Raw genomic sequence first — 230,686 nt, forward strand, 5'->3', positions numbered from 1 at the left:
CAGCGACTGGCTCGTCGAGAAAGGCTTGAACGCTGGCGATCGTGTGATCACCGAAGGTCTGCAGTATGTGAAACCGGGTGCGCAGGTGAAAGTCGCCGAAGCCACCAACGTCAAGGCAGCCAACCCGGCCACTGCCCCGGCGACTGATCCAGCCGCAGGCAGTAAAGGGGAGTAATTCATGTCGAAATTTTTTATCGACCGGCCCATTTTCGCGTGGGTAATCGCCCTCGTGATCATGCTGGTGGGGACGCTCTCGATCCTCAAGCTGCCGATCAACCAATACCCCGCCATCGCTCCGCCGGCCATCGCGATTCAGGTCACCTACCCGGGTGCGAACGCGCAAACCGTGCAGGACACCGTGGTTCAGGTGATCGAGCAACAGCTCAATGGTATCGACAACCTGCGATATGTCGCCTCGGAAAGTAACTCCGACGGCAGCATGACCATCACCGCGACGTTCAACCAGGGCACCAACCCGGACATCGCGCAGGTTCAGGTCCAGAACAAGCTCAACCTGGCGACCCCACTGCTGCCCCAAGAAGTGCAGCAGCAAGGTATCCGTGTCACCAAGGCGGTTAAAAACTTCCTGATGGTTGTGGGTCTGGTGTCGGAAGACGGCAGCATGGCCAAGGAAGACTTGTCCAACTACATCGTATCGAACATGCAGGACCCGATCTCCCGTACCTCCGGTGTGGGCGACTTCCAGGTGTTCGGTGCGCAGTATGCGATGCGTATCTGGCTCGATCCGGCCAAGCTGAATAACTTTCAGCTGACGCCCGTCGATGTGAAAACCGCAATCAGTGCCCAGAACGTACAGGTTTCCTCCGGCCAACTCGGTGGCCTGCCTGCGCTCAAGGGTCAGCAACTGAACGCGACCATCATCGGCAAGACCCGTCTGCAAACTGCCGAGCAGTTCGGCAATATCCTGCTCAAGGTCAATCAGGACGGTTCGCAAGTTCGTGTGAAGGACGTTGGTACAGTCGGTCTGGGCGGCGAGAACTACAGCATCGACGCGCAGTTCAACGGCAAACCGGCTTCCGGTCTTGCGATCAAGCTGGCAACCGGTGCGAACGCACTGGACACCGCCAAGGCGATCCGCGCGACCATTTCGCAACTGGAACCCTTCTTCCCGCCAGGCATGAAAGTCGTCTACCCGTACGACACCACGCCGGTGGTGACCGAGTCGATCTCCGGGGTTGTTCACACCCTCGGTGAAGCAATCGTGCTGGTCTTCCTGGTGATGTACCTGTTCCTGCAGAACTTCCGCGCAACTGTCATCACGACACTGACGGTTCCGGTGGTATTGCTGGGTACCTTCGGCATCCTCGCCGCAGCGGGTTTCACCATCAACACCCTGACCATGTTCGGCATGATTCTGGCCATCGGCTTGCTGGTGGACGATGCCATCGTGGTGGTGGAAAACGTCGAACGGGTGATGGCGGAAGACAAGCTGTCCCCGCGTGAGGCCACCATCAAGTCCATGGAGCAGATCCAGGGTGCACTGGTCGGTATTGCACTCGTTCTCTCGGCGGTACTGCTGCCGATGGCTTTCTTCGGCGGCTCCACCGGTGTGATTTACCGGCAGTTCTCGATCACCATTGTCTCGGCCATGGCCCTGTCGGTGCTGGTTGCGCTGATCTTCACCCCTGCCTTGTGCTCGACCATGCTCAAGCCCATTGACCATGAAAAACACGGGCAACCGAAACGTGGATTCTTTGGCTGGTTCAACCGCACGTTCGACCGCAGCGTACTGAGCTACGAGCGCGGCGTCGGGAACATGATCAAGCACAAGATCCCGGCTTATCTGGTTTACCTGCTGATCATCTGCGGCACCGTCTGGATGTTCACACGCATCCCGAGCGCGTTCCTGCCGGAAGAAGACCAGGGCGTTATCTTTGCCCAGGTTCAGACGCCGCCCGGCTCCACAGCCGAACGCACCCAAGTGGTGATCGACAACATGCGCAAATACCTGCTGGAGCAAGAGTCCAGTGCGGTTAACTCGGTGTTCACGGTCAACGGGTTCAACTTCGCGGGTCGCGGCCAGAGCTCGGGTCTTGCGTTCATCATGCTCAAACCGTGGGAAGACCGTGACGCGTCCAACAGCGTGTTCGAGCTTGCCAAGCGTGCTCAGCAGCATTTCTTTGGATTCCGCGATGCGATGACATTCGCCGTCGTACCGCCTGCCGTACTGGAACTGGGTAACGCCACCGGTTTCGACGTGTACCTCCAGGATCAGGGCGGTGTGGGCCACGCCAAGCTGATGGAAGCGCGTAACCAACTGCTCGGCATGGCAGCACAAAGCAAGATACTGGCGGGCGTGCGGCCCAACGGTCTGAACGATGAGCCGCAGTATCAGTTGGTCATCGATGACGAGCGTGCCCAGGCACTGGGTGTCAGCCTCTCGGACATCAACACCACACTCTCGGTGGCGTTCGGTGGTAACTACGTCAACGACTTCATCGACCGCGGCCGGGTTAAAAAGGTGTACGTGCAGGGTCAACCCAACGCGCGGATGAAGCCTGAAGACCTGAAGAAATGGTACGTGCGCAACACCGCAGGGGAGATGGTGCCGTTTGCCTCGTTCGCCACCGGCGAGTGGGTGTTCGGTTCGCCAAAACTGTCGCGCTATAACGGTGTTCCGGCCGAGGAAGTACTGGGTACTCCGGCGCCAGGCTACAGCACCGGTGAGGCGATGGCCGAGGTCGAGCAACTGGCCAAGAAACTGCCTGCAGGCATCGGCATCTCGTGGACAGGTCTGTCTTACGAGGAGCGTCTGTCCGGTTCTCAGGCCCCAGCGCTGTATGCGCTGTCGATTCTGGTGGTCTTCCTCTGCCTTGCGGCCCTGTATGAAAGCTGGTCGATTCCGATCGCGGTCATTCTGGTTATCCCGCTGGGCGTGATCGGTGCACTGATGGCAACCAGTCTGCGGGGCCTGTCCAACGACGTGTTCTTCCAGGTGGGCTTGCTGGTAACCGTGGGTCTGGCGGCGAAAAACGCCATTCTTATCGTCGAGTTCGCCAAGGAACTCCATGAGCAGGGCAAAGGTCTGGTTGAAGCGACCATCGAGGCATGCCGGATGCGTCTGCGGCCAATCGTCATGACGTCGATGGCGTTCATCCTCGGCGTAGTGCCCCTGGCGATTTCCTCGGGTGCAGGTGCAGGCAGCCAACATTCGATCGGTACTGGCGTGATCGGCGGTATGATCACCGCCGTGATCCTGGCGATCTTCTGGGTACCTCTGTTCTTCGTTTCGGTATCCTCGCTGTTCAAGAGCAAACAGAAACACACCCCACACGATGAGGCTGGCCAATGAGCAAGTCCCTGATCTCTCTGGCAGTTACCGCGTTCATTCTTAGCGGCTGCTCGTTGATCCCCGATTACAAGCAGCCTGCAGCACCAGTGGCCGCCCAGTACCCGCAAGGTCCGGCGTATTCGCCGGCCGATGCGCCCAACCAGGCCGCTGCCGAGCAAGGCTGGCGTCAGTTCTTCCATGACCCGGCCCTGCAACAGTTGATTCAGACGGCGCTGGTGAACAACCGCGACCTGCGTGTCGCGGCCCTGAACATCGACGCGTATCGGGCGCAGTACCGCATCCAGCGTGCGGACCTGTACCCGGCCGTGAGCGCGGATGCCACCGGCACGCGTCAACGCGTACCGGGGGATCTTTCGCAAACCGGCCAGGCAGGCATCACCAGTCAGTATTCGGTGGGTCTGGGTGTCAGTGCTTATGAACTGGACCTGTTCGGTCGCGTGCGCAGCCTGAGCGAGCAAGCCCTCGAAACTTACTTTGCCAGCGAAGAAGCTCGTCGCAGCACGCAGATCAGCCTGGTGGCCAACGTCGCCAACGCTTACCTGACCTGGCAGGCGGACAAGGAATTGCTCAAGCTGACTCAAGACACTCTGGGTGCGTTTGAAGAAAGCCTGCGCCTGACCTCCCGCAGCAACGAAGTCGGCGTGGCGTCGGCCCTGGATCTGGCGCAGTCGCGCACCTCGGTGGAAAGCGCCCGCGTCAAGCTGGCTCAATACCAGCGTCTGGTCGCTCAGGACGAGAACAACCTCGTCCTGCTGCTGGGCACCGGATTGCCAGCCAACTTGCCGGCCCCGCAACCGTTGAGCGCTGACATGCTCAACGAGATGCCGGCCGGTCTGCCTTCCGAGCTGCTGCAACGTCGTCCGGATATCCTCCAGGCCGAACACAGCCTGAAAGCCGCCAACGCCAACATCGGTGCCGCCCGCGCCGCGTTCTTCCCGAGCATCAGCCTGACGGCCAGTGCAGGTACGGCGAGTGGCGACCTGAGCGGTCTGTTCAAAGGCGGTTCGGGCACCTGGCTGTTCACGCCGAAGATCAATCTGCCGATCTTCAACGCGGGTAGCCTGCGAGCCAGTCTGGATTACTCCAAGATCCAGAAGGACATTGGCATCGCCAACTACGAGAAGGCGATTCAGACAGGGTTCCAGGAAGTCTCCGACGGTCTGGCCGCGCGCAAGACCTTCACCGATCAGCTCAAGGCGCAGAACGACTTCGTGGCTGCCAACCAGGACTACTACCGTCTGGCTGAGCGCCGTTACCGCATCGGGATCGACAGCAACCTGACCTTCCTCGACGCGCAGCGTCAGTTGTTCAGTGCGCAGCAGTCGTTGATCACGGATCGTCTGTCGCAGTTGTCCAGCGAGGTGAATCTGTACCGCGCGCTGGGCGGCGGTTGGTATGAGCAGACCCAGAACGGCCAGAAACAGCCGACTTCGGGTGATGTGCCGGCCATGCGGATGTTCTGATTTTTTGCTTCATGAGAAAACCCACCGTTTGGTGGGTTTTTTTATGGGCTTTTTTAGCGGTTGGATCGTGCGGATATTGGCCAGGGCAAGCGCGCTCCTGCAGTGCGGCGTGCGGACGATTGATGCACGGATCAAGATGCAATGAGCCTTCCAGGATCGTTCCAACGCTCTGCGTGGGAATGCCTGCCAGGACGCTCTGCGTCCACGTGACGCAGAGCGTCAGCCGCTGCGTTACCACACGGAGCGTGGGAACGATCAAAAAAGCATCGGATGACGTAACTCTTGTAGGAGCGTGGCTTGTCCCGCGATCTACCGCGCAGCGGTAGCGAATCCAGGAGACTGGATAATGCCTGACACTCCGCGTGCTTAAGACTTGCTGCCGGTCCCCGGCAGATCGCGGGACCAGCCACGCTCCTACAGTTAAGAATGCAGCGCAGAGGATTGATGCAACAATCAAGGAAGCGATGAGCGTTCGGTCGTACCTGATACACCGCATGCATCGGATTTGCTGCCGGTTCCCGGCAGATCGTCCGAGTGCGGCCCCACGGAGCGTCGTCGGAGTGCGGGTACCCGACGAAGTCGGGCCTAGCCGGGAGCAGACACTTGGTTACTTGGTGTCTTTTCAAGTAACTCGCCTAAGGCGGAACGCTTCTGCCGTTAGGCAGAACCACTGCCAGTGTCACCCAAGACAATGGATCTGCACACGACGCTAAATCCGATTCATCCCAACAAAAACTCCGTCACCCTCCACGTAAACGTCTCCCCCAACTCAACACTCGACAGATGCGCCGCGTAGTAATCAGACAACTGCGAACCATGGATATGATTCTGCAAATAATGCCCGTCAGCCACCGTCGTCACCGCATCATGACTGCCACAGATAATCAGCGTATCCACCGTAATAGACCCAAGCTGCTTACGAAAATCAGCATCACGCACCGCCGCACAACACGCCGCATAGCCCAGCGGAGAAGTGTTGGCCAGCACGTCCGTCACCGGCGTGACCTTATCCGCGTGATCGCGGGCAAACTCCGGCGTGAACCAACGCCCTACCGCACCGGCGCCCAATTCCTTCATCGCCTGAGCACCACCCTTCTCCACCATCTCGATCCGCGGCCCCCACATTTCAGGACCGCCGATCTTCGCGGCGGTGTTACACAGGACCAGCTTATCCAGACGATCATTGGCATGAATGCCCAGCCACTGACCGATCAGCCCGCCCATCGACAGCCCACAGAAATGCGCGCGTTTGACCTTCAGGGCATCAAGCAGCGCCAGCACGTCGCGCCCTAGCCGCTCAATCGTGTAAGGGCCGTGAGTGACAAGAGACCTGCCATGGCCACGGGTGTCATAACGCACCACCCGAAAGGACTTCTTGAATGCGTCGATCTGCGCGTCCCACATGTGCAGATCGGTGCCCAGCGAGTTGGACAGCACCAGCACCGGAGCGCCAGCGGGTCCCTCGACCTCGTAATACATTTCACCGTCTTCAAGTTGTACGAATGCCATAGCAGCTCCTTTTTATCGAGCACTTGCGAGAAAATCATTGAGGAGTATGGATGACGCGCGCCTGATCGCAGGCGCGCGCGGATGAATCAGTGGTCTTCGTGCAGGTATACCGGCTTCTTCGGCAGACGCAGGCTGAAGAGGAAGGCAATCGCCATCATGGCCGTCACGTACCAGTAGAAGATGTTTTCCGACCCCATGTTCTTGAAGCTCAGTGCCACGAACTCCGCCGAACCGCCGAAGATGGCGTTGGCAACGGCGTACGCCAGGCCCACGCCCAATGCACGGACATGCACCGGGAACATTTCGGCTTTGACCAGGCCGCTGATCGAGGTGTAGAAGCTGACGATCGCCAGCGCCAGGGTGATCAGGACGAACGCCAGGACCGGACTGGTGGTGGTTTTCAGGGTCATCAGCAACGGCACGGTGCAGATCGTGCCCAGCGCACCGAACCACAGCATCGACGCACGACGACCGATCTTGTCCGCCAATGCGCCGAACACCGGCTGCATGCACATGTACAGGAACAGCGCGCCGGTCATGATGTAGCTGGCGACCTTGGGGTCCATGTGAACGGTGTTCACCAGGTATTTCTGCATGTACGTGGTAAAGGTGTAGAAAATCAGCGAGCCGCCGGCGGTGTAACCCAGCACGGTAATGAACGCGGCTTTGTGGTCACGGAACAGCGCGGCGATGCTGCCCGCGTCCTTGTCCTGACGCACGTCGGCAGTGGTGGTCTCTTTCAGCGAGCGACGCAGCAACAGCGAGATGACGGCAGCCACGGCGCCGACCACGAATGGAATCCGCCAGCCGTAGGCTTTCAGCTCATCGGCATTGAGAAACTGTTGCAGGATGACCACGGTCAGGACTGCCAGCAATTGACCGCCAATCAGCGTCACGTACTGGAAGGACGCGAAGAAACCACGCTGCCCCCGCAGCGCGACCTCACTCATGTACGTCGCCGTGGTGCCGTATTCGCCCCCGACCGACAGGCCCTGAAACAGGCGCGCGACCAGCAGCAGAAATGGCGCCCAGGCACCGATTGAGGCGTAGGTCGGCAAGCAGGCGATCACCAGCGAACCGGCGCACATCATAAGGACCGAAATCATCATTGAGTTTTTGCGGCCATGCTTGTCGGCGACGCGGCCAAACAGCCAGCCACCGATAGGACGCATCAGGAAGCCCGCCGCGAATACGCCTGCGGTGTTGAGCAGTTGCACGGTCGGGTCGTCAGACGGGAAGAAGGCCGGTGCGAAATAGATGGCGCAGAAGGCGTAGACATAGAAGTCGAACCATTCCACGAGGTTGCCTGAAGAGGCGCCCACAATCGCAAAAATCCGTTTGCTCCTTTCTTCTCCGGTGTAGTGAGTCGTTGTCATTATTGTTTCCCCAGTTTTTATAAGTACCAGCCCGTTCGAGCCTTCAACGGCCAGTCTACGACATAGTCTGCAACACTTGGACTTAAGCAGTAACACTTCGACATCACAAGGACAACCACCCAAGCCATCGAGTTGCCTGTTCGTGGAGGCAGCCGATGGCTCGGGTAGTTGGACTCGTCAGGTGTCGCTTATCGTTCTATTACCAAGGCCAGACCCTGTCCCACGCCGACGCACATGGTGACCAATCCCTTGCTGCCGCCGGTTTTCTCCAATTGATGCAACGCTGTCAGCACCAGGCGCGCCCCGCTCATGCCCAACGGGTGGCCTAGGGAAATGGCACCACCGTTCGGGTTGACCTTGGGCGAGTCGTCGGCGATGCCGAGTTCACGCATGACCGCCAGGCCTTGGCTGGCGAAGGCTTCGTTGAGTTCAATGACGTCAAAATCTAAAACGGCCAGGCCCAGACGCTCGACCAGCTTGCGCACCGCCGGAACCGGACCGATGCCCATGACGCGGGGCAAGACGCCCGCACTGGCCATGCCCAAGACACGGGCGCGTGGGGTCAGGCCGTGTTTTTTGACCGCCTCGGCTGATGCCAGGATCAGCGCAACAGCGCCGTCGTTCAGACCGGCCGCGTTACCGGCAGTCACGGTCTTGCCGGCACCATTGACCGGCTTCAATTTGGCCAACCCTTCCAAACTGGTGTCCGCACGCGGATGTTCATCCTGATCGACGATGGTTTCGCCTTTCTTGTGAGCAATCCGCACCGGCACGATTTCTTCGGCAAAGAACCCCGAAGCCTGCGCGGCGGCGGTCCGTTGCTGACTGCGCAGCGCGAAAGCGTCCTGATCTTCTCGGGACACCTTGAAGTCCTCGGCGACGTTGTCGCCGGTCTGCGGCATGGTTTCGACGCCGTACTGGTCTTTCATCTGCGGGTTGACGAAGCGCCAGCCCAGAGTGGTGTCTTCCAGCTTCTGACCGCGACCGAAGGCCGTGTCAGCCTTACCCATCACGAACGGCGCACGGGACATCGACTCGACGCCACCGGCTATCGCCAGCTCCATTTCGCCACAGGCGATGGCGCGGAAGGCGGTGCCCACTGCGTCCAGGCCAGACGCGCAGAGGCGATTGAGGGTGACGCCGGGGACGGTTTCCGGCAATCCGGCCAGCAACGCCGCCATGCGCGCGACGTTACGGTTGTCCTCGCCCGCCTGATTCGCGCAACCGAGGAACACTTCGTCGACCTCGTTCCAGTTCACCGATGGATTGCGCTCCATCAAGGCTTTGATCGGCAGAGCGGCCAGATCGTCCGCTCGGACGGTCGCCAGCGCGCCGCCGAAGCGGCCGATCGGAGTGCGAATGGCATCGCAGATAAAGACGTCACGCATCATGCTTCTCCCGGCGCCTGGCCATGAGCGGCAGCCGTACGCGCTTCCAGGTCACGCAAGGCGCTCAGCTCGTATTCGCTTGGCTCTTCGGAAACCACTACGTTTTCCGCAAAACGCAATTCCCAACCGGTGGCCGCGATCACTTGCTCGCGGGTCACGCCCGGGTGCAGCGTCGTCACGACAAACTCGTTGGTGCCTGCTTCTGGCTCCATGATGCACAGGTCGGTGATGATGCCGACGGGACCTGCGCCGGGCAGGCCGAGGCGTTTGCGAGAATCGCCGCCTTCGCCATGGCCGACGGAGGTCATGAAGTCCAGCTTGTTAACGAACGCACGGGAAGATTGCTTGAGGATGATCAGCACTTCCTTCGCGGAACCGGCGATCTCCGGCGCACCACCGGCTCCCGGCAAGCGCACTTTCGGGTTGTGGTAATCACCGACCACCGTAGTGTTGATGTTGCCGAAACGGTCGACCTGAGCCGCACCGAGGAAACCCACATCGACGCGGCCGCCTTGCAGCCAGTAACGGAAGATTTCGCTGGTGGACACCACAGTGTCTGCGGTTTCGGCCAGCTCGCCGTCGCCGATGGACAGCGGGAGAACGTCAGGCTTGGCGCCAATCGGACCGGACTCGTAAATCAGCACAACGTCAGGTGACGAAGTCAGGCGCGCCAGGTTGGCAGCCTTGGAAGGCAGCCCGATACCGACGAAGCAGACAGAGCCGTTTTTCAAGCGACGGGCAGCGGCCACGGTCATCATTTCACTGGTGGTGTACGTCATTATTTTGCCTCCGAAGCGCGGGCCAGCTTGCTCTGGAACTCACTGAAGTCGCGGGTGCCGTGGATGTATTCGTCGATCCATGCCGTAAACGCCTCACGGTCACGACCGATCGCGTCCCACGCCTGATAGAAACGGTTGTCGCGCTCGTAATAGCCGTGAGCGTAAGAAGGGTGTGCCCCACCCGGTACGACGCAGACCGCGCTAAGGGCCCAGGTCGGCAGTACGCAGGCGTTCATTGGGGCTTTGAGGTCATCGACGATTTCCTCAACGGTAACAATGCAACGCTTGGCCGACAGCGCCGCTTCTTTCTGCACGCCGAGAATGCCCCACAGCAGCACGTTGCCTTTGCGGTCCGCTTTCTGCGCGTGGATCACGGTGACGTCAGGACGCACTGCGGGCACGGCGGCCAGCACTTCGCCGGTGAACGGACAGGTCACCGACTTGATCAGTGGGTTGACCTTCGGCAGGTCAGAGCCGGCGTAAGCGCGCAGGACCGCGAACGGCAAGCCCGAAGCACCCGCCACGTAAGCGTTGGCCAGGTCCGCGTGGCTGTGCTCTTCAATTTCCATTGGCTGCGGCCACTGTTTTTCAACGGCATCGCGCAGGCGGTGCAACGAGCCGACACCTGGGTTGCCACCCCACGAAAAGATCAGCTTTTTCGCACAGCCCGAACCGATCAACTGGTCGTAGATCAGGTCCGGCGTCATGCGAACCAGCGTCAGGTCTTTCTTCTTCTGACGAATGATTTCATGACCGGCGGCGGTAGGAATCAGATGGGTGAAGCCTTCCAGCGCAACGGTGTCGCCATCGTTGACGAATTGCTTCACGGCATCGTGCAGGGAAAGAATTTCAGCCATGGGGTGCTCCAGGTTCAAAAATCTCGATCGGTTAACGGCACGTCGAACAGTGCCGGGATGAGATTCAGGTTATGCCTGAGCGTGGAGCCGAACAATCCGATAATCGACTATCCGTTCGATAATCGAACGGAGAGTGAAAACGGCTTAATCAGGTGAATAACTGAGTGCTCAGATCACGGCTTGCATCGAGCATGATCGGCAGAAACTTCTGCTCCAGTTCGTTGCGCGTCACGCGTCCGGCGCTGGTACTGACATTGAGCGCGGCCAACACCTGGCCCGACGCGTCATACACAGGGACGGCGATCGACCGCAGACCCTGCTCCAGCTCCTGATCGACAATGCACCAGCCTTGCTGGCGAACCTGTTGCAGGCACTCAAGCAACGCTTCTGGCGTGCGCAACGTGCGACTGGTTTTGGGCTGCAGGTCAACATGATCCAGGTATTCCTGAAGCGAGACGTCGTCCAGAGCGGCCAGAAGAATCCTGCCCATGGACGTGCAATACGCCGGTAAACGACCGCCCACCGCCAAATCAACGGAAATCAGCCGCTGGGTGGTCGCCGAACGGGCTATATAAAGGATGTCGTCCCCCTCGAGCGTGGCCATGTTGCAGGCTTCGTGCAACTGATTGCTCATGCGGTCCAGGTAAGGCTGGGATGAAACCGCCAGCGGCGTCGACGACAGATACGCGTGGCCCAGGGTCAGCACTTTCGGCAGCAGGGAATACGTGCGGCCGTCGGTCGTGGCGTAGCCCAGCTTGATCAACGTATGAAGGCAGCGGCGCACGGCGGCGCGGGGGATTTCGGTGCGGTGGCTGATCTGCGCGATGGTCAGGTGACGCTTGCGCTCCTGGAATGCCTGAATGACGGCCAGCCCACGCGCCAGCGACGTCATAAAATCCGGATCACCTGTCAGGGCCTGAATACGCTTGGCCGGGGAGGCCACGATCGGCGGGGCCAGCGAGGCAAAGGAATTACGCAGTTGATCGTTCATCTTGATACCGTTCGTCGTGGCCACGCAGGCCTGCATTAGCGCCACTCTCGCCTCTTTTTTCGGAGACATCAAGGGTGATCGGGGCGATTATCGAACCACTGGCCGATAATCGCAATTGACCCGCCGCCCCGTTGCTTATACCTTTCACAGGCCACCATGTGGCTTCTTGGAAATACTGGTCAGGTACCCACTGAGAAGTCCCAGGCACGGCCTTGCTCACCGCAAGGCCGTTTTTGTCTCTGCCTCCATTCCCCGCAAAATCTTCAATGTATGAATCCCGATACATTCACACTGATCGGCTCAATCGAATCAGCATGGAATTACGTCGCCAGAATTCTGTCTCGCCATTCCACGATTTGAATAACAAAGTTCTGACATAAATTTTACCCGCACAAACTTCGGAACCTTCGTACACGAAAAGAGTATTTATCCTCGGATATGAATAGTGGATCGCTCTACAGTTGACTCTTTTGTTCTTCTTGGAGATAGTACGCCGTAATTGACGTTCTATAACGCTACGGCGCGAGGTAACGTCCACCGCCCAATCTGGCGTGGATCCAATCCCCGAGCCGCATGCACTACCCGAGTGCATTGCCCAGCGATAGGCAGGCCAGAAGCCTGGTCGATTAGCCAGCAACGCTGGCAACCCAAAAATGAATGTTGCTACGACAGCTTTGTCGTTCTGGTGCGCGTAGCCGCAGGTGGCAGAAGTGTTTAATACACTCGACCACGACTCATCGATAACGTTTATCTTCCGTCGATCAGTCAATGGCCTTAACACTTCCGGGCACTGCGTTATCACCAGAATCAAACTCGACACAATCAGGTAACAACGTGACCAAAGATGAACTGCGCGCAGAATTAGAGCGCCAGGAACAACGTTACAAGGAAGTCTACGGTGGCGAAATCACCACCTACGCCGCTCAGCCCGAACCGGAACGCAAGCCTTGGCGCAAAAGGGCCAGCTTGCTCGATCAGGCGTTCAAGCAAGAACTGCAGAAAATGGAAGACGAGCTCAAAGAAGAGCCTTGAATCCGTTCGAGTGTCGATGCTGACGCAACGCCCAGATACCCGATTCACCCTACCCGGTTTCAGCTAAGGTTGAAGCGCGCTACTGCGTTTTTGCTTCCTTACAGAAAGTCAACGGGGTGGAAGGACAGAAATTTCGTTGCAGGTTGCTACCAATTGGCGGCTTGCCTATCGATTAGTTTTTTTTCTGTCATAATCCCGCCCCCTTAATACCGGGTCAGAAAACCTTCCATGATCGATTTATTCAGCGGACTGGATGCCTGGGTGATTGTGAGCCTGCTGCTCGCCTTGGCTTTTGTCCTCACCTTCGAGTTCATCAACGGCTTTCATGACACCGCCAACGCGGTGGCGACAGTCATTTACACCAAGGCCATGCCGCCTCATCTGGCGGTATTTTTCTCGGGTGTGTTCAACTTTCTCGGGGTACTGCTCGGCGGTGTCGGCGTGGCGTATGCCATCGTCCACTTGCTGCCGGTCGAGTTGCTGATCAACGTCAATACCGGTCATGGTCTGGCGATGGTGTTCTCGTTGCTGGCGGCGGCGATCACCTGGAATCTGGGTACGTGGTACTTCGGTATTCCAGCCTCCAGTTCGCATACCTTGATCGGGTCGATTCTCGGCGTGGGCCTGGCCAACGCGCTGATCAACCACATTCCGCTGGGCGAAGGCGTGAACTGGCAGAAGGCGATCGATATTGGCGCCTCGCTTGTGTTCTCGCCGCTGATGGGTTTCATCGTCGCAGCGCTGGTGCTGATCGGCCTTAAAACCTGGCGTCCATTGTCGAAGATGCACAAGACGCCTGAACAACGCCGCAAGCTCGACGACAAGAAACACCCACCGTTCTGGAATCGTCTGGTGCTGGTGATCTCGGCCATGGCGGTCAGCTTCGTGCACGGCTCCAATGACGGCCAGAAAGGCATCGGCCTGATCATGCTGGTGCTGATCGGCATCGTGCCTGCGCAGTTCGTACTGGATTTGAGCACCACGACCTACCAGATCGAACGTACCCGCGACGCGACTTTGCACCTGAGTCAGTTTTACCAGCGCAACAACGCGACGCTCGGCGAGTTTCTGGCCCTGGGCAAATCGAAGAGCGGTGACCTGCCCGAGCGCTTCAGTTGCAACCCGGAACAAACCGAACCCACCATCGATGCCCTGCTCAGCAACCTCAAGGGTGTGACCGACTATCACAGTCTGGCGCCTGAGCATCGCATCGAGGTTCGTCGCTACCTGCTGTGTCTGGATGACACCGCGCGCAAAGTCAGCAAGCTGCCAGCGCTGGATGCCCGTGAGAAATCCGACCTGGACAAACTGCGCAAAGACCTGACCGCGACCACTGAATACGCCCCGTTCTGGGTGATCTTCGCCGTGGCACTGGCGCTGGGTATCGGCACCATGGTCGGCTGGAAACGTGTGGTGCTGACCATTGGCGAGAAGATCGGCAAGCAGGGCATGACTTACGCACAAGGCATGTCGGCACAGATCACCACCGCCAGCGCGATCGCGCTGGCCAACGTCTTCAGCCTGCCGGTATCAACGACCCATATCCTGTCTTCCGGCGTGGCCGGGACCATGGTGGCGAACAAGAGCGGCCTGCAAGGCGGCACCGTGCGCAACATCCTGCTGGCCTGGGTGCTGACCCTGCCTGCGACGGTCGCACTGTCCGCTGGATTGTTCTGGCTGGCGTCCAAAGCGCTGGCTTGATCGCAGCTGCTTTGACTGACGGTGCCCACTCATTGAGTGGGCACCGTTGTTTTGGGCGTATGAAAACCTGAAGCCAGCCGTCAACGTCGCCTCTTGCTCCCTCCCAGCAACGACCCCATCAAGCCTCGCACCAGCTCGCGACCAATCTGATTGGCAGCCTGACGCATCGCACTCTTGACCGCCTGCCCTGCCAACCCGCCCAGAAAACCGCCGGCCATGTCGGCAAAGCCGCCCTCTGCCTTCTCATCCGCAACGGGCGCTTGCCCCGGTTCGGGTGCCGCCCCTTTCCTCGCCAGCAGCATTTCATACGCCGACTCGCGATCAACCGCCTTGTCGTAACGCCCGGCCAGCGGTGATTGAGCAATCAACGCCGCGCGCTCGGCATCGCTCAGCGGCCCTATCCTCGATTGTGGCGGCGCAACCAGCACGCGCTTGACCATTTCCGGCGTGCCCTTCTCCTGCAGCGTTCCCACCAGCGCCTCACCGATGCCCAACTCGGTCAACACTGTCAGCGCGTCGAATTCGGGGTTGGGCCGAAACCCTTCCGCCACGGCTCTCAGGGATTTCTGCTCCTTGCTGGTGAAGGCCCTCAAGCCGTGCTGAATACGCAAGCCGAGTTGCGCAAGGATCGTGTCGGGCAGGTCGGAGGGGGACTGGGTGACGAAATACACGCCCACGCCCTTGGAGCGAATCAGCCGGACCACCTGTTCAAGCCGGTCCTGCAAGGCCTTCGGCGTATCGGCGAACAGCAGATGGGCCTCGTCGAAAAACAGCGCCAGCAACGGTTTGTCGGCGTCGCCGCGCTCAGGAAGCTGCTCGAATAACTCCGCCAGCAGCCACAATAGAAACGTCGCGTAGACCTTCGGCGCTTCATGCACCAGACGGCTGGCATCCAGCAGATGAATACGCCCTCGCCCATCGCTCGCGGGCTGCAGGATGTCTTCGAGTTGCAGTGCCGGTTCGCCGAACAGCGCTTCGGCACCCTGCTGCTCAAGCACCGCCAGACGACGCAGTAACGCTTGACTGGAACCTGTCGTCATCAGCGCGCTGTCTTCGCCCAACGCCTGCGGGTTATCACGCAAATAGTTGAGCAACGCCTTGAGGTCTTTGATATCCAGCAGCAACAGCCCCTCGCGGTCGGCGACCTTGAACGCTGCATACAGGGCGGACTGCTGACTGTCGGTCAGTTCCAGCAGGCTCCCAAGCAATAACGGTCCCATTTCAGACAACGTCGTACGAAGTGGATGACCGGACTGACCCTGTACGTCCCACAACGTCACTGGATACGCCTGCGGCGTGTGATTCAGCCAGGGCATCCCGGCAATACGCTCGGCCACCTTGCCTTGCGGATTCCCCGCTGCGCCCAACCCGCAAAGATCGCCCTTGATATCCGCAGCGAACACCGCGACACCGGCGTCGCTGAACACTTCTGCCAGACGCTGCAAGGTCACGGTTTTCCCGGTGCCTGTCGCTCCAGCCACCAGACCGTGACGATTGGCCAGACGCATCGCCTGGCCGACCGGCTGACCGTCGAGGCCCGCGCCGATCAGAATGTGTTGAGAATCCGCCATGTCATCCCCCTCAGGTCGGTTGTTTTCGCATAAGGCCAAAGCGATTCACCGAGCTTCGCCCGCATTGAACATCGCCAACCAGCGTCGGCTTCTTCACTCTAGTTCACGCCACGAGATGCCCACAGCGCCGGACCTTGCGGAACGGTTTTCCGAACGAACAACTATTCTTGAGAGTGGTCAACCAAGGACGCGAAACCGCTGGAAGGAGGCAACCGTGCACATCGCTGACATGACCATGTTTTACGCCCCTGCCAGCGGCGGCGTGCGCACTTATCTGGATGCCAAGCACCGACGGTTGGCGGGTTATCCCGACGTTCGACACAGCCTTTTAATTCCCGGCGCCGGCATCGGCTCCAAGGACGGCGTGTACAGCGTGCCGGCTCCGCCCGTTCCGTTTGGCAACGGTTATCGCTTTCCATTGCGGGCAGCGCCCTGGCGAAATGCCCTGCGCGATCTTCAGCCCGACCTTATCGAGGCCGGAGATCCGTATCTCACCGCATGGGCGGCGCTGGATGCCCGCCGTCAACTGGATGTCCCGGTCATCGGTTTCTACCACTCCGATCTCCCGCTGTTGGTCAGCAACCGCATCGGCACTTGGCTGGGCACTAACGTCGAGGCCTATGTCAGCAAACTCTACGGCAACTTCGACCGCGTCCTCGCGCCCAGTGCAGTCATGGCCGAAAAGCTCACCCGGCTCGGGGTCAGAAATGTGTATGTGCAGCCTTTGGGCGTTGACCTGGAGCGGTTCAATCCTGCCTGTCGTGATTCGCGACTCAAGTCGGCATTGGGCCTTCGCGACGAAACGCGCCTGCTGGTGTTTGCCGGACGGGGTTCGCGCGAGAAAAACATCCCCGTCCTGCTCGACTGCATGAGGCTGCTCGGCGAGGGTTATCACCTGTTGCTGGTGGGCTCGCACATGCCGACCCACGTGCCCGAGAACGTGAGCACGATGAATCATTTCCTGCCGTCCGAAGAGGTCGCCCGCCTGTTGGCCAGCGCCGATGCGTTGGTGCACGCTGGCGATCAAGAAACGTTCGGGCTGGTGATTCTGGAAGCCATGGCCAGCGGGACGCCCGTGATAGCGGTCGATGCGGGCGCTTTCCGCGAGATCATTCCCGAAACCTGCGGCCTGTTGTGCGAGCCCAATCATGCAGCCTCCATGGCCGCAACCGTACGGCAGCTCTTCACGCAAGACATGCCCGGTATGAGGCTCGCGGCACGCCGCCACGTCGAAGCACATTACGATTGGACCACCGTCGTAACCGGCCTACTGGGCCATTACGCCTCGGTACTGGGCGTCACCGTCAGCGACCACGCCACGGCCTATGCCCATGGTTGAGATCCTGAAGCCCCGAGAGCGCAGCGTCGTGTTGGTGCTGCATGACGTCGCTCCACAGACCTGGGCGGACTATCGCCCCTTTGTCGACGCTGTCGATGCGATGGGTCATATTCCGATGACCTGGCTGGTCGTGCCGGACTTTCACAGAGGGGACCCGGTCGACAAAGCGCCGGCTTTTCAGCACCTGATGCACTCGCGTCTGGCGCGGGGTGACGAACTGGCGCTTCACGGCTATTACCACTGCGACGACGGCCCCACACCTCGCACTCCTCGCGATTTTTTCATGCGGCGTATTTATACGTGGGAAGGCGAGTTCTACACCCTCGATTACCCTCAGGCGCTGCAACGGCTGGAAGCGGGCATTGAGGTGTTCAAGCGCAACGACTGGCCGCTACACGGATTCGTCTCGCCCGCATGGCTCATGAGCGAGGGCACGCGAACAGCCTTGCGCCAATTGCCACTGGACTACACCAGTGATGCGCAACACCTGTATCGTCTGCCGGACTTTTCCCCCATCGACGCACCGGGTATTGTCTGGAGCGCGCGCAGTTCCTGGCGACGCGGACTGTCGAAGATAATAAGTGATCATCGCGAGGCTCATTTGCATAACGCCATCACCATTCGCCTGGGGCTGCACCCCGTGGACATGCGCCATGAATTTTCTCGCCAGTACTGGCTGCACACGCTTGAGCGCCTGCTGGAAGATGGCCGCGCGCCCATGACCAAGTTTGCCTGGCTGCAACGTCAGAGCGTTGTCAGGTCCGCCGCGTGAAGCGACTTGTCTGGCTGGCGGTGGTCCTGGTACTTGCCCTTCTGATTCCTTTTTTCATGGGCGGCGCGGACATGTTTCACCGCCTGCGCAACTTTCCGCTCCCGTTGCTGATCGGCATGTTCGGCATGGTCTTGGTCGGCTGGTGCATGAACACTCTGCGTTTGCGCTTGTTATTAGGCGACAGCGCTGGCGGGCTGGGAATGCGCAAGAGTCTGGCAGTGGTCATGGCCACCGAATTCGCGTACTGCGCGACGCCAGGTGGCAGCGGTGCGCCGCTGACGCTGGTGGCGCTGCTGTCACGCAGCGGTATCGGTCCGGCGAAGAGCACGGCGGCGTTCGCCACGGACCAACTCAACGACCTGGTGTTCTTTCTGTTCGCGCTGATCGGCATCCTGATTTACGCCGTCTTTCACAAGCTCAGCGAGAACCTTGAATGGATGCTCATAGCCAGCGCACTGCTGATTGGCGCGGGCCTGTGTGTCTGCGCGGGTTTTGCACGGTATCACCGTCGCATCATTCTGCTGAACGGCAAGCTGCTCAAACGTCTGAAGCGCAAGAACACCACTCGCATTCGCTGGGCGCGCAAGCTGTTGCACTTTCGCGATGCGCTGGCTGAAACCTGGAAAATGCCCCACCGCATCCTGCTCAAGGTCTTCGCGCTGACCTGCGTTCACTGGAGCCTGCGCTACAGCGTGATGTACCTGGCTTTACGTGGGCTTGGCGTGGACATCGACTGGGCCTGGACATTTCTGGTGCAAATGTTGTCGCTGAGCGCGGGCCAGTTCAGCCTGTCGCCCGGCGGCGCCGGTGCTGCGGAACTGACCTCGGCGGCCCTGCTGGCGCCGATGGTGGGCAAATCGACCGCTGCCGCGGCGATTCTGATCTGGCGGATCGTGACGTACTACTTCTATCTGGTGGCGGGCGGTCCGGTGTTTCTGCTGATGGTGGGCCGCCCCTTGTTGATGAAGCTACTGCGGATCAAGGCTGCGTGAAGCTTCGTCATCCGGCTCTTCAGGCTTGATCTGGTCCCACAACTGAGCGGCCCCCTCGAATTCGGTGCCGTCCTCGGGCGACAGCGCATCGGGGTCATAACGGCTCAGGCAGCCCTCACCCAGAGTGGGCGGCGCTTTGGAGGTGGCTTTGTCGAGTGGGTCGGTCATGGCTGTGCTCCGCTGATCTACGGATGGACCGTGGGGGCGAATTCATTCGCGAAACGCCAATACATCCAGTGCGCTGTGTCGCCTGACACTTTGCATGGCGAATGAATTGGCCCCCACAGATCTGGCGTTTAAACCCTAACTCTATCGCTGGACTCTACCGTCCGGCTCAGTCGAACACCACGGTCTTGTTGTCATGCACCAGAACCCGGTCTTCCAGGTGCGCGCGCAGACCACGGGCCAACACCATCTTCTCGACATCACGACCGAAACGCACCATGTTCTCGATGCTGTCGCGATGGCTGACCCGCACCACGTCCTGCTCGATGATCGGGCCAGCGTCCAGTTCTTCGGTGACGTAATGGCACGTCGCACCGATCAGCTTCACGCCACGCAGCGATGCTTGATGGTACGGCTTGGCGCCCACGAACGATGGCAGGAAGCTGTGATGAATGTTGATGACCTGATGCGCATATTCGCGGCACAGATCAGGCGGCAGGATCTGCATGTAACGGGCGAGTACCACCACATCGGCTTCGTGCTGTTTCACCAGGCGTGAAACTTCAGCGAAGGCCGGCTCTTTGTCTTTTGGATCGACCGGCACGTGGTAGTAAGGAATGTCGTGCCACTCGACCATGCTGCGCAGGTCCTGGTGATTGGAAATCACACAGGCGATTTCGCAATCCAGTTCATCGCTGTGCCAGCGGTGCAACAAGTCCGCCAGACAGTGCGATTCACGGCTGGCCATCAGCACGACGCGTTTTTTCTGATCGGAGTCCGTGATACGCCAATCCATCGAGAACTCTTCAGCGATGGGGGTGAATGCCTCTCGGAAGCCCTCGAGGTCGAACGGCAGGGTGTCGGCACGGATTTCGTGACGCATGAAAAACCAGCCGCTGAGGTTGTCAGAGTGATGGCTCGCTTCGGTAATCCAGCCGTTGTACGACGCCAGAAAGTTACTGACTTTGGCAACGATGCCAACACGGTCCGGGCACGCGATGACCAGACGAAAAGTGCGCATGAGGGGGAAACTCCAGAACTTCGCAAAGGCGGCTATTCTAGCGACTACCCGACGACTCTGCAGTATTCCGATGACACTGATTTCATCGGGTGAAAAAGCACCGCCGATCAACGGTAACGGGGCACCGCTCCCGAGCCGTCCCTCCTCCAGACCTAACAACGCGCAGATAAGGCCGTCAATAGCAGCATTCTTTTGAAAGCCGGCCACATAACATTTGTTTCATGAACACGCATGTCACTCAGCTATTTCAAAATGCTACAGATAAAACTTTTCTTAAATGTTTACTTGCGCAAACACTGTGACTATTATTGCGTCATTACACCCTGCTCATCACAACACAGGTAGCCCTCATGTCCCTGATCAACGAATACCGCGCAACAGAAGAAGCCATCAAAGAACTGCAAGCGCGTCTGCAAAACCTGCAACAAGACGACAAACTGCAAAAGGAACTTGAGTTCGAAGGCAAACTGCGCACCCTGATGGGCGAATATCAGAAATCCCTGCGCGACATCATCGCGCTGCTGGATCCGGATTCCAAAATGAAGGCTCCTCGCGGCGCCGCGGTAAAACCTGCCGGCACCAAGCGCGCGCGCAAGGTCAAGCAATACAAGAATCCGCACAACGGTGAAATCATCGAAACCAAAGGCGGCAACCACAAAACCCTGAAAGAGTGGAAAGCCAAGTGGGGCGGCGACGAGGTTGAAAGCTGGGCAACTCTGCTGGGCTAATTACCCGCGTAGTGCAATAGCTGTTGTGCAGTGATGTGCGACTCAAAAAAACGCCAGCAAATGCTGGCGTTTTTTATTGGCCGCGAAAAGGCTGCCCGTGATTTATAAGCCCACTCGTTGCTGAAGTTGCAGCGAATAATCCTGCCACTGGCTCAGCACCTTGAGTTGCTCGGGCGTCGCGGTGAGCGACTGCGCGATCAAGGCCTTGGTAAAGCCTTTCAACGTGTTGGGCGCCCCGGCCTGCGGGTCGCTGAGGCGCAACCGGCAAAAGCTTAACCAGCGTTGTTGCTCTTCAGTGTTCAGGGTTTCGGCAAAGTTTCGGGCACGGTAACGGAACAATAACTCCGGGAGACGAGGATCATCGAAAGGCCAGGACTCGCTGCCCAGTTGCTGCGGCTCCGCAATACGGACCTGCTCACAAAGACGACGATCTCGGTCGTTGATAAAACCGTCATATAACTGCTGCTCGGGGTCTTCACTCGCCGCGAATTCATCACTGGCGTAAACCGTTTTCAACTTTTCCTGCCAGATCGCCTGCCCTTCGTTCAGACGCAAGACACGCTCTTTAAAGACGCTCATGTCCAACTGCAACCGCTGGCGATCTTCCTCACGCAAGACGCTCAAGGGCGCGACGACCGGGCATTTATTTATATGCAGTAGTTTGAGCGGCACCGGCAACTGCCCCTGCGCCAGATCTTCGCGACGGGTATATAAGCGCTGGCGCAAGGTCTCGCCGTCTTCGTCCAGCAACGGACGGTGGTCATGAAAAAGGTCGCAGACAATCAGAGCATTGCGATTGGTCGGATGCCAGGCCAAGGGTAATACGACGCTCACGTAACTTCGCGCTGCAGAAAACCGACCGGATATATGCACCAGCGGCTGCAACAACCGAATCTGCTCCTGCACCTTGTGCTTGCTGCGCAACTGGAAAAGATAGTCGTACAGCTTGGGTTGTTTGTCGCGAATCAAACGTGCGAGTGCAATAGTTGCACGCACATCGGAGAGCGCGTCGTGCGCCTGACCATGGTCAATGCCGTTGGCTGCCGTCAGACGTTCAAGTTTCAGCGTGACGCGCCCCTCCTCTTCCGGCCAGACAATACCTTCGGGGCGAAGCGCATACGCGGTACGCACGACATCGATCAGGTCCCAGCGACTGTTACCGCCCTGCCACTCCCGCCCGTACGGGTCGAAGAAGTTGCGATAGAGGCTGTAACGCGTCATCTCGTCATCGAAACGCAGCGTGTTGTAACCGGCCCCGCACGTACCGGGTTTTGAAAGTTCGGCATGCACGCGGGTCATGAAATCCGCTTCACACAATCCCTTTTCCGCCAGTCGGGCCGGGGTGATGCCCGTGACCAGGCAGGCTGCCGGGTGCGGCAGGATATCGTCGCTCGGCTGGCAATAGAGATTGACGGGGTCGGCGATTTCGTTGAGCTGCTCATCGGTGCGTATCCCCGCCATCTGAAGGGGACGGTCGTTACGCGGATTGATCCCGGTGGTTTCGTAGTCGTACCAGAAGATGCTGGAGGTCACGGGGCTGATCCTGAACAAAAGACCGGGCCAGTCTAACAGATGGACCTGACGCACTATCGATGCGGCAGATGTAACGAGGTTATGCGCAGGTTGCTTACCTCTCCCTGCGTGGCTAGCATCAGACTTTATTTCAAGGCGTATCCCTCCCCACAATGTCCACCTCGCACGCTTGGCCAAGGATCGCTGCGCAGCCTGCCCCGCTGGACACCCGTATCCGCATGGAAACCCCGGAAGGCATCGACCTGATGCTGCGTCCTGCCGGACTGTTGTCGCGCTCGCTGGCCTTCAGCATCGATCTGTTGATTCGCGGTGCGCTGCTGACCGGACTGTTCTTTCTGCTGGGAGCACTCGGCGAGTTCGGCACCGGCGTGTTCGTGCTGGTGCTGTTCCTGATCAACTGGTGGTACATGGTGCTGTTCGAGGTCCTGCATCAGGGACGCACACCCGGCAAGCAGATCATGGGATTGCGCGTGGTCCACGATGACGGCACGCCGGTCGGCTGGTCAGCCTCGCTGCTGCGTAATCTGCTGCGCTTCGTAGACATGCTGCCGTTCGGTTACAGCGTCGGCGCGTTTGCCTGCTTGCAACATCCTCTGTTCAAACGCCTTGGCGATCTGGCGGCGGGAACGCTGGTGATTTACCGCGACGCACCGACACCCCGTCCGACGCTGCCCGATGCGCCACCCGTGATGCCGCCGTTGGTGCTGACCTTGCCGGAGCAACGCGCCGTAATGGCCTTCGCCGAGCGGCAGGCGGGGCTTGCGCCGGCGCGGGCCGAGGAGCTTGCGTCGATACTCGTCGAACCGTTACAGATGCCCTCCCATGCGCCACCGCAACAGGCGGTGAGTCAGTTGAACGGTATCGCGCGCACACTGGCGGGGTCGGCATGAAGCGAAGCTCGACATGAAGCAAAGCCAGTTCGAACAACACCATCAAGACGCCTGGCAGCAGTTCAGCCAGCGGCTTGACGCGCTGGAACGCAGCCGGCGCCGTCACGAGGCAGGCGACGGTTTTACGCAGGCGTACCGGCAAATCTGCCAGCACCTGGCGCTGGCTCAAGAGCGCGGGTACAGCAGCCATCTGGTCGAGCCGCTGCAACAACTCGCCATGCGTGGCCACCAACAGCTGTATCGCCACCGCAGCCAGTTCGCTGCCCAGTTGCTGGCGTTCGTACTGGCAGATTTCCCGCGCCTGGTGCGTGCCGAATGGCGGCTGGTCACGCTGGCCCTTGTCCTGTTCTTCGGCAGCCTGATCGTCATGGGACTGCTGGTGTACGGGTATCCGGACCTGATCTACAGCGTGGTCAGTCCTGCTCAGGTCAGCGAAATGGAGTCGATGTACGACCCCGCGGCACGTCGTATCGGCCAGGCCGCAGAACGCGCCTCGAGCACCGACTGGCTGATGTTCGGTTACTACATCATGCACAACATCGGCATTGCCTTTCAGACCTTCGCCAGCGGGTTGCTGTTTGGCTTGGGCAGCCTGTTTTTCCTGTTCTTCAATGGGCTGATGATCGGCGCCGTCGCAGGTCACCTCACCGATGTCGGCTTCGGCCAGACGTTCTGGCCGTTCGTGGTGGGGCATGGCGCGTTCGAATTGACCGCCATTGCTCTGGCTGGTGCCGCTGGCCTGAAACTGGGCTGGGCACTGCTCGCACCCGGTCCGATGCGGCGTGGGGAAGCCCTGCGCATCGCCGCCAAAACCAGCGTCCGGCTGATCGGCGGCGTGATGCTGTTTCTGCTGATTGCCGCGTTTATCGAAGCCTACTGGTCGTCGATGACCTGGCCGCAACCCACCACCAAATACCTGGTGGGCGCCGCACTCTGGGCGTTGGTCGCGTCCTATCTGCTGTTTGCCGGGCGCACCTCTCATGCGCCTGACTGAAGCCTGCGTGGCAATTCGCCCGCGCAATCCATGGGAAGCCATCGACCTCGGCGTACTGCTCGCGCGCCAGCATCGGCGTCTGTTGATGACGAGTTGGGCGATCATCACGTTGCCGATTTTCGCGCTGATCAGCGGGTTGCTTTGGGACTATCCCAGCGTGGCGGTGCTGCTGTTCTGGTGGCTCAAGCCCGCGTATGAACGGCTGCCGTTGCTGATCCTCTCCCAGGCGCTGTTCGGCACAACGCCATCCTTGAAAGCCGCACTCAAGGCCTGGCCGCGTGCACTCAAACCGCAATTGCTCGCCAGCCTGACGTGGCGCCGGTTCAGCCTGAGCCGCAGCTTCTATCTGCCCGTACAACAGCTTGAAGGCCTGAACGGATTGCCACGGGCACAACGCATCGCGCTGTTGGGACAGAAGGACCGACGCGTCGCGCGCTGTCTGACGTCCATGGGCAGCACGCTGGAGATGTGCCTCTGGGTCGGCGCCATGTTGCTGTTCTACGCGCTCATTCCCCAGCAGGTCGAACTGGACTGGTCGTGGCGCAGCCTGCTGGACATCGAAGGGCAATGGAACTGGCTGGAACATTTGACCAATGCGTTCTATGCGCTGGTGCTGGTGTTCTGGGGCCCGACGTATGTCTCGTGCGGTTTCGCCCTGTACCTCAATCGCCGTACGACGCTGGAAGCCTGGGACATCGAGCTGGCGTTCCGCCAATTGCGTCAGCGCGTGATGGGCAGTGCCTACGCGCTCTTGATCGGCCTCTCGCTTGCGTTCAGCCTGTCGCCGTCGAGCGCGATGGCAGCCGAGATCACAGACGAATCGAATTACAGCTGCCCATTGCCGCCTCTGGACTCCCCCTTGACGGACGAGCAGGTGGCAGGCCCCGCCGCAGCGCGTCTGCTCAACCAGCCGCTGACCAGCCAGGCCTCGCGACAAGCCATCAAGGCCGTGCTGGACAGCCCGCCCTTCAAGAACCCCAAAACCGTATCGGGCTGGCGAATCGCCGACCAGAAGCACAGCGCAAAGACCGGCGACTCCCCTCAATGGCTGGCGAAGCTGGTCGTGGGTTTGCTGAACGCAGGCAAAACCCTGTCGAGCGTTTTCGAAGCGCTGCTGTGGACCGTCATCGCCGTGGTGGCCGGCTGGGTCGTGTGGCGTTATCGCGCCTGGTTCGGCACCTTTGTGAGCAGGGCGCAGCGCAAGAAACCCGCTGCGCGCACAACACCCCAACAATTGTTTGGCTTGCAGGTGGCTGCCGAGAGCCTGCCGGACGACGTCGCCAGTGCCGCAGAAAAACTCTGGTCACACGCACCGCGCGAAGCCCTCAGCCTGCTCTACCGCGCCCTGCTCAACCGCCTGCTGACCGACTATCAACTGCCTCTGAAAAATGCCGACACCGAAGGTCAGGTGCTGGCGCGCGTCGACGCCCTGAACCAGCCACCGCTCCACGCCTACAGCCATGAACTGACGCGCCACTGGCAAAACCTGGCCTACGGTCACCGGCTTCCCGAAGCGGATGTGCAACAAGCCCTGTGTGACGAGTGGCGGCGGCTGTTCACCAAGGGAGCCGCTGCATGAACCGGCGCACAGGGATGCTGATCGGCGCCATCGTGCTGGTGTGCATCGCGATTGCCAGCGCACCGCTGCTTAAACGCATCGAGCACTATGAGGAAGTGGTTGACCAGGGCGCGTCACCTGAGGCGCGGGCCAACCCGTACCTCGCCGCGGAAACGTTTTTGCGTCAGCGAGGCGTGTCGGTCAACGTCACCCAAGCCCTCAACAACCTCCCTGATACGCGCCAGCAAACGCAGACCCTGATGCTGCTGGACACACGCGAGAAGATGACCCCGGCCGATGTCACCCGGGTGCTGAGCTGGACCCGTGCAGGTGGGCGACTGCTGTTCGTCGCCGAGCAGCTGTGGGATGAAAAGAAAGGCCGCAGCGGTGACCTGTTGCTCGATCAGTTGCAGGTCCATCAGTTCCTCACCCGTGATTTGCGCGAACAGGACAGACGGCGCGAACGCGAGCAGCTCAAGCCCGTCATCCCGTTGAGCACACCGGACATCGAGGCGCCAAAAACGCCCTGGCCGGAACTGACCCGACTCTACGTACAAAACGAAAACGACCCGGCCTACATGAGTTTCGACCCGGCCTTTCACCTGGACGATCCACAGGACCACGCACAGTCCTGGGCAAACAGCGCCGACGCCACCCACATGCTGCAGATGGTGTACGGCAACGGCCTGATCACGATCCTCACTGACGCGGATTTGTGGAAAACCCGCGCCATCGGCAAATACGACAATGCCTGGTTGCTGTGGTACCTGAGCCAGGACAGCGACGTGACCTTCCTGCTGCGCACCGATCACGACGATTTGTTCGGGCTGCTCTGGAAGTATTTCCCACAGGCGTTGCTGGCGTTGGCGCTGTGCCTCGGTGCAGGTCTCTGGCACGCCGGTATGCGCCACGGACCGTTGCAGCCCGAACCCTCGCGAGCCCGTCGACAGCTGAGCGAGCACCTGCGCGCCAGCGCCGACTTTCTGCTGCGCCGCCGAGGTCAGCACGCGTTGCTACGATCCCTGCAGCAGGACATTCTGCGCCGCGCCCGACAGCGTCATCCCGGCTTCGAAACGTTACCGGTCACCGAACAGTGGCAATTGCTGGCCCGCATGACGCGCCAGCCGACCCGGCACATTGGTCAGGCCCTGCGCCCGCGCCTTGAAGAGCGCCTGTCCAGCACCGAATTCACCCGCCAGGTTGCCTACCTGCAAACCCTCAGGAATGCCTTATGATGCGGAGCGTTGCGGTCGTTAGATCACAGTGATATCAAAATCTTAGGTCTGTCCGTGGGGAGTGAAGAGGCGTAGCCGTAGCCATCAAACAGCCCAAGCAGACAGGGTGACATAGTGATTGGCCAACGACGGGATGAACGATGTAGCTTGTGTGGGGCAGCGAGGATTTCGTAATCGCAGGGCAACCTTATCAAGGGTTTCCTGTTCTGCTGTGGGACTCGATGGACAGCTGTACCCAGGCCAATCAATTCTTCCGTCGTTACCTCCTCCGTGGGGAGATCGGCTCGAAGAGATCCTGGCCGAATACCAGACGAGCGCTGTACGACTTCTATAGCTTCCTACAAGCCCATCACCTTGACTGGCGGGACGTAGATCGTGGTGAGGCGATGAGGCTTGTTGCTGCCTATCGGGACTAGTGTCTGGTGACGTGTGGATTGGCACGCAACACCCCCCGCCAGCGGCTGACGTACATCTGCAAGCTCCACGAGTTCGCCTTGGGAAAAGGTTGGGTTAAGCGCCTGCCGTTCGGTCATGTGGAGCGGACTGGTAAGCGCGAAACATGCTTCCTCAGACACGTTGATGCGAGTTGTGGCAGAGCCTTGGTGAACGATGTGATGCCGCGCCGTCCCCCCCCCTGCCTGGATATCTGAGCATGTCCGAGACGAAGTCGCTTTTGACCGCGGTAGATAATCCACACCACCGCACCATGATTCAGTTGGCCCTGCGCGCAAAGGCTTGCGTCGTAACGAACTAGCTACCTTTCCAGTCGCGTATGTTTTCGTCCCGGACGAGGCTGGAGGAAGCTGTGAGCAGCCCCGTGCCAAGGGAAACGCCCATATCCCTTGTCCAGCGAAGGTATCCAGGAACTGTGAGATATGATCGGTGGGCCGGCAGTCGACCAAGTCCATGCCCAGCGAAAGATCTCCATCTGCCAGAGTGCGCCCCATCGGCAGACTAGGGACGTGTCCAAGAAGCGGGCAATGGTGGCTAGTATCACAAAGCCATTAAACGCTTGACGCAGATGATTTTTTTTAAGATGTTATCCGACTAATTATCATGGACGAAAAAATGTCGGCACCCTCTCTCTCCCAAGTACGGGCATTCCCTTCCGTTTCCAGGTCATGTGCGCCCCGAAGCCGGTGGTCGTCACGACAATCGCGCTCCGTGACGAGAAGCGAACTTGGTAACGATAGCTCCATGCAGCATACAATAAAAATGATCAAAACTACCTGTCGCCCAGGGGCTTTAGATGTCTATCGATAATCCACGTGCCACATATGTTGCCGAACTTCCTCGCGCCCTTGAAAGCCACTCAGGATATATTGATCAGGTGCTGCTGAGCCAGATTCTTGGTGTCGTGCCTAGAAGTGGAAAAATCATTAGGTCTGTGATTAACACCCTAAGCTCAACGCCTCTGAGTTCCAAAGCTAATGCAATGGAGCGTATGGCCTTACTAATTGCGGACAAACGCTTTCTGACGAAGTGGGAAAAATTTCCAAAAGGTTCATTTCCAACATTTACATATTGCCTTAAAAGCTTCTTGAAGTTGAAAGACCCCAATTTGGCGCTAGACTCGGAGAAGCTTAAAGACTTCTTCGAAACTCGTAATGGAAAAAAGAAATACCCAATTCTAGAGAATATGGATCTTCTCGTTAAAGTAGTACGAGAATCATCAGCAGACCGGCGAGTGGCAGCAATGTTCCTCTGGGCGCTCAGAGACGGTTGTATAAGTGGTTATGCAGAAGATCCAAGTGAAGAGTGCCTGTACGACTTCTGGCCACGACTTAACGAATCCTTGGAGAGAAGCGGTGAGATAGAGCTACTTGAGCTTATTCAAACGCCTATCTGGCATGTAAACACTAAACCGGCCGCCAATCTGATTACCAAAACGTCAGTTGAATTGAATTCGCCTGCGAAAAAAGTGCTAGAAGTAAGGCTCCCTCAAATAACTCCTTTTTTTGCAGAATTTAGCAGCCTGCTGAAGAAGATCGAGATTGAGATTGGCCGATACGAGGTCTCCAATAAATTATTAGTTAGCAAGGTGACGTCGCTTCAGAAAGAAAAAGACCCTATAACGAGTCTGGAAGGAATTTCGGATATTGTGAATGATGCGCGTAGCGCTTTTAATCATGCAATAACCCAGGCAGAAAATCTCGAAAGATATTTGAATTCGGCAATATCGGAGCGGTTAGCCGTATTGGGCGCGAAACCTCTATACAATATCCAAGCTGAAGCGAGCCTTCTAGAATTCAATCGATGGAGCAAAGAAATCGTCGACTGGGGACAGAAGGTCGATATATTACTTCCCCGCCTGGACAGCATACTACTAAACAAACAAACTAACGAATCGCATCAACGGCTATATGAACCCCGAAAAATATCAAACTTCAACGAACTTGATAGCTTTTGCGTTGAGCTTGAAAAATTACAGAACATTGTTCTCAAAGGGGAGGAAGCTCTCCTCCTGGTTAACAGGCGAGTTCGTGAAAACCTGTCTAATCTAAGCTGGAGCGCGTTCGGTGACAAATCAATCACCAATAGATCTTGGGTTGCAGTAGCCCGGCTTCTTATTCAGCGCGAAGAGCTCAGCGTAAAACTTGCACTGATGGTTCATAACAGCTTCAACGATCTTCATCTTGACTTTTCCGAACTCATCAAGAAAAAGGTCGCAAGTAACGACAAAGATGAAATTATAAAACTGCTAGATATACTGTCCTGGCTGTCACTAGGCCAAATAGAACAAATTTCCGAGAAGCAACCTGACCTGAAAGTAATATTAGCAGTAGTCGAGCTAGACGCTTACTTCAAATCTTTAGCTCTGGGAGTTGATGGCTTTGTATGTTGGAGCTCTAGTCCTTTAAGGGACGTTATCTCTAGCCAAAGCAACAACCTATGCGAGATGTTCTTTCGACAAACATACGAAGCTTCCATCGGCTTTGGCTTCCATGCTTCGACTACCGATCAGATTCTTTTGCTCGCAGCTACAGCGCGAGTGCAAAGTGCACATATTCAAAATCGAACCGCATCAAATGAAGCATTAGTAGCTAATTTAGCAGACACTTTATCATTCAGACGAAAGGGAGGAAAAACCACATATGCTCACATATGGCGAGAAGCATATGACGATACATTTAGTCATCTAGCCAAGTCATTAGAAAAGGGTGGTGTCGTCACTTTTCTTGAGGATTATAATTCATGGATGTCCGAATTCGACATCGAAGAATACCTCGACAAATGGAAATCAGAGATTCCGGAACACCTAAAGAAAAACTCTGAATATAACAAATTCATTCGAAACCAAATTAGCTTAAAAACGCACGAAATCGACGCTTGGATTAAACTTTACAAGGCAAGTAGCGACGAGCCTCCTGAATTCGCTGACAGTGGAGCTACTAAAAAGCTTAAAAGAACACTAGGCGAATTGCTTAAATGCCAGGATTCTGAGTCGAGAACAATCCAAGCCTGGCTCGAAGCCGCGACCAGGCCACGAAGTGAACAAAACAATAATTATGTTATGTACCAACGAAGTCAGGAGTCATGCAATACACAAGAATTAAATCTAACTGAGAGCAATCCTTTTCTGCCCCGTGTACTTACCCATAGTATGGACGGGAAGTCCAGTTACGACGATCTGTTCACCGACGCCCTGATGTATGATTTCGGGTTCAACAAGCCTATACAACTTGCTGAACTTTATGAGTCCAAAGATTTGCTAGAGGCGTATGCTTCGCTAGCAAATAAACTCAACGAAGAGTTGCCTCCAGCATTGGATCGAAAGATTGAAAAAAAAGTAGAAGATCTAGAAAGTCGGCAAGGCGTGAGATTGCTGGCCTTATCGAGATTGTATGACGGAATGGGCGAGACGGAAAGTACTGGCATAATAGCCAAGCTACAAGGGTACCTTGATAATCATGAGTGGAATAATTTTGACAAGGAGTATTCCGAAGCCGAACAGTACATTCTCGAGCTTGAACATGAGAAAGAGCAAGCTAGTCGCCGCAATATCATTATAAAAAAGATTACATCGCTGGGCGGAGTTTTAGAGCGCGATGATCTAGATGAGCAGGCGCTTACTAATATTCTCCACGCATTGGAGGTAGAGTATCTTCCCCGCCGGGCTCACATCGAAGTATTAAACAAAATTCAGTCTATATCCATCGCAGATAAAGGATTAGCTTCTGCAGTAGAATCATGTATACATACTTTAGAACAAGCGAACCCACTGCCCTCCGCTGACGCTTCGGAATCTGCCGCATTTTATCTTAATCAAGCTATTACTCCTCTCGCAAAGGAAATCGCTAGAAGCCATACGTTATTGCCATCATACGCAAGGCAATTGAATTTGCTTGCCCTTTCCCTAGTGTATAATATTGAAAGGGCGAAGGATCTATTTTCGGATAATTCACTACTCTTATCATTATTAGTGGAGACCGATGAGATTTGGCAACAGATTTCCGAAAGAGGTAAGGAAGGTGTAGATCTAATACTATCCGAGTTCACCAAGCGCGGCCTGTCGATTACTGTCCAAGCACCGGCTCCCTCTGTCGATATTGCGGTACGCACAGAGGTCGCTAATGCTCCAAGTGTTACACCAGATAAAGACATTCGGTCGATACTGATTGACATGTCAAGGAAAGCTAAAATTGGCACGGAGCTTATTGCCCCTAGCTCGGACATGCCATCCCTCATCAATTCACGAAATTGGAGTAGGACCGCAAACCTGGCGCTGCATACTTTAGCGCAATCCAACTACACCTCTAGGGAAGCTGTTGAGACATGGGCAATAGCAACATTACTTAACGATAGTACCGCTTTTGGGATCCCTCAATACGCCTCCGTCATGAGTCTTTTTCGGAAAGATAGTGAGCTGCCAATAGTAAAAAGCATACTAACCGATAGAAGCCCCAAGTCTTCTTTAACAACCCTCTCGCTAGGATTTATTCAGCTTTTCGCGTGCGCCCTAGCTCCAGGCACTGCCATCGCACCAGTTTATGACAGCCTTCAAAAAATCGTTCTTCTCATAGACGTGGCGCGGAAGTTTGAAAGAGAGTTTTCAGAGGTCTTTAGTGTCGGGAGCGGCTTTGAATCATTGGCCACAAGAGCGCTGTGGGAATCATTCACCGGCGACTCTAAGCAAGCGGAAGCACGGTCAACATTTATGTATCTGGCTTGGATGCTTCACGCACCAAGAACGTTAGCAAATTGCCTGATCTCTCAGCCAATAGATATTGAACAGCGTAAAGCGGAAGCGCTTGCAAACGCAGCAGATGTTGCGTTGAAAAATGGAATCCCCGATCTTATTCAGGGTTTTCTAGACTTGAAGCAAAGCATACCTTCAAAACCATTCCAACTCTTCGTTGAAATGATTCAGAAACAGTCGGTTGGTCAATCTGACTTACCGGCTATCTTGTCTGTAACTTCCGGTCTGCAACGAAGAAGTGACGGGCAGTTGTTCGCAGTTATTCGCCTATCGCCGAGAAAATCGGACAGCCCTGATCGACTAGTAATCACTCTTCCACCGACGGCTCCGATCCGCTTCCCTGGAGCCTTGACAGCGCTAACTCTCGATGGGCCATTCCTGTCTGAAATATCTATCGTTCAAGAGTTTCTATTACTTGACGAGCGCGCTGAAATATTTTCAGTTGAGCTTCAGTGCGTTGCGACATCGCTAAAAGGAATCAAGTCGAAATTTGACCAGCGTTTGGACTTTACAATTGATGGCAGTGAAGAGTTCAATCCACTGACTTCTGATGAAATAGAGGAAGCATTTGACCATTTCCCTGCCCAACAAATGCGTGGTCCTCGGTATGTTCCTCGTGTCGCTGATGAGCGCAAGATAGAGAAAGCTCTATTTAGTAGCAGGACAGTACGCAGCCTATGGATATCAAGTCCGCGGCGCTCCGGCAAGACGACGATGTTGTTCAGGATTCTAGATGAGTTTTCCCATAAGGCTAATCGCGACAGCCTAGTTGTATACCTGACTCTAGACGAGTCCATTTCTGACATCACGATGTTTAACAAGTGGGTTTGGAAGCGCATTCGCACTTTGAACCCAAACAAAGAGCTTAGGGAACTGTATCCCGACTTTGAGTTAATTGGGCGGGATTTGCCCTACGACTCAGATGCGGGGACATTTCTATGTCATATCTCAGACCGGCTACTGAATGGACACTCAGAAGCCTCTCGAATAATTTTCCTTATCGATGAGATAGACCGATTCGCCTCGATGTACTTCGATAGCGACGACAAAAAGAAGGTTGCAACGGATATTCTGTGGCAGATCAGACTCGCTATCTCTGACAGGCGCGATGTAGGAATTGTTTTTGCCGGATCTTCCGCATCAAAACAGGTGTTTATATCCAATGCTGAATCGCCTTTTTATAACAGCATCGACCACATGGAGTTAACGCCGTTTTCATGTAAGACAGATCTACTAGAGGCTCACTCTAGACAGATCGTTGAGCCTGCGAGGATAAAATCGCGTCATGTGATGCCCAAGGAGGCTTTAGAGCACCTCATTTGGATATGCGCTGGCATCCCCTATTACATGAAGCTAGTTGCGGGCGCCACTTTTGCAGTTGCCAAGCAGTCGCACATTTTAAAAAGCGACATCAACGACGGTCTGCGTGCACTTCTAGCCCGTGAAACGGGCATACCTAAGTTAGACGATATGGGAGGTGAGCCTGGCTCTGATGATTTAAGAACGACAATTACTCTTCAACGTAATTTTGATGGAATTGTCGCGCAAGCGGTACTATATGCGTTCGCAGAGATCCATAGCCCCGTTAGTGGTCACAGAACGTATCGAGGCAAGTTGGCGTCTAAAGAAAGCAAACTTGTCTATAAGTACTTCCTCACCAAACCCACCATTGAAAGAGGAATTGACATCTGCATCGGGTTAGGTCTAATTCGGCTAATAGAGAATGACAGCGCTCCCGAAATGGATTTTGTCATTCCTATCTTGGGAGAAACCCTTAGAAAGTCTTCTGGACGATTTTGGGCGACCATCGACCATGAACTTTCCAACTATGGAATAGAGGAAGCGCAGAATGAACATTAATTCGCACAAGCTTCTTGCTGAAGAGATAATACGATCATGGCTGAAACCGACGAGTAACTATGTAGTCATCGCTCCCCCTATGAGCGGCAGCAACCTCTTCTTTGCGGAACTAACGTCGCCTTCCAACATTCACCGCATTATCAGAAAAGACGCTGAGTTACTTGCTATCGCCAGACTTGACAACCGTGACTTTCATAACGATTTGCTGTTCGCTAAGCGTGTGGCCGTTAAATGGGGAGTTCTTGGATCAGTGAGTGAGAGTTCCTCCGACGACCCCCTTGAAGTTATGAATTTTGCGGTCGCTCGACTTGTAGATGCGGGAAAGATCCCTGTAATAATTATTCAACGATTTCATGAAGCCTTAAAAAAGCTTGGAGAAGAGATTGGCATACATCTGCGCAATTTGGAACATGAGTACAATCTTAAGACTGTTGTTGAATTGCCGGTGTCGCTCGACGTACTACGGCAGAGGTGGGACGCCATCGAAAAGGAGAAAGCTCCATTTTTGCAATCCGACTGGGGCCAAGGACATAGCCATAAGCTACTTAAGGGCTACTCTCTAGCTGAGTTGAGAGATAAGTCTGCAACCTATAAATTAAATCAAGGTATTGCGGATGTGCTCTTCAGCGCGACAGCTGGGATGGTGGAGCTCGTAGATCGGCTTTTACCGGATCTCGAGGGGAAAAATACCAACGGTGCCACAATGTATATTCGAAGTCGCTCGTTTGAACTTTGCGAGCGGCTGGTGAGGTGGTTAGATCCTCAAAACCTATCGCACGTTTATAAGAAATCCGTGGTAAATTTGCTCGACCCTCAGCTGTGCGTTGGAAGCGCGATAAACCTTAGACATCATGACTGGGCTGATATAATTCTAGATAAAACGTTCAAATTGAATTGCAGAATGCTGGCTTGGGCTTCTGTGTTTGTCCTAGCGAGACATTCGGACCCAAGCTTTACAAAAGGTCTGCGTGCGTTGATAGAGGCAAAAAAGTATAACCAAGCTGTACCTATACTCGACATTTTAATAGAAACGGACGAGCATAGTTCCCATAAATGGGCGGCAGTCAAGCTTGTAAATGAGTTCTCCTCACTAACTCAAAAACTTTTTCTCGAGGGCGCCCACTGGCATCAGGCGAACCGCATACTTTTTCTACTAGATGCTAGCCGTCAGCAGGTTGAGTCTGAAGGTTTGACGCTTCAAAACATATTAGCATGGAGACCCTTAGTATCGATGCTAGATGCCTTTTCCCGCGAAGTCCAAAACAACAAAGATGTGAGAATAGAAAATTACCTTTGTCAACATTACACTCGAGAAGAAATTTTACCGTTTTTTCATTTACTAAAGCTACGCCTACAGTCGACGTCTATGCTGGATCCATATCTTGCTCTCCAATCCATCGTTACCCAACCAGAAGCAATTTTGCAAATATACGCATATTACGTTTTGGGTATCCAATTTTGGAATTTTGAAGGCTTGATCCCCGAAGAAAAGGAAGAAGTTAAGCAGTTTTCGCGAAAGTCTATTACAATTAATTGCACGTCTAACCCTTTGGGTTTTGTAGAGCTGCTTTATTTAGCTGCCTTTAGGACCAAAGATATTGATACTTCAACTCAATTCATCCGCAATTATGAGGACATCGACAAGTTCGAGCAATTTTACGAAGTTCGAAAGGGACAAGTCCATAGCACAGCCTTTGCTCAAGAAGCGAAAACTCGGGAATATCTTGATTTTTGTTATGCTTTGATAGAGCGTGCGTTCCAATGTATTTACCCTGGCTCTTCAAGCTCCTGGCTTCAAGAGCCTGGATTGATGGTGGGAAAAATGATCGATCATATTGTACCGAACGCCTGATGCGTTAATGTTTTTTGAGTCCAGATCTCATCCGTCGTTGCATTAGCGTAGCTGAGGTCTGGACCGCTAAATCTCTATCTGTGGCACACTTTAGTTTTCAGCTGAGATGTTCTATGACTTATTTAACCCAGCGAGCTACTAAAGCGCGGGGCTCATTAACTTAGAATTCTAGGTAATGGGGTTAATTATAGCTGTAGCTGTCATGCATCGCGATTTTCACGAACATCTACAAATCTTTATGGGTTACATTATCTACGCGTTCGATATGAGGCATCAGCCTCCACTCAGACCCTTTCTCATCGGGAATCAGAGGTTGTTGATCCCGAGGATCGCCCACTCGTCAGAAAGCGGACGTCCTAAAAAAGCAGTTAAATTAGGTAACCTGTTGATTTATGAAAAAAAATATAGATTTAACAGTTAGCTGGGCTCCGGAAATTGTGAGCGATCACCCGACCGAACCGTCGAGCAGCGTAGCAAACCCGGCAGAATCCCCCGAACAGCCCGGCATCGACCAAAAAGACGCCGCTCCGCATGCTGCGCCGGCCAGCAACCCTGCGCAGCAACGCCAGCGGGCCATCCACCTGGCTCAAGCCGTTCGCCATGAGTTGCAGAAGGCGGTAATCGGCCAGGACGCGGTCATCGACGATGTGCTGACTGCGTTGATCGGTGGCGGCCATGTCTTGCTGGAGGGCGTTCCCGGCCTTGGAAAAACCTTGTTGGTGCGCGCCCTCGCCCGCTGCTTCGGCGGCGAGTTTGCACGCATTCAGTTCACGCCCGACTTGATGCCCAGCGACGTCACCGGGCATGCGGTCTACGACATGCAGACCGAGCAATTCAAACTGCGCAAAGGCCCCTTGTTCACTAACCTGTTGCTGGCTGACGAGATCAACCGCGCCCCGGCCAAGACCCAGGCGGCGCTGCTCGAAGCGATGCAGGAGCGTCAGGTCACCCTCGAAGGCCGCGCCCTGCCCGTGCCGCAGCCGTTCATGGTGCTGGCGACCCAGAATCCGATCGAACAGGAAGGCACTTACCCGCTGCCCGAAGCCGAGCTGGACCGCTTCATGCTCAAGCTGCGGATGGATTATCCACAGGCCGAGCAGGAACTGGACATGGTGCGTCAGGTGACGCGATCGACGCGCTCGGACATGCTGGACGTCCAGCCGCTGCGCACGTTGATGCAGGCCAAGGATGTGCAAGCGCTGCAACGCATCGCCAGCGACTTGCCGGTGGACGAACAGGTGCTCGACTATGCGGTGCGTCTGGCTCGCGCCACGCGTACGTGGCCAGGTCTGACGCTCGGTGCAGGCCCTCGCGCCTCGATTGCACTGGTCCGTGGCGGACGTGCCCGGGCGCTGTTGCGCGGTGGCGAGTTTGTGATTCCTGACGACATCAAGGGCTGCGCGCTGGCGGTCCTGCGCCACCGTGTAAGGTTATCGCCCGAGCTCGACATCGAGGGCATGTCGGTGGATCAAGTGCTCAAGCAGTTGCTCGATCAGGTTCCGGCGCCGCGCCAATGAAGCAACTGCTCAAGCCGTCGACCCGGTTGCTCTGGTGGCTCGCCGTGCTGGCAGGCTTCGCCGTGATGCTGGGCATTCTTCAGTCGTTGGGCCGCGGCCCGACGGTGAAACTCGACGGGCTGTTCTGGGCGCTGCTCTGCGTGATCGGCGCACTGGCCGCACTGGATGCATTCTGGGTCGGGCGTTTGCCGTCGCCACGCCTGCAACGCCAACTGCCCGGCAGCCTGGCGCTCGGCCGCTGGAGCGACGTGCGCATCGACATCGAGCATCAGTCACTGCGCTCCCTGCCGATGACCGTGTTTGATCATGGGCCTGAGGGTCCGGGCAATCGTTTCGAGGTCGACAACCTGCCGCAGGAAATGATGCTGCGTCCCCAACGCAAGTCGCAGTTGACCTACCGGCTGCGCCCGACAAGCCGGGGCCATTTCACCTTCGAACGGATCGAAATCCAGCTCCGCAGCCCGCTGCGCTTGTGGACCTCGCGACGCTACCTGCCCGTCATGGACTCGGCGCGGGTCTACCCGGACTTCGCACGGTTGCACAACGGACAATTACTGGCGGTGGATAACTGGCTGAGCCAGATCGGCATTCGTCAGCGCCAGCGCCGGGGGCTGGGTCTTGAATTCAACCAGCTGCGTGAGTTTCGCGAAGGCGACAGCCTGCGGCAGATCGACTGGAAAGCCACGGCACGTCAACGCATGCCGATTGCCCGGGAATATCAGGATGAGCGCGATCAACAGATTGTTTTCCTGCTCGACTGCGGACGCCGGATGCGCAGCCAGGATGGCGAGCTGACGCATTTCGATCACGCCCTCAATGCCTGCCTGCTGCTGGGTTATGTCGCGCTGCGTCAGGGCGATGCCGTGGGTGTGTCGACGTTTGCCGCCGAGCAGAATCGCCACTTGTCGCCCGTTAAAGGCGCGGCGCAGTTGAATGTGCTGCTCAACCACGTGTATGACCTGGACAGCACTCAGCATCCCGCCGACTACAGTGCGGCCATCCGGCAGCTGTTGATCAGGCAAAAACGCCGCGCGCTGGTGGTGCTGGTCACCAACCTGCGCGATGAAGATGATGAAGATTTACTCGGCGCCGTCAAACAACTGAGCCGCCATCATCGGGTGTTGGTCGCCAGCCTTCGCGAAGACGTACTGGATGAGCGGCGTCAGGCTCCGGTGCAGACCTGGCAGGAAGCGCTCGATTACTGCGGGACGGTGGACTTTCTGAACGCGCGGGCGGGTCTGCATGAGCGTTTGAACGCTCATGGCATACCGGTGCTGGATGTGCGCCCCGGCGAACTGGGGCCGCAGTTGGTGAGTCGCTATCTGGGCTGGAAGAAAGCCGGCACCTTGTGAAAGGTGCCGCGATCAGGCCGACGCTTCCAGCGGGTAAAAACTGAAGTAACGCTGCAAGGCCTGAATCAGGTGGAAATACTCGGGAGGCGCCGCCTGCAGTCTGAAACCAGAGTCGTAAACGCGCGGCGTTTCATCTTCCTGGCACCACAGACAACTGGCGTTGATGTCGATGTTGTAAAGGCCGCCCTTCCCGTCCGGCACCTTTAAACGCAGCTGAAAATCTGCGCCGACGAGAATCGGCAGATCGCTGATCAGCATCAGGCCCTGTTCCGAGACGTTACCCAGGCACCCCAACGGTTTGTCGTTGTACCGGTTAAACACCTGCAGGTAATACGGTAACTGGTGACGCTCGATTCGTCTTTCGTTGAGCATTGTTGGACACGCCCTGGAATGACCATTGAGCATGGTCGCGCTAGTGCATTGAGATTCGGTCGCACGTGAAACTGCCAAGACGACGTACGCAATCGAATCCACCTGTTCATTACAACAGGGAGGTCATCTGACTCACCAGCCATAACCGAAGTCACTCATCCGATTATTCGAATTCGCGATAACGCCCGCGTTTCTATAACCAGAGTGCCCTTCGCTCACTCCTGTGATGAAAGCTTAGGTCCCTATGTTTTTCCAGACTAGCTCAAGCTGACGCAACATCCACCCGAAAAAGGGACCGCCCATCCATTCGGGTGTAACTACAGTGAAGCAGGTCGCGGGACGGCAGGCGGTGCCAGATTGTCGTGTCCCAATTGATGCAGCGTGTCCAGACGGGCCTGCGCCCGGTAGGCGTACTCACTGGACGGATAATTGGAAATGATGAACTGATAGGTCTGCACTGCATCGACGTAGAGTTTCTGGCGTTCCAGGCACTGGCCGCGCAACATGGACACTTCGGGTTGAACATATCGACGCGACCGGCTTTCGCGGTCCACTTTCGACAGGTTATACATCACCGCATCGCAGTCGCCCTTGGCGTACGCGCGGTTGGCATTGTCCAGATGGCTGTTCATTGCCCAGCGGGTGCAACCGCTCAGCGCCGCCAGCGCCACTAATATCATCACGATTCGCATGAGAGTCTCCTGTGCTCTGCATTGTATCGGCGCATCGCGGCATTTCTTCAAGGTCGATTTATCGGCCGCCGGTCTGCCGATTGCCCAGTCGTAACGCGGCAAGGTAGTGCAAAGGAACAATGACTACAGGCCAATACAGTAGTAGCCTCTCGCTGCGCTTCATTTAAGGAGTTTGTGCATGTCCGTTCGTCGCACCAAAATCGTAGCCACACTTGGCCCTGCCAGTAATTCGCCCGAAGTCATCGAGAAGCTGATTCTTGCCGGGCTGGACGTTGCCCGCCTGAACTTCTCCCACGGCACGCCCGACGAGCACAAGGCTCGCGCGAAGCTGATCCGCGACATCGCCGCCAAGAACGGCCGCTTCGTCGCGTTGCTGGGTGACCTGCAAGGCCCGAAAATTCGTATCGCCAAATTCGCCAACAAGAAGATCGAGCTGAAAGTCGGTGACAAGTTCACCTTCTCCACCAGCCATCCTCTGACGGAAGGTACCCAGGAAATCGTCGGCATCGACTATCCCGATCTGGTCAAGGATTGCGGCGTAGGCGACGAACTGCTGCTCGACGACGGACGCGTGGTCATGCGCGTGGACACGCAAACCGCTGACGCCCTGCACTGCACCGTGACCATCGGCGGCCCGCTGTCCGACCACAAAGGCATCAACCGTCGCGGTGGTGGCCTGACGGCACCGGCGCTGACTGAAAAAGACAAGCAAGACATCAAGCTCGCGGCAGAAATGGACCTGGATTACCTGGCCGTTTCCTTCCCGCGCGACGCCGCCGACATGGAATACGCTCGCAAACTGCGTGACGAATCCGGCGGCACCGCCTGGCTGGTGGCGAAGATCGAACGCGCCGAAGCCGTGGCCGACGACGAAACCCTCGACGCGCTGATCCGTGCCAGTGACGCGGTCATGGTTGCCCGTGGCGACCTGGGCGTGGAAATCGGCGACGCAGAACTGGTCGGCATCCAGAAGAAAATCATCCTGCACGCACGTCGCCATAACAAAGCGGTGATCGTGGCCACGCAGATGATGGAATCAATGATTTCAAGCCCGATGCCAACCCGTGCCGAAGTGTCCGACGTGGCCAACGCCGTGCTCGACTACACCGACGCCGTGATGCTGTCCGCTGAAAGTGCTGCCGGTTCCTACCCTGTCGAAGCCGTTGAAGCCATGGCGCGTATCTGCGTCGGCGCCGAGCGTCACCCGACCGGCAAGACCTCCAGCCACCGCATCGGTCATTCGTTCACCCGTTGCGACGAGAGCATCGCGCTGGCCGCCATGTACACCGCCAACCACTTCCCTGGGGTGAAAGCGATCATCGCACTGACCGAAAGCGGCTACACCCCGCTGATCATGTCGCGCATCCGCTCCTCGGTGCCGATCTACGCGTTCTCCCCGCACCGCAACACCCAGGCGCGCGCGGCGATGTTCCGTGGCGTCTACACCATCCCGTTCGACCCGGCTTCGCTGCCTGCGGGTCAGGTCAGCCAGGCCGCCGTGGACGAGCTGCTCAAGCGCGGTCTGGTCGAGCAAGGCGACTGGGTCATCCTGACCAAGGGTGACAGCTACCACACCATCGGTGGCACCAACGGCATGAAGATCCTGCATGTCGGCGACCCGCTCGTTTAAGACGCTGCAGCGATAGCAAAAGCCCCGGCCCTCGTGAGAGACCGGGGCTTTTTTGTGCGCGACTGCGGAGGCGATCTGACGGTATCGGCGATTTATCCGACCGAACCTGTAGGCGCGCACTTGCCTACGATCTGGCGCGCAGCGGTAGTAAACCCTGCCAATGCGATCCCGGTTGCGTTCATCAGGCCTTTTCCATGAAGACATCCGCCAACAGTTGGCTGCGAGGCAGTCCTGCAATGTACAGGCGCTTGGAAAAAGCCTCGACACTCACTGGCGATCCGCACACCAGTGCAACGGTTTGCCGGGAGCTGACGCGCAAACCGGAAAGCGCCGCCTGAACATCCGCTGCGTCGATCAACTCCACCTGCAGATGCGGATGCTCGACCGCCAGCGCCCGCAACTCAGCCGCAAGGTAATGTTCATGCGCCACATGCATCACCCGAATCGGCCCTTGGTGTTGTTGACGCAATGCCTCGCGCAGCACGCCCCACAGCGGCCCCAGGCCAGTGCCACTCGCCAGCAGCCACAGCGGTCGCTCCTGCCAGTCAGGATCGTAATGCAGGGCACCGCCGCGCAACTCGCCCAATCGAATGGCGTCACCGACCTTGAGCGTGCGCGCGACGTCGACGAAAGCCCCGGGGTGGCGACAATCGATATGAAATTCGAGAAACGGATCCTCGCCCGGCAGACTCGCCAGCGAGTAAGGGCGCGCGATGCCGGTATCGGTCCAGAGCACCAGATGCTGACCCGCGCGATAGCGCAACGGGCGCTCAGGCTCCAGACGCAGACGCAGCACCGACGAACCGACCCCGTCACAACGCATGACCCTGGCAGGCAAGCCATCGCGCAACGGGTCGAAGATTTCGACACGCAGGTCATCGACCACTCGGCACTGACACGACAAGCGCCAGCCCTGCTCACGCTTGCTGGCGTCGAGTGCTTCAGGAAGGGCGTCCAGCGGCTCACCGTCAACGCAACGCACCAGGCAGGCGTGACAACTGCCCGCACGGCAACTGAAAGGGACTGCCAGGCCAGCGCTGTTCAAGGCATCAAGCAGGTTGGAACCGGGGACGACGGACCACTGCCGGTCGCCTGCGCGCAACTCAGGCATCGGCGTAATCCCAAGCACCATGGCAGCAGTTCCGGCCGTGGTGTTTGGCCCGATACAACGCGTGGTCGGCACGCTGCAAGGCGCGATCCATGTCGTCGTCGCGCTCGATCAGGGTCATGCCGACCGAGAGACTCAGCTCCAGGCCCGGCAGATCGGGAATGACCACGCCTGCAAACGCCTCACGCACGCGTTCGCAGCATTCGACCAGTTGCGCACGGGTGCAACGCGGAATCAGCAACACAAACTCCTCTCCACCATAGCGCGCCAGAATGTCATCCGAACGCAGGCAGTCGCTGGCGGTGGCCGCGAACACCTGCAACACCCGATCGCCCGCCGCATGCCCCAGCAGATCGTTGACCCGCTTGAAATGGTCCAGGTCGATCAGGGCAAGACCGCCGGTGTAGTTGCCATCCATGGTTTCAAGCTCACGGGTGGCCAGACGCAAGAAATGCCGGCGATTGTACAGATTGGTCAACTCATCGGTCGACGCCAGTTCTTCGAGCTGAAACATCATACCGCGCAAGGTTTCCTGATGCGCCTGCAAGGTGATCCGACGCTGATGCATGCGCTGCCGCGAGCGCTGCACGAACCCCGCGTACATGCACAACCAGCCCAGCACGATGAACAACGAGCAGGTCTGAAGCGCGGCCAGGCCTGGGTCATTGAGCTGGCCGCTAAAGGCATCCCACAGGTTGATGCCGGTAAACCCCAACAAGGCAAGCACGGCGCAACGCGTGAACACCTTGGGCGGGAGATGGAACAGGCCGAACAGCAACACCAGCACATACAGCACCAGGAAGGTGCCGCGTGCGGAATCCAGATGGGCCAGCAGGAACGTTTCCCAGCCGAGTCCCATCAGCACCTGAAATTCGGTCAGGCTGGGGTCTTTGAACCGGTTGTTGAGTCCGCCGAAAAACACCAGGCTCAGCGCGCCCTGAGACAGCAGCACGGCCACGCTGGTCAGCCACACACCGAAGAACGTCGCATGGTAATAACCGGCGCAGAACGCCACCCACATGAGCGCAATCAGCAACACGTAGGTGCCGGCAGCCAAAGCAAAACGCTTGAGTCGCAAGCGCTGGATAGATCCATCTATAGGAGGCTGGGTCGTCATCGTGTGAGGGTTCGTCCTGTCCGGCCACAAGGGCCTGGATCCCACCGCTGGCCGAAGGGGCAGCGGTCGCTTCATTCATCCGGGAAGGTTGCAATGTAGAGGAAACCGGGCGTTTCGCCAACGCGTCCGTCGAGGCAAAGGGCTTGCCATTCAATCGCAGGGATCTGGCGCGCTGAAGGTCAATCGGCTGCAAAGTCCGGTTGCAAGGCCTGATGAAACCTTTTGATGAACCCTGCCTGGACACCCTAACTATGTATATCAACCCAAACGGTTGGAATCGGTAACCTGCGTCAGTCTTCAACCACCATGGACGGTTAGAAAAATGCAGTTAAGAAACGACACTCAATGGCTGAGCAAATTCAAGATCGAGGTCACTTCCAACTCGAACAGGCTCTACCGCAACGGGAACCAGCAAGTAAAAGTCACGGTGAGCCTGACCCCCGCCAAAGGGCAGGAAATTACCGATGGACAACTCGACAGCATCTGGCTCTTCCTGATCTCGGACGATGGTCAATACCGCGATCTGCGCACCCACTTTGGCGAACGGGCTTATCAGGCGTACTGGCCGTCAGAAATCCCCGGCCCCGTAGAACCGCAAGAGCTGTTCCGCGTTTCGACGGTTAAAGACCCTAGATTCGAGTATTACGCCGCATCCGGCTCCGCTCCCCTGAACCTGATCGAATCCAGTTCGCGCGCCCGCACCTTCTACATCTCCTCACTGGCTCCGGCGGGCGAGCGGTACAAGATTTACGCCGCGATCACCAAAGAAGAAGGTGTTGAGTACGCCACCAGCACCTCGATCTTCAACGCCCACGCCGAAATAGAGACCGTAGCCTCTCCCCACAAGAAGCGGTCGGACTTCACGCTTGAGCGCGTTCACGAGTACGAAGGGAAATCGGGCGACACGGACGTAGACATCGACCTGTATTACCTGGAATTCGCCAATCGACATTTCAAGATTGTCGATGCCATTCCCTACGGTCCCAACGCCGATGACTCCTATTACAGCGACGCCCTGGATGTCTCTCCCTGGTACCGCGTTTTTGACGGCGTCTGGCCCGCACGTATCTACGAGGAGCATTTCCACTATGCCCTCAAGCCCGGCGAACCTGGACATTTCACATCCCATGACGCCTCCGTTGCGGTGAACACCCGGGAAGGCGCCATGAATTTCATCCGCCTGGAATTAATTGGCTATGGGAGTGACTTCACAAAATACACCAGGACCTTTTTTGGACCGAGCCGTTGGGGCGTGCTTGACCAGTACGGCAACGAATACGGTATCCAGATGACCCAGGAAAACGGGGGTAACGAGCTGAACTTCAAGATGCGCCATTAACGGCTCGAGGCTGTTCCGCCGCACCCTGTCGACCGACGATGGGGTGCGCTCACTTGCCACTTGGCGCACTGACAAAGAGAACTCACATGTCCGGTATTCATACCCAAGCCACCCACTTCATGGACTGCATCAAGACCGGAGTCGATGCCCGAACCGGGCAATTCACCCTGGCGTTTCAACTGCCCCTGCTTCCCGCCAACAACCTGGCCGGGCCATCGATCACCCCCACCCTTACCTTCAGCGTTCTGGGTTCCACACGTGACAAAGGGTTCGGGCTGGGCTGGTCGCTGGACCTGAGCGAACTCAATCTGCATCAGGACGCACCGTCATTGCGGCTGTCGTCGGGTGAGCACTTCGCCGTCGATCTCGACAACACCCCGTTCACGCCGGGCAGCGAGTTGACGCTGTTCGATGCCAAGCTCAAATCCAGGCGGGTGGTCTGCGAGAGCGATTCGGTGTTTCGGGTGGATCAAAAAAATGGCCAGACTGAAATCCTGACCCGACAGCCGGACAGTTCCCGCTACCTGGTCACCGAACTGCGCAGCCAGGAAGGTAATCGCGTGTTCGTCGAGTGGTCGCCCTACGGCAACGACGACTTCATCCTCGAACGGATCAGCGACGAGACGCGCACCTTGCTGCACGTGCAGAGGGCGGATGACGATGAGGTCGCTTCCACTGTTCCCGGGCGCGCAGACGAGACCGTACGCCTGCGGTTGGTCAACGATGCATTGAGCGAACTTTACCTGCCCGGCATCGACACGCCGTTCAGCATCCTTTATGAGCACCATGCGCTTGATCCGGACAATCATCTTCTGCTGCCGAGCACACTCACCAGCCCGTTGGGAGCGACCGATTCCGTGATCTGGGCCACGGGCGAAGAAGGCCACCAACTCCCCGAAGGAGCGCCCTTCCGGGTATTGCCACGGGTGTTGCAGTGGACCCACTCGGCGGGAGAAACGACTGGCGAGCTGACCCGCACGTATGAATGGTCCGGCGTGCACAACTTCCTGGGTTTTGGCAGCGATCAGGCATTCGACTGGCAGCAAGGACGCGACAACCTGTATCAGGTCGAGCAGGATTACGATTACCAGGTCACCGAAAACCAGACCGGTCCGGACGGCAGAACGCTTGCGACCATCACCCGCACCTGGAACCGCTTTCACTTGCTCACGAGCGAAGCCACCCGCCGAGGCAATTGCGAGTTGCGCACCACAACCACGTTCGGCATCGCGCCCGACACCGACTGGGAGGACCAGCCCGCGTGGTGCCAGCTTCCGCATAAACAGACCGTGACCTACATCGACCGCTCGAACGCCGGCCGGCAACGCCGGGAAGAAACCGAGTATCGCTACGACGCAGCCGGCAACGTCGTGTTCACTCGTTCGCCCAGCGGCATAGAGGAACACAGCGAGTACTACCCTGCCGACGGTGTCGCGGACACGGAAAACGACGAGGGCTGCCCGCCCAATCCTCTGGGCATGGTCCGGCACCTGAAGACAAAGACCGTGATACCCGCACGCCTGAATGACGGCACCTACGGCGGCGCCTCTGTCATCTCGACCACGTACCGCTATGCGGCGCTGGCATCGAAACTCACGGGCGGACCTGCGTTTGTCGTGGTGAGCCGCGAGACCGCGTGGGATGAGACCCAGGGTCGTCTGCTTGAAACCACTACGCAGACCTATATCACTGACAGCGGCCCGCACTATGCCCGGCTTGCAAACAAAGTCACCACGCTCAATGGCAAAGCCACCACCACCGATTATCGCTACGAGCTGTCCGAGGAAGAGTTGATCACCCATGTCACCCTCACCGGGTTCGAGCGAACCGACCGGGTGCGCGCCACTCAAAGCAGCGCGCGGGACTTGGGCACAGGCCGTTTGACCCGCGAGCGCAACCACGCCGGCGTCGTCTCCCGCTACGCCTACGACGCCCTGGGCCGTGTCACGCTGGCGGTCACGGCCGATGACAGCCGCTATGAAGCCCGACGTACTTCGACCTATTGCGTGAACGACCGGGCTGCGCTCGAACACAGGGCCGGGAGCGAAAACCCGGTGATGATCGAGCATCGACATTCGACCGGCCAGCGGCGTCGACAATGGCTCGATGGCGAGGGACGCACCGTCCGGGTGGAGCTCGAAGACATCGATCACGCCCCTGCTGTGTTTCGCGAGATCGCCAGTACCGTCTTCGACGCCGAAGGCCGATCGGTCAGCGAAACCCAACAGGACTGGCTGCGCGATCCTCAGGACCCTGCCGCAGTGACGGCACTCAGGCTCACGACGACGACGTTTTACGACGACTGGGGCCACGTCCACCGGAGCATCACGCCCGATGGCGTGGAAACGTACAGCGAGCACGACCCGATCAGCCTCACCGTCAAGCGATGGCAGCAAAGCGGCACGCTCAAGAGCCCGCACACGCTGACCCACTTTAACGCGGCGGGCAGTCCTGTCAGCGAACACCTGTACGACACCGAAGGCACATTGATCCGGACCAGAGAGTGGCGGCGCGACGGACTGGACCGCGTCACCGCGTCCACAATCAAAGTGCCCGACCAGGCTGACCGCGTGACCTCCGTCCAGCTCGATGTCTATGGGCGAACCGTCGAGCAGCGGCTGGCTGACAATACAGTGGTGAGCTGGACCTACGCCTTGCACAGCGACGACAACCACCCTGAAACCGTCGCCGTCACGCCACCGCTTGCGGCCCAAACGTCATAAGCAGCGGCATCGGAGCACTCACGCCCATCGCCGGGAACGCTGCCGCGCACGCCACGCTTCCCGGTGAACTGCACATTTCGAAGGATCGAAAACATGAACACTCCTTTCATCATTGGCCGTCAGACGTTCGACGGCCTGGGTCGCCAGCTGTCGGTTGACGCGGGCGGGCACACCTCCCGGTTTCATTACCGCGACGGCCAGCTCCCGCCCTCTTCGACGACCCTGGCCGACGGCAACGAAATCAGATTCACCTACGAGAAGCACCTCAACCATCAGTTGCTCAGCGTCGCAGCCGACGGCGAAGCCACGACCGAGATAACCCGTCACCCCGCCTTCGGTCATCCCGGCGCCGTGAGAGGTGAACGGGGACATCAAGCCTTCGCTTTCAGCGCCACCGGCCAACCTGCCGAAGACCACTGGACCGTTGACGGGCAGACCTACACGACCCGCTGGCTCTATTCCTTCGGCGGCCTGTTGCAGGGTTTTGACGATGCTCAGGGCATCGCCCACCGGCGTCAGTTCGATTCGGCAGGTCGGTTGCAGCAAACCCGCGTCGGCGAACTGGAAACCACCTACACCTATGACGCCCTGTCACGGCCGCTGACCGTCAACGTCAGCGACCCGGAAAACCGGCGCACCCTCACCACTTCGATCACGTATGACGCGCTCGGGCGTGAGCACATGCGCACGTTCACCGTCACGCAAAGCGAAGAAGGACACCCTCCTGCCATCAGGACGATCACCGAGACGACAGGCTATTCCGCTCTGGATCAGATCACGTCCCGACGCTGGACCGACGGCGATGAGCAAAGCGAGCAGCGCTTTGAATACGATGCGCGCGACCGGCTGGTGCGGTGCACGGCTGACAACCAGGCGGTGGCGGAGGATCCGTTTGGGAACCTCATCGTCGACCAGGCGTTCACCTTCAACGGGTTTAACGGCCATGAAACGGTGGTGAGCCTGTTCGCCGACGGAAGTCGGGACGAAGCCCGTTTCAGCTATGCAGACGACGATCCGGTTCGGCTGGTGAAAATCACCCACACCCACGCCTCCTGGCCATCGGAAATCACGCTGAGCTACGACGCCTGCGGCCGGGTCATCAGCGACAGCCTGGGCCGTCAATTCAGCTGGAATACCCAGGGCCGACTCACGGAAGTCCGCACACCGGCGGGGACTTGCAAGTATCGCTATGACCCCAGCGGACAGCTCACCGACCGCGAAGTGAACGGTGTGCTGACGCGTGATTTCTTCAGCGCGGATCAACTGACTCACCAGCAGACCGGCAACGACAGCGTTCAGTTGATCGGCGACCTGAACGCCCTGTTCGCCCTGAACAAGGTGACCGACGGCGTTCGCCAGACCCTGCTGCTCGGCACCGATGCACAAGGCAGCGTACATCTGGAAGCCGACAGCGCAGTGCGTGCCCGCCACTACTCCGCCCATGGTGCGAACGGTCTCGCCAGCGATCACGCAGCGTTCGGCTACGCCGGCGAGCAGCGCGAACCCTTGTCGGGCCTTTACATCCCGGGAGGGAATCGACCTTACGATCCGGTGCTGATGTGCTTTCTGGCCCCTGACACCGACAGCCCGTTCGGCCAGGGCGGGATCAATCCCTACGCGTGGTGTGCCGGAGATCCGGTCAATCGCATCGATCCGGATGGCCACAGTTGGGTGAACTACGCCCTCGCCGGCGCGGGCCTTGCGCTGGCGGCGGTGGCGTTGATTCCCGGTCTGCAAGCGGCCTTGCCCGCAGCGGGTGTGTTGATCAGTTCCGGGACAGGCCTGCTGACCACCGGCCAGATCGCGACGCTTGCCGCCGTGGCGCTGGATATCGTCTCGCTGGCCACCGGGGCCGCGAGCACGGTACTTGAGGCGACCGGGCATGACCGTACCGCGTCAGGCATTCTGGGCGGCATTTCTCTGATGACCGGCCTGTCTGGCGCCGGGATAGGCCTGAAACTGGCCGGCCTGAAACACGCCGGAGCCCGACAGCGGGCGATGGACATCAAGCAAGGCTGGACGCCGCCCAAGCCTGGTCGTCTGGGCAACGGTGAATTGCTGGCCCAGCACACCTCCAGAGGTGTGGACGTGGGTTTCATTGACACCTATCACGGCACCAATCGGGTCGCCCTTCTCACCCACGGTGATCCCAAGCGCGCATTGCTCATGGGTCCGGACGGCCACGTAGCCCGTGCCGCCGACATCGCACGGGACGTCATCGCGCCCCGGCTCGAAGCGCTCGGGGTCGGCGCCGATGAGACCTTCGTATTGCTCTCGTGCTGGAGCGGAAAAAACGGTGCGGCGCTGGAGATCGCCAAGGAACTGGGCCGTCCGGTTCAGGGGTTTACCCATAAAGTTTTTGTGAAAGGCTTCGCCAATCTGCAGAGTCCAGCCAACGCGGCGAATATCCCCAAGGAGGCCGTTCCGTATTTTGAGCGCCTGCGTGCGACGGGTAATCCGCTCAAAGCCTGGAAGACTACCCTGCGAGATGCACAGGCCACGATCTTTCACCCTGACGGCAGCATGACTGCGGTATGAAGAGGCTCGCGAACCTTAGCCGTTCGGCGCCACACCCCCTCAAGACTAAGGTTTAGCCTGCGGCAGGGTGTCGCGCCGGTGACCAAGCGGTATACTGCGGCGCCTTTTCCTGCCGCTGCGCCTGAGCGTTAGCCGAGCCAAAGGCCGTTTGCACGATTGCCCAGAGCATCCCGTGCAAACCGCCCTACATAATGTTCCCGCCTGATAGAGGAGAACGCCCCATGACCGTGATCAAGCAGGATGACCTGATTCAGAGCGTTGCCGACGCCCTGCAGTTCATCTCCTATTACCACCCCGTCGATTTCATTCAGGCCATGCATGAGGCCTACCTGCGCGAAGAATCGCCTGCCGCGCGCGACTCCATGGCCCAGATCCTGATCAACTCGCGCATGTGTGCCACTGGCCACCGTCCGATCTGCCAGGACACCGGCATCGTGACCGTATTCGTACGCGTGGGCATGGACGTGCGCTGGGATGGCGCCACCATGAGCCTGGACGACATGATCAACGAGGGCGTGCGTCGCGCCTACAACCTGCCGGAAAACGTCCTGCGTGCCTCGATCCTCGCCGACCCGGCGGGCGCTCGTAAAAACACCAAGGACAACACCCCGGCGGTCATCCACTACTCCATCGTTCCGGGTAACACCGTGGAAGTGGACGTGGCGGCCAAAGGCGGCGGTTCGGAAAACAAATCGAAGATGGCGATGCTCAACCCGTCCGACTCGATCGTTGACTGGGTACTGAAAACCGTTCCGACCATGGGCGCGGGCTGGTGCCCACCGGGCATGCTGGGTATCGGCATCGGCGGCACCGCCGAGAAAGCCGCCGTCATGGCCAAGGAAGTCCTGATGGAATCCATCGACATCCACGAGCTCAAGGCCCGCGGCCCGTCGAACCGTCTGGAAGAAATGCGTCTGGAGCTGTTCGAGAAGGTCAACCAGCTGGGCATCGGCGCTCAGGGCCTGGGCGGTCTGACCACCGTGCTCGACGTCAAGATCATGGATTACCCGACCCACGCCGCTTCGCTGCCGGTCTGCATGATCCCTAACTGCGCCGCCACCCGTCACGCGCACTTCGTGCTCGACGGTTCCGGCCCCGCCTCGCTGGAAGCGCCACCGCTGGACGCTTACCCGGAAATCGTCTGGGAAGCCGGCCCATCGGCTCGCCGCGTCAACCTCGACACCCTGACGCCGGAAGACGTGCAGAGCTGGAAGCCGGGCGAAACCGTCCTGCTCAACGGCAAAATGCTGACCGGCCGCGATGCGGCGCACAAGCGCATGGTCGAAATGCTGAACAAGGGCGAAACCCTGCCGGTCGATCTGAAAGGTCGCTTCATCTATTACGTCGGTCCGGTCGATCCGGTCGGTGATGAAGTCGTCGGCCCTGCTGGCCCGACCACCGCCACGCGGATGGACAAGTTCACCCGTCAGATCCTCGAACAAACCGGCCTGCTGGGCATGATCGGCAAATCCGAGCGCGGCCCGACCGCCATTGACGCGATCAAGGACAACAAAGCCGTTTACCTGATGGCCGTCGGCGGTGCGGCTTACCTCGTCGCCCAGGCGATCAAGAAATCGCAGGTCCTGGCATTCCCTGAACTGGGTATGGAAGCGATCTACGAGTTCGAAGTCAAAGACATGCCGGTCACTGTCGCAGTGGACAGCAACGGCGAGTCGGTACACATCACCGGTCCTGCGATCTGGCAGAAGAAGATCAGTGAAAGTCTGGCGGTGGAAGTGCAGTAAGCGCTTCGACGGTCATGAAAAGCCCGGCCCTCGTGCCGGGCTTTTTATTGCCACGTGTCCTCTAGGAACCGGCCCTTGCCTAAAACCCGAGCCGGTTCTTTTTGCGCTTCCCGGCCTGCGAACCATCGTCCAGCAAAGGCAGGCCTGCCGCCGCTCGTCCGGCGTTCACTTCCTCAGCGGTATCGTTCTCGTCCTCGCTGATGGTGTACCAGGTCTGATAGGTGGTGCGGCGCAACCAGCCCTTGGCTGTCCAGGTCTCGGTCGGGCGACCCAGCGGGTCGTAGAATTGCTTGTCGTGGTACCAGTGTTCACGCACCGAACGGTCGTCGACATATTCATGGGTGTCCGTGAAATAGGGGCGATACACGCGGACAGCCAAGCCCTTGTTGTTGTACTCGACGCGCTCGCTGACGCGCCATCGATCGTCGGCGTCAACCTCCACCAATGCACCATTGGTGTATTGCAGCTGCCCATTGACCACGTGGTAGGCCTTGCCGCTCTCCACTCTTTGCCGGGTTTGCAGGGCTCGTCCAAAACCATCGAGGGAGGTCAGCGTCATTCGCTGCTGCCGTTCGGGATCATCAGGATAACGGTCCCACTGCAGGGTGATCCCGTGCACGGGCACCTTGTCCCGCATCCAGCTAAAAACATCGTAATAGTAAGCCGTGGCGTAATCGGTCTTGTGCTCCGCCGTTATCGCCTCAGAGGGCTTGAGGGATAACAATGTCGCGCCCTCCAGAGGATCAAAGCCGACTGCGTTGCCGAGTTCTGTGCCATAAAAGCTGGTCATTCTGAGAACGCCGAAAGCGTCATACATCGCCTCCTGAGTGTTCTCATTAGGGTCAATAACCTTAGAGGGCAGCAGGTTGTAATAACTGAACTCCGCCGAGGTGATACAACCGTCCGGCGCCGTCACTGCCGTTATCAACAGGCTGTAGGGGTCGTAGGTGACGGTGCTCGGCCCATGGCTGGCGGTCGGTCTGAACGCGTCGACACGGTAGAAATGCTCAGGCCCCGCATACGTATTGAAACCGCGCCTGACCGACCACAACACAACCGACGGATCCTCTGGCAGAGCACTGGCCATACGTGAATAACCGACCTCTACCAACTTGCTGGCCAGCGCCTCTTCACCTTCCGGTCCCTGAAAGATGGGCACTTTGCTGTAGGCGGTCAACGCATGGGCATCCAGCTCAGCGATCTCCACCGCATCCGCCAGCGCCTGGAACGTTGCCTGACCATCGGGGCACTCGACGTAGCGTTGCTTCGACAGCGCCACCAGAGTTCGCGGCAATGACGCAAACCAGCCATCAGGGTCTTTAAAAGCCTCGTAGCCAAGATCTTCGGCGTTCACCTGCGAGGCCTCGGTCATCATCGCGTTGGCCCGCGTCAAATACGGCAGCCCCAATCGCCAGCTTTGTGCTTCATCCAGGTGAATCGCCTCTGTTCTGCTTTCGCTCAGGTAATAGCGCTGCTGAGCCTCGTCATGGGACGCCCGCCACCACGTCTGTTGATGCTCATCGGTAAAGGGAGAGTCATCACCCGGCAGCTTGCGCCGCGCGTAGTTCACGGTAACCCCGTGGGTCAACACACCGTACTGATCCCACGCGAGATTGACTGCACGCTGGCACATCGGATCATCGGCCTGCCCCTCATACTGGTGACTGATGGACTCCAGCGCCAATGGCAGCATGCGAGCGTAGCGCTGAAAAGGGCCGACCGCTTCAAGCTGGCGTACCAGATAACGCGAAGACTGCACGGTGTAAGGCAATGTCGACGGCGCAACGCCCTCATAACCAAACACCTCAACCCGCAGCACGGAACCTGCGAGCGCTCGGGCCATTTCTCGCAAATCGGCGGCCACAGGCGGCTCAATGACCTGATCCTGGCCGTCGGCGTAGGAGGTCAACACATCGGGGCCCAGCACGACGGCCACTTCGTCACTCTCGTTGAAACCATAAGGGGCTTTGTGCGGATAACGTCCCGTGTGATACCAGGTTTTACTCAGGATCGGCGCCGTAAAACCTGCGCTCGCGTCGCCCGATCCCACCTCACTGTCGCGTTGCAGGATCAACCCGAAGCCACGAAACACTCTGTGAAGGCCATCGTAGTAGCCCTGACGGTACGAGAACGACTGAGTCAGCTGATTACCCGTCACCTCATCGAGCTGGGTTTGTCGGCTGACCAGGTGCAACGCAAAGGGTACGCCGGACTCGACAGGCAGACCTGCTGCCACCCGCTCCTGCTTTTCATCCAGCCATTCCTGCGCCGAACTGCGGTACGTCACGCTGCCTGACGCGCCCATGCTGTTATTCGTCTCTTGCAGAAGATACGGCTTGATCGGCGGACAGTCGAAACGCCAGTGCGCAGGCGTCATGTGGGGAATGGTCAACACCAGACTAGAGCACCCAAGCCCTTGCAGGTCGGCCATGCTGACCTGGCTGAAGCGATCGTAGCGAACACCGGCTGGCCACGGGATCTGGACGGGTTCTGCGAAGGCATTGCCCGATGTGTTCATGAACAACGTGAAGCCGTCAGGCTGCAGATACACCATATCGACGGCACCAGACCCGTCCATGTCAGCCAGCCGAATACGCCCGGCGTCGAAGTCTTCGTAAGCGAAACCGAGCGTCGCGAACTCCTGTCCCTTTCCAAAATGCCCCCGGCCCATGTTCGGCCAGAACCGGACCTCGTTATGCCGAATACGCACCAGATGTTGCTGCCCAGAGCCGAGAATGTCGCAAAACGCCACCAGCTCCGCAGGGCTGTTACTCAGCAGCGGCAGGAAGTCGTTCTCTTCATCGTGATTGACATCGGCGGGCGGTGCGAACCCTTTGGCGCGTCGGCTGGCATACAAACGCACACTGCGCGGACCGATCAGGGCAAGGTCTGAAAGCCCGTCACCGACCAGATCGGCCAACTGCCCTTGAGGATGAAAGAACTCGGCCGGAAACGCAGAAAACGGCGCAAACCCCGACCATGTCCGGTCCGGCGCGAGGGTGAAGAATCCCGCCATTCCCGGTTGCGCGACGACCCAGTCGAGGCGCCCGTTACCGGTCATGTCGGCGAGGGACTGATGCACACCCGTTCGCGAATCGATCGTCGGGATGCTGGGCACGACGTGCCAGGGACCATAGGCCACGGCGTCTGGGTCTTGTGAATCGACATCGCGTACCGGCTCGCGATACAGCCAGCCTTTATCTTCTCGATACAGCACGCCCGCCAGGCCTTCACCGTACAGATCCACCAGTTGGTAACGCTGTTCGTCATTCAGCCCGGGCATCTTGTCGAATGCCGTGAAGCCGCCCAATTGAGGATCGAAATCCTCATAGCTGAAGGTCACCCGAGGTCGGCGATCGATAGGCCGCGAGCCGTAGATGGACCAGCTCAGGTGCTCCACGGACGTCAGTACCTTGTAGCACTGCCGGAAGTCGTCATAGTTGAGCTTCAACGCGCTGATCAGCACCGGGTCGGGGCCCAGCTCGTCAGGAAAGTGATGGAACATGATGACGTAGTGGACGAAACGCAGATTGCCCAGCTCAAAACCGTAAGCGAATGATGAGTGATAATCGGCGCGTCCTTCCCATGGGGTGTCCTCGCCATACTGGAGGCTGTCTCGCGCGTCGCTGCGCTCGCCGTAGTCGAACAACAGATCGAAATGCCATTGCAGGTCGCCGATCTGCCCGGGCTGCCACAGATACAGATGCGGGTGCGCCGAGGCATTGCCATAGCGCACGCGCCACAGGTAACACTGCGCCATGAAGTTACGTTTCGGGCCGGGGTCGGTCTGTGGATTCAAGCCCTCAAGGTCTTCGGCCTTGTACTCATACAGAATGTGTTCACCCTGCGCATTCATGGTTTCTTCAAGCAACCACTCAGCCACCCGGTTTGAATCTGCCGTGTCGGTGCTGCGCGAACCCGGGTTGCGCCCATACAGCGCCAGCGTGCCGTCGGCGCCATGCACCAGCCAGAAGCCCGGCGGATCGTCGACACTGCGCCAATGTTCGATACGCTGGAACGCCCCCTCGATGCTGGCGAAGTAACGAATCACCTGATAAGCCGCATCCAGCGCCAGATCGTTGTAGTGGCTGATCGTCGTTTCCTTGACCGCGCCGTTGCCGTCGCGCTCCGGCAACCACATTTCTCCGTCCGGCCCAAGAATCACGTCATCGTCGTTGTACAGCGGCACCCCTTTTGTGGCTCGCCTCGCCACACAGCCCAGGTTCAGGTTCCAGCCAGGCCCGAACAGCCCGTTGCCCACGGAACTGGCATAGTTGAGCGTCAACGGCGGCGCATACCCGCGACCGGCAGTGATGGGCAACGGGATCTCCAACGACGCCGCCCCCGTCGCACCGACAGCGCCCCAGCCTTTACCAATGCTTTGGATCGCGCCACCACCTTTGGGCAGCGACGGGGCGGCGATACCGACGGTTTGCTCTTGATCAGCCATGGCATTTGCTCCCTGCAAATTTACTCCCCTACCTCAAACAACCATTTTTTAATGCAACAACATCGCCAGATCGATTTAACTCTTGAGAGGTAATTTAAGCCTAGGAGGCAAGGGCCCCGTCATTAGAACAAATAGCGATGAATATCACTTCAGATCCATATAAACCCTAAACTCAGTACCTCCAAAGCTTACATAAAAAAAGAAATAATGATTATCGCTATTAAATCTAAGCGAAGAACCAGCGCTAACCTGTTGAAATCCATGAAGTCTTAACCAGCCAACACCAGACAAACCGTATTCAAGCTCGACAAAACCAACGGCGAATACAATTCTGAAATCATGACCCACGGAGGGACCTGATCATGGATGAATATTCTCGCTCGTTACTGTCCAATCTTGTGAAAAAAACCTCAACGGCAAGTGAGCACATTGATAGCACCCGTTTTCTGAACGCGCTAGAACAAATAAATTGCCGTTCGGTTTTCGACATACTGCGCCTCTCAAAGCGGTCCTTTGTTCGTGAAATGCGTAAACTAACAGGCGTGAATGCGAACCTTGCTTACGAGAACGCTCAGTGTTACGCCACGCAAATTGCGCGCCTTTATCGTAACGAACTTGTTTCTTCTGAGCGTCACGCACACTCACCGAACGGAAGTGGCATACGTTCACTTGTTGAGATCGGCCCCAGTTTTCAAAACCTGTTTCAGGAGAACTGGAGTACATTTTGCAATGTGGGTGCCGTGGAGGCCATGGACTCTCCTGCGGCTTATCTAATATCGCTTTACAGATTTGCAACAGAAAAGCTCGAAAGCAGCACCGCCGATGCAAAACGTGTGGTGATTGACACCAGACGTCCGGATTTAAAGAATTTGACCATCGACCAAGTGAGTACCTTTAAAGCGGTACCGATGCTGGAAATTGTAAACAAAGTTCTAGAGGAAGGAATCAGGCGATATACAGACAGCGATGGCAATACTAACGCAGGCAAAACCATTTACGAGCTCATCGCGCAAAAAAAACACCCATTCCTGTTTCCTTATAACTTCTACCACCATCAGGTATACCTTGCCCTGTCAAAAAGAACATTAAGTCTTGGAGAACTCCGCCACACGGTAAGCCGACAACTGCCAATCTTTGGCGACCCCGGAAGCGTGGCATTCGGGAACGTTAACTTGCCCTCTTCAGAGGCTGCACTGTCTTCATCTAATGCGCAACTCATGCTGACAGACTTAAGCCCTGAACAGATCCAGATCCTGACTCTCCTCGATTGGCCTGCACCTGAAACCGATACCGCTGTCCTTGAAGATCGGTTCCGGGAGTACTACTCAAGCGAATACAACGAGAACAACCCTCTTAACTCTGTGAATGAATTCATGCGTAAAACCGGTGTCACAGCGGTGGAGCTTGAATCACTGCTCGCCACCAGATCGCAAACGCCTGTTCCCTCAACACACGCGACTGCTATTGCGGGTACACGCCACGCCGCGCAGTACGGAGCTGCCTATGTCAACGTCGCTAACGGTGGAGACGAACTGGCATTAACGGGTACAGGGGACAGCGCCAGTATCGACAAAACCACATATAAAACATTTGACAGACTGCAGCGCTTCATCAGACTCCAGCGGTGGTTGAAGATTCCTTGGGCAGATTTAGACACGTTACTTATTTCAACGCCCAGAATAGAAGCTGTCACCGGACAGAGCAAATTTTCGACCAATACATTGCGCACGATCGGCGTATTCAAACATTTGGCAAAACGTTACAAGATTTCGCCCGGGGAGTTTGCCGGCATCATTGACCGCGTTGCGATCTTCTCTGTGGGCGGTAAACTTTCACTGTTTGATGAGACATTCAATAAGGCTAACATCTTCGACCGTACACTCACCCTGGACAATCGTACGTTGACACTGCCCTTGGACACGCAAACAGCCTCTACGCTGGCCAATGGACTGAAGTTAGACGCAAACACAGGTTTTTTCTTAAGCTTGGTCGAGGAGTCTCTGGAAACGCCGCCAAGAATGAGTCAGGCGTTTATAACAAAATTGTACCGTCAGAGCCGTATTGCCCGATTGTTTAATCTGTCTTTGGAGGACCTTTACCTGCTGGTTAACATGCTGGGAGGGGTGACCTACACCGACATCCTAAAAAACGGGACAATACGTAACACAACGCCCAGAACCACACCCGATCTATTTGATCTGTTGATGCAATGCGATTGGGCGGTAACGTGGTTTAAAGATGTTCAATGGAGCGTGAAAGCGTTAGACGACCTTATTAATCACAGCACTGCTCCCTTGGTGGACATCGTGACTAGCGCATGGGTCGACAACCTTAAAATCGAAGCTACATCGCTCTCTGACAGCGTATCAGAAGGTTTGACGCACATGGACATCCCAGCACTAACAGTGGGCGCTGGTATTGATAACCGTTGGTATGAACTGGTGTTTTCAACGCTATTAAACGATGCAGGCTTTATCTTTGCGACCGAAGACGTGCTGGTGACCGTTCGCCAAAAACTGCAGGGATTGACGGATGCAAAAATTGACGGCGTGCCGTGGGAAGTATACCCAGGGTTATCCAACACGTTGAATCTGATTTCTTCGACGGTGACTTTTTATCTCCGCCTTCAAAACGAAAAGGTCGGCGGCGTATTGTCAGACATTGGCTTATCCCCGCAGACGGCAAATGATTTACTGCTGTATATACAGTCTTCCCCTGAGGCGCTACTGGCAGCGGCCACCGGTGAAGTCGAAAGTTTCAAAAACATGCTAAAACACTTATATAAACTTTGCGAATTAAAAAAAGCCACCGGCATCAGCCAACTGGCTTTTCTTAAACTGGCTCAGCATCCACAATGGCTTGATCCTAACCTGGCAGCACCTTTACCGGTCTCGTTGGCAAGTATCTACTTATTTACCAGTTATACCCAATGGGTGCAATACGTCAATCAGCCAGAAAAAAAGATGATTGAGTATCTTGAATTCGCAAACATTGATTCGCCCAGCGATGCTCATCCTGCACAGTGCGCAGAACGACTGTCTTCCCTGCTGGACCTCTCTTCAGCGGACATCCTCCAGGCATCCAATTTACTCAGCGGAAGCGTAGCAAGCTGTGTATCAGAGATACACTGGCTGATAAGACTCAAACAAATGACTGTTGCAACCGGACTTTCTGTGACGACACTTTTGTTGGCAACCAGTCTGACACCGGACAGCTCAGAGGCTGACTGGGAGAAAGTCGGTAGCGCCTCCATTGGCTCTACGCTCTAAGCACATCGTTACGTTCAGTCTATTGAGTTCAGGAGAAAAATATGACGCTTTCAATCGAGAGTCAGCTAATCGAATCCTACCGAGATGCATTGGTGGGGTACTACCTTAGCGAAGTCATTCCTAATCACCGCCCTATCATAGAATCAGGCCTTCATTCTCGAATCAAAACTGCGAATGATCTGTATGAGTATCTATTGCTGGACAATCAGGTTGCCCATGAGGTCCAGTCGAGTCCTGTTGCATCGGCGATTGCGAGCCTGCAGCAATATATAAATGCCACCCTCATGGGAATGGAGCCAGGATACGAACAGCTGCGACCCGATGAGGCGCAGTTCACAGAATGGCGTGACCGCAGCAGCCAATATCCTATTTGGGCAGCTAACCAGCAGTTGGCACTGTATCCTGAAATTTACATTTCGCCCGATTTAAGGTTAGCGAAGTCGGTGTATTTCACACGACTCGAAAATGATATAAACCAAAACAAGATCACGCTGGACAGTGTTCAGAGCGCAGTGTGCGCATACTTGTCCAATTTTGAAGAGGTTGCCAACCTCACCGTATTGAATGGCTATATCGACAGCGATAAATTCTCCGAGGGAAAATACTATTTCATTGGCAAGTCACCCGCAGAAAAACAGTATTACTGGCGGGTCGTTGACATGAACGAACGTGCTTATGTTTCCGGCACTGAAGGTCCAAAGTTTGACTACCCGACGCCAGGTGCCTGGTCGGACTGGCAAAAAGCAGACATCGGCGTTTCGACATCGACGCTTGAGCGCACCATTCGCCCCGTTTTCTTTAATAATCGACTCTTTATCACCTGGGTTGACCTGATCTACACCACCGAAGAAATTACAGTGAATTATTCCCTGCCTGCCGGGGAGCCTCCCTATCCCGTACCGCCTACAGCCCCCGAAAGCTCAACGATTATTCGCGGCCTCAATGTCAAACTCATGTTCAACATATCCTATAAAAAGTACGACAACTCCTGGAGTGTGCCACAAACTTACATGGACATTATCACGCCTAACCGTATCGAATTAGATGGCGGAAAAACAGCGAGGGTGGACAAAGACCTGAACACCGTTGCCAGTTACGACATTTCAAACTCTCCGGAGTCCTTATTTATCGCAATGTATCTGGGTGCGAGTAGGGGAGCAGACGAGCCGACTGGGGAACTAACCACCTATGCGCTGCTGCACACTCGACTTATTGACAAAAACTTCAATATTCAGACGTGTTTCCCCTCCGCCGGAAGCGCGCCCAACATTTACTCCCCCACCGATTCAGAACCCAGCGAACTTCGAGTCAGGAAATTGATGTGGACATTCGGGTTGAACAACCCAGACCGTTTCCAATTTCTTTCTGACATGCATATACAACTTAAGCATTTGGAAACGCTAACCCCACCTGAGTGGAATTACGGAAACTTACAAAAAGAAATATCACCGCCGCTCGCTCAGATTGACGCAGCAGGGTCAGCAGTAAACTTCACCACCTACATCGAAAACAAGATACCCAGTGACTCTTATGATATCGAGGTTTTGGTGGAGAGATTGAACATTATTAACCTGACCCCTATGGAAGAACTCATGTCAATCAAATCCCCTTACCCAACCCATAACTGGGAAAAGTTAGGCGTAGGATCAACCATAAAAGCCTATGATAAAGATTGGACTTTTTCCATGAGCTTATATTATTCCGGGCAACTATGGAGTATCGAGATAAAGACGCCAGACCTAAAGCCTTTAGTGATTCCACAGAACAGCACCGATATTTCCGGCAACATGATTAGTCGCGAATCACTCTTAACACTTAAGAGCGCTGCTATCACTGAACGAAGTGAGTCGGATTGGTTTACTAACCCAATCGACGTCGGGCTATATAGAGCTTCTAAACAAGGCGACGAGGTGTATAGCCAAGCCATACTTCTCCCACTCAACATGGCCAACCCAGTTGGCTTCCTTAACCCACTTAAAGAGTCTTCCGAGGAAGAACAAATAGTAGGTCCTAGCCCGCTGAATGCAGCTTTACGCTTCAACAAAGAAACTCTGGAGATTTCCACTCCTTTCGTGACGCTAAATCCGGACAACCGCAGAGTTTTCTACATCGCCCATGGCGTGATCTGCACAGACGCGGCAGGCATGGAGGAACACCTTGCGCTGAAGCTTGAAAAGCTTGAATTAGAATACGCAACCGGCGAATCTAGCTCCCCACTCAAGGCCCCTAAAATAGGACGGCGAACAGATCCGGAACTTGGAACCGCAGAGTTCATCGATTTCTCCGGCTCTACCATTGCAAGTAGCGACAGTGGCAACTCGGATCGCAGTCCTATCCGGATGAATACGTTGTTTGCCAGAGAGTTGATCAACAAAGCGAATATAGCGCTTGAGGCGTTGTTGTCCTGGGGTACGCAACACCTGCCTGAACCCGCACTTAGCGCCGAGGCCGCCGCCAGCTATATGGATTTCAACGGTGCAAATGGCTTGTATTTCTGGGAGCTGTTCCTGCACGTCCCCTTCCTGATTGCCCATCGTCTCAATCTGGAAAGACAGCTGAGTGAGTCATCGTTCTGGCTTGGCTTTGTATTCGATCCGGCACGGAAAGCCAACAGCGAGACAGGCGCTCCAGCTTACTGGAATGTAAGGCCCCTCGTTGAATCATCAGATCCAGATTATTTTATGCGCAGCCCTATTGATCCCGATGGCATCGCTGCAAGTCATCCGGTTCGGTACCAGAAAGCTGTCTACTTTCACTACATCAAAAACCTGATTGATCGCGGGGACGCATCATATCGGCAATTGACTCCTGACAGCCTTAACGAGGCCAAGTTGTGGTATGTCCGCGTTCTGGACCTTCTCGGTCCTCGGCCTGACGGCCAGATCATCAGCCGATGGGTACCTGCAAAGCTGAGCGACGTAGCAGCTTCAAAGAGTAGCGGCCTCCGTGCGTTCGAGCTTCGTCTTCAAGACGAGGGAACCGCGCCTGCGCTGCCAACGAAAGGGTCTCTGCCTTCCTTGCGCTTGAGCACGTTCGGTCGCGACCCAACGCTGAACGAACTCGATAACGACTACTTTTTGCCTCCATTCAATGCCGAGCTGATCAAACACTGGAATACGCTTGACTCCAGGCTTTATAACCTACGGCATAACTTCACCATCGACGGTAAACCTCTCTCCTTGTCGTTGTTCGCAACGCCGCTTGATCCGCGAGCGATGTTGACCGCTTATGCCAGCGGCGCGAACGATGGGGCGGCTGGCAGCTTGTTGGCACAGGAGGTTCCACATTTTCGGTACACGGTACTGTCGGCCCGAGCGAATGCGGCAGTGGAAACCCTCATCCAGTTTGCGTCTACGTTGTTATCGATGATTGATCGCAAGGATCAGGCCGACTACCAAGAGCTTCAGCAGGCTCAGGTATGGGAGTTCAGCCAGTTCGCTATTGATCTACAAGAGGAAACGCAACGCGTAGAGAAGGAGGCTAAAAAGGCGCTGCAAGCCAGTTTGGCCATCGCTCAGGATCGCGTGACTTTTTATACCGATCTTGCGGATGAGAATGTCATTCCCAAAGAAGTATCAGCTGCTGCAATGCATATGGCAGGACGACTAGCAGACGGTGTCGCTGGAATGTCAGCCAGTGCCGCTGCGGCACTGAAGGTCATACCCAATCATGTGGGATTTCACGCGGGAGCAACCGGAGGCATGGCCTGTGGGGTAGCTGCCGGTGCTGAAGCCGGGGGACATCGGTTGGAGGGAATCCCGGAAGTTGTGGCAATCATGTCCCAGATGGTTGCTGCGGAATCCCATGGCATCGGCGATGCCCTGGATCGGTCCGCAACCTATGACCGTCGCTTGCAGGAATGGGAGCATGCACGTGACCAAGCCAGCCTGGAGTGCGATCTGCTCAACACGCAACTGGCCGTTCACGAAGCCCAGATCAAGGTGACCGTCATTCAGCTGGAACAGGCCAAACTGGCCAAAACTCAAGCTGAGAAGATGTCTACCTTCCTGAAGAATCAGCGCTTCACAAACGCCCAGCTTTATCAATGGCTCAGCGGCCAGTTTTCGATGCTGTACTACCAGGCGTATGACGCAACGCTCTCATTGTGTATGAGTGCGCAAGCCTGCTGGCAGTACGAGATCGGCGATTACGCAACGAGCTTCATTCAACCCAATGCATGGAAGGATGATTACAAAGGCTTGACGGCCGGGGAAACACTGAAATTGAACCTGCTACGCATGGACGCAGCTTATCTGACCCGATACGAACGCAGGCTTGAGATTGTCAAAACGGTATCGGTCCGCCAGTTGCCGGTGTCCACCACTGAAGAGCCAACCCTCAATCAAGACTGGGAGACGGTGAGGGCCCGCTTGCTAGACGAGGGCATTGCAGCGTTTGAGATTACGCAGGCCATGCTCGATGCCGACTACCCGGGGCACACATTCAGGCGCATCAAACGTATCAGTGTTTCTCTGCCTGTAGTTCTTGGACCTTATCAGGACATTCGTGCAACGCTTACCCAGACCTACAACGCAGTTCAGATCGGCGGGGTGTTGAAAGAGAACATGCGTGCCAGTCAGCAAATAGCAATTTGCACCGGCGTCGATGATGACGGCCTGTTCGTTTTCAACTTCGACGACGAACGTTATTTACCGTTTGAGGGCACAGGGGTCATTTCACGCTGGACGCTGTCGTTTCGAAACCCGCAATCACAGAAGGAAATGATCGAGTCAATTACCGACATCATCGTGCATTTTCGCTACACGGCCAAAATCGGTGGGGCGTAGCATGTAGCCCGTGCGAGGTCGGAAGCGTTCAACCACTCAGAGGCGACGCTTCCGCCAACGCACCACCGCCCCGCACCAGACTCAAGGGCGGCGCAAAGGCTCGGTGCTGGCTTAAATAACGCATACAACTGACCCGCAGGAACGAGGCGAAATTGATCACTTCGCCCCGGTAATCCATGACCTCTTCGTACAGTTTGCTGATCAGTTGGTTGGTGGTGATGCCGTCGTGACCCGCGATTTCGGCGAGGATGTCCCAGAACTGGTTTTCCAGGCGCAGGGTCGTGACGACGCCGCAAATGCGCAGTGAGCGTGAGCGGGATTCGTACAGAATGGGGTCGGCCTTTACGTAAAGTTCGCACATGCGACGTCCCTCCGTTTCAAAGAATGATCTGCGTGCCGAGGACCTTGAGGAACGCCGCCAACCAGGCCGGATGCGCGGGCCATGCAGGACCGGTGACCAGTTTGCCATCGGTGTGCGCTTCGTCCATGCCGATCTCGACGTACTCGCCGCCTGCCAACCGAACCTCGGGCGCACAGGCGGGGTAGGCGCTCACCGATTTGCCCTTGAGCACGCCGGTTTCAGCCAACAGTTGCGGACCGTGGCAGACAGCGGCAATCGGCTTGTCATCGCGACCGAATTCGCGCACCAGTTCCAGCACCCTCTCGTTGAGGCGCAGGTACTCAGGTGAGCGGCCACCGGGCACCAACAAGGCGTCGTAGTCGGCGGACTTCACGCTGTCGAAATCGAAATTCAGGCCGAAATTATGGCCGCGCTTTTCGCTGTAGGTCTGATCACCTTCGAAATCATGAATGGCCGTGCGAATCACATCGCCCTTCTTTTTGCCCGGGCAGACAGCATGCACGGTGTGCCCGACCATCTGCAGCGCCTGGAAGGGCACCATCACTTCGTAGTCTTCGACGTAATCGCCGACCAGCATGAGAATTTTCTTGGCAGCCATTTTCGGTCCTCATCGATGAGTGGTGCGTTGTGATACCGATCAGTATCGGACCTGAATCGGCAACATGGGTAACAGCCTAGTACTACGGCGCACGGCTGATTCGCTTACCGGACATATGGGTAGCCGCCAGACCGTTGATCAGTCAACGTCGCAACAGCAGTGGGCGCCCCTACGCTTAAAGCATTGCCCAGACAAGGACGTCAGCCATGAGCCTGCACACCCACACTCCCCGCTTGCTGGTGATCGACCCTCGGGCATTGTTGATCCGCGAGGTTGCTTATTGCCGCTCCGATCAGGATATCCCCGCAGAAGAACGCGTGGCCCGACGTACCTGGGACGTGGCGGGGCGAGCCGTGGCTGATTGGGATCCGCGGTTGTGGGCGGCAGGATCTCGCGCAAACAACACAGTTATTCCCTCGCTCTCGGGACATACTCTGCTGGCGGACAGCGTGGATGCGGGTTGGACGTTAAGCCTTACGGGCGCTGACAAGCAGATTCAGGAGAACCGGGACGGGCGAGGACACTTCAGTCTGACCGAGTGTGACGCGCTGCTGCGACCGGTTTCAATCACTGAGAAGGCTCCAGATGCAGAGGCTACTGTGGTTGAGCGACTGACGTACGGCGGTGCCGCTGCGCCGTCCGGTCAGCGTGGCCGACTGATTCGCCATGACGATCCGGCGGGGACCTCGCAAGCCCTGGCTTTTGGCGTGACAGGCGGGGTACTGATCGCAAACCGGCGCTTTCTGCAAGACACGCAAATTTCGCCAGACTGGCCGCTTGAATCCGCATCACGCGATCAGTTGCTGGAAGCTGGAGAGGGTCATACCACCACAACCCTCTTCGATGCCATGGCAATGCCCATCAGCCAGATCGACGCAGCGGGAAACCGGCAGGTTCATCGCTACAACGTCGACGGCTCGCTCAAGGAAACCGCTATCGAGTTGGTGGGGAGCTCCACCGCTCAAACACTGGTCAGCGATATTCAGTACAACCCGTTTGGCCAAGTCATCAGCGAGCGTCTGGGTAACGGCGTGCGCACAGAAAATACCTACGAGCTGCAGACTGGGCGACTCATCGGCATCAGCGCCCGCACAGCCGAGGGCATCGTCTTACAAAACCTGACGTATGAACATGATCCGGTGAGCAATATCGTCCGGCTTGAAGACCTGTCAGCCGCCCCTTCCGCCGCCAGAAATACAAAGGCCGACCCGGCCAATCTGTACCGCTACGACAGCCTGTACCAGTTGGTGGAAGCTACGGGTCGTGAGGTCAAAACCGGTTTCAGTCACGGGCCTGCTTTACCCGACGAGCAGCCGCTGCTGCCCGATCCCACTCAACTGACAAACTATACCCAGACCTACTCCTATGACGCGGGCGCCAATCTGCGCCAGATGCGGCATGTCGGCGATCACTCGTTTACCCGCACGATGCTCGTGGCATCCGACAGCAACCGTAGCCTGCCCGAGGGCGAAGTCGATAACCCTCTCGAACGCGGGTTCGATGCCAATGGCAATCTTCAGGAGCTCGTACGGGGACAGCCCCTGCTGTGGGACGCGCGCAATCAGCTTCGTCAGGTCACGGCCGTGCAGCGCGCAGACGGCGCTCACGACGACGAGGTGTACGTTTACGATGGCTACGGACAACGCTGCCGCAAGCTTCGTCGGGCACAAACGAACGCTCGAACACTCAACGCTGAAGTGCGTTACCTGCCGGGTCTTGAGATTCGCAACGAGCCTGATGGCGAGCGGTTGAATGTCGCCTCGGTTCAGGCCGGACGCAGCCGCGTCAGAATCCTGCATTGGGAGGCCGGCAAACCCAATGGCATCGACAACGATCAAGTGCGTTACACCCTTCAGGACCACTTGGGATCCAGCGCACTGGAACTGGATCATCAGGGCGAGCTGATCAGCCAGGAAGGGTATTACCCGTTCGGTGGCACGGCCTGGTGGGCAGCGCGCAGTGCGGTGCAAGCGAAGTACAAGACCGTGCGTTACTCAGGCAAGGAGCGTGACGCCTCGGGGCTTTATGACTACGGGTTCAGGTATTACGCCCCCTGGTTGATGCGTTGGATCAACCCGGACCCGGACAGGAATGCCGATGGGCCGAACCTGTATCGCATGGTCAGAAACAATCCGTTGTCCCTGACCGATCACGACGGGCGGGCACCCACGCCTCTCGATCCGGTTGCCGATGACGGACACAATACACAGCCGAAGCTGACAGCTCCTCCCCAAAAAAGTCAGGAGACCTTTTCCTACGTCGTGGAAGATCTGGAGCGAACGTTGGCCACGACCGAAGAAGGGGCTGAAGAACGAAACAGACTGATCAACGAAAACTTCACGCACAAGATTGTTTTGAAGTCGATGATCAAGACCGATCCAAAACTCTCGACGCTGGAAAAGCCGAGCAAATACTGGAATAGATTCGAAAAGCATGAATGGACCTTCATGCACAATTTCAAATACTCGGATTCAGGAAAAATATTTGCCAACGATGTAGCCCGCCATCAGTACAAGGCGGTGGCCAAGGCCAATCACTTTTTCGGGCACCTGCCCTCAACCATACGACGATTCAAGGTCATCAACGAGACCACGCTCAGCAAAACCGAGGGGCTGGAGAACGAGTCAGCGGAAATGCTGGAGGTGTTTTTTTCTCAAACCCCTAACGGGAAGACCACACAGCGCATTCTTGATGACTTCGATTTGAAAGCGACGGCCGTCCGGCGAGAACCCAACGCAGGCAAAATCGACTTCGTTATCAGCGTCGAACCCAAGGGATCGTTTACCCGGGTCAGTGCTGCTGAGTCAGACACGACGGCAGCCAGCACATCCTCAAGGCCGACCACTGGTTTTTTCAGACGCCGTCTTCAGAAAACCAAGGCAGTCGCTTGAATCTAAACGGGGCTTACCCCCGCCGATCCAACGCATTGACCACCAGCCGATCCACCCATCCCCACAGGCGCTGTTTGACACGGCGCCACAGGGGACGGGATTTCCAGTCCGCCAGGCTCACTTCGCTGCTGACCCGAAAATCCCGCTCGAAGCTCTGGGTCACGGCCAGGGTCAGTCCGGGGTCGATGGCTTCAAGATTGGCCTCCAGATTGAAGCGCAGGTTCCAGTGGTCGAAGTTACAGGAACCTACGCTTACCCAGTCGTCCACCAGCACCATTTTCAAGTGCAGGAAACACGGCTGGTATTCGAAGATTTTCACTCCGGCTCGGAGCAGACGCGGGTAATACCGGTGGCCGGCGTAGCGCACGGACGGGTGGTCGGTGCGCGGGCCGGTGAGCAGCAGGCGCACATCGACACCCCGGGACGCCGCACGACGCAATGCGCGGCGGACTTTCCAGGTCGGCAGGAAATACGGCGTCGCCAGCCAGATGCGTGTCCTGCTGGTGTTCAGGGAGCGGATCAGCGACTGCAGGATGTCGCGGTGCTGGCGTGAGTCGGCATAGGCCACTCGCCCGAATCCACTGCCGCTGACCGGCGCTTTCGGCAAACGCGGCAACCCGAAGTTTTCCGCGGGTCGCCATGCGCGGCGTCTGGGGTTGGCGTGGAACTGACGGTCGAACAGCGCTTGCCAGTCGAGCACCAGCGGACCGCGAATCTCGACCATCACTTCGTGCCATTCGCTGGCGTCCTGATCCGGTCGCCAGAATTCGTCTGTCACGCCCGTTCCGCCCACCACCGCCAGCGCCTTGTCGATCAGCAACAGCTTGCGATGATCACGGTAGAAATTGCGTATGCCGCGACGCCAGTGCACGCGGTTGTAAAACCGCAGAATCACACCCGCCTCGGTCAAACGCGTACGCAGGCTCAAGGTAAAGGCCAGAGAACCGAAGTCGTCGAACAGGCAACGCACGATCACACCACGTTGCGCGGCATTGACCAGCGCTTGCACAACGGCCTCTGCACACGCGCCCGCCTCCACCAGATACAGTTCGAGTTCGACCTGCTGCTGCGCCCCGTCGATCGCGGCGATCATGCGCGGGAAAAACGCCGGGCCGTCGATCAGAAGGTTGAACTGGTTGTCGTCACGCCACGGAAAAATCGCGCCTCTCATGATCAACGCGCCGTGAAGATCAGTACAGCGCCGACCGGCACCGAAAACCCGATGGCCGAGAGATCAGCGACTTTGCGCAATCCTTCGAGCCCCGACAGCAATCCGAAATCCTCGGCGTGCAACACCAGGGGTTCCAGCGTCACCACTTGAAAACGTTTGTCGTCGAGTCGCGTTGCCAGCAGTTGGGCGCTGTAGCTCTGCGACTGGCCGTGCATTTGCACGTTCAACGGCAGCCGTAACTCCAGCTGCGCGCCGGGTGCCAGCGCATTGATCGGACGCATGTCCAGTTGAGCCGTGATGCGGGCTTCGGGGAATTGCTTGATGTCGAACAGCTGCCTGCGCAAGCGCTCATCGCGCAACGGAATGCCGGTGTTGACCGATTCCAGCTCGACTTCCAGCTCGGCCACGCCCTTGGGATCGACCTTGCCGTGCAGGTTGAGGAAGCGATGGACTTCGGAAATGTCGGCGTTTTTCGTGGAAATGAACGACAGTCGCGAGGACTCGTTATCCAGATACCAGTTCGCCTGAGCAGGCAGCGCCATCACGGCGAGCGAGGCCAGCAGCAGGCGGGTGAGAGTGGGCATGAGAACTCCAGAGGCGCGAATGAGGCAACCTTATCCGGCTGTCAGACCACTGGCAAATGGGTACGTTCGCCCTCACGGCACGGGAGGCAACAATCGACAGCCCTGACGCTGGCCTTGCCATTGAGCGCTGTTTTCACGGCCCATCCCGGTGGCGGTGACTCGCTTGTCGGCCAGGCTTTCCGTCAATGTGCTCGGCAGCCACTGCTTCACGTAGCCCTGACAGTAGTCGACCGGGTTGTTCATCACATAGCGGCAGGAACAATATTCCTTGGCGGTGTAAGCACTGATGATGCTCGGAAACGCCTGCAACGGGACACGCCAGACCCAGACCACGGCGAGTAGAAATACCACCATCAGGATCGCCACCGCGCTGAACGGGCGTCGCCGAATGAACCCCTTCCTGGCCGTCATTGGGCACGCTCCACGGCCACGGCTTTCAACGCCCACTTGAGCAACTGGTTGTGATCGTAGGTCCCGTCCCGGTCATCGGCGTAACGCACGATGACCAGCCCCGCGCTCGGGATCACATACAACGCCTGTCCCCAATGACCCAGGCCGGCGAAGGTATCGGGCGGCGCGTCAGGCCAGGGACCAGGTGTGTTATCCGCTGCCCGGTTAAGCCACCACTGCCCCCCTGGCGCTTCGGTGGTGGCCGTTTGGGAACTGAACGGGGTGAGGTTGAAATCGACCCAAGCCTGCGCCAGCAAGCGGTGATCCTGCCAACGGCCGCCACGCTGCATGAGCAAACCGATACGGGCCAGATCCCGCGCGGTCATGTAGGCGTAGGAGGAGCCGACAAAGGTGCCGGTGCTGTCCGTTTCCCAGACCGCGCTCTTGATGCCCAGCGGGTCGAACAAAGCCGTCCACGGGTAATCGGCGTAGGCCGTGGCGCCCACCATGCCTCGTAGCGCGGCGGCCAATACGGTGCTGTCGCCACTGGAATAGCGATACGCCGTGCCGGGCGCGCTTGCGACGTGGTGTTCGGCGGTAAAGCGCGCCATGTCGCTCCGGCCTCGGGTGTAGAGCATGGCGACGACCGAGGAGTTGAGTGGCGCGTATTCGTAATCCTCTTGCCAGTCCAGACCCGACGCCCAGTGCAGCAGGTCCTGAATCCTGATGTCCGGATGCGCGCTGAACGGTGGGTAGTAACGTGCGACCGGGTCAGCCAGCTTGAAGCGCCCTTCTGTAAAGGCCACGCCCAGTACCGTTGCAAGAATGCTTTTGCTGACCGACCAGGTGAGGTGCGGCGTCTCGGCACGGGTCACGCCGCCATAGCGTTCGTAGACCACTTCGCCGTTGCGAACGATCAACAGCGCATCGGTGCGTATGCCGTTGCGGGTCTGCTCATCGCGAGGCGGGAAGGCGTAGGTTTCCAGGTCCTTTAACGCTGCACTTGAAGCGAGAGGTCGAACCGACCACTGCGCGTCAGGCCAGGTGTCGGCAACTGCCGAACAGGCCATCGATAAAACTAAAAGCGTTAACAGCAAACGGCTCATGAACGGACCTCACGCACGGATACCGACAATCCTGGCAGTCAATGATGACAGCACGGGGAAACCCTCTCTGAGGCCGTTCAAACACCGCACACCATCAGCCGGACGAAAATCTTCTGTGGGAGCGAATTCATTCGCAATTGGCCAGCAGGGTCAAAGTAGCCCCGTCGCCTGAACAACTTTCGCGAATGAATTAGCTCCCCCAGTAATGGTATCGGCGTCTCCCACCTGCCGCCCCGCCTGTCACGCAACCATCACCAAAGCTTAATGGTGGTGACATCGGCCCTCCCTAGCCTGCATTCGTACAGCAATGCTTCGAATCATTCAGTCGACCGGCCTGGACCAAGGCTGGCCCACGGAGACGCCCTATGACTCAGATCGCCAGTATTCGAGACACCAGCGTAGACCGCCGCCTGCAGGCCGAGCGCCTGGTAGGACCTCACGCCCTGCAAGAAGCACAGGCTTTGCGTTTCAGCGTGTTCAGCGGCGAATTCAACGCCAAACTCAAAGGTGCCGAGCTGGGTCTGGACATCGACGATTACGACGTTCACTGCATGCACATCGGCGTGCGTGACCTCAACAGCGGTCGGCTGGTCGCCACCACTCGCCTGCTGGACCACAAGGCGGCCAACACACTGGGCCGTTTCTACAGCGAAGAAGAATTCAGCCTTCATGGCCTGGGCCATCTGCAGGGTCCAATCCTGGAGCTGGGCCGTACCTGCGTCGACCCGGCCTACCGCAACGGCGGGACCATTGCCGTGCTGTGGAGCGAGCTGGCCGAAGTCCTCAACGAAGGCGGTTACAGCTACCTGATGGGCTGCGCCAGCATTCCAATGCAGGACGGCGGCATCCAGGCTCACGCCATCATGCAGCGTCTGCGTGAACGCTACCTGAGCACCGAACATTTGCGCGCCGAGCCGAAGAACCCGCTGCCGACGCTCGATATTCCGAACAACGTGATCTGCGAAATGCCCCCGCTGCTCAAGGCCTACATGCGTCTGGGCGCCAAGATCTGCGGCGAGCCGTGCTGGGATGAAGATTTCCAGGTCGCCGACGTGTTCATCCTGCTCAAACGCGACGAGCTGTGCCCGCGCTACGCCCGTCACTTCAAGGCAGCGGTGTGATGAGCTCGCTGCGCAGTCATGCGCGAGTCATCCGCGTGCTGTGGGTCATCGGCCTGGGCCTGACCATTGCGGGCGCGTTCGCCCTGATGGAACGTCTGCGCGTCGGCAACACCATGGCCCGTCGTCAGCGCTGGACGAGCTGGTTCATGGCTTGCCTGACGGCCGCACTGCCGTTTCGCGTCACGGTCAGCGGCACATTGCCGGCTCAGCCCGCCTTGTGGGTCAGCAACCATGTGTCATGGACCGACATTCCCCTACTGGGCATGCTCGCCCCGCTGTCGTTTCTGTCCAAGGCTGAAGTGCGCACCTGGCCGGTGGCTGGCTGGTTGGCGCTGAAGGCCGGCACGCTGTTCATTCGTCGCGGTTCGGGTGACAGCAAGCTGATTCAGAAGCAAATGGGCCAGCACTTGCAAGGTCATCATTCGCTGGTGATCTTCCCTGAAGGCACCACCACGGACGGCACTCGCTTGCGGACGTTCCACGGCCGCCTGCTGTCCAGCGCCATTGAAACCGGAACCCCTGTGCAACCGGTTGCCATCCGGTATGTGCGCGACGGCAAGCCCGATCACATCGCGCCGTTCATTGGCGATGACGATCTGCTTTCCCACCTGCGCCGCTTGTTCGCCAACGAAGTAAGCGATGTGCACATCCAGTTGCTGGAGCCGATCGCGTCTCAGGGAAAAGAGCGCGCGGCATTGGCGTTCGAAGCACAGACTGCGGTGCAGACTGCACTGTTTGGCGAGGTGGCTCAGCCTGCCGAGGCTCGACCATCCACCGCCAGGGCGGCCTGAGCGAACGCCTGAAGTTGCGGGTAAAACTCGCTGAAATCCTCGCTTAACGGCTGATAAAGCGCCTGCAGTTCCTGCATGGCGCCGGCCAGTCCCTCGGGGCGTGACAGGCGTCGGGCAATCCCGGCCAACGCATCGCCCACCACCTCGAAATCACGGTACGACCCCAGCCAGTCATGGGCCGCCATGCGCGGCGCGATCATCGCCAGACGCTCCGGCAGTTCAGGCTCGTTCGCCAGCACGCGATAAACCTGGTCGGTGAACGTGTCCAGCGGCACGTCCGAATACTGCGACCAGTCCCGCGCCAGACAATGATCGAAGAACACGTCCAGCACGATGCCGACATAGCGACGGCGCTCGGCCGGAAATCGTCCCATCGCCCGTTTGGTCACGGGGTGGGCGTCGGTAAATGCATCGATGCGCCGATGCAGACGGATCGCCTGCTCGATGTCCTGGGGAAAGCGACCCGGCAGCAAGCCTTTGACGAAATCGCCATACAGGCTGCCCAGCAACTGAGAAGGCGTCTGACCGCCCAGATGGAGGTGTGCGAGGTAGTTCATGAAGACATGCACCTTTGCAATAAACGACACGGCCCCTGTGGGAGTGAGCCTGCTCACGAAGAGGACCGTACATCCGCCACATTCTATGGCGCATAACATTCACCGTTCGTGAGCAAGCTCACTCCCACAGGAGCATCGCGTGATCGGAATGGCTGCACGAAGCCTAAACCATTTAAGTCAGGGGCTCATATCGTTATAATCCGATATACCCATTCACTCTATGCTTAGAACTCTTTTATATTTGTATATCGCGATTTACCAATATAAAGTTCGCCCCATCGCGATATAACGCTACACGCAGATTGAGAACGACATGCCTATCGACCTCGACGAAATAATAAAAGCCCTGGCTCACCCGGTTCGCCGTCAGATTCTGGTCTGGCTCAAGGACCCTTATGCCTGTTTCCCCGATCAGGATCACTCGCTTGAAAACGGCGTGTGTGCCGGTCAGATCGACCAACGCGCGGGGCTGTCGCAATCGACCGTTTCCGCTCACCTGGCCACTCTGCAACGCGCTGGCCTGATCACCAGCAAGAAATACGGCCAGTGGCATTTCTTCAAACGTAACGAAGACGCCATTCAGGCGTTTTTGCAGGAGCTGACTCAGCAGCTTTGAGCTGACCGCTCTCAAACACCGATTTTTCAGGAGACGCACCGTGCCCCTTTCGCTACTTATTCTGGCCCTGAGCGCCTTCGCCATCGGGACGACCGAGTTCGTCATCATGGGCTTGCTGCCCGACGTCGCCGCTGACCTGGGCGTCAGCATCCCGGGCGCCGGCTGGCTGGTGACCGGCTACGCCCTGGGCGTTGCCATCGGCGCACCGTTCATGGCCATGGCCACCGCCAAACTCCCGCGCAAAGCGGCGCTGGTCACGCTGATGGGGATCTTCATCATCGGCAACCTGCTCTGCGCCGTCGCGGCCGATTACAACATTTTGATGTTCGCCCGCGTGATCACTGCGCTGTGCCACGGTGCGTTCTTCGGCATCGGCTCGGTCGTCGCAGCCGGCCTGGTTCCGGCCAACCGCCGAGCATCGGCCGTCGCGCTGATGTTCACCGGCCTGACCCTTGCCAACGTCCTCGGCGTGCCCCTGGGCACCGCGCTCGGACAACAGGCGGGCTGGCGCTCGACTTTCTTCGCGGTCACCGTGATCGGCGTCATTGCCTTCATCGGCCTGATCCGTTTCCTGCCGGCCAAGCGCGACGAAGAGAAACTCGACATGCGGGCTGAACTCGGTGCGCTCAAAGGTGCCGGGATCTGGCTGTCGCTGAGCATGACCGCACTGTTTGCCGCTTCGGTGTTCGCGCTGTTCACCTACGTCGCGCCGTTGTTGGGGGAGATCACCGGCGTATCGCCGCTGGGCGTGACCTGGACCTTGATGCTGATCGGGCTGGGCCTGACCGCCGGCAACATCATCGGCGGCAAGCTGGCGGATCGCCGCTTGGCCGCCACGCTGATCGGCGTATTCATTGCCATGGCCGTGACGTCCACTGTCCTGACCTGGACCAGCGTTGCGCTGATCCCGGCTGAAATCACCCTCTTCCTCTGGGCCACCGCCTGTTTCGCCGCTGTGCCTGCCTTGCAGATTAACGTAGTGACCTTCGGCAAGGACGCACCGAACCTGGTGTCGACCCTGAACATCGGTGCCTTCAACGTCGGCAACGCGTTGGGCGCATGGGTCGGCGGCAGCGTCATCGCCCACGGCTACGGCCTGACCAGCGTGCCCCTCGCCGCCGGTGGCCTGGCGATCCTGGCGCTGATTGTGACCCTGATCAATTTCCGTCAGCGCGGCGACGGCGAACTGGCCGCTGCGACGAACTGATTTCAACGCTTCAAAACTGCGGATTCACCCACTACCCAACGCATTGAGGATATCCCCGATGAGCACAATTTTTGACCCGATCAAGATGGGCGAGCTGGAGCTGGCCAACCGGATCGTCATGGCGCCGCTCACCCGTTGCCGCGCCGACGAAGGCCGCGTACCGAACGCGATGATGGCCGAGTACTACGTGCAGCGCGCCACAGCCGGCCTGATCATCAGCGAAGCAACGTCGGTCACGCCGATGGGCGTCGGCTACCCGGACACGCCCGGTATCTGGTCCAACGATCAGGTTCGCGGCTGGAGCAACATCACCAAGGCCGTTCACGCCGCGGGCAGCAAAATGGTGTTGCAACTGTGGCACGTCGGCCGTGTGTCGCACCCCATCTACCTGAACGGCGAGACGCCCGTCGCACCGAGCGCGATTCAACCAAAAGGCCACGTGAGCCTGGTGCGCCCGCTGTCTGACTACGTGACGCCTCGTGCGCTGGAACTGGCTGAAATCGACGACATCATCGACGCCTACCGCGTCGGTGCCGAGAACGCCAAGGCCGCCGGGTTCGATGGCGTGGAAATCCACGGCGCCAACGGTTACCTGCTCGATCAGTTCCTGCAAAGCAGCACCAACACGCGCACCGACCGCTACGGCGGCTCGCTGGAAAACCGCGCGCGCTTGCTGCTGGAAGTGACCGACGCCGCCATCGAAGTCTGGGGCGCAGGCCGTGTCGGCGTGCACCTGGCACCTCGCGCCGACTCCCACGACATGGGCGACGACAACCTGGCTGAGACCTTCACCTACGTCGCGCAGGAACTGGGCAAACGCGGCATCGCGTTCATCTGCGCCCGTGAGCGCGAGCTGGACGACAGCCTGAGCCCACGTTTGAAAGAGGCGTTTGGTGGGGCGTTCATCGCCAACGAGAAATTCACCAAACAGAGCGCCAATGAGTGGCTGGCGAGCGGCAAAGCGGATGCGGTGGCCTTCGGTGTGCCGTTCATTGCCAACCCCGATCTGCCTGCACGCCTGGCCAAGGATGCTCCGCTGAACGAGCCGCACCCTGAAACGTTTTATGGGAAAGGGGCTGTGGGGTATATCGATTATCCAACGCTGTAATCAGCGTATCTGGATTGAATGATCGTTCCTACGCTCCGCGTGGTAACGCAGCGACTGACGCTCCGCGTCCACTTGGACGCAGAGCGTCTTGGCCCTGCATTCCCACGCGAAGCGTGGGGACGATCACAGATAAACCGTATGCACGGGTCCTGCTGCCGGTTCCCGGCAGATCGCGGGACAAAGTGGAGCGCCACCCCGGCAGCTCCTGCGCTTTGCTCAGAGCGCCTACTGACCCCGCGCGTTAATCTGCTGCGACAACGTCTGAATCTGACTCTGCAAGGTATTGAGACTGCGCGTCATCTGCCCGCGAAACGCATCGAATTCCGCCGTGCTCGCGCCCGAAGAAGCCGCCTGCGCCGGACGATTGTCCTGCTCGCTCTTGAGCACAATCATGTCCTGCTCCAGACGCTCGATCGCCTGACTGTTATTACTCTTCTTCAAATTCGCCACATCGGCACTCAGGCTCTTGAGTTCAGAATCCAGACGATCCTGCTGCGACTGCGACGACTTGCTGTCAGGCATCGCCGCCTTCAACGCACCCAGCTCGGTCGCGACCGTCTTCAACTGATCCTGCAACTGCTGATTGGTCGCCTGCTGCTGCGTCGCTTGAGCGGCAATCTGCTCCAGGCGCTTGTCCAGGCCGCCCTGCAACCCCGCAACGCCTTGCTGCTGCTTGTTTTGGTCAGCGAGTTGATCCTGCAACTGCTTGATCTGCGCCTTCAGCGCTTCACCGCCACTGTTGGCAACGGATTCAGTGGCGACGACCTTGCCGGAAATGTCCTGCAGGCGCCCCGCCGCTTCCTCGCTGATGCGCGCAAAGCTTTCCTGGGTGGCGACAAGTTGCTGTTCCATTAATGAAACCTGCTGAAAACTCCACCAGCCCAAACCACAGAACGCGATGAACAGCGCCCCGATCAAGGCCCACAAAGCGCCCGTGCCCGGGGCTTTGACCTTGACCACCGGTGTGGTCCGCGAATACACCGTGGTGCGCTCACGGGCACCGGCGGTCGGGATGAAGTCATCGTCGTCATCTTTGGCGCTGAGGCTCGGCACATCATCGATGTCGTCATACGGATCTTTGCGCATGTGTTTCCCTTTGAAGACCGCTGAATCTGAATGGCGGCAGTATAACCGCGACACGTAGGACCCTATGAATCGCCGGCCGTTTTAAACGGCCTGGCCGTGCTGCGCCTTCCACCAGCCACAGAACTCATCCAGCGCGGTCCAGACGCTGACGTTGGGCTGGTAATCCAGATAATACTGGGCGCGGCTGATATCAAGCGTGAAATCTCGGTTCATGACCTGCATCCCCACTCTAGACAGCGTAGGTTCAGGTCGGCCGGGCCAGAGCAGGCAGGCCGCTTCGTTGATCGCCGCCGCGCTGTAGGCCAGCCCGTACGAGCGATAGCGCGTGACAGGCGGCAACTGCATCTGACGCAGGACGTAATTGACCACGTCCCAGAGGGGAATCGGCGTGCCATTGCTGATGTTGTAGGCCTTGCCCAGTGCCGCCCCCGTCGCCAGCAAACTGCTGAGGATCGCCTCGTTCAGGTTCTGAATGCTGGTGAAATCGACCTTATTCAAGCCATTGCCGATGATCGACAGGCGTTTCTTGCGCTGCATCTGCATCAGCCTCGGGAAGATGCTGGTGTCTCCCGCGCCGGTGACGAAGCGAGGACGCAACGCAATGACTTCAAGCCCGAACTCCGTGGCGCCAAACACCTTTTGCTCGGCCAGGTACTTGGTCGCGGCATAGTGATTGTGGAAGCGCTTGGGAATCTGTTCTTCACGAATATTCAGGTGCGACTGCCCATCGAAATAGATCGATGGCGAGGACAAGTGCACCAGCCGGCGGACATGTTGCTTGAGACAGGCTTCAACGACGTTTTCAGTGACCTGAACGTTGCCCTCATGGAAGTCCTGACGGCGTCCCCAGGTGCCGACAGCCCCCGCGCAATGGACGACCGCCTCGACGTCGTCGCACAGGGCGTGCACCAGCTCTGGATCACTCAAGTCGCCTTGAATGAATTCGGCGCCGCGCCGCACCAGATGCTCAACGCCCTCTGCTCGACGGCCGTTGACCCGGACGCTCAATCCCTGCTCCAGGGCAAAACGCGCAAAGCGTCCGCCGATGAAGCCGCTCGCGCCGGTGACCAGAATCTTCATTTACCGCTCCGTTCAAAATAAATATGCACAACATAGGCTCGCGAGGCCGGTTCCTGCACGGCGCAGGAATCTCTGGCGTCAGTGATCTCTGTGGGAGCGAATTCATTCGCAATGCGGTTTTGCGAACGACATATCTTCGCAGGCTGATCAGCCCTATCGCGAATGAATTCGCTCCCACAGGTCTTGCAACCAACCAAGAAACCTCAGCGTCTGCACTGACGCTCACGGCGCTGCCAGCGGCACCAACCATTGACCGGCTTTCTTCGCCAGATGATCAGTCAACTGCGTCAACAACTGCCCGCCATTGCGCCAATGATGCCAGTACAAGGGCACATCGATGCAGCGATCGCTCAACAATTCCACGAGTTTGCCGCTCGCCAGTTGCTCTCGCACCTGCAATTCAGGCACCAGGCCCCAGCCCATTCCGGATTCCGTCATGCGAATGAAACCTTCGGACGACGGGCACAGATGATGCTCGAAGCCGCCCTCGACACCCAGCGAGGCCAGGTAGCGATGCTGAAGAAAGTCATCCGGCCCGAAGACCATCGCCGGTGAACGTGCCAGCGCCTGAGCCGTGACGCCATTCGGAAAATGCCGCGCGATAAAGGCCGGGCTGGCCAACGCACGATAGCGCATGGCGCCCAGCAGCAAACTGCGCGCCCCCGCCACCGGGCGTTCGCTGCCACACAGGCAGGCCGCCACTTCACCGGCACGCATGCGCTTGAGGCCAACGTCCTGATCCTCCACCACCAGATCGGTCAGCAACCGGTGTTCGGCACAAAAATCCCCCACCGCCAGCGCCCACCAGGTGGCCAGGCTGTCGGCGTTCAAGGCAATGCGCAGACGTTCCGGAACGCCACCTTCGTCAAGCGCCGGGACCACGCTTTGCAGGTCTCGCTCCAGCAACCGAACCTGTTGAACGTGGTTCAGCAGGCGCCGACCAATGTCAGTGGGGCTGGGCGGCGTCGCCCTTACCAGCACTGGCTGACCGATCCGTGCCTCCAGTAACTTGATCCGCTGTGAGACGGCGGACTGCGACAGGCCCAGAACCTGGGCCGCCCGTTCGAAACCCGCCTGCTCAATGACCGCCGCCAGCGCCGAAAGCAACTTGTAGTCAAACATCACTTTTCCTAATGAGCGATGAGCATTATTGGTTTTTCTTATACCGCTCATTGCCCGACACTCGCCACACAAACCTGCTTGCGACGAGAACATCCGATGTCCGGTGAGACTTCCCTCAACGTGCTGCTGCGCAGCATGAGCCCACAACTGAACGACGGTGAATATGTGTTCGCCAGCGTGCCCGACGGAAGCGATCTCCAGAGCGCGCAGGTCATAGGCAGCTTCCGCGAGCAGGAGGGGCTGACCGTTATTGTTGAACGACAGCAGGCCGAATCACTGGGCCTCGCCTGCGGCTACGTCATGGCATGGATCACCTTGACCGTGCACTCGTCATTGGAGGCCGTGGGGCTGACCGCAGCGTTTGCCAGCGCGTTGGGAAAAGCAGGCATCAGCTGCAATGTGATCGCGGGCTTCTATCACGATCATTTGTTCGTGGGAAAAGATGACGCGCACAAAGCCATGACGGTACTGCGCGAACTGGCCACCAGCGCCCACTGATTCACTTCACGGAGCGATACCTCATGTGGCAGAGCTACCTCAACGGCCTGTTGGTTGCGTTCGGCCTGATCATGGCCATTGGCACCCAGAATGCCTACGTCCTGGCGCAAAGCCTGCGTCGCGAGCATCACCTGTCGGTCGCGCTGTTGTGCATTGTGTGCGATGCGATCCTGGTCGCCGCCGGCGTGTTCGGACTGGCGAATGTGCTGGCGCACAACCCGACATTGCTGGCCGTCGCGCGCTGGGGCGGCGTGGTGTTTCTGCTGTGGTACGGCAGCAAAGCCCTGCGCCGCGCCCTGTCACCGCAAAGCCTGCAACAGGGCGACGCCGACGGTCAGCGTTCGCGCCGCGCCGTGTTGCTGACGGCATTGGCAGTCACCCTCCTCAACCCGCACGTTTATCTCGACACGGTTCTGTTGATCGGCTCCCTCGGAGCGCAGCAGACAGAACCGGGCGCCTACGTGGCCGGTGCCGCCAGTGCGTCATTGCTGTGGTTCTCGACGCTGGCGATCGGCGCAGCCTGGCTCGCGCCGTGGCTCGCACGACCGGCGACATGGCGCCTGCTGGATCTGATGGTCGCCGCAATGATGTTCAGTGTCGCGATGCAGTTGATCCGAACCGCCTGATTATTTACAGGCGCGGCGACTCATCAAAAATATCCATCATTTCCCGCGCAACGCTCTGGAACCTCTATCCCACACAGTTGTTGCGTGGTTATGGGCCGGACCCGGTGCTATGATCCAAAACCCTGCGCCGCAAAGAGTAAAAGACTCTCCGGCGTATGTTCTGTCTGGCCGCCCGTGATCGGCCTTGCGCAAACCGCAACTGACCTGATTAGGAGAATTACCATGGCTTTCGAATTGCCTCCGCTGCCGTACGCTCATGATGCTCTGGCACCGCACATCTCCAAGGAAACTCTGGAATACCACCACGACAAGCACCACAACACCTACGTCGTGAACCTGAACAACCTGGTGCCAGGCACCGAGTTCGAAGGCAAGACCCTGGAAGAAATCGTCAAGTCTTCCTCGGGCGGTATCTTCAACAACGCAGCCCAGGTCTGGAACCACACTTTCTACTGGAACTGCCTGGCGCCAAACGCCGGCGGCCAACCGACCGGCGCACTGGCTGATGCCATCAACGCTGCGTTCGGTTCCTTCGACAAGTTCAAGGAAGAGTTCAGCAAGACCTCCATCGGCACCTTCGGCTCCGGCTGGGGCTGGCTGGTGAAGAAAGCTGACGGCTCCCTGGCGCTGGCCAGCACCATCGGCGCCGGCAACCCGCTGACCAGCGGCGACACCCCGCTGCTGACCTGCGACGTCTGGGAACACGCTTACTACATCGACTACCGCAACCTGCGTCCAAAATACGTCGAGGCGTTCTGGAACCTGGTGAACTGGAAGTTCGTTGCTGAGCAGTTCGAAGGCAAAGCCTTCACCGCCTGATTACCGCATCTAAGCGCGGTTTAGAGAAAAACCCGGCATTGCCGGGTTTTTTTTCGCCTTCTGTTCATCCTTTATGTATTGTCAGAAAGCGATAGCGGACTAATATCAGTTTCGTCCGAATCGATGAAAAGAGGCTCAAGTTCCGCGCCCTGTTTACCGACACAGTACCGATAGCCTTACTTGCCTGCATGTGGATCGTTATCTGAATGAAACAGGTCAGGTGTGTATCGAAACCTTGACCCCATGGCCTGCATTGCCAATGCTTGCATACAGTCACCCGCTATCAGCATGGATGAAGGAATGCCCATTTGAAGCTGGAACTCAAGAACAGCTTGTCGGTGAAGCTGCTGCGTGTGGTGTTGCTTTCAGCGCTCGTCGTGGGCGTTGTGCTCAGCTGCGCACAGATTGTCTACGACGCCTACAAGACCCGGCAGGCCGTCGCCACTGACGCCGAGCGGATTCTCGACATGTTCCGTGACCCGTCGACACAGGCTGTTTATAGCCTGGACCGGGAAATGGGCATGCAGGTCATCGAGGGCCTGTTTCAGGACAAGGCCGTACGCATGGCATCTATTGGCCATCCCAATGAGACCCTGCTTGCAGAAAAGACCCGTGACCTAAAACCCTCGCCGACGCGTTGGCTGACCGACCCGATTCTCGGCCAGGAACGCAGCTTCACCACGCAGTTGGTCGGCCGCAGCCCATACAGCGAATATTACGGCGATCTGCGCATCACCCTCGACACCGCGACCTATGGCGAGGGCTTTCTCGTCAATTCGATGATCATCTTCATTTCCGGCGTGCTGCGCGCTCTGGCGATGGGGTTGGTGTTGTATCTGGTCTATCACTGGCTGCTCACCAAACCGCTGTCGCGCATCATCGAACACCTGACGAGCATCAATCCCGACCGGCCCAGCGAACACCAGTTGCCACTGCTCAAAGGTCACGAGAAGAACGAGTTGGGGCTCTGGGTCAACACCGCCAACGAACTGCTGGCCTCCATTGAGCGCAACACTCACCTGCGTCACGAGGCGGAATCCAGCCTGCTGCGCATGGCCCAATATGACTTTCTGACCGGGCTGCCTAATCGCCAACAGCTGCAACAGCAACTGGACAAGATCCTGATCGATGCCGGACGCGTGCAACATCGGGTTGCCGTGCTGTGCGTCGGCCTCGATGACTTCAAGGGCATCAACGAACAATTCAGTTATCAGGCGGGCGACCAACTGCTGTTGGCGCTGGCCGACCGTCTGCGTGGACACAGCGGCCGTCTGGGCGCACTCGCGCGCTTGGGTGGCGACCAATTCGCGCTGGTGCAGGCGGACATCGAACAACCGTACGAAGCAGCGGAGCTGGCACAGAACATCCTCGATGATCTGGAAGCGCCGTTCGCCGTCGATCAGCAGGAAATCCGTCTGCGCGCGACCATCGGCATCACGCTGTTCCCCGAGGATGGCGATAGCACTGAAAAGCTGCTGCAAAAAGCCGAGCAGACCATGACCCTGGCGAAGACGCGCTCGCGCAATCGCTACCAGTTCTACATCGCCAGCGTCGACAGCGAGATGCGCCGTCGCCGTGAGCTTGAAAAAGACTTGCGCGAAGCCTTGGTGCGCAACCAGTTCCATCTGGTCTACCAGCCTCAGATCAGCTATCGCGACCATCGCGTCGTCGGCGTCGAGGCTCTGATTCGCTGGATTCACCCTGAGCACGGTTTCGTCCCGCCCGATCAATTCATTCCGTTGGCCGAACAGAACGGCACCATCATTGCCATCGGCGAGTGGGTCCTGGACCAGGCGTGCAAACAGTTGCGCGAGTGGCACGATCAGGGCTTCAGCGAGCTGCGCATGGCGGTGAACCTGTCCACCGTGCAACTGCACCACTCCGAGCTGCCTCGGGTGGTCAACAACCTGCTGCAGATCTACCGGCTGCCGCCGCGCAGTCTTGAGCTTGAGGTCACCGAAACCGGTCTGATGGAAGACATCAGCACCGCCGCCCAGCACCTGCTCAGCCTGCGTCGTTCGGGCGCGCTGATTGCCATCGACGACTTCGGGACCGGGTATTCGTCCCTGAGCTATCTGAAAAGCCTGCCGCTGGACAAGATCAAGATCGACAAGAGCTTCGTGCAGGACCTGATCGACGACGATGACGACGCCACCATCGTGCGCGCCATCATCCAGCTCGGCAAAAGCCTGGGCATGCAGGTCATCGCCGAGGGCGTGGAAACCACGGAGCAAGAGGCGTACATCATCTCCGAGGGCTGCCACGAAGGTCAGGGCTACTTCTACAGCAAGCCACTGCCGGCGCGGGAGCTGCTGTCCTATCTGAAGCAAGCGCAGCGGACGCATGTGGGGGTTTTATAGGCACCGCCACGCTTTTGTAGGAACGCACTTGCCCGCGAACGCGTCGGGCCATCAAGTACCAATGCACCTGACCAGAAACGGTCGCGATCCAGGGCGTTCCTGCTGAGCGTCACGCCCGGCAGGCCCTGAAACGCCTTGTAACAGCTTGAAATACCTCCTCCTCCCGCGTCGCGGCGTTTTGCCTTTACACAGAATGCAAATCTTTCGCATTATGTCGCAGCTTTTTCTGGCGCTCGCCACCGTTTACACACTCTTTCCGACGCAGGATTCCGTCATGATTCGTATGCCCCTGGCAACCGCAAGTCTGCTGGCCATCGCTATCTCTCTGGCCGGTTGTGACCAAGGCAAGGACAAGCCCGCTGCCGCCGCGCCCTCCCCGACGCCTGCCGCAGCCGCGCCGGCTCCTGCAGCAGCGCCAGCCGCCGCGCCGGCCCAGACCAGCGATGCTGCCACCAAGGCCGTGGTCGCGAATTACGCGAACATCGTCTTCGCCGTGTTCAGCGACGCCGAATCCACCGCCAAGACCTTGCGGACCGCTGTCGACACCTTCCTCGCCAACCCGAACGATCAGAACTTGAAAGCCGCGCGCGATGCCTGGGTTGCGGCCCGTGTGCCGTACATGCAGAGCGAAGTGTTCCGCTTCGGCAACACCATCATCGACGACTGGGAAGGTCAGGTGAACGCCTGGCCGCTGGACGAAGGCCTGATCGATTACGTGGCCAAGGATTACCAGCATGCACTGGGCAACCCAGGCGCGACCGCGAACATCATCGCCAACAAATCGGTACAGGTCGGTGAAGACAAGGTCGACGTCACCGAAATCACGCCTGAAAAGCTGGCCAGCCTGAACGAGCTGGGCGGGTCCGAAGCCAACGTCGCCACCGGTTACCACGCGATCGAATTCCTGCTCTGGGGCCAGGACCTGCACGGCAACGGCCCGGGCGCAGGCGAACGCCCTGCCAGCGACTACGTCGAAGGCAAAGGCGGCACCGGCGGTCACAATGATCGTCGTCGTGCGTACCTGAAAGCCGCCACCGACCTGCTGGTCAGCGACCTGGAAGAGATGGTCAATAACTGGAAACCGGGCGTTGCCGACAACTACCGCGCCACGCTGGAAGCAGAGCCGGCTGAAAGCGGCCTGCGCAAAATGCTGTTCGGCATGGGCAGCCTGTCCCTGGGCGAGCTGGCGGGCGAGCGCATGAAGGTGGCGCTGGAGGCCAACTCCAGCGAGGACGAACACGACTGCTTCAGCGACAACACCCACAACTCGCACTTCTACAACGGCCTGGGCATCCGCAACGTTTATCTGGGTGAATACACCCGCGTAGACGGCACCAAGGTCAGCGGTCCAAGCCTGTCCTCGCTGGTCGCCAAGGCCGACGCCGCGACCGACAGCACCGTGCGCGCCGACCTGGACGCCACCCAGGCAAAACTGCAAGCGATCGTCGATCATGCCAACAAGGGTGAACACTTCGACCAGTTGATCGCAGCGGGCAACACCGCGGGCAATCAGGTCGTTCGTGACGCCATCGCGGCACTGGTCAAGCAGACCGGCGCCATCGAACAAGCCGCCGGCAAGCTGGGCATCACCGACCTGAACCCGGACAACGCCGATCACGAATTCTGATTGGCGCCGTTGGTGCTCCGACGATCCTGATCTAAGCCTGCCAGGCACTCGCCAAAGCGCGCGTCGATGATCGTCAAAGAAGGCCGACCCGTCAGCGGGTCGGCCTTTTTTTGACCTCAAAAAAACCGTCAAACCCCCTGTAAATACAGGGCTTCTGAAGACCGATCCGTAAGTTATGTAGGGCGTTTCCTGTTCGCTCTGTGTCGGATTGAACGCGCTTTATTCGCCGTCGATCATGCGCACTTCCTTGACCCCACCCTATCCAGGAGGAGACAGAAAGTGCCCAAGAGAAACAATAAAAGGCGCCGCGTCAGCAAGCTCAAAGCCAATGACTATGGCATCCATTTGTTGGTCGGCATCAAGGGGCCTCGTGCCTGGAAAGTGACGATCTACCGTGATGGAAGAACCTTCAACAGACTGTTCTCATTCTCTCGCTACGGCGGACGCGAAGCCGCTCGCAAAGCGGCAGACGTCTGCCGCGACCAATTGCTGCTCGAACACCTGCCCAAGCTCAGCCGAGACATCCGTCAACGCATCATCTCAACCAACACCAGCGGTTATCCCGGCGTGCATTACCGCTGCTACACCGGCATTGCCTATTGGGTGGCGCGCACGACGCTGCGAAATGGCAGCAGCGTGACCAAGTCGTTCAGGGTCGAACACTACGGCTACGAGAGAGCTAAGGAACTCGCCATTCGTGAGCGCGAGCGGCAGCTCGACAGCATTGGCGATTACCGCTCGTTCAAGGTGATAGAAGGCGAGCGGCGACTCATGCAACTGCTGGTGGAGAACCCTGCACTGCAAATCTCCGGACTCTGATTGACCATTTGCCGCCAAATCTCCGGGGTGGCGGCAAATTGGTTACAACACGTTTCGAGAGAGGCTTACAAACGCAAATCCCTCTTATTCCTCAAGAACGGGGCTGGTAAGCTTGCTCGCCCCGATTTCCACCCCTTTGCAGGATGTGTATGACTGCGCGGTTCCGTCTCTGGCTCTTCCTGCTGATGGCTTCGGCCATTGGCGGGTGCGATGACGCCCCGCGTTTCACCGCTGCCGAGCCAGGCGAGGCGCAATCCGGCGGCGCGACCACCGTCCACAAAAAAGACCGCACGGCGTTTTCCCTTCCGTCCGCCAACCTGTCACCGACCCGGCGGCTGGACTTCAGCGTCGGCAACAGCTTTTTCCGCAACCCCTGGGTCATCGCGCCCTCGACCACCACCGCGCGAGACGGCCTGGGCCCCCTGTTCAACACCAACGCCTGCCAGAACTGCCATATCAAGGACGGCCGCGGACACCCGCCCGAGCCGGGCGCCGACAACGCTGTGTCAATGCTCGTGCGCCTGTCGATTCCCGATGAGCCTGCTTACGCAGAGCACATCAAGCGTCTGGGGCTGACGCCCGAGCCGGTCTATGGCACACAGCTGCAGGACATGGCGATTCCCGGCGTCACACCCGAAGGCAACGTGCGCGTGGAATACGACGCCATGACCGTGCATTTCCGTGACGGTACGCCCGCGCATCTGCGTCGCCCTACCCTGCAGATCACCCAGCTCGGTTACGGGGCAATGCACCCGCAGACCCGCGCCTCGGCCCGCATCGCGCCGCCCATGATCGGCCTGGGTCTGCTGGAGGCCATTCCAGAAGCAGCGATTCTGGCAAACGCGAATCCTGATGACAGCAAAGGCACCGGCATCACCGGCACGCCCAACTGGGTCTGGGACGACGCACAGCAGAAAACCGTTCTCGGTCGGTTTGGCTGGAAAGCCTCGCAGCCCAGTATCGAGCAGCAAAATGCCCATGCCCTCGCGGGCGACATGGGGCTGACCTCGAGCCTCAAGACCGTGGATGACTGCACACCGTCGCAGACGGCCTGCCTTGACGCGCCCAATGGCCAGGGCCCCGATGGCGAGCCGGAAGTCAGTGACAACATTCTGCGGCTGATCACGTTCTACACCCGCAACCTGGGCGTGCCCGCGCGCCGTGACGTGGCCGGTTCGCAAGTCCTGGCCGGCAAGAACCTGTTTTTCAAGGCCGGTTGCCAGCAGTGCCACACGCCGCAGTTCACGACCGCGGCCAACGCTGCAGAGCCGGAGCTCGCCAACCAGGTAATCCGCCCTTACACCGACCTGTTGCTGCACGACATGGGCGAAGGCCTCGCCGACAACCTCACCGAATTCCAGGCCAACGGGCAGCAATGGCGAACCCCGCCGTTGTGGGGCATCGGACTGACTCAGACCGTCAGTGGCCATACCCGGTTTCTGCACGATGGCCGCGCCCGCAACCTCATGGAAGCCGTACTGTGGCACGGCGGCGAAGCATTGCCCGCGCAGCGTCAGGTGCTGGCGTTCGATGCACAACAGCGGGCAGCGCTTCTGGCGTTCCTGAATTCCCTTTAAACGTATTATCCGAAAGATAAGGAGCCGGACATGTTCCGTCCCAAGCTGTTGCTCACCAGCCTCGCAGCGCTCGCGCTGGGTGCTTGCGCGCCCGCAGACCCGCAGGCCGTGACGTCTGCCGCCATCGCCAAGCAAGTGATACTGCCAACTTACAGCCGCTGGGTCGACGCTGACCGGCAACTGGCGGTCAGTGCGCTGGCGTTCTGTCAGGGCAAGAGCGACCTGGACACCGCGCGGGCCGACTTCCTCCATGCACAGAAAGCCTGGGCCGAACTGCAGCCGCTGCTGATCGGGCCGCTGGCCGAAGGCAACCGCTCATGGCAGATACAGTTCTGGCCGGACAAGAAGAACCTGGTGGGCCGTCAGGTCGAGCAACTGGTGACCGCTCAGCCTCAGATCAGCGCCGATGCACTGGCGAAATCCAGCGTCGTCGTTCAGGGATTGTCGGCGTATGAATACATCCTGTTCGATGCCGAAATCGACATGGCGAGCACTGATCAGAAAGCGCGCTACTGCCCGCTCCTGGTCGCGATCGGAGAACGCCAGAAAACCCTCGCGCAAGAGATTCTGGACGGCTGGAACAGCACCGACGGCATGCTCGCGCAACTGAGCAAGTTTCCGAACCCGCGCTACGCCGACTCCCACGAGGCCATCGCTGAACTGTTGCGCGTGCAGGTCACCGCGCTGGATAGCCTGAAGAAAAAACTCGGCACACCGCTGGGTCGCCAGACCAAGGGCCTGCCGCAACCTTTCCAGGCCGAATCGTGGCGCAGCAAGGCGTCGCTGAGCAGTCTGCAAGCCGGTCTCGCCAGCGCCGAAACAGTCTGGTCGGGCGTGGACAACAAGGGCCTGCGTGGCCTGTTGCCTGCGGAGCAAAAGCCGCTGGCTGACAAGATCGACGCTGCCTACGCTGACAGCCAGAAGCAACTGGCGGCGCTCAAACCGCCACTGGTCGAGCTGTTGGCCACCGAGCAAGGCCGTCAGCAGTTGAACGCGTTCTACGACAGCCTCAACAAGGTGCATCGCCTGCACGAAGGCGAACTCGCCAAAGCACTGGGCATTCAGCTTGGCTTCAATGCCAATGATGGTGACTGATATGTTGCGACGTCAGGCTCTGGCTCTCGGCAGCCTTGTTCTCAGCGCCTGTACCTTGGGTGGATGGACGCTGTTCAAAAAGAAAGGCGAAAGCCCGCTGCTGCTGTCTGCCCGAGATGACAGCGATGGCAAGCACTACGCCGTGGGGTATCGCGTGGACGGCACTCAGGTCTTCGCTACACCGGTGGCCCAGCGTTGCCACGACATCATCAATCATCCGCAACGGCCGATCGCGTTGTTCGTCGCCCGCAGGCCGGGCACCGAGAGTTACCTGATCGACCTGCGCGACGGTCGTCTGTTGCAGACCATCACCTCGAAGCCGAATCGGCATTTCTACGGCCATGCAGTCATTCACAAAGACGGCGAATGGCTGTACGCCACCGAAAACGACACCACCGATCCGGGACGTGGACTGCTCGGCGTCTACCGGTTCATCGGGGATCGCCTGGAGCACAGCGGTGAGATCCCCACCCACGGCATAGGGCCGCATCAGGTCTCCTGGATGCCTGACGGCGAGACGCTGGCGGTCGCCAACGGCGGTATTCGTACCGAGGCCGAAAGCCGGGTCGACATGAACCTGAATGCCATGGAACCGAGCCTGGTCCTGATGCAACGGGACGGCACACTGTTGAGCAAGGAAATCTTGTCCCAATCGATGAACAGCGTGCGCCACATGGCGATTGCCACTGACGGCACCCTCGTTACCGGTCAACAGTTCATGGGGCCGTCCCATGAGTCTGCCGAGCTGCTGGCGATCAAACGGCCGGGGCAGCCGTTTCAGGCCTTTCCGGTGGCCGAGCAACAGTTGCAAGCGATGGCGCACTACACCGCGAGCGTGGCCATCCACAGCGAGTTACGGCTGGTCGCCTTAACAGCACCGCGCGGCAATTGTTTCTTTATCTGGGACCTGGACAGCGGCGCCGTCCGCCTGGATGCCCCGCTGCCTGATTGCGCGGGTGTCGGCGCCGTCGCCGATGGCTTTGTCGTCACCTCAGGCCAGGGCCGATGCCGCTTTTACGATTGCCGCCAGAGCGCACTGGTCGCCCAGCCACTGGCGTTGCCGGCGGGATTGTGGGACAACCATTTGCATCTGGTGTGAGTTTTTCGGGTTGACTTGAGGGCATCAAAGTCGCCTGATTCATCTGTTTTCCAAGGAAGTGGAATATGTTGCGTCGCCGCATGTTGATCATGTTGGGTGTTGTCGTCATCGTGGTGCTGGCCCTGGGCGGGTACAAGGCATTTTCGATCTACAAGCAGATCCAGCAATTCACCGCCCCCAAGCCGCCGATCAATGTCGCGGTCGCAGTGGTGCAAGAACGCGCCTGGCAAAGTCGCCTGCCCGCCATTGGCACGCTCAAGGCTTTGCAGGGCGTGGACCTGGCGCTGGAAATCTCCGGCACGGTCAAGGCCTTGCAGTTCGAATCCGGCCAGAAGGTCAAGGTCGGCCAGCCGCTCGTGCAACTCGACAGCGATGTGGAGAAGGGTCTGCTCGGCACCGCCGAGGCTGATTTGGGTCTGGCGCAACTGGACTTCGCTCGCGGCAGCAAACTGGTGGGCGATGGTTCCATTTCCAGAGGCGATTTCGACAAACTCGCCGCCACGCAGAAAAAAGCGGCGGCCAGTGTCGCGCAACTGAATGCCTCGCTGGCCAAGAAACGCATTCTCGCGCCCTTCAGCGGCACCATCGGCATTCGTCAGGTGGATGTGGGCGATTACCTCGCCAGCGGTACGGTCATCGCCACCCTTCAAGACCTGACCAGCCTCTACGCCGACTTCTTCGTGCCGGAACAGGTGCTGCCAAAACTGGCCCTCGGTCAGCAGGTGCAGGTCAGCGTCACGGCTTATCCTGACGCTGTGTTCACTGCCAGCATCAGCGCCATTAACCCCAAGGTCGAAGATGCCACGCGTAACGTGCTCGTGCGCGCCACGCTGCCCAACCCCGACAGCAAGTTGCTGCCCGGCATGTTCGCCAATCTGCAGGTCATCCTCGGGCAGGATGCACAGCAACTGGTGGTGCCGGAAAGCACCATTACCTACACGCTGTACGGCAACTCGGTGTATGTCGTCGTGCCGAAGAACGGCACTGACGGTCAGCCGGAAAAAAACGACAAGGGTGAACCGCAACTGGCCGTCGAACGACGTTTCGTGACCACCGGCGAGCGCCGTGGAGGGCTGGTGATCATCAGCAAGGGATTGAAAGCAGGCGAGCAAGTGGTGACCGGCGGCCAGCTCAAGCTGGACAACGGCACTCATGTCGCCATCAGCGCCGATCAGGCTGCGCCCGCAGAGCAGAACAGCCAACCCAAGGTTGACTGATCACAGCTGACGGCTCGAAGGAGCTTTCAAAGGAACGTTCATGGCATTCACAGACCCGTTCATCCGCCGCCCTGTCCTCGCCAGCGTGATCAGCCTGCTGATTGTGCTGCTGGGCTTTCAGGCGTTCAGCAAACTGACCATCCGCCAATACCCGCAGATGGAAAACGCCCTGATCACGGTGACCACGGCGTACCCCGGCGCCAACGCCGAAACCATCCAGGGCTACATCACCCAACCGCTGCAGCAAAGTCTGGCCAGCGCCGAAGGCATCGACTACATGACCTCGGTCAGTCGGCAGAACTTCTCGGTGATCTCGATCTACGCGCGCATCGGCGCCAACACCGACCGCCTCTACACCGAGCTGCTGGCCAAGGCCAACGAAGTCAAAAACAAGCTGCCTCAGGACGCTGAAGACCCAGTGCTCAGCAAGGAAGCGGCCGATGCCTCGGCGCTCATGTACATCAGTTTCTACAGCTCGGAACTGAACAATCCGCAGATCACCGATTACCTGTCCCGCGTCATTCAGCCAAAGCTGGCCACGCTGCCCGGCATGGCCGAAGCCGAGATTCTCGGCAACCAGGTGTTCGCCATGCGTTTGTGGCTGGACCCGGTCAAGCTTGCAGGCTTTGGGCTGACAGCCACCGATGTGACGGACGCCGTGCGCAAGTACAACTTTTTGTCCGCCGCTGGCGAGGTCAAAGGTGAATACGTGGTGACCAGCGTCAACGCCACCACCGATCTGAAATCCCCGGAGACGTTCGCCGCCATTCCGCTGAAAACCGTCGGTGACAGTCGAGTCTTGCTCGGTGATGTGGCGCGCGTCGAAATGGGCGCTGAAAACTACGACACCGTCAGCTCGTTCGATGGCACGCCCTCGGTGTACATCGGCATCAAGGGCACGCCAAGCTCCAACCCTCTGGACGTGATCAAAGAAGTCCGGCGAATCATGCCGGAACTTGAAAGCCAATTGCCGCCCAGCCTGAAAGTGTCCATCGCCTACGACGCCACCCTGTTCATCCAGGCTTCCATCCATGAAGTGGTGAAAACGCTGATCGAGGCGGTGTTGATCGTCATCGTCGTGGTGTTCCTGTTTCTGGGTGCGCTGCGCTCGGTTCTGATACCGGTGATCACCATTCCGTTATCGATGATCGGCGTGCTGTTCTTCATGCAAGTGATGGGCTACTCGATCAACCTGCTGACGTTGCTGGCCATGGTCTTGGCAATCGGCCTTGTGGTGGACGACGCGATTGTCGTGGTGGAAAACATCCATCGGCATATCGAAGAGGGCAAAACGCCGCTGAACGCCGCGCTGGAGGGCGCACGGGAGATCGCGATGCCGGTGGTGTCGATGACCGTGACCCTGGCCGCCGTTTATGCGCCCATTGGTTTCCTCCAGGGCCTGACGGGCGCGCTGTTCAAGGAATTTGCGTTGACGCTGGCGGGCGCCGTGGTGATTTCCGGCATCGTCGCCCTGACCCTCTCGCCGATGATGTGCGCCGTTCTCCTGCGCCATGACGAGAACCCCAGCGGCCTGGCGCACAAGCTAGACCAGATTTTCGACGGCTTGAAAGTGCGCTATCAGCGTCTACTGCACGGCACATTGAACAGCCGTCCCGTGGTCATCGTCTTCGCCGTGCTGGTGCTGTGCCTGATTCCGGTGTTCCTGAAATTCAGCCAGTCGCAACTCGCGCCCGATGAAGACCAAGGCATCATTTTCATGATCGCCACGTCGCCACAGCCGACCAACCTTGATTACATGAACAAGTACACCGACCAGTTCATCTCCATTTTCAAGGCGTTCCCGGAGTACTACTCGTCCTTCCAGATCAATGGTTTCAACGGCGTACAAAGCGGTGTCGGCGGCTTCCTGCTTAAGCCATGGGACGAGCGCAAGCGCACTCAGATGGAGCTGTTACCCGAGGTACAGGCCAAGCTCGCAGACATCACTGGCCTGCAGATTTTCGGCTTCAACCTGCCGTCGTTGCCGGGAACCGGTGAGGGTCTGCCCTTTCAGTTCGTGATCAATACACCGAACGATTATCCAGCCCTGCTTGAGGTCGTCGACCGGATCAAGAAGCGCGCGACGGAGTCCGGCAAGTTCGCGTTCCTGGATGTGGACCTGGCGTTCGACAAGCCGGAAGTCGTGGTGGATATCGACCGCGCCAAGGCGGCGCAGATGGGCGTTTCGATGCAGGACCTGGGCGGGAGTCTGGCGACCTTGCTGGGCGAAGCGGAGATCAACCGGTTCACCATCGATGGGCGTAGTTACAAGGTCATCGCACAAGTGGAACGGGCTTACCGCGACAACCCCGAGTGGCTGTCGAACTATTACGTGAAAAACAGCGAGGGCACCATGCTTCCACTGTCGACGCTGATCACCGTCAGTGACCGTGCCAGACCGCGCCAGCTCAATCAGTTCCAGCAACTCAACTCCGCCATTATCTCGGGCTTTCCGCTGGTCAGCATGGGCGAAGCCATCGATACAGTGCGGCAAATCGCCGAGGAAGAAGCACCCGCCGGTTTTGCCTACGATTATGCAGGCGCTTCCCGTCAGTACGTGCAGGAAGGCAACGCCTTGTGGGTAACGTTCGGCCTTGCACTGGCCATTATCTTTCTGGTGTTGGCGGCTCAGTTCGAAAGCTTTCGCGATCCGCTGGTGATTCTGGTGACCGTGCCTTTGTCGATCTGCGGCGCCCTGGTCCCGCTGTTCCTCGGCGTATCCACGCTGAATATTTATACCCAAGTGGGCCTGGTGACGTTGATCGGTCTGATCAGCAAGCACGGGATCCTGATCGTCGAATTCGCGAACCAGCTGCGACGCGACAAGGGCCTCGGCGTTCGAGAGGCTGTGGAGGAAGCGGCCGCGATTCGCCTGCGCCCGGTCCTCATGACCACTGCCGCAATGGTGTTCGGCATGGTGCCGCTGATTCTGGCAACCGGCGCCGGGGCAGTCAGCCGCTTCGACATCGGTCTGGTGATCGCGACGGGGATGTCGGTGGGGACGTTGTTTACGTTGTTTGTGTTGCCGTGTGTTTATACGTTGCTGGCTTCGAAGGTTGGCTCGAAGACACCACTTTGATGCCGATCCCTGACAACAGCGCTTAACGCCAATGAAAAGGCCCCGATAAACGGGGCCTTCAGTCAGGTGGTTGCATCAGTGCTGTGGCCCCGATCCCTGTGCCAGACCGAACATCAACAACAACAGATCATGATCGGGTCGCGCCGGCAGCTCTACCTTTGCCACCCGTGGCAAAGGGCAATGCCCTTCGCCGTGGACTGCGCTCAGAATCTGTGGCCTGGGTTGCTCCCAGGCTGCCATGGCAATGGATGCAACACCCAACGCCCCGACCAAAAACAAACCTCGCGCCAGTTCTAACTTCATCGACCTAAACCTTTGATGGGGCTGCCAAACGCCGTCTCGTAAAAGTAGACGAGCTTCTTCCAGTCTGCTGGCTGGAACGACGAATGGCGACGCAGTTGTTTCATGTCGTGCTGAGCCGCGCCATAAGCGGTCAGACGCTGGCGGCACTTCTCTAGGTCCAGCAAGGCGACTTCAGGTTTGGCGTTTGCGCCCTCACCCACCACACGCACAAAAACGTGTTTGATGTAGATGCAGCTGTGCTGCCAGCGGCCCTTGTGCATACGGGCCAGGTTTTCAGCCAGTTCCTTGAGCATCTGCTCGTAAACCGCTTCACCGTACTGCTCGCGGCCGCCCGCTTTGAGCCAGTTTTCGAACTCGTCGTAGCCGTCCAGCGAGGCGGTAACCAGCAGCGCACGCCACTCGTTGTTCTCGTCACGCTCTGCGCCGCAGAAGACCATGCGGGGAACGTTAACGTTGAGTTGGCGCAAGCCTTCCAGCGCATCACGCTCGCGCAGAACCGTCGGACGACCGAACGGATGCAGCCAGCTGCGGTAGATGTGTCCTGTCTGGCGCTTCACATACAGCAGACGACCGTTCTCCGACACGACGCGCTGTACGCCACTTTCCCCTCCGCGGCGTACGTTGGGCTCTTCAACCCACTCACCACGAGTGTTCCAGAAATAGGCAAAACGGTCCTTGGCGGGAACGCTCGACTCTGCTGCAAAATCCACGGCCATCCTGTTACCTCTTACGTAATAGATACACACGCCACATGGCGTACAACGGCAGGAAGTCCAGTCGCTCCTGGATGCGAAATCCTGCCTGTTCAAATTCGGCTTCTACTGTTGCCACCGGTAACACAAAGCGGTTCTGGTAACCCTCTTGCTGACGGTTACGCTCCGCACGTTTGCGCTTCCATGCCTTGAAGTTGCCGTCGACCCAGAGCGATATGATCACGCTGTCACGGGTCACACGGTGAAACTCCTTCAGCAACACCGCTCTGTCCTGAGCGTTTCCAACGTGGTGCAGGAGTCGCATGCAAAAGATGCTGTCGACTGCATTGTCCGGCATATCGATAGCAAACGCAGAAGTCTGCAAGGGTTGTACCCGTTTGACCACCTCAGCGGGCTGTGACTCGCAAGCCGTCTTGACCATGGACGCCGAATTGTCGGCACCGATGATCACGCGATTGGCCTTTTCCGCCAACAATGGCCAGAAACGACCCGCACCGCATGGAAGATCGAGTACCAGTCCGGGCTCACCCGCCAATGCCAACGCGCGTCTGGCCAGTTGTTTGTCGCGACGATCAGACAACCGTCTTGCCAATCCGTCCTTGTGCTTGCGTAAATATTTTTTTGCGTGCTCGTCGTTATATTTACGCGAGAAATCCAGCTCGATCCGTTTGCTCATGGCCGTATCTCCTAAGGGTGATACGACGAAAACTAGGCGGATTTACGTGACTGTCAGGTCATGTAATTGTGAAAAAAACGTCCTTTGGTCGCCGCAAATGTTACGAGGTTTTTCCAGAAGATAGGGCTAGCATAGGGCCATGATCAGCATGATCGCAGCAACATTTACACTCTCTGTACAAACCGCACATTCAAGGGTCAGGGAGATCAGCCGGCCACTTTCCTGAGTTCTACCGTGAACCGGCAGCCATTTGGCTCCATCGTGTCGAGGGTCACCGTCCAGCCCTGGTTCTCGCAAATGCGTTGCACCAGCGACAGGCCCAGCCCCAGGCCTTCACCCCGTTGCTCGTTACCCCGAACGAATGGCTGGAACATTGCCTCCCGCTTTTCTTCGGGTATGCCGACACCCGAGTCTTCAACGGTGAAGCCCTGTGGCAGCAGCGTGAGGCGGATAAACCCTCGATCGGTGTAGTGAAGGGCGTTGCGCAACAGGTTGCCCATCACGGCGTACAAAAAGGTCGCGTTATAGGTGGTTTGAGACGCGTTGTCAGGGTGATATTCCAGCAACAGACCTTTGGCTTCGATGGGCTCGCGCCAAAGCGTCAAAAGCTGTTGTGCCGCCGCTTGCAACGACAGTTGCGGATTCATGCCCGCATCGTCCCGTTGAGTGCGCGCCAGCATGAGGAAAGTCTGCACCAGGTCGCGCATCTCTTCACACGCCCGCCCTACCCGTTCGACCTGTGCGCGGGCGCGCTGATCAAGCGCCGGGTTCTCCAGCAACAGTTCGCAGGAGCTGGCCAACACCATCAACGGTGTTCGCAACTCATGGCTCACGTCGCTGGTGAACATGCGCTCTCGGGTCAGGGCGTCGCGCAAGCGACCCAGGGTTGCGTCGAACGCCACGGCCAGCTCACCCACTTCGTCGGCGGCGTAATCCGGCGCAAGCGGCGGTGCGAGCCCGAGCAATTGATCCCGATGACGCACCTGACGCGCCAGCCGAACCACCGGCGCCATCACGCGGCGTGCAAGCACCCACCCCAGGAAAACCGCCAACGCCAGCGCCAGCACGAAACCGATCAGCACGACGGCAAACAGTACGCGCTCACGCTCTTCGAAATCGCTTTGATCCTGCAACAGCACGTAATGACGGCCGTCGACCACTTCCACCATGGCGTGATACGACAGCGGGCCACGAAACACCTCGTGAAACCCCGGCTCCAGATGGCGAAGGTCCTTGGGCAAATCAAAATCGCCAGGTCCGCCGCTGAAATAGAACAGTTGGTCCGGCTCCGGGCGATGGCTCCAGTCCTCGACACTGTCCATGAGCAGCAGGCGCGTCAGGTCACCGCCTAACCCGGCAGAAATCAGCTTTTCTTCAACCAGGTGCACCGTCGCGACGATACCCATGGCAAACGACCCCGCAACCAGCGCACTCATCAATGCAAAGGCAATGATGATCCGCTGCGCAAGGCTCTGCTTAAACTCCATCGCGGCCCTCGGCCAGGCGATACCCGACACCGTGCACGGTTTGCAGCAGAGGCTTGGCGAATGGCTTGTCGATCACCTGACGCAACTGGTGAACGTGGCTGCGCAGACTGTCGCTGTCCGGACAGTCATCGCCCCACAGCGCTTCTTCCAGCACTTCACGGCGCAGCACATGTGGGCTTTTCTGCATCAACACGGCCAGCAGCTTCAGACCCACCGGGTTGAGTTTGAGCAGACGACCCTCGCGGGTCACCTCCAGGGTGTCCAGGTCGTAAATCAGCTCGGCCACCTGCAAGGTCCGGCGACCGCCGCCCTGCGCACGACGCAACACCGCTTCTATCCGCGCAGCCAGTTCCGACAACGCGAACGGCTTGAGCAGGTAGTCGTCAGCACCCGAGCGGAAACCCTGCAGACGGTCATCGAGCTGGTCACGGGCGGTCAGCATGATCACGGGTGTATCGCGACGGGCATCCTCACGCAGACGTTTGCACAGCGTGTAGCCATCGATGCCCGGCAGCATGATGTCGAGCACGATCAAGTCGTAATGTTCGGTTGCGGCCAGATGCAGACCGGAAAGCCCGTCCTGGGCGCAATCGACGGTGTAGCCCTTCAAACCCAGGTAGTCGGCCAGGTTCGCCAGGATATCGCGGTTGTCTTCAACCAGCAGAATTCTCATGGGCGCATGTCTCCCTATACGGATGTCGGCATGACCTGGCGCGGTCCCGTGTTGCGGACTCATTCAGGTCAGAGTTGGCGGCAGCTTACGGCCAAGCGCGCCAGAGGGCCAGCTTCGCCGTGCATAACGTTTTTTTCACTCCCGGTTCACAGACCGCCGACAGCCTTCAACCCACACTGCCGAATGCTCTCGGTCTACCTTGCGAGCCCCTCCTCGCCACAACACGGGATTCACCATGTCTGAAGTCTTCGCACGGCCCGCTTCACGCCCGATCAACCTGTGGGTATATCTCGGCATTCCAGCGGTGACCGCCCTTGTCTTGCTGTTATTGGAACTGACGTCGCTGGACATGGACATCGCCAAGCTGGCCTATGACCCGTCCGCTGGCGGATTCATCGGCAAGCACAGTTATTTTCTGGAAAACGTGTTGCACGACCGGGCGAAACAGGTGGTCATTGCGCTGGGTGTGCTGTCGTTCGCCGGCTTTGTCGCTTCTTTTTTTATAGGAAAGCTCAAACCCTGGAAACGTGAATTAGGTTGTCTGGTGCTGTCGATGGCCCTGTCGACAAGTTTCGTAACGCCGATGAAAGCCGTCACGGCGGTGCAATGCCCATGGAGCCTGACGGAGTTTGGCGGCCAGGAGCAGTACAGCGAGCTGCTGAGCCCGCGTCCTCAGACGGACAAGCCGGGTCGTTGCTGGCCAGGCGGTCATGCGGCGACCGGTTTTACGTTGTTTGCGCTGTTCTTTGTGTTTCGTGATCGCAAGCCGCGCCTGGCCAAAGCGGGCCTGATCTTCGCGTTTGGCCTCGGGACCGTGTTCTCGGTAGGGCGAATGCTGCAGGGCGCGCACTTTTTCTCGCACAACATCTGGACGGCGGTGTTCTGTTGGCTGATCTGTCTGGGAGCTTATTACGCTGTGCTCTACCGGCCGGTGGGTAAGAAGGAGAAGGTGTTGGGGGGTGAGCCGGTTTCGGGCTAGCGCTTTGTTTGCTGATGCCGCTGTGGGATTTGTGTGGATATCCGGTAGTTGCGGTGGTGCTGCGTTTTTTGGTTCGTCCTAACGTCCGAACTGTTCCGCCTTCGGCGGGTTACTTGATAAGCCCCCAAGCAACCAAGGGTCCTAGCTCCTGGTTTGGCGACTCCTTCGTCGTCGTACCCTCTCTCCGGCGACGCTCCGTGGGCCCGCCGCCATCGGCCATCCATGGCCGGGGGCGGCTCTCGCGGCATCCATGCCGCTCGGCCCACTCCACGCCACCTGCGTTCAGCCTGCACCCAAGTCGCGTTTGGCGGTGTCTGCCCTGTCGCGTACAAGAGCAACGCTGGCTGGAGCTAACGCTCTTCGCATTTTGATCCGTGCAACACTCTCCCGCACTTCACCCTTATCTGGACTGCGCCATTAACTGTAGGAGCGCGCTTGCCCGCGATCTGCCGGGAACCGGCAGCAAGACCTGTGCATGCAGGGTGTCAGGCAGAATCGAGTCGCCTTGTTTTGCTACCGCTACGCGGTAGATCGCGGGCAAGCGCGCTCCTACAGGAACTGCATCAACCTTACGTTTCTGTTTCTGGTCTGGAGCTAACGCTCTTCGCTTTTTGATTCGTGCATCCATCTCCCTCGCCCCACTTCTGAGAGTAGGAGCGTGGCTTGTCCCGCGATCTGCCGGGCACCGGCAGCAAATCCAGAGCATGCGGTGTATCTGGTACAACCGAGTCGCCTGATTTTGCTACCGCTGCGCGGTAGATCGCGGGACGAGTCTGTTCTGGTCAAGTAATCCCGGACACCGGTTACGGTAATCAAGCTGCCTGCTGCTCCATGGCTATTGGCGACAGGTAGTTGTTGTAGCTGTGGAGCCTGGTTCGGTTGTATCGCATAAAGAAGCTGGTCATGTCCCGTCTGGCTTCTTCGATCTCTGTATAGCCCTTGGCGGGTACCCATTCTGATTTGAGCGTGCCAAAGAATCGCTCCGTCGGCGCATTGTCCCAGCACTGGCCTCTGCGGCTCATGCTTTGGGTGATGCCATGCTCAAGCAGTCCAGCCTGGAAGCGTTGGCTGGTACTGGCAGCCTTGATCCGAATGAAACATCAGACCTGCATGCCTGCCTCGTACTTCTACCGCCATCCTGAGCGCTTTGGTGACCAGGTTGGCGTCATTGATCAGAGAAAATGCCCACCCAACGACTCGTCGGGCGAACAGGTCGATGACCACGGCCAAGTGGTACCAACGTTTCCCGACCATCAGACTGGTAACGTCGCCGCACCAGACCTGATTGATGGCTGCTGGCTGAAAATTACGTTCAAGCAGATTCTTGGCCACAAATGCCTCAACCCCTCTGGAGCGATACGGGTGGCGACGGCGCTGCCTGCTGGTCAGGTTTGCCTCTGCCATGAGTTTTCCAGCCAGATACCTTCCAACCCTGAGCTGCTGGGCCTTCAAACACTGAGAAATCATTCTCGCCCCCGCACTTTCTCTGCTTTCAGCATGCAATTGCACGACCTTTGCCCGGAGCACGTCACGCTTGGCATCCGGCGCTGAACGACGATGAAGCCAGTCATAGAACGCGCTGCGAGAAACGCCCAGCGCGTCACAAAGCTGGCAGGTCGGATACGAGCCTGACTCTCTCAGCTCCTCGATCAGGAAAAACGATCGGGATCCGACATTAAGAGAGCGGTAGCCTTTTTTAAGATTTCGGCCTCGGTCTCAAGGCGTTTGATCTTGGCGCGTAACTGCTGGAGTTCTCGCTGCTCATCGCTGATCGCCTTGGTGCCTGCAACGGGCTGTCCTTTTTGGCGTTCTTTACGAACCTGATCAACCCAGCGGCGCAGAGCCGTAGGACCGACGTCCATTGATGCGCAGACATCGGGAACCGAACAGTTATCGTCAAGAACCATGCTTGCAGCACGTTGCTTGAACTCGCGGGTATAGGTCTTTCGTTCTTGCATGGAACCTCCTGAATAGGCGAATCATATCGCCCTTAAGAGGTGTCCGAGATCATTAGGCCAGTTCAGCCACACTCCTACAGGAACTGCATCAACCTTACGTTTCTGTTTCTGGTCTGGAGCTAACGCTCTTCGCTTTTTGATTCGTGCATCCATCTCCCGAACTCCACTGCTGAGAGTAGGAGCGTGGCTTGTCCCGCGATCTGCCGGGCACCGGCAGCAAATCCAGTGCATGCGGCGTATCTGGCACAACCGAGTCGCCTGATTTTGCTACCGCTGCGCGGTAGATCGCGGGACGAGCCATGCTCCTACAGGAACTGCATCAACCTTACGTTTCTGTTTCTGGTCTGGAGCTAACGCTCTTCGCTTTTTGATTCGTGCATCCATCTCCCTCGCTCCACTTCTGAGAGTAGGAGCGTGGCTTGTCCCGCGATCTGCCGGGCACCGGCAGCAAACCCAGTGCATGCGGTGTATCTGGTACAACCGAGTCGCCTGATTTTGCTACCGCTGCGCGGTAGATCGCGGGACGAGCCACGCTCCTACGCCTTCGGCAGAGGCAGAGGCAGAGCAGCAAGCTGCTCCTGCTCTCGCTTTTGATCTTCATACCGCGAACTTCCAGACACCGCAAAACGCGACTTGGGTGCAGGCTGAACGCAGGTGGCGCGGAGTGGGCCAAGCGGCAGGGATGCCGCGAGAGCGCCGTCAGGACATGGATGTCCGTTCGGCGCGGGCCACGGAGCGTCGCCGGAGTGAAGGTACCTCGACGAAGTCGAGGCCAATCCAGGAGCAAATGGTTTTGGTTACTTTTCCCGAAAGAAAAGTGACCCGCTGTAAGAGCGGAACCATCATCCGCGCCGCCGCAGATAACAGATATACACCCCACCCCAAAGCCACCAACCCCCAAACAGCGTCCATAAAAAAACCCCGCCGAAGCGGGGTTTTTCTTACAGCTAAAAGCGGGTAGGGCCGACTTACATCATGCCGCCCATGCCACCCATGCCGCCCATGTCTGGCATACCACCACCAGCTGGCTTGTCTTCTGCCACATCAGCGATCATCGCTTCGGTGGTGATCATCAGACTGGCAATGGAGGACGCCGCCTGCAGAGCAGAACGGGTCACTTTAGCCGGGTCCAGAATACCCATTTCGATCATGTCGCCGTACTCGCCGGTCGCAGCGTTGTAACCGAAGTTACCCGAACCCTGCTTGACCTTGTCGACCACAACGCTTGGCTCGTCGCCGGAGTTGGCAACGATCTGACGCAGAGGCGCTTCAACAGCACGACGCAGCAGAGCGATACCGACGTCCTGATCGGCGTTGTCGCCTTTCAGTTCGGAGATAGCTTGCAGCGAGCGAACCAGTGCCACGCCACCGCCAGGTACCACGCCTTCTTCAACGGCTGCACGGGTAGCGTGCAGGGCGTCTTCAACGCGGGCTTTCTTCTCTTTCATTTCAACTTCGGAACCGGCACCGACCTTGATCACAGCAACGCCGCCGGACAGCTTGGCCAGACGCTCTTGCAGTTTCTCTTTGTCGTAGTCCGACGAAGTGTCACCGATTTGCTGACGGATCTGAGCGATACGACCGTCGATGTCAGCTTTAACGCCAGCACCGTCGATGATGGTGGTGTTTTCTTTGTTCAGCACGACGCGCTTGGCGTTACCCAGGTGCTCCAGGGTAGTGCTTTCCAGGCTCAGACCGATCTCTTCGGAGATAACGGTACCGCCGGTCAGGACAGCGATGTCCTGCAGCATGGCCTTGCGACGATCGCCGAAGCCTGGTGCCTTGACGGCAGCGACTTTGACGATACCGCGCATGTTGTTCACAACCAGAGTCGCCAGGGCTTCGCCTTCAACGTCTTCGGCAACGATCAGCAGAGGACGGCCGGCTTTGGCAACGGCTTCCAGGACTGGCAGCATTTCGCGGATGTTGGAGATCTTCTTGTCAACCAGCAGCAGCAGCGGGCTGTCCAGCTCGGCAACCATGGTGTCCGGCTTGTTGATGAAGTACGGGGACAGGTAGCCACGGTCGAACTGCATGCCTTCTACAACCGACAGTTCGTTTTCCAGACCCGAACCTTCTTCAACGGTGATAACGCCGTCTTTGGTCACTTTTTCCATGGCTTCGGCAATGATGTCGCCGATGGAATTGTCGGAGTTGGCCGAGATAGTACCGACCTGGGCGATTGCCTTGGTGTCGGTGCAAGGCTTGGACAGCAACTTCAGCTGAGCAACGATGGCGATGGTCGCCTTGTCGATGCCGCGCTTGAGGTCCATCGGGTTCATGCCGGCAGCGACGGCTTTCAGGCCTTCGTTGACGATGGCTTGAGCCAGAACGGTAGCAGTGGTGGTACCGTCACCAGCATCGTCGTTCGCACGGGAGGCAACGTCTTTGACCAGCTGCGCGCCCATGTTTTCGAAACGGTCTTTCAGTTCGATTTCTTTGGCAACCGATACACCGTCTTTGGTGATCAGCGGAGCGCCGAAGCTTTTCTCGATGATGACGTTACGGCCTTTCGGGCCCAGGGTCGCTTTTACTGCGTCAGCCAGGACGTTCACACCGGCGAGCATTTTTTTACGGCCAACGTCGCCGAACTTAACTTCTTTAGCAGCCATGATCGATATTCCTTAAATACTTTGTAGTAACGGGAAAATACGGGGTATCAACTCAGCCTTCGACGACCGCGAGAATTTCGTTCTCGCTCATCACCAGCAGGTCTTCGCCGTCAACTTTCACAGTGTTGCTGCCGGAGTAAGGGCCGAACACCACTTTGTCACCCACTTTCACGGCCAGCGCACGTACTTCACCGTTGTCCAGGATGCGACCGGCACCGACAGCGATGATTTCGCCACGGTTTGGTTTCTCAGCAGCCGAACCAGGCAGCACGATACCGCCAGCAGTTTTGGTTTCTTCTTCGCTGCGACGGATTACGACGCGGTCATGCAGAGGACGAAGCTTCATTGTCGATCTCCTAATTATGGTTTTTGAACGCCCGGTGTTGGCACCGGCGGGTTAAAACATCCGGGCTTGCCGGTTACGGTTCGCGAGCGAACCGCAGAATACGGTCTGACGAAATGCGCCAGAAACCTTGCGGTGACCCATACATAAGGGCGGGCAAGCTGATTACAAGGCTCACCGAAGAAATTTTTTAAGGGAATCGAGGTCATGGAAGCGAACACGGCACCCGAAGGTGCCGTGTGGATCAAGCCGTGGAATCACTTTTTGTCGAGCGGCTCGAACTCGCCCTCGATCACTTCGCCTTCGATCACTTCAGGCTGACGTGAAGCGGGACGGCCGGCGCCCGGACTCGATCCTGCAGAACGCAAGTCGTCCGCGAACGCACGCTGGCGGGTCGCCGAAGCCTCGGCGCGCTGGCGTACCTTGTTCACCAGCAGGCGGCGGGTAAACGGCATCAGGCAGATCAGGCCCAAAACGTCGCTGATGAAACCCGGCAGCACCAGCAGGCCGCCACCGACGGTCATCATCAGTCCATCCATCATCTGCTGAGCGGGCAATTCGCCTCGCGCCAGACTCTCACGGGCGCTCATGGCCGTCGCAAGACCGGCGACACGGACCACGAAAACGCCAAGCATGGAGCCTGCGACAACCAGCAGGAACGTCGCCAGGAAGCCGATGGACATTCCGACTTTCACCAGCACGAACAGCTCGATCACTGGAAAAAGCAATAAAAGCAGTAAAAAAGCGCGCATCAAATCAGTTCCTCAACGGAAGGAGTCTTCCAGTAGACACTAGGTGATGTCGCAAGGTTGTAAATTCAAGCCTCGGCGGCTTCAGCGGTCGGCCATTTTTCTGCGTGAGCCAGCTGAACCAGGGCCTGGCGGACTTGTGTCGGCGTATTACAAGGTTCCGGAAACGCCAGCCAGTACAGCCCCTGCCCCACGCGCAGGTGCATGCCTTCGCTGTCGATGCCGACCAATGTGGCAGGTTCGGTCTGCGGCAGGCCGGCCAGCTCGACATAGTGAGCAATGGCCTTGGCGTGGTCGTCGTTCATGTGCTCGACCATGCTGGTTTCTGCGGCGCCCGCAAACGGATTGGCCAGGGCGACGTCGTCGAGCCAGTGAATCGCGCCAAAACCGCCGATGTATCGGTACCGCACCGGCGCGAGTACCCAGAAATCAAAATCGTGAGCGCTGTGATAGCTCTCCGACTCAGGGAAGTAGCGGTAATAACGCTGTGCTGCGGCTTCGACGGCCGCCCCATCCGTGACCTTTTGCGCCTCGGCCATGACCGTGACGCGCCCCACCGCCTGGACATCCTCGGCATCGCGCTCGCCCACCAGCATCGAGCACTTTGGGTCGCGCTGCAGGTTATGAGTGTGCTGGGCGATGCGGCTGATCAGGATCAGCGGCCGCCCTTGATCGTCCAGGCAATACGGCACCACGGAGCCGAAAGGAAACCCCGGCATCGACTTGGAGTGGGTCGACAGCACACCGCGATACTCCTTGAGCAGCAATGCTCGGGCTTGCCGGTTGGCGTTGGCGCTCATGGTGTGGCTCCTGAAGTGAATCGACGACTATATAAAGGTACGCAGCAGCGTGCTGGAGTTGAGGCTCCAAGATAATCGTAATCGTTGCGAGGTGCCAGATTGGCGAGGCGTGACGATTTTGCGGAGAGATCGCGTAAAAATTCTGAGGATCAGTCGCGAGCGCTGTGGGAGTGAGCTTGCTCACGAAGCGGCCAGTACATCCGGCGAACATGCTTCGAAAGCCATGACGCATCGCGAGAAAGCTCGCTCCTACAGGATCTGATACCGCAAGCCGACTGAAAATCGACCTTGCGGGCCCACTATAAAGAAAGCGCTTTACCAGGCCACGCCGAAACCAGCGGTGTATCGGGTCTTGTCCAGATCGCCGTCGTCAGAGCCACTGATGACGTTTTTCTCGGCCTTGAGGTTGAGCGACGCCCACTCGGTGACTTTGTAACGCAGACCGATCTCCGTATCCAGGCTGTAGTCCGCCACGCCGCTGATAGGCTTGCCCAGTTCGCCGTTGGTGAAGAACTCTACTTTCTTGCCGATCAGGTAGCGGTTGTAGTCCCAGGTGCCGGAAACCGAATAGAAGTTGTCTTTCTCGCCGTTGGAATATTCGAAGTCAGTGCGGTTAAGCAGTGTCCCGACCTTGAATGCACCCAACTCGTCGTCCCAGAACTGATAGCCCGGACCGGTACCGACCGTGCGCTGACGACGCAGGTCTTCGACGTTGTCGTGCTTGTAGGTAAACCGACCGTCCCAGAACCACTTGTCGGTGATAAACCGATCAATGGAGTACTCGGCCTTCCAGTTGTCGATGGTGGTGTCTTCGTCCTGCGTCTCGCGGTTGTACTCACCTTCGGCATTGTGACGCCATCTGCCATGAGTCGCGGAGGTCTTGAACGCGATGTTGTAATCGTCGGTGTCTTTGTCGGCCCGCTGGAAGTCCAGCGCCGCGTCAACGTTACCCTTCCAGACCAGATCGGTGACGACCGGCTTGGGCTTCATGATCTGCTGGATGCTCGCCAGGTCGACGGTCTTCGGCGCGTCGCCGTTGGCCAGCGTGACCTTGCCATCGTCGGCGGCATGCAGCGACTTGGAGATCTCGCCGGTGTAGGCGTCTTGCTTGACCAGCAGGTGCTGATCGCTTTCCAGCGTCTTGACTTCCTTCCAGTCCAAAGGAATATCGCCTGCATATTTGGTATTGAGCAGTAATTTCCCACCGTCGAAGACCTTGATGGTCCCGGTCAGCTTGTCACCGTTCTTCAACCAGACGGTGTCGGCGAGCAAGGGAGTGGAAGCACTGGTAATGGCAAGGCACAACAAGGTTCTGGACAACATAGGGAACGACAGGGCTCTGGTTCGCGGAGAATCGGGCATTATCCTTGCGGACAACGTCAAGGCAATCGAAGGACCGCCAGCACAGGTATCAATGACCGTAGGAAATTTCCCTAGTTCCTTATCGAAAATTCCCGTTGGTCCTACAATCAGGAACGAATCCGTGATCGAACACTCTGCACCGATACATGATCCTGCTGGCCAATCGCCCTCAGAGGCCCGGCGCACGGCGCTTTACCTGACATTGCACCAAGTGCCTGAAGGCAAAGTGGTCAGTTATGGTCAATTGGCAGAACTGGCAGGTTTAGGACGAGCGGCACGCTTCGTGGGCAGAACCTTGAGTCAGTTACCCGACGGCAGCACCCTGCCCTGGCATCGGGTGCTGGGCGCGGGCGGAAAGCTGAGCCTGGCGGCAGGAACCGTGTCGGGTGAAGAACAAAGGGCGCGATTGCGCGCCGAAGGGGTGACCATCCGTAACAATCGTGTGGATATGACACGTCATGGCTGGCGTCCGACAGAGCACAACGGTTAGAGTGCGCGCTTTGTTTACGTAAACTGAGGCAGACTCCAGCCCATGCCCCGCAAAACCTGGCGCGCCGCGCTCGCCGCATATGCCAGCCCCTCCACGTTAGTGCTGTTGTTGCTCGGCTTCGCTGCGGGCATGCCTTATATGTTGGTGTTCTCCACCCTCTCGGTCTGGCTGCGTGAAGCCGGTGTCGCTCGGGAAACCATCGGCTATGCCAGCCTGATTGGCCTCGCCTATGCCTTCAAATGGGTATGGTCACCGCTGCTCGATCAATGGCGACTGCCGCTGCTCGGCAAACTGGGACGGCGGCGTTCCTGGCTGGTGCTCTCACAGACGCTGGTGACACTGGGGCTGATCGGCATGGGTTTCTGCGACCCGCAACAGCATCTGTCATGGCTGATCGCAATTGCCGTGCTAGTGGCCTTTTCGTCCGCCACGCAGGACATCGCCATCGATGCGTACCGCCTGGAGATCGCTTCCGACAGCCAGCAAGCCACGCTCGCCGCCAGCTACATGGCGGGCTACCGCGTTGCCGCCCTGCTCGCCACCGCCGGCGCGCTGTATTTCGCCGAAGGCTTCGGCTCTACGGGCTTCGCTTATAAACACTCGGCCTGGACCGGCACTTACGTGTTGTTCGGCTTGTTGATGCTACCCGCGCTGATCACCACATTGATCATGCGCGAACCCGCCGTACCGTTGCGCACGCAATTGTCGGCGGCGCGTTACGGTTTCGTGCATCAGCTTGCGTCAGTGTTCGTGTTGATCATCCTGCTGGTGTCGGTGCCAGCGATGTTCACTCAGTTGTACAACACCGATTTCGCCAGCGTGCTGTTCGAAGGCACCACCTGGAAAAGCCTGCTGATGGAAGACCGTGCCTTCTTGCGCGCGATCCTCTACACGCTGCTGACCGCCGCTTGCCTGTCGTCCATGGGCCGTCGGGGGCTGGCACCTGTCCTGACGCCGGTCAACGACTTCATCCTGCGGTATCGCTGGCAGGCCTTTCTTCTGTTGGGGCTGATCGCGACCTATCGCATGTCCGACACCGTGATGGGTGTGATGGCCAACGTGTTCTACATCGATCAGGGCTTCACCAAGGATCAGATCGCCAGTGTGAGCAAGATCTTCGGTCTGGTGATGACACTGGCCGGTGCTGCGTTCGGCGGACTGGCCATTGTCCGCTTTGGCATCCTGCCCATCCTGTTCATTGGTGGCGCGACGTCGGCGGCCACCAACCTGCTGTTCCTGATGCTGGCCGACATGGGCCCGAACCTGAAGATGCTGATCGTCACGATCTCGCTGGACAACTTCAGCTCCGGCCTTGCGACGTCGGCATTCGTGGCCTACCTGTCGAGCCTGACCAACCTCAAGTTCTCGGCCACGCAGTACGCGCTGCTGAGCTCGATCATGCTGCTGTTGCCGCGCTTGATCGGCGGGTATTCAGGGGTGATGGTGGAGAAGCTCGGTTACCACAACTTCTTCCTGGCGACCGCGCTGATGGGCGTACCGACCCTGTTCATGATCGCCATCCACTGGGTGCAGGAGGCACGCAAGGAAAAGCGCGACGAGGACCAGAAGCCCGTTGAAACGCAGGTGAGCGAACAGCCCTGATATTCGCTCCTACAGTGATCCATGATGTGCCGGCACCCAACAAAAAGCCCCGGACTCTCACGAGCCGGGGCTTTTTCGTTTCAACAGCCTTGATCAGCGCTGTGTCACGGCTTCCTGCTGTTCCTGCACCACACGCACCACGCGTTGCGGGAACGGGATGTCGATGTCGGCGGCGCGCAAGCGATCGCGGATCTCCGCATTGAAGCGGTTTGAAACCTCACCGAAGTCTCCGGTTTTGGTCCAGACCCGCAACGACACGGTGATCGAGCTGTCGCCCAATGCCGCGACCACGGCCTGTGGCGCAGGGTCCTGCAGCACTCGCGGATCGTCGGCCATGTCCATCAACACTTGAAGCGCCTGCTTTAGGTCCGCGTCGTAATCGATGCCCACGTCGAAGGTGATCTTGCGGGTCGGCTGACGGTTGGTGTTGGTGATGATGCCGTTGGACAGATTGCCGTTGGGCAGGATCACTGTCTTGTTGTCGCCGGTGCGGATGATCGTGTGGAAGATCTGAATACTGTCCACGGTGCCCGCCACGCCTTGCGCTTCGATCCAGTCACCGATGCGAAACGGGCGGAACAGCAGAATCAGCACGCCACCGGCGAAATTCGCCAGGCTACCCTGCAACGCCAGACCGATGGCCAGGCCGGCCGCACCGATGGCGGCGACGAACGATGTGGTTTCGACGCCGATCATCGAGGCGACGCTGACGATCAGCAAGATCTTCAGAATGATATTGGCCAGGCTGCTGATGAAGCCTTGCAGCGCGAGGTCAACGTGACGGTAAGCCAACAGCGCGACCACCTTGGTGGTCAGCTTGTTGATCAGCCACCAGCCCACCAGCAACACCACGAGTGCCAACAGGACTTTGCTGCCGTACTGCATGACCATGGGAAGCCAGGCCTGGGAAGCCTTGACCAGGTGATCCACCTGGCCGTTCAAATCCAAATCCATTCATTTCTCCTCGCGGTCGCGAAAACGGAAGACGGAAACGACCGCGGTTCAAAGCGCCGCCGTTTCCGAGGGACCTGCACTCGGACGCGCACAAACCCATCGGGTTCCCACGCAGAGGCAAATCAGGAAGGCGATCAGTCGCGGAAGTTGTTGAATTGCAGCGGCATGCCGAACTCTTTGGCGCGCAGGGCCGCGATGGCTTCCTGCAGGTCGTCACGCTTCTTGCCGGTCACGCGCACTTGCTCGCCCTGGATGGCAGCCTGGACCTTGAGCTTGGCTTCTTTGATATGCGCGACAATCTTCTTGGCCAGCTCCTTGTCGATCCCTTCCTTGAGCGTGGCTTCCTGCTTCATGACCTTGCCGGACGCGAAGGGATCCTTCAGTTCAAGGCATTGCACGTCGATCTTGCGCTTGACCAACGCCAGCTTAAGGATCTCGATCATCGCTTCGAGCTGAAAGCCTTCTTCGGCGGTCATCTTGATCAGCAGGTCTTTTTCCGTGAACTCGAAGCTGCCTTTGCCTTTGAGATCGTAGCGGCGGTCCAGCTCCTTGATCGCGTTGTCGACGGCATTCGTGACTTCGTGTTTATCCAGTTCGGACACTACGTCGAACGAGGGCATGTAGATTCTCCAATTGATACGGCGCGGCTCGACATGGAAATGGAGCACGCCTGACTTGACGGTATGAAAGCTCGGTCATTATAACGAGACTTTTCCCCCATTCATGTGAGCCTGCGGTGTCGATTTTGTTTTCCTTGTTGCTCACGCTCACCGACCTGCGGCGCAACGTCTCTTGAATACGACCCTCTGGCACATCCTCGGCGCTGGTAGCCTTGGCAGTTTGTGGGCGACACGACTGGTTCGCGCGGGGCTGCCGGTGCGGCTGATTTTGCGTGATGCGACCCGCCTTGGTGCTTACGCAAGCAAAGGCGGACTGACGCTCAGTGAGCATGGCCAGCGCCTGACGCTCGACATCGCGGCACAGACCGTCGACGACGATGAGCCCATTCAACGCCTGCTGGTGGCCTGCAAGGCCTACGATGCCGAGCGCGCCGTGGCGAGCATCGCGCCGCGCCTGAGACCCGGTGCAGAGCTTCTGCTGCTGCAAAACGGCCTCGGTAGCCAGGACGCCGTTGCCGCGCTTGTCCCTCAGACGCGGTGCCTGTTCGTTTCCAGCACGGAAGGTGCGTTTCGGGATGAAGACTTCAGTGTGGTGTTCGCCGGAAACGGCTTCAATTGGCTCGGCGATGCGCAGAACGGTGCCGCACCCGTCTGGCTCAATGAACTGAGCCTTGCAGGCATACCACACCAATGGTCGTCGAACATCCTCGACCGGCTGTGGCGCAAGCTCGCGCTGAACTGCGCAATCAATCCGTTGACGGTGTTGCACGACTGCCGCAACGGCGACCTGCTGCTGCATCGCGAAGAAGTCGACGCATTGTGCGACGAACTGGTTGAGGTGCTGCAAACCTGCGGCCAGCCAGAGGCTGCCGTCGGGTTGCACGCCGAGGTCACCCGGGTCATCCAGGCCACGGCAGCCAACTACTCCTCGATGTACCAGGACGTCGCGCAGGGTCGCCGAACGGAAATCAGCTATTTGCTCGGGCACGTTTGCACCTCCGCCCGACAGCACGGCTGCCATGCGCCCTACTTGAACCGGATACGCGAACAGTTGATTGCTCATCTGCAAGCCCGAGGCCTGCCGAGCAACTAGCCCCGGAGACCGGACGGCTACCGGGCTTGCGCCAGACCATTTCAAAGGTTCGGGTTTGCGCAGGCCCCGAACAGCGCTAACCTGCCTGTTCCTCATTCGCCAGTGACTTTGCCAATGCCATTGCGCCAGCGCCTCGAAAACCTGCCGGTCGGCCAAAAGCTGTTGGCCGCCCTGCTGGTCCTGTTGACCACCGTTCTGCTGGTCGCCAACCTGACGTTCATCAGCGCCGCCTATTACATTTCCCAGGAAGCCATGGCGCCGCAGGCGTTGCAGACCATCGGCCGACTGATCAGCAACCCCGGCCTGTCAGACCAGGCGTTGTCGTCGCCGTACAACGCCCAGGCGCTGCTCAAGGAGTTGAAAAATTACACCCCGTTGCGCGCCGCCGCCGTGTATGACACAAACGGCAACCGCCTCGCCCAGGTTCAGCAAGGTGACAAACTGCGCCTGCCGGACCATTACCGCAATCTCGAAAGCTGGCGCATCACCGAGTTTCGCAACACCCAGGTCATTCCAATCCCGAAACCGGGTCAGGCGCCGGGCCATCTGTTGCTGGTCGCCAGCAGCGAACTGCCGACCGCTTTCTATACCGGCACGCTGACTGCCAGTCTTGGCATTCTGATCTTTAGCGTGCTGCTGTGGGCGGGCGTCGCGCGGCAGATCCGGCGGTTCATCACCGAGCCGATCTATCAGCTGGAACAGCTTTCGCGCAGGGTCACCCGCGAAGAGAACTACGCGTTGCGCGCGGGCACCGGCAACCGCGACGAAATCGGCTCGCTGGCTGAAGCCTTCAACACCATGCTGTCGCGAATGGAAGCCCGCGAGCAGCAACTCAAGCGTGCGCGCGACGAGTCTCAGGAGGCTTACGATCAGGCGCAGGGGCTCGCGGAGGAAACCCGCCACACCAACCGCAAGCTGGAGCTGGAAGTCCAGGTACGAAGCAAGATCGAGAAAAAACTCACGGGCTTTCAGAACTACCTCAACAGCATCATCGACTCCATGCCCTCCGCGCTGATTGCCCTGGACGAACAGCTGTATGTCACGCAGTGGAACCAGGAAGCCGGCGCACTTTCCGGCACGCCGCTGGACGAAGCGCTGAACCAGCCGATTTTCCTCGCGTTCCCGCCGATGAAGTCGTTCCTGCCGCAGATCAAGCAGACCGTCGAGCGCCACACGGTGACCAAGATCGAGCGGGTGACGTGGGTCAAGGGAGAAGTCACGCGGCATTACGCGCTGACGTTTTATCCACTGACCGGCGGCGCCGGGCGTGGCGTGGTGATCAGGATCGACGACATCACGCAGCGCCTGTCGCTGGAAGACATGATGGTGCAATCGGAAAAAATGCTGTCGGTCGGCGGACTCGCGGCGGGCATGGCGCACGAAATCAATAACCCGCTGGGCGCGATCATGCACAACGTGCAGAACATTCGTCGGCGTCTGTCGCCGGACCTGCCAAAGAACCAGGAACAGGCCGAACAAGAGGGCGTGGAATTGAGCGCGGTGAATCAATACCTCAGCGCGCGCGAGGTGCCGCAGTTGCTGGACGGCATTCAACAGGCTGGCGCGCGTGCGGCCAAAATCGTCAGCCACATGCTCAGTTTCAGCCGGCGCAGCAACCGGCAGATGGCGCCCTGCGACCTGCCGGCACTGATCGACCAGGCCGTGGAAATCGCCAGCAACGACTTCGACCTGACCATCGGGTTCGACTTCAAGGGTCAGAACATCATTCGCCAGTTCGACCCCAAACTCGGCCCGGTACCGGGCACCGCCAACGAACTGGAACAGGTCCTGCTCAACCTGCTCAAAAATGCCGCACAGGCCATTCACCAACGCGAAAACGAAAAAGAGCCGGGGCGCATCATTCTGCGTACCCGCCTGAATCCGCCATGGGCTGAGATCCAGGTAGAGGACAACGGTGTCGGGATGTCCGAGGCCGTGCGCAAACGCACCTTCGAGCCGTTCTTCACGACCAAGGAGATCGGTCAGGGCACCGGCCTCGGCTTGTCGGTCTCGTATTTCATCATCACCAATAACCACAAAGGCCAGATGGAAGTGCACTCCACCCTCGGCCAGGGCACCTGCTTCACGCTGCGCCTGCCATTGGCGGGCAACCCGATGAACGTGCCCGCCCCACAGATCATTGGTCAGAACGACCGGGAGTAAAACCATGGGATTTCGCTTGTCGAAGATTTACACGCGCACCGGCGACAAAGGTGAAACCGGGCTGGGGGATGGTCGCCGCGTGACCAAAGACCATCCTCGGGTTGAGGCCATCGGCGAAGTCGATACCTTGAACAGCCAACTGGGTTTGCTGCTGGCGGGACTACGCGACCAAGTGGCTGCGGTGCCCGCGATGCAGGAAGTCATCGACGCACTGGCGCCCTGTCAGCACCGGTTGTTCGACCTGGGCGGCGAACTGGCGATGCCGACCTACCAGGCGTTGAACGCGGCGGAAATCGAGCGGCTGGAAACAGCGATTGATCTCTGGAACGAAGAACTCGGGCCCCTTGAGAACTTCATCCTGCCGGGCGGTTCGGCGCTGATCGCTCAGGCACATGTATGCCGCAGCCTGGCCCGCAGCGCCGAGCGACGCTGTCAGCACCTCAACGCCATCGAGCCACTGGCCGGCGTGGGCATGGCGTACATCAATCGGTTGTCGGACTTGCTGTTCGTCGCGGCCCGCATCATTGCGCGGCGGCAAGGTGTGGCGGAGATTTTGTGGGAGCCGGCGAAGAAGCCTGAGTGATCACAAAAACTGTAGGAGCGTAGCTTGTCCCGCGATCTGCCGGGAACCGGCAGCCATCCGGTAAACGCAGTGTGTCTGGCGGACCGAGTTTACCGGGGTTGCGGCGGGTTCCCCCCCGATCGCGGGACAAGCCACGCTCCTACAGGTGGTTGATGTCAGTTATCTGGCCAGAACGCCCGGATCCCGGCCACGCCTTGCGCGCCGCTCTCCCACGCCTGCTGACGCTCCGCCGGGCCAACGCCGCCCAACAGATAAACCGGCTTGCTGAAGCCTTCGATCAACTCGCGCGCTTTTTCCCAACCCAGCGGTTGCGCATCGGGATGCGTCTGGGTCGGCTGAATCGGGGACAGCGTGACGAAATCCACGCCCATCTGTTCGGCCAGCGACAACTCTTCGGCGTTATGGCAGGAGGCCGCCAGCCAGCGCTCTTCAGGGAACGGACGGCCCTTGCTGGCGTATTTGCGTAGTTGCTTGCTTGTCAGATGCCAACCTGCGGCCGGAAAGTCACCCAGCCACTCCAGCGGGCCTTTGAGCATCAGTTGCGCCTTTCCTGCACAGAGCCCGACGGCGTCCACTGCCACATCGCGGTACTTCGGGTCATAGCCATTCGGGGCGCGCAATTGAATCAGCTTGATACCGCCTGCAATCGCCTTCTGCATCCCCTGCAACAACTTCGGGGTCTCGAGGGCGTCCGGCGTGATCAGGTATTCGCCCGGCAGGCGCGCCGCCGCGACGATTGGCTGATTCGCCGCTGGAAATTCATAGCTGGTCAACTCGCGGTTCGACACCCAGGCCAGCGGCTGGCCTTCGGCGCCATGGGGCTCGCCGGTGAACGAGGAGACTTCCCAGACATCCAGCAACACTTGCTTGTCCGGGTAATCGTGTTTGATCTTGATCAGCGGGCGCGCCGCCACGACGGCGATGCCCAGTTCTTCTTTCAGCTCACGGGCCAAGGCTACCTGGACGGTTTCGTCCGGCTCGACCTTGCCACCGGGAAACTCCCACAAACCGCCCTGATGCTGTTTGTCAGCGCGTCGGGCAATGAGAATCTTGCCGTCGGTGCCACGAATGACCGCGGCGGCTACATGGACTCGTTTCACATTCAACCTTCCTCTAAACCTGCCTGCTGCCAGCGCTTGAATGCAGGCCATTGGTAAATCGTCTCGACATACGCGGCCGCGTCGGCTGGCAACTCGACGCGATACGTGCGCAGGCGCACGGCGACCGGTGCAAAGAACGCATCGATGATGCCTGGCTTGCCAAACAGGAACGGCCCGCTTTCCTTCGACGCCGAACGGCACTCGGCCCACAGCGCGATGACGCGGTCGATGTCGGTTTGCGCCTCTACGGGAATCACTTCAAGCGCTTCGTCACGACGCAGATCCATGGGCAGGTTCGAACGCAGCCCCATGAAGCCGCTGTGCATCTGTGCGCACGCCGAACGCGCCTGCGCCCGGGCCGCCGTGTCAGCTGGCCATACGCCGGCCTTGGGGAACAGTTCGGCCAGGTATTCGCAGATCGCCAGCGAGTCGATGATGGTGCCGTGCTCGCTCTTGAGTGCAGGGACCTTGCCGCTGGGCGAGTGTTCTCGGATCAGCCGATCGGTGTCGGCCTGATTCAAGCGGATGACCTGATCGGTGAAGGGCGCACCGATCATCTCCAGCACCAGCCACGGGCGCATGGACCAGGAGGAATAGCGTTTGTCGCCGATGATCAGATGCAGGCTCATGGTCTAGCTCCGTTGAACATACGATGTCTCAACATTGCGGTAGCGAATTCATTCGCGATGAGGGTTTCCAGACGATGGATTTACGTCGACCGCCCTGGCCTCTCGCGAATGAATTCGTTCCCACAGATTTAGCGCAAGGGTCTGCAACTCTTGCTCGATGCCAACTGCCATCAAATCATGATCAGGTGCGGTATTCCGCGTTGATCTTCACGTATTCGTGGGACAGGTCGGTGGTCCAGATCGTCTCGCTGCAATCACCGCGACCCAGCTCGATACGGATGGTGATTTCTTCTTCAGCCATCACCGCCGAGCCCTGTGCTTCGGTGTACGTCGACGCGCGCGCGCCTTTGCTGGCGATGCAGACGCCGCTGAGGTACACGTCGATCTTGCTCACGTCGAGGTCCGGCACACCGGCGCGGCCTACAGCCGCCAGAATACGACCCCAGTTCGGATCGGAGGCGAACAGCGCAGTCTTGATCAACGGCGAGTGAGCGACGGTGTAGCCGACATCCAGGCATTCCTGATGGTTGCCGCCGCCGTTGACTTCGACGGTCACGAACTTGGTCGCACCTTCGCCGTCACGCACGATGGCCTGCGCCACATCCATGCACACCTCGAACACGGCTTTCTTCAAAGCCTCGAACAGCGGGCCGCGGGCTTCGGTCACTTCCGGCAGGTTGGCCTGGCCGGTGGCGATCAGCATGCAGCAATCGTTGGTCGAGGTGTCGCCGTCAATGGTGATGCGGTTGAACGACTTGTTCGCGCCATCACGAATCAGGTCCTGCAGCACGCTCTGGGACACCTTGGCGTCAGTGGCGATGTAACCCAGCATGGTCGCCATGTTGGGGCGAATCATGCCGGCGCCTTTGCTGATGCCGGTGACAGTGACGGTCACGCCATCGATCTGGAACTGACGGCTCGCGCCTTTTGGCAGGGTGTCGGTGGTCATGATGCCGGTGGCCGCAGCCGCCCAGTTATCCACAGACAGGTCATCGAGCGCGGCTTGCAGTGCGCCTTCGATCTTTTCCACAGGCAGCGGCTCACCGATCACGCCCGTGGAGAACGGCAGCACAGCGCTGGCCTCGACGCCCGTGATCTCGGCCAGCTTGGCCGTGGTGCGCTCTGCAGCGACCAGACCCGGTTCACCGGTGCCTGCGTTCGCGTTGCCAGTGTTGGTCAGCAGGTAACGCACGGTACCTTGCACGCGCTGTTTGGAAAGAATCACCGGTGCCGCGCAGAACGCGTTCAGGGTGAAAACGCCCGCGACGCTGGAGCCTTCGGCGCAGCGCATGACGACCACATCCTTGCGCCCAGGACGCTTGATGCCGGCAGAGGCGATACCCAGTTCAAAACCCGGAACCGGGTGCAGAGTCGGCAGAGGACCAAGACCAACAGCCATGAAGTGCGCTCCTTGAGAGATGTCACGCCGCGCGGGGCAACCGGCACGGCTCGATCAATTGAAAAACGCCGCGACGGCAAAGCCGGTCGCGGCGCGGTGTAACGGTTCAGATGCAGCGGGCCAGTGTGTCCGGCTTAGTTGATCTGACCGTGACAGTGTTTGAATTTCTTGCCCGAACCACACCAGCACAGTTCGTTGCGGCCCAGCTTCTGATCGTTACGGACTGGAGACAGGGCAGCCGCCGCGACGGCAACATCATCGCCCTCCTCGGCCAGCACGTCCGGATGATCCAGACCCGGTGCTTCCGCGTGCTGGAACTGCATGCGCTGAGCCAGCTCTTCGGCTTCGCGACGCAGACGCGCCTCTTCTTCCGCCGGATCTTCGCGACGAACCTGTACGTGTGACAGCACACGGATGGTGTCGCGCTTGATCGAATCCAGCAGTTCCTGGAACAGGGTGAAGGACTCGCGCTTGTATTCCTGCTTCGGGTTCTTCTGAGCGTAGCCGCGCAGGTGAATACCGTGACGCAGGTGGTCCATGGTCGACAGGTGGTCTTTCCACAGATCGTCCAGAACGCGCAGCAGAATCTGCTTTTCGAAGGTGCGCAGGGCTTCGGCGCTGGCCTGGTCTTCTTTCTCGTTGTAAGCCGCCATGATGGCTTCCAACAGTTTTGGACGCAGGTTTTCTTCGTGCAGGTGATCGTCTTCGTCCAGCCACTGCTGAATCGGCAGCTTCACGCCGAAATCGCTGTTCAGGGCTGCTTCCAGACCTGCCACGTCCCACTGCTCTGGCAGCGACTGTGGAGGAATGTGCGCACTGATGGTGGCGTCGAGGACTTCTTCGCGGAACTCGGCAATGGTGTCACCAATGTTGGTCGCAGCCAGCAGGCTGTTACGCATGTGGTAGATCACTTTACGCTGTTCGTTGGAAACGTCGTCGAACTCGAGCAGTTGCTTACGAATGTCGAAGTTACGGCCTTCAACCTTGCGCTGCGCCTTCTCGATGGCGTTGGTCACCATACGGTGCTCGATCGCCTCGCCGGACTGCATGCCCAGCGCTTTCATAAAGTTCTTCACCCGGTCAGAGGCAAAGATGCGCATCAGGCTGTCTTCCAGCGACAGGTAGAAACGGCTGGAACCGGTGTCGCCCTGACGACCGGCGCGACCGCGCAGCTGGTTGTCGATACGGCGCGATTCGTGACGCTCGGACGCGATCACGTGCAGGCCGCCCGCCTCGATCACCTGCTGATGGCGTTTCTGCCAGTCGGCCTTGATCTGAGCGATCTGCTCTGGCGTTGGATCTTCCAGGCTGGCCACTTCGACTTCCCAGTTACCGCCCAGCAGGATGTCAGTACCACGACCGGCCATGTTGGTGGCGATGGTCAGCGCACCCGGACGACCGGCTTGCGCGATGATCTCGGCTTCTTTTTCGTGGAATTTGGCGTTCAGAACCTTGTGGTCGATGCCTTCCTTGCGCAGCAGATTGGACATGTGCTCGGAAGTTTCGATAGTCGCAGTACCCACCAGCACCGGACGTTGCTCGGCCAGGCAGGCCTTGATGTCGGTGATGATTGCCGCGTATTTCTCTTCGGCGGTCAGGTACACCAGGTCGTTGAAGTCTTTGCGCGCCAACGGCTTGTTCGGCGGAATGACCATCACGGCCAGTGCGTAGATCTGGTGGAATTCGAACGCTTCGGTGTCTGCAGTACCGGTCATGCCGGACAGCTTGTTGTACAGACGGAAGTAGTTCTGGAACGTGGTCGAAGCCAGGGTCTGGCTCTCGGCCTGAATGTTCAGGTGCTCTTTGGCTTCGATCGCCTGGTGCAGACCTTCCGACAGACGACGACCCGGCATGGTACGGCCGGTGTGTTCGTCGACCAGAAGGATCTGGCCGTCCTGAACGATGTACTCGACGTTGCGATGGAACAGCTTGTGCGCACGCAGACCGGCGTAGACGTGGGTCAGCAGGCCCAGGTTATGCGCGGAGTACAGGCTCTCGCCTTCGGCCAGCAGGCCGACTTCGGTGAGCATTTCTTCGATGAACTGGTGACCGGACTCGTTCAGCTCCACCTGACGCGATTTCTCGTCAATGGTGAAGTGCCCTTGCTTGGTGACCACGCCTTCCACTTCCTCGATGTGCTGCTTGAGTTTAGGGATCAGCTTGTTGATTTCGGTGTAGAGCTTGGAGCTGTCTTCGGCCTGGCCGGAGATGATCAGCGGCGTACGGGCTTCGTCGATGAGGATCGAGTCCACTTCGTCGATCACCGCGAAATTCAGCTCGCGCTGGAATTTGTCTTCCAGGCTGAACGCCATGTTGTCGCGCAGGTAGTCGAAACCAAATTCGTTGTTGGTGCCGTAGGTAATGTCCGAGCCATACGCAGCGCGCTTCTCTTCTGGCGGCTGGAATGGCGTGACAACACCGACGGTCAGGCCGAGGAATTCGTACAGTGGACGCATCCAGTTGGCATCACGACGGGCCAGGTAGTCGTTCACGGTGACCACGTGCACGCCTTTGCCGGACAGTGCGTTGAGGTACACCGCCAGGGTCGCTACCAGGGTTTTACCTTCACCGGTACGCATCTCGGCGATCATGCCTTCGTGCAGCGTCATGCCGCCGATCAGCTGAACGTCGAAGTGACGCATCCCCATGATGCGCTTGCCCGCTTCACGGCAGACCGCGAACGCTTCGGGCAGGAGCTGATCGAGGGTCTCACCTTTGGCTATGCGGGCCTTGAACTCTTCGGTTTTGGCACGCAGTTGCTCGTCCGAAAGGGCCACCATTTGCTCTTCGAAGCTGTTGACGACCTGAACCGTCTTGAGCATGCGCTTCACTTCGCGCTCGTTTTTGCTTCCGAAAAGTTTTTTTAACAAAGGTGCAAACATATCGACAGGATCTTCCACACATAGGGATGGAGGGCGGCCCCGTGAGTCGCCCGTGCAGCCCTCATGGCCGCATGCGAACGAGCATTCTACCCGGAAATGGTGGTGAGGAAAGTGGCGTTATTCCACGATGCTGGCACAGCAATGTTACGGGGCAGAAGTACAATAGGGGCATTTCTTGGGACTTCAACCCGTAGCGGGCAGAAGTTTTATTAATGTTTTTTCATGAACCGGCGATTGGCACGGGTGAAACTTCAAGGCTTGCCGGGCCGATGGGAGCTTTCTGATACTATCTTGCGCTTGTAAGAAAAGGTATCTCTCGTGGCATTTCGTCCTTTACCGGCTCGCTCACCGGCTGTTCTTTTGCGCGAAGCCAGGCCGCTTAAAGCCATTTTCAATCATGCCCAGCGACTGGCGCATTTACAGCGTCTGCTGGAAAGCCAGCTGCAACCCGCAGCGCGCGAGCACTGCCATGTGGCCTCGTGGCGTGAGGGTACTCTTTTGTTGATTGTCACCGACGGGCATTGGGCGACGCGTTTGCGGTATCAGCAGAAGCGGTTGCAGCGGCAGTTGGTGGCGTTCAAAGAGTTCGCGAATCTCACGCGATTGCAACTGAAGGTACAGCCTGCGACGGTGCATCGGGGTGCCGTTGGTCATTCAAGGGATTTGTCGACCGCGGCGGCGGAGTCGATCAGTTCGACGGCTGAGGGGATCAGTGATCCTAAGTTGCGTGCGGCGCTGGAGCGGTTGGCGGCGCATGGGAAGCCTAAGGAATCGTGACGGACACGCTCGGCTTTGGGTGCATATCCGTTATCTCGGGTGGTGCTGATATTGGTTCCGCTCTTACAGCGGGTCACTTTTTCCAAGAGCCGAAATGTCGGACCACGAAAAAGTAACCAAAAAGGCCCTGCTCCTGGCTTGGCCCTCCTGCGTCGGGTACCCGCATTCCGACGACGCTCCGTGGGCCCGCGCCGAACGGGCATCCATGCCCTGACGGCGCTCTCGCGGCATCCATGCCGCTCGACCCACTGCGCGTCGTCTGCGTTTGGCCTGCACCCAAGTCGCGATTTGTGGTGGCTGGACTGTCGCGGACAAGATCAACGCTGGCTGGAGCTAACGCTCATCGCCTTCTTAGTTCATGCATCTGCCTGCCGCATACCACCCTGTAGGAGCGCGCTTGCCCGCGATCTGCCGGGAACCGGCAGCAAAACCGGTGCATGCCGTGTGTCAGGTACAACCGAACGCTCATCGCTTTCTTAATTGTTGCATCAATCCTCTGCGCTGCATTCCTGACTGTAGGAGCGTGGCTTGTCCCACGATCTGCCGGGAACCGGCAGCAAAACCGGTGGATGCGGTGTGTCAGGTACAACCGAACGCTCATCGCTTTCTTGATTGTTGCATCAATCCTCTGCGCTGCATTCTTGACTGTAGGAGCGTGGCTTGTCCCGCGATCTGCCGGGGACCGGCAGCAAAACCAGTGCATGCGGTGTGTCAGGTACAACCGAGTTGCCTGGTTTTGCTACCGCTGCGCGGCAGATCGCGGGCAAGCGCGCTCCTACACGAACTGCGTCAGCCTGATATTTCTGTGTGATCGTTTGTGATCGTTCCCACGCTCTGCGTGGGGATGCATGGCAAGACGCTCTGCGTCCAACTCGACGCGGAGCGTCAATCGATGCGTTACCACGCGGAGCGTGGGAACGATCAAGCGCGCTCCTACAGGGACTGCGTCAGCCTGATATTCCAGCTTCCGCCTCTGCTGTTGATTTTGCTCTTCTACATCAATATTCCAAACGCCACAAAACGCGACTTGGGTGCGGGTCCACGGAGCGTCGTCGGGGTGCGGGTACCCGACGCAGGAGGGCCAAACCGGGAGCCTGAACCCTTGGCTGCCTCTTGAAACAAAGAGAGGGGTTATCAAGTAACTCGCCAAAGGCGAAACAGGTCTGACGTTAGCCAGATCCCCTCTAAGAGCCATCGCCGAAAACAGATAGTTCACACCCTCTCAACGCAAAAAAGCAGACCCCATAAAAAAGGCCACCCGAAGGTGGCCTTAAATATGAAACGAGAAGAAGAGACGTTTTTACACCGCCGCAACAGGGCGCATGTATGAGATCGGTGCGGTACTGGCATCTTCGAAGGTCACGACTTCATAAGCATCACTTTGTGCAATCAAAGCACGCAGCAGACGATTGTTCAGACCGTGTCCCGACTTAAAGCCCTGATACTCGCCGATCAGGCTGTTGCCCAACAGATACAGGTCACCAATTGCATCCAGGATCTTGTGCTTGACGAATTCGTCCTCGTAACGCAGGCCGTCTTCGTTCAGCACACCGTCCTTGTCCACGACGATTGCGTTTTCAACGCTGCCGCCCAGAGCAAGGTTGTGCTTGCGCAGATACTCGATGTCTTTCATGAAACCGAAAGTACGTGCACGGCTCACTTCTTTTACGAAGGAGGTGCTGGAAAAGTCGACACATGCGGTTTGCGTGCGATTCTTCAGGTACGGGTGGTCGAAATCTATTTCGAAGCCCACCTTGAAACCTTCGAACGGCACGAACTTCGCAAACTTGCCGTCTTCTTCAACGCAGACTTCTTTCAGAATCCGGATGAATTTCTTCGGTGCGTCCTGTTCTTCCAGGCCAGCCGATTGAATCAGGAATACGAAGGGACCTGCGCTGCCGTCCATGATTGGAACTTCGGAGGCAGAGAGTTCAACGTAGGCGTTATCGATGCCAAGGCCAGCCATGGCCGACAGCAAGTGTTCAACCGTATCGACCTTCACATCGCCATTGAACAGCGTTGTGGAAAGCGTGGTGTCGCCAACATTCAACGCGTGCGCGTTGATCTGGACGACCGGCTCGAGGTCGGTACGGAAAAACACAATGCCAGCGTTCACAGGTGCAGGTTTGAGGGTCAGGTAAACCTTTTCCCCCGAGTGCAGGCCGATACCTGTGGCACGGATAATATTCTTCAGGGTGCGTTGTTTAATCATGGCATTGGCCGCTTCAGCGCATATCGCGAATTAGTATCAACAAAGGCTGGCGATGATAGCAGACCTCGCCTTTGCTGAACACCAATCACCCTTATACCCCTGATAGAACTCATCAATCAGCCTGACGACGCAGGAAAGCTGGAATGTCCAGGTAATCCAGATCGTCTTGCGGATTCATTTTCGCCGCAGCTGTCGCGCCTGCGTGAGCCTGATTGCGCATCACGGTAGGACGGTCCAGATCGCGGTAGTTCACCGAAGGCTGTTCCTGACGGACGGCTTGCTGCTGCACAGGTGCGGCTTGAGCGGTCTGCATGGTGTTGTCGATGACCTTCACAGGCTTCTCGATTTTTGCGCCCAGGCCGGTGGCAACCACGGTTACGTGCAGCTCGTCGCGCATGTCCGGATCGATAACGGTACCGACCTTGACCATGGCGTGCTCGGAGGCGAACGCTTCGATGATGCTACCCACGTCCGAGTACTCACCCAGAGACAGGTCAGGACCGGCAGTGATGTTGACCAGAATGCCGCGAGCACCCTGCAGGTTCACGTCTTCGAGCAGCGGGTTGCGAATCGCAGCTTCAGTGGCTTCACGCGCACGGTTAGGACCGCTTGCAGCACCGGTACCCATCATCGCCATGCCCATTTCGGACATCACGGTACGCACGTCGGCGAAGTCGACGTTGATCATGCCTGGACGCTTGATGATGTCGGAGATACCGCGAACGGCACCGGCCAGTACATCGTCAGCCTTGGCGAAAGCCGACAGCAGGCTGGCGTCTTTGCCCAGGATGGTCAGCAGTTTCTCGTTGGGAATGGTGATCAACGAGTCGACGCTTTCCGACAGCGCGCGGATGCCTTCATCGGCGATCTGCATGCGCTTGCGACCTTCGAACGGGAACGGACGGGTGACCACCGCAACGGTCAGAATGCCCATTTCCTTGGCCACTTCGGCGATGATCGGCGCAGCACCGGTACCGGTACCGCCACCCATGCCGGTGGTGATGAAGACCATGTTGGTGCCCTGCAGCACTTCCGCAATGCGCTCACGATCTTCCAGCGCAGCCTGACGGCCCACTTCAGGGTTGGCACCCGCGCCAAGACCTTTGGTCACGCCTGTGCCCAATTGCAGGATGGTACGCGCACCGATGTTTTTCAGTGCTTGAGCATCGGTGTTGGCGCAGATGAACTCGACACCTTCAATGTTGCTCTTGACCATGTGATTGACTGCGTTGCCGCCGCCACCACCAACGCCGATAACTTTAATTACCGGGCTTTGTGGGATGTTGTCTACGAGCTCGAACATGTTCCCTCTCCTTCAGTTCTCTAGTTTTATGTCGCCTGTTGCCTGCCTACCACTTTTTGAATCTTAGAAATTCCCCTGAACCCAGCGCTTGAGACGCTCAAACACTGGTGCTTTAGGTTCATCGCTATAACTGCTACCGGAGCCGGAAAGGCCGGACAGCGAGATGCCGTCAGACTGCTTTTGCAGTCCGTACAGCAACAGGCCGACGCCGGTGGAGTAGATCGGGTTGCGAACGACGTCCGCGAGCCCTTTGACACTGTGCGGAACGCCCAGGCGGACCGGCATGTGGAAGATTTCTTCCGCCAGTTCCACTGCGCCTTCCATTTTCGACGTACCACCGGTCAGCACGATGCCGGCCGGGATCAGGTCTTCGTAGCCGCTGCGACGCAGTTCGGCCTGGATCAGGGTGAACAGCTCGTCGTAACGAGGCTCGACCACTTCAGCCAGCGCCTGACGCGACAGCTCGCGAGGTGGACGGTCGCCCACGCTCGGTACTTTGATGGTTTCACCGGCACCGGCCAGCTTGGCCAGGGCGCAGGCGTAACGGATCTTGATTTCTTCGGCGTACTGGGTCGGTGTGCGCAACGCCATGGCGATGTCGTTGGTCACCTGATCGCCGGCAATCGGGATCACGGCCGTGTGGCGGATCGCGCCTTCGGTAAAGATCGCGATGTCGGTGGTGCCGCCGCCGATGTCCACCAGGCAGACGCCCAGCTCTTTTTCGTCATCGGTCAGGACCGAATACGCCGACGCCAGTTGTTCAAGAATGATGTCGTCAACTTCCAGGCCGCAGCGACGCACGCATTTCTCGATATTCTGAGCCGCATTCACGGCGCAGGTCACGACGTGGACCTTGGCTTCCAGACGCACGCCCGACATGCCCAGCGGCTCACGAACGCCTTCCTGGTTATCGATGACGTAATCCTGCGGCAGGGTGTGCAGCACGCGCTGGTCAGCCGGAATCGCCACGGCCTGAGCGGCGTCGAGTACACGCTCAAGGTCAGCGGAGCTCACTTCGCGGTCACGGATCGCCACGATGCCGTGGGAGTTCAGGCTACGAATGTGATTACCGGCGACACCGACGAACGCCGAGTGAATGCGGCAGCCTGCCATCAGCTGCGCCTCTTCCACCGCGCGCTGGATCGACTGCACGGTGGACTCGATGTTCACCACCACGCCCTTCTTCAGGCCGCGTGAAGGGTGGGTGCCGATACCGACGATTTCCAGCGTGCCATCAGCCGCGACTTCGCCTACCAGCGCCACCACCTTGGAGGTGCCGATATCCAATCCGACGATCATTTTGCCGCTTTGCACGTTTGCCATGGGTCCTGCCTCTTATCAATTCTTCGCGACGGCGGGTTTGTCCGTCGTTGGCGCTGACGCCTGCTCACGCCAACCGACGGCAAGGCCGTTGTTGTAACGCAGGTCGACTCGCGCAATGTTCGTGATCTGTTCTTTAAGCGTTTTTTCGTAGATGGCGATAAAGCGGCGCATCTTCTCAACCAGATTGCCTCGTCCCAGCAACAGCTCCAGGCCGGGGCCCGCGCTGCCTGCGCCGGTGGTCAGAAACCAGCTGCCTCGCTCACGCAATTCCAGGCGAGCGATGGAGAACCCCAGCGGGCGCAACATCTGACTCAGCACCTGGTATTGCTGCATCACCTGCTGTTGAGCCCGTTGAGGCCCGAACAACTGCGGAAGGTGTTCGTAGTTGGCCAGTTCACGCGGTGTGAACGCCTGACCCTGGTTGTTCAGCAGCGCTTGGTCACCCCAACGCGCAACCGGTAATTGTTCTTCCAGTCGGATCACCACCTGATCCGGCCAGACACGGCGGACCTCGGCGTGGGCGATCCACGGCATCTGCTCAAGCTCGGTGCGCATGCCGGCCAGGTCGACGTTGAAGAAGCTCGTCGCCACATACGGCGCAATGCGCTGCTGAACGGCCTGCTGGCTGATGTAGCTCAGGTCGCCCTGAACGTTGATCCGCGAGATCGGACGGTCGGCGTATGGCAGCAGACGCTGGGCGGCTTCGTACGTGCCGAAGCCCAGCACGACCAGCAACACAGGCCACATCAGGCTGCGCAGGAAACCGAAACTCGGCTTGGGCATACGCGACGACAGTGGCTCGCGAGCCACCATCCGGCTGGCGCCGCGAGGCACCGGCTTGCGGCCCGGAGTAGATTGCTGATGACGTAGCGTCGCGCCGTGCATGATTTACCCTCGCACCTGGACACTGTCGGCCAGAATCGCCAACACCAACTGTTTGAAATCGAGCCCGGCGGCTTTCGCGGCCATGGGCACCAGACTGTGATCGGTCATGCCGGGCACGGTGTTGACTTCCAGCAGCCAGAACTTGCCATCGGCATCCTGCATCACATCCGTGCGTGCCCAACCGGCGATACCAACGGCTTCACAAGCGCGAGCCGTCAGTGCCTTGAGTTCCTGTTCTTTGGTTGCATCGAGGCCGCACGGGATCCGGTACTGAGTATCGGAAGCCAGGTACTTGGCGTCGTAATCGTAAAAACTGTGGGGAGTCCCCAGACCGATGGGCGGCAATACCTGCCCGCGCAGAGAAGCGATGGTGAACTCCGGACCTTGAATCCATTGTTCGACCAACACTTGCGAATCGTAGGTACTGGCGGCACTCCATGCGGCGATCAATTCGTCGACGCTGGTCACCTTCGCCATACCGATACTGGAACCTTCATGTGCGGGTTTGACGATCAAAGGAAAGCCCAGTTCCGTCGCTGCCGAAATACAATCCGATTCACTGCCAAGCACCGCGTGACGCGGAGTTGGCAGACCCAAACTCTGCCAGACCTGCTTGGTGCGCAGCTTGTCCATTGCCAATGCCGAAGCCAGCACGCCGCTGCCGGTGTACGGGATGTTCAAGCATTCCAGCAGACCCTGCATGGTGCCGTCTTCGCCGCCACGGCCATGCAGCACGATGAACGCGCGATCTATCTTCTCGCTGACCAACCGCTGCAGGAAATCGTCACCCACGTCGATACCAAATGCATCGACGCCAGCGCTCAGCAGTGCCTCAAGCACCGCACGGCCGGATTTCAGGGAAACCTCCCGCTCCGCACTCTTGCCACCGAAGAGCACGGCCACTCGACCGAAGCTTTTCGGCTCCAGGGTCGAGATCAGGGAGATTTGCGCGGCGGCTGTCATTTCAGCTTACCTTCGGTTGAGGCCACGATGGCGCCCGTGAACAACGGGCTCTTGAGCAGCTGCGGTGCGAGACCGCCGATATCACCCGCGCCCTGACACAGTAGAATGTCGCCGGCACGCAGCAACGGCTTGACCAGCGGAGCAAGCTCGACACCACGCTCGATGTAGATCGGGTCGAGCTGCCCACGCTGACGAATGCTGTGTGCCAACTGACGGCTGTCGGCACCCGGAATCGGCTCTTCGCCCGCCGGATAGACTTCCATCAACAGCAGGACATTGGCGTCGTTGAGCACCTGCACGAAATCGTCGTACAGGTCGCGGGTACGGCTGTAGCGGTGTGGCTGATAGACCATGACCAGACGACGATCCGGCCACCCGCCACGCACGGCGTTGATGACCGCGGCGACTTCACGCGGGTGGTGACCGTAGTCGTCGACCAGCATGACGTTACCGCCTTCGACCGGCAGCTCGCCGTATACCTGGAAGCGACGGCCCACGCCCTGGAAGCCCGACAGGCCTTGCACGATCGCTTCGTCAGTGATGCCTTCGTCGGTCGCGATGGCGATCGTGGCCAGCGAGTTGAGCACGTTGTGATTGCCCGGCATGTTCACCGACACGTCCAGCGGCTCGCGCTCGCGGCGCAGCACGGTGAAATGCGTGCGCATGCCGTCCTGACGCACGTTGATGGCACGCACGTCCGCGTCTTCGTTGAAGCCATAGGTCATGACCGGACGCTTGACCGACGGCAGAATGTCGCGCACCACCGGATCGTCGGTGCACACCACCGCCAGACCGTAGAACGGCAGGTTGTGCAGGAATTCGACGAAGGTTTTCTTCAGTTTGTTGAAGTCGCCTTCGTAGGTCGCCATGTGATCGGCGTCGATGTTGGTGACGACGGCGACCATTGGCTGAAGGTGCAGGAAACTGGCGTCGCTTTCGTCGGCTTCAGCGATCAGGTAACGGCTGGTGCCGAGCTGAGCGTTGGTACCGGCAGCGTTCAAGCGACCGCCAATCACAAACGTCGGGTCCAGGCCACCGGCCGCGAACACCGAAGCGATCAGGCTGGTGGTGGTGGTCTTGCCGTGCGTACCGGCGACAGCGATGCCGTGGCGATAGCGCATCAGCTCGGCGAGCATCTCGGCACGAGGCACCACCGGAATCCGACGCTCGAGGGCAGTCGCGACTTCCGGGTTGGAGGTGTTCACAGCGCTGGACACCACGAGCACATCGGCAGTCGAGGCGTTTTCCGCGCGGTGGCCGATGAAAATCTGGGCACCAAACGATTCGAGACGCTCGGTCACAGGCGATGCCTTGAGGTCGGAACCGGACACGTCATAGCCCAGGTTCAACAACACTTCGGCGATGCCGCACATGCCCACACCGCCGATGCCGACGAAATGGATACGACGGATCCGACGCATTTCCGGTTGTGGCATGGCGCGTTGATTCTCAACCATGGACCACCTCCAGGCAGACATCGACGACAGTGTTGGTGGCGTCCGGCTTGGCCAGTTGGCGAGCCGTGCTGGCCATGCGTTTCAATTGTTCGGGTTGCATCAAAACCTCTTTCAGGCGAGCCGCCATCTCGGCAGCGCCAGTTGTCGCTTGCGGCATCACGAAGGCGGCGCCTTCACGAGCCAGATATTCGGCATTGCGCGACTGGTGATCGTCGATCGCGTGGGGCAACGGCACCAGCAACGACGGCAAGCCTGCAGCTGCCAGTTCACTGATGGTCAGCGCACCTGCGCGGCACACCACCAGATCCGCCCAGCAATAGGCTTGAGCCATGTCCTTGATGAACGGGGCGACCTGCGCCTCGACACCGGCCGCGCGATAACGCTCGGTGGTGACTTCATCGTGATTCTTGCCTGCCTGATGGAACACCTCGGGGCGTATGTCCACAGGCACTTGCGCCAGCGCTTCTGGCAGCAGCTTGTTCAGCGGCTCTGCGCCAAGGCTTCCGCCCAGCACCAGCAAACGCGGTTTGCGTCCGACCAGGGCCTGGCGCGGCGTTTCGAAAAACAGCTCGGCACGGACCGGATTACCGGTGGTGCGGCGCTTTGCCGACGCGGCAAACGTCTGTGGAAATGCCTCGCACACGCGGCTGGCGAACGATGCCAGGCTGCGGTTGGCCGTACCGGCGACGGCGTTCTGCTCATGGATGATCAACGGCACACCCGCCATTTTGGCGGCGAGACCACCCGGGCCGGTGACATAACCCCCAAACCCGACCACACACACCGGCTTCAGCTCACGCATGACTCGGCGCGCCTGAAAAAGCGACTTGAGCAACATGAACGGCGCCTTGAGCAGGGACAGACGGCCCTTGCCACGCAGCCCCGTAGCGTTGATCAAATGCAGCTTGAGGCCGGCCGCAGGAACCAGTTCGTTCTCGATGCCGCGCGGCGTGCCCAGCCAGTGCACGGTGTAGCCACGGGCCTGGAATTCCCGCGCGCAGGCCAGCGCCGGGAACACGTGTCCGCCGGTGCCGCCCGCCATGATCAGCACATTACCGACGGCCATGGGTGGGCTCCTCGGCAAAATCGCTTTCACTGAATTCAGCTTCTTCGCTGCCCATGTTGTTGCGCGATTCCCATTCGATGCGCAGCAGCAGACCCAGACTGGCGCAGCAGATGATCAACGAGCTGCCGCCGTAACTAAGGAACGGCAAGGTCAGGCCTTTGGTCGGCAGCAGACCGACGTTCACGCCGATGTTGATCAAGAACTGACCGATCCACAGGAACGCGAGGCCATAGGCGGTGTAAGCGGCGAAGAACTGCTTGGCGCGCTCGGCCCACATGCCGATGTACATCGCACGGATACTCACGAAGACGAACAGTGCGACGGTAGCCAGCGAGCCGACCACGCCCAGCTCTTCGGCCAATACCGAGAACACGAAGTCGGTGTGCGCTTCCGGCAGGTAGAACTGTTTCTGCACGCTGTTGCCCAGACCGACGCCGAACCATTCGCCGCGACCGAACGCGATCAGGGCCTGAGTCAACTGGTAGCCCGAGCCGAACTGGTCGGACCATGGGTCGGTAAAGGTGATCAGACGTGCCATCCGGTAAGGCTGAGCCTGAACCAGTACGAACACGGCGGCGACGGCGAGTGCAACCATCAGGGCAAAACGGAACAGGCCGACGCCACCGAGGAACAGCATCGCAGCGGCAGCGCCCATCATCACGACGGTGGCACCGAAGTCAGGCTCCATCAGCAGCAACCCGGCCATGGGCAACAGCACGATGAATGGCTTGAAGAAGCCCATCCAGCTCTCGCGCACTTCCTGCTGACGGCGAATCAGATAGCCCGCCAGGAAAATCACCACGAAAACCTTGGCAATCTCCGAGGGCTGAACGTTGAACATGCCGAAGCCGATCCAGCGCATCGAGCCGTTCACCTCACGCCCGATCCCGGGCACGATCACCATGACCAGCAGACCGAAGGCGCCAATCAGCATCAACCAGCCCAAGCGTTGCCAGGTGGCGACAGGCACCATCATGGTCGCCACGCACGCACCGAGCCCCAGCACCAGATAGATCAGGTGGCGGGTCATCATGTACAGCGCGTTGCCGGACTGCACGGCAGCCACTTCCGACGACGCGGACGTGATCATCACAAGGCCCAGGCCGAGCAATGCCAGGCAGCCGGCGAGCATCGGGAAATCGACGTCTACACCACGACCGCTGATGATCGGTGACGGGTAAGGCTTGATCACGCCAAAAATCATGACAAGTCCCCCACGGCCTGGGCGAACAGGCGTCCGCGCTCTTCGAAATTCTTGAACATATCCAGGCTTGCGCAGGCTGGGGACAGCAACACGGCGTCCCCTTCCTGAGCCGATTCGGCAGCACGTTGCACAGCTTCTTCCAATGTTTTGACGCGTATCAAAGGCACCGAATCGCCGAAGGTTTCAGCGAGCAGTTCAGCGTCGCGCCCCAAGAGGACAACGGCGCGGCAGTGGGTGGCGACCGGGGTTTTGAGCGCAGAAAAATCGGCGCCCTTGCCATCACCACCGGCGATCAGCACCAGCTTGCCGCTGATGTCCGTACCCAGGCCCTCGATGGCCGCCAGTGCGGCACCGACGTTGGTCGCCTTGGAGTCGTCGTAATAGCTGACGCGGTTGAGCTCGCGAACCCACTGGCAGCGATGCACCAGGCCTGCGAACGTGCGCAGGCTGGACAGCATCGCGTCGAACGGCAAACCGACGGCATGGCCGAGCGCCAATGCAGCCAGGGCGTTGGCCTGGTTGTGGGCGCCACGGATTTTCAATTCACGGACCGGCATAAGGTGTTCGAACTGGAAGGCCAGGTACTTCTCGCCGTTCTCTTCTCGCAGACCAAAGCCGTTGATGTCAGGTGTGTTCAGACCAAAGGTCCAGCAAGGCACCCCTTCCCCGATCAATGGTCGCGACAGGGCGTCCTGACGGTTGACCACGACCTGACGCGCACCCCGGAAGATCCGGTGCTTGGCAAGGTGGTAAGCCGGCAGCCCGCTGTAGCGGTCCATGTGGTCTTCGCTGACGTTGAGCACGGTGGCGACTTCAGCGCCGAGATGATCGGTAGTTTCCAGCTGGAAACTCGACAGTTCCATCACGTACAGCTCGACGTCGTCACTGAGCAGGTCCAGCGCGGGCGTCCCGAGATTCCCGCCGACAGCCACACGCTTACCGGCTGCTGCGGCCATCTCACCGACCAGCGTGGTCACGGTGCTTTTCGCGTTGGAGCCGCTGATGGCGACGATAGGCGCCTTCGCGTTACGCGCGAACAACTCGATGTCGCCCGAAAGCTTCACGCCACGGGCGGCGGCCTGCTGCAATGCCGGTGTCGCCAGCGCCAGACCCGGACTCACGTACAGTTCGTCAGCGCGGCAGAGAAACTCGACGTCCAGCTCGCCACAACGCACTTCCACCTGCGGATAGTCACGACGCAGGGTCGCCAGCTCAGGTGGATTCTCACGGGTGTCCGCCACCGCAAACGCCACGCCCCGGTTCGCCAGGAAGCGAACCAGGGACATGCCGCTCTTGCCGAGACCGACAACGATGCGGAAGTGAGAAGAAGCGATCAGCGACACTCTGTTCTACCTCAGTTTCAACGTGGCAAGGCCGATCAGCACGAGAATCACGGTGATGATCCAGAAACGGACGATCACGCGAGGCTCGGGCCAGCCTTTGAGTTCAAAGTGGTGGTGGATCGGCGCCATGCGGAAAACGCGGCGGCCGGTCAATTTAAAGGATGCGACCTGAATGACGACTGACAGGGTTTCCATCACGAACACGCCGCCCATGATGAACAGAACGATTTCCTGACGAACGATTACCGCGATGGTGCCCAGCGCTGCGCCCAGCGCCAGCGCGCCAACGTCACCCATGAACACTTGGGCCGGATACGTGTTGAACCAGAGAAAGCCCAGGCCCGCACCGATCAACGCGCCGCAGAACACAATCAATTCGCCTGCGCCGGGAACGTAAGGAATCAGCAGGTATTCGGCGAATTTCACGTTGCCGGACAGGTAGCAGAAAATACCCAGCGCACCGCCGACCATCACCGTCGGCAGGATCGCCAGGCCGTCCAGGCCATCGGTCAGGTTCACAGCGTTGCTGGAGCCGACGATCACGAAGTAAGTCAGGACGACGAAACCGATGCCCAACGGAATGCTGAAATCCTTGAGCATCGGGATCAGCAGCGTGGTTTCCACCGGGGTTTGCGCAGTCATATAAAGGAAGATCGCAGCGCCCAGGCCAAATACCGACTGCCAGAAATATTTCCAGCGGCTTGGCAGGCCTTTCGAGTTCTTCTCGATCACCTTGCGGTAGTCGTCCACCCAGCCGATGCCGCCAAACAACAGGGTCACGATGAGTACGACCCATACATAACGGTTGCTCAGGTCAGCCCACAACAGGGTACTGACGCCGATGGCGGACAGAATCAGTGCGCCGCCCATCGTCGGGGTGCCGGATTTGGACAGGTGCGATTGAGGACCGTCGTTACGGACGGATTGGCCGATCTGCTTGTTCTGCAGGGCACGGATCATCCAGGGACCGAGGCAGAGCGACAATGACAGTGCGGTGAGCACGCCAAGGATCCCGCGCAGGGTCAGGTACTGGAAGACCGCGAAGCCTTTGTAGAACTGTTGCAGATACTCGGCCAGCAGCAGCAGCATTAATGTTTCTCCGCCTTCAAGGGGTAAGTCTCAGATCCGCAAAGCGCTGCCACGACGTTTTCCATCGCGGCACTGCGAGAACCTTTGATCAAAAGGGTTGTGTTTTTATCTTGCTCGGCGCGCAGCGCCTCGATCAGGTCGGCCTGATTGGCAAAATGGCGCGCATCCTGCCCGAAAGCTTTGACGGCATGGGCCATCAGTGGACCAACGGCGTACAGGGCATCGACCTTGCCGGCGGCGTACTCGCCCACGTCGCGGTGGCCCTGCTCGGCCCAGTCGCCCAGCTCGCCGATATCGCCCAGCACCAGCACGGTTCGGCCCGAGAACCCGGCGAGAATATCGGTGGCCGCCGCAACGGAACTCGGGTTGGCATTGTAGGTGTCATCGATCACGCGAATGCCGTTGGTCGCCAGTTGCGCAACGGTGCGCCCTTTGACCGGCTGAACGTCGTTGAGCCCGGTCACGATGCCCGGCAGCGACACGTCCAGCGCGTAAGCGGCTGCCGCAGCGGCCAGCGCATTGGCAACGTTGTGCGCGCCGAGCAGATTCAATTGAACCTGCGCCGAACCGCTTGGGCCGTTCAGTGTGAACGTCGGGCAGCCGCGTGCATCAATGCCCAGGTCCGTGGCGTAGAAGTCGGCCTGACCGTTGCTGCGAGAAAAACTCAACACTTTACGGCCAGCAGCGCGGGCCACCCAGATGTCGAATGCCTTGTCGTCGCGATTCAACACCGCGACGCCACGGGCATCGAGACCTTCGATGATTTCGCCTTTGGCTTCGACGATTTTCTCTGGCCCGCCGAACTCACCGACGTGCGCAGTCCCGGCATTGGTGAGCACCACGACGTGAGGTTTGGTCAGGCTGACGGTGAAGGCGATTTCGCCTATACGCGAGGCGCCCAACTCGATGACCGCCGCGTCAACCGCGGGCGACAGTTCGAGCAGGGTCAGGGGGACACCCAGTTCGTTGTTCAGGTTGCCTCGGGTTGCCAACACCGGACCCCGCGTACGCAGAATGCTCGCGAGCATTTCCTTGACCGTGGTTTTCCCGCTGGAACCCGTGATCGCAGCCACCGGCTTGTCTATGAAAGCATTGCGGTTCATCGCGCCCAATTGGGCAAGCGCCTTGCGCGTGTCGCCCACGATCAGTTGTGGCAACGAACTGCCTGGAATCTCACGCTCGACCAACGCCCCTACCGCACCTTTCGCGGCGACCTGATCGAGGTAATCGTGGCCGTCGAAACGCGGGCCGGTGAGCGCCACGAACAACTGACCCGGATTGATTGCCCGGCTGTCGATGCTGACGCCGGTAAAGCTGCAATCATCGCCAACCCGACGCGCGTCGAGTGGCAGCAACAGTTCGCTGAACGAAAGTGGCTTAAGCATGTGCAGCCTCCCATGCGTCCAGTGCCTTGGCGGCTTCTTCAAGATCGGAAAACGGATGGCGCTGGCCATCGATTTCCTGGTAATCCTCGTGTCCCTTGCCAGCCAGCACGATCACGTCGGCGGCTTGAGCCTGGGCAATGATCTGCGCGATGGCCTGACCACGGCCGGCGACGAAATCAACGTTATCCACTGCGCTGAAGCCCGCACGGATGTCGTCGAAGATGCGCGCCGGGTCTTCTGTTCTCGGGTTGTCGTCGGTCACCAGGACCTTGTCGGCCAGACGCTCGACCACTTCGGCCATCAGCGGACGTTTGCCGCGATCGCGATCGCCACCGCAACCGAACAGACAGGCCAACTGGCCTTTGGCATGCGGACGCAAAGCCGCGAGCACTTTTTCCAGCGCATCCGGCGTGTGGGCGTAATCAACGACCACCAGTGGACGCGATCCGCCGCCAAGACGCTGCATGCGCCCAACCGGGCCTTCCAGGCTCGGCAGCACTTTGAGAATGTCGTCCAGCGGGTAATCGAGGCCCATCAACGCACCGACCGCAGCCAGCACGTTACTCAGATTGAAGCGACCCAGCAGACTGCTGCGCAGGACGTGATCGCCTTGGGGCGTCACAAGCGTGGCGCGCACGCCGTCATCATCGAAATGCGCGTCGCGGCAGAACAGATAAGCGCTGCTGTCTTCCTGGCTGTAGGTGATCAAGCGCGAGGCATGGGCGGCGGCAGCGAGTTCGCGACCGAACGCATCGTCGAGGTTGATCACGCGGCAACGCAGGTCATTCCAGGCAAATAGCTTGGCTTTGGCGGCGCCATAGGCTTCCATCGTGCCGTGGTAATCCAGATGATCACGGGACAGGTTGGTCATGACGGCGACATCGAATGCCAACGCCGTCACACGGCCCTGATCCAGACCGTGCGACGAGACTTCCATGGCGATGGCTTTGGCACCCGCCTTTTTCAGGTCGTAGATCGTGGACTGCACCGAAATCGGGTCGGGCGTGGTGTGGATACCACTCTTCAACTCGCTATAAAAGCCAGTCCCCAAGGTGCCGATCAGGCCGCAATGCTGACCCAGTTTGTCCAGTGCCTGCGCAATCAGTTGAGTGACGCTGGTCTTGCCATTGGTGCCGGTCACGCCGACCAGGTTCATGCCACGACTCGGGTCGCCGTAGAAACGGCCGGCGATGTCCGACAGCTGTGCAGCCAGCCCTTTGACCGGAATCATCGGGATATCGGTGATCGGAAGCACCTTGGCGCCTTCGACTTCATAGGCGACAGCGGTGGCGCCATGAGCGATGGCGTCGGTGATGTGATCGCGCCCATCGACCTTCAGACCCGGAATCGCCAGGAAGAGATCGCCCGGACGCACCTTGCGGCTGTCCAGCGTCAGTTCGCGAATCAACAGGTCACGATCGCTCTGGGAGAAAATCTTGCTCAGGTTAAAGGACATCAGCCGCGCCCTCCCTTGACTGGAACGACGGCCGGAGCGGCATTGGCTTGCTGCTCAGGCGGGATCGGCGCGAGGTTGTCCGGCCGCACGTTCATGAGGCGCAAGGTGCCAGACATCACTTTGCTGAAGACCGGCGCGGACACCAGACCACCGAAGTAGCCGCCTTTGCTCGGTTCGTCGATCACCACCACAACGGCGTAACGTGGGTTACTCATCGGGCCGAAGCCTGCGAACAGCGAGCGGTAGGAGTTTTCGGCATAACCCTTGGTGCCGACGGAGGTCTTACGCGCGGTACCCGATTTGCCAGCAACGTGATAGGACGGCACACGCGCACGATAAACGCCACGCGGGTCTTCGATCACCTGTTGCAGCATGCCTTGCAGGGTTTTCGCCGTCGCTTCCGGGATCGCCTGGGTCGACTCCGAAGGTTTGTCGGTTTTCAGGATGGTCAGCGGGACGATCTTGCCGTTGTTGGCGAGCGCCGAGTAAGCGTGCACCAGTTGCAATGCCGTGACCGAAAGACCGTAGCCGTACGACAGGGTCGCGGTTTCTGCCTTGCGCCATTCACGGTAGTTCGGCAGGTTGCCCACGCGCTCGCCCGGGAAGCCCAGGCCGGTATACTGGCCAAGGCCGACTCGCTGCATGGCACGGAAAATCGCTTCGCCGCCCACGTCGAACGCGACTTTACTCATGCCGACGTTGCTGGAGTTGATCAGGATGCCGGTCAGATCGAGGATCGGGCCTTCGGTCTTGGTCACGTCACGGATGGTGTATTTACCGATCTGCAGCGTGCCCGGATAGACCTCGACCTTGTCGCTGGGCTTCCAGCGGCCACTGTCGAGCGCAGCCGTCATCGAGATCGGTTTCATGGTCGAACCCGGTTCGAACACGTCGATGATCGCGCGGTTCCGCATGGCGGCCGGCACCATGGTGCGGCGGTTGTTCGGGTTGTAGGTCGGCTGGTTGACCATCGCCAGCACTTCGCCGGTCTTCACGTCCATGATGACCAAGCTGCCAGCCTTCGCATCGTTTTCCTGAATCGCGTTACGCAGTTCGCGGGTCGCCAGATATTGCAGGCGCAGATCAATAGACAAAGCCAAGGTCTTCCCGGCCTTGGCGTTTTTCTTCACTTGCAGGTCTTTGATCAACCTGCCGCGCCGATCCTTGATCACTTGCCGTTTCCCCGGCACTCCCGCAAGCCAGTCGTCATAAGCGAGCTCGACACCTTCGCGACCGTGGTCGTCGAGGTCGGTGAATCCCACCATGTGCGCGGTGACATCACCGGCCGGATAGAAGCGACGGAATTCTTCCTTGCCATAAACGCCCGGCACTTTCAGATCGAGCACAGACTGGCCCTGCTCCGGCGTCAGACCGCGGACCAGGTAGATGAACTCTTTGGTGGACTGTTCATTCAGGCGATCAGTCAACGCTTTCGGGTCCTGCCCCAACACCTGAGCCAGCAAGCCCCACTTGCTCTTGTCGGCCTGCATTTCGGACGGGTTGGCCCAGATAGTGGTTACCGGCGTGCTCACGGCCAACGGCTCGCCGTTACGGTCGGTGATCAGACCCCGGTGAGCCGGAATGGAAACGGTACGCAGGCTGCGTGCGTCGCCCTGTTCAATAAGGAAACGATGATCGATGACCTGCAGGTCGACGATGCGATAGGAAATCGCCAACACCATGATCGACAACAGCCCGACCACAACGCGGAACCGCCAAGGGTAGAGTGCCCCTTCGAGTTTCATCATGGCGAAACCATCCGGATGTCGGCGGCGTTCGGGATGCGCATTTTCAGCTGATCGGTCGCCAAGGCTTCGATACGGCTGTGTGCGGTCCAGGTGCTTTGCTCAAGAATCAACCGTCCCCACTCGGCTTGCGCCTTGTCGCGAACGCTGAGCTCGGCGTACAGCGAGTTGAGCAACTGACGATTCCAGTGAGCACTGTAGGAAACGGCGATTGCCGACACGAGGACGGCAATGTACAGCAGCATCATAAAGAAGCTGCCGCCCGGCAATGGCTTGAAGAAACCGCGGCTCACCTGAGTTTCTCCGCAACACGCATGACAGCACTGCGCGAACGTGGATTGGCGCGGGTTTCATCATCGGATGCAAATTGTGCCTTGCCGATGATTTTGATCCGTGGCTCGAATGCTTGATGGCGGATGGGCAGGTTGCGCGGCATGTTGTCCGCCTCGCCCTTGACCAGCTTGCGCATGAACAGTTTGACGATGCGGTCTTCCAGCGAATGGAAGCTGATGACCACCAGACGTCCGCCCACCTCAAGGTTCTCCAGTGCGGCATCGAGGCCCGCTTCCAGATCGCCCAATTCATTATTGACGTGAATACGCAGGCCCTGGAATGCACGGGTCGCTGGATTCTTGCCTTTCTCCCAGGCCGGGTTGGCGACTTTCAGCACTTCAGCGAGGTCGGCGGTGCGTTCGAAAGGATGTGTTTCGCGACGGGCGACCACGGCACCGGCCATGCGCCGTGCGAAACGCTCTTCGCCGTATTCCTTGAAAACACGCGCGATTTCTTCGGCGGGTGCCGTATTGACGAACTCCGCTGCACTGATCCCGCGAGACGGGTCCATGCGCATGTCCAGCGGACCATCGTTCATGAAGCTGAAGCCGCGCTCGGGATCGTCCAGCTGTGGCGAAGAAACGCCAAGGTCCAGCAGGACGCCGCTGACTTTCCCTGCCAGGCCGCGTTCCAGAGCTTCCGAGCCAAGTTCGGCAAAGCTGCGCTGCACAATGACAAAGCGGCCGTCTTCGGCCGCCAGCGCTTGCCCTGTGGCAATCGCTTGAGGATCTTTATCGAACCCGAGGAGCCGGCCATCCGGCCCCAGGCTCTGCAAGATGAGGCGACTGTGCCCGCCTCGCCCGAATGTGCCATCCAGATAGCAGCCATCGGCACGCACCGCGAGAGCCTCGACGGCTTCTTCGAGCAGTACGGTGATGTGGGTAAAGCCGCTATTCATAGTCACAGGATCAAATCACGCAGTTCATCAGGCATCGCGCCCGGTTTTTGAATGGCCGCAAGGTCCGCATCAGCAAGTGCGTTCCAGGCGTCCTCATCCCACAGTTGAAACTTGTTCAGCTGGCCTACCAGCATCACTCGCTTGTCGAGCTTGGCGTATTCACGCAACCGTGGCGGCACCAGAAAACGACCGCTGCCATCCAGTTCCAGATCAACCGCATTACCGATCAGCAGTCGCTGCAGCCGACGGTTTTCTTCACGGAAAGTGGCGAGCTCACGCAGCTTGGCTTCGATCAACTCCCATTCCGGAAGTGGATAGATGCACAAACATGGATCGACGGTATCAATGGTCACGATCAATTGGCCGGCGCTACGCGAATCCAACTCGTCACGGTACCGGCTCGGCATAGCGAGACGGCCCTTTGCATCGAGATTGATTGCGTTTGCACCACGAAACACAGGCGCGATCTCCGAATATTATCTTTTTGCGCTCAAAAAACCCACTTCACGCCACTTTCCGCCACTTGCGCACACTATAGGAATGCGCCCACCACACCGTCAAGGCGACTTCTTAAGGAAAACCCTTACAGGACGGAGATTTAGGAGGGGTAACGCAGGAGTTTTGGAAAAATTCGGATCGGTCCTACAGATAAATCCGAACCGACTCAAAAAGATAAGGTTCGAAGTTAAAGTGATTTATGAGGTTTAAGATTTTTTCGGTATTACGAGGAGGATTCTGCGCGAGAAAAAACAGAGGAGGGAAAAGGTGGAGAGTCGATCTGTAAGCCGGGTTCTGTCGAGGACAGTCATTCCTCTACGATGGCCATCACTGGACATCTTTAGCAACCTACCCGGTTCCAGCGCGGGCCACGCCTTGGAACCCTATTTGGTCTTGCTCCGAGTGGGGTTTACCTAGCCACGAACTGTTGCCAGACGTGCGGTGCGCTCTTACCGCACCTTTTCACCCTTACCGGCACCGAAGTGCTTAGGCGGTTATTTTCTGTGGCACTTTCCGTAGGCTCACGCCCCCCAGGCGTTACCTGGCACTCCGCCCTATGGAGCCCGGACTTTCCTCCCCCCTTCATTGCGGAACAATGAAAGGCAGCGACTGTCCAATCGACTCTCCGCCGCCAAGGTTAATGGCAGGGAGGCGCAAGAACAAGCTTTAATAAGCCTCTCACACTTTTGTATGACAGGCTGACGGGGATCGGTCACTCGCCCTTCTGCTTGTCCAGTGCGACTTGGTACAGCAGATTCTTGCGCACCCCGGTGATCTCGGCAGCCAGTGCAGCCGCACGTTTGAGCGGCATTTCCTGTAACAGCAGATCCAGCACGCGTCGAGCCTCGGCTCCGATCACGTCTTCGCCTTCCGGCTCGCTCCAGCCTGCAACAAGCACCACACATTCGCCGCGCTGCTGATTGCTGTCGCCTTCGACAAAGGCACGCAGCTCACCTAACGGCAACCCTTTGAGCGTTTCGAACGTTTTGGTCAGCTCACGCCCCAACACTGCGGGTCGGTCGGCACCGAAGATTTCTTCCAGATCCTGCAGGCACTCCAGAATCCGGTGCGGCGCCTCGTAGAAAATCACCGTGCGCGGTTCTTCTTTCAGCAATTCGAGACGCGCTTTGCGCCCGACCGATTTCGCTGGCAGAAAACCTTCGAAGATGAACCGGTCGGAGGGCAGTCCTGCGGCCGACAGCGCTGCGATCAGCGCACAGGCGCCAGGAACCGGAATCACCTGAATGCCGGCCGCACGTGCCTGGCGCACCAGGTGATAACCGGGATCGGAAATCAGCGGCGTCCCCGCATCCGAGATCAGCGCCACGTTATCGCCCGCCAGCAAACGCGCGATGAACCGGCTACCTTCGTCGCGCTCGTTATGCTCGTGGCAAGCGGCCAACGGCGTTGCTATGCCGAAATGTTGCATCAGTCGTAATGAATGCCGGGTATCTTCGGCGGCAATCAGGGCCACCTCGCGCAACACCTTCAAGGCACGTACGCTCATGTCATCCAGGTTGCCGATTGGCGTGGCCACCACATAAAGCGAGCCTGTAGTGGAATTCAAAGCACCCGGAGCAGTCAAAGCGCACACCTCATGTTCGGTAAAAGCCTGCATTGTACAGGTTCAGGCGAGTCTCACAGGGAGATTGAAAAATGCACGGACACTTGCGTTCACACCTTTCCATGATTGCCGTCCGACAGGGAAAACCACTGACTGAAGCGCTCATTTGCCCTTCAGGGCGACCTATATCGCCGCTTTAACGCCTACAACATCGCGCCCCGGCCAGTGCTTGGGTACAATTCCACGCTAATTTGCTCGAGTATCAGGAACATATACATGATCGCTTGCCTGCGGCTGTTCTCTGCCCTCTGCCTGGCTGCCTTGTTGGCCGCTTGTGCCGGTTCGCCCTCCTCCAGCCTTGGCGAATTGCCACGCACCCCTGACGCCAGCATCGAGCAGTTGCTCGAACAAGCCACCGCAGCCAAGTCGCCCGACCAGGCGGCGTTGCTCCGACTGACCGCTGCCGACCTCGCTGCGCGCCAGAACAACCCGGGGCGCGCGGCCAGCATTCTTGAGCAGGTCCAGATGGATCAGCTCAAGACTGACAAACAGATCTACGCCAACACCCTGTCCGCCGAACTCGCATTGGGCCGCAGTCAGCCGAAAGCTGCACTGACCGCGCTCAACCACCCCAGCATGCAACACTTGGGTGAAATGCCGGTCGACCTGCAGATCCGCACCCACACCGTTCGCGCCCGCGCACTGGAAGCCGACGGCCAGACCCTCGCCGCAGCCAGCGAACGCGTCTTCATGGGCCCACTGCTTCAAGGCGATGCCTTGTCGGCCAACAACGACGCCATCTGGACACTCGTTGCCGCGCTCCCACCTGAGCAACTGCAGAGCACGAGCAACGATGACATGGGCGGCTGGTTGAGCCTGGCCCGCGCGGTCAAAGGCGCTGGTACGCTGGAACAGCAACAGGCAGCCATCGACAACTGGAAAGCGCAGAATCCGCAGCACCCTGCCGCGCGCCAACTGCCGACTTCTCTGGCCCAGTTGCGCGACCTCAAAAGCGCGCCACTGACCAAAATCGCCCTGCTGTTGCCTCAAGACGGCCCGCTCGCTTCTGTCGCCCGCGCCCTGCGTGACGGCTTCATGGCGGCCCATTATCAGGCACAGCAAGCCGGTCAGAAGCCACCGGCCATTGAAGTGTTCGACAGCTCGCGCGTGACCTCGATGGACGCGTTTTATGCACAGGCCAAGGCGGCTGGCGTGCAAATGGTGGTCGGCCCACTGGAAAAACCATTGGTCAAACAGCTGAGCGCTCATCAGCAATTGCCTATCACCACGCTGGCCCTGAACTACAGCGACGTCACCACACAAGGCCCTGCCGAGCTGTTCCAGTTTGGTCTGGCTGCCGAAGACGAAGCGCGCGAAGTTGCACGCCGCGCTTGGGCAGACGGCAAGCGCAGCGCAGTGGCCATGGTTCCAAAAGGCGAATGGGGTGATCGCGTACTCGACGCCTTCCGTCAAAGCTGGCAGGCCAAAGGCGGCACTTTCCTTGGCGTCGAACGTATCGATCAGCCTGTAGCGCTGGCTCAGCAAGTCGCCGACCTGTTCCAGCTGCGCAACAGCGAAGGCCGCGCACAACGCCTGCAAAGCACCACCGGTGCGCAGATGGCTGCCCAGCCGAGTCGCCGCCAAGACGTAGACTTCATGTTCCTGGCCGCAACGCCGCAACAGGCCCAGCAGATCAAACCGACCATGGTCTTCCAGTACGCAGGCGACGTGCCCGTCTATGCCACCTCGCACTTGTTTACCAACAGCGGCGATCAGGCGATGTACAACGATCTGGCGGGCGTACGCTTCTGCGAAACCCCTTGGTTGCTGAATGCCGCCGATCCCCTGCGCCAGCAAGTCACCACGCAGTGGCCACAAGCGGGCGGCAGCCTGGGACGTCTTTACGCCATGGGCATCGACGCCTATCGCCTGGCGCCTCGCCTGACTCAATTGAAAACCCTGCCTGAAAGCCGCATCGACGGCCTGTCGGGCAGCCTGGCCATCGGGCAAGGTCAGCGCATCGAGCGTCAACTGCCTTGGGCACAGTTCGTCGACGGCAAGGTCCAGCGCCTGCCGGACACCGCGCCTTGATCCCAGGCAACACGCGTCGAACCGTGGGGCAGGAGGCAGAAGCCTGTGCCCTGCGGCACCTGCAAGAACAGGGCTTACAGCTGATTACGCGGAATTGGTCATGCAAACGCGGCGAGCTTGATCTGGTCATGCTCGACGGCGATACAGTAGTATTCGTCGAAGTTCGCTATCGGCGCCACGCTGGATGGGGTGGCGCGCTGGAAAGCGTTGACGTTCGCAAGCAGGAAAAGCTCACCCTGGCCGCACAATGGTTCCTGCAAAGCGAGTCGGAATGGGCGGATTCACCCTGCCGTTTCGATGTCGTCGCGATCAATGGCGACCCGGGCAACGGGCCTGCATTGAATTGGTTGCAGAACGCCTTCGACAGCTGACAATGCTGCTGATCGCCACCTGCACCGCCAAGCTCGCCGACACACAAACCCACACCGTTTTTTTTGCTCTTTGCTTTGCGGGCTGCACAGTTTTGTGCCGGGAAGCCGATGACTGTCTTGGACGTCGCCCCGACCAGCCGCCCCTATTAAGGTTTTCATAGATGGACATGCAATCCCGAATTCGCCAGCTTTTTCAGGCCAGCATCGATACCAAGCAACAGGCGATGGACGTTCTTGCACCCTACATCGAGCAAGCCAGCCAGGTGATGGTCAACGCCCTGCTCAACGAAGGCAAAATGCTTGCGTGTGGCAACGGCGGTTCGGCCGGCGACGCCCAACACTTTTCCTCCGAGCTGCTTAACCGTTTCGAGCGTGAGCGACCGAGTCTGCCCGCCATTGCGCTAACGACGGACACGTCCACCATCACCTCAATCGCCAACGATTACAGCTACAACGAAATCTTCTCCAAACAGATCCGCGCCCTCGGCCAACCCGGCGATGTGTTGCTGGCGATCTCCACCAGCGGCAACTCGGCCAACATCATTCAGGCCATCCAGGCCGCACATGATCGGGAAATGATTGTCGTAGCATTGACCGGCCGCGACGGTGGTGACGTGGCGTCACTGCTGCTGCCCGAGGACGTCGAAATCCGCGTTCCGGCCAAAGTCACCGCACGTATCCAGGAAGTCCACCTGCTGGCGATTCACTGTCTCTGCGACTTGATCGACAGCCAATTGTTCGGGAGTGAAGAATGATATCCAAACGTCTCAGCCTGATGGCCCTGACGCTCTGCCTGGGCATCAGCGGATGCAGCTCGGTGATCAACGCCAGCCGTGAAGCCCCTATCGATGACGATCGCGGCACACGCACCTTCGGCAGCAAGATCGACGATTCGCTGATCGAAACCAAGGTCGCAGTGAACATCGCCAAAGCCAGCCCGGATCTGGACAACAACTCGCACATCGTCGTGACCAGCTTCAACGGTGTGGTCCTGCTGGCCGGTCAGACGCCACGCGCCGACCTCAAGCAACTGGCCGAACAAACCGCCAGCCAGGTGCAGAAGGTCAAGAAGGTCAATAACGAGCTGCAAGTGATCGCGCCTTCCTCGATACTGGCGCGCAGCAACGATGCCTGGCTGACCAGCAAGATCAAAACCGAGATGCTGACCGACAGCGCCATTCCCGGCTCGCGCATCAAAGTCGTGACCGAGAACGGCATCGTTTACCTGCTGGGCCTGCTGACCCAGGCCGAAGCCACCCGCGCAACCAACCTGGTTCAGGGCGTGTCCGGCGTGCAGAAGATCGTGAAATTGTTCGAGTACATCGACTGAGACGAACAACTCGGTGATCCCCTGTGATCACCACTCACCGAGACAGACACAAAAAAGGCGATCCCGAGGGATCGCCTTTTTTGTTTACATCGCAGTCATTACTTGACCACTTTCAGACTCGGCCGGCCGCTTGGGCGCGGTGGCTCGTCATCCGGTGGCGGCATGTCGTCATCAACGTCCAGATCCTCATCGTCGTCCACGGCAGGCTCCAGATCGAAGACCATGCCCTGGCCGTTTTCACGGGCGTAAATACCCATGACCGCAGCAACCGGAACGTACAGGCTGTGTGGAACACCGCCAAAGCGACCTTCGAAGCTCACGGCATCGTTGTCCATGTGCAGATGACGCACAGCACTCGGCGAGATATTGAGGACGATCTGTCCGTCATTGGCAAAGCCTTGCGGGACTTGCACCGCCGGGTATTCGGCATTGACCAGAATGTGCGGCGTGCAATCGTTATCTACGATCCACTCATAAAGCGCGCGGATCAGATAGGGGCGACTGGAGTTCATCGAACGGTTCCTTAGGCCTTAGCGCATGTCGCGTTCGGCAGCAGACAGACTTGCCTGGAATGCCTCACGCGCAAACTGGCGCTCCATATAATCAAGCAGCGGCTTGGCGGGCCGCGGCAACTCGATACCCAGAATCGGCAGGCGCCAGAGTATGGGCAATAGACAGCAGTCGACCAGACTTTGCTCGTCACTGAGGAAAAAAGGTTTTTCCGCAAACAGTGGCGACACGCCGGTCAGACTTTCGCGCAGCTCCTTGCGCGCCTGAACACGAGCAGCTTCTTTGCTGCGCGGGTCCAGAATCAGATCCACCAACCCGCACCAGTCACGCTGGATCCTGTGGATCAGCAAACGGCTGTTGGCACGTGCTACAGGGTATACCGGCAGTAAGGGCGGATGAGGATAACGCTCATCCAGGTATTCCATGACAACCGTCGACTCGAACAACGCCAGGTCACGATCGACCAGCGTCGGCACGCTGCCGTACGGATTCACCTCGATCAGTTTCGCCGGATGGCGACCCTCTACAACATCGATGATCTCGGCGCTGACACCTTTCTCGGCGAGCACAATGCGCACGCGATGGGAATAGTGGTCGGCGGGGTCGGAGTAACAGGCCAACCGATTGGTCACGCCCATGGCGGTCCTCCTCGCTTGTTAAATATATTCAGAAGCAGAAACAACGAACGCGCCCTGAAGGCGCCTCCGGCAACATCCACAATGAGCGGGTGTTCGTCGCGGGCGACAAGATAGCTCATTTACTCAAAGTAAATTCTGCAATCTTTCGCCCGCCACTATACCCGCTCTGTGGCCATTACCCGAACGAGGCTCTTCAGAGCGCGTTACGTCTGCAGCAGAACCGACATCCCGTCAGTGCACATCCTTCCAGTATTCGCGCTTGAGCAGGTACGCGAAGATGAACAGGATCGCCAGATACAACAGCACGTAGGTGCCGATGCGCTGGTGTTGCAGCTTGACCGGGTTCGCCGAATACGCGAGGAAGGTCACCAGGTTTTTGATCTTTTCGTCGAACTGCTCTTCGGTGAGCGTGCCGGTCTTGGGCACGATCGTCAGTTGATCACAGGCCTCATGGGTGAGTGGCGAACCGGTCAGCGGGTCGTATTGCTTCTTGTCGCCCTCGACCACCTGCACCTGCTTGCACCCGATGATCTGACGACCTTGCAGACCGACGAGCACGTTAGGCATACCTACGTTGGGGAAGACCTTGTTGTTCACGCCCCAGGGCCGCGCAGGGTCCTCGTAGAACGAGCGCAGGTAGCCGTAGAGCCAATCCGTGCCACGCACCCGCGCCACCAGGGTCAGATCGGGTGGCGCCGCGCCGAACCAGGTCTTGGCATCCGCCGGCTGCATGCCCGCCACCATGTGATCGCCGATCTTGGCGCCCGTGAATACCATCTTGTCGAGCATCAATTCGTGAGGAATGCCAAGGTCATCCGCGACCCGCTCATAACGCTGGAACTTGGCGCTGTGGCAGCCCATGCAATAGTTCACGAAGGTACGCGCACCGTCCTGCATGGCGACCTTGTCGGAGACATCGATGTCGACGCTTTCCAGCTCCGGGCCACCGTGCTCGGCGGCGAACGACAAGACAGGCAAGGCAGCGAGAATAAAAACAGCCAATAGCTTTTTCATTAGCCAGTCACCCTTTCCGGAACCGGTTTTGTCTTCTCCATGCGCGTGTAGAACGGCATCAGGATGAAGTAGGCGAAGTACACGAACGTACACACCTGTGACAGCAATGCGCGCCCGGGGCTGGGCGGAAGAACCCCCAGAATCCCGAGAATCACGAAGGCCACACAAAACAGCAGCAACCAGATCCGGCTGAGCCAGCCCTTGTAACGCATCGACCTGACCGGACTGCGGTCAAGCCACGGCAAGACGAACAGCACCGCGATCGCCGCGCCCATGGCCATGACCCCCATGAGCTTGTCCGGGATCGCCCGCAAGATCGCGTAGAACGGCGTGAAGTACCAGACCGGCGCGATGTGCTCTGGCGTCTTGAATGCGTTAGCCTGTTCGAAGTTCGGCTTCTCCAGGAAGTACCCGCCCATTTCCGGAAAGAAGAACACGATCGAACAGAAAATGAAGAGGAACACCACCACGCCGACGATATCCTTCACCGTGTAATACGGGTGGAAGGCGATGCCGTCGAGCGGCTTGCCGTTTTCGTCCTTGTGCTTCTTGATGTCGATGCCATCAGGGTTGTTGGAACCTACCTCGTGCAACGCCAGCACGTGCAGCACGACCAACCCCAGAATCACGATAGGCAAGGCCACCACGTGGAGCGCGAAGAAGCGGTTCAGGGTGATCCCCGAGATCAGGTAGTCCCCCCGGATCCACTGGGTCAGGTCGTTACCGATGACCGGGATCGCGCCGAACAGCGAGATGATCACCTGGGCGCCCCAGTACGACATCTGTCCCCACGGCAGCAGATAACCCATGAAGGCTTCGGCCATCAGCGCCAGGTAAATCAGCATGCCGAAGATCCACACCAACTCCCGAGGCTTCTGATAGGAGCCATAGAGCAGCCCACGGAACATGTGCAGATAGACGACGATGAAGAACGCCGACGCGCCCGTGGAATGCAGCAGGCGCAGGATTGAACCGTACTCGACGTCGCGCATGATGTACTCGACGGACGCGAAAGCCTCCTCTGCCGAGGGCGTGTAACTCATCGTCAACCAGACGCCGGTCACGATCTGGTTCACCAGCACCAACAGCGCCAGCGAGCCGAAGAAGTAGAAGAAGTTGAAGTTCTTGGGGGCGTAATACTTGCTGAGGTGATCTTCCCACATGGAAGTCGCAGGGAAGCGCGCATCGACCCAGTCCATGAATTTGCTCATTACGCTTTCTCCTGATCGACACCAATGACGATGATTGAGTCCGACTCGTAGGAATGCGGCGGCACTGGCAGATTCAGGGGTGCAGGTTGCGCTTTGTAAACGCGCCCAGCCAGGTCGTAATGAGAGCCGTGACAAGGACAGAAGTAACCGCCAACCCAGTCTTTACCGAGGTCAGCGGGCGCGACCTCGGGACGGAATGTGGGAGAGCAGCCCAGATGAGTGCAGATCCCGATCAGCAACAACATCTCGGGCTTGATCGAGCGAACCACCGGGTCAACGTAGGCAGGTTGAGTGGAGTTCTTGGATTCCGGATCGGAGAGCTGGGCGGTGATCTTGCCCAGATTCGTGAGAATTTCCGGGGTGCGGTGAACGATGAAGACCGGCTGACCACGCCATTCGGCAATCATCTGCTGCCCAGGCTCGATCTTGCTGATATTGACTTTCACGGGTGCGCCAGCCGCTTTGGCTTTGGCACTGGGAAACCATGACCCCACGAACGGGACCGCAGCCCCCACCGCTCCTGCAGCGCCAACCACAGACGTGGCCGCGACAAGGAAGCGACGCCGGCCTGCATTCACGCCGTCATTGCTCATTCCGTCCTCTCCCATCAGCTTTTAGAGGCCTGCTTGGTCAGGCTTCTCTTTAAATTATTTTTCTAGCTGTCAAAAAATCCTGCCGGATGGTAATGACAAACCCCTAATAGTCGCAAGGGCATTACCTTCTGGCGAAAACGGGGAGGCCTTATGGAACGGGGCATCCACGGATGAGACGTGTCGTCACACCCAATAATAGACGCCCATAAAAAAACGCCCAGTTCCAAGAGGAAACTGAGCGTTCTTTTTGAACGAAAAGCGAATTAACGCTTCGAGTACTGCGGACGCTTACGCGCTTTACGCAGACCGACTTTCTTACGTTCAACTTCGCGAGCATCGCGAGTAACGAAGCCTGCTTTGCGCAGCGCGCCACGCAGAGTTTCGTCGTATTGCATCAGAGCGCGGGTGATACCGTGGCGGATTGCGCCAGCTTGACCACTCACACCACCGCCGATGACAGTGACGTAGATGTCGAATTTTTCGACAGTCTCGGTCAGTTCCAGTGGCTGGCGAACTACCATGCGGGCAGTTTCGCGGCCGAAGAACGTGTCCAGGGAGCGGTTGTTGATGGAGATGTTACCGGTGCCCGGACGCAGGAAAACGCGAGCGGTTGCGGTCTTGCGACGGCCAGTGCCGTAATTTTGAGTCGCCGACATAATGAACTATTCCGTTAAAACTTCAGTTCTTGGGGCTGCTGAGCAGTATGAGGGTGTGCAGCGCCCGCATAGACTTTCAGCTTACGATACATGTCGCGACCCAGCGGGTTCTTAGGCAGCATGCCTTTGACCGCGGTCTCGATCACGCGCTCAGGAGCTTTGGCGATCAGCTTTTCAAAGTTGATCGACTTGATCCCGCCCGGGAAACCGGAGTGAGAGTAGTAGATCTTGTCGGTGGTTTTGGCACCAGTAACGCGGATTTGCTCAGCGTTGATCACGACGATGTAGTCGCCGGTGTCAACGTGCGGAGTGTATTCCGGTTTGTGCTTGCCACGCAGACGGCTCGCGATTTCAGTGGCCAGACGACCCAGGGTCTGACCAGCAGCGTCGACGACGAACCAGTCGCGCTTTACTGTTTCCGGTTTAGCGGTAAAAGTTTTCATTCTTTATAGCCTCAAAGGCCGCCCTGAAAAATAGACGGCGGAGCATACTCATTAGTACGGTCTTTGACAAGTCAAAGGCCGCCGGGCACGAACGCTATAGGGGGCTCGGGTCAGCGCGTTCGATCGCAGCGGTGTCTTGTGTCGCGGGGCATCACTCCCATGACAAAGAGACGCGGAATTATGCAGATTGCGAAAAAAATTTCAACCTGCTTTTATGGTTCTTTTAAACAGGAGAGCCAGATGGACTATCGCAAACTGGGCAGAACCGACCTCAATGTCAGCGCAATCTGCCTCGGCACGATGACCTGGGGCGAGCAAAACAGCGAGTCCGAGGCCTTCGCCCAGATCGAAAGGGCCAAAGCGGCGGGGATCAATTTCATGGACACGGCCGAGATGTACCCGGTCCCACCCAAGAAAGAAACCTACGCCAGCACCGAGACCATCATCGGTAACTGGTTCAAAAAGAACGGCGACCGCGCCGACTGGATTCTCGCCAGCAAGATCGCAGGCCCCGGCAACGGCATCGACTACATTCGTGACGGCCAGCTGAAGTTCAACCGCGACCATATCGTTGCCGCCGTCGACGCCAGCCTGAAACGCCTGCAGACCGACTACCTGGACCTGTATCAACTGCATTGGCCGGAACGCAGCACCAACTTCTTCGGCAAGCTGGGCTACACCCACAGCGACGCGACGTTCACGCCGCTGCTGGAAGTGCTTCAGGTGCTGGACGAACAGGTCAAGGCGGGCAAGATCCGTCACGTCGGGCTGTCCAACGAAACGCCGTGGGGCACCATGAAGTTTCTGGCTGAGTCAGACGCTCACGGCCTGACGCGTCCGGTGTCGATCCAGAACCCGTACAACCTGCTCAACCGCAGCTTCGAAGTCGGTCTGGCGGAAATCGCCATTCGTGAGGAATGCGGTCTGCTGGCGTATTCGCCGATGGCCTTCGGCATGCTGTCCGGCAAGTACGCTGACGGCGCACGCCCGGCGAAAGGTCGCCTGAGCCTCTACAGCCGCTTCACCCGCTACTTCAACCCGCAGTCGGAAGCTGCCTGCGCCCGTTATGTCGCCCTGGCCCGTGAGCACGGCCTGGACCCGGCACAAATGGCCTTGGCGTTCGTCACCAGTCGCCCGTTCGTGACCAGCAACATCATTGGTGCGACGACGCTGGAACAGCTGGAGAGCAACCTGGAAAGCTTCAGCCTGGTGTTGTCGGAAGAGGTACTGGCGGGTATTGAGGCGATCCATAAGGATCAGCCGAATCCTGCGCCTTAGTCATTTGGCTGACGCTGAATGACACCTGTGGGAGCGAATTCATTCGCGAGAGGCCATTACGGTCGATACACATGTATCGCCTGACACCCTATCGCGAATGAATTCGCTCCCACAGGATTTGGTTGGATATAAGCCTTGTGATTAACCCTTCCTACAGCGATCGCGCGATGATCTCCTTCATGATCTCGTTGGTGCCCGCATAAATCCGCTGCACCCGCGCATCCGCCCACGCCCGTGCGATCGGGTACTCCCACATGAAGCCGTAACCACCATGCAGCTGCACGCACTCGTCGAGCACCTTGCACTGAAGGTCGGTGGACCAATACTTGGCCATCGCAGCGGTCGGCACGTCGAGCTTGCCCTCCAGATGCAACGACAGGCACTGGTCGATAAACGTGCGGCCGATCTGCACTTCCGTGGCGATCTCGGCCAGTTTGAAGCGCGTGTTCTGGAAATCCGCGATGGCTTGCCCGAATGCCTTGCGCTCACGCGTATAGGCCAATGTCCACTGCAACGCCGCCTCGGCCGACGCAATGGCGCCAATGGCCACCGTGAGACGTTCTTGCGGCAACTCCTGCATCAGGTAGGCGAACCCCATCCCGGCCTGCCCCAAGAGGTTCTCCTTGGGCACGCGTACGTCCTGAAAGAACAATTCCGACGTGTCCTGCGCCTTCATGCCGACTTTTTCCAGACGCTTGCCCTTCTCGAAGCCCGGCGTTCCCGCCTCGACCAGGAAAAGACTCGTACCTTTGGCGCCAGCCTTGGGATCGGTCTTGGCCACCACGATCACCAGGTCTGCGAGAAAGCCATTGGTGATGAACGTCTTGGAACCGTTGATGACGTACTCGTCGCCATCCAGCACCGCAGTCGTTTTGACGCCCTGAAGATCGGAGCCCGCGCCCGGCTCGGTCATCGCGATCGCGGTCACCAGCTCGCCCGACACCATCTTCGGTAGGTATTTCTGTTTCAGCGCCTCGCTGCCGTAATGCAGGATGTAGGGGGCAACGATGTCCGAATGCAGGGAAAATCCGATGCCGGTCAGTCCCAGCCGGTAGATTTCTTCGATCACCACGGTGGTGTACAGAAAGTCCGCCGCCATGCCGTCGTATTCTTCCGGCAGGTGCGAACACAACATGCCCTGCTCCCCCGCCTTGTTCCAGAGCGCACGGTCGACATGCCCCTGCTTCTCCCATTGCGCATGAAACGGGGCGGCTTCCTGTTCGAGAAACTTGCGGACGCTGTCACGGAAAAGCTCGTGCTCGGAGCTGAAAAGTGTTCTTGGAAGCATGGGACACCTTGGGCTGGAGGGATTGTCAGACAAATCGCTGACAGAGCGTATGCCGGGCTGGATGACGACGACACTGGACACATCCGACAAAAAATAAGACGATCACGCCGTTGCTTGACCACTTTCCCATATAAGAACAACAGATCATGTCTACTCAACACTCCGTGCCGTTGCGGCGCGTCAGCATTCTCGCGATCGACGGAATTTTCGCTTCTACCCTCACTCAGGCCAAAGACTTCTTCCATCTGGCCAGCCTGCGCTACGGCAAACAGTTGGGCCAGGGCCTCAAGCCTGCGTTCGAAACCCGACTGGTCAGCCCGGACGGCCAGCAGGTCCGCAGTTTCAGCGAAGTCGTGTTGCCGGTCGACGGCACGCTGGAAAACGCCGATATCATTATCCTTCCCGCCTTTGTCGAAAACTTCGACACGCTGCGTGCGCGCTATCCGCAGATCCTGCCCTGGTTGCGTGAACAGCACGCCCGAGGCGCGGTCTTGTGCGGCGAAGCCAGCGGCGTGTTCTGGCTGGCCGAGGCCGGTCTGCTCGATGGCAAGGAGGCAACCACCTATTGGCGCTTCTTCAATGAATTCGCCGAGCGCTTCCCGAATGTGCTACTCAATCAGGAAAAGCACCTGACCGACGCCGACAACCTGTATTGCGCAGGCGGCACCATCTCGGCGTGCGATCTCTATATCTACCTGATCGAGCGCTTCTGCGGCGCCAACGTGGCGCAGACCGTTGCGCGAGACATCCTGTACGAAGTCCAGCGCAGTTACGCGCCGGGCCGCATGGGGTTTGGCGGGCAGAAGCTGCACCAGGACGTGATCATCCTGCAGATCCAGCACTGGCTCGAAGAACACTTCGCCGACAAATTCCGCTTCGAAGACGTCGCGCGGGAACACGGCATGAGCATTCGCAACTTCATGCGCCGCTTCCAGACCGCGACGGGCGACAAACCGCTGCATTACCTGCAACGGCTGCGTATCGAAACCGCCAAGGGACTGTTGTCAGGATCGCGCAAGAGCATCAAGACCATCAGCTATGAAGTCGGCTACGACGACGCCAGCTTCTTCGCACGACTGTTCCGGCAGCACACCGACCTGTCGCCGAATCAGTATCGCCAGCAGTTTCAGCAGGCAGCCTGAATAGCCTGTAGGAGCGCGCTTGCCCGCGATAGCGTCGTGTCAGACAACCCTGTTCTGACTGATCAATCGCCATCGCGGGCAAGCGCGCTCCTACAATGGGCGCCATCAATAAAAACGCCCGCAAGATGCGGGCGTTTTTTATCGAGTTCTCTTAAGGCTTGTGCGCGCGGGACAGGAATTCGTGGGATTGCATTTCCAGCAGGCGACTCAACGTGCGCTGGAACTCGAAGTTCAGGCGGCCGCCGGTGTACAGGTCCTTCAGCTCGACTTCCGCCGAGATGATCAACTTGACGTTACGGTCGTAGAACTCGTCGACCATGTTGATGAAGCGACGAGCGATGTCGTCGGTGGTGACGCTCATCTGCTCGACGCCGCTGAGCAACACGGCGTGGAAGATCTTGCCGAGCTCGATGTAGTCGTTCTGGCTACGAGGACCATCGCACAGCTCGCGAAAATCGAACCAGGCCACGTCGTCGCACGTACGAATCGCCTTGATCTGACGGTTCTCGATGATCAGTACATCGTTTTCCACGGCTTTGGTGCATTCCGGAGTCAGCGCGCGGAAGCTCTTGCGCATGCTGTCCTGGGCCGCTTCGTTCAGCGGGAAGTGGAAGAGCTCGGCTTGCTCCAGGTGACGCAAGCGATAGTCCACGCCGCTGTCGACGTTGACGATGTCGGTGTTTTGCTTGATCAGCGCAATGGCGGGCAGAAAACGTGCGCGCTGCAGACCGTCCTTGTACAGACCGTCCGGCACGATGTTCGAGGTCGCGACCAGCGTCACACCGTTCTTGAACAGCTCTTCCATCAGCGTGCCGAGGATCATGGCGTCGGTGATGTCGGACACAAAGAATTCATCGAAACAGATGACCCGGGCTTCGCCGGCGAACTGCTTGGCGATCAGGGTCAGCGGGTTCTTCTCACCCTTGAGGTTCTTCATTTCTTCGTGCACACGCTTCATGAAGCGGTGAAAGTGCGTGCGCATCTTGTCTTGAAACGGCAGCGCCTCGAAGAAGGTATCGACCAGATAAGTCTTGCCACGGCCGACGCCACCCCAGAAATACAGGCCTTTGACCACCGAGACTTCTTTCTTGCCGAACAGCTTGCCGAACAGGCCAGGCTTGCTCTCGTGGGCAGCGACCAGATCGTCGTACAGACGCTGGAGATGACGCACCGCGTTTTCCTGAGCCGCGTCGTGGAAGAATTCAGGTTTCTTGAGGTCGTTCTGGTAGCTTTCTAGGGGGGTCATATTCGTTACGTTAGCTAGGTAGCAAAAACGGGCCGCCACTGTAGCGATGGCCCGTTGCAATGGCAATTAATCCTGTTGTGGCGCCAGGGCCAGCTTCAGGTTCTCGACTGCAGCATCACGGGCGACGGCATCGGCGAACGCCGGACTGTCCGCGACGCAAGCGCCTTCCAGCCATACGGTGAAGGCGTCGCCTTGCGTCCGAATGTCCAGCTCGCCGCCCTGCTGCAGTTGCTTGGTCACAGCGCCAGCAGCCTTGCCGTCGGCGAAGGTACGGGACAGCAGCAATTGCTCGCCATCGGCAGCCAGCAGGCGGAAACGGAAGCTGCCGTCGTCTTCACGGAAACTCACGAAGCGCGCACCCTTGCTGGCTTTCTTCTTGGTGGCGGCAACGGTTTGTGTGGTTTCGCGGAACGACCGCAGGCCAACCGCTTCACGCAGCTCCCCGAGGAAGGGCGTTGCGATACGACGGGCCTTCTGCGCACCGGCCTGCAGAATGTCCTCCAGATCGGCGGGACGTTCAATCAGACGATGGTAGTTCTCGCGGGCCTCACCCAACTCACTGTCCAGCAACTGGAACAGGCGCTGCTTGGCATCGCCCCAGCCCAGGCCCTGGAGCAGGTCGGTACGGAACTCGTTGCTCTGTTCTTTGGTCGCGAAGGCCTGGTAGAGAGTGAACAGGTGCGAGTTGTCCGGGTCCTTGGCCTCGCCCGGCAGGCGCGAGTCAGTGACGATGCGCGAAATTGCGTCCTTCATCTCTTTGGCGCTGCTGAACAGGGGAATGGTGTTGTCGTAGCTCTTCGACATCTTGCGACCGTCCAGGCCGGGCAAGGTCGCCACACTCTCTTCGATCAGCGCTTCAGGCATGACGAAGAATTCCTTGCCCTTGCCGAACAAGTGGTTGAAACGCTGGCCGATGTCGCGGGCCATCTCGACGTGTTGAATCTGGTCGCGACCGACCGGCACTTGATGGGCGTTGAACATCAGGATGTCAGCCGCCATCAGCACCGGGTAGCTGAACAGGCCCATGGTGATACCGGCGTCCGGGTCTTCACCGGCGTCGACGTTCTTGTCGACCGACGCTTTGTAGGCGTGCGCGCGGTTGAGCAGTCCTTTGGCAGCGACGCAGGTCAACAGCCAGGTCAGCTCGGGGATTTCCGGGATGTCGGACTGGCGATAGAAGGTGACACGCTCGACATCGAGGCCGGCCGCCAGCCAGGTCGCGGCGATTTCCAGACGCGAGCGCTGAATGCGCAGCGGGTCATCGCATTTGATCAGCGCGTGGTAATCGGCCAGGAAGTAGAACGAGTCGGCATCGCTCTGACGGCTGGCAACGATGGCCGGGCGAATGGCGCCCGCGTAATTGCCCAGGTGCGGCGTGCCGGTGGTGGTGATACCGGTCAGGATACGAGTGGTCATGGCTAGTCGCTTATTCTGTGTGCTGCGATCAATTCGAAAGGCGCGGCAGGACCAGATCCTTGAGGTCGGTCAGCTTGCCGTGGAAAAAGTGTCCGCATTCTGCCACTTTCAGCAGCTCATGGGGGCGCGACAGTGCGTCAGACCAGGCATAGACGAGTTGTGGGTCGACCACTTCGTCGGTTTCAGGCTGGATCACGGTCAAGGAACCCTTCTGCGGCAGCGCGTCTGGATCAGCGATACGCATGACCGCGGGCGCGACCATGAACAGATGATTCAGGGTTTCGCCCTTGGCTTCGAGACGACCGCCGAGGGTGGCGGCGACGAAACCGCCAAAGGAAAAACCAAACAGTGTCATGGGCAGATCAGGGTGTTTTTCACGCAGCCAGGACGCAGCGGCTTGCGCATCATCGACCTCGCCTTGCCCCATGTCCGAGCTGCCGGCACTTGCGCCAACGCCCCGATAGTTGAACCGCAGGGTGACATACCCGGCGTCGCGCGCTGTGCGTTGCAGGGTCGAGATCACTTTATTGAGCATCGTGCCGCCCTGAAGCGGGTTAGGATGGCATATCAGCGCCACACCCTTGGCCCCTTCCAGGTCAAGGTACAAGGCTTCGAGTTGGCCCACGGGGCCGTCGATGAATACAGGGGTTTCACGCATGAGCAAGAATGAACTCCGTGACCTTCAATTGGGTCGACTCGTCTAGCTGATTGTCTGTGGCTGGCATATTGGCGACGCGTCGCCGCTATACAGCGCAGGTTCGAGCCGTTAACGTAAAGCAAAGCCGTTTATAGAGGAAGGACTCGTGGATTACTCGCTCTTAGTTTGGTTGCTGCCGACTATTGCCCTGATCGCCGGTGTTGCCATCGGTTTCTTCGTGGCGCGTGCGCTGCCCAATGCCGCGCCTAACGGCACTCAGCGCCAGCTGGATGACGTTCAGGAGCGTTTCGACAGGTATCAGAACGAGGTGGTCACTCACTTCAACAGCACGGCTAACCTGGTGCAGAAACTGTCCCAGAGCTATCAGGATGTACAAGAACATCTCGCCGAGGGCGCCAACCGTCTGGCCACCGACGACTTGACCCGCCAACGCCTGCTCGCCGCGCTGCACCCGGACGCGCTCCAGGCACCCCGCGACCGCCTGACGCCACCGCGCACCGCCGCCGAGCCACCCCGTGACTACGCACCCAAAATGCCGAATACCCCCGGCATGCTGGATGAGCACTACGGCTTGAAGAAGTAAGCAGAAACACATCGAAAAGCCCGCCTCTGAAGTGATCAGGGGCGGGCTTTTTTGTGGGTACAACACCGCCATCCTGTGGGAGCTGCCGGAGGTTGACGGTGGCGAAAGCAATTCCCCTGAAACGCCGCATTCGCCACCGTCGTAACCTCCGGCAGCTCCCACACAGTGAACAGAATCGGATGGAACAAAAAACCCGCCACTAAGGGCGGGTTTTTTGTGAGACCAAACGAGATTCAGATCGCGCCGCGCGCCCGCAGCAGATCCAGCACTTGCTTGACGCTTTCTTCCACGTTCAACGCCTGGGTGTCGATCACCAGATCGGCGTCCAGCGGCACGTCGTACGGGAAGGACTCACCCGGGATGTTGTCCTTGTCGGCGGCGTACAGGCCTTGTGGGTCGCGTTCACGGCAAACCTGAGGCGAAGCCTGGACGTAGACGGTGATCAGCCGGTCGTCGCCAATCAGCGCCTTGGCGTTCTGACGCCCTGCCGCATCCGGCGCAACGAACGCAGCCAGAGTCAGCAGACCCGCTTCGTTGAACTGACGCGCCACGTGCGCGGCACGACGCCAGTTCTCGGTGCGACCGGCGCGATCATGCGGCAGACCTTTGTTCAGGTCGTGACGCAGGTTCTGGCCATCGAGGACGAATACCGCACGCCCCATGTCGAACAGCTTGCGCTCGACGGCGTACGCCAGCGTGCTCTTGCCTGCACCCGACAGACCGCTGAACAGCACGGTCGCCGGCTTCTGGCCGAAACGCTGAGCACGCTCTTCCACCGACACATGCGCCAAGGCGCCATGATGGGTGTCATGACCCGCCACCGCCGGCTTGGCGATGATCATGCCCGCCGCGACGGTGCCGTTGGTCAAACGGTCAATCACGATGAACGCACCCGTGGTGCGGTTGCTGTCGTAACCGTCCAGCGCGATCGGTGCATCAAGGGCGATTTTCACGCGGCCGATTTCATTCAGTTGCAGAGCGCTGGCTGCACCCTCTTCCAGCGTGTTCACGTCGACGCGGTGCGTAATGCTGGCAATCGAGCCTGGCACGTAGGACGTGGCGCGTTTGATGTCGTATTTTTTGCCCGGCAGCATCGGCTCTTCAGCCATCCAGACCAGCATCGCGTCGAAGGCATCAGAGACCTGAGGGACGTTGTCAGCGTGAACCAACAGGTCGCCACGGGAAATATCGATCTCGTCTTCCATGGTCAGCGTGACGGCTTGACCCGGGCCAGCATGCTCCAACTCGCCTTCGAAGGTGACAATGGATTTCACGCGGCTGCTCTTGCCCGACGGCAACACCACCACTTCGTCGCCCTTGCGCACGACACCGCTGGCCAGCGTTCCGGCGAAGCCACGGAAGTTGAGGTTCGGGCGGTTGACGTACTGCACCGGGAAGCGCAGGTCATCGAAGTTGCGGTCGTTGGCGATCTCGACGGTTTCAAGGATCTCCATCAGCGACTTGCCGGTGTACCAAGGCGAACGCTCGCTCTTGTTCACGACGTTATCGCCCTTGAGGGCCGACATCGGAACGAATTCCATGGTGGTCGGCTTCAGGGCAATACGGTCGGCAAACGTCAGGTAATCAGCCTTGATCTGCTCGAAGATCTTCTCGTCGAAGCCATTGAGGTCCATTTTGTTGATGGCGACCACGATGTGCTTGATGCCCAGCAACGACGCGATGTAGCTGTGACGACGGGTCTGGGTCTGCACGCCGTAGCGGGCATCGACCAGGATGATCGCCAGGTCGCAGGTGGATGCACCGGTGGCCATGTTGCGAGTGTACTGCTCATGGCCTGGAGTATCGGCAATGATGAATTTGCGCTTGGCGGTCGAGAAGTAGCGGTAGGCAACATCAATGGTGATGCCCTGCTCGCGCTCGGCCTGAAGACCGTCCACCAGGAGCGCCAGATCGACGTCATCGCCAGTGGTGCCGGACTTCTTGGAATCTCGAGTGATAGCTTCCAGATGATCCTCGTAGATCATTTTGGAATCGTGCAGCAGACGCCCGATCAACGTGCTCTTGCCGTCGTCGACGTTGCCACAGGTCAGGAAACGCAGCATTTCCTTGCGTTCGTGCTGGCCCAGATAGGCGAGGATGTCCTCGCTGATCAAATCAGATTGATGCGACATGACAACCCCTTAGAAATAACCTTGACGTTTTTTATCTTCCATCGAGCCCGCACCATCGTGGTCGATGACTCGGCCTTGGCGCTCGGAAGTTCGCGTCAGGAGCATTTCCTGAATGATGTCTGTCAGGGTCTCGGCTTCCGACTCGACAGCGCCCGTCAACGGGTAGCAGCCAAGGGTACGGAAACGCACCTTCTTCTTGACGATCCGCGCTTTCTCCTCGTCGGTGAGGTGCTCAAGGATGCGATCGTCGTCGATCATGATCAGGGTGCCGTTCTTCTCGATGACCTCACGCTCTGCGGCGAAGTACAGCGGGACGATCGGGATGCCTTCCAGGTAGATGTACTGCCAGATGTCCAGCTCGGTCCAGTTGGACAGCGGGAATACGCGGATCGACTCGCCTTTGTTGACGTTGCCGTTGTAGACGTTCCACAGCTCAGGGCGCTGGTTTTTGGGGTCCCAGCGGTGCTTGCTGTCGCGGAAGGAGTAAACACGCTCTTTAGCGCGGGATTTCTCTTCGTCGCGGCGGGCGCCACCGAAGGCGGCATCGAAGCCGTGCTTGTCCAACGCCTGTTTCAGGCCTTGGGTTTTCATGATGTCAGTGTGCTTGGAGCTGCCGTGGGTGAACGGGTTAATGTCCTGTGCCACGCCTTCCGGGTTGATGTGGGTGATCAGCTCAAGGCCCATCTCCTCGACCATCTTGTCGCGGAAGCGATACATCTCCTGAAACTTCCAGCGCGTATCGACGTGCATCACCGGGAACGGCAGTTTGCCCGGAAAAAAAGCTTTGCGCGCCAGGTGCAGCATCACGGCGGAGTCCTTGCCGATCGAGTACAGCATCACCGGGTTATCGAACTCGGCGGCGACCTCGCGGATGATGTGGATGCTTTCCGCCTCCAGCTGTTTCAGATGCGTCAGTTTGTCGACCATGGTTACTCACGGGATAACGTACTTTTATGGAGAGCCTGCGGACTCTATCGAGCGAAGCACTTTATCATGAGGCCTGATTCTAATCAGCGACCCAGATAGATCGAAACGGTATAACCATATAGCTCAGTCTTTGGACCTCCGACCGGCTTCAGATGGGGTTCGGGCAATCAATGAACAAGTGCTCCAGCGCGAAGCGTCGCGCCAGATAATCGCCCAGCGCCTGCACACCATAGCGCTCGGTGGCGTGATGACCGGCTGCAATGAAGCTGATGTCGTTTTCCCGAGCACTGTGAAACGTCTGTTCGGAGGCCTCGCCGCTGAGGAACAGATCGACGCCCGCCAGCACGGCGTGATCAATGTAGCCCTGCCCGCCTCCGGTGCACCAACCCACCCGACGAATCATCTCACTGCCTTCGATGAGCAGCGGCTCGCGCCCCAGCGCCGACTGCACCCGATGGGCAAAATCGCGCGGCGTCACAGGCTCCGACAGCGACCCGACCAGGCCGATAATCTTCGGGTTGTCAGGGTCCAGCGGCCCTTCGACGGTGATGTCCAACTGCCGCGCCAGTTGCACGTTGTTCCCCACCTCGGGGTGCAGGTCCAGAGGCAGGTGATACGCCAGCAGGCTGATGTCGTGCTTGAGCAACGTTTTCAGACGCCGCTGTTTCATCCCTGTGATGCAGGCATTCTCGCCTTTCCAGAAATAGCCGTGGTGAACCAGAATCAGGTCGGCATTGGCTTCGACCGCCGCGTCCACCAACGCCTGGCTGGCCGTCACGCCGGACACGATTCGGGTGACTTGCGGCCGGCCTTCGACCTGAAGACCGTTGGGGCAATAGTCCTGCACGCGGGCGCTGCTCAGATAGCGGTCCGCTTCCTCGACCAGAGTGCTCAGAGAAACAGCCATAAAAGTCTCCTAAATATGCAGTTCAGACCGTCCCGGTCCTCGTATAATGCCCGCCATTATGGCGCAGGTACGCTGCGTATTTCCCTTCAGGACCTTGTTCAATGTTCAAAGCGCTGCGTTTTCTCGGCTGGCCATTGCTCGCTGGTGTGCTTATCGCTTTACTGATTATCCAGCGGTACCCACAGTGGGTCGGTCTGCCAAGCCAGGACGTCAACCTGCAGCAAGCCCCTCAAACCGCCTTCATCCAGCAGGGTCCGGTGTCCTACGCCGACGCCGTGAGCAGTGCTGCGCCCGCGGTCGCCAACCTGTACACGACCAAGATGGTCAACAACAAACCCAATCATCCGCTGTTCGAAGACCCGCAGTTCCGTCGTTTCTTCGGTGACAATCTGCCGAAACAGCGTCGCATGGAATCGAGCCTGGGTTCTGCGGTGATCATGAGCCCGGAAGGCTATCTGCTCACCAACAACCATGTGACCTCCGGCGCGGACCAGATTGTCGTGGCGCTCAAGGACGGCCGTGAAACCATTGCCCGCGTCATCGGCAGCGATCCTGAAACGGATCTGGCAGTACTGAAGATAGACCTGAAAAACCTGCCGTCCATTACCCTTGGCAGCTCCGACAGCATCCGTATCGGAGACGTTGCGCTGGCCATCGGCAACCCGTTTGGCGTCGGTCAGACCGTGACCATGGGCATCATCAGCGCGACCGGGCGTAACCAGCTGGGCCTCAACACCTACGAAGATTTCATCCAGACCGACGCCGCGATCAACCCCGGCAACTCGGGCGGTGCGCTGGTCGATGCCAATGGCAACCTGACCGGCATCAACACGGCGATCTTCTCCAAATCCGGCGGCTCCCAAGGCATCGGCTTTGCCATCCCGACAAAACTGGCGCTGGAGGTGATGAAGTCGATCATCGAGCACGGTCAGGTGATTCGGGGCTGGCTGGGCATCGAAGTGCAGCCACTGACGCAAGAGCTGGCCGAGTCGTTTGGCCTGAAAGACCGCCCGGGTATCGTGGTTGCCGGGATCTTCCGCGACGGCCCGGCGCAGAAAGCCGGTCTGCAGTTGGGCGATGTGATCCTGAGCATCAATGGCGAACCGGCCGGTGACGGACGCAAGTCGATGAACCAGGTCGCTCGGACCAAACCCACTGACAAGATTGCTATTCAGGTGATGCGTAATGGCAAGGAATTGAAGTTGATGGCGGAAGTGGGCCTGCGTCCGCCACAGACCCCGGCGCCTGCGGCTGAGGATTGATCAGCGCTTATCCTGCGGGAATCACTGATGACCGCAGCAAGAAGCAAGTTCTGTGGGAGCGAGCTTGCTCGCGAATTCGATATGCCAGTCACCCTTGCAGTGACTGAAATGACGCCTTCGCGAGCAAGCTCGCTCCCACAGGCTTAGGTTTATTCAATGATTTAGGTGTTGAATCTAAACAGCGCAAAGCGCGCTGTGGCTTTTGATCTTCATACCGAGGAAGTTCAAACACCGCAAAACGCGACTTGGGTGCAGGCTGAACGCAGGTGGCGCGCAGTGGGCCGAGCGGCATGGATGCCGCGGGAGCGCCGTCAGGACATGGATGTCCGTTCGGCGCGGGCCCACAGAGCGTCGCCGGAGTGAGGGTACTTCGACGAAGGAGAAGCCAAGCCAGGAGCCTAGACACTTGGTTACTTGGTGTCTTTTCAAGTAACCCGCCGAAGGCGGAACAGTTTGGACGTTAGGACAAACCAAACCATCAGCGTCACTCCAAATAGTGGAAATGCACACCATGCAAGCAAACTTGCTTGCGAATTCGATATGCCAATCACCCTCGCAGTGACTGAAATGACGCCTTCGCGAGCAAGCTCGCTCCCACAGATATTCCCATTACCGCGCTAACTCTTTTTACAACTCACCCAACGCATCCACCAGCGCTTGATTCTGCTCAGGCGTGCCGATGGTGATGCGCAAGAATTGCGCGATGCGCTCCTGTTTGAAGTGACGCACGATCACGCCCTGCTCACGCACCTTGGCCGCAAGGCCCGCAGCATCATGCTGAGGGTGACGGGCGAAGATGAAGTTGGCGGCCGATGGCAGCACCTCAAAGCCTTTGCTCTCCAGCTGCTCAACCAAGACTTCGCGGCTCGCAATCACCTGCTTGCAGGTCTGCTCGAAGTACTCGCGATCATCGAACGCAGCGGCAGCGCCGACGATGGCCATGCGATCCAGTGGATAAGAGTTGAAGCTGTTCTTGACCCGCTCCAGCGCCTCGATCAGATCAGGATGACCGACCGCCAGCCCGACGCGCAATCCGGCCAGGGAACGGGACTTGGACAGCGTTTGCGTGACCAACAGGTTCGGGTACTGATCCACCAGACCGATGGCCGTCTCGCCACCGAAGTCGATGTACGCCTCGTCTACGATCACCACCGAATCAGGGTTGGCCTTGAGAATCTGCTCCACCGCCTCCAGCGCCAGCAGGCAGCCGGTCGGGGCATTGGGGTTCGGGAAGATGATCCCGCCGTTCGGGCGGTTGTAATCCTCGACACGGATCTGAAACTGCTCATCCAGCGGGACCGCTTCAAACTCGACGCCGTACAGACCGCAATACACCGGATAGAAGCTGTAGCTGATGTCCGGGAACAGCAACGGTTTGTCGTGCTTGAAGAACGCGTTGTAGGCGTGGGCCAGCACTTCATCGGAGCCGTTACCGAGAAACACGCGGTTGGATTCGACACCGTAATAGCGGGCCACCGCCTGCTTGAGCAGGTCGCTGTTCGGATCAGGGTACAGACGCAGGTTGTCGTTCACCTCGGCGCGCATCGCTTCGATGGCTTTCGGCGACGGGCCGTACGGGTTTTCGTTGGTGTTCAGTTTCACCAGTTTGGTCAGTTTGGGTTGTTCGCCCGGCACGTAAGGCACGAGGTCACGGACAAAAGGACTCCAGAACTTGCTCATGCTTACTTGCCCTCCTGCTGGTTGTCGACGATCCGGTATTCGGCACTGCGAGCGTGGGCCGTCAGCGACTCGCCCCGCGCCAGCACCGAAGCGGTCTTGCCGAGTTCGGATGCGCCCTGCTCCGAGCAGAAAATGATCGAGGAACGCTTCTGGAAGTCGTAGACACCCAGCGGCGAGGAGAAACGCGCCGTCCCCGACGTCGGCAGTACGTGGTTCGGGCCCGCGCAGTAATCGCCCAAGGCTTCAGACGTGTGACGGCCCATGAAGATAGCGCCTGCGTGACGAATCTGTGGCAACCAGGCTTCAGGGTCGGCGACCGACAATTCCAAGTGCTCCGGCGCGATGCGGTTGGCCACTTCGATGGCCTGAGTCATGTCAGCCACCTTGATCAGCGCGCCGCGGCCGTTGATCGAGGTATTGATGATCTCGGCACGCTCCATGGTCGGCATCAACCTGGCGATGCTGGCGGCCACCTTGTCGAGGAATTCGGCATCGGGGCTGACCAGAATCGCCTGGGCGTCTTCGTCGTGCTCGGCCTGGGAGAACAGATCCATGGCGATCCAGTCCGGATCGGTCTGGCCATCGCACACCACGAGGATCTCCGAAGGACCGGCAATCATGTCGATACCGACCTGACCAAACACGTGGCGCTTGGCGGTGGCGACATAGATGTTGCCCGGCCCGACGACCTTGTCGACCTGTGGAACGCTTTCAGTGCCATAGGCCAGCGCGGCGACGGCCTGAGCGCCACCGATGGTGAACACGCGGTCGACCCCGGCAATGCAGGCGGCGGCCAGCACCAGTTCGTTGATTTCACCCCGCGGGGTCGGTACGACCATGACGACTTCGCCCACGCCCGCCACCTTGGCAGGGATCGCGTTCATCAAAACGGATGACGGATAAGACGCCTTCCCGCCCGGCACGTACAAGCCGGCGCGGTCCAGCGGCGTGACCTTCTGGCCCAACACCGTGCCGTCGGCTTCGGTGTAGCTCCAGGAGTCCTGCTTTTGTCGTTCGTGGTAGCTGCGCACGCGATCAGCGGCCTTTTCCAGCGCCTGACGCTGCGCCGGGGTGATGCGGGTCAGTGCGAGTTCGAGACGCTCACGGGGCAGAATGAGATCCGCCATCGACGCGACCTGCAGACCGTCGAAGCGCTGGGTGTACTCAACCAGCGCTGCGTCGCCGCGCTCACGCACGTTCTTGATGATGTCCAGCACACGCTGATTGACCGAGTCGTCAGACACACTTTCCCAGCTCAGCAGATGAGCCAGATGTCGTGCGAAATCCGGGTCAGCAGCGTTGAGTCGGCGAATAGTGTTGGAAGTGGTCATAGCGTGGGCCTCAATGATTGGCGTTTTCTCAGATGCCTGGAAAGCAGGGAGCCTAAGCTACCAAGCCATCCGCGTAGGCACCTGAGAAATTTGGCTATGACACGGATAGCTGAGCGCGACATTGTTCAATATCGCGCGAAACAGTCAACCGCGGTGTCGCGACTCCACGGCTGTGCGCAATGTGTCGATGAGCGACTGGATGCGAGCGTGCTGCATCTTCATCGATGCCTTGTTCACGACGAGGCGCGAACTGATGTGAGCGATCATTTCCTGTGGCTCGAGGCCGTTGGCACGCAGCGTATTGCCGGTGTCGACGACATCGATGATCTTGTCGGCCAGACCCACCAGCGGCGCGAGCTCCATGGAGCCGTACAGCTTGATGATGTCGACCTGACGGCCCTGCTCGGCGTAATAACGCTTGGCAACGTTGACGAATTTGGTGGCCACACGCAGCCGGCCTTTAGGCTCGGCGGCACCGACGGCGCCCGCCGTCATCAGCTTGCACTTGGCAATCTGCAGGTCCAGCGGCTCGTACAAGCCCTGGCCGCCGTACTCCATCAGGACATCTTTACCCGCAACGCCAAGGTCTGCCGCGCCATGCTCGACATAGGTCGGGACATCGGTCGCACGTACGATCAGCAGGCGAACATCATCCTGCGTCGTAGGAATGATCAACTTGCGGCTCTTGTCCGGATTCTCGGTTGGCACGATGCCCGCAGCTGCGAGAAGCGGCAAGGTGTCGTCAAGGATTCGGCCCTTGGACAGTGCGATGGTCAACATGGGAAACGTCAGTCCTTATCAGCAAGCGCGTGTCGGGTCGCAATCGGCGCCCGACAACCTTTGAGTCAATGCGTCAGGACTCAAAGTGAAACGAATCAAAAGGTCATGCCTTCAATCAGCTGCCTCGCCGTCTGCGCCGAAGCGGCACAGACAGCGAAACGCTCAGGACTGCTAGCCCGGCACGCGACGAATCTTAGCGCCCAGCATCTGCAGTTTTTCTTCGATGCACTCGTAACCACGGTCGATGTGGTAGATACGGTCGATCAGTGTGTCGCCTTCAGCGATCAACGCCGAAATCACCAGACTGGCCGACGCGCGCAGGTCGGTCGCCATGACAGGCGCGCCTTTGAGCTTCGCACAGCCGGTCACGATCGCAGTGTTGCCTTCGACCTGGATCTGCGCGCCCATGCGGTGCATTTCATACACGTGCATGAAGCGGTTTTCGAAGATGGTTTCGATCACTGCGCCAGTGCCTTCGGCAATGGCATTGAGCGAAATGAACTGGGCTTGCATGTCGGTCGGGAAAGCCGGGTACGGCGCTGTGCGCACGTTGACCGCTTTCGGGCGCTTGCCGTGCATGTTCAGCTCGATCCAGTCGTCACCGGTGGTGATTTCCGCACCCGCTTCACGCAGCTTCTCCAGAACAGCTTCCAGGATCGTCGGATCGGTGTCCTTGACCTTGACGCGGCCACCGGTGGCAGCAGCGGCAACCAGGTAGGTACCGGTTTCGATACGGTCAGGCATGACGCGGTAGGTCGCCGAACCCAGACGCTTGACCCCGTCGATGGTGATGGTGTCGGTACCGGCGCCGGACACTTTTGCGCCCATGGCGTTGAGGAAGTTCGCCAGGTCGACGACTTCAGGCTCACGCGCCGCGTTCTGCAGGACGCTGCGACCGTTGGCCAGAGCGGCAGCCATCATGATGTTCTCGGTACCGGTCACACTGACGGTATCGAAGAAGAAGTGCGCACCGCGCAAGCCGCCTTCAGGCGCCTTGGCCTTGATGTAGCCGCCTTCGACGTCGATGATCGCGCCCATGGCTTCAAGGCCACGAATGTGCAGGTCGACAGGACGCGAACCGATGGCGCAACCGCCAGGCAGCGCCACTTCGGCCTCGCCAAAACGGGCAACCATAGGGCCCAGCACCAGAATCGACGCACGCATGGTTTTCACCAGTTCGTACGGCGCGACCAGGGTCTTGATGGTGCGCGGATCGATTTCGACACTGAGTTTCTCGTCGATGATCGGTTCGATACCCATACGACCGAACAGCTCGATCATGGTGGTGATGTCATGCAGGTGCGGCAGATTGGCGACAGTCACGGGACCGTCGGCCAGCAACGTGGCTGCGAGAATCGGCAGGGCAGAGTTTTTCGCCCCGGAAATGCGGATTTCGCCATCAAGACGAATGCCGCCAGTAATAATCAGTTTGTCCATTAGAATCTCGACGCCAATTTGGCTCAGGTGCGCTCGGCCCATGCAGCGCGGCTGAAAAATTTCATGGTGACCGCATGGATGCTGCCATCGGCGATCCATGGGTTCAAATGCGTGTAGATCTGCTGCTGGCGCTTGACCGGACTTAGTGTAGCCAGTTCGTCGCTGATCACGTTCAGCTGGAAGTTGCAGCCTTCGCCTTCAACTTCGACCTGGATTTCTGGCAGCTTACCTTCAAGGAAGCTTTTAACTTCTACGGCCTGCATGCTTAACCTCAATCGGCGCCCTACGCGCGCGGGTCGGCCATCATACAAAAAAGCCCTCTCGTTGCGAACCCTACTTTATAGGAGCCGGACGAGGGGCTTGATCGAAAGACGGCAATCAATGTTGTTCGAACAGTTCGGTCAGACCGGATACCTGTGCAATTTCTCGCATGTCTTCGGGCAGCGCGCGGACACTGACCGACTTGCCGGCTGCCTGGGCATCGCGCATGAACGCCAGCAACAGGGCCAGGCCCACGCTGCTGGATTTCTCGACTGCCGAGCAATCCAGCACCAGAGCAGAGGCATCGCTGGCCTTGATCAGGTCGGCGCCCTGCTCACGCAGTGCAGGTCCGGTACGATAATCCAGCACGCCAAACAGCTTCAGTTCGCCGCCGCCAACTGCGGTGATACACGCGTCAGTCATTTAACGACCTTGTCGGGCGAGTTTTCGGTGGCGTCCTTGGCCTTGGCGACTTCACCGGCCCAACCATCAATGGTCTTGTCCAGATCGTTGCCATTGCGCTGCATCGCGTCAGCGAACTGATCGCGGAACAGCTTGCCAATGTTGATGCCGTTGATGATCACGTTGCGGACCTTCCACTCGTTGTTGATCTTCACGAGGGTGTAGGAAACAGGATACACGGCGCCGTTATTACCCTTGACCGACATGTCGACAGAGGTGCGATCGGCAGCTTCTTCCTTGGCCGGAGAAACGGTGATGCCCTGGTTGTTGTACTCCAGCAGCGCATTGCCATAGAACTGAATCAGGCTGCGCTTGAAGTTCTCCTGGAAGCGCTGCATCTGAGCAGGCGTAGCGTTACGCGAGTACTTGACGGTCATGATGCTCTTGGAGATACCGTCAGCATCGATGACGGGACCGACAATGCCATTGAGCGCGTCATAGAACGCCTGTGGATTGGTCTTGTAGCTTTCCTTGTTGGCGGAAAGGTCCGCCAGCAGCTGCTTGGTGGTGCTGTCTACCAGGTCATGAGCGGACGACGTTGTCGCTGCCGCGTTCGCGAACAGTGGCAGAGCAGCCAGTAGCACCAAAAGGCCACGGCGCAGAATCGAGATCATGAAAAAACTCCTCATTTGGCGTCTTTACCCACGGAATTAAGCAGGAATTTACCGATCAGGTCCTCGAGTACCAACGACGACTGGGTGTCATGGATCGTGCCGCCATCCTTCAACAGCTGATCATCACCACCGACGCTGATGCCGACGTATTTTTCGCCCAGCAAGCCTGCGGTAAGAATAGAAGCCGTGGAGTCGGATGGCAGATTATTCACCCGTTTGTCCACTTCCATGGTCACACGGCCCATGAAGGTATCGTGGTCCAGATCGATTGCAGTGACCTTGCCGATGGTCACACCGGCCATGGTCACTTTCGCTCTGACAGTCAAACCGGCGATATTGTCGAAATTTGCATAAAGTTTATAGCTGTCGTTGGTCGCGCTGGCGCTCAGACCGCTGACCCGCAGGGCGAGCAAGAGCAAAGCCAGGATCCCGGCCAGCAGGAACAGGCCGACACCGGTTTCGAGGGAGCGGTTTTGCATCAGAAGTCTCCAAACATCAAGGCGGTCAAAATAAAGTCCAGGCCCAATACGGCCAAAGAGGCATAAACCACGGTCTTGGTCGTGGCGCGACTGATCCCTTCTGAAGTGGGCTCGCAGTCATAGCCTTGAAACACGGCAATCCAGGTGACCACAAAAGCGAAAACGACGCTTTTGATGACACCATTGATGACATCGTTTGGAAAGGACACGCTGTTTTGCATGTTGGCCCAGAAGGAACCTTCATAGACACCAAGCCAGTCGACCGCCACCCACGATCCACCCCAGATACCCACCACGCTGAAGATAATCGCCAGCACAGGCAGCGAGATGAACCCGGCCCACAGACGAGGGGCAACGATATATTTCAGCGGATCGACACCAATCATTTCCAGACTGGACAACTGCTCAGTGGACTTCATGTTGCCGATTTCAGCGGTCAAGGCAGAACCGGCACGCCCCGCGAACAGCAAGGCTGTAACCACCGGCCCCAACTCGCGCAACAGCGTCAGGGCAACCATCTGCCCGACCGCCTGTTCAGAACCGTACTTGGCGAGGATGCTGAATCCTTGAAGCGCCAGAACCATCCCGATGAACACACCGGAAACGACGATGATAGCCAGCGACATGACGCCCACTGAATAAAGCTGACGCACCAACAACTGGAACCCGCCACCGATTCCGCCTCGCCCCAGCAAGGCATGAACCAGAAAAATCCCCGAACGCCCCAGTACCGCAACAATATCGATCGCGGAGCGCCCCATCAGGCGAACACGATCCATCAATGACTTTCTGCGCATCAGCGCTTCCCCAAAAGATCTTCGCGATAATCCGGTGCCGGATAGTGAAAAGGCACGGGGCCGTCTGGATCCCCCGTCATGAATTGACGAATGCGCGGGTTATCCGACTGCATCAATTCCTGCGGCGTCCCCTGCCCCAGCACCTGACCGTCCCCCACCACATATAGGTAGTCGGCAATGCTGGCCGTTTCTGCCAGATCATGGGAAACGACGACACTGGTGATACCCAGTGCATCGTTAAGCAAACGGATCAGCCGAACCAGCACACCCATCGCGATAGGGTCTTGCCCCACGAAAGGTTCGTCGTACATGAGAATCTGCGGATCCAGGGCGATCGCTCGCGCCAGCGCCACACGGCGCTTCATGCCTCCGGACAGTTCGTCCGGCATCAATTCGACGGCGCCGCGCAAACCCACCGCCTGCAACTTGAGCAGGACGATGTCGCGAATCATGTCTTCAGGCAGTTTGGTATGGACACGCAGCGGGAACGCCACGTTTTCGAAAACGTCGAGGTCGGTAAACAGCGCACCGCTCTGAAACAGGACACCCATCTGCTTGCGAGCATCGAAAAGATCGCTGCGCGACAACTCGGGCAGGTTCTGGCCATTGACCCAAACCTCGCCGCTACTGGGGCGCAACTGTGCCCCCATCAGGCGCAGCAGCGTGGTTTTACCACTGCCTGACGGCCCCATGATGCCGGTGACTTTGCCCCGGGGGATGCGGATGTCGACATTATTGAAGATGCTGCGCGTACCGCGTTTGAAGGACAAACCCTTCAATTCGACCGCGTAGGCGTTATCGGCACTCATCTAAACTCCTTGCGATGCAGCCTGTCTCTCTCAGATGCCGCGTCCTTGAAGAACGACACACTGTCTGGAGGGGCCGAACAAGCGGCGAACTATAACACCGCTCTCCGACGCCGCCAAAGCTCACGCACGGCAAGTCGTGATAACTCCGTTATATTTTGCAAAGAAAGGAAAATTCCTGCACGGCCTGTGGCCTGTTTTGGGCAACGCCTGAAGGACGGCCCCGTCACCAAACCCGGCGCTATAAACAAACAGCTGCGATGAAGCGTGAGGGTTTTCAACATTGCCGTTATAATCCCCGCCTTTTCACCAGACCGACCTTATTTTTGACATGACCAACGCCCACGATCTCATCCAGTCTGCACAGTGCACCATCCGCCTCGAAATAGAAGCCGTGGAAGGCCTTCTCGCGCACATCGATGCAGATTTCGTTCGTGCCTGCGAGATGATTCTGGAAAGCCAGGGCCGCGTGGTCGTGGTCGGCATGGGCAAGTCAGGACACATTGGCAAAAAGATCGCCGCGACGCTGGCCAGTACGGGCACCCCTGCGTTCTTCGTTCATCCAGCCGAAGCCAGCCATGGCGACATGGGCATGATCACCAGCGCCGACATCATCCTGGCGTTGTCCAACTCGGGCACCACCTCCGAGATCGTGACCCTGCTGCCACTGATCAAACGCCTGGGCATCAAATTGATCAGCCTGACCGGCAATCCTGACTCCACGCTGGCGAAAGCCGCAGACGTCAGCCTCAACGCGCGCGTGGAAAAAGAAGCCTGTCCACTGAACCTTGCGCCGACGTCGTCGACGACCGCAGCCCTGGTCATGGGTGATGCACTGGCCGTTGCGCTGCTCGATGCGCGCGGCTTCACCGCAGAAGACTTTGCGTTTTCCCATCCGGGTGGCGCACTGGGCCGTCGCCTCCTGCTGAAGGTCGAGCATGTGATGCACACCGCAGCCGAACTGCCGCAGGTCGTCCGGGGAACGCCGCTACGTGACTCGTTGATGGAAATGACCCGCAAGGGCCTGGGCATGACCGCCATTACCGAACCCGACGGTCGCCTTGCCGGGATCTTCACCGACGGTGACTTGCGCCGTACGCTGGACCGCGATATCGATCTGCGCCAGGCGGTGATCGATGAAGTGATGACCGTGCACGGTAAAACCGTCCGCCCGGAGATGCTCGCCGCCGAGGCGCTGAAAATCATGGAAGACAACAAGATCGGCGCACTGATCGTGGTCGACGAGAACGATCGCCCCATCGGCGCGTTCAACCTTCAAGACCTTCTGCGCGCGGGAGTCATGTAAATGAGCGTCGATATGAACGAACTGATGCAGCGCGGTAAAAACATCAAACTGGCGGTCTTCGATGTCGACGGTGTACTGACCGATGGCCGGCTGTATTTTCTTGAAGACGGCAGCGAGTTCAAGACATTCAACACGCTGGATGGTCAAGGCATCAAAATGCTGATCAACTCCGGTGTTGTCACTGCAATCATCAGCGGTCGTAAAACACCCGTCGTTGAGCGCCGCGCCAAGAACCTGGGCATCGCGCATCTTTACCAGGGACGTGAAGACAAACTGGTGGTACTCGACGGGCTCCTGCAGCAACTCCATCTAAGCTATGAGCAGGTCGCCTACCTCGGTGACGATTTGCCTGATCTGCCGGTCATCCGCCGCGTAGGTTTGGGGATGGCCGTCGCCAACGCCGCCTCTTTCGTCCGTCAACATGCACATGGCACCACACAGGCCAAAGGCGGCGAAGGTGCCGCGCGAGAATTCTGCGAGCTGATCCTGAGCGCTCAGGGCAACCTCGAAGCGGCACACGCCGCCTACTTATAGAAGTGCATTTATGCTGAGCAAAAGATTTCGTACGTTTCTGATCTTCGGTGTGCTGGCACTGCTGCTTGCAGCGGCTGGCTACTGGAACATCAGCCCTGAAAGTTTCATGGACCAGCCCAAGCAGGCCGTGGACGAAAGCGCCATCGACTACTATGCGATGAACGCACACAGCATTCAGTACCTGCCCGATGGTTCGATGCAATACGATATGACCGCTGACAAGGTCGAGCACCTGAAGGCCACCGACGTGACCCTCATGACAACGCCGGTCCTGCAGATGTTTCGTGGCTCGGAGTTCCCGTGGCATGTCCAGAGCGTGCGCGCCGAAGTGTCTCCGGGCGGGGATCACGTCGAGCTGATCGACAAGGTTCGCATCAACCGCACCGACGAAAAGAACCGAACCACCATCATCACCAGCACACGCATGACTGTCTTCCCCCAGAAGCAATATGCGGAAACCGCGCAACCCGTTAGAATCGACGGCTTTAACGGCGTGAGCACGGGTACGGGTATGAAAGCCTATCTAAAAGAAAGCAGGATACACCTGCTATCGAACGCAAGAGGACAGTATGAGGCTCCTTAAAACCCTCCCTATTTTGCTCGGTCTGGGCGCAGCACTGGGAAGCGTGAGCGCCTGGGCTCTGCCGAACGATCAGGATCAGCCTATCCGCATTCAGGCCGACGATGCCCAGCTGGACGACAAGCAAGGCATCGCCACCTATACCGGTAACGTGATCATCACCCAGGGTTCGATGAAGGTCACCGGCAACACCGTGACCATGACCCGTACGCCTGCGGGCGACATCGACGTCGTGACCTCGGTGGGCAACCTGGCCTATTTCGAGCAGTTGCAGACGGCCGGTGACACCAAACCCGTTCAGGGCTGGGGCGTCACTATCCAGTACCATGCGCCGCAAAACCGCATTGTGCTGATCGACAAGGCCAAGGTGATCGACAAGGACAGCAACGTGACTCAGGGCGAGAAAATCGTCTACGACACCGTCCGCAAACTGGCGAGTGCCGGCCGAGCCACAGGCAGCAAAGTCACCGAAGCGCGCCCTCGCGTCGACATGGTGATTCAGCCGAAAAAGAAAACCGACCAGCAGAAGGCCCAGTAATGGCGACGCTGAAAGCCCAACACCTGGCCAAGGCTTACAAAAGCCGCCAGGTCGTGCGAGACGTCAGCCTGTCCATCGACAGCGGCCAGATCGTCGGCCTCCTGGGGCCCAACGGTGCAGGCAAGACCACATGCTTCTACATGATCGTGGGCCTCGTTCAGGCCGATCAGGGGCGTGTGCTGATCGACGATCAGGACGTCAGCCATCAACCGATGCACGGCCGCGCTCGTGCCGGTATCGGCTATCTGCCGCAAGAAGCCTCGATCTTCCGCAAGCTGTCGGTGTCAGACAACATCATGGCCATCCTTGAAACGCGCAAGGAGCTTGATCGCGCCGGGCGTCGCAAGGAGCTGGAGAGCCTGCTGCAGGAATTCCATATCACGCACATCCGCGACAACCTTGGCATGAGCCTGTCGGGTGGTGAGCGTCGTCGTGTGGAGATCGCTCGCGCACTGGCCACCTCGCCGAAATTCATCCTGCTGGATGAACCCTTTGCCGGTGTCGACCCGATCTCCGTGGGTGACATCAAGCAGATCATTTACCATCTCAAGGCAAAGGGTATCGGCGTTCTGATCACCGACCACAACGTCCGCGAGACCCTCGACATCTGCGAAACGGCCTACATCGTCAACGACGGGCAACTGATCGCAGAGGGTGATGCTGAAACCATCCTGGCCAACCAGTTGGTCAAAGAAGTGTATCTCGGCCACGAGTTCCGCCTGTAATCGGGCGATGACAAGAGGTTGGCCGGCGAACGCAGCATGCGCCTCATCGCCAACCTCGTTTTAATTGTCATCACACCCTAGGCAAACACTCCGGTTTCAGGCATATAATTTGCTTAAGTTGGCGCCCAGGCGCCCCAGTAGTGGATGGCGCGCATGTGCGCCGGCGAATAAGGTGTTAAGTCCCTGCCATGAAACCTTCGCTAGTCTTGAGAATGGGCCAGCAGCTGACGATGACACCGCAGCTGCAACAGGCCATCCGCTTACTCCAACTGTCGACGCTGGATCTCCAACAGGAAATCCAGGAGGCACTGGAGTCCAACCCCATGCTCGAGCGCCAGGAAGAAGGCGACGACTTCGATAACGTCGACCCCATGGCCGACAACATCGAGCAAAAGCCCAACCCGGACGTTCAGGAACCGACGTATCAGGAAGCCGCGCCCACCGTCGACAATCTGGAAGACGGCGAATGGAGCGAGCGCATTCCCAACGAACTGCCTGTGGACACCGCGTGGGAAGACGTCTACCAGACCAGCGCCAGCAGCCTGCCCAGCAACGATGACGACGAATGGGACTTCACCACGCGCACATCCGCCGGTGAGAGCCTGCAAAGCCATCTGCTCTGGCAGTTGAACCTGGCGCCGATGTCCGACACCGATCGCCTGATCGCCGTCACGCTCATCGACTGCATCAACAATCAAGGCTACCTCGACGAGTCCCTCGAAGAGCTGCTGGACGCTTTCGATCCAGAGCTCGATATCGAACTGGACGAAATCGAGGCCGTTCTGCACCGCATTCAGCAATTCGAACCTGCCGGCATCGGTGCGCGAAACCTCAGCGAATGCCTGCTGTTGCAGCTGCGTCAGTTGCCGGCCAAGACCAAATGGCTCGCGGAAGCTCAGCGCCTGGTCAGCGATTACATCGACCTGTTGGGCAGCCGTGACTACGCGCAACTGATGCGCCGCATGAAGCTCAAGGAAGATGATCTGCGTCAGGTCATCGAACTGGTGCAAAGCCTGAACCCGCGTCCAGGCTCCCAGATCGAATCCACGGAAGCGGAATACGTCGTTCCCGATGTGATCGTGCGCAAGGACAACGAACGCTGGCTGGTCGAGCTCAATCAGGAAGCCGTTCCGCGTCTGCGCGTCAATCCGCAGTACGCAGGCTTCGTGCGTCGCGCCGACACGAGCGCCGACAACACCTTCATGCGCAACCAGTTGCAGGAAGCGCGCTGGTTCATCAAAAGCCTGCAGAGCCGTAATGAAACCCTGATGAAGGTCGCGACCCAGATCGTCGAGCATCAGCGTGGCTTCCTCGAGTACGGTGACGAGGCGATGAAACCGCTGGTCTTGCATGACATCGCCGAAGCAGTCGGCATGCACGAATCAACGATCTCGCGCGTGACCACGCAAAAGTTCATGCACACACCGCGCGGCATCTACGAACTGAAATACTTCTTCTCCAGTCACGTCAGCACCTCTGAAGGCGGCGAATGCTCGTCTACCGCCATCCGCGCGATCATCAAAAAACTGGTTGCCGCGGAAAATCAGAAAAAGCCGTTGAGTGACAGCAAGATCGCTGGTTTACTGGAGGCACAAGGCATTCAAGTGGCCCGTCGCACAGTCGCCAAATACCGCGAGTCTCTAGGGATAGCGCCTTCCAGCGAACGCAAGCGATTGATGTAAGGGTCACAGGCCACAGCGTTCCAGTGGCAGGCACCCAAGCCTGCCTCTTAATGCACTGGCAACGAAGGAGAAGCTGTATGCAAGTCAACATCAGTGGACACCAACTGGAAGTGACCAAGCCCCTGCGCGAGTACATCGAGCTGAAGCTGAAAAAGCTCGAAGGGCACTTTGACAAGATTACCAACGTGCAGGTGACGATGGCCGTCGAGAAACTCAAACAGAAGATCGAGGCCACCCTGCATATCCACGGTGGAGAGGTGGTTGCCAATGCGGAGCATGACGACATGTATGCGGCAATCGACCTGCTCACTGACAAGCTAGACAGACAATTGCTCAAGCATAAGGAAAAGCAGCAAAGCATCCTCAAAGGTGCGGCCGCTCGCTGACACTCCCCATCCATGATCCGACTTGAAAACATCCTGACCCCTGGCCGTTCACTCGTGAACGTGCCAGGCGGCAGCAAAAAAGCCGTTCTCGAAGAGATTGCCAAAATGATCGGGCAGCAGGTGCCCGAATTCGACTGGCAAACCGTCTACGAAAGCCTCATTGCCCGCGAGAAGCTGGGTTCTACCGGCTTCGGTAACGGAATCGCAATCCCCCACTGCCGACTCAAAGGCTGCACGTCGCCGGTCAGCGCAGTGCTTCACCTGGAAAAGCCCGTCGATTTCGATGCCATCGACGGCGCTCCGGTGGACCTGCTGTTCGTGTTGCTGGTCCCTGAAGCCGCCACCGATGCGCACCTCGAATTGCTCCGCCAGATCGCCAGCATGCTCGACCGCGCCGACGTGCGCGCAAGCCTGCGCAGCGCGAAAAGCAGCGACGAGCTGTACAACGTCGTGCTTCACGTACAGAACGGCCACTGACCATGCGCATGATCATCGTCAGCGGTCGCTCCGGCTCCGGCAAGAGCACGGCCCTCGATGTTCTGGAAGACAGCGGTTTCTACTGCGTCGACAATTTGCCCGCGGGCCTGCTGCCCGAACTGGCCGAGCGCGCACTGATCAACACAGAGCTGGCCGAACCGCTGCTGGCGGTGTCCATCGACGCACGCAACCTGCCCAGCCACCTGACCCGTTTTCCGCGAATGCTCGAAGAGGTTCGCAACCGGCACATCCAGTGCGACGTACTGTTCCTGGATGCCGACGAGTCCACGCTGCTCAAGCGTTTCTCCGAAACCCGTCGTCGTCACCCGCTCAGCAACGCTACGCGCTCGTTGGCCGAGGCTATCCGCGACGAGAAAACCCTGCTCGGGCCGATCATCGACCTCGCCGACCTGACCATCGACACGACTCACCTGAATCTCTATCAGCTGCGCGATACGCTCAAGTTGCGGCTTCTCAACAAGCCTGAACCGGGTACTGCGTTCCTGATTGAATCGTTTGGTTTCAAACGCGGCATGCCCGTGGACGCGGACCTGGTGTTCGACGTCCGCTGCCTGCCTAACCCGTACTGGAAGCCTGAGCTGCGCGAGCAGTCCGGGCTCGACCAGCCGGTAGCCGACTACCTGGCCGCGCAGTCAGATGTCGAAGAAATGTTCCAGGACATCTCTTCATACCTGACCAAGTGGTTACCGCGGTTCGCCGCCAGCAACCGCGCCTACGTCACAATTGCCATTGGCTGCACCGGCGGACACCACCGCTCCGTCTACCTGACCGAACGCCTGGGTCAGTCCCTGCAACAGTCGCTCAAGAATGTTCAGGTCCGCCACCGCGACCTAAGCTGAAAGGATCCCCATCGCGATGCCCGCTCACCAGATCACCATCATCAACAAGCTGGGCCTGCACGCCCGTGCTGCAGCAAAGTTCGTTGGCGTCGCCGGCAAATACCCCTGCCAGATCAGGGTCGGTCGTAGCCCCGACAGCATGGTTGACGGCAAGAGCATCATGGCCGTCATGATGCTGGCGGCCGGCAAAGGCACCGAGATCCACCTGCTGACGGAAGGCGACGAGGAACAGGCCGCGCTGGACGGCTTGATCGAACTGATCAATAACAGGTTTGACGAGGGCGAGTGATCGCCCTTTTTCACTTTTGATTCAGCCGAATTTCCTCTCTCGATCTCTCATCAATCGATTCAGATTCCTACACTTCGCATGGCAGGGTGAGACTTGATCAATCACAGTGATAGATCTTTAATTCATCGCCTTGAAACGCCCTTCGCGAAATGATCAACCCTGTGCATGGATCCGCCTGACTGCAACCATGCCAAGCGGACGGGAGTAACGGTTGTATCTCCACAGAGCTGATTGATGACACTGTCTTACGCACAGACGCTCCAATTCGCCCGATCACGCTCGGAAAGAATGCTGCTGCCCGGCAGCGTGCTGGCAGTGGTGGCGATTCTGGCAATCGTCACGTCACTGTTGATTCGCGAATACAGCACCGCGACCGAGTCCGCCGTGCGCGCGGCCAATAACGTGGTGCAGCTGATCGATGCCGATGTGCAACGCAATGCCGATCTGTACGACACCTCGCTGCTGGGCATGATCGCCACGTGGCAGCAACCGGAAGTGCTGTCGATTTCTCCGGCTTTGCGCCAGCAGGTGATGTTTGATCGCTCCACTGCAGCCCCGTACAAAGGTGATCTGGTCGTTCTGGATGAAACAGGGGCGATCGTTGCCGATTCGGTGTCGGTGATACCCCGTAAGGATAATTTTTCCGACCTCGCCAGCTTCGCCAGGCACCGAGAGGATCCGTCCCTTGCACTGCGAGTGGACGGCCCCTTTAAAGCGCGCTGGGGTTTCAAGGACTGGCGCATCAGTTTCAGCCGGCGCATCCCCTCCCCCGATGGCCGCTTTGTCGGCATCGTGGCGGCCTCAATGCGATTGGCTTACTTCCACCGGTTGTTTAGAGGGCTGGATGTCGGGCAGAAAGGAACCATCAACCTGGTCACTGCAGACGGCATCATGCTCGCACGAGAACCCGAGCAGACCGTGCGCACGTACATCGGTCAGGACTTCAGCCAGCGCGCTAACTTTCAGCGCATTTTGAAAGAGGTCAATGGCAGCTTTACCGCCATCTCGGACCTGGACGGCCAACGGCGGATGTACACGTTTTCTAGAGTGGGCGACCTACCCTTGATCGTCGTCATCGCGCAGTCGCAGGATGAGGTGTACGCACTCTGGAGACACAATGCGCTGCTCGTGATGGGGGCAACCGGCCTGCTGTGCCTGGGCATTCTGTGGCTGTCCTGGCTGCTGAGCAAACAGCTGCGTTTAAGACATCTTGCCGAACGGGAGCTGGCCGAGTTGGCGGCCACCGACGGGTTGACCGGGCTGGCCAATCGGCGTCGACTGGATGCGATCTTCAAACAGGAATGGGCGCGCAGCATTCGGTCGGAAAGGCCGATCTCGGTACTCATGATCGACGTCGACCATTTCAAGGCATTCAATGATCGACACGGCCATCACGGTGGTGACATTGCACTGCGCAATGTTGCGAAAACCCTGGAGGCCAGCATCCGCCGTCCCGGCGACGTCGCGGCCCGTTATGGCGGTGAAGAATTTCTGGTGGTGCTGCCCGAAACCGATTTGACGGGCGCCAGGCTGCTTGCGGAGCAGATCAGGCAGGCGATCGAAGCATTACCGCCGCTGAGTGAAGATGGGCATCCCATTACCGTCAGTATTGGCGCCGCGTCCGCACGGCCAGAAGCCGGGGATCAACAGGCCAGGCTTTTCAGTGAAGCGGATCAGGCGCTTTACCACGCCAAAAGCAGGGGTCGCAATCGGGTGGAAAGCAATGCAGAGGAACCGTCGGCTTCTCACTGAAGCAGGCGATTCCACCAGACAAAAAAAACGCCAGACAAGCTGGCGTTTTTTAGCAGTGCTGACGGATCAGCTAGCGCGACGCACGGAGTCACGCAGCGCTTTTACTTTGTCGTGGTTCGCCTGCACACCTGTCAGCTGACGCTGAATCAGGCTGGTGACGTTGACCGGCAGATTCTTTTCGACCGCCTTCTGCGACGCTTCTTTGTAAGCTTTCAGCGCGTGATCTTCGCCGCGCTCGACTTCATTCAGTACGGCCTCATCGCTTTTGCCGGTGACGGCAGCTTTCAGCTCGACCCACAGGCGGTGCAAGCCGCCGGTTGCGCTGGAAGAGTCATCCGGATCACCGCCGAGCGCGCGTACTTCGGCCTGAAGCTCCGCAACAGCGGACTTGCACTCAGAAGAGCGGGAAAGGAAGTACGCTTTGATTTCAGGGTTCTTGATATCTTCAGCGGCAGTGTGAAAGCCTTTTTCGCCGTCAATGCTGGTCTCGATCAGATCATTCAGTACCGAGATCGCTTCTTTGTTGATATCTGTCATTTTGCAGTTCCTTTCTGGCAGGTTAATCGAAGAGTTAGTTTGGATAAACACTCGATATAAGGAGTGTTGCAGCCGTCGTGCCAGATTTTTATAAAGATAATATTCTTATTTATCAGACACTTATAAAGTTCAAGATACAGTGATGTCTCGCGTTCTGCATGATCTGTAGGTTGGCGTACATGCAGAATGCACGTATCGTTCAAGTTCATTGAAAAAGACCAACGGCGGCGCCATGAATCCCGAGAAACTCAAGTTGTTGGTGACGCGCGAGATGCCTTACGGCAAATACAAGGGGCGGCTGCTCGCCGACTTGCCAGGCGATTACTTGAACTGGTTCGCCCGCAAGGGTTTCCCGGCCGGCGAGTTGGGCAGTCTGCTTGCGCTGATGCACGAGGTCGATCACAACGGCCTGTCGGGCTTGCTGGATCCGCTGAGAACCCGCCCCCGTGAACCGTTACGTGAAAGCCCGTTGAAAACACCTATTCGCTTCACCTGATTTTCTTCCCAACGAACGAGGGGCCTGATGAACAGTGTTCACCCTGCTGGAGTGGAATCGGCAATCGAACGAGCCCGCGATGAGTCTTTTTGGCGAGACGTTGCGCACCAATATGATGTAGAGCCGGGCCCGATCAACTTTGAACACGGCTACTTCGGGCGAATGACCCGCGAGGTACTGAACACGTACGAACAGCATCTGGCGTATGTGAACCGTAGCAACTCGGTGTATGTACGCCAGCGCTTCGATACGCACGACAGCGAAGTGATTCGTGCCGATCTGGCGACGCTGCTCGGTGTACCGACGGAAGAAATCGCCCTCACCCGCTGCGCATCAGAGTCGTTGCAATCGCTGATACGCAACTACAACGGCCTGAAGCCCGGTGACCAGGTACTGATCAGCGACCTGGATTACAACAGCGTGCAGACCGCCATGCGTTGGCTCGAAAAAACACGCGGCGTGCAGGTGATAGAGATCACCCACGCGCACCCTGCCAGTTACGAGTCCCTGCTGCAGACCTATCGCGACACCTTCGCGGCCCACCCACGGCTCAAGTTGATGGCCCTGACCCATGTCACCCATCGCACGGGACTGGTGATGCCGGTGCAGGCGATTGCACGCGCAGCGGCAGAACAGGGCATCGATGTGATTCTCGACGGCGCCCATGCGCTGGGCCAGCTGGATTTCAACCTGGCGGACCTGGGCGTAGCCTTCGCTGGCTTCAATTTGCAGAAATGGATGGGCGCGCCGCTAAGCCTGGGTTTCATTCATGTCAGGAAAGAAAGGCTGTCTGCCATCGATCCCGACATGGGCGACAAGCGTTACGCAGCTGACGACATTCTGGGCCTTGCGCCTTACGGCACGCCGAACATTCCGGCGCTGATGACGCTGACCAAGGTGTTTGAAGAGCACCGTGCGATGGGCGGCTCGGCTGTGAAGGGGGCTCGCCTGGCATACCTGCGAGACCTGTGGGTACGCGAAGCGCGCACGGTGGAAGGCATTGAAGTGCTTACCCCGGATGATCCGCGCCTTTATTGCGGCATCACCTCGTTTCGCTTCACCCGCCACCACGACCAGCCGCTCATGACGCAAAGACTGCTGGACGAGCACGGAATCTTCGCCGTAGCGCGTAATGGCTCGGCGTGTGGCCCATGCATCCGGATCACACCCGGCTTTATCACTTCAGCCAGTGATGTCGAACACCTGACGAGCGCGTTGCGCGCGTTGGCATGATGCTCTGAGAGGCCCCGGCGAGCGGGCAAAAAAAAGCGGCGCCCCCGGATGGAGGTGCCGCCAAAGAGCTTCATGGAAAAAGCGAACTAACAAAGGAAGTGCAAAGATACGCTCCCGATCTGGCTCGACTGCGGTACATATTTATAGCCCCCGAAAAAAGAGCAAAAAAAACGGCGCTCCCGACCAAGGAGCACCGTCAAATAGCCATGCAACAACGACTTCTGTAGCGGCGCCCCAAGGCGCTGAATTCATCATCTGGTGATGATTAGATCAGCTCCGTCATGAACCGGAGCTGTCGAAGATCGATCATTGGGGCGTTCGAATCATTCAATCAATCGAACAGCGCGATCGCCTCGGCGGTGGCATCGGTGATACGACCCCAATCGCCGCTCTTCACCCAGGCGTTGTCGATCATCCAGGTGCCGCCTACGCACATCACGTTTGGCTGCGCCATGTAGTTCTTCAGGTTGGCGGCGCTGACACCACCAGTCGGGCAGAAACGCACTTCCGGAAATGGACCGCCCAACGCTTTGATCGCGCCGACGCCGCCGCTGATTTCAGCCGGGAACAGCTTGAAGCGGCGATAGCCCAAGGCGTAACCGATCATGATCTCCGATGCGCTGCTGATGCCCGGCAGCAGAGGCAGTTCGCTCTGAGCGCCGGCTTCGAGCAGATCCTGCGTGCTGCCAGGCGTGACGATGAACTGCGAACCGGCTTCTTCTGCTGCCTTGAGCATGTGGCGGTCGAGAATGGTGCCAGCACCGACACTCAGTTCAGGACGCGCATCGCGCAGCATGCGAATGGCCTTGAGGCCGAATTCGGAACGCAGGGTGATTTCCAGCGCGTTCAGGCCGCCTGCCGCCAGCGCATCGGCCAGCGGCAGCACGTCCTGTTCGCGCGCAATGGTGATGACCGGCAGAATCTTTGCTTTTTTGCAGAGTTCGTCGATCTGGGCAATCTTGCTCGCCATGCTATTCAACGGCTGTTTCACTTGGGTATTTTCCATGGCGGCTGATCCTTTGCTTATGGGCACCAGTAAATCTCTAAAGACGGGTTAAGGAACGCACGCACCGGCATTTCGGCGAGGTCATCGCCCGCCAGCGCCTTGCGCAGGGTTTCCAGTTTCGCCTGCCCGGAAATGGACAGGATCGGTGTCGTTGCCGACGCCAACAGGGACCGCGTCATGGTCAGACGCTGATGAGGGATGCTCGGCGCAAGCATTGGCAGGCAGCGACGCTCGCTGCTCAGATCCAGCGCTTCGGCCAGGTTCGGGCTGTCGGGAAACAGCGACGCCGTATGGCCATCGTCGCCCATGCCCAATACCAGCACGTCGATTTTCGGCAGCTCCTTGAGCGCTTCATCCGTCGCGGCCGCAGCCTCGTCCAGCGTCGTAGTCGGACGATAGAGGCTGAAAAAACCGGCCTGCGCTGCCGGCCCTTGAAAGAGGTAACGCTTGAGCAGACCGGCATTGCTGTCGGCGTGTTCGGTCGGCACCCAGCGCTCGTCGGCCAGACTGATGCAGACCTTCGACCACTGGATCGGCTTCTGCGCCAGCGCCTGAAAGAATGCCACGGGACTTTTGCCCCCGGACACCACCAGCGTCGCGACGCCGTGCGGGTTATGGGCAATGGCCGCCGACAGACGCTCGGCCACATGGTCAGCCAGCGCGTTGGCCAGCCCTTCAGGGTTATCGAATTCGCTGGTTTTCAGGCCAGCCGGAAATTCAAGTTCACATATCGCCATACCAGGACCTCCCGTCACGAGTAATGAGCGCAATGGAACTCATCGGCCCCCAGGAGCCAGCGGCATAAGGCTTGGGCGCATCGCCCGCCTTCTTCCAGCCTGCAATCAGCTGGTCGCACCATTGCCACGCATACTCGATCTCATCTTTGCGGACAAACAGGTTTTGATTGCCACGCATGACCTCCAACAACAACCGCTCGTAGGCGTCCGGAATACGGGCGCTGCGGTAAGCGTCGGAGAAGCTCAGTTGCAAGGGGTTGCTGCGCAGTTGCATACCTTTATCCAGCCCCTGATCCTTGGTCATCACTTGCAGCGAAATACCTTCATCAGGCTGCAGGCGAATGATCAGACGGTTGCTGATCTGCATCCGTTGTTCCGGGGCGAAGATGTAGTGCGGCGGTTCCTTGAAGTGGATCACGATCTGCGACAACTTCTGCGGCATGCGTTTGCCGGTACGCAGATAGAACGGAACCCCCGCCCAGCGCCAGTTACGGATATCGGCACGAATGGCAACAAACGTTTCGGTGTCGCTCTGGGTGTTGGAGTTTTCCTCTTCCAGATAACCGGGAACCGGTTTGCCTTCGCTGTAACCGGCGATGTACTGCCCGCGCACCACTTGGGTTGCAAGGCGTTCCGGGGTGAACGGCGCCAGTGCCTTGAGCACCTTGACCTTCTCATCACGGATACTGTCGGCGGACAGGTCGCTGGGCGGGTCCATCGCAATCAGGCAAAGCAGTTGCAACAGGTGGTTCTGAATCATGTCGCGCAGCTGGCCAGCCTGGTCGAAATACCCCCAACGCCCCTCGATGCCTACTTTCTCCGCCACCGTAATCTCGACGTGGGAAATGTAGTTCTGGTTCCATTGGGTTTCGAACAGGCTGTTGGCAAACCGCAGCGCGATGAGGTTCTGAACGGTGTCTTTGCCCAGATAGTGGTCGATCCGATACACGCGGTTTTCCGGGAAAAACTTGGCGACGGCATCGTTGACCCGACGCGAAGACGCCAGATCATGACCGATCGGCTTCTCCAGCACCGCGCGCGTGCGGTCGGCCAGGCCGACCCGCGCCAGGTTTTCGCAGATCCCGCCATAGACCGAGGCCGGGGTGGCGAAGTACGCGATCATCGTCTGCGCATCGCCCACGGCTTCAGCGAGCGCGACGTAATCATCGCCCCTGAGGAAATCCACGTGCAGGTAGCTCAGGCGCGCCTGAAAACGCTCCACGTGTTCACTCTCGAGCTGAACCTCCGGTACAAAGCGGCGCAGGTTTTTATCGATGTAAGCCAGATGCTCCTCTGGAGTACCCGGCTCACGCGCCAAGGCAAGGATTCGGGTCTCGGCATGCAGGAGTCCGGCACGGTCCAGCTGGTACAACGCGGGAAACAGTTTGCGCACCGCCAGGTCGCCCAAGGCGCCGAACAAGGCAAATGTGCACGGTTCAACCGTAATCGAGAGCATAATGTTGGTTCTTTTATCAAGTTAGGCTACAAATACCTTTTTTAAAGGCGTTACTCAAGGCCAAATGTAGTAATAACCACAACATTTCTTTGAAAACCACATTACAGTGGTGATCACCACAGGCCCTCAGTACGATAGGCCACCTTTGCTACAGGCTAAAGGCCCTGATGCATACCTTTTTAATAAAGGCCCTCAGATCAGCCTGTTACAGCTTCACGAGAAGGACTTTGAATGGACCGCGTACGCAATCTTCTGGAGCAGATCCAGAGTCGTCTTGAAGAATTGAACAAGGCCGAGCGCAAGGTGGCCGAGGTGATCCTCACCAACCCTCAGCAGGCCACGCGCTTCAGTATTGCCGCGCTGGCCCAGGCCGCGAAGGTCAGTGAGCCCACTGTCAATCGCTTCTGCCGCTCGTTCGATGTCAGTGGCTATCCCGAACTCAAGCTGCAATTGGCGCAGAGCCTGGCCAGCGGCGCCGCCTACGTCAGCCGCGCGGTTGAAGCCGATGATAATCCGGAAGCCTATACACGCAAGATTTTCGCCAGCGCCATCGCGTCACTGGACAGTGTCTGCCAGGTGCTCGATCCGAACCTGATCAGCAAGGCCGTTGACCTGTTGATCCAGGCGCGTCAGATCCACTTCTTCGGGCTGGGTGCCTCGGCCCCGGTGGCGCTGGACGCCCAGCACAAATTCTTCCGCTTCAATCTGGCGGTCACGGCTCATGCCGATGTGCTGGTGCAGCGCATGCTGGCTTCTGTGGCGCACACGGGTGAGCTGTTCGTGATCATTTCCTACACCGGCCGCACGCGCGAACTGGTGGAAGTGGCGCGCATTGCGCGGGAAAACGGCGCGTCGGTGCTCGGGCTGACCGCAGCGGATTCGCCACTGGCCAAAGCCAGCACCTTGAGTCTGAATATCCCGCTGCCCGAAGACACCGACATTTATATGCCGATGACGTCGCGGATCGTTCAGTTGACCGTGCTGGATGTCCTCGCCACCGGCATGACCCTTCGCCGCGGCGTCGACTTCCAGCCGCACCTGCGCAAGATCAAGGAAAGCCTCAATGCCAGCCGTTATCCGGCGGATGATGAGTTGAATTGAGGGGTTGGCTTGGGACTTGTTTGAAGCCCTTAGGTGTTGGCTTTGGGCTTCAGAGTAACCAACCTTAAGCCAACCCCTAATGCACCAACCTCGCCTGCAAACTCACCCGCGCCTGCTGCCCCGGCGCAAGGCTCAGGCAGTCGTCGACGCCCGACACGGCCTCGACCCGCAGGAATCCCATCGCTTCATTGCCCGCCACGCCCAGCAAGGGTCGGCTGCCAGGATGCCAGACCGCCGTGCTAATGCTGTCGCGGGTGTCGATGTTTAAACGTCGCTGCCAGGCATCGTCGTGCAGTTGCAGCGAACCGGCATGCTCGAAGACTCGCTGACAGCTGCCCAGCACCCTCAATTCACCCTTCTGCTCACAGGCACTGCGACTGATTTCGTCATAGCCCTGAACGCCATCGAGGCCCTCCAGTGCAACCTCTGCGATGTCGCTTATGCGCCAGTAGGCGTGCAGGGCATGACCGAACTGACAAGGCTCGCTGTCTTCGTGTTGCGTCTCCAGACGCAAGTCCATGCTCTGGCCTAATTCGGCGTAGAGATCGGCCTGCCAGTCCCACAACGACAAGCGCCAATGCAGCGAAACGCCGGCATCGTGCTCCTGGCTCTCGATCAGCTTCCAGTCGAGCAGACGTCCCCATCCGTTGGCGGGCCAGCCGCCTTCGCCGGGATGACGCCCGACCCATGGCCAGCACACCGGCACGCCGCCGCGAATCGCCCCGACCTGCGGCCACTGCGCCGCGCACCACAGCCACGGCTTTTGACCGGTCGGTTGGAAATGCAGCAGCTGCCCTCCCTGACGGCTGAACACGGCCTGACATAGGGGGTGATTGATCACCAGCACGTCACGCTGCTGGTAACGCTCCCACTGAAAGGTCGGCTGAGGTCGGACCGAGGTATAAAAGCGCTGAAGAGGATGCTCCAGCGATTCTGAGTCCCTGATAGCCATTACTGTTCAAGTCCGGATAGTGGGTTCGATGGTTCTTTGCAGAAGCGCGCTGCTACAAGGGAAACACCTGCACACCCACTTCATCATCAATAAAAAAACGCTCCGGATCCGGAGCAATTACCACACAAAAAAACGGGCAGCTGAGCTGCCCGTAAAGCACACACGACCCTTGATCGTTTGTGAAGCACATCAGAGAGCGATGTGCGGAGGAGCGGTCCGCACAACGGTGTAGCGATTAGAACTTGGACTGAATCTTGATACCTGCAACCAGTGCGTTCTGGACTTCGTCCACACCGCCCGGGCTCTTCACGTATTGCAGGTTAGGACGCACGGTCAGCCAGTCGGTGACATGCACGCCGTAGTAGATTTCCGAGTTGTATTCGGTCTTCTGGATAGGCAGGAAGTTCGGGTTGTCGTAGTCGTCGATACCGTTGACGGCGTTGACCAGGCGACGGTTGTCCTGAGCATCGTCGTTGACGTGAATACGAGCGACACCGATGCCGATGTCATCCTTCGGACGCGCATCGAACGGGCCTTTGTAGACGAAACCGATCTGCTGATAGTTGTCGACGAAGTTGGTGGCTTTGTCATGCACAGTGGCGTTGGCGAAGATGCTCAGACCACGGGATGCGTCACCGTTGTGGCTGGTCAGCTGTTGCTGAGCCACGACCCACCAGCCGTGCTTGTCCTTGTGAGACTTGAAGTCACCGCCAGCAATGGCTTGAGGCTGACCATTCTCGTTCTCGTAGAGATCATCGGCGCTCGGGCTGCTCACGTAGTAACCCAGACGGTACTCGCCAGGCAGCGAGTTGACGTTCGGCGACCACACGACTTCAACCGGAACCACGGTGCCTTTGGCGCCGCTGCCGCTGAGTTTGAAGCTGTTGCCGGTTTCCAGGTACGAAGGGTTCTGCTCGTAGACACCGATCTGGGCGAAGACTTCAGGCGTGATGTTGTACTTCACGCGCAGCGCCCACTGGCTGACTGGCCAGTTGTACCAGGTGTTTACGTAGTTACCCACTTGCGAGCCGCAGAACGACAGGTTCTGGAAGTCGCAAGGGAAGCTGTTGAAGTCCTCGCCCTCACCGAAACGACCGACCTTGATGTCCAGGGCGCCGTCGAAGTACTTCTGCTTGACCCACATCTGCGTCAGACGCCAGGTCTGACCACGACCCCAGACTTCCTGTGAAGAACTGAGAGTGCCGGCACGAGGGTCGCCGATACGGTCGTTGGAAATGTTGTTACCGCTACGCTCGGTGATCGCCAGCTTGAATTCCGCATCATGCCAACCGAGGATTTTCTGCAGATCCATCTGCACGCCGAACGCGAACTGATCGCTGTAACGGCCGGTTCTGTCGTCGTTGTAACCGCCATTGAGGTTGGAAGCCGCCTCACCCACGTATTCGATAGGGAAGTCGTAACCCTTGTCGTACAGCTCTTGGCGAAGACCGCCCCAGTCGCCGGTAAGGTGTTCGCTGGCTTTGAAAGGCTCCATGGCGGAGGCCGTTCCGGACAGCGACAACGCGCTCAATACCGATAAACCACCGATCAGCTGAAACTGGTTAAGCGATTTGCCTTTTACCTTCTTCATCCCTTAAATCCTCGTTTTATTGTTATTAGCTCTAAACAGCGTTGTAACCACTTGCTTCGTGTGCCTGACGGGCCTTTTTTACGGCAGAAATCGACCCGTCAGAAGTGCTCGTTGACGCAGTGCACCCGCGTGCGGAATCAGTTGCGGTTAAGCCGCGTGACGTTCCCCATGCTTTCAGCGGACAGCGACGTTCCCAACGCGCCCAGACGTTCGCCAGTCTTGGCGTCGAACAGCAACACCTTGCTCGGGTCGAACTGCAGGGTCAGGGTTTCACCCACCGCTGGCGCGACATCCGGCGCCAGACGGCAACAAACCTTGCTCTCGTTCAGCGTGACAAATACCAGCGTGTCGGGCCCCGTCGGCTCGGTGACCTGCACTTCAGCGCGAATGGTCGGCGTCCCCGCATTTTCACCGGACGCTAACACGATCTGTTCCGGACGAAGGCCCAGAATCACCTCACGGTCTTCGAGTCCTGCGTCGCTCATGCTCATCGGCAATTCGCAACGTGCCTGACCGCTGTCCAGCAACGCCACCAGACGCCCTTCCTTGCGTTGCAGGCGCAGCGGAATGAAGTTCATCGGCGGCGAACCGATGAAGCTGGCGACAAACAGGTTCGCGGGATCGTTGTAGATCTGTTTCGGCGTACCGAACTGCTGAATGATGCCGTCCTTCATGACCGCCACTTTGTCGCCCAGGGTCATGGCCTCGATCTGATCGTGGGTCACGTAGACGGTGGTGGTCTTGAGGCGCTGATGCATCAGCTTCATTTCGGTGCGCATCTCGACGCGCAGCTTGGCGTCGAGGTTGGACAGGGGTTCGTCGAACAGGTAGATCTTCGGACGACGCGCCAGTGCACGACCCATGGCAACGCGCTGCTGCTGGCCACCGGACAGCTGACCCGGCTTGCGATTGAGCAGGTGTTCGATCTGCAGCAGCTTGGCGACGCGGGCGACTTCTTCGTCGATAGCCGACTGGCTCATCTTGCGAATCTTGAGGCCGAATTCGATGTTCTCGCGCACGCTCATGGTCGGGTACAGCGCGTAGGACTGAAACACCATGGCGATGTCGCGATCTTTCGGACTCATGCCGCTGACGTCCTGATCGCCGATCATGATCGCGCCGCCGGTAATGTTTTCCAGACCCGCGATGCAGTTCATCAGGGTGGACTTACCGCAGCCCGAAGGACCGACCAGGATCAGGAATTCGCCATCCTTGATCGACAGTTCGATGTTCTTCAGGGTGTCCGGCAGGCCGGCCCCGTAAGTCTTGTTTACATTGCGAAGTTCAAGCGTTGCCATGATTACCCCTTGACTGCGCCGGCCGTCAGCCCGCGCACGAAATACTTGCCTGCGACCACATAGACCAGCAGGGTCGGCAGACCCGCGATCATTGCCGCCGCCATGTCCACGTTGTATTCCTTGACGCCCGTACTGGTGTTGACCAGGTTGTTCAGGGCCACGGTGATGGGCTGCGAATCGCCGCTGGAAAACACCACACCGAACAGGAAGTCGTTCCAGATCTGCGTGAACTGCCAGATCAGGCAGACCATGATGATCGGGGTCGACATCGGCAGAATGATCCGCCGGAAGATCGTGAAGAAGCCTGCACCGTCCAGACGCGCGGCCTTGACCAGCGCATCGGGAATGCTGACGTAGTAGTTACGGAAGAACAGCGTGGTGAACGCCAGACCATAGACCACGTGGACGAACACCAGACCGGTCGTAGTGCTGGCCAGGCCCATCTTGCCGAGCGTGAACGACGCTGGCAGCAGAACGGTCTGGAACGGCAGGAAGCAGCCGAACAGCAGCAGACCGAAGAACATCTGCGAGCCGCGGAAGCGCCACATCGACAGCACGTAGCCGTTCAACGCACCGATCGCCGTTGAGATCAGCACCGCCGGAACGGTGATCATGATCGAGTTCCAGAAATAGCCTTTTACGGTAGCCCATGCCTTGATCCAGCCGATGCCGGTAACTTCGGTTGGCCAGCTCAGCAGGTTGCCGCTGCCGATGTCTTCGGGCGATTTGAAACTGGTCAGCAACATCACCACCAGCGGAATCAGGTAAATCAGCACCGCGCCGATGAGCACGGCATAGATCGCGATCCGGCTCAGGCTGATGGAAGGTTTGGCGGCGAGACTAGTCATTGCGCTTGGTCCTCAGCTCGGAATACAGGTAAGGCACGAGGATGGCGAGAATCGCACCGAGCATCAGAATCGCACTGGCCGAGCCCATACCCATCTGGCCACGGCTGAAGGTGAACGAGTACATGAACATCGCCGGCAGGTCGGACGAGTAACCCGGACCGCCAGCGGTCATGGCCGCCACCAGGTCAAAACTCTTGATCGCGATGTGCGCCAGGATCATCACTGCACTGAAGAACACCGGACGCAGGCTTGGCAGCACCACTTTCCAGTAGATCTTCGGCATGCTTGCGCCGTCGATCTGCGCGGCGCGGATGATCGACTGGTCAACGCCACGCAAGCCCGCCAGGAACATCGCCATGATGAAGCCCGAGGCCTGCCAGACGGCAGCGATCACCAGGCAATAGACGACACGATCAGGATCGATGAGCCAGTCCAGACGGAAGCCTTCCCAGCCCCAGTCACGCAGCAGTTTGTCCAGGCCCATGCCCGGGTTGAGCAGCCATTTCCAGGCCGTACCGGTGACGATCATCGAAAGCGCCATCGGGTACAGGTAAATGGTGCGGATGAAACCTTCGCGGCGGATGCGCTGATCGAGGAACACCGCCAGCATTACGCCAACCACCAGACTGATGCCGATGAACATGCCACCGAACACCGCCAGATTCTTGCTCGCGACCCACCAGCGGTCGTTGTCGAACAAGCGCGCGTATTGCGCCAGGCCCACGAATTTGTAGGTCGGCAAGAAAGTCGAGTTGGTGAACGACAGAACGAACGTCCACAGGATATAGCCGTAGAAGCCCACCAATACGATGAACATGCTGGGCGCCAGCACCAGTTTGGGTAGCCAGCGCTGCAGTGCATCGAACGGCGAGGCTTTGCTGAACACAGCAACAGAACTCATGGTGAAATCCAGTACAGAAAAATGAAATGCAGAGACCATTTCTGTAGAAGTGACCGGAGTGTCGGTCCATCTTGCTCGCGAATACGGTGTGTCAGGCACAGGTGCATTGACTGACACACCGCAATCGCGGGCAAGCGCGCTCCTACAGACTTTGCTGCTACGCGTTATTTAGCCGACTTGATCGCAGCACCCAGCTTCTTCGCGGCATCGGCCGGATCGGCTTTCGGGTCGTTGATGAAGTTGGTCACGACATCAAAGAACGCGCCTTGAACAGCCAGCGTGGTCGCCATGTTGTGCGCCATGCTTGGTTGCAGGCCGCCGGTCTTGGCGTCTGCGAGGAAGTCCTTGGCAGCAGTCTGGGCACACGAGTCGAAACCGTACTTGCCCATGTCGGCCAGCATGTCGTTACGAACCGGGATCGAGCCCTTGTTGATGCTGAAGACTTTCTGGAAGTTTTCACCCAGAACGACCTTCGCGATGTCCTGCTGACCGGCAGCGGTGCCCGCGTCTTTCTGCTTGAACACGGCGAGGGAGTCGATGTTGTAGGTGAACGCCTTGTCGGTGCCTGGGAAGGCTACGCACTCGTAGTCCTTGCCAGCGACTTTCTTGGCGGCGGTCCATTCGGACTTGGCCCAGTCACCCATGATCTGCATGCCGGCCTTGCCGTTGATGACCTTGGCCGCTTCCAGGTTCCAGTCCTGGCCTTTGCCGTCGACGTCCATGTAGGTGGCGACTTTCTTCAGCTCGGTGAGCGACTTGACCATTTCAGGACCGGTCAGCGCGCCATTGTCCAGATCGACCAGCGCCTTTTTGTAACCGTCAGCGCCCATCACGGACAGTACGACGGCTTCAAAGACGGTGCTGTCCTGCCAAGGCTGGCCACCATGAGCCAGAGGGATGAAGCCTGCCGCTTTGAGCTTGTCGCCCGCTGCGTAGAATTCTTCGAGGGTGGTCGGGGCTTTTTCGATACCGGCTTTCTTGAAGACTTCCGGGTTGATCCACAGCCAGTTAACACGGTGGATGTTCACCGGTACGGCCACGTAATCACCGTCGTACTTCACCGTGTCGGAGACTTTCTTGTCGAGCAGGCTGTCCCACTTTTCCTGCTTGGAAACGTCTTTCAGCACGTCGGTGTCGAGCAGGCCGGTAGAGGCCCATTCCTGGATGTCCGGACCTTTGATCTGGGCGACGCCTGGCGGGTTGCCAGCCACAGCGCGGCTCTTCAAAACGGTCATGGCAGTCGAACCGCCACCGCCGGCGACCGCGCCGTCTTTCCAGGTGAAACCGTCTTTTTCAACCTGGGCCTTGAGCACGTCGACAGCCGCTTTTTCGCCACCGGAAGTCCACCAGTGGACGACTTCGACAGTGCCTTTGGAATCAGCGGCCATGGCGCTCAGAGGGAACAACGAGGCGAGAGAAATGAGTGCTGCGAGACGGGAAATCGAATTCATCTATTTGACCTTTATTGTTGTTATGCATGAGCAAGTCTTGGCGCTTGCGCTGCATGGATTCTAAACAAGCGACTTGGGCGGACGGTAACGAAGGGATGCGCGAGTGTCACTGGATGGTTACATTCAAAAAAAACTAGGTAGAGGCCTGCAACTGTAGGAGCGTGGCTTGTCCCGCGATCGGCGGGGAACCCGCCGTAAAACCGTTGCAGGCGGTGTATCAGGACGGCAAGGACAGGAGGTCTTAAGACGACTACGGACGGCGCGCCCCGACGCAATCGCGGGACAAGCCACGCTCCTACAGGATTTGCGCCAAGCTACTCAACCCCTCGAGGCAGATACAGCGTCACGCGCAAACCGCCCTCGCGCAGATTTTGCAGCGTCACTTCACCGCCGTGACTGTGGGCGATGTTACGGGCGATCCCCAGACCCAGGCCGTAGCCCTGCTGCTGTTTGCCCGCGAGGCGAAAATGCGGCTCGAAGACCTGTTCCAGACGCTGCTCAGGCACACCCGGCCCCTCGTCCTCGACGTGCAGCACGAAGGCCTCGGCATCGTCCTCGACGTACAGGTGCGCTTTGTCGCCGTACTTGATGGCGTTGTCGATCAGGTTGCCCATGCAACGCCTCAACGCCAGAGGCTTGCCGTAGAACATCGACATGGCCTTGCCCTTCAATGTCACGCGCCCGCCACCGTTTGGGCCCAGGTACGGTTCGATCAGGCAATCGAGGGCGTGATTGAGGTCAACCGGCTCGATGTTTTCGTGAATGTCGGTGTCCTTCACGCACTGCAGCGCGCCTTTGACCAGCAGTTCAAGTTCATCGAGATCGCGGGTGAATTTGACCTGCATCTCCTCGTCTTCCAGCAGTTCGACCCGCAAGCGCAGCCGGGTGATGGGTGTGCGCAAGTCGTGAGAAATGGCGCTGAACAACTGCCCGCGTTCGGTCAGGTAGCGGCTGATGCGATCGCGCATGGTGTTGAACGCGCGCGTCACTTCGATCACTTCGCTACCGCCGCCCTCCACCACCGGCTCGACGTCGGCGCCCAGCGACAAGTCCCGCGCAGCACGCGCCAGCCGTTTGAGCGGGCCGCTTTGCCAATGCACCAGCAAGCCGATAAATACCAGCAGGAAGATACTCGTCAGGCCGATGAACCAGACCTGCTGCGACGGCAAGCCTTCTTCCTCAAGCATGGTGTACGGCTCGGGCAACAGTGACGCGATGTACAGCCATTCCCCCGGCGACAGCTCGATCTGAGTCACCAGAACAGGCGGATTCACCGGTTCCAGCGTCAACGCGTAATGCGCCCATGAACGTGGCAGCTCGTCGAGCTTCAGGCCGCTGTTAAAGATGCGCAGGTCTTCCGGGCGGACAAAGCGCACGAGGATGTCCGGGTCAGCGCCCAGATTCTGGCGCAGCACCTGACCGACCACGTTGATCACCGCCGACTTGCGCACGGTCGGCTCCAGCACTTGCATGTCCAGCGGGCGATCGTTGAGCGACACGAAAAAACGCGTCCCGCCCATGCTCCGTAACTGATCGAGCACCAGAGGACGGAACGCGACCGGCAGCGAGCGGAAGTAGCTGACGCTCGCTGACATGGAATAGCCCAGGCTGCGGGCACTGGTGATCAGGCCTTCCATCTGCGTGGCACGCAGTTGGGAAAGCCAGATCAGGCTGGAAAGCGTTTGCGCCAGCAACACGGCCAGCAGGGTCAACAGCAGCATGCGCCCCAGCAATGAGCGCGGTACGGGAAGACGACGCTTTTTCTCGGTCACCATTGGCAATCAGTAGCCGTTGCTGGCTTGCGGCAGCACGTTGGCCGCCAGCAGATAACCACTGCCTCGCACGGTGCGAATCAATCGCGGCGCTTTGCCGGTGTCGCGCAACCGCTGACGCAGGCGGCTCACGGCCATATCGACGATGCGCTCCAGCGGCATCAGCTCACGACCTCGCGTGGCATTGCCGATGGTGTCGCGGTCGAGAATCTGCTGCGGGTTGTCGAGAAACAATTTGAGCAACGCGAAGTCAGCGCCGGAGAGGATCACTTCTTCGCCGTCGTTGTGAAACAGTCGGTGGCTGACCATGTCCAGACGCCACTCATCGAACACCAGCACCTCGCCACCCGCGCGCTCCTGACCGAACTGGGCGCGGCGCAGCAACGCCTTGATGCGCGCCTGGAGTTCACGAGGGCTGAAGGGTTTGGCCATGTAGTCGTCGGCACCGAGTTCCAGGCCGATGACCCGGTCCGCCTCGTCGGAACTGGCGGTGAGCATGATGATCGGCACATGGGGCTGACGCGGATGCTGCCTGACCCAGCGGCACAGGCTGAAACCGTCTTCGTCGGGCAGCATGACGTCGAGAATCAGCAGGTCGCTCGGTTCATCATTGAACGCCTGACGAAACTGGGCACCGTCACCAACGGTACGCACCTGAAAGCCAGAGCGGCTCAGGTAGGCTTGCAGCAATTCACGAATCTCCTGGTCATCGTCGACCACCAGAATCGATTTACTGACAGCGTTCACTTTGGTCGTCCTTGTGGGCACTGAAATTGTTGTTATGGGCACAGATAACACAGTGTAGGAGCGCGCTTGCCCGCGAAGACGGCGGCGAGAACAACGAAATGTCGTCCAGACACATCTTTCGCGGGCAAGCGCGCTCCTACACGTTCGGTTGCAGCTGTCAGCCTTGGGCAGCCAGCGCCTGATCCAACGCCACACCGGCGCCCATCAAGCCCGGGTACTCGGCCGTCACCAGCCACACCGGCACATCCTTGAAGTAATCCTTCATCAGGCCTTTTTCCGCCAGCGCCTTGTTAAAGCCGCTCTGCATGAAAAAGTCGACGAAGCGCGGGATCACACCGCCCGCAATATACACGCCGCCGCGGCCGCCGACGGTCAACACATTGTTGCCCGCGACCCGACCGAGGAATACACAGAACTGTTCGAGTACGGCGCTCGCGACCGGGTCACCCTTGATCGCGGCCGACGTGATGGCGGCCGGCGATTTCAACACCGGCTCGACTTCGTCCAGCGCGCAGCTGACCTGATACAGCAGCAACAGACCTGCACCGCTCAAAATGGTTTCGGCACTCACATGTTCATGCTCGGCCATCAACCGCATCCACAGCATGGCCTCCCGTGGATTGCCGATCGGCAGGTCGACATGGCCGCCCTCGCCCGGCACGGCGGTCCAGTGACTTTCGCCGGTGCGGATCAAGGTGCCGACCCCCAGGCCGGTGCCCGGGCCGATGACCACGCGCGCGCCTTTCGGATCGCCCTTGCCATGACGCACGGTCAGGTACTCGTCGTCACGCAGCCGGGTCATGCCCAGCGCCATGGCTGTGAAGTCGTTGACCATGATCAGGTTGTCGATCTTGAGCGCCGAGCAAAACGCCTGACGGTTGATCTTCCAATGGCTGTTGGTGAAGTGGAAATCGTCACCGGTGACAGGCCCGGCGACCGCCAGACAGATCGAGCCGACGTCGCCCAACTGCAGCTCCAGGTCCTGCAAATAGATCAGCAAGGCCTTCTCGGGACTGGCGTAATCGACCGTCGGGAACACCCGGATCGAATGCAACTGGTCGTCTTCCCAGATGGCAAAACGAGCATTTGTGCCGCCGATATCACCCACCATCGCCAATGTCACTTGAGCGTCTCCAGATTCGAAGTAAAGGCGCTGGCGCCCTTCTCTGCCGAGCTGAAGGCCATGCGCATGAAACCGAACAGCTCGCGACCGGTGCCCACGTTATGGGACAGGCGACCAATTGCCGGCTCTCTGGCGGCCAATTCTGCCGGTTCGATCAGAACTTGCAATGTCCCTTTTACGCCATCTACCCGAATGAGGTCCCCATCACGCACAAGTGCCAATGGGCCACCATCGGAGGCTTCGGGGCACACATGGATCGCTGCCGGGATTTTCCCCGACGCGCCGGACATGCGACCGTCGGTGATCAGCGCGACCTTGAAGCCCCGATCCTGCAGCACGCCGAGGAACGGCGTCATCTTGTGAAGTTCTGGCATGCCGTTGGAACGCGGCCCCTGGAAACGCATGACCGCGACGAAGTCACACTCCAGTTCGCCAGCCTTGAACGCATCGGCCAGGTCCTGCTGATCTTCGAACACTTTGGCCGGTGCCTCGACGATCTGATGCTCCAGCGCAACAGCCGACACTTTCATCACGCCGCGCCCCAGATTGCCTTCCATCACGCGCAAGCCGCCTTCCGGCGAGAACGGACGGGCGATCGGGCGAAGAATGTTTTCATCCAGGCTTTCGATCGGGCCGTCGCGCCAGACCAGTTTGCCGTCATCGAGGAACGGCTCCTGAGTGTAACGACGCAGGCCGCGACCGACCACGGTGTTGACGTCCTCGTGCAACAGCCCGGCATCGAGCAGTTCGCGGATCAGGAACGACATGCCGCCCGCCGCCTGGAAATGGTTAATGTCGGCTTTGCCGTTTGGATAGACGTGGGTCAGGGTCGGCACGACCTCGGACAGGTCCGCCATGTCCTGCCAGGTCAACTGGATGCCCGCGCATTGGGCGATGGCCGGCATGTGCAGCGTGTGGTTGGTGGAACCACCCGTCGCGTGCAGGGCAACAATCGAGTTGACCAGCGAACGCTCGTCCACAATCTCACCCAGTGGAATGAATTCACCGCTCTGTTTGGTCAGACGCGTCACCTGATACGCCGCCTCGCGGGTCAGGGCATCGCGCAGCGGTGTGTACGGATTGACAAAGGAGGCGCCCGGCAAGTGCAGCCCCATGACTTCCATCAACAGCTGGTTGGTGTTCGCCGTGCCGTAGAAGGTGCAGGTGCCCGGACCGTGATAGGACTTCATTTCCGAGTCCAGCAGCTCCTCACGCGTGGCCTTGCCTTCGGCGTAACGCTGACGCACGTCGGCTTTTTCCTTGTTGGAAATGCCCGACACCATCGGTCCGCCCGGCACGAAGATCGTCGGCAGGTGACCAAACCGCAGGGAGCCCATCAGCAGGCCCGGCACGATCTTGTCGCAGATACCCAGCATCAACGCGGCGTCGAACATGTTGTGGGACAGCGCGACCGCCGTTGCCATGGCGATGACTTCACGGCTGGCCAGACTCAGTTCCATGCCCGGCTCGCCTTGGGTCACGCCGTCGCACATGGCCGGCACGCCGCCGGCGAACTGACCGACCGAGCCGATTTCACGCAGGGCCTTTTTGATCTGTTCCGGGAAATGTTCGTAAGGCTGATGCGCCGACAGCATGTCGTTGTACGAAGACACGATGGCCACGTTGGCCGCGTTCATCATGCGCAGGCTGTTCTTGTCATCGGTGCCACAGGCCGCAACGCCATGCGCAAAGTTTGCGCATTGCAGCTTGCCGCGCATCGGACCGTCGCTCGCCGCGCCCCGGATCAATTGCAGATAGCGCTGACGGGTTTCACGGCTGCGAGCAATCAGCCGTTCGGTTACCTCAAGGACGCGGGGATGCATTGTCATGAACTCCAGGCTAGCGGATGTGGTCACCCGTTCAGGCGCTTACAAAAACCGTCGTGGAATCATGCCCCCAATGAAACGCTTCAGCAAAGGCTTTGATTTTCAGACAGTTGTGATGGCTTGACGGGTTTCTATTTGTAGATAAAACAAAATACTGCCACTAAAAAGGCTTGTTTTCTATTTTTATGAGAATAATCTTGTAATTCCAACAACAAATTCACTGAGGACGGGTGTATGACTCTCCGCATCGCAATCAATGGCTTTGGCCGAATCGGCCGCAACGTCCTACGCGCACTCTATACCCAAGGCTACCGTCAGGACCTGCAGGTCGTCGCCATCAACGATCTGGGCGACAGCGAGATCAACGCCCACCTTCTCAAGTACGACACCGTTCACGGCCCGTTCGACGGCACAGTGGAGCACGACAAGGAAAGTCTGACCGTCAATGGTGACCGTATTTCGGTCAGCGCCATCCGCAACCCGGCCGAGCTGCCGTGGAAGTCCTTGAACATTGACGTCGTATTCGAATGCACCGGTCTGTTCACCGACCGCAACAAGGTGGCGGCCCATATCACTGCAGGCGCCAAGAAGGTCATCATCTCCGCCCCGGCCAAAGGCGCCGACGCCACCGTGGTCTACGGCGTCAACCACGATGTGCTGCGTCAGTCGCACCAAGTGATTTCCAACGCGTCGTGCACCACCAACTGCCTGGCGCCTGTGGCGCAGGTGTTGAACCGTGAGCTGGGCATCGAGAGCGGTCTGATGACCACGATCCACGCCTACACCAACGACCAGAACCTGATCGACGTCTACCACACCGACCCGTACCGCGCGCGTTCGGCGACCCAATCGATGATTCCGAGCAAGACCGGCGCAGCTGAAGCCGTGGGCCTGGTGCTGCCAGAACTGGCCGGCAAACTGACCGGCATGGCGGTGCGCGTACCGGTGATCAACGTGTCGCTGGTTGACCTGACCATTCAGCTGAAGCGCGATGCAACGGCCGATGAGGTCAATGCGATCATGAAAGAAGCGGCACAGCACTCGAAAATCCTGGGTTACAACACCCTCCCGCTGGTGTCCCACGACTTCAACCACAACCCGCTGTCATCGATTTTCGACGCCAACCACACCAAAGTCAGCGGTCGCCTGCTGAAGGTGTTGGCCTGGTATGACAACGAGTGGGGTTTCTCGAACCGCATGCTGGATAACTGCCTGGCGCTGATGAACGCCGAGTAACCTTTGTAGGAGCGCGCTTGGTCTGGACCGCATCCGGACGAACACTGAAGTCCAGCCACACTAGATGTGCAGGATGTACCGGCCTCTTCGTCCGGATGCGCCCAGACCGAGCTCGCGAATGCTGAAGTCCAGTCGCAGCAAATGTGCAGGAGGTTCCGGCTTCTTCGTCCGGATGCGGCCCAGACCAAGCTCGCTCCCACAGTAGACAGCCTCGCCGTACCTGCCTTTACATTTCCTTTGCAACTTTCCACCTTGCCAATGAAGCAGATGATTAGCATTATCATTAACTGAACTTCTGGTTGGGTATCCCTGTGAGTCAGTCTCACTTCAACGACGTTTTCCTCGCACGACGAACGATCCTGCTACGCACGCTGCAGCGCATGGTCCGCAACCCCAGTACCGCCGAAGATTTGCTGCAGGAAACCTACCTGCGCGTGACCCGTGCGCTGGGTGAACGCGCCATCGCTCATCTCGAGCCTTTCGTTTTCCAGACCGCACGCAATCTGGCGCTGGATCACTTACGCGCCCACCGAATCCATTCGCGCACCATCGTCGACGATGCGCCTATTGCCGACATCCACAATGTGGTCGCGCCCGACGCTGCGCTGGAGGATGCAGCCCATGCCAATCGTCTGCTGGAAGGCCTGAGCGCCAGCCTGGAAAAACTCACGCCCAGGCAACAGAAAATCTTCACGTTGAGTCGGCTTCACGGTGCCAGTTACCTGGAGATCGCCGAGCAGTTGGGCGTGTCGGCCAGCACCGTGCAAAAGGAACTCAAGCTGATCATGGCGATTTGCGTCGGCGTCGCAGCCCGACTCGAGCGCTGATGAGAGCGGCTTGATCCAAACGATAAGAAACCCGGCGGCCGGTCAGCGACTGTAAGCGCTAAACTTCCGCCCCAAACCGTGTACCCGAGGACGCTCCTTGACGGACTCTCACTCACCTGACCCCGGTCAGGCAGCCGACGCGCTGAATGAACGCGCCATGGATCAGGCCCTGAACTGGCTGATCGAACTGGACGATGCCGACGCACAGCAGCAGGCCCGCTTTCAGGACTGGCTGGCGGCCGACCCTGCTCACCGCGAAGCCTTCGTCAGGGCCGAGGCCGTCTGGAATTCTCAGCCGGTGCTGGACGCGGCCGTACAGCTGGCCGCGCCGAAAAAGCCTTCGATGCTGCGCCGTCTGCGCCCACATTGGGTGCCATTGGCCACTGCGGCGGCGTTGCTGCTGGGGCTTTTCAACTTCAGCGACCTGCCCTTGCGATTAAAAGCCGACCACTTGACCGTGGCCGGAGAGCGCCAGCGGCTGGAGCTTTCGGATGGTTCGAAGGTGCTACTCAATACCCGATCGGCGTTCTCCAGCGAACTGGATGACCGCCAGCGCGTCGCCCGGCTTTATCAAGGTGAAGCCTTCTTCGAAGTCCCGACAGCGAAGGGTATGCCGCTGGAAGTCGAAGCCGGTCCGGTGCGTATGAGCGCCAGCAGCACCGCGTTCGCAGTCCGCTACCTGGACGGCGTGGCGCAGATTCAGGTCGAGCGCGGCGCGGTGAATGTGCAGGCGATCCCAGGTCGTTCCCAGGTCAGCCTTGGCGCCGGGGACAGCCTGCGGGTAGGGCCTGATGGCGTTGGCCATCGGGAAAAAGTCGACCAGAACAAGGATCTGGCCTGGATTCAAGGACGATTGATCTTCGATAACTGCCCGATGAGCGAAGTCCTGGCCGAGTTGCGGCGCTACTACCCGGGCTGGATCGTCAACGCCAATGCACGATTGGATCAGGTCGCCGTGACCGGCAATTACCGTCTGGACAACCCGATCGACGTAGTGCGCTCGCTGGCACACATCACCTCCGCACGCCTGCACGAGCTGCCCGCGCTGGTCATTTTGAACTGAGGTCAATTATTTTTACGCGATAGCCGTACGTCGTACGTCTCGTTATAGCCAATGCAAGTGATTCCTATTAACAAAACACTTGCCAACACTATAACGACCCGTATGACAGGGAGCGCTATCAATGCCGTCCAGGTTCACCCCCGCCACATCCGAATCGCCGCGAACCACCCGCCATTTCACCCTCTCGCTGCTGACCGTTGCCGTATTCTCTGCCGGCCTTCACAGCGCGCCTATCGCCGCCGCCGAACAGCCGGCACGCGTTGCAGGCAGCTACCCGTTCTCGATCAGCCAGCAACCATTGGTGTCTGCGCTGAACGAATTCAGCAAGATCACGGGCTGGCAGGTCGGCATGGCGTCGGATCTGGCGCAGAACGTGACGTCGCCCGGCGTCAGCGGCACGATGTCCGCAGAAAAAGCCCTGGAGCGCCTGCTTGCGGGCAGCAACCTGAACTACCGCAGCCTCGGCAATAACAACGTCGTGCTGGAAAAACGCAGCAGTTCCGGCGCCCTGGCGCTGGAGCAAGTGACGGTCAGCGCAACACGGCAGGCGCAATCGGTGGACTCGGTTCCCAGCACCGTCACCGTACACGACCGGACGGAACTGGATCGGCAGAACGTCAACACCATTCGTGATCTGGTGCGCTATGAACCCGGTGTGTCCGTAGGCGGCGCGGGTCAACGTGCGGGGACCAGCGGCTACAACATCCGCGGCATCGACGGCGACCGGATCCTCACGCAAGTCGACGGCGTCGAAGTGCCCGACAACTATTTCTCCGGGCCTTACGCCAGCACCCATCGCAATTACGTCGACCCGGAAATCATCAAGCGCGTCGAGATCCTGCGCGGCCCTGCATCGGCGCTGTACGGCAGCAGCGCGATCGGTGGTGCGGTCAGCTACTACACACTCGACCCGGAAGACATCATCAAGCCCGGCCGTGACGTCGGCGCGCGCTTGAAAACCGGTTACAGCTCGGCGGACGACAGCTGGCTGAACTCAGCGACGGTGGCAGGCCGTGAAGGCGATTTCGACGGTTTGTTGCACGTCAGCCAGCGCAATGGCCGCGAAACGGAATCCTATGGCGAACACGGTGGCACCGGCCTGAGCCGCACCGCCGCCAACCCTGAAGACATCCGCGCTACAAATGTGCTGGCCAAGCTGGGCTGGAACTATGGCGACAACGACCGTCTGGCCTTCACCTACGAGAAGTACAAGGACGACACGCACACCAACCAGAAAAGCGCGGTGGGCGGGCCGTTCACAAGCGGTCGTGGTTTCGGTTTCTATCGGGGACGCGAAGGCAACGATGTCATTACGCGCGAGCGCTTCGGACTGGAAAACACCTTTGCGCTGGACAGCCTGCTGATCGACAACGTGAAGTGGACCCTGAATTACCAGATCGCCAAAACCGATCAGAACACGATCGAGCGGTATGTGCCGGGCAGCCGGGATGTCTGGCGTACGCGCGATACAACGTACAAAGAGCGCCAGTGGATCTTCGACGCCCAGCTCGACAAGGCTTTCAGTATCGCCGACACCGAGCACCTGTTGACCTACGGCACCACGATCAAGCAACAGAAAGTCACCGGCGAACGCAGCGGCACCGCAACGTGCGCTGCCGTGCTCGGCACGTGCCGCACCATCGGAGCGACGAGCCCGACGGCGTCCGACAGCCTGGCGCCGAACAGCGACTTCCCGGATCCGACGATCAACACCTACGCGCTGTTCGCTCAGGATCAGATCAAGTGGGGCGACTGGACCTTCATGCCGGGTGCGCGCTATGACTACACCACGCTCAACCCGCACGCCACCGACGAGTTTCTGCGCGCCGTCAGCCTGACCAGCAAGGACCAGTTCAACGACAAAGAGAAGAAGTGGCATCGCCTGTCGCCCAAACTGGGCGTGACGTACGCGATCGACGACGCCTACACCTGGTACGGCCAATACGCCGAAGGCTTCCGCACACCGAGCGCGAAAGCACTGTATGGCCGCTTCGAGAACCTGAATACCGGTTACATCGTCGAACCGAACCCCAACCTCGAACCGGAAAAGAGCAAGAGCTACGAAACCGGTCTGCGTGGGCGTTTCGACGAGGGCTCGTTCGACGTTGCAGTGTTCTACAACAAATACCGCGACTTCATTAATGAAGACGCCATCCAGCCAGCCACGTCGACTCAGGCCGTGTTCCAGTCCAACAACATCAAACACGCCACGATCAAAGGCGTGGAGCTTAAAGGTCGCCTGAACCTGGACAGCTTCGGTGCACCGCAAGGCCTCTACACCCAAGGCTCGTTGGCCTACCTGTACGGTCGCAATGACGACACCGGCCAGCCGATCAACAGCGTCAACCCACTGACCGGCGTGTTTGGTCTGGGTTATGACCAGGACAAGTACGGCGGCTTGCTGAGCTGGACGCTGGTCAAGCGCAAGACCCGAGTGGACGACACCAACTTCCATGCGCCGGACGGTTCGTCCACCCAGTTCAAGACACCGGGTTTCGGTCTGCTGGACCTGACCGGCTTCTACAAAGTGACCGACGACGTGACCGTCAGCGGCGGCCTGTACAACCTCGCCGACAAGAAATACTGGCTGTGGGATGACGTGCGCGGCTACGACGGTGTCGGCGAAGCCGGCGTGACCGCACCCGCCAGCCTGGACCGCCTGACCCAGCCGGGCCGCAACGTCGCGATCAATCTGGTGTGGGATATCTAACTGAAATGAAAGCCACCCCTTTGTAGGAGCGTGGCTTGTCCCGCGATCTGCCGGGAACCGGCAGCGAAACCTGAGCACGCGGTGTTTAAGCACTAACGGGGCGCAGGCGTCACGACTGCTTCGCAGCCGATCGCGGGACAAGCCTCGCTCCTACAGGGGTGCGTCGTATTTTTTTACTCACAAACGGCGCTCACTCGTCTCGTTAACAAACGCCTCTTTTCCAAGGAAGACACATGTCCCAAGCCCCCATTCGTCGCTCCCAGCGTCTGAACCAGATCACTCACGCCCCGCACGAGCAACTGGACAAGGCAGTCAAGGCCAACGCGCCGTTCGAATCACTGGCCAGTTACACCCGCTTCCTGAGCGCGCAGTATCTGTTTCAGCAAGAGCTCAAGGCGCTGTACACCGATCCTCAACTGATCGAACTGATCGCCGACCTGCCCGAGCGTTGCCGTGCGGAACAGGCAAAGGCCGACCTCAATGACCTGGGCATGCCGATTCCCGGCACTGTCGCCGGCTCGGTCAATCACCCTCCGCTGGCCGAAGCCTTGGGCTGGCTGTTCGTGTCGGAAGGCTCGAAGCTGGGCGCGGCGTACCTGATCAAACGCGCCGTGGCCTTGAACCTCAGTGAGACCTTCGGCGCCCGTCATCTGGGCGAACCCGCTGGCGGCCGAGCCGACGGCTGGAAGCGCTTCATTCGTATCCTCGACGATCTGCCGTTCAACGAGGAACAGGAACGCCAGATCGACACAGGCGCCATCGCCGCGTTCGAACGTTTCAACGTGCTGCTGGAGCATGCCTATACGTCGGCTGCCGAAGCGCAGCCTGCCTGAACGCACGCCTTTTGCGCCCGGCGCTGTTAAGCTGGGCGCCTTTTCGAGGGGGATGAACCCTCGACGCATTTCTTTACCCGGCAGTACCCGAGACTCATGACCAGTACCCCCCAAGGCAGCAAACTGTCCCGCATCCTGTTTGGCATCCTGGCCTACGTCAGCCTCGCCATCGGCATCATCGCGATTTTCATTCCAGGGCTGCCCACCACCGAATTCATCCTGCTGGCCGCATGGGCCGCGACCAAAAGCTCACCGCGTTTGAGCGCCTGGCTGGACAATCACCGCCTGTTCGGCCCCATGCTGAGCAACTGGCGTAACGGCAAGCTCATCGCACGCAGCGCGAAAATCAGCGCAACCGTCACCATGCTGATCTGCGCCGTGATGATGCTGGTCGTGCTCAAGCACAACTGGTGGATTTACTTCGCCGTGGCCGGCATGGTGCTGGTCAACCTGTGGATCTGGTCCCGACCGGAACCGGGTGCACAGAACGCTGAATGCCCGGAGTCTCCAGGCCAGCGCTGAACCCATGCGATGGCACACGGTCTGCTCCTTACCGTCATTGATTTCTGAAGGAGCAGTCACATGTTCGAGCCAGGTCATTTGCACATCGCCCGCCCCGCCTTGCAGCCCGACGATGTCGGTTACGACATTCATATCCGCTATGAAGTGAGCCAGACCGACTCGGGTGCAGGCATGCACTTCACGATGGACGGCGACATCAACGGCAAGCCCTTTAACGAAACCTTCGACCTGCCCAAGGACCTGGCTTATAACTTTGCCAGTGAGGCTTCGCGCATCGCCGAAAAACACGGTCTGCCGAGAAACATCGAGCTTCACACGGTTCACACCGAGTACGACCACATGTTCGAAGACATTCGCCACAAACTCGACATGAAATCGGGCGACGCGGTGAAGCCGGAGCATTTGGAGTAATTCACTCCTAGAACTTCACAAAACCTGTGGGAGCGAGCTTGGTCTGGGCCGCATCCGGACGAATGCGTAGGCCGGGCCTACAGAGATGCGTCAGTGGTACCGCCATTCGTCCGGATGCGGCCCAGACCAAGCTCGCTCCCACAGATTTTTTAAGCGTCCGGGTTCCTGAGGCGTCAGCGCTGTAGCGCGAGATACCACCATTTACTGGCATAATCGCCCCCGTCTTCCGCCCGAACCTCTCCGCCCCCCATGCGCATCCACGTTACGTTCATCGACCGCGTCGGCATCACCCAGGAAGTGCTGGCGATCCTCGGCGGCCGGAATCTGAACCTCGATGCCGTGGAAATGGTGCCACCCAACGTCTATATCGACGCGCCGACCCTCAGCCACGACGTCCTCGAAGAGCTCAAGGACCGGCTGTTTCGCGTGCGCGGCGTGGAAGCGATCACCGTGGTCGACATCCTTCCTGGTCAGCGCCGCCACCTCCAACTGGATGCCTTGCTCGCCGCCATGACCGATCCGGTGCTGGCGCTGGACAGTGCAGGCCATGTTCTGCTGGCGAACCCGGCGCTCGTGGCGCTTTACGGTCGAGAGCCGGCGGGCGAATCGGTCGGCGAACTGTTTTCCGATCCTGCCCTGCAAACCGCGTTGCTGGAAAACGGCTTTCGACTGCCACTGCGCGAGGTCACGCTGAACGGCGAAGCTTTGCTGCTGGATGCCACGCCGATCACTGACGCCGGCGCGCTGCTGACGCTGTACTTGCCCAGTCGCATCGGAGAGCGGCTGTCGGCATTGCACCACGATCACGCTGAAGGCTTCGATGCACTGCTGGGCGATTCCGCACCGATCCGCACACTCAAAGCTCGCGCCCAGCGGGTCGCCGCACTCGATGCGCCCTTGCTGATCCAGGGCGAAACCGGCACCGGTAAAGAGCTGGTTGCCCGCGCCTGCCACGCCGTCAGCGCTCGCAACGGCGCACCGTTCCTGGCACTGAACTGCGCGGCACTGCCGGAAAACCTCGCGGAAAGCGAACTGTTCGGCTACGCGCCTGGCGCCTTTACCGGCGCGCAACGGGGTGGCAAGCCCGGCCTGATGGAGCTCGCCAACCAGGGCACGGTGTTTCTCGACGAGATCGGGGAAATGTCACCGTACCTCCAGGCCAAGCTGCTGCGATTCCTGAACGACGGCAGCTTTCGCCGCGTGGGCGGCGACAAGGAAGTGAAGGTTAACGTACGCATACTCAGCGCGACCCACCGCAACCTGGAAAAGATGGTTGCCGAAGGCACGTTCCGTGAAGACCTGTTCTACCGTCTGAATGTGTTGAACCTGGAAGTTCCACCACTGCGAGAGCGCGGTCAGGACATCCTGTTGCTCGCGCGCTATTTCATGGAACAGGCCTGCACACAGATTCAGCGCCCGGTGTGTCGCCTCGCGCCAGGTACGTACCCTGCCCTGCTCGGCAACCGCTGGCCGGGCAACGTGCGGCAGTTGCAGAACGTGATCTTTCGCGCAGCGGCCATTTGCGAGAGCGCGTTGGTGGACATCGGTGATCTCGACATCGCGGGCACGTCGGTGGCGCGAGAGAACGATGGCGAAATTGAAAGCCTGGAAGCGGCCGTCGAAGACTTCGAGAAATCCCTGCTGGAAAAGCTCTACAGCCATTACCCCTCGACCCGCCAGCTCGCCGCCCGCTTGCAAACGTCCCACACGGCCATCGCCCATCGACTGCGCAAGTACGGGATTTCAACGAAAAGCTGATCTGGCCAGCGGAATGAATTCGATACACCGGAACGATACCGTTACGACCTGCGCATATCCCCATCCGACAAGGCGTTGATCACACAACACTTTTCAAACCCGGAATATCTGTAGCGATTTCGCTACACCCATACCTTGCAAAAAAATCCCGAAACCTGCCGAAACCCTTGATCTACGGCCTTCGAGCAACCTTGGCCGCAAACTTGCTATGCATCTGCCCATCACGCTCGCGCCATCGACGAGCGATTTTTCATTCAGGGGAGTTTGCATGAGCGATTTGCGTTTTACCGAAGATCACGAGTGGCTGCGTGCCGAAGCAGACGGCAGCGTCACGGTCGGCATCACGGCTTTCGCGCAGGACGCACTGGGTGACGTGGTTTTCGTACAACTCCCTGAGCTGCAGGCCTACGACAAGGGCGCCGAAGCCGCCACCGTTGAATCGGTGAAAGCCGCCAGCGGCGTGTACATGCCGCTCAACGGTGAAGTCGTCGAGGTCAACCCGGCGCTGGACGCCAACCCGGAACTGGTCAACGAAGACCCAATGGGCCAGGGCTGGTTCTTCCGTTTCATCCCTTCCGACGCCGCCGCTGTCGGCCAACTGCTGGATCAGGACGCCTACGACCGCCTGATCAAAGCCAACGCCGAAGCCTGAGGAACGCGCAATGACTGACCGTATCGAATTGAGCACCGCCAACGAGTTCATCGCCCGTCATATCGGCCCGCGCGCCGACGACGAGAAAGCGATGCTCGCGACCCTGGGTTTCGACTCCCTGGAAGCCCTGAGCGCCAGCGTCATCCCGGAATCCATCAAAGGCACCACCGTACTGGGCCTGTCTGCCGGTCAAAGCGAAGCTGACGCCCTGGCTGACATCAAAGCCATCGCCGGCAAGAACCAACTGTTCAAGACCTTCATCGGCCAGGGTTACTACAACACCCACACGCCGGCGCCGATCTTGCGCAACCTGCTGGAAAACCCGGCCTGGTACACCGCCTACACCCCGTATCAGCCAGAAATTTCCCAAGGTCGTCTGGAGTCGCTGCTGAACTTCCAGACCCTGATCAGCGACCTGACCGGCCTGCCGATTGCCAACGCCTCGCTGCTGGACGAAGCCACTGCGGCCGCCGAAGCCATGACCTTCTGCAAACGTCTGAGCAAGAACAAAAGCAGCCACAAATTCTTCGCCTCCGCGCATTGCCACCCACAGACCCTCGACGTGCTGCGCACTCGCGCCGAGCCGCTGGGCATCGAAGTGGTCGTGGCGGACGAAAGCCAACTGACCGATGTCAGCGAATTCTTCGGCGCCCTGCTGCAATACCCGGCGAGCAATGGCGACCTGTTCGACTATCGCGAACTGGTTGAACGCTTCCACGCCGCCAACGCCCTGGTGGCCGTCGCTGCCGATCTGCTGGCCCTGACCCTGCTGACGCCTCCGGGCGAATTCGGCGCGGACGTCGCCATCGGCAGCGCACAACGCTTCGGTGTGCCGCTGGGCTTTGGTGGCCCGCACGCGGCTTACTTCTCCACCAAAGACGCCTACAAGCGCGACATGCCTGGCCGTCTGGTCGGGGTGTCGATCGACCGTTTCGGCAAGACCGCGCTGCGTCTGGCCATGCAGACCCGCGAACAACACATCCGTCGCGAGAAAGCGACCAGCAACATCTGCACCGCGCAGGTGCTGCTCGCCAACATCGCCAGCATGTACGCCGTTTACCATGGCCCGCGCGGCCTGACCCGCATCGCCAACCGCGTGCATCACCTGACCGCGATTCTCGCCGAAGGTCTGAGCCAGCTGGGTCAAAACGTCGAACAAGCCTTCTTCTTCGACAGCATCACCCTCGACACCGGCGCCAAGACCGCCGAACTGCACGCCAAGGCGCGCGCTCAGCAGATCAACCTGCGTGAAGTCGACGCTCAACGTCTGGGCCTGTCGCTGGACGAAACCACTCAACAAGCCGACGTCGAAACGCTATGGACACTGTTCGCCGCCGAGGGCCAGGGCCTGCCTGACTTCGCCGCGCTGGCCGCCAGCGTCGAGGCGCGCCTGCCTGCCGAACTGAAGCGTCAGTCGCCGATCCTCAGTCACCCGGTGTTCAATCGTTACCACTCCGAAACCGAGCTGATGCGCTACCTGCGTCGCCTGGCTGACAAGGACCTGGCGCTGGACCGCACCATGATCCCGCTGGGCTCGTGCACCATGAAGCTCAACGCCGCCAGCGAAATGATCCCGGTCACCTGGGCCGAGTTCGGTAACCTGCACCCGTTCGCGCCGGCCGAGCAAAGCGCCGGCTACCAACAACTGACCGACGAACTGGAAGCGATGCTGTGTGCCGCCACCGGTTACGACGCGATCTCCCTGCAACCGAACGCCGGTTCCCAAGGCGAATACGCCGGTCTGCTGGCCATTCGTGCGTATCACCAGAGCCGTGGCGATGACCGTCGCGACATCTGCCTGATCCCGTCGTCGGCCCACGGCACCAACCCGGCCACCGCCAACATGGCCGGCATGCGCGTCGTCGTGACCGCCTGCGATGCGCGCGGCAACGTCGACATCGAAGACCTGCGCGCCAAAGCCATCGAGCACCGCGAACACCTCGCCGCGCTGATGATCACCTACCCGTCCACCCACGGTGTGTTCGAGGAAGGCATCCGCGAGATCTGCGGCATCATCCACGATAACGGCGGTCAGGTTTACATCGACGGCGCCAACATGAACGCCATGGTCGGTCTGTGCGCACCGGGCAAGTTCGGCGGTGACGTTTCTCACCTGAACCTGCACAAGACCTTCTGCATTCCTCACGGTGGTGGCGGCCCGGGCGTTGGCCCGATCGGCGTGAAATCCCACCTGGCGCCGTTCCTGCCGGGTCACGGCAAGATGGAGCGCAAGGAAGGCGCGGTCTGCGCGGCACCGTTCGGCAGCGCAAGCATCCTGCCAATCACCTGGATGTACATCCGCATGATGGGCGGCGAAGGCCTGAAACGCGCTTCGCAACTGGCGATTCTCAACGCCAACTACATCTCCCGCCGCCTGGAAGAGCACTACCCTGTGCTGTACACCGGCAGCAGCAATCTGGTTGCACACGAGTGCATCCTCGACCTGCGTCCGCTGAAAGAAACCAGCGGCATCAGCGTCGATGACGTTGCCAAACGCCTGATCGACTTCGGCTTCCATGCGCCGACCATGTCGTTCCCGGTGGCGGGCACGCTGATGATCGAGCCGACCGAGAGCGAATCCAAGGAAGAACTGGACCGCTTCTGCGACGCGATGATCAAGATCCGCGAAGAGATCCGCGCGGTGGAAAGCGGCGCGCTGCACAAAGACGACAACCCGCTGAAAAATGCCCCACACACGGCGGCGGAGCTGGTTGGCGAGTGGAGCCACCCGTACAGCCGCGAGCAGGCGGTGTACCCGGTTGCTTCGCTGATCGAAGGCAAATACTGGCCTCCGGTCGGTCGCGTCGACAACGTGTTCGGCGACCGCAATCTGGTCTGCGCTTGCCCGTCGATCGAAGATTACGCATAACCCGCAGTCCCGAGCGCTCCAATGTGTTTGCATAGAGCGCTCATCCCTGTAGGAGCCGGCTCGCTGGCGAATGCGTCAGGTGAGACAACACTGAGGTGTCTGTCCTGACGCATTCGCCAGCAAGCCGGCTCCTACAGTGTTTGTGATATCCACTGCAGACGTGACTAACACAGCCTGTGGGAGCGAGCTTGCTCGCGACGAGTCCACTGCAATCAGTCTGTGGAACCCATAACAATAACCGGAGCCCAATCATGTCCCTGAGCGTGTTCGACCTGTTCAAGATAGGCATTGGCCCCTCCAGCTCTCACACCGTAGGCCCGATGCGCGCCGCTGCAAGGTTCGTCGAAGGTCTGCGCCGTGACGACCTGCTTTCCACCACCGCCTGCGTCAAGGTCGAGCTGTACGGCTCACTCGGCGCTACCGGCAAAGGCCACGGCAGCGATAAAGCCGTGCTGCTCGGTCTGGAAGGCGAACACCCGGACACCGTCGACACCGAACACGTCGCCGAACGCCTGCAGCGCATTCGCAGCAGCGAAACTATCAACCTGCTCGGCGAACACAGCATCGCGTTCATCGAGAAGCAACACTTGGCGATGATCCGCAAACCACTGGCCTATCACCCCAACGGCATGATCTTCCGCGCCTTTGACGAAGCAGGCCTGCAGATTCGTAGCCGCGAGTACTACTCGGTCGGTGGCGGCTTCGTCGTGGATGAGGACGCGGCCGGTGCCGACCGCATCGTCGAGGACAGCACGCCGCTGCCCTACCCGTTCACGACCGGCAAAGCGTTGATGGCCCATTGCGCGAGCACGGGCCTGTCGGTCAGCCAGATCATGCTGGCGAACGAATCGGCCTGGCGTCCCGAAGCCGAAACCCGCGAGGGCCTGTTGAAGATCTGGCAGGTCATGCAGGACTGCGTCGAGGCTGGCTGTCGTAACGAAGGCATTCTGCCGGGAGGCTTGAAGGTCAAACGGCGCGCAGCAGCCCTGCACCGTCAGCTGTGCAAGAACCCGGAAGCCGCCCTGCGCGATGCGCTGTCTGTGCTGGACTGGGTCAACCTGTACGCGTTGGCGGTCAACGAAGAAAACGCCAACGGCGGGCGCGTGGTGACGGCGCCCACCAACGGCGCGGCGGGGATCATCCCGGCGGTGTTGCATTACTACATGCGCTTCATCACCGGCGCCAACGAAGACGGCGTGATCCGCTTTCTGCTGACCGCTGCCGCCATCGGCATTCTTTATAAAGAGAACGCGTCGATTTCAGGCGCTGAAGTCGGCTGTCAGGGCGAAGTCGGGGTGGCCTGCTCCATGGCGGCCGGCGCGCTCTGCGAGGTGCTCGGCGGCAACGTTCAGCAGGTGGAGAACGCTGCGGAAATCGGCATGGAGCACAACCTCGGCCTCACCTGCGACCCGATTGGCGGCCTGGTTCAAGTGCCCTGCATCGAGCGCAACGCGATGGGTTCAGTGAAGGCCATCAATGCCGTGCGCATGGCCCTACGCGGTGACGGACAGCATTTCGTCTCGCTGGATAAAGTCATTCGCACCATGCGCCAGACCGGCGCCGACATGAAAAGCAAATACAAGGAAACAGCCCGTGGCGGGCTGGCCGTGAACATTATCGAGTGCTGATATCAGCCTATATTCATCGCGCTCCACACCCCTCGGGCCGGAGCTCGGAAACGCATTCAAGGAGTCATCGATGTCTACAGAACTGTTGAAAACCCCACTCAACGCCCTGCATCGCGAACTGGGCGCCAAGATGGTTGAATTCGCGGGCTATGACATGCCTGTGCAATACCCGCTGGGCGTGATGAAAGAGCATCTGCACACTCGCGAACAGGCAGGCCTGTTCGATGTGTCGCACATGGGCCAGATCCTCCTCACCGGTCCGAACGCCGCCAAGGCGCTGGAAACACTGGTGCCCGTGGACATCATCGACCTGCCGGTGGGCATGCAGCGCTACGCCATGTTCACCAACGAGACCGGCGGTATTCTCGATGACCTGATGGTCGCCAATCTGGGCAACGATCAGTTGATGCTGGTGGTCAACGCCGCCTGCAAAAACGAAGACCTCGCCCACCTGCAAAAACACATCGGCAGCCAGTGCGAGATCAAGCCCCTGTTCGAAGAGCGCGCACTGCTCGCCCTACAAGGCCCGCAGGCCGTGACCGCACTGGCTCGCCTGGCTCCGGCCGTCGCCAAAATGACCTTCATGCAATACACATCAACCCAGATCGACGGCATTGACTGCTTCGTCAGCCGCTCGGGTTACACCGGCGAGGATGGCTACGAGATTTCCGTCCCCGCCGATCAGGCTGACTCGCTGGCTCGTCGCCTGCTGGCTGAACCCGAAGTCGCGCCCATCGGCCTCGGCGCGCGCGATTCGCTGCGCCTGGAAGCCGGCCTTTGCCTCTACGGCCACGACATGAACACCGACACCACGCCGATCCAGGCCAGCTTGCTCTGGGCCATTTCGAAAGTGCGTCGTGCCGATGGTGCACGTGCGGGCGGTTTCCCTGGCGCCGATCAGGTATTCGCTCAGCACCAAAGCGGTGCAGCCCGCAAGCGTGTCGGGTTGTTACCGCAAGAGCGCACGCCGGTGCGTGAAGGCGCGGAAATCGTCGACGCCAACGACACGATCATCGGCACGGTCTGCAGCGGCGGCTTCGGTCCAACGCTCGGCGCCCCGCTGGCCATGGGCTACGTGGACGCCGCTTTCACCGCGCTGGAAACACCGGTCTGGGCCATCGTGCGCGGCAAGAAAGTCCCGATGCAGGTGAGCAAAATGCCTTTCGTTGCGCCACGTTACTTCCGCGGCTGAGCAGCGCGTCAAATCAACTGCGGCACTGCAACAGTGCAAAAAACTGTTTCCGTGCCGCAGTTTGCTACTTTTCGAAACAGCAATGAAACTGTCAGAAAACTGCACTTCTCCAAACAGTTAAACAGTAAAAACTATCGATTGGCCTGCGCTGGTTAAAGTTTTCAAAAAAGCAACGAAACCCCGTAAAACCGGGCTTATTCGGGGCTTGTTTTTTCTCCGAGAGTTAGCGTAGAGTTTCTCAACTGTGTTTGCATAGGTCGCTGGGATCGTGACCTGGGCAGTAGCGCCAAAAGCAATGCTACATCCCGCTCTACGTTTCTTCTTCCTGCAACCAGCCCAGTACTCTTTCGTGTGAAAGGGACTGTCATTAATTTATGCTCCAAGGAATAAGAAAATGTCTCAACGTCAGAGCGGTACCGTTAAGTGGTTTAACGACGAGAAGGGTTTTGGTTTTATCACTCCAGAGAGCGGTCCGGATCTGTTCGTCCACTTCCGCGCTATTCAGGGCAACGGCTTCAAGAGCCTGAAAGAAGGTCAGAAAGTTACCTTCATCGCTGTGCAGGGCCAGAAAGGCATGCAAGCTGACGAAGTCATCGCTGAAGCCTGATAGCTGAAAGCACAAAAGCCCTTGATGGCGACATCAGGGGCTTTTTTATGCCTGCAATTCCGTACACTGCCAGCTCCCCCGTGACGAGCGCCGCCCATGCCTAAACACCTGCTACGTCCACAAGGCGAATTTCCTGCGGCTGGCCTGGGCCGACGATTCGCTGCGATCTTCTATGATGCGCTGCTGTGTGTCGCGCTGCTGATGGTCACCACATTCATTTACAAGCTGATCTGGATGGCCTTTGTCGGCGAAGCCAGGCTGCGCGAGTTGTCCGAGGCCGGCACGCTGGACGGCGACCCGCTGCTCTCGACGATCCTGCTGTTCACGCTGTTCGCCTTCTTCGCCAAATTCTGGACCCACGCAGGCCAGACCCTGGGCATGCAGGTCTGGGGCATCCGCGTGCAGAACCCCGACGGCACCGGCATCAGCCTATGGCAGGCACTGCTGCGTTTTGTGGTCGCCATTGCCTCATGGCTTTGCGTTGGGCTCGGGTTCTTCTGGAGCCTGTTCGACAAGCAGAAACGCAGCTGGCATGACATGTACTCCGAAACACAGCTGGTGCGGATTCCGAGGCAAAAGAAATGACCCACAAAAAAAGCCGACCCTGAGGTCGGCTTTTCATTGCCAGCGGCGATCAACCCGCTCGGCGCAGCAACCAGATGCCTGCCAGGGCGCACACACCCGCCGGCACCAGCACCGCAAACAGCGGCGAGAAGCCAAACACCAGGCTGGACGGGCCCAGCAGGTCCTGCGCGATGCGGAAGGTGAAGCCTACCAGCACGCCCGTGAACACACGCTGCCCCAGCGTCACCGAACGCAGCGGCCCGAAGATGAACGAGATCGCCATCAACACCAGCGCCACCGTCACCAGCGGCTGCAGGATCTTGGTGTAGAACGCCAGCCAGTAACGACCGTTGGCCAGCCCCTGATCGGCCAGATAGCGCGCGTAACCATAAAGGCCGGTCATGGACAACGATTCGGGCGGCAGAACCACCGTGCTCAGCAATTGCGGGCTGAGAGCGATGTCCCAGCGCTCCTCTGGAGCGAAGACCGTGTCAGTACGCCCCTGGTGGAACAACGTGGTGGTCACGTCCTTCAGCAACCAGTAATCGGTCTTGAAATTCGCCTGCTTGGCGAAGCTGGCGCTGAGCATGTGACGTTGATCGTCGAACTTGTATCGGGTCACGCCATACAGCAGACCGTCGGGCTGTACGGTGTTGATGTGGATGAATTCCTCACCCTGACGATGCCACAGACCGTGCCTGGCGCTCTGAGCGTCTCCAGAACCCTGAGCGAGCGAACGTGCGGCCTGAGCCGAGGCTTCGGTCACCGGCGCGACGTATTCGCCAATCAACAGCCCGGCAATCATCAGCACCAGCATCGGCTTCATGACCGCCCAGACGATCCGGCCGATGGAAACACCGGCAGCACGCATGATGGTCAACTCGCTGCTGCTTGCCAGCGCGCCCAGGCCGATCAGGCAGCCGATCAGCGCGGCCATCGGCAGCATGTCGTAAAGACGACGCGGCGCGGTCATCACCACAAAGCTGGTGGCGTCCATCAGGGTGTAGGTGTCGCTGATCTCGCTCATCTCATCGATGAACGCAAACAACGACGCCAGCCCCAGGATGACGCCCAGAACCCCAAGAATGGCAAACAGGACGCTTTTGCCGATGTAGCGATCGAGCTTACCCATGAGCCACCTCCGACACACTGCGGCGACTCGCCATCTTCAAGCGCAACGGCTCCCAATACACCAACGCCAGACCAATCAGCAGAAATATTCCGTGCACCCACCACAGCCCCATCAGTGCGGGTGTCTTGCCTTTCTCCAAGGCGCTGCGGGCCGCAATCAGAATGGTCAGGTAGGCCATGTACAGAAGAATGGCGGGCAACAGCTTCAGGAATCGGCCCTGACGCGGGTTGACGCGCGCCAGCGGCACGGCGATCAACGTCACGATGAAGACCAGGATCGGCAACGACAAACGCCATTGCAGCTCTGCCGAATTACGCAGCGAAGGCTCACCGTTGAGCAACTCACTGGTCGGGATCGCGTCACGGTCAGTGACTTCATCGCTGATGTCGGGCTTGGGTAACAGCGCACCGTAGGTGTCGTACTTGATCACGCGGTAGTCGGCCTGCCCCGGATTGCCATCGTAGCGATAGCCGTTTTCCAGGATCAGATAGCGATTGCCGTCAGGACGAATTTCCTGCCTGCCCTTCTCTCCGACCAGCACGGTGATCCCGTGGTCCTTCTTCTCTTCCAGTTTCTTTTCAGAGATGAACACACCACCAAGATTGATACGGTCGTCGGTCATGGTTTCGGTGTACGTCACCCGACTGCCATCGCGCAGCAGCTGGAAGCGACCTGGCACCAGCGTGTCGAACTCGGTCATCGCATCCTGCTTGTTCAGCAGCAGTTGAAACTGATTGGCGCCCTGTGGTGCGAGGCTGAAACTCAGCCACGCCACGAGCAGCGACACCAGCGCGGCCGGCGCCAGCGTCATCCACAACAGACGCTGCTGGCTCATGCCCGTCGCCGCCAGCACGGTCATTTCGCTTTCGAGGTACAGGCGCCCGTATGCCAGCAAAATGCCGAGGAACAGGCCCAGCGGCAGAATCAGTTGCAGGAACCCTGGCAGACGAAAGCCCATGATCAGAAACAGCACGCCCGGATCGAGTGCGCCGGAGGCGGCCTGGGCGAGGTATTTGATGAAACGGCCACTCATGATGATTACCAGCAGCACCGCGCTGACAGCGCTCAAGGTAACCAGCACTTCTCGGGACAGGTAACGGAAGACAATCAAACCAGACACTCCAGGGTTGTCACGCTCAGGCAGCCTGACAAGGAAATGGATCAGCCATGATGCGCGCGACGGCGAACCACCAAAAAAATATGCGGCATTATCCTGTGATTGGGTGTGTCTGTCACTGCGCGCGCGGGATACTTGCTGAACCGATACTGACACGAGCGTGCCAAACGAGTGCTATCCGGGGTTGTCATCCGACCTTTTGCAGGGTCAAACTGCGGGCCTTGCCGCTGGCATGGCGATGCGAGACACCTCCACTTGCGCCGCGCCGCGTACTCACTTTGCGATAACCCACAGTTTACTCGGGGACCCCGACATGGAATTGGTTGTTAAGAGCGTCAGTGCAGAAACCTTGAAGACCGCCACCCTGGTGGTTGCCGTCGGTGAAGGCCGCACGCTGAGCGATGCTGCAAAAAATGTCGACACCCTGAGCGGCGGCGCGATCAGCGCGGTGCTCAAGCGCGGCGACCTGGCGGGCAAAGTCGGCCAAAGCCTGCTGCTGCACAGCCTGCCCAACCTCAAGGCCGATCGCGTCCTGCTGGTGGGCACCGGTAAAGACCCGGAATTGACGGATCGCCAGTTCCGCAAAATCGTCAGCGGCGTGCTGAACACCCTGAAAAGCCTTGGCGGCACCGATGCAGCCTTCGCGCTGGATCATCTGGCGGTCAAAAACCGTGACGTGTATGGCAAGGCTCGCCTGCTGGTCGAAACCCTGGCCGATGGCGAATACGTGTTCGATCGTTTCAAGAGCCAGAAGGCCGACCCACGCGCCCTGAAAAAAGTAACGCTGCTGACCGCCAAGGCCAGCGTCGCCGACGTCGAGCGCGCCGCCAAACACGCCCAAGCCATCGCAGCCGGCATGGCGGTTACCCGCGATCTGGGCAACATGCCACCGAATATCTGCCACCCGACTTACCTGGGCGAACAAGCCAAGGCACTGGGCAAGGCCAACAAAGGCCTGAAGGTCGAAGTCTTCGACGAGAAGAAAATCGCTGAGCTGGGCATGGGCTCGTTCCTGGCGGTCGGTCAGGGCAGCGCCCAGCCGCCACGCCTGATCGTGATGCAGTACATGAACGGCAAGAAATCCGAGAAGCCGTTCGTTCTGGTCGGCAAAGGCATCACCTTCGACACCGGCGGCATCAGCCTCAAGCCAGGCCTGGGCATGGACGAAATGAAGTTCGACATGTGCGGCGCGGCCAGCGTGTTCGGCACCCTGAACGCGGTGCTGGAACTGCAACTGCCGATCAATCTGGTTTGCATCATCGCTGCCGCTGAAAACATGCCAAGCGGCAACGCGACTCGTCCTGGCGACATCGTCAAGACCATGAGCGGCCAGACCGTCGAGATTCTCAACACCGACGCAGAAGGCCGTCTGGTGCTGTGCGATGCGCTGACCTACGCCGAACGCTTCAAGCCACAGGCCGTGATCGACATCGCGACCCTGACCGGCGCCTGTGTCGTTGCCCTGGGCGGTCACACCACCGGCCTGCTCGGCAACAGCGACACGCTGATCGACCAGGTGCTGGACGCCGGCAAACGCGCTGACGACCGCGCCTGGCAACTGCCACTGTTCGACGAGTACCAGGAGCAACTGGACAGCCCGTTCGCCGACATCGCCAACATCGGTGGCCCGAAAGGCGGCACCATTACTGCGGCCTGCTTCCTCTCGCGCTTCGCCAAGGCCTACGAGTGGGCGCACCTGGACATCGCCGGCACTGCATGGCTGAGCGGCAAGGACAAAGGCGCCACTGGGCGTCCGGTTCCACTGCTGACCCAATACCTGCTCGACCGCGCGGGCGTGTAAAACGCCCCGAAACGCACTGGGCCTTTCTCGCCATAGAGGGGCTCAGTCCGTTTCACGTTTTGGAAGGCCCATGACTCAAGTCGATTTCTACATTCTCCCCAGCGCCGATCCGCTCGCGCGCCTGGACTTCGCCTGCAAGCTCACCGACAAGGCCTGGCGCCTTGGGCATCGCGTCTACCTGCATTGCACTGACGCACAACAGCGCGAAGAACTGGACGCTCGCTTATGGCGGTTCAAGGGCGAAACCTTCGTGCCCCATGGTCCTGTAGAAGACGACAGCGACGCACCCGTGGCACTGGGCATCGGAACCGACCCAGGCACTCATCAGGATTTGCTGGTCAATCTCGACCTGCGCATCCCCGAATTCTTCAAACGATTCGCGCGCATCGCGGAGATCGTGGTGGAAGACCCTGCTATCCGGCTGGCGGCTCGAGAGAGTTTTCGCTTCTACCGTGAACAGGGCTATCCTCTGCAGGATCACCGACTGCAGCGTCTTTGAGCACACGATGGATAATTCAAAAAACCTGAAAGACTCCGCGCACTTGCTGGATGACCTCGAGTCGATCCGCCAGTTGCTCGGCGACGACTCCTTGCAACCGCCCTTGCTGACCGACACCGTCGCCACCGAAGGCCAGATTCCCTTGCTGTTCGACGTGGTCAGCGGCCAGGTCGTCTCTGCCGACGAACGGGATCAGGACATCCCGACGCTGACGCCCGAGCCCGTCGCTACGCCAGCGCCTGCCGCCCCGTCCCCCGCCCAGCCAGAACCTCAGGCCAGCACGCCCAACCCGGACGACCTGCTGCACCTGGACAGCGAACTGCGCGCGGCTGCACAGCTGATCATGCAAGACGTCATCGACGACTTCGCTCCGCACATCGAAAACGAAATCAAACGTCGGCTGGATGCGCGGATGGAAAGGTTGTTGAGTCAGTACAACACCTGAGCCATTCGTTTCTGCCCGAAGGGTGCAGGCGCCTGACGCACGTCCCGGCATTGCCACTCATAAGCTTGCGGCTTACAGCTTGTAGCTTGCAGCTGCCGTGAAAAGCTATACTTCCCGGCTTTTCCGACTGAAAGCAGATCAGGTTCCCGCCGCGCATGGACAAGACCTACCAGCCGCACGCCATCGAAACTTCCTGGTACCAGACCTGGGAGTCAGAGAATTATTTCGCTCCGCAAGGCGCGGGCGACTCGTACACCATCATGATTCCGCCGCCGAACGTCACCGGCAGCCTGCACATGGGCCACGGTTTCAACAACGCGATCATGGACGCACTGATCCGTTTCCGCCGTATGCAGGGGCGTAACACCCTGTGGCAGCCGGGCACCGACCACGCCGGTATCGCCACCCAGATGCTGGTCGAGCGTCAGCTCGAAGCACAGGGCCAGAACCGCCACGATCTGGGTCGCGAGAAATTCCTGGAGAAAGTCTGGGAGTGGAAGGATCAGTCCGGTGGCAACATCAGCCGTCAGATCCGCCGCCTGGGCTCGTCCGTTGACTGGAGCCGCGAGCGCTTCACCATGGACGACGGCCTGTCCGAGGCCGTGAAAGAAGCCTTCGTGCGTCTGCATGAAGACGGCCTGATTTACCGCGGCAAGCGTCTGGTCAACTGGGACACCAAGTTGCACACCGCGATCTCCGACCTCGAAGTGGAAAACCACGACGAGAAAGGCCATCTGTGGAACCTGCGCTATCCGCTGGCGGACGGCGCCAAGACGGCCGAAGGTCTGGATTACCTGATCGTCGCTACCACTCGCCCGGAAACCATGCTGGGTGACGCCGCCGTCGCGGTGAACCCTTCCGATGAGCGCTACAAGGCGCTGATCGGCAAATTCGTCGAGCTGCCATTGGTGGGCCGTCGCATCCCGATCATCGCGGACGACTACTGCGATCCGGAATTCGGCACCGGCTGCGTGAAGATCACTCCGGCTCACGACTTCAACGACTACGAAGTCGGCAAGCGCCACAACCTGCCGCTGCTGAACATCTTCGACAAGAACGCCCACGTGCTGGCCGCCGCTCAGGTGTTCAACCTCGACGGCACCCTGAACGACGCCATCGACGGCGCCTTGCCTGCCCAATACGCAGGCCTGGACCGCTTTGAAGCGCGTAAACAGATCGTCGAGGCGTTCAATGCTGCTGGTTTGCTGGTCAGCGTCGACGACCACGCCCTGAAAGTCCCGAAAGGCGACCGCTCCGGCACCATCATCGAGCCGTGGCTGACCGACCAGTGGTACGTTTCGACCAAGCCGCTGGCCGAACCTGCCATCGCTGCCGTTGAAGACGGTCGCATCGCGTTCGTGCCTAAACAGTACGAAAACATGTACTTCTCCTGGATGCGTGACATTCAGGACTGGTGCATCAGCCGTCAGCTCTGGTGGGGCCACCGCATTCCGGCCTGGTACGACGAATCGGGCAAGGTCTATGTCGGCCGCGACGAAGCCGAGGTGCGCGCCAAGCACAACCTGGGGCCGGACGTTGCGCTGCAGCAAGACAACGACGTACTCGACACCTGGTTCAGTTCGGGCCTGTGGACCTTCTCCACTCTGGGCTGGCCTGAGCAGACCGATTTCCTGAAGACCTTCCACCCGACCGACGTGCTGGTCACCGGCTTCGACATCATTTTCTTCTGGGTGGCCCGGATGATCATGCTCACCATGCATTTGGTGAAGAACGAAGACGGCACCGCACAGGTTCCGTTCAAGACCGTTTATGTGCACGGTCTGGTGCGCGACGGTCAGGGCCAGAAGATGTCCAAGTCCAAGGGCAACGTCCTGGACCCGCTGGACATCATCGACGGCATCGAGCTGGAAGCCCTGGTGCAGAAGCGCACCTCGGGCATGATGCAGCCCAAGCTGGCGAAGAAGATCGAAAAGCAGACGCGCGACGAGTTCGCTGACGGCATCGCCAGCTATGGCACCGATGCCCTGCGCTTTACCTTCTGCTCACTGGCGTCCACCGGTCGCGACATCAAGTTCGACATGGGCCGCGTCGAGGGCTACCGCAACTTCTGCAACAAGATCTGGAACGCCGCGCGCTATGTGCTGGACAAAGGCGAAGACTGCGGCCAGAACGGCGAAGCCTTCGAGCTTTCGCTGCCGGATCGCTGGATCATTTCGCAATTGCAGCGCACCGAAGCCGAAGTGACCCGCCAGCTGGATCAGTTCCGTTTCGACCTCGCCGCGCAAGTGCTGTACGAGTTCATCTGGAACCAGTATTGCGACTGGTACCTGGAACTGTCCAAGCCTGTGCTGTGGGACGAAAACGCGCCGGTCGAACGTCAGCGCGGGACCCGTCGCACGCTGGTTCGCGTGCTGGAAGTGGCGCTGCGTCTGGCGCATCCGTTCATGCCGTTCATCACCGAAGAGATCTGGCAGCGCCTGGCGCCCCTGGCCGGTGTCGAAGGCAAGACCATCATGCTGCAACCTTGGCCGGTGGCGAACGAGTCGCGCATCGACGCGGCTGCCGAAGGCGATATCGAGTGGCTCAAAGGCGTGATGCTCGGCGTGCGCAACATTCGCGGCGAGATGAACATCGGCCCGGGCAAGCCTCTGCAGTTGTTCCTCAAGAACGTCGGAGCTGAAGACCAGCGTCGCCTGAACGAGAACGAACACCTGCTCAAGAAGCTGGCCAAGATCGAGTCCTTCACCGTCCTGGCCGCAGGCGCCGAAGCACCGCTGTCGGCGACCGCGCTGGTCGGCGAGATGGAAGTGCTGGTGCCGATGGCCGGCCTGATCGACAAAGGCGCAGAGCTCGCGCGTCTGGACAAGGAAATCCAGCGCCTGCAGGGCGAAGTGCAACGGGTGGGCGGCAAGCTGTCCAACGCGGCGTTCGTCGACAAGGCACCGCCTGAAGTCATCGCCAAGGAACGCGCCAAGCTGACCGAGGCCGAACAGGCACTGGGCAAGCTGGCTGAACAGCACGCTCGAATCTCGAGTTTGTAAGTGAAAAAATTCAGCCAGCCCGATACCGGGCTGGCTGAATCCTGAACCCTGTAGGAGCGCGCTTGCCCGCGATTGCTTGATGTCTGCGCCGTTGTTGGTGGCTGACACACCGCAATCGCGGGCAAGCGCGCTCCTACAGGGTTTTGTGTTTTGACCGGAAACCTGCGTAATGAATAAACCCGCGCCACCCAAACCACCGCGCAAAAAGCCCAAACCCGCGCCAGCAACCAAGACTGCCGAGCCGCGTGAAAAGGCCAGCCTGCACCCGCGCAATCGTCATCAGGGCCATTACGACTTTCCTCGCCTGATCAAAAGCAGCCCGGAGCTGGGCACGTTCGTGATCACCAACCCTTACGGGAAGGAAAGCATAGACTTCGCCAACCCGGCCGCCGTGCGTGTGTTCAACCGGGCGTTGCTCAAGGCCTTCTACGGCATCGCGCATTGGGACATCCCGGCGGATTACCTGTGCCCACCTATCCCCGGTCGCGCCGATTACGTGCATTTTCTGGCTGATCTGCTCGCCGAACCCAACGAGGGCGTCATTCCCCGTGGTGCAGCGGTCAAAGCGCTGGACGTCGGTACCGGAGCCAACTGCATTTACCCGCTGATTGGTCACAGCGACTACGGCTGGCACTTTGTAGGGTCGGACATCGACAAGATCGCCCTCGCCTCGGCAGCCACCATCGTCAAGGCGAACAACCTGGGCAAGGCCATCAGCCTGCGCCAGCAAAACAATCGCAAACTCATCCTCACCGACCTGTTGCACGCCGATGAGCGTTTCGACGTAACCCTGTGCAATCCGCCCTTCCACGCCTCGGCAGAGGAAGCCTTGCGCGGCAGTCAGCGCAAATGGCGCGCGCTGGGCAAGGCCGACCCCAAGCGCAAACTGCCCGTGCTGAACTTCGGCGGTCAAGCGGCTGAGTTGTGGTGCGAAGGCGGCGAGTCGCGCTTCGTGACACAACTGATCAACGAGAGCGCACTGATCCCGGGTCAGGTGCTGTGGTTCAGCACACTGGTCTCAAAAGCCTCCAACCTGCCGTTGATTCAAAGCACGCTGAAGAAAGTCGGCGCCGTCGAGAGCAGGGTTGTGGAGATGTCCCAAGGCCAGAAGCAGAGCCGCTTCGTCGCCTGGACCTTTCAGGACAAGGCGCAGCAGGCTGTCTGGCGAGCTGAGCGTTGGGGCAGCACGAAATGAGCCGTAGACGCAGCGCTCCTGCGGCTGAATCCCGGGCATAAAAAAACCGTGTCCGGATCGCTCCGTCACACGGTTTCTCTTACAAGCAGCGTTTTGCTTACTTGTTGACCGAGTCAGTCAGCACTTTGGCTGGAACGAACTTGACCACTTTCTTGGCAGCGATTTCGATGGCTGCGCCAGTCGAAGGGTTACGGCCGGTGCGAGCAGGACGCTCGGTGATTTTCAGTTTGCCGATGCCTGGCAGAGTGATTTCACTACCGGATTCCAGTTGGTCAGCGACGATTTGGCCCAATTGGTCGAGAGCGTTGCGCGCGGTGGTTTTTGGCGCGTCGATAGCTTCTGCGATATCGGCGATCAATTGGTCTTTAGTCAGAGCCATGGTGGTGTTCCTTCCCTATCAAATTCATATGGTTTGCAGAGTGTGTACAGACGCGAAATGTAGATACCGAAATCGGCCTTTGGTTCGGCCGGACGCCCACAAACTGCGTGCTTCGCGCGCTTCAGTGCGCAAGACCGGGCAAAACTAGCACAGAGCCAAGCAAATATCCGCACCTACCTACCCATTTGGTCAGCTTTATCACGTCTGAAGCGTAAAAAAATCGTATAACGCGGTTTTGAGCAGTGTTTTCGGCCTTCCCGGGCCGATCCGTGGCTGGTCTGCGGTACACTTGCCGACTTTCGCACGGGCCCTGCCTCCACCCGTTCAGTTCCACTTCAAAGGCCGAGAATTCCATGCCGATCCGTCATGCCATCGTTCACCTGATCGACAAGAAACCCGACGGTACGCCCGCAGTCCTCCACGCTCGAGACTCCGAACTCGCCGAGTCCCAGGCCATCGAGAACATGCTGGCCGACCTCAACGAGAGCTACAACGCCAAACAGGGCAAAGCCTGGGGTTTGTTCCATCCGGAATCGGGTGCTCATCCGTTCAGCGGCTGGCTGAAGGAATACCTCGATGAGGGCAAGGACTTCACCGCGTTCAGCCGCGTTTCTGTCGAGCATCTGCAGAAGCTGATGGAAGAGTCCAACCTGTCGGTCGGCGGCCATGTGCTGTTCGCCCATTATCAACAGGGCATGACTGAGTACCTGGCCATCGCCCTGCTGCATCACAGCGAAGGCGTTGCGGTCAACGAAGCGCTGGACGTCACGCCTTCCCGGCATCTGGATCTGGGCCAGCTGCACCTGGCGGCGCGGATCAACATCTCGGAGTGGCAGAACAACAAGGCGTCCAAGCAATACATCTCGTTCATCAAAGGCAAGAACGGCAAGAAGGTCTCGGAATACTTCCGCGACTTCATCGGTTGCCAGGAAGGGGTCGACGGTCCCGGCGAGACGCGTACCCTGCTCAAGGCGTTCAGCGACTTCGTCGAGAGCGAGGACCTGCCCGAGGAGCAGACCCGTGAGAAAACCAAGGCGCTGGTCGATTACGCCAGCAGCCAGAGCAAAATGGGCGAGCCCATTGCCCTCGAAGAACTCTCCGGCCTGATCGACGAAGACCGCCCGCGTGCGTTTTACGAGCACATTCGCAACAAGGACTACGGCCTGTCGCCGGAAATTCCAGCCGATAAGCGCACGCTTAACCAATTCCGCCGCTTTACCGGCCGTGCCGAAGGGTTGTCGATCAGCTTCGAAGCGCACCTGCTGGGCGACAAGATCGAGTATGACGAAGAAAAAGGCACGCTGATCATCAAAGGCCTGCCGACGCAGCTCACCGACCAGTTGAAAAGGCGCTGACAGCATGCTCGTGCGTACGCTGAAGAAGTTCGTGCTGATCCTGCTGGTCGTCGTGGTGTACCAGAACTGGGGCAAGATCGAACACTTCGTCAATCCGTCCCAGGCGGTGTCATCACAAGCCCAGGCGCACGCCAGGGTGACGCTCTACGCCACCGACTGGTGCGGCTACTGCAAACAGACCCGGCGTTTCCTGGACAGCAAGGGCATCCCTTACACCGAATACGACATCGAGAAGTCGCCCGAAGGGCGTAAAGCCTACGAGGCACTCGGTGGACGGGGCATCCCTCTGATCGACGTGAACGGCACGCTGATCAGAGGATTCTCACCGGATGAAATCCTGGCGGCGTTGAAGTAAATCAGGGCATCGGCATCTGCGTTGCCCTGTTAGCCGACAAGGCGTGTTGTCAGCCACGCCTGATTTCAATCACCCGGAATGCTCAGCGCTTCTCCAGCCGAAAGCCGAAACGCGGGAAGTGCACATGCACGACGCCTGCACGCTCATCTTCGCGACGCAGGATGATCTCTTCGCGACCGCTGAATACCAACTCGCCATGCACCGCGTCTACCCCGTAATCCACCGCAGACACGCTGACCTGCTGCCCCACCTCGAATCCGTTCGGATCGGTGAAGACTTCATCGGGCAGCGGCGCTGGCGATGCGTTGCGCGCGATCTCGATGGCGTCGGCCGGGCTCAACTCACTGGCCGCGCCATGACCAAATCCCATCACGCGCTGATACCAGGCCAGCACCGCCGGATAGTCATCGACAAAGGGAGCGGTTACAGGTGTCTGCTTGAGGAACCACAGGGTATGAGCGACGGAAAAGTCAGCAATCGACGGAACGCCCAACAGGAAATCACCGTTGCGCTCCAACTGCGTCTCGAGGCGCCCCATCAACGTCGGCCATTGATGCTGCGCCAGTTCAAGAGGCACACGCGTTGCCGTACCACCGTCGAAAAGCGTCGCGCGATCGGCCACAAAGGCTTTCACGCCCTCAGGCGGTACTTTGGCGAAGCGCACCGCCAGCGACGCCGGCTGAAACACCAGACTGACCGAGTGCAGGAACAGCACGGTGTCCGCCCAGTTCGCCAGGCTCGCCGACGTGAATTCCTGGCCTTCGGGGAAAAACGCCGGCGATGACTTTTCAGCTTCGAGGCGGCGGGCGATGAGCGCGGTATCACAGTAGATATCGGCACCGACCTGCAGCACCGGGGTTTTACGATAGCCACCGGTCAGCGCAGTGACGTCAGGTTTGGGCATGATCGGGGGGACGGTTACCGAACGCCACGACAGCCCCTTGAAGCCGAGC

At 58.9% G+C, this 230,686-nt stretch carries 194 protein-coding genes and 1 other RNA gene (2 of these 195 only partly in view); 91 read left to right on the top strand and 104 right to left on the bottom strand.

All coding sequences use genetic code 11. The features are described from left to right. The 3 genes in view from ABDX87_RS08175 to ABDX87_RS08185 are tightly spaced (at most 3 nt apart) and all read left to right on the top strand, a layout consistent with a single transcriptional unit that may run on beyond the window. Nucleotides 1-175, top strand: the final stretch of a protein-coding gene (locus ABDX87_RS08175) for an efflux RND transporter periplasmic adaptor subunit (RefSeq protein ID WP_346832424.1). The gene continues 986 nt to the left of window position 1, outside the view; 175 of the gene's 1,161 nt are visible here — the last part of the coding sequence; the start codon falls outside the window, past its left edge; the stop codon is at nucleotides 173-175. A gap of 3 nt (nucleotides 176-178) precedes the next feature. Next, nucleotides 179-3,313, top strand: a complete 3,135-nt coding sequence (locus ABDX87_RS08180; protein WP_346832425.1) for an efflux RND transporter permease subunit — start codon at nucleotides 179-181, stop codon at nucleotides 3,311-3,313. Beyond that, complete coding sequence (locus ABDX87_RS08185; protein ID WP_346832426.1) at nucleotides 3,310-4,776, top strand: AdeC/AdeK/OprM family multidrug efflux complex outer membrane factor; 1,467 nt, start codon at nucleotides 3,310-3,312, stop codon at nucleotides 4,774-4,776. The genes ABDX87_RS08180 and ABDX87_RS08185 overlap by 4 nt, the downstream gene beginning before the upstream one ends. A 720-nt stretch (nucleotides 4,777-5,496) precedes the next feature. On the opposite strand, the gene pcaD is transcribed toward ABDX87_RS08185, so the two are convergent. The 6 genes from pcaD to pcaR all read right to left on the bottom strand — a co-directional run bounded on the left by pcaD (nucleotide 5,497) and on the right by pcaR (nucleotide 11,676). Then, nucleotides 5,497-6,285 carry a 3-oxoadipate enol-lactonase gene (pcaD, locus tag ABDX87_RS08190; RefSeq protein WP_346832427.1) on the bottom strand — a complete coding sequence of 263 codons (789 nt, stop codon included), beginning with the start codon at nucleotides 6,283-6,285 and terminating at the stop codon, nucleotides 5,497-5,499. An 86-nt stretch (nucleotides 6,286-6,371) separates the two neighbouring features. Beyond that, on the bottom strand, nucleotides 6,372-7,661 hold the full coding sequence (locus ABDX87_RS08195) for an MFS family transporter (RefSeq protein WP_346832428.1): 1,290 nt from the start codon (nucleotides 7,659-7,661) through the stop codon (nucleotides 6,372-6,374). Between the two features lie 188 nt (nucleotides 7,662-7,849). Continuing rightward, nucleotides 7,850-9,052 carry a 3-oxoadipyl-CoA thiolase gene (pcaF, locus tag ABDX87_RS08200; protein WP_346832429.1) on the bottom strand — a complete coding sequence of 401 codons (1,203 nt, stop codon included), beginning with the start codon at nucleotides 9,050-9,052 and terminating at the stop codon, nucleotides 7,850-7,852. After that, nucleotides 9,049-9,828, bottom strand: a complete 780-nt coding sequence (locus tag ABDX87_RS08205; RefSeq protein WP_431061215.1) for a CoA-transferase subunit beta — start codon at nucleotides 9,826-9,828, stop codon at nucleotides 9,049-9,051. The genes pcaF and ABDX87_RS08205 overlap by 4 nt, the downstream gene beginning before the upstream one ends. After that, nucleotides 9,828-10,685, bottom strand: a complete 858-nt coding sequence (locus tag ABDX87_RS08210) for a CoA transferase subunit A (protein ID WP_346832430.1) — start codon at nucleotides 10,683-10,685, stop codon at nucleotides 9,828-9,830. The genes ABDX87_RS08205 and ABDX87_RS08210 overlap by 1 nt, the downstream gene beginning before the upstream one ends. Before the next feature lie 148 nt (nucleotides 10,686-10,833). Further along, nucleotides 10,834-11,676 (bottom strand): pca regulon transcriptional regulator PcaR, encoded by an 843-nt coding sequence (gene pcaR, locus ABDX87_RS08215; protein WP_346833461.1) that lies wholly within the window; start codon nucleotides 11,674-11,676, stop codon nucleotides 10,834-10,836. 834 nt (nucleotides 11,677-12,510) lie between these two features. Between pcaR and ABDX87_RS08220 the strand changes: the two genes are divergently transcribed. Beyond that, complete coding sequence (locus tag ABDX87_RS08220) at nucleotides 12,511-12,708, top strand: hypothetical protein (protein ID WP_062383732.1); 198 nt, start codon at nucleotides 12,511-12,513, stop codon at nucleotides 12,706-12,708. A gap of 228 nt (nucleotides 12,709-12,936) precedes the next feature. Further along, nucleotides 12,937-14,409 (top strand): inorganic phosphate transporter, encoded by a 1,473-nt coding sequence (locus tag ABDX87_RS08225; RefSeq protein ID WP_346832431.1) that lies wholly within the window; start codon nucleotides 12,937-12,939, stop codon nucleotides 14,407-14,409. An 80-nt stretch (nucleotides 14,410-14,489) separates the two neighbouring features. Here the strand turns inward: ABDX87_RS08225 and ABDX87_RS08230 are convergent, their stop codons facing one another. Beyond that, a complete protein-coding gene (locus ABDX87_RS08230) occupies nucleotides 14,490-15,980 on the bottom strand; it encodes a helicase HerA-like domain-containing protein (RefSeq protein ID WP_346832432.1) in 1,491 nt (496 codons plus the stop codon). Nucleotides 15,981-16,215: 235 nt separating this feature from the next. Here ABDX87_RS08230 and ABDX87_RS08235 point away from each other — a divergent pair, with 235 nt between their 5' ends. Genes ABDX87_RS08235 through ABDX87_RS08245 form a run of 3 tightly spaced genes read left to right on the top strand, consistent with a single transcriptional unit; the run spans nucleotide 16,216 to nucleotide 19,083 of the window. Continuing rightward, nucleotides 16,216-17,319, top strand: coding sequence for a glycosyltransferase family 4 protein (locus ABDX87_RS08235; RefSeq protein WP_346833462.1), 1,104 nt, complete (start codon nucleotides 16,216-16,218; stop codon nucleotides 17,317-17,319). After that, nucleotides 17,312-18,091 carry a polysaccharide deacetylase family protein gene (locus ABDX87_RS08240; RefSeq protein ID WP_346832433.1) on the top strand — a complete coding sequence of 260 codons (780 nt, stop codon included), beginning with the start codon at nucleotides 17,312-17,314 and terminating at the stop codon, nucleotides 18,089-18,091. The genes ABDX87_RS08235 and ABDX87_RS08240 overlap by 8 nt, the downstream gene beginning before the upstream one ends. Next, nucleotides 18,088-19,083: a lysylphosphatidylglycerol synthase transmembrane domain-containing protein gene (locus tag ABDX87_RS08245; protein ID WP_346832434.1), complete on the top strand. Its 996-nt coding sequence runs from the start codon at nucleotides 18,088-18,090 to the stop codon at nucleotides 19,081-19,083. The genes ABDX87_RS08240 and ABDX87_RS08245 overlap by 4 nt, the downstream gene beginning before the upstream one ends. On the opposite strand, the gene ABDX87_RS08250 is transcribed toward ABDX87_RS08245, so the two are convergent. Beyond that, on the bottom strand, nucleotides 19,060-19,251 hold the full coding sequence (locus ABDX87_RS08250) for a hypothetical protein (protein WP_346832435.1): 192 nt from the start codon (nucleotides 19,249-19,251) through the stop codon (nucleotides 19,060-19,062). The genes ABDX87_RS08245 and ABDX87_RS08250 overlap by 24 nt on opposite strands. Nucleotides 19,252-19,417: 166 nt before the next feature. Further along, on the bottom strand, nucleotides 19,418-20,269 hold the full coding sequence (purU, locus tag ABDX87_RS08255) for a formyltetrahydrofolate deformylase (protein ID WP_346832436.1): 852 nt from the start codon (nucleotides 20,267-20,269) through the stop codon (nucleotides 19,418-19,420). A 350-nt stretch (nucleotides 20,270-20,619) separates the two neighbouring features. On the opposite strand from purU, the gene mvaT reads away from it, so the two are divergent. After that, nucleotides 20,620-20,997: a histone-like nucleoid-structuring protein MvaT gene (gene mvaT, locus ABDX87_RS08260; RefSeq protein ID WP_346832437.1), complete on the top strand. Its 378-nt coding sequence runs from the start codon at nucleotides 20,620-20,622 to the stop codon at nucleotides 20,995-20,997. Nucleotides 20,998-21,099: 102 nt separating this feature from the next. Here the strand turns inward: mvaT and sbcB are convergent, their stop codons facing one another. Beyond that, a complete protein-coding gene (sbcB, locus tag ABDX87_RS08265) occupies nucleotides 21,100-22,530 on the bottom strand; it encodes an exodeoxyribonuclease I (RefSeq protein ID WP_346832438.1) in 1,431 nt (476 codons plus the stop codon). Between the two features lie 152 nt (nucleotides 22,531-22,682). Between sbcB and ABDX87_RS08270 the strand changes: the two genes are divergently transcribed. The 8 genes from ABDX87_RS08270 (at nucleotide 22,683) to ABDX87_RS08305 (ending at nucleotide 38,988) form a co-directional block, all read left to right on the top strand. After that, nucleotides 22,683-23,420 carry an RDD family protein gene (locus ABDX87_RS08270; protein ID WP_346832439.1) on the top strand — a complete coding sequence of 246 codons (738 nt, stop codon included), beginning with the start codon at nucleotides 22,683-22,685 and terminating at the stop codon, nucleotides 23,418-23,420. Nucleotides 23,421-23,433: 13 nt separating this feature from the next. Next, nucleotides 23,434-24,414: a stage II sporulation protein M gene (locus ABDX87_RS08275; protein WP_346832440.1), complete on the top strand. Its 981-nt coding sequence runs from the start codon at nucleotides 23,434-23,436 to the stop codon at nucleotides 24,412-24,414. Further along, nucleotides 24,401-25,993 carry a DUF4129 domain-containing protein gene (locus ABDX87_RS08280; protein ID WP_346832441.1) on the top strand — a complete coding sequence of 531 codons (1,593 nt, stop codon included), beginning with the start codon at nucleotides 24,401-24,403 and terminating at the stop codon, nucleotides 25,991-25,993. Before ABDX87_RS08275 ends, ABDX87_RS08280 begins: the two co-directional genes overlap by 14 nt. Further along, complete coding sequence (locus ABDX87_RS08285) at nucleotides 25,990-27,207, top strand: DUF4350 domain-containing protein (protein ID WP_346832442.1); 1,218 nt, start codon at nucleotides 25,990-25,992, stop codon at nucleotides 27,205-27,207. Before ABDX87_RS08280 ends, ABDX87_RS08285 begins: the two co-directional genes overlap by 4 nt. A 1,249-nt stretch (nucleotides 27,208-28,456) precedes the next feature. Then, nucleotides 28,457-34,267, top strand: a complete 5,811-nt coding sequence (locus ABDX87_RS08290; RefSeq protein ID WP_346832443.1) for a hypothetical protein — start codon at nucleotides 28,457-28,459, stop codon at nucleotides 34,265-34,267. Further along, complete coding sequence (locus tag ABDX87_RS08295; protein ID WP_346832444.1) at nucleotides 34,257-36,119, top strand: hypothetical protein; 1,863 nt, start codon at nucleotides 34,257-34,259, stop codon at nucleotides 36,117-36,119. The genes ABDX87_RS08290 and ABDX87_RS08295 overlap by 11 nt, the downstream gene beginning before the upstream one ends. 392 nt (nucleotides 36,120-36,511) lie before the next feature. Beyond that, nucleotides 36,512-37,636 (top strand): AAA family ATPase, encoded by a 1,125-nt coding sequence (locus ABDX87_RS08300; protein WP_431061216.1) that lies wholly within the window; start codon nucleotides 36,512-36,514, stop codon nucleotides 37,634-37,636. After that, nucleotides 37,633-38,988: a DUF58 domain-containing protein gene (locus ABDX87_RS08305; RefSeq protein ID WP_346832446.1), complete on the top strand. Its 1,356-nt coding sequence runs from the start codon at nucleotides 37,633-37,635 to the stop codon at nucleotides 38,986-38,988. Before ABDX87_RS08300 ends, ABDX87_RS08305 begins: the two co-directional genes overlap by 4 nt. 12 nt (nucleotides 38,989-39,000) lie before the next feature. Here the strand turns inward: ABDX87_RS08305 and ABDX87_RS08310 are convergent, their stop codons facing one another. Together ABDX87_RS08310 and ABDX87_RS08315 are read right to left on the bottom strand one after the other, a co-directional pair. Beyond that, on the bottom strand, nucleotides 39,001-39,360 hold the full coding sequence (locus ABDX87_RS08310) for a PilZ domain-containing protein (protein WP_346832447.1): 360 nt from the start codon (nucleotides 39,358-39,360) through the stop codon (nucleotides 39,001-39,003). 317 nt (nucleotides 39,361-39,677) lie between these two features. Further along, nucleotides 39,678-40,052: a tetratricopeptide repeat protein gene (locus ABDX87_RS08315; protein WP_346832448.1), complete on the bottom strand. Its 375-nt coding sequence runs from the start codon at nucleotides 40,050-40,052 to the stop codon at nucleotides 39,678-39,680. Nucleotides 40,053-40,230: 178 nt separating this feature from the next. Here ABDX87_RS08315 and pyk point away from each other — a divergent pair, with 178 nt between their 5' ends. Further along, a complete protein-coding gene (gene pyk / locus ABDX87_RS08320) occupies nucleotides 40,231-41,682 on the top strand; it encodes a pyruvate kinase (protein WP_346832449.1) in 1,452 nt (483 codons plus the stop codon). Between the two features lie 181 nt (nucleotides 41,683-41,863). Here the strand turns inward: pyk and ABDX87_RS08325 are convergent, their stop codons facing one another. Further along, complete coding sequence (locus tag ABDX87_RS08325) at nucleotides 41,864-42,793, bottom strand: iron-sulfur-binding ferredoxin reductase (RefSeq protein WP_346833463.1); 930 nt, start codon at nucleotides 42,791-42,793, stop codon at nucleotides 41,864-41,866. Further along, a complete protein-coding gene (locus ABDX87_RS08330; protein ID WP_346832450.1) occupies nucleotides 42,786-43,907 on the bottom strand; it encodes a GGDEF domain-containing protein in 1,122 nt (373 codons plus the stop codon). The genes ABDX87_RS08325 and ABDX87_RS08330 overlap by 8 nt, the downstream gene beginning before the upstream one ends. 322 nt (nucleotides 43,908-44,229) lie before the next feature. Here ABDX87_RS08330 and ABDX87_RS08335 point away from each other — a divergent pair, with 322 nt between their 5' ends. The 4 genes from ABDX87_RS08335 (at nucleotide 44,230) to ABDX87_RS08350 (ending at nucleotide 52,252) form a co-directional block, all read left to right on the top strand. Beyond that, entirely contained in the window at nucleotides 44,230-45,246 is a 1,017-nt protein-coding gene (locus tag ABDX87_RS08335) for a hypothetical protein (protein WP_346832451.1), read from the top strand. Between the two features lie 86 nt (nucleotides 45,247-45,332). After that, the gene (locus ABDX87_RS08340; RefSeq protein ID WP_346832452.1) at nucleotides 45,333-47,969 is read left to right on the top strand and encodes an RHS repeat domain-containing protein; all 2,637 of its coding nucleotides are present in this window, start codon (nucleotides 45,333-45,335) and stop codon (nucleotides 47,967-47,969) included. A 93-nt stretch (nucleotides 47,970-48,062) separates the two neighbouring features. Then, nucleotides 48,063-50,507, top strand: a complete 2,445-nt coding sequence (locus ABDX87_RS08345) for an RHS repeat domain-containing protein (protein ID WP_346832454.1) — start codon at nucleotides 48,063-48,065, stop codon at nucleotides 50,505-50,507. Nucleotides 50,508-50,728: 221 nt separating this feature from the next. Further along, complete coding sequence (locus tag ABDX87_RS08350) at nucleotides 50,729-52,252, top strand: fumarate hydratase (RefSeq protein WP_346832455.1); 1,524 nt, start codon at nucleotides 50,729-50,731, stop codon at nucleotides 52,250-52,252. Nucleotides 52,253-52,331: 79 nt separating this feature from the next. On the opposite strand, the gene ABDX87_RS08355 is transcribed toward ABDX87_RS08350, so the two are convergent. Further along, nucleotides 52,332-56,702, bottom strand: coding sequence for a SpvB/TcaC N-terminal domain-containing protein (locus ABDX87_RS08355; RefSeq protein WP_346832456.1), 4,371 nt, complete (start codon nucleotides 56,700-56,702; stop codon nucleotides 52,332-52,334). A 362-nt stretch (nucleotides 56,703-57,064) separates the two neighbouring features. Here ABDX87_RS08355 and ABDX87_RS08360 point away from each other — a divergent pair, with 362 nt between their 5' ends. After that, nucleotides 57,065-59,971, top strand: coding sequence for a Tc toxin subunit A (locus ABDX87_RS08360; RefSeq protein WP_346832457.1), 2,907 nt, complete (start codon nucleotides 57,065-57,067; stop codon nucleotides 59,969-59,971). A gap of 41 nt (nucleotides 59,972-60,012) precedes the next feature. Next, entirely contained in the window at nucleotides 60,013-64,758 is a 4,746-nt protein-coding gene (locus ABDX87_RS08365; RefSeq protein WP_346832458.1) for a neuraminidase-like domain-containing protein, read from the top strand. A gap of 28 nt (nucleotides 64,759-64,786) precedes the next feature. Here the strand turns inward: ABDX87_RS08365 and ABDX87_RS08370 are convergent, their stop codons facing one another. Next, complete coding sequence (locus ABDX87_RS08370; protein WP_346832459.1) at nucleotides 64,787-65,119, bottom strand: ribbon-helix-helix domain-containing protein; 333 nt, start codon at nucleotides 65,117-65,119, stop codon at nucleotides 64,787-64,789. A gap of 16 nt (nucleotides 65,120-65,135) precedes the next feature. Then, nucleotides 65,136-65,717 (bottom strand): DJ-1/PfpI family protein, encoded by a 582-nt coding sequence (locus ABDX87_RS08375; RefSeq protein WP_346832460.1) that lies wholly within the window; start codon nucleotides 65,715-65,717, stop codon nucleotides 65,136-65,138. Between the two features lie 239 nt (nucleotides 65,718-65,956). On the opposite strand from ABDX87_RS08375, the gene ABDX87_RS08380 reads away from it, so the two are divergent. Further along, nucleotides 65,957-68,608, top strand: coding sequence for an RHS repeat-associated core domain-containing protein (locus tag ABDX87_RS08380; protein ID WP_346833464.1), 2,652 nt, complete (start codon nucleotides 65,957-65,959; stop codon nucleotides 68,606-68,608). Between the two features lie 13 nt (nucleotides 68,609-68,621). Here the strand turns inward: ABDX87_RS08380 and ABDX87_RS08385 are convergent, their stop codons facing one another. The 4 genes from ABDX87_RS08385 to ABDX87_RS08400 form a co-directional block, all read right to left on the bottom strand. After that, a complete protein-coding gene (locus ABDX87_RS08385; RefSeq protein ID WP_346832461.1) occupies nucleotides 68,622-69,779 on the bottom strand; it encodes a phospholipase D-like domain-containing protein in 1,158 nt (385 codons plus the stop codon). A 2-nt stretch (nucleotides 69,780-69,781) separates the two neighbouring features. Beyond that, on the bottom strand, nucleotides 69,782-70,363 hold the full coding sequence (locus ABDX87_RS08390) for a YceI family protein (RefSeq protein WP_346832462.1): 582 nt from the start codon (nucleotides 70,361-70,363) through the stop codon (nucleotides 69,782-69,784). 72 nt (nucleotides 70,364-70,435) lie between these two features. After that, on the bottom strand, nucleotides 70,436-70,774 hold the full coding sequence (locus ABDX87_RS08395; protein WP_346832463.1) for an amidase: 339 nt from the start codon (nucleotides 70,772-70,774) through the stop codon (nucleotides 70,436-70,438). Beyond that, nucleotides 70,771-71,859, bottom strand: coding sequence for a serine hydrolase domain-containing protein (locus ABDX87_RS08400; protein WP_346832464.1), 1,089 nt, complete (start codon nucleotides 71,857-71,859; stop codon nucleotides 70,771-70,773). Before ABDX87_RS08400 ends, ABDX87_RS08395 begins: the two co-directional genes overlap by 4 nt. A gap of 365 nt (nucleotides 71,860-72,224) precedes the next feature. Between ABDX87_RS08400 and olsB the strand changes: the two genes are divergently transcribed. Together olsB and ABDX87_RS08410 are read left to right on the top strand one after the other, a co-directional pair. After that, nucleotides 72,225-72,980, top strand: coding sequence for an L-ornithine N(alpha)-acyltransferase (olsB, locus tag ABDX87_RS08405; RefSeq protein WP_346832465.1), 756 nt, complete (start codon nucleotides 72,225-72,227; stop codon nucleotides 72,978-72,980). Further along, nucleotides 72,980-73,771 carry a lysophospholipid acyltransferase family protein gene (locus ABDX87_RS08410; protein WP_346832466.1) on the top strand — a complete coding sequence of 264 codons (792 nt, stop codon included), beginning with the start codon at nucleotides 72,980-72,982 and terminating at the stop codon, nucleotides 73,769-73,771. The genes olsB and ABDX87_RS08410 overlap by 1 nt, the downstream gene beginning before the upstream one ends. On the opposite strand, the gene ABDX87_RS08415 is transcribed toward ABDX87_RS08410, so the two are convergent. Further along, nucleotides 73,729-74,328, bottom strand: a complete 600-nt coding sequence (locus tag ABDX87_RS08415) for an ACP phosphodiesterase (protein WP_346832467.1) — start codon at nucleotides 74,326-74,328, stop codon at nucleotides 73,729-73,731. The two genes, ABDX87_RS08410 and ABDX87_RS08415, sit on opposite strands and share 43 nt — an antisense overlap. Nucleotides 74,329-74,641: 313 nt before the next feature. Here ABDX87_RS08415 and ABDX87_RS08420 point away from each other — a divergent pair, with 313 nt between their 5' ends. The 3 genes from ABDX87_RS08420 to ABDX87_RS08430 are packed head-to-tail and all read left to right on the top strand — an operon-like array spanning nucleotide 74,642 to nucleotide 77,259. After that, on the top strand, nucleotides 74,642-74,944 hold the full coding sequence (locus ABDX87_RS08420; protein ID WP_346832468.1) for an ArsR/SmtB family transcription factor: 303 nt from the start codon (nucleotides 74,642-74,644) through the stop codon (nucleotides 74,942-74,944). 40 nt (nucleotides 74,945-74,984) lie between these two features. Next, complete coding sequence (locus ABDX87_RS08425) at nucleotides 74,985-76,151, top strand: MFS transporter (protein ID WP_346832469.1); 1,167 nt, start codon at nucleotides 74,985-74,987, stop codon at nucleotides 76,149-76,151. Between the two features lie 58 nt (nucleotides 76,152-76,209). Continuing rightward, nucleotides 76,210-77,259 carry an alkene reductase gene (locus tag ABDX87_RS08430; RefSeq protein ID WP_346832470.1) on the top strand — a complete coding sequence of 350 codons (1,050 nt, stop codon included), beginning with the start codon at nucleotides 76,210-76,212 and terminating at the stop codon, nucleotides 77,257-77,259. 225 nt (nucleotides 77,260-77,484) lie between these two features. On the opposite strand, the gene ABDX87_RS08435 is transcribed toward ABDX87_RS08430, so the two are convergent. The 3 genes from ABDX87_RS08435 to ABDX87_RS08445 form a co-directional block, all read right to left on the bottom strand. Then, the gene (locus ABDX87_RS08435) at nucleotides 77,485-78,345 is read right to left on the bottom strand and encodes an ATPase (RefSeq protein ID WP_346832471.1); all 861 of its coding nucleotides are present in this window, start codon (nucleotides 78,343-78,345) and stop codon (nucleotides 77,485-77,487) included. A gap of 81 nt (nucleotides 78,346-78,426) precedes the next feature. Further along, entirely contained in the window at nucleotides 78,427-79,425 is a 999-nt protein-coding gene (locus ABDX87_RS08440) for an NAD-dependent epimerase/dehydratase family protein (protein WP_346832472.1), read from the bottom strand. A 222-nt stretch (nucleotides 79,426-79,647) separates the two neighbouring features. After that, the gene (locus tag ABDX87_RS08445; RefSeq protein ID WP_346832473.1) at nucleotides 79,648-80,547 is read right to left on the bottom strand and encodes a LysR family transcriptional regulator ArgP; all 900 of its coding nucleotides are present in this window, start codon (nucleotides 80,545-80,547) and stop codon (nucleotides 79,648-79,650) included. A 96-nt stretch (nucleotides 80,548-80,643) separates the two neighbouring features. Between ABDX87_RS08445 and ABDX87_RS08450 the strand changes: the two genes are divergently transcribed. From ABDX87_RS08450 to ABDX87_RS08500, 11 genes are all read left to right on the top strand, one after another. After that, nucleotides 80,644-81,045: an ACT domain-containing protein gene (locus ABDX87_RS08450; protein WP_346832474.1), complete on the top strand. Its 402-nt coding sequence runs from the start codon at nucleotides 80,644-80,646 to the stop codon at nucleotides 81,043-81,045. A 23-nt stretch (nucleotides 81,046-81,068) separates the two neighbouring features. Continuing rightward, entirely contained in the window at nucleotides 81,069-81,671 is a 603-nt protein-coding gene (locus tag ABDX87_RS08455; protein WP_346832475.1) for a LysE/ArgO family amino acid transporter, read from the top strand. Between the two features lie 222 nt (nucleotides 81,672-81,893). Next, a complete protein-coding gene (locus tag ABDX87_RS08460) occupies nucleotides 81,894-82,490 on the top strand; it encodes a superoxide dismutase (protein ID WP_062384041.1) in 597 nt (198 codons plus the stop codon). A 308-nt stretch (nucleotides 82,491-82,798) separates the two neighbouring features. Beyond that, nucleotides 82,799-84,850 carry a putative bifunctional diguanylate cyclase/phosphodiesterase gene (locus tag ABDX87_RS08465; RefSeq protein WP_346832476.1) on the top strand — a complete coding sequence of 684 codons (2,052 nt, stop codon included), beginning with the start codon at nucleotides 82,799-82,801 and terminating at the stop codon, nucleotides 84,848-84,850. Between the two features lie 274 nt (nucleotides 84,851-85,124). Beyond that, complete coding sequence (locus tag ABDX87_RS08470) at nucleotides 85,125-86,477, top strand: imelysin family protein (protein ID WP_346832477.1); 1,353 nt, start codon at nucleotides 85,125-85,127, stop codon at nucleotides 86,475-86,477. A gap of 279 nt (nucleotides 86,478-86,756) precedes the next feature. Further along, a complete protein-coding gene (locus ABDX87_RS08475; protein WP_346832478.1) occupies nucleotides 86,757-87,296 on the top strand; it encodes an AP2/ERF family transcription factor in 540 nt (179 codons plus the stop codon). 149 nt (nucleotides 87,297-87,445) lie between these two features. Next, complete coding sequence (locus tag ABDX87_RS08480) at nucleotides 87,446-88,873, top strand: di-heme oxidoredictase family protein (protein WP_346832479.1); 1,428 nt, start codon at nucleotides 87,446-87,448, stop codon at nucleotides 88,871-88,873. 30 nt (nucleotides 88,874-88,903) lie between these two features. Beyond that, a complete protein-coding gene (locus ABDX87_RS08485; RefSeq protein ID WP_346832480.1) occupies nucleotides 88,904-89,968 on the top strand; it encodes an imelysin family protein in 1,065 nt (354 codons plus the stop codon). Nucleotide 89,969: 1 nt separating this feature from the next. Beyond that, nucleotides 89,970-91,067 (top strand): DUF1513 domain-containing protein, encoded by a 1,098-nt coding sequence (locus ABDX87_RS08490; RefSeq protein ID WP_346832481.1) that lies wholly within the window; start codon nucleotides 89,970-89,972, stop codon nucleotides 91,065-91,067. Between the two features lie 65 nt (nucleotides 91,068-91,132). Further along, nucleotides 91,133-92,284, top strand: coding sequence for an efflux RND transporter periplasmic adaptor subunit (locus ABDX87_RS08495; protein ID WP_346832482.1), 1,152 nt, complete (start codon nucleotides 91,133-91,135; stop codon nucleotides 92,282-92,284). Between the two features lie 40 nt (nucleotides 92,285-92,324). Beyond that, complete coding sequence (locus ABDX87_RS08500) at nucleotides 92,325-95,363, top strand: multidrug efflux RND transporter permease subunit (RefSeq protein WP_346832483.1); 3,039 nt, start codon at nucleotides 92,325-92,327, stop codon at nucleotides 95,361-95,363. Between the two features lie 75 nt (nucleotides 95,364-95,438). On the opposite strand, the gene ABDX87_RS08505 is transcribed toward ABDX87_RS08500, so the two are convergent. From ABDX87_RS08505 to colR, 5 genes are all read right to left on the bottom strand, one after another. Beyond that, a complete protein-coding gene (locus tag ABDX87_RS08505) occupies nucleotides 95,439-95,666 on the bottom strand; it encodes a hypothetical protein (protein ID WP_346832484.1) in 228 nt (75 codons plus the stop codon). After that, nucleotides 95,663-96,382, bottom strand: a complete 720-nt coding sequence (locus tag ABDX87_RS08510) for a lipopolysaccharide kinase InaA family protein (RefSeq protein ID WP_346832485.1) — start codon at nucleotides 96,380-96,382, stop codon at nucleotides 95,663-95,665. The genes ABDX87_RS08505 and ABDX87_RS08510 overlap by 4 nt, the downstream gene beginning before the upstream one ends. Nucleotides 96,383-96,386: 4 nt before the next feature. Continuing rightward, the gene (locus ABDX87_RS08515) at nucleotides 96,387-97,055 is read right to left on the bottom strand and encodes a class I SAM-dependent methyltransferase (RefSeq protein ID WP_346832486.1); all 669 of its coding nucleotides are present in this window, start codon (nucleotides 97,053-97,055) and stop codon (nucleotides 96,387-96,389) included. Between the two features lie 206 nt (nucleotides 97,056-97,261). Further along, nucleotides 97,262-98,542, bottom strand: coding sequence for a sensor histidine kinase (locus ABDX87_RS08520; protein ID WP_346832488.1), 1,281 nt, complete (start codon nucleotides 98,540-98,542; stop codon nucleotides 97,262-97,264). Next, nucleotides 98,532-99,215: a two-component system response regulator ColR gene (colR, locus tag ABDX87_RS08525; RefSeq protein ID WP_074755446.1), complete on the bottom strand. Its 684-nt coding sequence runs from the start codon at nucleotides 99,213-99,215 to the stop codon at nucleotides 98,532-98,534. Before colR ends, ABDX87_RS08520 begins: the two co-directional genes overlap by 11 nt. Before the next feature lie 235 nt (nucleotides 99,216-99,450). Between colR and ABDX87_RS08530 the strand changes: the two genes are divergently transcribed. Next, nucleotides 99,451-100,194 carry a phosphatase PAP2 family protein gene (locus ABDX87_RS08530; RefSeq protein ID WP_346832489.1) on the top strand — a complete coding sequence of 248 codons (744 nt, stop codon included), beginning with the start codon at nucleotides 99,451-99,453 and terminating at the stop codon, nucleotides 100,192-100,194. An 812-nt stretch (nucleotides 100,195-101,006) separates the two neighbouring features. Here ABDX87_RS08530 and ABDX87_RS08535 read toward each other — a convergent pair. The 8 genes from ABDX87_RS08535 to ABDX87_RS08570 all read right to left on the bottom strand — a co-directional run bounded on the left by ABDX87_RS08535 (nucleotide 101,007) and on the right by ABDX87_RS08570 (nucleotide 107,979). Beyond that, entirely contained in the window at nucleotides 101,007-101,216 is a 210-nt protein-coding gene (locus ABDX87_RS08535; protein WP_431061217.1) for an integrase core domain-containing protein, read from the bottom strand. 19 nt (nucleotides 101,217-101,235) lie between these two features. Next, nucleotides 101,236-101,847, bottom strand: coding sequence for an IS3 family transposase (locus ABDX87_RS08540; protein ID WP_346833466.1), 612 nt, complete (start codon nucleotides 101,845-101,847; stop codon nucleotides 101,236-101,238). Beyond that, complete coding sequence (locus ABDX87_RS08545; RefSeq protein ID WP_004376391.1) at nucleotides 101,844-102,152, bottom strand: transposase; 309 nt, start codon at nucleotides 102,150-102,152, stop codon at nucleotides 101,844-101,846. The genes ABDX87_RS08540 and ABDX87_RS08545 overlap by 4 nt, the downstream gene beginning before the upstream one ends. A 968-nt stretch (nucleotides 102,153-103,120) precedes the next feature. Next, nucleotides 103,121-104,764: a chaperonin GroEL gene (groL, locus tag ABDX87_RS08550; RefSeq protein WP_346832490.1), complete on the bottom strand. Its 1,644-nt coding sequence runs from the start codon at nucleotides 104,762-104,764 to the stop codon at nucleotides 103,121-103,123. Nucleotides 104,765-104,816: 52 nt separating this feature from the next. Then, nucleotides 104,817-105,110 carry a co-chaperone GroES gene (locus ABDX87_RS08555; protein WP_062384143.1) on the bottom strand — a complete coding sequence of 98 codons (294 nt, stop codon included), beginning with the start codon at nucleotides 105,108-105,110 and terminating at the stop codon, nucleotides 104,817-104,819. Nucleotides 105,111-105,364: 254 nt separating this feature from the next. Continuing rightward, nucleotides 105,365-105,859, bottom strand: a complete 495-nt coding sequence (locus tag ABDX87_RS08560; protein ID WP_346832491.1) for an FxsA family protein — start codon at nucleotides 105,857-105,859, stop codon at nucleotides 105,365-105,367. Nucleotides 105,860-105,924: 65 nt separating this feature from the next. Then, nucleotides 105,925-106,656 carry a HugZ family protein gene (locus ABDX87_RS08565; protein ID WP_346832492.1) on the bottom strand — a complete coding sequence of 244 codons (732 nt, stop codon included), beginning with the start codon at nucleotides 106,654-106,656 and terminating at the stop codon, nucleotides 105,925-105,927. Nucleotides 106,657-106,971: 315 nt separating this feature from the next. After that, nucleotides 106,972-107,979, bottom strand: a complete 1,008-nt coding sequence (locus tag ABDX87_RS08570; protein WP_346832493.1) for a DUF481 domain-containing protein — start codon at nucleotides 107,977-107,979, stop codon at nucleotides 106,972-106,974. Between the two features lie 160 nt (nucleotides 107,980-108,139). Between ABDX87_RS08570 and ABDX87_RS08575 the strand changes: the two genes are divergently transcribed. Both ABDX87_RS08575 and ABDX87_RS08580 read left to right on the top strand, forming a co-directional pair. Next, nucleotides 108,140-108,508 (top strand): MGMT family protein, encoded by a 369-nt coding sequence (locus ABDX87_RS08575; protein ID WP_431061218.1) that lies wholly within the window; start codon nucleotides 108,140-108,142, stop codon nucleotides 108,506-108,508. A 42-nt stretch (nucleotides 108,509-108,550) separates the two neighbouring features. After that, a complete protein-coding gene (locus tag ABDX87_RS08580; RefSeq protein WP_346832494.1) occupies nucleotides 108,551-110,110 on the top strand; it encodes an AmpG family muropeptide MFS transporter in 1,560 nt (519 codons plus the stop codon). Between the two features lie 93 nt (nucleotides 110,111-110,203). On the opposite strand, the gene ABDX87_RS08585 is transcribed toward ABDX87_RS08580, so the two are convergent. After that, nucleotides 110,204-111,058, bottom strand: coding sequence for a mechanosensitive ion channel family protein (locus ABDX87_RS08585; RefSeq protein WP_346833468.1), 855 nt, complete (start codon nucleotides 111,056-111,058; stop codon nucleotides 110,204-110,206). Nucleotides 111,059-111,198: 140 nt separating this feature from the next. Further along, nucleotides 111,199-111,684, bottom strand: coding sequence for a YajQ family cyclic di-GMP-binding protein (locus ABDX87_RS08590; protein WP_074755432.1), 486 nt, complete (start codon nucleotides 111,682-111,684; stop codon nucleotides 111,199-111,201). A gap of 172 nt (nucleotides 111,685-111,856) precedes the next feature. Between ABDX87_RS08590 and ABDX87_RS08595 the strand changes: the two genes are divergently transcribed. The 3 genes from ABDX87_RS08595 to ABDX87_RS08605 all read left to right on the top strand — a co-directional run bounded on the left by ABDX87_RS08595 (nucleotide 111,857) and on the right by ABDX87_RS08605 (nucleotide 115,523). Continuing rightward, nucleotides 111,857-112,777: a putative 2-dehydropantoate 2-reductase gene (locus ABDX87_RS08595; protein WP_346832495.1), complete on the top strand. Its 921-nt coding sequence runs from the start codon at nucleotides 111,857-111,859 to the stop codon at nucleotides 112,775-112,777. A 114-nt stretch (nucleotides 112,778-112,891) separates the two neighbouring features. Continuing rightward, nucleotides 112,892-114,940, top strand: a complete 2,049-nt coding sequence (locus ABDX87_RS08600; RefSeq protein ID WP_346832496.1) for a sensor histidine kinase — start codon at nucleotides 112,892-112,894, stop codon at nucleotides 114,938-114,940. 4 nt (nucleotides 114,941-114,944) lie between these two features. Then, a complete protein-coding gene (locus ABDX87_RS08605; RefSeq protein WP_346832498.1) occupies nucleotides 114,945-115,523 on the top strand; it encodes a cob(I)yrinic acid a,c-diamide adenosyltransferase in 579 nt (192 codons plus the stop codon). Between the two features lie 155 nt (nucleotides 115,524-115,678). Here the strand turns inward: ABDX87_RS08605 and ABDX87_RS08610 are convergent, their stop codons facing one another. The 4 genes from ABDX87_RS08610 to secA all read right to left on the bottom strand — a co-directional run bounded on the left by ABDX87_RS08610 (nucleotide 115,679) and on the right by secA (nucleotide 121,533). Continuing rightward, nucleotides 115,679-116,623, bottom strand: a complete 945-nt coding sequence (locus tag ABDX87_RS08610; protein WP_346832499.1) for a Nudix family hydrolase — start codon at nucleotides 116,621-116,623, stop codon at nucleotides 115,679-115,681. A 2-nt stretch (nucleotides 116,624-116,625) separates the two neighbouring features. Next, nucleotides 116,626-117,252, bottom strand: a complete 627-nt coding sequence (locus ABDX87_RS08615; protein ID WP_346832500.1) for a glutathione S-transferase family protein — start codon at nucleotides 117,250-117,252, stop codon at nucleotides 116,626-116,628. Between the two features lie 181 nt (nucleotides 117,253-117,433). After that, on the bottom strand, nucleotides 117,434-118,651 hold the full coding sequence (gene argJ, locus ABDX87_RS08620; protein ID WP_346832501.1) for a bifunctional glutamate N-acetyltransferase/amino-acid acetyltransferase ArgJ: 1,218 nt from the start codon (nucleotides 118,649-118,651) through the stop codon (nucleotides 117,434-117,436). A gap of 134 nt (nucleotides 118,652-118,785) precedes the next feature. Further along, entirely contained in the window at nucleotides 118,786-121,533 is a 2,748-nt protein-coding gene (gene secA, locus ABDX87_RS08625) for a preprotein translocase subunit SecA (protein WP_346832502.1), read from the bottom strand. A 318-nt stretch (nucleotides 121,534-121,851) separates the two neighbouring features. Between secA and ABDX87_RS08630 the strand changes: the two genes are divergently transcribed. Next, nucleotides 121,852-122,310, top strand: a complete 459-nt coding sequence (locus ABDX87_RS08630; RefSeq protein WP_346832503.1) for a DUF721 domain-containing protein — start codon at nucleotides 121,852-121,854, stop codon at nucleotides 122,308-122,310. Between the two features lie 1,300 nt (nucleotides 122,311-123,610). On the opposite strand, the gene lpxC is transcribed toward ABDX87_RS08630, so the two are convergent. The 18 genes from lpxC to rsmI form a co-directional block, all read right to left on the bottom strand. Next, nucleotides 123,611-124,522: a UDP-3-O-acyl-N-acetylglucosamine deacetylase gene (lpxC, locus tag ABDX87_RS08635; protein WP_062384183.1), complete on the bottom strand. Its 912-nt coding sequence runs from the start codon at nucleotides 124,520-124,522 to the stop codon at nucleotides 123,611-123,613. Nucleotides 124,523-124,634: 112 nt separating this feature from the next. Beyond that, nucleotides 124,635-125,825 carry a cell division protein FtsZ gene (gene ftsZ, locus ABDX87_RS08640; protein ID WP_062384185.1) on the bottom strand — a complete coding sequence of 397 codons (1,191 nt, stop codon included), beginning with the start codon at nucleotides 125,823-125,825 and terminating at the stop codon, nucleotides 124,635-124,637. A 63-nt stretch (nucleotides 125,826-125,888) separates the two neighbouring features. Further along, nucleotides 125,889-127,148 (bottom strand): cell division protein FtsA, encoded by a 1,260-nt coding sequence (gene ftsA / locus ABDX87_RS08645; protein WP_074753939.1) that lies wholly within the window; start codon nucleotides 127,146-127,148, stop codon nucleotides 125,889-125,891. 15 nt (nucleotides 127,149-127,163) lie between these two features. Further along, entirely contained in the window at nucleotides 127,164-128,033 is an 870-nt protein-coding gene (locus ABDX87_RS08650) for a cell division protein FtsQ/DivIB (RefSeq protein ID WP_074753937.1), read from the bottom strand. Between the two features lie 3 nt (nucleotides 128,034-128,036). Beyond that, a complete protein-coding gene (locus tag ABDX87_RS08655; RefSeq protein WP_346832504.1) occupies nucleotides 128,037-128,996 on the bottom strand; it encodes a D-alanine--D-alanine ligase in 960 nt (319 codons plus the stop codon). Further along, nucleotides 128,993-130,453, bottom strand: coding sequence for a UDP-N-acetylmuramate--L-alanine ligase (gene murC / locus ABDX87_RS08660; protein WP_346832505.1), 1,461 nt, complete (start codon nucleotides 130,451-130,453; stop codon nucleotides 128,993-128,995). Before murC ends, ABDX87_RS08655 begins: the two co-directional genes overlap by 4 nt. Further along, nucleotides 130,446-131,519: an undecaprenyldiphospho-muramoylpentapeptide beta-N-acetylglucosaminyltransferase gene (murG, locus tag ABDX87_RS08665; protein WP_346832506.1), complete on the bottom strand. Its 1,074-nt coding sequence runs from the start codon at nucleotides 131,517-131,519 to the stop codon at nucleotides 130,446-130,448. The genes murC and murG overlap by 8 nt, the downstream gene beginning before the upstream one ends. Then, the gene (ftsW, locus tag ABDX87_RS08670; protein ID WP_431061219.1) at nucleotides 131,506-132,723 is read right to left on the bottom strand and encodes a putative lipid II flippase FtsW; all 1,218 of its coding nucleotides are present in this window, start codon (nucleotides 132,721-132,723) and stop codon (nucleotides 131,506-131,508) included. The genes murG and ftsW overlap by 14 nt, the downstream gene beginning before the upstream one ends. Further along, nucleotides 132,720-134,066, bottom strand: coding sequence for a UDP-N-acetylmuramoyl-L-alanine--D-glutamate ligase (gene murD / locus ABDX87_RS08675; protein ID WP_346832507.1), 1,347 nt, complete (start codon nucleotides 134,064-134,066; stop codon nucleotides 132,720-132,722). The genes ftsW and murD overlap by 4 nt, the downstream gene beginning before the upstream one ends. A gap of 6 nt (nucleotides 134,067-134,072) precedes the next feature. After that, nucleotides 134,073-135,155: a phospho-N-acetylmuramoyl-pentapeptide-transferase gene (gene mraY, locus ABDX87_RS08680; RefSeq protein ID WP_346832508.1), complete on the bottom strand. Its 1,083-nt coding sequence runs from the start codon at nucleotides 135,153-135,155 to the stop codon at nucleotides 134,073-134,075. Continuing rightward, complete coding sequence (locus tag ABDX87_RS08685) at nucleotides 135,155-136,540, bottom strand: UDP-N-acetylmuramoyl-tripeptide--D-alanyl-D-alanine ligase (RefSeq protein ID WP_346832509.1); 1,386 nt, start codon at nucleotides 136,538-136,540, stop codon at nucleotides 135,155-135,157. The genes mraY and ABDX87_RS08685 overlap by 1 nt, the downstream gene beginning before the upstream one ends. Then, nucleotides 136,533-137,996 carry a UDP-N-acetylmuramoyl-L-alanyl-D-glutamate--2,6-diaminopimelate ligase gene (locus ABDX87_RS08690; protein WP_346832510.1) on the bottom strand — a complete coding sequence of 488 codons (1,464 nt, stop codon included), beginning with the start codon at nucleotides 137,994-137,996 and terminating at the stop codon, nucleotides 136,533-136,535. The genes ABDX87_RS08685 and ABDX87_RS08690 overlap by 8 nt, the downstream gene beginning before the upstream one ends. Further along, on the bottom strand, nucleotides 137,996-139,744 hold the full coding sequence (locus ABDX87_RS08695) for a peptidoglycan D,D-transpeptidase FtsI family protein (RefSeq protein ID WP_346832512.1): 1,749 nt from the start codon (nucleotides 139,742-139,744) through the stop codon (nucleotides 137,996-137,998). Before ABDX87_RS08695 ends, ABDX87_RS08690 begins: the two co-directional genes overlap by 1 nt. After that, on the bottom strand, nucleotides 139,741-140,034 hold the full coding sequence (gene ftsL / locus ABDX87_RS08700; RefSeq protein ID WP_346832514.1) for a cell division protein FtsL: 294 nt from the start codon (nucleotides 140,032-140,034) through the stop codon (nucleotides 139,741-139,743). Before ftsL ends, ABDX87_RS08695 begins: the two co-directional genes overlap by 4 nt. Then, complete coding sequence (gene rsmH / locus ABDX87_RS08705; RefSeq protein ID WP_346833470.1) at nucleotides 140,031-140,972, bottom strand: 16S rRNA (cytosine(1402)-N(4))-methyltransferase RsmH; 942 nt, start codon at nucleotides 140,970-140,972, stop codon at nucleotides 140,031-140,033. Before rsmH ends, ftsL begins: the two co-directional genes overlap by 4 nt. A gap of 2 nt (nucleotides 140,973-140,974) precedes the next feature. Then, nucleotides 140,975-141,430, bottom strand: a complete 456-nt coding sequence (gene mraZ, locus ABDX87_RS08710) for a division/cell wall cluster transcriptional repressor MraZ (protein WP_037017349.1) — start codon at nucleotides 141,428-141,430, stop codon at nucleotides 140,975-140,977. 307 nt (nucleotides 141,431-141,737) lie between these two features. After that, nucleotides 141,738-142,095, bottom strand: an RNA gene (rnpB, locus tag ABDX87_RS08715) — RNase P RNA component class A. 87 nt (nucleotides 142,096-142,182) lie between these two features. After that, nucleotides 142,183-143,088: a 16S rRNA (cytidine(1402)-2'-O)-methyltransferase gene (gene rsmI, locus ABDX87_RS08720; protein ID WP_346832515.1), complete on the bottom strand. Its 906-nt coding sequence runs from the start codon at nucleotides 143,086-143,088 to the stop codon at nucleotides 142,183-142,185. A 222-nt stretch (nucleotides 143,089-143,310) separates the two neighbouring features. On the opposite strand from rsmI, the gene ABDX87_RS08725 reads away from it, so the two are divergent. The 4 genes from ABDX87_RS08725 (at nucleotide 143,311) to ABDX87_RS08740 (ending at nucleotide 146,826) form a co-directional block, all read left to right on the top strand. Further along, on the top strand, nucleotides 143,311-145,125 hold the full coding sequence (locus tag ABDX87_RS08725; RefSeq protein ID WP_346832516.1) for a penicillin-binding protein activator: 1,815 nt from the start codon (nucleotides 143,311-143,313) through the stop codon (nucleotides 145,123-145,125). Beyond that, nucleotides 145,122-145,496 carry a YraN family protein gene (locus ABDX87_RS08730; RefSeq protein ID WP_346832517.1) on the top strand — a complete coding sequence of 125 codons (375 nt, stop codon included), beginning with the start codon at nucleotides 145,122-145,124 and terminating at the stop codon, nucleotides 145,494-145,496. Before ABDX87_RS08725 ends, ABDX87_RS08730 begins: the two co-directional genes overlap by 4 nt. Before the next feature lie 161 nt (nucleotides 145,497-145,657). Beyond that, nucleotides 145,658-146,251 carry a phosphoheptose isomerase gene (locus tag ABDX87_RS08735; RefSeq protein ID WP_092408443.1) on the top strand — a complete coding sequence of 198 codons (594 nt, stop codon included), beginning with the start codon at nucleotides 145,658-145,660 and terminating at the stop codon, nucleotides 146,249-146,251. Next, nucleotides 146,248-146,826, top strand: a complete 579-nt coding sequence (locus ABDX87_RS08740) for a BON domain-containing protein (RefSeq protein ID WP_346832518.1) — start codon at nucleotides 146,248-146,250, stop codon at nucleotides 146,824-146,826. The genes ABDX87_RS08735 and ABDX87_RS08740 overlap by 4 nt, the downstream gene beginning before the upstream one ends. A 98-nt stretch (nucleotides 146,827-146,924) precedes the next feature. Here the strand turns inward: ABDX87_RS08740 and ABDX87_RS08745 are convergent, their stop codons facing one another. From ABDX87_RS08745 to rplM, 7 genes are all read right to left on the bottom strand, one after another. Further along, a complete protein-coding gene (locus tag ABDX87_RS08745) occupies nucleotides 146,925-147,338 on the bottom strand; it encodes a ClpXP protease specificity-enhancing factor (RefSeq protein ID WP_081565333.1) in 414 nt (137 codons plus the stop codon). An 18-nt stretch (nucleotides 147,339-147,356) separates the two neighbouring features. Further along, complete coding sequence (locus tag ABDX87_RS08750; protein WP_346832519.1) at nucleotides 147,357-147,974, bottom strand: glutathione S-transferase N-terminal domain-containing protein; 618 nt, start codon at nucleotides 147,972-147,974, stop codon at nucleotides 147,357-147,359. Between the two features lie 231 nt (nucleotides 147,975-148,205). Next, on the bottom strand, nucleotides 148,206-148,988 hold the full coding sequence (locus ABDX87_RS08755; RefSeq protein ID WP_346832520.1) for a cytochrome c1: 783 nt from the start codon (nucleotides 148,986-148,988) through the stop codon (nucleotides 148,206-148,208). After that, nucleotides 148,988-150,199, bottom strand: a complete 1,212-nt coding sequence (locus ABDX87_RS08760; protein ID WP_346832521.1) for a cytochrome b — start codon at nucleotides 150,197-150,199, stop codon at nucleotides 148,988-148,990. The genes ABDX87_RS08755 and ABDX87_RS08760 overlap by 1 nt, the downstream gene beginning before the upstream one ends. After that, nucleotides 150,199-150,792, bottom strand: coding sequence for a ubiquinol-cytochrome c reductase iron-sulfur subunit (gene petA / locus ABDX87_RS08765; RefSeq protein WP_074753899.1), 594 nt, complete (start codon nucleotides 150,790-150,792; stop codon nucleotides 150,199-150,201). Before petA ends, ABDX87_RS08760 begins: the two co-directional genes overlap by 1 nt. Nucleotides 150,793-151,055: 263 nt before the next feature. Beyond that, complete coding sequence (rpsI, locus tag ABDX87_RS08770; RefSeq protein ID WP_074753897.1) at nucleotides 151,056-151,448, bottom strand: 30S ribosomal protein S9; 393 nt, start codon at nucleotides 151,446-151,448, stop codon at nucleotides 151,056-151,058. A gap of 14 nt (nucleotides 151,449-151,462) precedes the next feature. Then, complete coding sequence (gene rplM / locus ABDX87_RS08775; RefSeq protein ID WP_019693576.1) at nucleotides 151,463-151,891, bottom strand: 50S ribosomal protein L13; 429 nt, start codon at nucleotides 151,889-151,891, stop codon at nucleotides 151,463-151,465. 240 nt (nucleotides 151,892-152,131) lie between these two features. Here rplM and ABDX87_RS08780 point away from each other — a divergent pair, with 240 nt between their 5' ends. After that, entirely contained in the window at nucleotides 152,132-153,169 is a 1,038-nt protein-coding gene (locus ABDX87_RS08780) for an NADP(H)-dependent aldo-keto reductase (protein WP_346832522.1), read from the top strand. Nucleotides 153,170-153,320: 151 nt separating this feature from the next. Here ABDX87_RS08780 and ABDX87_RS08785 read toward each other — a convergent pair whose 3' ends face one another. After that, a complete protein-coding gene (locus tag ABDX87_RS08785; RefSeq protein WP_346832523.1) occupies nucleotides 153,321-154,457 on the bottom strand; it encodes an acyl-CoA dehydrogenase family protein in 1,137 nt (378 codons plus the stop codon). Nucleotides 154,458-154,702: 245 nt separating this feature from the next. On the opposite strand from ABDX87_RS08785, the gene ABDX87_RS08790 reads away from it, so the two are divergent. Further along, nucleotides 154,703-155,599, top strand: coding sequence for a GlxA family transcriptional regulator (locus ABDX87_RS08790; RefSeq protein ID WP_167362078.1), 897 nt, complete (start codon nucleotides 154,703-154,705; stop codon nucleotides 155,597-155,599). A gap of 151 nt (nucleotides 155,600-155,750) precedes the next feature. Here the strand turns inward: ABDX87_RS08790 and zapE are convergent, their stop codons facing one another. The 3 genes from zapE to ABDX87_RS08805 all read right to left on the bottom strand — a co-directional run bounded on the left by zapE (nucleotide 155,751) and on the right by ABDX87_RS08805 (nucleotide 158,919). Beyond that, complete coding sequence (zapE, locus tag ABDX87_RS08795) at nucleotides 155,751-156,845, bottom strand: cell division protein ZapE (RefSeq protein ID WP_346832524.1); 1,095 nt, start codon at nucleotides 156,843-156,845, stop codon at nucleotides 155,751-155,753. A gap of 66 nt (nucleotides 156,846-156,911) precedes the next feature. Further along, the gene (locus ABDX87_RS08800; protein WP_346832525.1) at nucleotides 156,912-158,261 is read right to left on the bottom strand and encodes a tryptophan--tRNA ligase; all 1,350 of its coding nucleotides are present in this window, start codon (nucleotides 158,259-158,261) and stop codon (nucleotides 156,912-156,914) included. A 28-nt stretch (nucleotides 158,262-158,289) separates the two neighbouring features. Further along, a complete protein-coding gene (locus tag ABDX87_RS08805) occupies nucleotides 158,290-158,919 on the bottom strand; it encodes an alpha/beta hydrolase (protein WP_346832526.1) in 630 nt (209 codons plus the stop codon). Nucleotides 158,920-159,064: 145 nt separating this feature from the next. On the opposite strand from ABDX87_RS08805, the gene ABDX87_RS08810 reads away from it, so the two are divergent. After that, a complete protein-coding gene (locus ABDX87_RS08810; RefSeq protein ID WP_074753883.1) occupies nucleotides 159,065-159,502 on the top strand; it encodes a YhcB family protein in 438 nt (145 codons plus the stop codon). Between the two features lie 233 nt (nucleotides 159,503-159,735). Here the strand turns inward: ABDX87_RS08810 and cysN are convergent, their stop codons facing one another. The 3 genes from cysN to ABDX87_RS08825 all read right to left on the bottom strand — a co-directional run bounded on the left by cysN (nucleotide 159,736) and on the right by ABDX87_RS08825 (nucleotide 163,468). Further along, nucleotides 159,736-161,634 carry a sulfate adenylyltransferase subunit CysN gene (cysN, locus tag ABDX87_RS08815; protein ID WP_346832527.1) on the bottom strand — a complete coding sequence of 633 codons (1,899 nt, stop codon included), beginning with the start codon at nucleotides 161,632-161,634 and terminating at the stop codon, nucleotides 159,736-159,738. 9 nt (nucleotides 161,635-161,643) lie between these two features. Further along, entirely contained in the window at nucleotides 161,644-162,561 is a 918-nt protein-coding gene (gene cysD / locus ABDX87_RS08820) for a sulfate adenylyltransferase subunit CysD (RefSeq protein WP_062384278.1), read from the bottom strand. A 148-nt stretch (nucleotides 162,562-162,709) separates the two neighbouring features. Beyond that, nucleotides 162,710-163,468, bottom strand: coding sequence for a Nif3-like dinuclear metal center hexameric protein (locus tag ABDX87_RS08825; protein WP_346832528.1), 759 nt, complete (start codon nucleotides 163,466-163,468; stop codon nucleotides 162,710-162,712). Between the two features lie 101 nt (nucleotides 163,469-163,569). Between ABDX87_RS08825 and algW the strand changes: the two genes are divergently transcribed. After that, complete coding sequence (gene algW, locus ABDX87_RS08830) at nucleotides 163,570-164,730, top strand: Do family serine endopeptidase AlgW (protein ID WP_074753875.1); 1,161 nt, start codon at nucleotides 163,570-163,572, stop codon at nucleotides 164,728-164,730. A gap of 627 nt (nucleotides 164,731-165,357) precedes the next feature. Here the strand turns inward: algW and hisC are convergent. From hisC to ABDX87_RS08880, 10 genes are all read right to left on the bottom strand, one after another. Then, nucleotides 165,358-166,410: a histidinol-phosphate transaminase gene (gene hisC, locus ABDX87_RS08835; RefSeq protein WP_346832529.1), complete on the bottom strand. Its 1,053-nt coding sequence runs from the start codon at nucleotides 166,408-166,410 to the stop codon at nucleotides 165,358-165,360. 2 nt (nucleotides 166,411-166,412) lie between these two features. Beyond that, on the bottom strand, nucleotides 166,413-167,741 hold the full coding sequence (gene hisD, locus ABDX87_RS08840) for a histidinol dehydrogenase (RefSeq protein WP_346832530.1): 1,329 nt from the start codon (nucleotides 167,739-167,741) through the stop codon (nucleotides 166,413-166,415). 144 nt (nucleotides 167,742-167,885) lie between these two features. Further along, complete coding sequence (gene hisG, locus ABDX87_RS08845; protein WP_074753869.1) at nucleotides 167,886-168,521, bottom strand: ATP phosphoribosyltransferase; 636 nt, start codon at nucleotides 168,519-168,521, stop codon at nucleotides 167,886-167,888. Nucleotides 168,522-168,692: 171 nt separating this feature from the next. Further along, nucleotides 168,693-169,958: a UDP-N-acetylglucosamine 1-carboxyvinyltransferase gene (gene murA / locus ABDX87_RS08850; protein WP_074753963.1), complete on the bottom strand. Its 1,266-nt coding sequence runs from the start codon at nucleotides 169,956-169,958 to the stop codon at nucleotides 168,693-168,695. A gap of 23 nt (nucleotides 169,959-169,981) precedes the next feature. After that, nucleotides 169,982-170,221: a BolA family protein gene (locus ABDX87_RS08855; protein ID WP_062384295.1), complete on the bottom strand. Its 240-nt coding sequence runs from the start codon at nucleotides 170,219-170,221 to the stop codon at nucleotides 169,982-169,984. Between the two features lie 115 nt (nucleotides 170,222-170,336). After that, nucleotides 170,337-170,642 (bottom strand): STAS domain-containing protein, encoded by a 306-nt coding sequence (locus tag ABDX87_RS08860; protein ID WP_346832531.1) that lies wholly within the window; start codon nucleotides 170,640-170,642, stop codon nucleotides 170,337-170,339. Beyond that, nucleotides 170,639-171,295: an MlaC/ttg2D family ABC transporter substrate-binding protein gene (locus ABDX87_RS08865; RefSeq protein WP_346832532.1), complete on the bottom strand. Its 657-nt coding sequence runs from the start codon at nucleotides 171,293-171,295 to the stop codon at nucleotides 170,639-170,641. The genes ABDX87_RS08860 and ABDX87_RS08865 overlap by 4 nt, the downstream gene beginning before the upstream one ends. Before the next feature lie 11 nt (nucleotides 171,296-171,306). Beyond that, complete coding sequence (mlaD, locus tag ABDX87_RS08870; RefSeq protein ID WP_074753864.1) at nucleotides 171,307-171,774, bottom strand: outer membrane lipid asymmetry maintenance protein MlaD; 468 nt, start codon at nucleotides 171,772-171,774, stop codon at nucleotides 171,307-171,309. After that, nucleotides 171,774-172,571: a lipid asymmetry maintenance ABC transporter permease subunit MlaE gene (mlaE, locus tag ABDX87_RS08875; RefSeq protein ID WP_074753863.1), complete on the bottom strand. Its 798-nt coding sequence runs from the start codon at nucleotides 172,569-172,571 to the stop codon at nucleotides 171,774-171,776. The genes mlaD and mlaE overlap by 1 nt, the downstream gene beginning before the upstream one ends. Next, nucleotides 172,571-173,380 (bottom strand): ATP-binding cassette domain-containing protein, encoded by an 810-nt coding sequence (locus tag ABDX87_RS08880; RefSeq protein WP_074753861.1) that lies wholly within the window; start codon nucleotides 173,378-173,380, stop codon nucleotides 172,571-172,573. The genes mlaE and ABDX87_RS08880 overlap by 1 nt, the downstream gene beginning before the upstream one ends. Nucleotides 173,381-173,708: 328 nt before the next feature. Between ABDX87_RS08880 and ABDX87_RS08885 the strand changes: the two genes are divergently transcribed. From ABDX87_RS08885 to ABDX87_RS08935, 11 genes are all read left to right on the top strand, one after another. Continuing rightward, nucleotides 173,709-174,683, top strand: coding sequence for a KpsF/GutQ family sugar-phosphate isomerase (locus ABDX87_RS08885; RefSeq protein WP_346832533.1), 975 nt, complete (start codon nucleotides 173,709-173,711; stop codon nucleotides 174,681-174,683). Next, nucleotides 174,684-175,217 (top strand): KdsC family phosphatase, encoded by a 534-nt coding sequence (locus ABDX87_RS08890; RefSeq protein WP_346832534.1) that lies wholly within the window; start codon nucleotides 174,684-174,686, stop codon nucleotides 175,215-175,217. Between the two features lie 10 nt (nucleotides 175,218-175,227). Further along, nucleotides 175,228-175,800 carry an LPS export ABC transporter periplasmic protein LptC gene (lptC, locus tag ABDX87_RS08895; protein WP_346832535.1) on the top strand — a complete coding sequence of 191 codons (573 nt, stop codon included), beginning with the start codon at nucleotides 175,228-175,230 and terminating at the stop codon, nucleotides 175,798-175,800. Next, nucleotides 175,787-176,335, top strand: a complete 549-nt coding sequence (gene lptA, locus ABDX87_RS08900; RefSeq protein WP_346832536.1) for a lipopolysaccharide transport periplasmic protein LptA — start codon at nucleotides 175,787-175,789, stop codon at nucleotides 176,333-176,335. The genes lptC and lptA overlap by 14 nt, the downstream gene beginning before the upstream one ends. Beyond that, entirely contained in the window at nucleotides 176,335-177,060 is a 726-nt protein-coding gene (gene lptB, locus ABDX87_RS08905; protein WP_110948476.1) for an LPS export ABC transporter ATP-binding protein, read from the top strand. Before lptA ends, lptB begins: the two co-directional genes overlap by 1 nt. Nucleotides 177,061-177,248: 188 nt before the next feature. Further along, nucleotides 177,249-178,742, top strand: a complete 1,494-nt coding sequence (locus tag ABDX87_RS08910) for an RNA polymerase factor sigma-54 (protein ID WP_346832537.1) — start codon at nucleotides 177,249-177,251, stop codon at nucleotides 178,740-178,742. 77 nt (nucleotides 178,743-178,819) lie between these two features. Then, nucleotides 178,820-179,128: a ribosome hibernation-promoting factor, HPF/YfiA family gene (gene hpf / locus ABDX87_RS08915; RefSeq protein WP_062384329.1), complete on the top strand. Its 309-nt coding sequence runs from the start codon at nucleotides 178,820-178,822 to the stop codon at nucleotides 179,126-179,128. A 12-nt stretch (nucleotides 179,129-179,140) separates the two neighbouring features. Then, nucleotides 179,141-179,605: a PTS IIA-like nitrogen regulatory protein PtsN gene (gene ptsN, locus ABDX87_RS08920; RefSeq protein WP_346832538.1), complete on the top strand. Its 465-nt coding sequence runs from the start codon at nucleotides 179,141-179,143 to the stop codon at nucleotides 179,603-179,605. 2 nt (nucleotides 179,606-179,607) lie between these two features. Then, the gene (gene rapZ, locus ABDX87_RS08925) at nucleotides 179,608-180,465 is read left to right on the top strand and encodes an RNase adapter RapZ (protein ID WP_346832539.1); all 858 of its coding nucleotides are present in this window, start codon (nucleotides 179,608-179,610) and stop codon (nucleotides 180,463-180,465) included. 16 nt (nucleotides 180,466-180,481) lie between these two features. Continuing rightward, nucleotides 180,482-180,754 carry an HPr family phosphocarrier protein gene (locus tag ABDX87_RS08930; RefSeq protein WP_074753843.1) on the top strand — a complete coding sequence of 91 codons (273 nt, stop codon included), beginning with the start codon at nucleotides 180,482-180,484 and terminating at the stop codon, nucleotides 180,752-180,754. A 288-nt stretch (nucleotides 180,755-181,042) separates the two neighbouring features. Next, entirely contained in the window at nucleotides 181,043-182,506 is a 1,464-nt protein-coding gene (locus ABDX87_RS08935) for a diguanylate cyclase (RefSeq protein ID WP_346833471.1), read from the top strand. A gap of 66 nt (nucleotides 182,507-182,572) precedes the next feature. Here the strand turns inward: ABDX87_RS08935 and ABDX87_RS08940 are convergent, their stop codons facing one another. Beyond that, complete coding sequence (locus tag ABDX87_RS08940) at nucleotides 182,573-183,043, bottom strand: PA2169 family four-helix-bundle protein (RefSeq protein WP_346832540.1); 471 nt, start codon at nucleotides 183,041-183,043, stop codon at nucleotides 182,573-182,575. Nucleotides 183,044-183,275: 232 nt separating this feature from the next. Between ABDX87_RS08940 and ABDX87_RS08945 the strand changes: the two genes are divergently transcribed. Together ABDX87_RS08945 and ABDX87_RS08950 are read left to right on the top strand one after the other, a co-directional pair. Continuing rightward, a complete protein-coding gene (locus ABDX87_RS08945) occupies nucleotides 183,276-183,539 on the top strand; it encodes a DUF3820 family protein (protein WP_346832541.1) in 264 nt (87 codons plus the stop codon). A gap of 27 nt (nucleotides 183,540-183,566) precedes the next feature. Next, entirely contained in the window at nucleotides 183,567-184,772 is a 1,206-nt protein-coding gene (locus ABDX87_RS08950; RefSeq protein ID WP_346832542.1) for an aminotransferase class V-fold PLP-dependent enzyme, read from the top strand. A 331-nt stretch (nucleotides 184,773-185,103) separates the two neighbouring features. On the opposite strand, the gene ABDX87_RS08955 is transcribed toward ABDX87_RS08950, so the two are convergent. The 3 genes from ABDX87_RS08955 to zwf are packed head-to-tail and all read right to left on the bottom strand — an operon-like array spanning nucleotide 185,104 to nucleotide 187,971. Then, nucleotides 185,104-185,778, bottom strand: coding sequence for a bifunctional 4-hydroxy-2-oxoglutarate aldolase/2-dehydro-3-deoxy-phosphogluconate aldolase (locus tag ABDX87_RS08955; protein ID WP_074753833.1), 675 nt, complete (start codon nucleotides 185,776-185,778; stop codon nucleotides 185,104-185,106). 17 nt (nucleotides 185,779-185,795) lie between these two features. Further along, on the bottom strand, nucleotides 185,796-186,515 hold the full coding sequence (gene pgl / locus ABDX87_RS08960; protein ID WP_346832543.1) for a 6-phosphogluconolactonase: 720 nt from the start codon (nucleotides 186,513-186,515) through the stop codon (nucleotides 185,796-185,798). Then, nucleotides 186,502-187,971 carry a glucose-6-phosphate dehydrogenase gene (zwf, locus tag ABDX87_RS08965; RefSeq protein WP_074753829.1) on the bottom strand — a complete coding sequence of 490 codons (1,470 nt, stop codon included), beginning with the start codon at nucleotides 187,969-187,971 and terminating at the stop codon, nucleotides 186,502-186,504. The genes pgl and zwf overlap by 14 nt, the downstream gene beginning before the upstream one ends. 231 nt (nucleotides 187,972-188,202) lie before the next feature. Between zwf and ABDX87_RS08970 the strand changes: the two genes are divergently transcribed. Beyond that, complete coding sequence (locus ABDX87_RS08970) at nucleotides 188,203-189,072, top strand: MurR/RpiR family transcriptional regulator (RefSeq protein ID WP_346832544.1); 870 nt, start codon at nucleotides 188,203-188,205, stop codon at nucleotides 189,070-189,072. Nucleotides 189,073-189,148: 76 nt separating this feature from the next. Here ABDX87_RS08970 and ABDX87_RS08975 read toward each other — a convergent pair whose 3' ends face one another. From ABDX87_RS08975 to edd, 10 genes are all read right to left on the bottom strand, one after another. Further along, nucleotides 189,149-190,024, bottom strand: a complete 876-nt coding sequence (locus tag ABDX87_RS08975) for a D-hexose-6-phosphate mutarotase (RefSeq protein WP_346832545.1) — start codon at nucleotides 190,022-190,024, stop codon at nucleotides 189,149-189,151. A 235-nt stretch (nucleotides 190,025-190,259) separates the two neighbouring features. Further along, nucleotides 190,260-191,615: a carbohydrate porin gene (locus tag ABDX87_RS08980; RefSeq protein WP_346832546.1), complete on the bottom strand. Its 1,356-nt coding sequence runs from the start codon at nucleotides 191,613-191,615 to the stop codon at nucleotides 190,260-190,262. 137 nt (nucleotides 191,616-191,752) lie between these two features. Continuing rightward, nucleotides 191,753-192,913 (bottom strand): ABC transporter ATP-binding protein, encoded by a 1,161-nt coding sequence (locus tag ABDX87_RS08985; protein ID WP_346832547.1) that lies wholly within the window; start codon nucleotides 192,911-192,913, stop codon nucleotides 191,753-191,755. A 2-nt stretch (nucleotides 192,914-192,915) separates the two neighbouring features. Continuing rightward, nucleotides 192,916-193,761 (bottom strand): carbohydrate ABC transporter permease, encoded by an 846-nt coding sequence (locus ABDX87_RS08990; RefSeq protein WP_062384370.1) that lies wholly within the window; start codon nucleotides 193,759-193,761, stop codon nucleotides 192,916-192,918. Continuing rightward, a complete protein-coding gene (locus ABDX87_RS08995) occupies nucleotides 193,754-194,662 on the bottom strand; it encodes a carbohydrate ABC transporter permease (RefSeq protein ID WP_081565381.1) in 909 nt (302 codons plus the stop codon). Before ABDX87_RS08995 ends, ABDX87_RS08990 begins: the two co-directional genes overlap by 8 nt. Before the next feature lie 164 nt (nucleotides 194,663-194,826). After that, the gene (locus ABDX87_RS09000; RefSeq protein ID WP_346832548.1) at nucleotides 194,827-196,113 is read right to left on the bottom strand and encodes an ABC transporter substrate-binding protein; all 1,287 of its coding nucleotides are present in this window, start codon (nucleotides 196,111-196,113) and stop codon (nucleotides 194,827-194,829) included. Nucleotides 196,114-196,427: 314 nt separating this feature from the next. Then, on the bottom strand, nucleotides 196,428-197,888 hold the full coding sequence (locus tag ABDX87_RS09005) for an ATP-binding protein (protein WP_346832549.1): 1,461 nt from the start codon (nucleotides 197,886-197,888) through the stop codon (nucleotides 196,428-196,430). Between the two features lie 6 nt (nucleotides 197,889-197,894). Continuing rightward, nucleotides 197,895-198,632 (bottom strand): response regulator, encoded by a 738-nt coding sequence (locus ABDX87_RS09010; RefSeq protein ID WP_062384381.1) that lies wholly within the window; start codon nucleotides 198,630-198,632, stop codon nucleotides 197,895-197,897. Between the two features lie 157 nt (nucleotides 198,633-198,789). After that, nucleotides 198,790-199,743 (bottom strand): glucokinase, encoded by a 954-nt coding sequence (locus ABDX87_RS09015; protein ID WP_431061245.1) that lies wholly within the window; start codon nucleotides 199,741-199,743, stop codon nucleotides 198,790-198,792. An 8-nt stretch (nucleotides 199,744-199,751) separates the two neighbouring features. Beyond that, on the bottom strand, nucleotides 199,752-201,578 hold the full coding sequence (edd, locus tag ABDX87_RS09020; RefSeq protein WP_346832551.1) for a phosphogluconate dehydratase: 1,827 nt from the start codon (nucleotides 201,576-201,578) through the stop codon (nucleotides 199,752-199,754). A gap of 237 nt (nucleotides 201,579-201,815) precedes the next feature. Between edd and gap the strand changes: the two genes are divergently transcribed. The 14 genes from gap to ABDX87_RS09090 all read left to right on the top strand — a co-directional run bounded on the left by gap (nucleotide 201,816) and on the right by ABDX87_RS09090 (nucleotide 218,474). After that, nucleotides 201,816-202,817, top strand: a complete 1,002-nt coding sequence (gene gap / locus ABDX87_RS09025; protein WP_346832552.1) for a type I glyceraldehyde-3-phosphate dehydrogenase — start codon at nucleotides 201,816-201,818, stop codon at nucleotides 202,815-202,817. A gap of 311 nt (nucleotides 202,818-203,128) precedes the next feature. Next, the gene (locus ABDX87_RS09030) at nucleotides 203,129-203,644 is read left to right on the top strand and encodes an RNA polymerase sigma factor (RefSeq protein ID WP_346832553.1); all 516 of its coding nucleotides are present in this window, start codon (nucleotides 203,129-203,131) and stop codon (nucleotides 203,642-203,644) included. Nucleotides 203,645-203,741: 97 nt separating this feature from the next. After that, the gene (locus tag ABDX87_RS09035) at nucleotides 203,742-204,707 is read left to right on the top strand and encodes a FecR family protein (protein ID WP_431061220.1); all 966 of its coding nucleotides are present in this window, start codon (nucleotides 203,742-203,744) and stop codon (nucleotides 204,705-204,707) included. Nucleotides 204,708-204,828: 121 nt separating this feature from the next. Next, nucleotides 204,829-207,417, top strand: coding sequence for a TonB-dependent receptor (locus ABDX87_RS09040; RefSeq protein ID WP_346832554.1), 2,589 nt, complete (start codon nucleotides 204,829-204,831; stop codon nucleotides 207,415-207,417). Nucleotides 207,418-207,650: 233 nt separating this feature from the next. Continuing rightward, nucleotides 207,651-208,250 carry a biliverdin-producing heme oxygenase gene (locus tag ABDX87_RS09045; protein WP_346832555.1) on the top strand — a complete coding sequence of 200 codons (600 nt, stop codon included), beginning with the start codon at nucleotides 207,651-207,653 and terminating at the stop codon, nucleotides 208,248-208,250. Between the two features lie 96 nt (nucleotides 208,251-208,346). Then, the gene (locus tag ABDX87_RS09050; RefSeq protein WP_431061221.1) at nucleotides 208,347-208,772 is read left to right on the top strand and encodes a YbaN family protein; all 426 of its coding nucleotides are present in this window, start codon (nucleotides 208,347-208,349) and stop codon (nucleotides 208,770-208,772) included. A 60-nt stretch (nucleotides 208,773-208,832) separates the two neighbouring features. After that, nucleotides 208,833-209,183, top strand: a complete 351-nt coding sequence (locus ABDX87_RS09055; protein ID WP_346832556.1) for a DUF5064 family protein — start codon at nucleotides 208,833-208,835, stop codon at nucleotides 209,181-209,183. A 249-nt stretch (nucleotides 209,184-209,432) separates the two neighbouring features. Beyond that, nucleotides 209,433-210,941, top strand: coding sequence for a sigma-54-dependent transcriptional regulator (locus tag ABDX87_RS09060; protein WP_346832557.1), 1,509 nt, complete (start codon nucleotides 209,433-209,435; stop codon nucleotides 210,939-210,941). Between the two features lie 268 nt (nucleotides 210,942-211,209). After that, nucleotides 211,210-211,593 (top strand): glycine cleavage system protein GcvH, encoded by a 384-nt coding sequence (gcvH, locus tag ABDX87_RS09065; protein WP_074753791.1) that lies wholly within the window; start codon nucleotides 211,210-211,212, stop codon nucleotides 211,591-211,593. A 10-nt stretch (nucleotides 211,594-211,603) separates the two neighbouring features. Next, a complete protein-coding gene (gene gcvP / locus ABDX87_RS09070; protein ID WP_346832558.1) occupies nucleotides 211,604-214,462 on the top strand; it encodes an aminomethyl-transferring glycine dehydrogenase in 2,859 nt (952 codons plus the stop codon). 251 nt (nucleotides 214,463-214,713) lie between these two features. Continuing rightward, complete coding sequence (locus tag ABDX87_RS09075) at nucleotides 214,714-216,090, top strand: L-serine ammonia-lyase (protein WP_346832559.1); 1,377 nt, start codon at nucleotides 214,714-214,716, stop codon at nucleotides 216,088-216,090. A 70-nt stretch (nucleotides 216,091-216,160) separates the two neighbouring features. After that, nucleotides 216,161-217,282, top strand: coding sequence for a glycine cleavage system aminomethyltransferase GcvT (gene gcvT / locus ABDX87_RS09080; RefSeq protein ID WP_346832560.1), 1,122 nt, complete (start codon nucleotides 216,161-216,163; stop codon nucleotides 217,280-217,282). A 394-nt stretch (nucleotides 217,283-217,676) separates the two neighbouring features. Then, on the top strand, nucleotides 217,677-217,889 hold the full coding sequence (locus tag ABDX87_RS09085; RefSeq protein WP_010220199.1) for a cold-shock protein: 213 nt from the start codon (nucleotides 217,677-217,679) through the stop codon (nucleotides 217,887-217,889). A gap of 96 nt (nucleotides 217,890-217,985) precedes the next feature. Beyond that, entirely contained in the window at nucleotides 217,986-218,474 is a 489-nt protein-coding gene (locus ABDX87_RS09090) for an RDD family protein (RefSeq protein WP_346832561.1), read from the top strand. A gap of 49 nt (nucleotides 218,475-218,523) precedes the next feature. Here ABDX87_RS09090 and lptG read toward each other — a convergent pair whose 3' ends face one another. Continuing rightward, entirely contained in the window at nucleotides 218,524-219,585 is a 1,062-nt protein-coding gene (gene lptG, locus ABDX87_RS09095) for an LPS export ABC transporter permease LptG (RefSeq protein WP_346832562.1), read from the bottom strand. Next, nucleotides 219,578-220,696 (bottom strand): LPS export ABC transporter permease LptF, encoded by a 1,119-nt coding sequence (gene lptF, locus ABDX87_RS09100; RefSeq protein ID WP_346832563.1) that lies wholly within the window; start codon nucleotides 220,694-220,696, stop codon nucleotides 219,578-219,580. The genes lptG and lptF overlap by 8 nt, the downstream gene beginning before the upstream one ends. A 319-nt stretch (nucleotides 220,697-221,015) precedes the next feature. Between lptF and ABDX87_RS09105 the strand changes: the two genes are divergently transcribed. The 5 genes from ABDX87_RS09105 (at nucleotide 221,016) to rlmF (ending at nucleotide 227,644) form a co-directional block, all read left to right on the top strand. Further along, complete coding sequence (locus ABDX87_RS09105; protein WP_346832564.1) at nucleotides 221,016-222,503, top strand: leucyl aminopeptidase; 1,488 nt, start codon at nucleotides 221,016-221,018, stop codon at nucleotides 222,501-222,503. Between the two features lie 70 nt (nucleotides 222,504-222,573). Beyond that, nucleotides 222,574-223,002 (top strand): DNA polymerase III subunit chi, encoded by a 429-nt coding sequence (locus tag ABDX87_RS09110; RefSeq protein ID WP_346832565.1) that lies wholly within the window; start codon nucleotides 222,574-222,576, stop codon nucleotides 223,000-223,002. 7 nt (nucleotides 223,003-223,009) lie between these two features. After that, the gene (locus ABDX87_RS09115) at nucleotides 223,010-223,447 is read left to right on the top strand and encodes a DNA polymerase III subunit chi (RefSeq protein WP_346832566.1); all 438 of its coding nucleotides are present in this window, start codon (nucleotides 223,010-223,012) and stop codon (nucleotides 223,445-223,447) included. A 155-nt stretch (nucleotides 223,448-223,602) separates the two neighbouring features. Then, complete coding sequence (locus ABDX87_RS09120; protein WP_346832567.1) at nucleotides 223,603-226,449, top strand: valine--tRNA ligase; 2,847 nt, start codon at nucleotides 223,603-223,605, stop codon at nucleotides 226,447-226,449. Nucleotides 226,450-226,618: 169 nt separating this feature from the next. Beyond that, nucleotides 226,619-227,644 (top strand): 23S rRNA (adenine(1618)-N(6))-methyltransferase RlmF, encoded by a 1,026-nt coding sequence (rlmF, locus tag ABDX87_RS09125; protein ID WP_346832568.1) that lies wholly within the window; start codon nucleotides 226,619-226,621, stop codon nucleotides 227,642-227,644. A gap of 97 nt (nucleotides 227,645-227,741) precedes the next feature. On the opposite strand, the gene ABDX87_RS09130 is transcribed toward rlmF, so the two are convergent. Beyond that, complete coding sequence (locus ABDX87_RS09130; protein WP_074753768.1) at nucleotides 227,742-228,023, bottom strand: HU family DNA-binding protein; 282 nt, start codon at nucleotides 228,021-228,023, stop codon at nucleotides 227,742-227,744. A gap of 353 nt (nucleotides 228,024-228,376) precedes the next feature. Here ABDX87_RS09130 and yejK point away from each other — a divergent pair, with 353 nt between their 5' ends. Together yejK and ABDX87_RS09140 are read left to right on the top strand one after the other, a co-directional pair. Beyond that, on the top strand, nucleotides 228,377-229,378 hold the full coding sequence (gene yejK, locus ABDX87_RS09135; protein ID WP_346832569.1) for a nucleoid-associated protein YejK: 1,002 nt from the start codon (nucleotides 228,377-228,379) through the stop codon (nucleotides 229,376-229,378). A 4-nt stretch (nucleotides 229,379-229,382) separates the two neighbouring features. Then, nucleotides 229,383-229,733: a glutaredoxin family protein gene (locus tag ABDX87_RS09140; protein ID WP_346832570.1), complete on the top strand. Its 351-nt coding sequence runs from the start codon at nucleotides 229,383-229,385 to the stop codon at nucleotides 229,731-229,733. A gap of 82 nt (nucleotides 229,734-229,815) precedes the next feature. Here the strand turns inward: ABDX87_RS09140 and ABDX87_RS09145 are convergent, their stop codons facing one another. Further along, nucleotides 229,816-230,686, bottom strand: the 3' portion of a protein-coding gene (locus tag ABDX87_RS09145) for a glutathione S-transferase family protein (protein ID WP_346832571.1). Its footprint extends 62 nt past the window's final position; 871 of the gene's 933 nt are visible here — the last part of the coding sequence; its start codon lies off the right edge, out of view — the gene reads right to left on this strand; it ends in the stop codon at nucleotides 229,816-229,818.

It is taken from the genome of Pseudomonas abietaniphila (assembly GCF_039697315.1).
Lineage (GTDB): Bacteria > Pseudomonadota > Gammaproteobacteria > Pseudomonadales > Pseudomonadaceae > Aquipseudomonas > Aquipseudomonas abietaniphila_B.

Excerpts from the sequence above, each read along its gene's own strand:
- ABDX87_RS08180 (WP_346832425.1), top strand. The coding sequence starts at position 179 with ATGTCGAAATTTTTTATCGACCGGCCCATTTTCGCGTGGGTAATCGCC.
- ABDX87_RS08185 (WP_346832426.1), top strand. The coding sequence starts at position 3,310 with ATGAGCAAGTCCCTGATCTCTCTGGCAGTTACCGCGTTCATTCTTAGC.
- pcaD (WP_346832427.1), bottom strand. The coding sequence starts at position 6,285 with ATGGCATTCGTACAACTTGAAGACGGTGAAATGTATTACGAGGTCGAG.
- ABDX87_RS08195 (WP_346832428.1), bottom strand. The coding sequence starts at position 7,661 with ATGACAACGACTCACTACACCGGAGAAGAAAGGAGCAAACGGATTTTT.
- pcaF (WP_346832429.1), bottom strand. The coding sequence starts at position 9,052 with ATGATGCGTGACGTCTTTATCTGCGATGCCATTCGCACTCCGATCGGC.
- ABDX87_RS08205 (WP_431061215.1), bottom strand. The coding sequence starts at position 9,828 with ATGACGTACACCACCAGTGAAATGATGACCGTGGCCGCTGCCCGTCGC.
- ABDX87_RS08210 (WP_346832430.1), bottom strand. The coding sequence starts at position 10,685 with ATGGCTGAAATTCTTTCCCTGCACGATGCCGTGAAGCAATTCGTCAAC.
- pcaR (WP_346833461.1), bottom strand. The coding sequence starts at position 11,676 with ATGAACGATCAACTGCGTAATTCCTTTGCCTCGCTGGCCCCGCCGATC.
- ABDX87_RS08225 (WP_346832431.1), top strand. The coding sequence starts at position 12,937 with ATGATCGATTTATTCAGCGGACTGGATGCCTGGGTGATTGTGAGCCTG.
- ABDX87_RS08230 (WP_346832432.1), bottom strand. The coding sequence starts at position 15,980 with ATGGCGGATTCTCAACACATTCTGATCGGCGCGGGCCTCGACGGTCAG.
- ABDX87_RS08235 (WP_346833462.1), top strand. The coding sequence starts at position 16,216 with ATGTTTTACGCCCCTGCCAGCGGCGGCGTGCGCACTTATCTGGATGCC.
- ABDX87_RS08240 (WP_346832433.1), top strand. The coding sequence starts at position 17,312 with ATGGTTGAGATCCTGAAGCCCCGAGAGCGCAGCGTCGTGTTGGTGCTG.
- ABDX87_RS08250 (WP_346832435.1), bottom strand. The coding sequence starts at position 19,251 with ATGACCGACCCACTCGACAAAGCCACCTCCAAAGCGCCGCCCACTCTG.
- purU (WP_346832436.1), bottom strand. The coding sequence starts at position 20,269 with ATGCGCACTTTTCGTCTGGTCATCGCGTGCCCGGACCGTGTTGGCATC.
- mvaT (WP_346832437.1), top strand. The coding sequence starts at position 20,620 with ATGTCCCTGATCAACGAATACCGCGCAACAGAAGAAGCCATCAAAGAA.
- ABDX87_RS08270 (WP_346832439.1), top strand. The coding sequence starts at position 22,683 with ATGTCCACCTCGCACGCTTGGCCAAGGATCGCTGCGCAGCCTGCCCCG.
- ABDX87_RS08275 (WP_346832440.1), top strand. The coding sequence starts at position 23,434 with ATGAAGCAAAGCCAGTTCGAACAACACCATCAAGACGCCTGGCAGCAG.
- ABDX87_RS08280 (WP_346832441.1), top strand. The coding sequence starts at position 24,401 with ATGCGCCTGACTGAAGCCTGCGTGGCAATTCGCCCGCGCAATCCATGG.
- ABDX87_RS08285 (WP_346832442.1), top strand. The coding sequence starts at position 25,990 with ATGAACCGGCGCACAGGGATGCTGATCGGCGCCATCGTGCTGGTGTGC.
- ABDX87_RS08290 (WP_346832443.1), top strand. The coding sequence starts at position 28,457 with ATGTCTATCGATAATCCACGTGCCACATATGTTGCCGAACTTCCTCGC.
- ABDX87_RS08295 (WP_346832444.1), top strand. The coding sequence starts at position 34,257 with ATGAACATTAATTCGCACAAGCTTCTTGCTGAAGAGATAATACGATCA.
- ABDX87_RS08300 (WP_431061216.1), top strand. The coding sequence starts at position 36,512 with ATGAAAAAAAATATAGATTTAACAGTTAGCTGGGCTCCGGAAATTGTG.
- ABDX87_RS08305 (WP_346832446.1), top strand. The coding sequence starts at position 37,633 with ATGAAGCAACTGCTCAAGCCGTCGACCCGGTTGCTCTGGTGGCTCGCC.
- ABDX87_RS08310 (WP_346832447.1), bottom strand. The coding sequence starts at position 39,360 with ATGCTCAACGAAAGACGAATCGAGCGTCACCAGTTACCGTATTACCTG.
- ABDX87_RS08315 (WP_346832448.1), bottom strand. The coding sequence starts at position 40,052 with ATGCGAATCGTGATGATATTAGTGGCGCTGGCGGCGCTGAGCGGTTGC.
- pyk (WP_346832449.1), top strand. The coding sequence starts at position 40,231 with ATGTCCGTTCGTCGCACCAAAATCGTAGCCACACTTGGCCCTGCCAGT.
- ABDX87_RS08325 (WP_346833463.1), bottom strand. The coding sequence starts at position 42,793 with ATGCCTGAGTTGCGCGCAGGCGACCGGCAGTGGTCCGTCGTCCCCGGT.
- ABDX87_RS08330 (WP_346832450.1), bottom strand. The coding sequence starts at position 43,907 with ATGACGACCCAGCCTCCTATAGATGGATCTATCCAGCGCTTGCGACTC.
- ABDX87_RS08335 (WP_346832451.1), top strand. The coding sequence starts at position 44,230 with ATGCAGTTAAGAAACGACACTCAATGGCTGAGCAAATTCAAGATCGAG.
- ABDX87_RS08340 (WP_346832452.1), top strand. The coding sequence starts at position 45,333 with ATGTCCGGTATTCATACCCAAGCCACCCACTTCATGGACTGCATCAAG.
- ABDX87_RS08345 (WP_346832454.1), top strand. The coding sequence starts at position 48,063 with ATGAACACTCCTTTCATCATTGGCCGTCAGACGTTCGACGGCCTGGGT.
- ABDX87_RS08350 (WP_346832455.1), top strand. The coding sequence starts at position 50,729 with ATGACCGTGATCAAGCAGGATGACCTGATTCAGAGCGTTGCCGACGCC.
- ABDX87_RS08355 (WP_346832456.1), bottom strand. The coding sequence starts at position 56,702 with ATGGCTGATCAAGAGCAAACCGTCGGTATCGCCGCCCCGTCGCTGCCC.
- ABDX87_RS08360 (WP_346832457.1), top strand. The coding sequence starts at position 57,065 with ATGGATGAATATTCTCGCTCGTTACTGTCCAATCTTGTGAAAAAAACC.
- ABDX87_RS08365 (WP_346832458.1), top strand. The coding sequence starts at position 60,013 with ATGACGCTTTCAATCGAGAGTCAGCTAATCGAATCCTACCGAGATGCA.
- ABDX87_RS08370 (WP_346832459.1), bottom strand. The coding sequence starts at position 65,119 with ATGTGCGAACTTTACGTAAAGGCCGACCCCATTCTGTACGAATCCCGC.
- ABDX87_RS08375 (WP_346832460.1), bottom strand. The coding sequence starts at position 65,717 with ATGGCTGCCAAGAAAATTCTCATGCTGGTCGGCGATTACGTCGAAGAC.
- ABDX87_RS08385 (WP_346832461.1), bottom strand. The coding sequence starts at position 69,779 with ATGAGAGGCGCGATTTTTCCGTGGCGTGACGACAACCAGTTCAACCTT.
- ABDX87_RS08390 (WP_346832462.1), bottom strand. The coding sequence starts at position 70,363 with ATGCCCACTCTCACCCGCCTGCTGCTGGCCTCGCTCGCCGTGATGGCG.
- ABDX87_RS08395 (WP_346832463.1), bottom strand. The coding sequence starts at position 70,774 with ATGACGGCCAGGAAGGGGTTCATTCGGCGACGCCCGTTCAGCGCGGTG.
- ABDX87_RS08400 (WP_346832464.1), bottom strand. The coding sequence starts at position 71,859 with ATGAGCCGTTTGCTGTTAACGCTTTTAGTTTTATCGATGGCCTGTTCG.
- olsB (WP_346832465.1), top strand. The coding sequence starts at position 72,225 with ATGACTCAGATCGCCAGTATTCGAGACACCAGCGTAGACCGCCGCCTG.
- ABDX87_RS08410 (WP_346832466.1), top strand. The coding sequence starts at position 72,980 with ATGAGCTCGCTGCGCAGTCATGCGCGAGTCATCCGCGTGCTGTGGGTC.
- ABDX87_RS08415 (WP_346832467.1), bottom strand. The coding sequence starts at position 74,328 with ATGAACTACCTCGCACACCTCCATCTGGGCGGTCAGACGCCTTCTCAG.
- ABDX87_RS08420 (WP_346832468.1), top strand. The coding sequence starts at position 74,642 with ATGCCTATCGACCTCGACGAAATAATAAAAGCCCTGGCTCACCCGGTT.
- ABDX87_RS08430 (WP_346832470.1), top strand. The coding sequence starts at position 76,210 with ATGAGCACAATTTTTGACCCGATCAAGATGGGCGAGCTGGAGCTGGCC.
- ABDX87_RS08435 (WP_346832471.1), bottom strand. The coding sequence starts at position 78,345 with ATGCGCAAAGATCCGTATGACGACATCGATGATGTGCCGAGCCTCAGC.
- ABDX87_RS08440 (WP_346832472.1), bottom strand. The coding sequence starts at position 79,425 with ATGAAGATTCTGGTCACCGGCGCGAGCGGCTTCATCGGCGGACGCTTT.
- ABDX87_RS08445 (WP_346832473.1), bottom strand. The coding sequence starts at position 80,547 with ATGTTTGACTACAAGTTGCTTTCGGCGCTGGCGGCGGTCATTGAGCAG.
- ABDX87_RS08450 (WP_346832474.1), top strand. The coding sequence starts at position 80,644 with ATGTCCGGTGAGACTTCCCTCAACGTGCTGCTGCGCAGCATGAGCCCA.
- ABDX87_RS08455 (WP_346832475.1), top strand. The coding sequence starts at position 81,069 with ATGTGGCAGAGCTACCTCAACGGCCTGTTGGTTGCGTTCGGCCTGATC.
- ABDX87_RS08460 (WP_062384041.1), top strand. The coding sequence starts at position 81,894 with ATGGCTTTCGAATTGCCTCCGCTGCCGTACGCTCATGATGCTCTGGCA.
- ABDX87_RS08470 (WP_346832477.1), top strand. The coding sequence starts at position 85,125 with ATGATTCGTATGCCCCTGGCAACCGCAAGTCTGCTGGCCATCGCTATC.
- ABDX87_RS08480 (WP_346832479.1), top strand. The coding sequence starts at position 87,446 with ATGACTGCGCGGTTCCGTCTCTGGCTCTTCCTGCTGATGGCTTCGGCC.
- ABDX87_RS08485 (WP_346832480.1), top strand. The coding sequence starts at position 88,904 with ATGTTCCGTCCCAAGCTGTTGCTCACCAGCCTCGCAGCGCTCGCGCTG.
- ABDX87_RS08490 (WP_346832481.1), top strand. The coding sequence starts at position 89,970 with ATGTTGCGACGTCAGGCTCTGGCTCTCGGCAGCCTTGTTCTCAGCGCC.
- ABDX87_RS08495 (WP_346832482.1), top strand. The coding sequence starts at position 91,133 with ATGTTGCGTCGCCGCATGTTGATCATGTTGGGTGTTGTCGTCATCGTG.
- ABDX87_RS08500 (WP_346832483.1), top strand. The coding sequence starts at position 92,325 with ATGGCATTCACAGACCCGTTCATCCGCCGCCCTGTCCTCGCCAGCGTG.
- ABDX87_RS08505 (WP_346832484.1), bottom strand. The coding sequence starts at position 95,666 with ATGAAGTTAGAACTGGCGCGAGGTTTGTTTTTGGTCGGGGCGTTGGGT.
- ABDX87_RS08510 (WP_346832485.1), bottom strand. The coding sequence starts at position 96,382 with ATGGCCGTGGATTTTGCAGCAGAGTCGAGCGTTCCCGCCAAGGACCGT.
- ABDX87_RS08515 (WP_346832486.1), bottom strand. The coding sequence starts at position 97,055 with ATGAGCAAACGGATCGAGCTGGATTTCTCGCGTAAATATAACGACGAG.
- ABDX87_RS08520 (WP_346832488.1), bottom strand. The coding sequence starts at position 98,542 with ATGGAGTTTAAGCAGAGCCTTGCGCAGCGGATCATCATTGCCTTTGCA.
- colR (WP_074755446.1), bottom strand. The coding sequence starts at position 99,215 with ATGAGAATTCTGCTGGTTGAAGACAACCGCGATATCCTGGCGAACCTG.
- ABDX87_RS08530 (WP_346832489.1), top strand. The coding sequence starts at position 99,451 with ATGTCTGAAGTCTTCGCACGGCCCGCTTCACGCCCGATCAACCTGTGG.
- ABDX87_RS08535 (WP_431061217.1), bottom strand. The coding sequence starts at position 101,216 with ATGAGCCGCAGAGGCCAGTGCTGGGACAATGCGCCGACGGAGCGATTC.
- ABDX87_RS08545 (WP_004376391.1), bottom strand. The coding sequence starts at position 102,152 with ATGCAAGAACGAAAGACCTATACCCGCGAGTTCAAGCAACGTGCTGCA.
- groL (WP_346832490.1), bottom strand. The coding sequence starts at position 104,764 with ATGGCTGCTAAAGAAGTTAAGTTCGGCGACGTTGGCCGTAAAAAAATG.
- ABDX87_RS08555 (WP_062384143.1), bottom strand. The coding sequence starts at position 105,110 with ATGAAGCTTCGTCCTCTGCATGACCGCGTCGTAATCCGTCGCAGCGAA.
- ABDX87_RS08560 (WP_346832491.1), bottom strand. The coding sequence starts at position 105,859 with ATGCGCGCTTTTTTACTGCTTTTATTGCTTTTTCCAGTGATCGAGCTG.
- ABDX87_RS08565 (WP_346832492.1), bottom strand. The coding sequence starts at position 106,656 with ATGAGCGCCAACGCCAACCGGCAAGCCCGAGCATTGCTGCTCAAGGAG.
- ABDX87_RS08570 (WP_346832493.1), bottom strand. The coding sequence starts at position 107,979 with ATGTTGTCCAGAACCTTGTTGTGCCTTGCCATTACCAGTGCTTCCACT.
- ABDX87_RS08580 (WP_346832494.1), top strand. The coding sequence starts at position 108,551 with ATGCCCCGCAAAACCTGGCGCGCCGCGCTCGCCGCATATGCCAGCCCC.
- ABDX87_RS08590 (WP_074755432.1), bottom strand. The coding sequence starts at position 111,684 with ATGCCCTCGTTCGACGTAGTGTCCGAACTGGATAAACACGAAGTCACG.
- ABDX87_RS08600 (WP_346832496.1), top strand. The coding sequence starts at position 112,892 with ATGCCATTGCGCCAGCGCCTCGAAAACCTGCCGGTCGGCCAAAAGCTG.
- ABDX87_RS08605 (WP_346832498.1), top strand. The coding sequence starts at position 114,945 with ATGGGATTTCGCTTGTCGAAGATTTACACGCGCACCGGCGACAAAGGT.
- ABDX87_RS08615 (WP_346832500.1), bottom strand. The coding sequence starts at position 117,252 with ATGAGCCTGCATCTGATCATCGGCGACAAACGCTATTCCTCCTGGTCC.
- argJ (WP_346832501.1), bottom strand. The coding sequence starts at position 118,651 with ATGGCTGTTGGTCTTGGTCCTCTGCCGACTCTGCACCCGGTTCCGGGT.
- secA (WP_346832502.1), bottom strand. The coding sequence starts at position 121,533 with ATGTTTGCACCTTTGTTAAAAAAACTTTTCGGAAGCAAAAACGAGCGC.
- lpxC (WP_062384183.1), bottom strand. The coding sequence starts at position 124,522 with ATGATTAAACAACGCACCCTGAAGAATATTATCCGTGCCACAGGTATC.
- ftsZ (WP_062384185.1), bottom strand. The coding sequence starts at position 125,825 with ATGTTCGAGCTCGTAGACAACATCCCACAAAGCCCGGTAATTAAAGTT.
- ftsA (WP_074753939.1), bottom strand. The coding sequence starts at position 127,148 with ATGGCAAACGTGCAAAGCGGCAAAATGATCGTCGGATTGGATATCGGC.
- ABDX87_RS08650 (WP_074753937.1), bottom strand. The coding sequence starts at position 128,033 with ATGCACGGCGCGACGCTACGTCATCAGCAATCTACTCCGGGCCGCAAG.
- ABDX87_RS08655 (WP_346832504.1), bottom strand. The coding sequence starts at position 128,996 with ATGACAGCCGCCGCGCAAATCTCCCTGATCTCGACCCTGGAGCCGAAA.
- murC (WP_346832505.1), bottom strand. The coding sequence starts at position 130,453 with ATGGTTGAGAATCAACGCGCCATGCCACAACCGGAAATGCGTCGGATC.
- murG (WP_346832506.1), bottom strand. The coding sequence starts at position 131,519 with ATGGCCGTCGGTAATGTGCTGATCATGGCGGGCGGCACCGGCGGACAC.
- ftsW (WP_431061219.1), bottom strand. The coding sequence starts at position 132,723 with ATGATTTTTGGCGTGATCAAGCCTTACCCGTCACCGATCATCAGCGGT.
- mraY (WP_346832508.1), bottom strand. The coding sequence starts at position 135,155 with ATGCTGCTGCTGCTGGCCGAGTATCTGCAACAGTTCTACAAAGGCTTC.
- ABDX87_RS08685 (WP_346832509.1), bottom strand. The coding sequence starts at position 136,540 with ATGCTTAAGCCACTTTCGTTCAGCGAACTGTTGCTGCCACTCGACGCG.
- ABDX87_RS08690 (WP_346832510.1), bottom strand. The coding sequence starts at position 137,996 with ATGTCCTTTAACCTGAGCAAGATTTTCTCCCAGAGCGATCGTGACCTG.
- ABDX87_RS08695 (WP_346832512.1), bottom strand. The coding sequence starts at position 139,744 with ATGATGAAACTCGAAGGGGCACTCTACCCTTGGCGGTTCCGCGTTGTG.
- rsmH (WP_346833470.1), bottom strand. The coding sequence starts at position 140,972 with ATGAATAGCGGCTTTACCCACATCACCGTACTGCTCGAAGAAGCCGTC.
- rsmI (WP_346832515.1), bottom strand. The coding sequence starts at position 143,088 with ATGCAGGCTTTTACCGAACATGAGGTGTGCGCTTTGACTGCTCCGGGT.
- ABDX87_RS08725 (WP_346832516.1), top strand. The coding sequence starts at position 143,311 with ATGATCGCTTGCCTGCGGCTGTTCTCTGCCCTCTGCCTGGCTGCCTTG.
- ABDX87_RS08735 (WP_092408443.1), top strand. The coding sequence starts at position 145,658 with ATGGACATGCAATCCCGAATTCGCCAGCTTTTTCAGGCCAGCATCGAT.
- ABDX87_RS08740 (WP_346832518.1), top strand. The coding sequence starts at position 146,248 with ATGATATCCAAACGTCTCAGCCTGATGGCCCTGACGCTCTGCCTGGGC.
- ABDX87_RS08745 (WP_081565333.1), bottom strand. The coding sequence starts at position 147,338 with ATGAACTCCAGTCGCCCCTATCTGATCCGCGCGCTTTATGAGTGGATC.
- ABDX87_RS08750 (WP_346832519.1), bottom strand. The coding sequence starts at position 147,974 with ATGGGCGTGACCAATCGGTTGGCCTGTTACTCCGACCCCGCCGACCAC.
- ABDX87_RS08755 (WP_346832520.1), bottom strand. The coding sequence starts at position 148,988 with ATGAAAAAGCTATTGGCTGTTTTTATTCTCGCTGCCTTGCCTGTCTTG.
- ABDX87_RS08760 (WP_346832521.1), bottom strand. The coding sequence starts at position 150,199 with ATGAGCAAATTCATGGACTGGGTCGATGCGCGCTTCCCTGCGACTTCC.
- petA (WP_074753899.1), bottom strand. The coding sequence starts at position 150,792 with ATGAGCAATGACGGCGTGAATGCAGGCCGGCGTCGCTTCCTTGTCGCG.
- rpsI (WP_074753897.1), bottom strand. The coding sequence starts at position 151,448 with ATGTCGGCGACTCAAAATTACGGCACTGGCCGTCGCAAGACCGCAACC.
- rplM (WP_019693576.1), bottom strand. The coding sequence starts at position 151,891 with ATGAAAACTTTTACCGCTAAACCGGAAACAGTAAAGCGCGACTGGTTC.
- ABDX87_RS08780 (WP_346832522.1), top strand. The coding sequence starts at position 152,132 with ATGGACTATCGCAAACTGGGCAGAACCGACCTCAATGTCAGCGCAATC.
- ABDX87_RS08785 (WP_346832523.1), bottom strand. The coding sequence starts at position 154,457 with ATGCTTCCAAGAACACTTTTCAGCTCCGAGCACGAGCTTTTCCGTGAC.
- zapE (WP_346832524.1), bottom strand. The coding sequence starts at position 156,845 with ATGACCCCCCTAGAAAGCTACCAGAACGACCTCAAGAAACCTGAATTC.
- ABDX87_RS08800 (WP_346832525.1), bottom strand. The coding sequence starts at position 158,261 with ATGACCACTCGTATCCTGACCGGTATCACCACCACCGGCACGCCGCAC.
- ABDX87_RS08805 (WP_346832526.1), bottom strand. The coding sequence starts at position 158,919 with ATGCGTGAAACCCCTGTATTCATCGACGGCCCCGTGGGCCAACTCGAA.
- cysN (WP_346832527.1), bottom strand. The coding sequence starts at position 161,634 with ATGTCGCATCAATCTGATTTGATCAGCGAGGACATCCTCGCCTATCTG.
- cysD (WP_062384278.1), bottom strand. The coding sequence starts at position 162,561 with ATGGTCGACAAACTGACGCATCTGAAACAGCTGGAGGCGGAAAGCATC.
- ABDX87_RS08825 (WP_346832528.1), bottom strand. The coding sequence starts at position 163,468 with ATGGCTGTTTCTCTGAGCACTCTGGTCGAGGAAGCGGACCGCTATCTG.
- algW (WP_074753875.1), top strand. The coding sequence starts at position 163,570 with ATGTTCAAAGCGCTGCGTTTTCTCGGCTGGCCATTGCTCGCTGGTGTG.
- hisC (WP_346832529.1), bottom strand. The coding sequence starts at position 166,410 with ATGAGCAAGTTCTGGAGTCCTTTTGTCCGTGACCTCGTGCCTTACGTG.
- hisD (WP_346832530.1), bottom strand. The coding sequence starts at position 167,741 with ATGACCACTTCCAACACTATTCGCCGACTCAACGCTGCTGACCCGGAT.
- hisG (WP_074753869.1), bottom strand. The coding sequence starts at position 168,521 with ATGTTGACCATCGCACTGTCCAAGGGCCGAATCCTTGACGACACCTTG.
- murA (WP_074753963.1), bottom strand. The coding sequence starts at position 169,958 with ATGGACAAACTGATTATTACTGGCGGCATTCGTCTTGATGGCGAAATC.
- ABDX87_RS08855 (WP_062384295.1), bottom strand. The coding sequence starts at position 170,221 with ATGCAGGCCGTAGAAGTTAAAAGCTTCCTTGAAGGTAAGCTGCCAGAA.
- ABDX87_RS08860 (WP_346832531.1), bottom strand. The coding sequence starts at position 170,642 with ATGACTGACGCGTGTATCACCGCAGTTGGCGGCGGCGAACTGAAGCTG.
- ABDX87_RS08865 (WP_346832532.1), bottom strand. The coding sequence starts at position 171,295 with ATGATCTCGATTCTGCGCCGTGGCCTTTTGGTGCTACTGGCTGCTCTG.
- mlaD (WP_074753864.1), bottom strand. The coding sequence starts at position 171,774 with ATGCAAAACCGCTCCCTCGAAACCGGTGTCGGCCTGTTCCTGCTGGCC.
- mlaE (WP_074753863.1), bottom strand. The coding sequence starts at position 172,571 with ATGCGCAGAAAGTCATTGATGGATCGTGTTCGCCTGATGGGGCGCTCC.
- ABDX87_RS08880 (WP_074753861.1), bottom strand. The coding sequence starts at position 173,380 with ATGAGTGCCGATAACGCCTACGCGGTCGAATTGAAGGGTTTGTCCTTC.
- ABDX87_RS08885 (WP_346832533.1), top strand. The coding sequence starts at position 173,709 with ATGACCAACGCCCACGATCTCATCCAGTCTGCACAGTGCACCATCCGC.
- ABDX87_RS08890 (WP_346832534.1), top strand. The coding sequence starts at position 174,684 with ATGAGCGTCGATATGAACGAACTGATGCAGCGCGGTAAAAACATCAAA.
- lptC (WP_346832535.1), top strand. The coding sequence starts at position 175,228 with ATGCTGAGCAAAAGATTTCGTACGTTTCTGATCTTCGGTGTGCTGGCA.
- lptA (WP_346832536.1), top strand. The coding sequence starts at position 175,787 with ATGAGGCTCCTTAAAACCCTCCCTATTTTGCTCGGTCTGGGCGCAGCA.
- lptB (WP_110948476.1), top strand. The coding sequence starts at position 176,335 with ATGGCGACGCTGAAAGCCCAACACCTGGCCAAGGCTTACAAAAGCCGC.
- ABDX87_RS08910 (WP_346832537.1), top strand. The coding sequence starts at position 177,249 with ATGAAACCTTCGCTAGTCTTGAGAATGGGCCAGCAGCTGACGATGACA.
- hpf (WP_062384329.1), top strand. The coding sequence starts at position 178,820 with ATGCAAGTCAACATCAGTGGACACCAACTGGAAGTGACCAAGCCCCTG.
- ptsN (WP_346832538.1), top strand. The coding sequence starts at position 179,141 with ATGATCCGACTTGAAAACATCCTGACCCCTGGCCGTTCACTCGTGAAC.
- rapZ (WP_346832539.1), top strand. The coding sequence starts at position 179,608 with ATGCGCATGATCATCGTCAGCGGTCGCTCCGGCTCCGGCAAGAGCACG.
- ABDX87_RS08930 (WP_074753843.1), top strand. The coding sequence starts at position 180,482 with ATGCCCGCTCACCAGATCACCATCATCAACAAGCTGGGCCTGCACGCC.
- ABDX87_RS08935 (WP_346833471.1), top strand. The coding sequence starts at position 181,043 with ATGCTGCTGCCCGGCAGCGTGCTGGCAGTGGTGGCGATTCTGGCAATC.
- ABDX87_RS08940 (WP_346832540.1), bottom strand. The coding sequence starts at position 183,043 with ATGACAGATATCAACAAAGAAGCGATCTCGGTACTGAATGATCTGATC.
- ABDX87_RS08945 (WP_346832541.1), top strand. The coding sequence starts at position 183,276 with ATGAATCCCGAGAAACTCAAGTTGTTGGTGACGCGCGAGATGCCTTAC.
- ABDX87_RS08950 (WP_346832542.1), top strand. The coding sequence starts at position 183,567 with ATGAACAGTGTTCACCCTGCTGGAGTGGAATCGGCAATCGAACGAGCC.
- ABDX87_RS08955 (WP_074753833.1), bottom strand. The coding sequence starts at position 185,778 with ATGGAAAATACCCAAGTGAAACAGCCGTTGAATAGCATGGCGAGCAAG.
- pgl (WP_346832543.1), bottom strand. The coding sequence starts at position 186,515 with ATGGCGATATGTGAACTTGAATTTCCGGCTGGCCTGAAAACCAGCGAA.
- zwf (WP_074753829.1), bottom strand. The coding sequence starts at position 187,971 with ATGCTCTCGATTACGGTTGAACCGTGCACATTTGCCTTGTTCGGCGCC.
- ABDX87_RS08970 (WP_346832544.1), top strand. The coding sequence starts at position 188,203 with ATGGACCGCGTACGCAATCTTCTGGAGCAGATCCAGAGTCGTCTTGAA.
- ABDX87_RS08975 (WP_346832545.1), bottom strand. The coding sequence starts at position 190,024 with ATGGCTATCAGGGACTCAGAATCGCTGGAGCATCCTCTTCAGCGCTTT.
- ABDX87_RS08980 (WP_346832546.1), bottom strand. The coding sequence starts at position 191,615 with ATGAAGAAGGTAAAAGGCAAATCGCTTAACCAGTTTCAGCTGATCGGT.
- ABDX87_RS08985 (WP_346832547.1), bottom strand. The coding sequence starts at position 192,913 with ATGGCAACGCTTGAACTTCGCAATGTAAACAAGACTTACGGGGCCGGC.
- ABDX87_RS08990 (WP_062384370.1), bottom strand. The coding sequence starts at position 193,761 with ATGACTAGTCTCGCCGCCAAACCTTCCATCAGCCTGAGCCGGATCGCG.
- ABDX87_RS08995 (WP_081565381.1), bottom strand. The coding sequence starts at position 194,662 with ATGAGTTCTGTTGCTGTGTTCAGCAAAGCCTCGCCGTTCGATGCACTG.
- ABDX87_RS09000 (WP_346832548.1), bottom strand. The coding sequence starts at position 196,113 with ATGAATTCGATTTCCCGTCTCGCAGCACTCATTTCTCTCGCCTCGTTG.
- ABDX87_RS09005 (WP_346832549.1), bottom strand. The coding sequence starts at position 197,888 with ATGGTGACCGAGAAAAAGCGTCGTCTTCCCGTACCGCGCTCATTGCTG.
- ABDX87_RS09015 (WP_431061245.1), bottom strand. The coding sequence starts at position 199,743 with ATGGTGGGTGATATCGGCGGCACAAATGCTCGTTTTGCCATCTGGGAA.
- edd (WP_346832551.1), bottom strand. The coding sequence starts at position 201,578 with ATGCATCCCCGCGTCCTTGAGGTAACCGAACGGCTGATTGCTCGCAGC.
- gap (WP_346832552.1), top strand. The coding sequence starts at position 201,816 with ATGACTCTCCGCATCGCAATCAATGGCTTTGGCCGAATCGGCCGCAAC.
- ABDX87_RS09040 (WP_346832554.1), top strand. The coding sequence starts at position 204,829 with ATGCCGTCCAGGTTCACCCCCGCCACATCCGAATCGCCGCGAACCACC.
- ABDX87_RS09045 (WP_346832555.1), top strand. The coding sequence starts at position 207,651 with ATGTCCCAAGCCCCCATTCGTCGCTCCCAGCGTCTGAACCAGATCACT.
- ABDX87_RS09050 (WP_431061221.1), top strand. The coding sequence starts at position 208,347 with ATGACCAGTACCCCCCAAGGCAGCAAACTGTCCCGCATCCTGTTTGGC.
- ABDX87_RS09055 (WP_346832556.1), top strand. The coding sequence starts at position 208,833 with ATGTTCGAGCCAGGTCATTTGCACATCGCCCGCCCCGCCTTGCAGCCC.
- ABDX87_RS09060 (WP_346832557.1), top strand. The coding sequence starts at position 209,433 with ATGCGCATCCACGTTACGTTCATCGACCGCGTCGGCATCACCCAGGAA.
- gcvH (WP_074753791.1), top strand. The coding sequence starts at position 211,210 with ATGAGCGATTTGCGTTTTACCGAAGATCACGAGTGGCTGCGTGCCGAA.
- gcvP (WP_346832558.1), top strand. The coding sequence starts at position 211,604 with ATGACTGACCGTATCGAATTGAGCACCGCCAACGAGTTCATCGCCCGT.
- ABDX87_RS09075 (WP_346832559.1), top strand. The coding sequence starts at position 214,714 with ATGTCCCTGAGCGTGTTCGACCTGTTCAAGATAGGCATTGGCCCCTCC.
- gcvT (WP_346832560.1), top strand. The coding sequence starts at position 216,161 with ATGTCTACAGAACTGTTGAAAACCCCACTCAACGCCCTGCATCGCGAA.
- ABDX87_RS09085 (WP_010220199.1), top strand. The coding sequence starts at position 217,677 with ATGTCTCAACGTCAGAGCGGTACCGTTAAGTGGTTTAACGACGAGAAG.
- ABDX87_RS09090 (WP_346832561.1), top strand. The coding sequence starts at position 217,986 with ATGCCTAAACACCTGCTACGTCCACAAGGCGAATTTCCTGCGGCTGGC.
- lptG (WP_346832562.1), bottom strand. The coding sequence starts at position 219,585 with ATGGGTAAGCTCGATCGCTACATCGGCAAAAGCGTCCTGTTTGCCATT.
- ABDX87_RS09105 (WP_346832564.1), top strand. The coding sequence starts at position 221,016 with ATGGAATTGGTTGTTAAGAGCGTCAGTGCAGAAACCTTGAAGACCGCC.
- ABDX87_RS09110 (WP_346832565.1), top strand. The coding sequence starts at position 222,574 with ATGACTCAAGTCGATTTCTACATTCTCCCCAGCGCCGATCCGCTCGCG.
- ABDX87_RS09115 (WP_346832566.1), top strand. The coding sequence starts at position 223,010 with ATGGATAATTCAAAAAACCTGAAAGACTCCGCGCACTTGCTGGATGAC.
- ABDX87_RS09120 (WP_346832567.1), top strand. The coding sequence starts at position 223,603 with ATGGACAAGACCTACCAGCCGCACGCCATCGAAACTTCCTGGTACCAG.
- rlmF (WP_346832568.1), top strand. The coding sequence starts at position 226,619 with ATGAATAAACCCGCGCCACCCAAACCACCGCGCAAAAAGCCCAAACCC.
- ABDX87_RS09130 (WP_074753768.1), bottom strand. The coding sequence starts at position 228,023 with ATGGCTCTGACTAAAGACCAATTGATCGCCGATATCGCAGAAGCTATC.
- yejK (WP_346832569.1), top strand. The coding sequence starts at position 228,377 with ATGCCGATCCGTCATGCCATCGTTCACCTGATCGACAAGAAACCCGAC.
- ABDX87_RS09140 (WP_346832570.1), top strand. The coding sequence starts at position 229,383 with ATGCTCGTGCGTACGCTGAAGAAGTTCGTGCTGATCCTGCTGGTCGTC.